Source organism: Bacillus cereus group sp. BfR-BA-01360 (assembly GCF_022663595.1).
GTDB lineage: Bacteria > Bacillota > Bacilli > Bacillales > Bacillaceae_G > Bacillus_A > Bacillus_A cytotoxicus.
This window is the reverse complement of record NZ_JAKUFV010000005.1, coordinates 57,672-248,418: the sequence shown is the minus strand read 5'-3', so window position 1 is coordinate 248,418 and position 190,747 is coordinate 57,672. Positions and strand designations below refer to the sequence as shown.

Sequence of the window (190,747 nt, the reverse complement as noted above, 5' to 3'; positions counted from 1 at the left end):
GAATTGCAAATTGATTTCGATCCTGTTCTTCGAATACACTTTGTAATTTTTGATTCAATTGATTAATTTGTTTTTCAATATCTTGACTCATTTTTTTCCCTCTACCCTTTTACTTTTATCAGATGGTCACATTAGCGAAAAGTATTATGAAGTTCATTATCCATTCTCTCAAACTCGTTAGCTACCGAGTGAATATTATCAATCGATTGTTGAAAGGCAGCAAGAAATTGTCTCGTTAAATCTAAAACTTGTTGATTCGCTTCTTGTGCTTTGAAATTAACAGATAATGTTGTACGTGTCGCCTTTGTTATAGAACGACTTGTTACACTTTGAATCCTGTCAGAAGCTGATCTCATTTTCGTAGCAATTTGAGTTGTTGTTTGTAAATTACTTTGAAATTGTCCCATTCTTTCAAACCCTTCCTATAATTTCCCCAAACATATCCAGGGAATTTCAATAAAATAAATGAACTTTACTTATCAATATCACCTTTTTTAAATACCTATCCAATCTAAAAACTAAGCACGCAATCAAATGAGCCATACAATATAAGTTGTATGGCTCATTCTAAGTTCTTGTTATATAGAGTAGAACGTTTTTTATTTCAAACCGAAATTACGTGATAATTCTTCATCATGAGAAGCAACAGCTTCTGCAGTTTTATTAAGCTGCATATTAATGTCTTGTAATAACTGTGCAAAATTCTGTACTTTTGGTTTTAATTGATTAAACTGTTGGTCAAAGCCTTCAAAAGCACGGCCTTCCCATTCTCCTCTTAATTCATTCTGTAAGTTTTGTAATTGACTTAAAATATCCTCAATTTGATTTGCGCCTTGTCCATATCGGGTTGCTTTTGATTTAAGCTCCTCTGGTGACATACGAATTTGTCCAGCCATTGTTATTCCCCTTTAATACATAACTAATAGAACATATTATTTGGTTAATTTTTACTAATTATATTATAATGTATTATTATAAAATTTAAAATACTTTATCTTTCTACAATAGAAATAAAATAATAATTACAAAGACTATTCTTATTTATTGCTATACATAGCCTATATCGTAATAATTCAAACTATATAAAAAATAACATACTAATGGAAAGGGAATGCTTTATACTTCATTCCCTTATTCTATGTATACCATAAAAATTACTTCGTTTTTTCTTTTAATACATATTCTAACAATTTTTAAAAATAAATTACTTTAGATTTCTTTCCACTCTTTTTATCCATATTTCTTAATAATTTACTTAAAAAAATATATAACTATCATAAAGATACCTAACTGACAAAAAATATATAAATTTGGATGAAGCTTAGGATTAATAAATATAGGTACATAATCTTTCAACAAGAAACCAGAAATTACACCCATTAAATTAGTTCCTGCTGTTGAACCTTTAGAACTATCATATATTTCTTCTAAATCGATTTTCTGTACGAGGAAAATCAAAGGTTGAAAACGAAATGGGCCTCGCATTAATGGCTGTGAATGTAAGAAAATTCACAGCCATTAGCTAAGAGCTATCTGGAGACAACATAAAAAAATAGAGAAATCCGAATTTGAATGAATTCAAATTCGGATTTCTCACTAATTGAAGCTAGTTATGTCCCAACCTCTTTGGATGTATATCTATAAGTATTATTGCGATTTTTTATCAAAAAATAAGTTTAAATCTGTTTTATCTGTATCCTCTGCTAAAGCTTCATGTATAGTATGATTTAATAGTTCCATTTTTTGTTTTTCAAAAAATGGAACACTTATCAAATAAGGCATTCCTGACTTTTCAATGTTTAATATTGTTTGAATTCCACTGCCTGCAATCCCTATACCTAAAATTAGCAGTATTAATCCAAAGAGAAAGCTATCACTGAAAGAGCTTAATCCAATGAAAAATATTAATAAACCTAAGATAATTGGTTTAATGAAATATTTGGTAGATAGCATAGCGCCAGAAATATTTTTTAGAGGAATACTTTGTTGGTCTTTCCCAGCAGGAATAAAACCTAACAATGTATTTGATAAGTTTGTTTTTACAAATCTACTATCGACTTCTACTTTTCCTTTTACCCAAAAGAATAATAAGCTAGTCGAAAATTCCACTGCTTTCATTTTTTGAATACTATTTATACGTATATATTGATTTTGATATATTTTAACATAAATAATATACAGTAGGTATAAATTTTTTTAATATGGTTAAATTCATTTATACTTATTTTTTTGCTTGGTAATATTACAGAGAATCGTATTAAACTTGTGAAAAGATAGCAGTATCAGTATATACACTGATTTGAGAAAATAGAATTAATGGTAATTAAGCATGTTCCCATTTCATAAAAAGTATGCTGTAATAGTGGGAGGACAATGGGTTGTTCTAAGTAGTCAAAGAAGTGGGGAATTGAGGTTGAAAAAGTTTAAGAAGTTTTACTTAGAGATTACGAGTGTGTGTAATCTTGCATGTAGTTTTTGTCCGCCAACAGAACGGCAGAAGCAGTTTCTGTCTGTGGAGGACTTTTCAAAGAGGTTAGACCAAATTAAGCCGCACACAGACTACATTTATTTGCATGTTAAAGGTGAGCCGTTGCTTCATCCTAAAATAGACAAATTGTTAGATTTAAGTCATGAAAAAGGGTTTAAAGTAAATATTACAACGAATGGCACTTTAATTCATAAGAGAAAACATAAATTATTAAATAAACCAGCGTTAAGACAGATTAATTTTTCGCTCCATAGTTTTGATGGACATCCTGGTTCGGAGGATAAGGAAGGGTATGTAAGGAATATTCTTTCTTTTATTCGAGAAGCAACAAGTGAATCGGATTTAATTGTTTCATTAAGATTGTGGAACTTGACGCAAGATAATAAGACAAATCTTGAGAGAAAGCGAAATAGAGAACTGTTAGAGATGATTGAAAAAGAGTTTAGTCTGCCGTACAAAATTGAGGAGAAGATTACACCCGGAAGCGGTATAAAGCTTGCTGATCGGATCTTTATTAACCAAGATTATGAATTTCAGTGGCCCGCTCTTCATGAGGAAGAAGATGATGGAAAAGGATTTTGCTATGGTCTTCGAACACAGGCGGGTATTTTAGCAAACGGAACAGTTATCCCTTGTTGTTTAGATGGTGAGGGCATCATTAATCTTGGAAATATTAATGAGGATTCGTTCTCCAATATTATTGAAGGGGAAAGAGCAAAAAATCTTGTAGATGGCTTTTCAAGAAGAGTTGCAGTAGAAGAGTTATGTCGAAAATGCGGGTATCGTAAAAGATTTGGGAAGTAGAAAACAAGCTCCTTAAGAATGATCATTCTTAAGGGGCTTGTTTTTTATTACTCGTGATACAACTGTCCTAATTCATCAATTAATGAACCTACATAAGAAACAGCCTTGCGGAGTGGATCTGGTTTTGACATATCCACTCCTGCATGCTTCATTAATTCTAGTGGTTCCATCGTTCCGCTGGCGCGCAGTACTTCGAGCCAGCGATTTACTGCGGGTTGTCCTTCTTCTTGAATTAATTGAAATATGGCAGTGGAGGCAGTTAATCTAGCAGAATACGTGTATAAAAAAAAGAGCAATTACGCCCAGGTAATTGCTCATCTGTCTGATCGATAAGACTTAATATACTTTATCTCCATTGAAAATGGAATTTTTCACAACGACATAATCTACAGTACGAATGGATTCTAATTTTGTTCCACCAGCATATGAAATAGAAGATTGTAGATCTTGTTCCATTTCAATTAAAGTATCTTTTAAAGAACCTTTATGTTCAACAAACATTTTTTTCCCTTCAACGTTCTTTCTCTCACCTTTTTGGAATTCAGAAGCCGAACCGAAATATTCTTTATACAGTTTTCCATCTTTTTCAATAGTTTCTCCTGGAGACTCTTCATGACCAGCAAATAGAGAACCAATCATAACCATAGTTGCTCCAAATCGAATGGATTTTGCGATATCCCCGTGTGTACGAATGCCTCCATCAGCAATAACTGGCTTACTTGCAGCTTTTGCACACCAGCGAAGTGCAGCTAACTGCCATCCACCAGTTCCGAATCCAGTTTTAATTTTTGTAATACAAACTTTACCAGGCCCAATCCCTACTTTTGTAGCGTCAGCACCAGCATTTTCGAGTTCTCTCACTGCTTCTGGTGTTCCAACGTTTCCAGCGATAACGAAGCTTTCTGGTAAATATTTTTTTATATGTTGAATCATTTGAATAACGGCATTTGAATGACCGTGTGCAATATCTATTGTAATGTACTCAGGTGAAAGCTGTTCAGCAGCTAACTGCTTTATAAATTCATACTCTTCTTCTTTAACCCCAACGCTAATAGAAGCAATTAATCCTCGTGATTGCATATCTCTAACGAATGCCATGCGTGTTTCAGGTTGAAAACGATGCATGATATAGAAATAATTATTTTCTGCTAAGTACGTTGCGATTTTCTCATCAATAATTGTCTGCATATTTGCAGGCACGACAGGTAATTTAAATTTATGTTTTCCTAAAGTGATACTTGTGTCACATTCAGAACGGCTATTTACAATGCATTTTGCAGGAATTAATTGAATATCTTCATAGTCGAATACATTTTCCATATTTTACACCCCTAAATACGAATAATTTTGTTGTCAATTGTAAAAAATGTTCGCCCTAATTGGTAATGTACATCATTTTATTAAAGAAGTCAAAGTTTTTTAGTCTATTTTTTAGGGTTTTACAGAAGAAAATCCGGAGAAAACGGTTTAATATCGAATTAAATTATTAATTCAATTAAGAATGTTCGTGTTTAATAGTAGATGTTATTTGTTAAAAATTTTTAATTAAAAATATTGTAAGAAACTATTTGTTACACTCGTATATATAAGTAAAGGAGGGAGAAGGTATGAATGATAAGGAATTAGTGGGCGAATTGAAAAATCAAAATATAGAAGCATTAGATCAAGTTATTCTTCAGTATAGTAGGCTTATATATGGCGTTATAGGAAGTATATTAGGAGAAAATCACGAAAGAGTTGAAATTGAGGAATGCTATAACGATGTTCTTTTCATTCTGTGGTATAAAATAGATCATTTTCAAATTGAAAAGGGACAATTTAAGAACTGGATTATTTCGATTGCGAAGTTTAAGGCGTTAGATTATAAAAGAAAGTTTAAGCGAAAATTGATAGAACAAACAATGGAACGTTGCATTTTACAAGATAAAGAAGATGTAGAACAAGTTTTGTTGAAAGAGGAAGAAAAAGAATTTGTTTTAGAGGCCATTCAACGACTTGATCAGGTGGACTATCACATTTTTTATCGAAGATATATTGCAGATGAGAGTATAAAGCAGATTTCTGAAGAACTACATATGAGTACGAGTGCCATTTATACAAGATTGTCTAGAGGAAGGGAAAAATTAAAAAAGGGAATGGAGGGATATTATGAGGTATGAAAATGGCCTAGATCAAGTTGTTTTGGAGCAGTGGGATGAACGACAAATAGCTCATTTTGAAGAAATAGGAGAGCGTTTGATTGGGAATTTGGAAGAGAAGAAAAAAGATATTAAAAAGCAAATTGCAAGGGAAAATTTACGAGAGATAGAAAGAAAAGCACATTATGAGCTAGAGGAGGATGAATATATCGAATTACAGTTTCAAGCGAGTGCGACAGGGGGCTACTACTTAGGATCTCTTTTATGCTCCGCGGACTATTTTGCTATGCCATTAGTACTTGTCGATGTAGGAAATCGATTTGTCGTTTTTGGGACAAAACATAAAGTTATGATTTACGAAGTGAAAGAAATGTATCAACTGCAAAGAGAATATATTATTGATTACAATAATATCTCTAAATATTATTACAAAACAAAAAAGGACCGTACGATATTATGCTTTAAGGCAAAAAAGGATAAATATAATCAACTAAGAGAGTGTTCAAATTGGCTCTTATATGGTTATCTACAAGGAAGAATTAACATGATGATAGACCGATCAGATCGAGATGTGATTGCGAAATTTTTTGATCGTTATTGTCAAATTGATTATTAGCATAGTGGTAGTTTAATAAGAAAGAAGAGATTGTCTCCAAAAGCTTGTGTTTAACGACCTTTTGGGACAATCTCTTATATATGATTTATGAACAATGGGAGGAGAAAGAATTATAGTAAATGTAGGAATTGTTATCATAAATATATTTAACTAAGTGAAATATAGTTTCCATTTATAACTAGATGTTTAACATTTTGTTTTAGGTTTTCGTAATCATTTTTTGGATCAAATAAGTCTTTTTCAAATACAACAAATGATGCTCGTTTACCCGGTTCAATGCTACCGAATAGATTTTCATTTCGATTTTGTTTAGCAGCTTCAATTGTAATAGCTCGAATACCTGTAATTAAATCAATATTTTGTGGACGATCATCTTTCACTTTTGTTTCAGTATCATCTTTTCTAGTTACCGCTTTATATACTCCATAAAGTGGTCTAGTTGGCATATTACAAGCATCACTGTGAATAGATAAATCAAAATGATCATCATCTGTTACATCTTTTAGACGTAAGAAGTTTTGAGTTAGAAAATGTTTTGGATATAATCCTGCTTTGTCCCACATTGGCCAAATATCCATATAAGCAGGAAGAGCTGAAATACTAATAGATAAGTTATTAGCTCGTACGAATTCAAAAAATTCGTCATTCGAAAAAGCAAAGTGTTGGATGGACATTTTATAATCATCTCTAGGAGCTTTAGTTAATAATTCTTTTAATTTTTTTGCTAACGTTAGTTGTGATAGATCACCTTGGGAGTGAATATAAAAGTCATATCCATTTTTCCAGAATGGTAGAAAATCTTCGACAAAAGTTTCAATATTATGACCTTTAAAATCGTAATTCCATTTCCCAACTTCTCCATTTGTTAAAGGTTCGGATAACATGATTTGATGATCAATTACAGCACCATCGAAGAAGAATTTTAAGGCTTTCATTATTTTAAAGTCATCTGTATCGTATTTTGACATCATGTTATCTATATATTCGAAAGTTTTTTGGTTATCGTTATCAAATTGATTATTAACATGTTGATAGTTTGTTAAAAAGGACATATGAATAGGGTAATCTTCATTACTGAAGCCTTGATAAAATTCAATTTCATTTTCTAAACCTGATGTGCCGCCACCCATATATTCTGCAGTAGCAATAATACCGTTCACTTTTGCGTTTTCTAAATATAAATTTTTCCCTTTTTCTAGATTGTCATTATTATAGAGAATTGGTGCTAAATAGCTGATATAAGGCATATAGGCTGTTTCGGTAAAGACGCCATTATAATTACCATCTTCAGTTAATCCACAACCAAATGTCTCTTTAGGAATTTTGTTAAATCCGAATTTTTCCATTGAACAAGTATTCATTACTGCACCATGACCTGTTCCATAGAGTAATACAACAGGTTTTTGATTTTCTAATTGATCAAGCTCTTTAGCAGTGATTGTACCGTGGCGCTGCTTATTATATCCGAAGAATAAAAAGGAATCTTTTTCTTTTTTAGCAACTTCTTTTTCTAATCGATTCATCATATCTTCAGGAGTGAGGCAAGCAGGCGCTACACCATATTTCCCAAAATCCCAATGTTTAAAATCAATTAAAGTACAATTTCCTAAAAAGTAGGAAGTAAGCATAGGATGTGAATGAGGTTCGACAAATCCTGGATATAAGTAATCATTTTCATAAGTCATTATTTTTTCAGCTTCAGGATATTTGTTAACAAGCTCTTCAAAATTACCAGTTTCAATGATTTTTCCGTTTTCTTCTACTACTCCTGTAGCAGTTGAAAAGTCATCGTCCATTAAATAAACTTTTTGTCCTTTGAAGATTTTCATTTTGTATCATCCTTTTCTGAATTATTTTTAATACCAGTAGTTCCTAATAGAAAGAGTACTGATATCAATCCCATAGTGTATAGAGCATATTTAGTAGATTGAATACGGCCCTGCGAGTTAACTTCTAATAATGTTTGTTTTTCTCGCTTAGTTAGAGGTACTGTATTAAATTGGTGAAGTAAATCGGCATCACTTTTGAAGGTGATTCTTTCATTTTGAATCTGTGATTTTACTTGTTCTGAAAGGTTAGATCCTTTTTGAATGGCAGAATCCCAACCAGCAGATAATGAAAACAACATGACCATTCCTAATATTGCTACACCGATTGCTTGACCAATATTACGTGAAGTTGTTTGAATCCCACCAGATTGCTCAGCATCTCGAGTATTAATTGCTGTAGCAACAATTGTTGAGCTTTGTGAACTGATAAGTCCCATTCCAATCCCTGCTATAATTAATCCGAAATACATAAGTTTACTAACGCCATTTGGTAATAAAGAGATACTCATAGGAATCACCCCTATACCAAGTAAAAGATACCCAAGGCGTAATAAATATTTAGGATGAACATGAGGGAAATATTTTGGTGTAAGTAAAGAGACTAAAAACATAGGTAATCCCATAAATCCCATAGCAAATCCTGTTTGTAAGGCGTTAAAGCCGTTAACAATCTGTAGATAAGGATTGACGATCATAATCATTCCACCTAGATAGAAGAAAACGATCGCAGAAGCATATAGGCCCTCCCGTACTTGGGCATTTGAAGTAAAGGAAGATGGAATTAATGCGCAACCATGTTTTTTCTCAACATATTTTTCTACTTTTAATAAAAAGCTCAGTATAATAAGTCCTAGTATAGCTAGTGGTAATGAAGGTGAGTATCCAAACACTGTGAATGGAGCGTTAATGGGTTGAACTAATCCCCAAACATTTATTTTTGAGATCCCAATTAAAAATAAAAAGAGACCACAAGCGGCAATCATGATACCTAGATAATCTAAACGTAATTTTGATGATGATTTTGGGATTTTAGGAATTATGCTAGAAGCAATTAAAACGATAGCGAAATAAGTTGCTAAAAAACCAAATGCTATTCGAAATCCAAAATTATCAATTAAGATTCCTGCTATAATTGGTCCGGCTGCAGAAGCAATCCCTGTTGCTGCACCGATTGCCCCAAACGCAAATGCACGTTCTGTTCTAGTTTTGTATATTCCCGGGATCATTCCTAATACAGAGGGAATCATCAAACTAGCACCTAACCCAACAACGAGCCTTCCCCCCCATGTGAATAACATTATATTTTGGGAAATTGCCAACATCACTTCTCCAACAAATATAAGAGCTGCTCCAATTCGAAAGTTTTTATTCCAACCGATGATAATTCCTAACATGCCACCAACAACCATAAATGCTCCTGCACAAAGCGAGTAAACCATATTGGCTAGTTGAATATCATTCATTGAAGCATTCAATGCTGAAATTAACGAATTTGTTGCAACACTTAGGACAGAATTATCGGCAGATGTTCCAATTTGTGCACACATTAAAACTAATAGCGGTGCCATCAAAAATGTTTCTTGTTTTTCCTGAGCCAGTTTCATAAAGCTAACGTCCCTTCCATGTTAATTACCTTCATTTTGCTTGCAAGCAAATTAGCTGTATTCTTTCTTACTAATATGGGTTTATTTTAGGATATAATCATCATATGAGAAATAATTCATTTTACCGTAGTTCCGGTAAAATAAGGAGAAGTCTGTATGAATACTAGGCAAAAAAAATTAGCAGAAATGTTATTGGATCATAAAGGGGATTATCAGGTCATTGATTACTACAAACAAAAATTAGCCTGTTCAGAAAAAACAATTCGGAATGATTTAAAAGTGATTCAAGAATTTATTTCGAATCATCATATCAAGGCGTCTCTTAGTAAGATACCCGGCAGAGGAGTTTGTTTATCCTTAATGGATGAAGAGGTAGAACATCTAGAATACTTATTGGATATTTATCGACTTCAAATTGACTCACGTTATGCTTTATTTTACGACACTTTTCATAAATTGTTATTTAGTCCTACTGCGATTTCTATTCCTGAGTTGGCAGAAAGGGTGTTCTCAAATCCAAATACGATTAAGTATGAACTCAAGCATTGGGAAACCCTATTGGACAACTTTTCATTAAGTCTAAACAAAAGAAAGGGTTTAAGAATTACCGGTGATGAAAAAAAAATTCGCTTGTTCGCACTGTACTATTTTTTTGGTTTTTCAAATAATGCCTTTTCTTATGAATTTATGAGAGCTCCAAAAGAGCAAATAGATTATGTCCATCAGCACTTTATTTCTCAACTTTTAAACGAAATGAAAGTCACCTTCACTTCAAATGCTGTTTTGCATCTTGCTATGTATTTAAAAATAATGATTGGACGTTTGGAAATTCAATGTCCCATTACAACTCATTATCAAACAAAAGTTCAGGATCATGAAATGGAGTCTATCAATTTGGTTCAAAAGTTATTTTTACAACATTACAAGATGCCTTTACCGAAGGAGGAATGTATGTTTCTTTTAAATCTCATGCAGATTGGTACGAAGCAACTTACAATGGAGCAAATTCAGAATTTCCAACCTACCGCTATTGTGAAAGGCGCTATTGAGTCTTTTATTAAAGAGCTAAAAAAGATAATCGCTTGTTCTCTTGATTCGTTAACGATTAAAGCACTCCAAGTAGAATTTGATCGCGCTATCACTCGGTCGACGAATGGAATTCGCGTAATCAATACACTTTATAATGAAATCATACAAAAAGATCCCTTTTTATTTGGGATTATCAGTTTTATATTTAGATCAACGCCAACTTTAAAAGCACTGAATTTTAATCGAATGGATATAAGCCGTTTTGTCATGATCATCAAAAATAATATTGATCAATTTTTCCTTGAATATCCAAAGCTGAATGCGGCGCTTATATCTAATACGGGACTTGATCAATTGTTTTATGCAAAACAAACAATTGAAAAGTATCTTCCATTTGTAAAAATCAATCATTTTCTGTCTCCAAAACAGTTAGAAACGTTTGCGATACCAATTGATTTTGTCATCTCTTTTGAATATTTAAGTCACTCCATTTATCCAACTGTTTATACGGATTATTTGCTTACCTATGAGAAATTGATGATTTTAAAACGAAAAATACAAGATATTACCTCCAATGACAATGATTTAAAAGAAACCGTTTATCCATCAGTCTTATTATCGAAAAATACTATTTATTATTTAGTGGATTTAAAAGCTTTTCTAACAAAATTTTTTAATGAACAGAATTATAAAATCGATGCATCACTTGTTCAAGATATGATTGATCAAGCTGCTTTTACAATTGAAGATACGCTGTATGTTATTTTGTTTTCACTAGATATTGGTAAGAGAGAGAAAATCATTTTCCAGTTAAGAAGACAATTAATTGTTGGAATGAATCAAGTCGTAAATGTTATTGTTTTCGTTGCCGACTTAAATGAAGTGTATAAATTTTATGGTAGACCTGATATTCTTTTCACGAGAATCAATTAATTTTAACGGTTTATCATAATTAAGAATTCTCCTTAAGTGAATATAGAATATAAAAGAGTATTTGCCTTTTTAAGAAGAACATGTAAATTGAAATCAGTTTACTTCATTTGATTATTTCTCAATGCAAGTACTAAAAATAATACAAAACTATTCTATGAAATAGTCATGATACAATGGATATATGGTATAAAATGTAAGATGGTGGCTTGGGGGGATAAACATTTGGGGGAGGATATGTGGTATAATTTTAAAAGTTTATAATGAATGAAATATGGAGGACTATACTTATGGCAATACTTGTAACGGGTGGAGCAGGATATATTGGTAGTCACACATGTGTAGAGTTGTTAAATAGCGGTTATGAAATTATCGTAGTAGATAATCTTTCTAATAGCTCAGAAGAAGCAATCAATCGTGTGAAGGAGATAACAGGTAGATCGTTTCCATTTTATAAAGAAGACGTTTTAAATCGTGAAGCACTTCATGCAATTTTTGAAGAAAATACGATTGAAGCGGTGATTCATTTTGCTGGCTTAAAAGCAGTGGGAGAATCGGTTGAAATTCCGCTTACGTATTATCATAATAATATTACAAGCACATTAGTGTTATGTGAAGTGATGGAAAAGCATAATGTGAAAAAGATGATCTTCAGCTCATCTGCAACAGTATACGGTATTCCAGAGACATCACCAATTACAGAAGACTTCCCGTTAAGTGCAACCAATCCATACGGTCAAACGAAATTAATGATTGAACAAATTTTACGCGATGTCGTTGTGGCAGATCCAGAATGGAGCGTAGTATTACTTCGATACTTCAACCCATTTGGTGCTCATGAAAGCGGGCGCATTGGAGAAGACCCAAATGGTATTCCGAACAACTTAATGCCGTATGTAACACAGGTAGCAGTTGGGAAATTAAAAGAATTAAGTGTATTCGGAAATGATTATCCAACAAAAGATGGCACAGGTGTACGTGATTACATTCATGTTGTGGACCTAGCAAATGGCCATGTGAAGGCTCTTGAAAAGGTGCTCAAGACAACAGGAATAGATGCCTATAACCTTGGAACAGGAACGGGTTATAGTGTATTAGAAATGGTGAAAGCTTTTGAGAAAGTTTCCGGAAGAAAGGTACCTTATAAAATTACAGAGCGCCGTCCTGGAGATGTGGCAATATGTTATGCAGATGCATCGAAAGCAAAAAGAGAACTAGGATGGGAAGCAAAACGTGGACTCGAGGAAATGTGTGCGGATTCTTGGAGATGGCAAGTTAATAATAAAAATGGGTATCGAGAAGAGGAATAAAAAACATACTAAGATTAGTAGCACAGACCATGACTATGGTCTGTGCTACTATTTTTTTATAGTAGAAGTGAGGAATAAATCGGAGGCAGCCTTTTTCGTTACATAAAATCAGACTTCCATCCATTTTCCTTGTTTCTTTAGTAAGTTTAAAAATAAGAGAATCTCACAGGAATTTCATACTTTTTGTGAGGAAATTTAGTAACATAAAAGAGGTTATTGATTTCGTTATTTTAAAATAGGGAATGGGAAGGAATGACGGATATGGTAAAGATATTAGTTTTAGGGGGAACACGTTTTTTTGGCAAACGGTTAGTTGAGAAACTGTTGCAAGAGAAACATGAGGTGACGATTGCAACGAGAGGGGTAACAGCAGATGAGTTTGGCAATCGCATAAAGAGGCTTATTGTAAATCGTGAAGATGAGGAAATGCTGCAAGAATTATTGGATGGAGAGTTTTATGATGTTGTGTACGATAATTTATGTTATAACCCTAATACAGCAAAAATAATATGCAATGTCCTGCAAAAGAAAGTAGGAAAATATATTATGACGTCTTCAATGGCTGTTTATGAGCCAGCATTATCTCTGAAGGAGGATGATTTTGATTCGTATCAATATCCAATTGTTTATGGAGATAGAAAGGATTTCTCTTATGAAGAAGGGAAGCGATTAGCAGAAGCTGTTCTATTTACATATGCGACATTTCCAGTTATAGCGGTTCGATTTCCGGTTGTAATCGGAGAAAATGATTATACAAAGAGGTTGCAGTTTTATGTAGATCATATTGTAAAACAAACCCCTTTTGGAGTGGAGGATATAGAGGGAAGAATGTCCTTTATACATGAGAAAGAAGCAGGAGATTTTCTAGCATGGCTTAGTACAATAGAGACGGAAGGGCCGATTAATGCATGTAGTAATGACACGATTTCTATGCGTGAAGTGATTGAATATATTGAGGAACATACAGGTATAAGAGCCTATATTGAAACAAAGAGAGATCCTATAGCCCCATATAACGAAATACTAAATTGTACGCTTGATAATACGAAAGCAAAAGAGTTAGGATTTCGATTTAATTGGGTAAAAACGAATATAAATGATGTACTGCAATATTATATTGAACAGCTAAGGTAATTTATACATAAATCCCCCGGTGGCAATCCAGGGGATTTTGGAGGATTTCGATGATACTAGTTTACATTACCAAATTTACCTTATACGCATGACTAACGTTTCTGTGATTGAATTGCTTGTAAATACTTTTCATTCACACGGTCCCAATTGACCGTATTCCACCAATTTGTAACGAATTCTGGACGACGATTTTGATACTTCAAATAATAAGCGTGCTCCCATACATCGATTACAAGTAGCGGAATTTTTCCTTCCTGTAGTGGTGTATCTTGATTTGGTGTACTCATAACAGAGAGTTGTTCCCCATCCAGTACAAGCCATCCATATCCACTTCCGAATCGACTAATGGCCGCTTTGGAAAGCTGATCTTTGAAGTTATCAAAGGTATTAAAGTAATAATCAATGACTTTTGCAACGTCTCCATTAGGTTCGCCTCCGCCTTTCGGACTCATGACCTCCCAAAAAAGGCTGTGGCAGTAATGCCCACCACCATTATTTCTGACTGCTGTCATAATATCGGGTGGTAGTTCATTTAAATGGCTCAGTAATTCTTCTAAAGGCTTGTTCTGCAATTCTTTATAATTTTCTAAAGCAGCATTTAAATTTTTAACATATGTTGCGTGATGCTTTCCATGATGAAGCGCCAAAGTGTCACCATCAATGTAGGGCTCTAATTCATCATAGTCATATGAAAGCTTAGGCAAATGAAATGAAGACATAAACCTCCCCCCCTTTTCTTCTGAAGTTGCCCATGGTAAAAAAAATTTACCTAACTCAAAAATACACTTGTTTTTTGAATAAGTCAACAATAAAACAAACAATTCTATTTATTTTCTGAAAAGGATTGTTTGTTAATAATGTAAAATAATTTGGTTTGTTCCTACGTTTCTTTTTGCTTATACTGTAAAATAGTAGCGTTTTGTTGAAACAAAAGGAGATTTTTTATGAATAAAATGAGGGTATTAATAGATGAGGCAAGAAAATTTATTACAACTTGCTATCAAGAACTCGGTAAAGAAAAACAAATAGAAGAACGTATGAATCAAGTTGTGTTGGAAATCGAGCAGACAGGTACATATGAACATACTTTTGAGGAACTAGTTCATGGGGCACGGATGGCCTGGCGAAATAGTAATCGATGTATTGGAAGACTGTTTTGGAATAAAATGCATATATTGGATGCTCGGGAGATCAATGATGAGGAAGGTGTATATCGTGCACTAATTCATCATATTCAATATGCGACAAATGGTGGGAAAATTAGGCCAACCATTACGATTTTTAAGCAGTATAGAGATGAACAGAATCATATTCGCATCTATAATCACCAATTAATTCGCTATGCAGGATATAAAACGGAAACAGGTGTGATTGGAGATCCGCATTCCTCTTCCTTTACATCTTTTTGCCAGAAACTAGGATGGAGTGGGGAAGGAACGAATTTTGATGTGTTACCACTTGTATTCTCAATTGATGGGCAAGAACCTGTATATAAGGAGATTCCGAAAGAAGAAGTAAAAGAAGTAAATATTGAACATCCAGAATACCCATTCTCCTCTCTTAGAGTGAAGTGGTATGGTGTACCGATGATTTCAGATATGCGTTTAGAAATTGGCGGAATTTCTTATACAGCAGCTCCTTTTAATGGATGGTATATGGGGACTGAGATTGGTGCTCGTAATTTAGCTGATGTGGATCGTTATCATTTACTGCCAGCTATTGCAGAAATAATGAATTTAGATACAACTAGAAATAGTACGTTATGGAAAGATAAGGCGTTGGTCGAGTTAAATATAGCTGTCTTATATTCATTTAAAAAACAGGGAGTAAGTATCGTTGATCACCATACAGCAGCGCAGCAATTTGCTCAATTTGAAAAACAAGAGGCGGCATGTGGTCGCGTTGTGACTGGAAATTGGGTATGGCTAATTCCGCCATTATCGCCAGCTACCACTCATATATATCATAAACCTTATCCAAACGACATTTTGACCCCTAATTTTTTTCATAATGTTAAGAAATAAAAATGAATCACGAATATCATTTTATCCAAAATGTAAAGAGCTCGTTCAAAACATAACTTTTGGACGAGCTCTTTTTGCATTTTTTAGTAGAAGCAAAGTTTTGTGTCGAATTGCTCATATAGGCTGCTTTATGGGACAAACCTTTTTATTAATCCAATTCTTTTCCTTTCGTTTCAGGAACGCATATAAACATGGTGAGAAGGCCTAGTGGATAAATGATAAAGACAAGGGATAGAGCACCAAATAAATTACCGCCTGTCGCCAATAATCCAATAATAACTGGTCCCAATCCAGCTAAGCCGCGTCCAGTACCGAAAATAAAGTTTTCAGCTGTGGAACGTGCTTCGGATGGATAGTTTTCAGCTAATATTGCTCCGAATCCTCCCATCATGCCGTTTGCAAAGAAACCAAGTAAGGCGCTTCCCCACAGTAATAATGTTGCGTCTGTAAAGAGGAAAAAGTAAATCAAACAATATATAGTACCGCCTATATAATAAAGGGAAAATGTTTTACGGCGTCCAATTTTATCAGCCAAAATGCCAAATGTTGCGATTCCAATTAACATTCCAATTGTAGAAATGAACATCCAGCCGCTTGCTTTTGCCAATGTATAGTTATATTTATTTGCTAAAATTGTAGGCATCCATGTAAAAATACCATAGTATCCAAAGTTTTGGATGAAAGACATAATAATAAGTCCAATTGTTGTCATCGTTACTTTTTTACTAGAAAATAGCTTACGTAAAGGAAACTTCTTCATATGTTGGAGCTCTTCTGCTTCCATAGCTGTTAAAGTTCCTTGGCGCTCTTTTTGTAACAATTCTTTTTTATATAGTTGTTTTTGTTCCCAAATTTTCGGTTCACTTAAGCTTTTACGAACATATATGGCAAGTAAAGCTGGGATGAGACCAAATAAGAAAACAGCTCTCCAGCCGAAGTGTGGAACGATAAAGGCTGGAAGGAGTGAAGCAACGAGTACTCCAAACTGCCATCCAAGTGCAACAACGGAAGTTGCTTTTGCCCGCATTTCCTTAGACCATGTTTCTGTTACAATCGCCATTCCGATACCAAATTCTCCACCAACACCCATTCCTACTAGAAAACGAAGTATTAATAATTGCCAATATTCTGTTGTGAAATAAATGAGTGCAGTTGCAAGTGAAAATAATAAAATAGTAAAAGCCATTGTTCGAATGCGACCCAATAAGTCAGCGATAAATCCAAATAAATAGGAACCAATTAGCATCCCAATAGTTGTTGCTAATGTAAGGTTTCCGCCTTCTACTGGTGTTAAGTGAAATTCTTTCAAAATGTAAACGAGTACGAAGGATAGAAGTAACATATCTAATCCCTCTGCTGCATACCCTAATGCAGAGCCAAACAATGTTTTATAACGTTTTGCTTTTGATTCATTTGTTATGTCCATTATTACTCCCCCTTACTTTTATACAGTCACTATGGAAGAATAATAAAAGGCCTTCTCACGTCAGTTGTGTGAGAAGGCCTAAAGAGCAGGCGTATCCATTGAAAAGAATGGGCCTGCTTTTTTTATATTCCGACTTCCTTCTCAACCTCACGGGGTTGTGTTAAAGGACTGCAATTAAATTACCTTATTATTAGCACTCTTCGATTCTATTGTCAAATATGAAAGATAGTTTTTAAGGATATTATTGTGAAAGATTATAAATGATAGATGATTTTCCTTGACGTTCACTTCATTATTTTTCGATAATAAAATGAACAAAATAAATAAAGGAGGACTAAAGATGTTAGATTTAGTACTCATGATGATTGAGCGCGTTGGATTAATTGTTATATTAGGTTTTTTACTTTCGCATATTCGAATTTTTCGACACCTCCTTCATAAACAAGATGGATATAAGGATAAGCTTATGCTAATTTGTATTTTTTCATTATTTACAATTGTAAGCAATTACACAGGAATTGAAATTGCAGGAAATACAATTATGAATGAAAATTGGTTACAAGGCGTTTCCTCGTCAAGTACGATTGCAAATACGCGTATTATGGGTGTCGGAATTAGCGGTTTACTAGGGGGACCCATTGTCGGAATTGGTGTTGGGTTTATTTCTGGTATTCATCGCTATATGCTAGGGGGGACGACAGCTTTTAGCTGTGCTATTTCATCTATTTTAGCAGGGATCATTACAGGATATATTGGCCGAATTTTTCAAAAGTATAATCGTACAGTTACACCTAAGTATTCAGCGTTTTTAAGTGTGGTTATTGTTTCGGTGGAAATGGTTATGATTTTATTTATTGTGAAAGATGGATGGAATATAGTGAAAACGATTGCGATGCCGATGATTTTTGTAAATGGTTTTGGTAGTTTTATTTTACTTTCCATGGTGCAAGCAATTTTGCGACAGGAAGAGAATGCAAAGGCATTACAAACGCATAAAGTGCTTCGAATTGCTGATAAAACATTACCTTACTTTCGTCAAGGGTTGACAGAAGAATCATGTAAACATGTGGCACAAATTATCCATCGTTTTACGGGAACGGATGCGGTATCCTTAACAGATACAAAAAAAATATTAGCACATGTGGGATTAGCATCGGATCATCATATCCCTTCGCATAGTTTAATTACGGGATTATCAAAAAAAGTATTACATACAGGGAAAATAATGAAGGCGAAATCAAGAGAAGTCATTAACTGTCAGCATGAAGACTGTCCATTACAAGCGGCAATTGTTATTCCTTTAACATCGCACGGCAATACAATTGGGACATTAAAGTTATATTTTAAAAATCCAAATCAGTTAAGTCGTGTGGAAGAGGAACTAGCAGAAGGATTAGCAAAAATTTTCTCGACCCAGCTTGAATTAGGGGAAGCAGAGCTTCAAAGTAAATTGCTTCAAGATGCTGAAATCAAAGCGTTACAAGCACAAATTAACCCACATTTCTTATTTAATGCGATTAATACAGTTTCAGCACTTTGTCGTACAGATGTAGAAAAAGCAAGGAAGCTCTTACTACAGCTTAGCGTCTATTTTCGTTGTAACTTACAAGGAGCGCGGCAGCTGTTGATTCCACTAGAGCAAGAGCTGAATCATGTGAATGCGTATTTATCGTTAGAGCAAGCGAGATTTCCAAATAAATATGAGGTTAAAACCTATATAGACGAAGGATTAAAGACAATGTTAATTCCACCATTTGTGCTTCAATTGTTAGTTGAAAATGCTCTTAGACATGCATTTCCGAAGAAGCAACCGATTTGCCAAGTAGAAGTGTATGCGCACGTTGAAGATGATTTGATTCATTTTAAAGTGAAGGATAACGGTCAGGGGATTGAACAAGAGCGTTTAGAACAATTAGGAAAAGCTGTTGTAACATCCAAAAAAGGAACAGGTACAGCTTTATATAACATTAACGAACGGTTAATAGGGTTATTTGGGAAAGAAACGACACTTCATATTCAAAGTGAATTACAGAAAGGAACCGAAGTTTTCTTTGCAATTCCGATTCAATATGTAGAGGGGGAAGGAAGTAGTGGTAAAGGTATTAGTAGTAGATGATGAAATGTTAGCAAGAGATGAGCTGAAATATTTATTACAACGAACGAAAGAAGTAGATGAAATTGAAGAGGCAGATTGTATAGAAGATGCTTTAGAAATATTGATGGATGATAAACCAGATATTGTTTTTTTAGATATTCAGCTTTCAGATGATAACGGATTTGAAATTGCAAACATACTAAAAAAGATGAAAAGTCCGCCAGCTATTGTATTTGCGACAGCATATGATCAATATGCATTACAAGCATTTGAAGTCGATGCATTAGATTATATTTTAAAGCCATTTGATGAAGAACGCATCGCACAAACATTAAAAAAATATAAAAAGAGAAAGCAAAGTGAAATAGAAAAGAAGGTAGATATGAAAGTACCGGATGTAACTGCTGAGATGCATAAACTTGCACTTCCAATCGAAGAATCCATTGTTCTTGTAAGTATGGAAGATATTGTCTATGTAGGACTGGTAGATGGAAAAGTAACTGTAAAGACAATTCGAGAAACATATGTAACTCATGATACGCTTGTTATTTTAGAGAAAAAATTACCACAAACGATGTTTATGAGAGTTCATCGTAGTTTTATTGCAAATGTAAATCATATTTCAGAAGTACAACCTTGGTTTAACTCTACTTATAATTTAATTATGAAAGATGGATCGAAAGTACCAGTAAGTCGTACATATGCAAAGGAATTAAAAAAACTGCTTCGTATTTAAGAAGCAGTTTTTGTATTTCATCCTGTAATTTTTGTAACTGATTCTCCATATTCGACGTTCCGATTTGTAAACGCTTACCTAAGCGTTTACATCATATACAATAAAGGTACCAAATCGAAAGAGGTGGCCAAAATGAGTACAAAAAAAGTATATAGTTTTTTATCACAAGCATTTATTTTTTCAGCTATTATGTTAGTTTCTCATATGATTGCATCACATTTACCAATTCCAATGCCTTCTTCAGTAATTGGATTAGTCATTTTATTTAGCTTATTATGCTTAAAGATTATTAAATTGGAACAGGTTGAGTCACTTGGAACGGCATTAACAGGCATTATCGGCTTCTTATTCGTTCCATCTGGAATTTCCGTTATCAATTCTCTTGGGGTAATGGGGCAATATTTTGTACAAATCATCACTGTAATTGTTGTTGCAACAGTTATTTTATTAGCAGTAACAGGTTTATTTGCTCAATTTATTCTAGGAAAAGGTGGAAAAGAACCGATAGATACAAAACAATTAGACACTTTAGGTAAAGGACATAAGCACGGAAAAGTTGCGTAATAGATTGTATACGTGGTTAGGAGGTAATGGACATGGCAAGTACAATGACTCCATATTTCGGAATTGTTGTTTCATTAATTGCATACGGGATCGGAACATTCTTATTTAAGCACTCAAAACAATTTTTCTTATTTACACCGCTATTTGTAGCAATGGTATTAGGGATTGGCTTTTTAAAGGTTGGAAATTTCACATTTGAAGAATATAATACTGGTGGTAAAATCATTAGCTTCTTTCTAGAGCCAGCTACAATTGCTTTTGCAATTCCATTATATAAACAAGCTGATAAATTGAAAAAATATTGGTGGCAAATCTTATCTGCTATCATTGTCGGTTCTATTTGTTCAGTAGTGGTTGTGTTCATTGTTGCAAAAGCTATTCATTTAGATACAGCTATTATGAATTCTATGTTGCCACAAGCAGCAACAACAGCAATTGCATTGCCTTTATCAGAAAGTATCGGTGGTATTCCAGCCATTACATCTTTTGCTGTTATCTTTAACGCGGTAATTGTATATGCGCTTGGAGCATTATTCTTAAAAACATTTAGGGTCAAAAATCCAATTGCGAAAGGATTAGCATTAGGAACAGCAGGACACGCACTCGGCGTTGCAGTCGGAATTGAAATGGGTGAAGTGGAAGCAGCGATGGCAAGTATTGCAGTAACAGTAGTTGGGGTTGTAACAGTTGTTGTTATTCCATTGTTTATGCCGCTGATTGCGTAATCAGATATCAGTTTAATCCTGATAGAAGCAAGCTATTTGTAGAACAGATTTCTACTGATAGCTTGCTTTTTATGTTACAGTAGTGGTATGACCTATTTTATTTTTCCTTAAATCTTTATTAATACTTTATATAATGCGTTCTGAAAAGGACTATTATATTGTAAAATAGAAAGGAAAGGCCAGATCTTAATCTAGCAGAAAGAAGATAAGAAATGGATTTTAATCAACACAAAAAATTTGTGGGGAAGAGAAAGAGAACCTACTTATGATAAGTCTTACTTTATAGGACAGGAGAGATTACTCGTCGATTATGCAAATGAAAAACCTGTTTCAAAGCAAAGGATTTCAAAGGTTACTGATACTTTTATTATTAGCTCTTATATTATATGGGCTAAAAAGCATGTTTAATTTAATTTTAATTACGTTTATCCTGACATATTTAATGGATCGATTCCAGAAATTTATTTCTAGAAAACTCGATCATTTTATGCTGATTAACCGAAAAATTATTATAGCGTTTTTATATGTCATGTTTGTTGGTGGAATTACAATTACATTATTTAAATATCTACCTGTGTTAACAGTACAAATTTCACAATTAATTTATCAATTTAATGTATTCCTTAAAAATCCACCAGATAATGATATGATAAAGGCTTCTATTCATGCGATTAATCATATGGAGCTTTCGAAGTATATAGGGCAAGGTGTAGATATTATTTATAAGTCCATTGCAAATGTTGGGAAATTCGGTTTGCAATTTTTACTTTCTTTAATTTTGAGCTTATTCTTCTTGTTGGAAAAAGCACGTATTGTTGCATTTACAGAAAAGTTTAAAGAGAGCAAACTTGCTATTTTCTATAATGAAATTGAATACTTTGGGAAGAAATTTGCGCGTTCTTTTGGGAAGGTAATTGAAGCACAATTTTTAATTGCTATTGTGAATTGTGTGCTATCCGTGATTGCACTATGGATTTTAGGATTTCCACAGTTACTTGGTCTATCATTAATGATCTTTCTATTAGGTTTAATTCCGGTGGCGGGTGTAATTATCTCATTATTTCCACTTTGCATGATCGCATATAATATTGGTAGCATTACTTATGTTATCTATATATTAATTATTGTGGCTGTTATTCATGCGCTTGAAAGTTACGTATTAAATCCAAAATTTATGTCACAAAAGACGAACCTACCTATTTTCTATACATTTATGGTATTGATTTTTTCTGAGCATTTTCTAGGTGTTTGGGGGCTAATCATTGGTATCCCAGTCTTTATGTTCCTATTGGATGTTTTAGATGTCACGAGCGATGAAATCGAAAAAGGGGCTAATGAAAAAATAGAGTCTTAAAAAGCATCAGATAAGGATGCTTTTTCTTTTATCCTGCTATTTTAGGGCAGTAAGACTCCCACCCCAAGAGGTAGATGCCTGTAACAGCCCGATTGGTGAGGGTTCATAATCAGTGGGGATGAAAAAACAATGATTAGAGTTTCATTTTATAACTTCATTTCATATATGCCATACTGTAAGAAGAATACAAATAATTGAGGTGAAAGAAATGTCTATCAATGAAAAGGTAGAGCTTGCGACGTTTGCGGGAGGTTGCTTTTGGTGTATGGTTTCACCATTTGAAGAGATGGAAGGGGTTATAAGAATCATTTCTGGTTATACAGGTGGTCATAAAGAAAATCCAACTTATAAAGAAGTTTGTTCTGAAACGACAGGACATTATGAAGCAGTTCAAATTACATTTGACCCAGATAAAATGCCGTATGAAAAATTATTAAATATGTATTGGAGACAAATTGATCCAACAGATGCGGGTGGACAGTTTCATGATCGTGGGCAATCATATGAAACAGCTATCTTTTATCATAATGAAGAGCAACGGAAACTAGCTGAAGCATCGAAAAAGGAGCTTGCTGAGAGCGGGCGTTTTTCTAAACCAATTGTTACGAAAATTATTCCAGCATCTACATTCTATCCAGCTGAGGAGTATCACCAAGATTATCATAAGAAAAATGCATTCCGTTATGCATTGTATCGCCAAGGATCAGGACGTGATGCATTTATTAAAAAGCATTGGCCAAAAGATAATGCACATTTAAAAGAACAATTAACGGAGATGCAATTTTATGTAACGCAGGAAAACGGAACAGAACCTCCATTTCAAAATGAGTATTGGGATCATAAAGAAGAAGGACTATATGTAGACATCGTGTCTGGTGAACCGCTATTTACTTCCTTAGATAAATTTGATAGTGGCTGTGGTTGGCCAAGCTTTACAAAGCCTGTTATGGTAGCCAGTGTAAAAGAAAAAATTGACCTTAGTCATAATATGACGCGTACAGAAGTAAGAAGCAGGGAAGGCGATTCACATCTTGGCCATGTTTTTCCAGATGGACCAGGACCAAACGGTCTTCGCTATTGCATTAATTCAGCAGCACTTCGATTTATTCCAAAGGAAGACTTAGAAAAAGAAGGATATGGAGATTTTCTAATCTTGTTTCATCAAAAAAAATAACCTCGCGATTGCGAGGTTATTTTACTGTTTTCTTTCTAAATTTGCTGAGCACTTCATATACAATCGGAACAATGAGAAGTGTTAGTAATGTTGAACTTGTTAATCCGCCAATTACTGTTACCCCAAGTCCTTTTGAAATTAAACCGCTACCTTCAAATCCAAGTGCAAGAGGAATTAAAGCACCAATTGTTGCGATGGCAGTCATTAGAATTGGTCGTAAGCGCGTTGAGCCGGCTTCTAATAATGCTTCACGTGTTGGTAAGCCTTCTTGTTCCTTATGAATGACACGGTCGATAAGCACGATTGCATTCGTGACAACAATACCGATTAACATAAGCGCACCAATCATTGCCGATACACTTAATGTTTCACCTGAAATGAGTAGAGCAACAAGTGCCCCGATAATTGTAAATGGAAGTGAGAATAAAATCGCAAATGGTGCAAGTGCGCCGCCAAATGTCACAACAAGAACGAAGTATACAATGGCAATTGCCGCTAACATCGCTAATCCAAGTTGTGTAAAGGATTCTTGAATATCTTTTGTAACACCGCCCATAGAAACTTCTACGCCAGAAGGAAGGTCCATTTTATCTATTTCCTTTTGAAGTGCCGCAGATGCTTTAGAAACGTCATCAGATGTTATTTTTGCGTTTACGGATGCGTAAATACGCCCATCACGATGTGTAACTGTATTGGAAGTTTCGCCTTCTTTCACAGTCATAACATCCTTAACAGCTACTTCGTTGCCAAGTGGGGTTTTCACTTTACGATTTGTTAAATCATCAATTGCTTCATAATCATGTTTATCTGCTTCTACATAAACATTGATATCTTTACCATCTTTTTTTATTGTCGTAAGAACAGGACGGTCATGTTGATTAGAAAGTTCCATGCCAACTTGAGCAGCAGTTAGCCCCATTTTACTTAATTTTTGCTGATCTGCGACTAACGTGTACTCTGCATATGTTTTGGAAAGGCTAGAATCGATATCTTTCAAATCCTTTTCTTTCTTCATGATATTTTGAATATCTTTCACGACAGGTTTGATGTCTTCTAAACGATCTCCGTATACGTATAGCTTAATTTCATTGCTGCCTCCGCTAGCTCCGAAGTCTTGGCTTTTCCATTCACCTTTTCCTGTCATCTTTTGTAAATCTTTCATCACCTGTTCTTTTTCTTTCTCAAAGTTTTTTATGTCATTATCGTATTGAACAAAGAACATAGCTTGATTTGTTTTACCTGGGCTCATTGGGTTTTCTCCGCCTAATGAGAACTGAATGGTTTTTACATCTTTTTTATTTTGAAAGTGTGTTTCGGCTTTTGTTGCGATTGCTTTAACGTCTTCTAATGTTTGCCCTGGATCAGGGTTATAGGTTGCAATCATCATTTTTTCTTCTTCATCTGGTAAGAAGCTTACACCGATAACTGGTACAAGTGCAAGACTACCAACCAATAGAAGAACAGCGATACTAGATGTAATGATTTTATGATTAAGTGCCCAATTCAGTACGCGCTTGTAGCCGTTTGCTAATTTACTTGGTTTCTCTTTATGGTGTACCTCTTTTTCTCTCATACTTTCTTTCTTAAATAAAGAATGAGCTAACATCGGTACAATGGTGATGGCCACAAGTAACGAAGCGAGTAATGCAAATACGATCGTTAAGGCAAATGGTAAGAACATTTCACCAATCATACCTTTTACAAGCCCAAGAGGTAAAAATACCGCAATTGTTACAATTGTTGAAGACATAATAGGAATAAACATTTCTTTTGTTGCTACGCGAATTAAGTCTTTTCCGCGTAATGGTTCTTCTGGTAAAGACATGCGGCGGTAAATATTTTCAATTACAACGATTGAATCATCGACAACGCGTCCAATCGCAACTGTCATTGCCCCAAGTGTCATAATATTGAGTGTAATATCCATTTGCTTCAATACTAAAATAGCAATGAGTAAAGAAAGCGGAATGGAAACAACAGAAATTAATGTTGTTCGAATGTTTCGTAAGAACAACATGATAATAATGATAGCAAAGATGGCACCAAATATTGCTTTGCTAAGCATCGTATCAACTGATTTTTCAATCGGTGTACCTTGATCGAATGTCGAAATAATCTCTAAATCTTTATATTTTTTTTCAATATCTTTCACTTTATCTTTTACAGCATTTACAACATCAACTGTATTTGCATCAGTTGCTTTTACAACTTGAATACCGATCGCTTCTTTACCATTTGTACGAGAAATGGATTCAGCTTTCCCAACTTCTTTCACATCAGCGATTTCTTCAAGGTTGACAGTTGGAATACCAGCAGTCATGCCCGGATTCATTTGTGGTGCTTCTGTTTGAGGAGAAGAAGTCGCTCCGGGCCCACTTTGGTTGCTTGCTGCTGAAATAGTAGGGATCTTCATTTCTTTTAAGGCTTGAACTGTTGTAATATTTCCATCTACAACAACTGATTTTTCGCTATCTTTAAATGTGTATAGACCAAGTGGCAGAGATACATCAGAACCTTTAATGATATTTTTAACCGTATCCTCACTTAAGCCTAATTCTTTCATTTTATCTTTTTTAAAGACGAGTTGTACTTCATCTACTTGTTGTCCTGAAATTTGAACAGAGGCAACACCATCAAGGCCTTTTAACGCTGGAACAATACTTTTTTCAACTGTTTCAGTTAAAGTAGCTAAAGGTTCGTCTTTACTCGCTACACTTAATGCAATAACAGGAAAGGCATTAAAGTTTACACGAGAAACCTTTGGGTCCTTTACGCCTTCCGGTAGTTTTACATTAGCGATTGCTTCTTTTACTTCAGTTTCAGCTTTCTCCATATTTTTATCAAAATCATATTCTACTTGAATAGAAGATGCATTTTGATAAGAGGAGGAGCTTACAACGTTCACCCCGTTTAAATTTTGCAGTTGCTCTTCCATCGGCTTTGATATTTTATCTGCAACTTCTTGCGGAGTAGCTCCAGGATAAACCGTTGTTACTGTTACAACAGGGGTGGTGATATCAGGAATTGTTTCTAATTTCATATTTAAACCAGAGTAAATTCCCGCAGTGGTAACAATAATGGTTAATAGCCAAACTGCGAACTTATTTTTTAACGAAAAGTTAATGATCTTGTTCATGTTTGCGCTCCCTTATTATGTATTGACCAATCGGTCAGTCTAACACATAATATAACTGACTGAATGGTCAGTCGTCAATAAAAAGAAATGTTATAATACTGTTAAGATAAAGTGGAAATAACAACTATAATGTAAAATTATGATGTAAAGTTCTATTAGGAGAGAAAATATGAAAGAAAAAGAACGCTTAATTATTGAAATGGCAATGAAGTTATTTGCAGCGAAAGGTGTTAACGCAACATCCGTACAAGAAATCGTAACAGCGTGCGGGATATCAAAAGGAGCTTTTTATTTATATTTCAAATCAAAAGACGAATTGCTTCTAGCTACTCTTAAATATTATTATGAAAAAATTCAAAGTAAAATGATGAAAATTGACAAAGAATCATTACTACCACGCGAAAAATTTGTCAAACAATTATATTGTCAGTTTCATGATATACAAACGCATAAGGAATTTATTATTATGCATGCAAGGGAGAATGCAATTCCATTTAATAAAGAAGTAGAAGCATTTATGATGAACATGAAAATGGAGTCACATGCATTTTATCGAAATAGTATATTGTCTATTTATGGTGAAAAGGTCACTCCGTATTTGTTAGATCTTGTAGTGCTAGTAGAAGGGATTTCCCGAGCGTATTTAGAATTAATCATTTTAAATGAAACAGAAATTAATTTAAATCATGTTTCCACATTTATTTTAAAAAGAATGGATGACATTGTAGAAGGTCTTGTAAATTCTGGTGAGGAACCTGTTTTGCATGAAGAACAATTAGGACAACTTCTTTGCAGTTCAGACTTAATAAAAGAGCAGGTGAAGGAACAATTTCTACAGGAAATTATTATGTTTAAACGTAATTTAGCTGATGAATTAGAAAATGATGAGTTATTAGTTACATTGGATGTTTTAGAAGCAGAAATGAGAGTAGCAAATCCAAGAATACCAGTGATTCAAGGAATGTTAGCAAATTTAAAGCGTTACGATAATTTAATGGATTTTCGACTTCGATTAGCGAAATATTATGAGATAGATATAATTTAAAATCAATAGAGGTGAATCATAACAGATCCACCTCTATTGATTATTTGTCAGATTGTGCCCATTCTTCTACATTCCAAACTTTTGTTACCCAATCTTGGTAAAAGTCAGGTTCGTGACATACAAGAAGAATCGTTCCTTTGTATGCTTTCATTGCTTTTTTTAGTTCCTCTTTTGCTGTTACATCCAGGTGGTTTGTTGGCTCGTCAAATAGTAACCAGTTACTTTCTTTACCCATGAGCTTACATAAACGAACTTTTGCTTGCTCACCACCGCTTAATTGACTCAATGGGCGCGTAATATGTTCATTTTTTAAACCGCATTTTGCTAACATTGCTCGAATTTGATGTTGATCTAAATTCGGGAATGTATTCCAAACATCATCGATAGGTGTTATATGATCAGCTTTTACTTCTTGTTCGAAATATGCTGGTTCTAAGAAGTCACCAAGGCTTGTTTTTCCGCTTAATGGCTTAATTTTACCTAAAATTGTTTTTAATAATGTTGATTTCCCAACACCATTACATCCAACAATTGCAATTTTTTCACCGCGTTCAATTGTCATTGTTAGTTTCGGCAATAGTGGATGTGTGTAACCAATTTCTACATCTTCTCCTTCAAAGACAAAGCGGCTACTTGCGCGAGATTCTTTGAAAGAGAATTCAGGTTTAATCGCGGTTTCTGGACGATCGATTCGCTCCATGCGATCAAGCTGTTTTTGACGGCTTTTTGCTCGGCCTGTTGTAGAGTAACGAGCCTTATTTTTCGAGATGAACTCTTCTTGCTTTTTAATAAATTCTTGCTGTTTTTGATACGCTTGTAAATGTTGATTTTTATTGATTTCAGCTAGTTCTAAAAACTTCTCATATGTCGCTGTATAACGCGTCATTTTGGAGAATTCTAGATGGAAAATGACATCCACACATTTGTTCATAAACTCTGTATCATGAGAGATTAACAAGAATGCATGCGGGTATTCTTTTAAATAGTTTGTTAACCATTGAATGTGTTCAACATCTAAATAGTTAGTAGGTTCATCTAGTAATAATACTTGTGGTTGTTCAAGCAGTAACTTTGCAAGCAATACTTTTGTACGCTGCCCACCACTTAATGCAGAAACATCACGATCTAGACCAATTGCATCAAGACCGAGGCCACGCGCAGCTTCTTCAACTTTAATATCTAGTAAATAGAAACCACCAGCTTCAAGGGCATCCTGAATATTAGCCATTTGGTCTAAAAGCGCTTCTAATTCTTCCGGTGTCGCTGTAGCCATTTTTTCTGTAATGATATTTAATTCTTTTTCTTTCTCAAATAAAGGTAAGAAGGCATCTGTTAGAACGTCACGAATTGTTCGGCCAGGTGTTAAGATTGTATGCTGATCTAAATAGCCATAATGTGTACCAGGCGTCCACTCGATGCGCCCTTGGTCATGAATAAGTTGTCCAGTAATAATATTCATAAATGTTGACTTTCCAACACCATTTGCACCAACTAATCCAACATGTTCATTCGCTAATAAACGCATGGATACATCTTTAAAGAGAGTACGATCACCAAATGTGTGTCCTAAATTTTCAACTGTTAATAAGCTCATAGTATCCTCCGTCCATTTCAAAATAGTATCTTGAATCATGATACTAAATTCTCGAATATAATGCTATCCTTTCAGAATGTATAATTTTTCAAGAAAAGGTTGCGTATTTTATAAAAAGGAATATATATGAAGAAAAATGTTATGTAGGGATTATGATAGTAAAAAGTTACTTCTAGATGATATAGAAGTAACTTTTTCTTTTTCCTATTAGACTTTTTGTTTTACTTCACTTACTTTTTTCTCTGCCACAATAAAATGTGGTCTGCGTTTTGTTTCATAGTAGATACGGCCAATATATTCACCAATGACGCCTAAGAAGATGAGCTGGATACCACCGATGAATAATATAGCGGAAATTAAAGTGAAGTAACCAGGTACATCAATTCCATCGATCATAATCTGTATAAATGTCGTGATTACGTATAAGATTGCTAAAAGTGTTGTTAGTAATCCAAGGTATATAGATAAGCGTAATGGTTTATTATTAAAAGAAATAACGCCATCTATTCCGTAATTCAACAACTTAGAAAAAGTCCATTTACTTTCTCCATCAGAACGTAATACATTTTCATATTCAATGATTAATTCTTTAAATCCAATCCAGGAGAATAAACCTTTAGAAAATCGATTGTATTCGCTTAAAGAGAGTAATGAATCTACTGCTCTTCTACTTAAAAGTCTAAAATCGCCGATACCATCGACTAATTCAATATCAACAAACGTATTCATAACTTTGTAGTATAGACGGGAGATGAAAGAACGCATAGGGGAATCACCTGTTCTTGTTCTTTTTGCAATCACTTGGTCATATCCGTCATTGTAACCTTCTAACATATCCTTTATTAAAGCAGGCGGGTGCTGTAAGTCAGCATCCATAATAACAACTGCATCGCCTGTAGCATATTTTAAGCCAGCCAACATGGCAGCTTCTTTTCCAAAGTTTCTGCTAAATGATATATAGTGTACAGTTGAATCTGAATTTGCTAAATCTCGTAAAATATCCAATGTATCATCTTTACTACCATCATTAACAAAAACAAATTCATAATCGGTATCTAATTTATGAACTTCAAGAGAAGTTTCTGAATAAAAAGCTCGAAGTACTTTTTCTTCATTGTAACAGGGTACTATTATTGAAAGAGTCATCTTTGACCCTCCTTGTTTGTAATAGTGCTATGATTCAGGCTATTCCTTATTTGAGAAGAAGGAATAGCCTGAACTGGATGTATGTTTACTTATTGTTGTGTAAAAAGGTAAGCTCTTTATTTCTTTTTTTGCGTCCGAAAAATAATAAAGTGGAGCAAATGATGAATGAAATAATGGATATAATCAAACCTAATTTGAAGTAAGGTGTGACATACTTCATTTCAATTACATGAGATCCTTTTTGAATTGGAACGCCTATGAATGCAGAGTTTGCTTTCGTAAATTCTGTCTCTTTCCCATCTACTTTTATAGTCCAACCTTTACTATATGGAACAGACAGATAGAGTAATCCGTCTTTACTTGAGTTAACTTGACCTTTTAAATAGTTATTTTTATAAGAGATATTTTGAAGTCTATTTTCAGTTAATTTTTTAGTTTTTTCTTGGATGTTTTCGTAATTCACAATGTTGACTTGCAGGTCTTGTAACTCATATTCACCTGGTCCAGGGATTTTATCAGTAATAGAAATCGTCAATTCGTTTGGATGATTGTTCTTTCCAAGGTTATAAACAAATCTTTCTAATGGGTATGCATATGCACCTGCATCGTCTCCTTTACTCATGTCTTTTCCATTCACAATTGCATGGAAGGAGCCTTTATTTTTAATTTTTAATTCCACAAGAAGGTCTCCTACAACATTAGGTGGATTAATAGGTACTATTATGCGACCATCTTCATGAACCGTAAGCATATTGTTATTGTTTTCAATATTTTCGAATTGGATCTGCTCGATTTTAATCGGTACTGGTTTGACATCAAGCCTTTTTGTATCAAAATGTTTTAATGAAAAATCGTTTATGTTATCAACGACTACAGCATCCAACAACAATTGATCTCGCTCAGCAAAGTTTAGTTTAGAAAACTCTTTATCATCTATCCCTGATTCATACACATATCCTAATGGCAACGCATATTCATTTTTATAAATGTTATATGGCCCTACTTGTTTTAATTGTTTATAGCCATAAGGAATATTAGCTGCATCGGTATCTGCGCTTAATATGTAATATTTCACACCTAACATATTTTCAAGAAGGAGTCGGTTATCTAATTGGAAAAACATAGAAGGTGTATCGAATCCTTGAAAAACATTGTATTTATTTTTCATAAAGTCATGAACATAATAATTGATTAGGCTATGATAAGCACTTGTACCATGATATTCCTGAAGCATTGGTGTATTACGAAGGCTGCCCGGATTAATAACACGGTAAAAATCTTTATCATGATCTTGAATATAGCGAATAGCAGCAATTTCATCTTGATTATCGTATCCAGATGCATGTAAAGATTCTTTTGTAACATTTCGTTGTCCAAAGGGTTTGCTTAGTACATTTTCTGAATACATGTAATTGATAAAAATTACATTGATAAGAACATTTAGGATCACTAAGAACTGTAAGAAAATTTTAGACAGATAGCGCCATAAACATATTGTGAGGATAGAAATTACGATGACACTTATCAGCATATGATCGACTTCGTCTAATGGCTGATCATTGATGTTTACTTTTCTCATGAATGCATAAATGAACAAGCCAGTAGCTAACAATGCACTTATGAGATACATCAATTTATTCTCTTTTTTATGAAGGAGCATCCAGTCTAAAATGTACGCAACCGTTTGGGCAATTATAAATGAAAATAAATAGTACCAGCGATATTGCATAGCGGAAAAACCATTAAAAACAGAATAAGTATATGGAATCATGTAAAGAATAAGCATAAAGAATGTAAATAATACTTTATTCAATACGAATTTATCACGTATAAATAAACCGATTATAATTAAGAATAAAATCAAGACAGGAAATGCTAATTGATAGTATTCCGCGTTATTGATGAAGAAAATACTTTCCAGCAAATTTTTATAAAATGTATCTTCAAAGAATAAAGGAATATCAAATTTCTTTGTGAGTCGATCAGCATTAAATACAGCATTTACAGATGGAAGAAAGAATACGGCTACTAAACCGAGTGATAATCCATATAAAAAAGTAATCCTAATATAGTAAGTTAGGAAAGATTGAATCGTTTTATTTTGCTGTGTCGTAAAGTATTGAAAAAATGCATAAATATAAATGAAAATACTGGTTATAAAAGCAAAATAAAAGTTAGATGCTAGCATTAAAGCGGTAGCAAATAGAAATAGTCCTTTTTTTCTTTCTATAATATATCGATCGAATCCCCATAATACGAGTGGTAGAAAAACGATAGCATCCGCCATAAAATCCCAAAGTAAAGAGTGACGAATAAAAGTAATACATCCACCGTATATAATGGCAGAAATAAAAGATGAAAAGGTTGTTTTATGGTGATAACGCAAAGAACCGTACATAAAGAGCATCGCTAAAAAACTTTTGAAAATGCTCATATATAATTTCATATCATAGATTTGCTCTATATTTAACTTAGGAAGCAATAATGTGATCCAAAAGAATGGCGCCGTACTATAGTAATAACTGAATTCTCCAAATAAGTCGCCGCCTAATCCATAATTCCAGGACCAAAAGAAATTACCATCTTTAAAAGCATGTTGCAGGAGAAAAGTAAAGAATCCGAATTGAGATAATGCATCTCCTGAACCAGAAAATATTTGATCTGATGTTAAAAAGAAGTAATGAAAAATAAAAGCACATAGTAATAACAATGGAATGATAATAAAAGTGCTTTTATGGAAAAAGGTCTTATTGTCTTTTTCAAAATACATGAAAATTCGAGTTCCTCCCTTTAAATCAAAGTCGTTTTATATCATATTTAATTAGCGTAAATCATGTAAAAACACACCGTTTATGGACAGGGTGTGTTTTTAGTTTTTGCATGAAAAGATATACTTTTCATACATTGGATTATGATGGATATCTATCTTTCAGTATAAAGTATTATCAGAAAGTAAGTCAATTTAACCTAGAAGCATCATTACGGTGATTTACCCCTGTTATTCATGGACAGTAAGGCGTCGCCAATGTCTACGAAATAAAATAAAAACTTCAGCGTCCTTTTCATATCATAAGATGAAAAAAGGACGTTGAAGTTTAAGCTTCTTTACGAAGTACCTTTTTATTTACAAATTCTAAAATTAATTTACGGATTTGTGGATCAATAACAAGTCCAATCATACCAAATAATAAGCCTGTAAGTATGAGTGCAACTAATGGCGGTAGAGTAACGAATATCATACGATATGCGCAATAGCTAATAGCAAAGGCTAAGGAGTTAAAGAGAATTCCTTTGAATAGAAGTTCAATACCTTTATGAATAAATAGAGTAAATCCGATTAACAAGGTAACTTCTGTAAGAATAGCTGAAGTGGCAGCTCCCATCATTCCGAATTTACTACCTAATACAATATAGCTAATGATGGCAACGACTAAACCAATTGCCATTGTTAATGTACGCTTCCATTGCTGACCAATCGTTGTTAAGTTATCAGCAAGGGGATAGTTAATGGATTGTAAAATAACCATAAATGCTAAAATGGCGAGGGCATTACCAGCTGGTGCATACTCTTCGCCCAATAAGCTAACAATCCAAAAATTTGGATCAGCAATAAATGGAATCGAAATCCCCATTCCTAAAAATGACATCAACTTTAATTCAAAATGTGATAGCTTTCGATGTTCTTCTACATTTTTCTCATTTCCAAAAGCAAATAGTTTCGGATAAAATGCTGCGGCGATGACACCAGGGATTTGATAAAGAACAGCTGGGATTTTGGATGCAGCACCGAAAAATCCAACCTGTTTTAATGTTGATACTTTTTCCAAAATAATCGGACCAAGCTGTGGCAATAGCATAATAATAATGCCATTAATTGTGAAAACGAGCAGTTGATCTAAAATTCCGGGGTCCCAGCCCTTATGAATCGTTGTATAACGAGTTACCATTATAAAGGCAATCAGTCCTGTTACAAGGCTTGACGCTCCATACATTGCTGCAACCATCATAAGTGACCACTTAAAGCTCATGCCGAGTAAAAGTGCCGCTGCTGCTGTTACCCCTTGTAATACAGAGATAATAGCAGTAAATTGCATGCGTTCTGTTACTTGGAAGTAAGCCATTCCGACACCTTGTAAAGTGGCACCAAACATTGTTGGCAATACAACTAAATATACCATTGCACGTAAATAAGCATTATCATAGAAAAATTGTGCAAAAATGGCAAAGAGAATCGAAATAATAACGGCTAAAATGAAGCGAACGCGTAGATAACTGCTGATAAGCTCGCTAATATTAGCGTTTTGTTTTGTCCCCTCACGCATAAAAGTATGTGTTAAACCAGCATCTGTAAAGTAACAAATGACAGCAGAAACAGCTAGTGCCGCTGTAAACATACCATAATCATGAGGTGAAACATATCTTGCAAAGAGAATGGTTGCAATTGCAAGTACAAACCGAACGATAATATTTCCTACAAAAAGATAGGATGCATTTTTTAGGATTTTATTTGTTTTCATTGCAAATACCTTTCTATTCTTTGGACGCTGTATGTCCAGTTTATAAAATGGAAAGAATGTGTAGCATGATTCTGTTTTAAGAAAACAGAAACTTCATTCGAACAAACCAAAGCATTGCATATAATTTTTTGCTTCGTTTTCCGTTTTTAGAATAAATTTTACGGCAATATTTCTTTATATCCTGTTTGATTAATTGAACTTGTGACTTTTCTAGTTTTGCATTCTCTTTAATATAGATACAAGCATTATTGATAACAGTATATGGGAATAGATATGTTTCAATCATTTGAATCAGTTCCTCAGAGTCTCTTGTTATCAAATCTGAAGATTTATGATGAATCCAGTCATTCATTCGATGAAATACTTCTAATTCTTTTTTTGTTTTTAATTCATAATCTTTATATTTAGAAGATAGATTTCCTTCTGATAAGATTCGATAATAAGTTAAATATTCCGCTACATAGCACACGTTTGTGACACTCATGAGTTTAAATAAAAATTCTAAGTCTTCTCCCCAACTGCAGCCAGGTGTAAAACGGATATCATGATTCATAACGATAGAGCGTTTAAAAATCCACGTACTTGTTTGGGCAACAACTTGATGTGTTAAAAAGGCTTTTGTCATATCGCCTTTTATAAAGTTGGTTACATGTTCTACCTTCTCACCTGTTTCTTCATAGAAGTTCATATAGCCGCAATAACAAGCATCCATATTGTTTAAATGCATACTTTGTACTTGCTTTTCTATTTTACTTGGATGCCATAAATCATCGCTATCAAGAAAAGCAACATATTCACCATTAGCGTGCTCAATTCCTGTATTACGAGCAACAGATACACCTTGATTTTTCTGATGGATATAGCGAACCTTCTCTGGATGTTTTCGCTGAAGTTCTTTTACAATTGTGGGTGATTGATCTTTACTACCATCATCTACAACTATAATTTCAATGTTTTGATAAGTTTGATTTAGTATAGATTGCATCGTTTCTTCAATATACTTTTCCGCATTATATAGCGGGATTACAACAGAAACGAGTTGTTTTTGTTCCGTCATAGCGTTTTATCTCCTCTAGTTTTTTATGTTTTGTATCATATATACAAGCCTTTTATAAAGGAAGAAGATTACAAGAACATCTGTATAAGTTTACCGCATATAAACTTTGTAAATCAACTTTACTAATTATTATACCTTGTTTAAAAGAGCGGATGTTATATAATAGTAATAATTTAGATGGGAATGTCATTTGCTCTGTTGTAACAAAGAGATGTATGTATGTAACCAAAGGGAGGGACTTCCATGTTAGAACAGCCGACTCAAAAGGTCAAATGGGCTCTTTTGAGTATGATTTTGCTTATAGGATTTTTGTTTCGCTTTTTGACTTTAACAACGTATGGTGTTGACTTAACAATTGCTAGTGATGATATAGGTTACCAAAATAGTGCAAAGGTTTTATTGGATACTGGTATGCTAACATATCATGACCCAGCTAAACCAACTATTCATATTATGCCAGGGCAATCGATGTTATTAGCCTCTATATTTTATCTTTTTGGTAGTGGTGCTAGTGGACTATTTATAGCTAAATTAGTAATGATGCTTTTTGGTGTAGCTAGCATTTATATGACTTATAAAATTGCCACGTACATCTTAAATCCAGCATCGGGATTGATAGCTGCGCTTCTATTAGCTTGTTATCCTCCAGAGGTAGTAGTGGAAAATTTAACATTAACAGAGGGACCATTTCTATTTTTTTCACTTGGTTTATTATATTGGAGTTTAAAGTTAGCCAATACTCACGCAATGAAAGACCTTTTCATTGTATTACTCTTTTATTTTTTAGCTTTGTATTTTCGGGTGCAAATCGCATTATATCCAATTTTACTCTTTGTGTACCTTTTAATAAAGCGCTATCCATTTCGTATTATGATGAAGCAAGCGATCGTTAGTTTTGTATTATTGTGTATTATCCTTGGGCCCTGGTGGGCTCGCAATTATATTCAATTTCATCAGTTTATTCCTTTAACTGCTGGAGCAGGAAATCCTTTATTACTTGGAACTTATCAAGGAGAAGGGTATCCAAAAGAAAAGGGTATGGATGAAATTGAGGCGGAATTGCATGAAAAATATCCTCATATTGAGGCGCATGAATTTATGCAAATGGAGAAAGAGATTGCAGTGAATCGCATGAAGGAATGGTGGCGTACAGATAAAGAATCTATGCTAAGAAGTTATCTTGTTTTAAAACCAGAAATTCTATGGGAAAAGCCTTATTATTATCCAGGTCATAATATAAAGATATTTGATATTTCAGGGGAAGGTATGAAAGGATTTTTTGAGTTTATTAAACAATTATTTTTCATTTGTACAATTCTTTCATTCGTATTATGTTGGAGAAAATGGAGAGAGTATATATTTTTATGGATTCTTCTTCTTTTTCAAACATATTTCACGTCTTTATATGTTGCCTATGAACGTTATGCACTACCATTAATGCCGCTTTTATTTATTATAATAGGAATAGGAATTACAGTGGCTATAATGAAAGTAAGAAAACTCTTTTTAAAGAAAGAGTCTACTGTGACAGGGTAATAAAACCCCCTTCTATTTTATGGAAATAGAAGGGGGTATTTAAATTTGGAAATAGATTGTTTATTGTTCGTTTAAGCGAGATAATTGTTGTTCTTGGCTTTTTAATTGTTGTTCTTTATGCTCTAATTGTTGTTTTAATAATGCGTAATCTTGCGTTAATGTGACAAGTTGATGATGAAATTTAGAAATCTTTCGCGTTAAGTCAAAAATTAACACAAAGCAGAATAAAAGCCCGAATAAAAATAAGACAGATGGAGGATACTCCACTTTTAACAACTGGCCAATCCAATTTATAATCTTATCTGTAGAGCTTAAGATAGCCATAGAGATACAAACAAAAATCCATAAAATAGAGTACTTTGTTTCCAAAGTTCCTTGACGGATAGAATTAATAATTAGAAAAAATAATAATAGAATAAAGATGAATGAAAAGGTAATTATAGGCATTCATTATCAACCTTTCACGATTTTTTGCATTAAGATAGCTAGACTTACTTTAATCATGTAATATGCGGATTTAAGAGGTGTAATAGAAGATTGTCCACCTTGTCTTTCTTGCATATTGACAGATATTTCGTTAATGCGAAGTTTTTTCTTTTTTAAGTGAATCAGAACTTCGGGTTCTGGATAATCCTTTGGATAATTATGTGCAAAAATTTTAATCACTTCACGATTAATAGCACGGTATCCAGAAGTTGGATCCATAAATGTTTGTTTTGTTAATAGTTTTAATAAGGCAGTGAAATAGAAAATGCCAATTCTTCGTGAAATGCTACCTTTATATGCTGTTTTTTCTGTAAAGCGAGAACCTAACACCATGTCGCATTCATCTTCAGCAATTGGTTTGATAATTTTGTATAAATCATCAGGATTATGTTGCCCATCGGCGTCGAACTGAATTGCAATGTCATATCCATTTTCATAAGCATATTTGTAACCAGTTTGTACAGCGGATCCAATCCCTAAGTTGTATGGTAAATTTACAAGATGTACAGGAAAATTTTTTACGATATCAGATGTTTTATCTTTTGAACCATCATTTATGACACAAATACTTAGTTGTGAAAAATGTTGTTTTAGTTTTAAAAGTCTAGTTAGCGTATCAGCGATTGCTTCCTCCTCGTTATAAGCAGGAATAATAATCAATGTTTTTGGTATTGAAATTGGCACCTCAACAGACATTATCGCACCATCCCTTGTATATTTAATATATTATAGTTCTTTTTAAATGCACTTTATCTAATATACCACTAATAGTATACCAAAATAAAGGACAAGCTGAAGTGGGATTTACAAAGAAAAGGGAGTATATTCCATTTTTTCAGTTGGTAAGACTTCACTTCAACATTCCGTAAAAGTAAGGAAGTTAGATAGAAGAGAGATGAAGCCCTAGAATAAAGAAAGTTCTACTTCATCAATCTTGATTTCATTTATTATTATTTTATTGTAATAAAAAAATACATGCAAAGAAAAGGAATCATCTTTGCATGTACGAGAAATTATATATTCCACGGTTTATTTAAAGTTAATACTTCAGCCATTTCTTTACTTTTTAAACGACCTTTTTTACGATTTTCTGCACGTTCTGCACCAGTTGTATAGAGCCAATGTTCTTCATCAGTTTCTGGAAGTACTTGTGGCACAGAAGATGGTCTGCCATCTTTTAGTGCAACGAATGTGATGAAACAAGTGGCAGCAATACGACGTTCACCAGATAATAAATTTTCTGCGACGACCTTTACGAATACTTCCATGGAAGATTTTCCTGTGTAACATACAAACGCTTCATAACAAACAGAATCAGCTTGATGAATCGGTGTTAAGAAATCGACAGAATCAATAGATGCTGTTACACAATGTTTACGGCTATGTCTAGCTGCTGCAATCGAAGCAACGCTGTCAATTTCTGCTAATAATTTTCCGCCAAATAAAGTTTGATGATTGTTTAAGTCATTTGGAAAAACTCTTGTTGTTTTAATTGCTTTTGATTCCCTCATAAATTTTTTTTCCATATAACCATCTCCTATTTTCTGTTTTCAATCAGAGTGCTATGTTTTTTAGTATAAAAGGAATGTAATATTTGTCGGATTTTACTTCCGTTATAAATAAGTAAAATATGATAGGAAAGGAAGAATCACACTTTCGTATTTGTATGCATGTAACTGAAAGAAAATTTATTTTTATATAGATTGTAGTGTAAAAGAGGTTTCGCTTACATTGCAAGTAAAAAAAGATGAACTCCCTATTTGTCATATAAATTCCCTATCAGCTATGTACTCATTCATGATAGAATCGTTTTGTCATAACTGGAAATAGAGGTGCTATGGACATATGAATCAAATCCAAACAGGTTTTTCATCTTTTTTTAGCAAAATGATTATTGGGTTACTGCTCGTGTTTTATGGTTATTCTTGGTGGTCATCTTTTGACGCGGCAAAGCAATTTTTTGGGGGAAGTACAACGAGTATGGTGATTGTGTTTATTATATTTGTTATACTTCTTTTATTGATTGCATCTATTTTGCAATATCGTTTTACAAATCAACAATTTCTTATTTTTCTCGTTAGCATAACGATTCTTGTTAGGCTTGGATTCGTTCTATTTGGAGACGCCCCGCTTATAGGCGATATGAAGTCGATGTATGAGTCTGCAAAACAAGTTGCGCTTGGAAATCGTATTGGTGCTGTTGCACAATTGCCTTTTATTCTTTACCAATCACTATTAATTCGTATATTTGGAGATACAATCTTCGTTTTACAATTATGCAATATTTTATTTTGTACCGGAACTGCATTTTTCATTTACCGAATAGCATCTATCGTATTTCAAGAAGAGTGCGGACGTATCGCGGCGGTCGTTTATGCTTTATATATCCCAAACATTCTTACTAGTGCTCTCTTAACAGCAGAACCGTTAGCAACATGTTTATTTTATTTTGCTTGTTATATCCTTTTACATAAAGGTTTGAGTCATTCTTATATGTGGATTTTTTCTGCAATTTTATTAGCATTCAGTAATATGATTCATCCTGTAGGTATCTTTTTAATGATCGTTGTGTTCGTATATGTCATGTTAATCGAAGTGTTTCAAGCATCACAAAAACAAAGTGTGCTACTAAAAATGATAGGTCTAATTGTTATGTTTTATGTGATGCACTTTGGGATAAGCTATTGGATGCAAACGATAGGAATGCCTCAATACACAATCTCTAATAAGGCATATGTACAATCAGTCTTAATCGGAGAGCGTAATAATCAGCAGCAGGAAATGAAAAGTTCAAATATAAAGGAACATATCGATCAACAGCTGAATGAGATAGAGGTTGAGCGGTATGCTTTTCTAAAGCCAAGCATAGATCAATTATCAAGCGAAGGAATGAATTTTGTACTGTTTAAGTATGAGAAACTTACATATATCGTTATTACCTTATTTACAGCAATTGCTCTCCTGCATTTGATGATTAGAAAGCAGAAAAATGAGGGATACATGCTATTTATATTGCTTATTGTTGGATATATTGGGATGAAACTTTTTCATTCTAATACCGTATATGAAAATTTAATACTACCTGGGTTATTTATTGTACAAAGCCTTGGAGCTTATATGAGTTATTTCTATTGTCAAAAAATCTTTTTTAAAAAATAAAGTGAAACGCAAAGAAATAACTGAATATGTATTCGCAGATGCAAAAGAAAAGCATGGCATGCGTTGGACAACGTTAAGGGGACTTAAGAAATTGTCAATGCAGGCGATGCTTACTTTCGCTTCCATGAATTTGAAGAAGACAGCCTAAATTATAGGGCTAGTAGAGCACAACTCTCGTTACTATGAAGAAAAATTCTTATAAAATCACAAAAGGGGGCTGGTGCAAAAAAACTTTGAAATATCTGTAATTAATCTCTGGAATTTGGATATTATGATACTAGTACTCTAAAAAGGACAACTTCACTTACAGGTGAAGTCTGTCCAAAGGCAGGCTTACCTCATCAAAACTTGTCAAAATATGAAAAAAATAGCCCTCCATCTAACCAAAAAGGGGAGAGTGGAAGGCTATTTTTCTAAATTCTATTATTTTATGTTGTTTTTTTTCGTTATTTTCGGATGGTAAGACTCCACATTTAAGATTCGGAGTAGGTGGAATGAAATTTTTTTATCAGTAGGGAAGAGAACTCCAATGAATATTACCTAGTTAATTCCATTTGCAAATTCTCGGCAGTTAAAGCCATTTGCGAAGAATCGTCTTGAATCCTCTTCATAACCTGAGATATAACTTTTAGTTCATTTTCAATTTCTTTGTTTTGTTCTTTTGAATTTGACATATCATGAACAATTTCTTGGAAATAATGATCCGTTTCATGCATGCTAGCTGTTCCCTCAGATACAAGGGAGCTAATTTGTTCCACAGATGAGGAAACATGTATGATTTGCTTATTTGTTTTCTCAACTAGCTTTGTAACATTTGTGATAGATTCCTTCGTTTGTTCAGATAATTTACGAATTTCATCTGCCACAACCGCAAATCCTTTGCCAAACTCTCCCGCACGTGCAGATTCAATGGCTGCATTTAATGCAAGCAAGTTTGTTTGTTCAGCAATTGATTTTACAATATCGATGATTTCATTAATTTTTTTAGAAATGTCAAGAAGTTCCCTTGTGTCTGTAATAATTGTTTCCATATTAGATTGAATACTTTCCATTCGCTTATTTTGGGTGTCCAGCTGGTTTTTGCCCTTATTTGCCTTTTCTTCAGAGGTTATTGCTAACTCTGTACCTGTTTTGGCGAGTTCAACAATCTTTTCCGATTGAGTCGTTAATTGATGAATAGAGGCACTATTTTTTTCGGAAATGGCTGCAAGTTCCATGGCAATATGTTTAATCGTCATTGCAGTGATTTCTTTTTCTTTCTCATGTTCTTTTTGAATCTTTTCATATTCCGATTCATAAGCTGCAATAACAAGTTCTTGTTCGAGTGTGAACAATTTATTTATTACATTTAGAGAATAAGAGAAATCATCTATCGTTGAAATGTTTTCTTTTAAAATTTTCATAACAGAACGGAATAGTTCTTGATAAGCAGCTGTATACCATTTTCTATGTAATCCAATTTTGACATGTTTTTTAGCAATTCGAATACGACGTTCTATAAACTCTTCATCGATATTACCACCAAATAACTCCTTAATATGTTGCATTAAAGTTTGCTTTAATTTTGTTACGGAACTATAGCGTTCAATGATTTCAGTTAAGCGTGGCTGCTTTGTAATATTGCTATAAAATTTATCTGTTATCCATTCTAGTTGCTCGTAAATAAAAGGTTGTAATACTTTCACAACTTGTAGGTCTTCTTTCGTAATATGAAGCATATCCATCTGCGTCTTTAATTCAGAATTTGTCACATGGAAGGTTATTTTTTGATGTCGACTTAATTCGATAATACTTGTACTGCTATGTGAATCCTTTTTTTTGAAAGCCCCAAACATTGCTCTTTCCCCCTGTTATATAAAACGTTTTCATTTTGTATTCTTGTTTCATTATAACCATTTCTCTAATATTACTCTATATTAATATTGAATATAATAAAATAAGAGAACTTCTTTTGAAATTCTCTTAATGACCTTTAGTTATTTTCGCATGTGTTTTAAAGAAAACGGGGAAATGTACATTATATATAACTGTGACTACGCGTATGATGAATGTTACGAGTAAACAAACATAGAAAGCTAATACGTGTGCACCTAGCCCATATGTAATCAAGAAGCTAATTGCACCGAGGATGGAAGCAATGGCGTAAATTTCTTTGCGAAATACATAAGGGATGTCTTGTGCACAAATATCACGCATAATCCCTCCGCCAATACCTGTAATCACACCCATTGACACAACTAAAAAGGGAGCATCAACATGATGTAACATTGCCGCATTAGCACCGATTGCAGTGAAAACGCCTAAGCCAACCGCATCAGAAAGCATAATCACAACTTGTAATTTGTTAATACGCTCGAAAAACATACAAGTAAAGAGTGCAGATAATACACTCACAAAAAAGTAAATTGGTTTTATAAATGCAACGGGAGGTAGGTTACCAATCAAAATATCACGGATAATTCCGCCACCAAGTGCAGTAGCTACAGCTAAACAAAGGACACCAAAAAAATCTAGATCTTTCTTTAAACCAACTAATGTACCAGAAATAGCAGCGGCGATAATACCAAGAAACGTAAAGATATCGATTAATAACATGGCTTAAATCCCTTCCTCCTAAAGATATTCCAGAGAAAAAATATACACTAAAGTTATCGAAATAACAATTACTTTTCGTTACATGTCAAAAAACGTATGAAATACATAAAGAAAGCGTTTGAAAATGTCATAAAAAGAAGATATATATTGGAAGAGGAATGGATGCATAGATGAAGGAAATATGACATAAAATGAATCGTTTTATAGGTGTTTTAAATAGGTGTATTTCAATAAATTTAAATAAATAGATTTTTCATAAATCTTATTTTATATTATAGTTAAAACTGGAAATTAGTAGTATATCGATAGTGTTTATTATTATTACAAGAAGAAGGAAGGAGGTTTTTTATCCCAATGGAGAGAAGTAGGGATTGGAGCTAGGATAAAAATATTTCTCAATTTAAATATGAGTTATGTTATAATTGCTAGGTGTATTTAAATGGAATAAATAATGTCTACATGATAATGTAATGATTTTTATGGAGGTCTAAGAATGTTGACAAATCAAACTAGGATTAGGTTTGAGCAATTTTTGCTTTTTTTTATTATTTTACAACCTGTTTTAGATTTATTAACTTCGCTTAGTATTATCGTATTAAAAATAAATACAACATTCGGAGTAATGGCAAGATTTCTTGTTATGACTGTTTGTGGTATTTATATTTTATTGCAGGCAAAAGAAAAAGAGAATAGAAAGTTTTTGATTTATCTAGTAGTACTAGGTTTAGTATTGTGCCTAGGTTTTATAAATAATAAGCTAAATAAGAATCCGATTATAATGGGCGAAGAAGTTAAATTCTTTGCAAAAGCATTGTATGTGTATATTATGCTGTCTTCATACATTTTAGCTTTAAAATCATTGAAGAAACTTACAAATATTGGTGAAAAAGTTAGGGATAACATTATGTATTCTACATTAATTATCAATATTGTTATGGTTGTTTCTATTGCAACATCTACAGACTTTGGCAGTTATCAATGGATGAAAGTTGGTTCTCGTGGATGGTTTTATGCTGGAAATGAGTTAGGATCTATTTTAGCGATCATCTTCCCGATTGTAGTATTATATTCTGTTCAGAAGACAAAAGGGATTACGAGTATTTTATATTGGATTCCGTCGCTATTGATGATTTATTCTTTAATTCAAGTTGGTACAAAAGTAGGTATGGGTTCAATTGGTGCAACATTGGCAGCAGCTATTATCATTCTTCTCCTTCAAGTATTATTTGATAGAAGAAATCCAAACAAAAAGGCACTATTGCTTAATAGTATTATTGCTATTGTTTTATTAGCAGGTGTGATTGGAACGTTTAAGAAGACACCTTTAGCACAAAACATGGGTATTCATAATAACTATTTAGCAGAGCAAAATGCGGCACAACAACAACAAAAGGAAAAAGAAATTAAAGAAAAATTAAAAGAACAGCAACGGAACAAGGAAAAAGGGAAAGAAATAGAGAAAGTTGAAGAAGAAGTTAAAAAGGAACTTCAGAAAGAACAGCAAAAGGAAAATCAAGAGAACCTCATATTCAGTGGACGTCAAGTATATGCGGAAAGACATCAGCAATTCTTTAAAGAAGCTCCAATGTCACAAAAGTTATTAGGAATGGGTTATGCAGGTAATTTTAAATACAACGAACAAAAACAACCAGATCCAAAGTTAATTGAAATGGACTTCCATGATTGGTTTTATGATTTTGGAATCATCGGCTTTTTGTTAATGATGATCCCATTCATTTACTATGGATTTAGAATCTTATTCCGTATGATGACAAGATTTAAAGACATCGTTAATATAAAATATGGAATGCTTGCAACAAGTTTAGCTTTAGCTTTAGGTATTGCATATATTGCGGGACATATTTTGACAGCACCAGGGGTTGGAATTTACTTTATAGTGGTGTTAGCTTACCTCATTGTAGATTTAGAAATTGAATGATAAAAATAAAAGCTAACTTTTGTTAGCTTTTATTTTTTAGTACAGTAAAATAAAAGGTAGATAGAAATGTGGCGAGGATTTAAAGGAGGAAAAAAGAATGAGGATATTGCATATGAATGCAGGAGCAGAAGACGGGGGAGGAAAGACACATATTATTTCACTTCTCGATCAGTTCCCAACCGATGAAGTAGAACTGGCAGTATTTGAAGACGGGATTGTTGCGAGGGAAGCAAGGGAGATAGGAATCAAAGTTCATGTGTTCTCACAGAAATCTCGCTACGATTTATCTATTTTAAAAAATATAAGTAGATTCATTAATGAGGAACAATTTGATGTTGTCCATACACATGGTCCTAGAGCAAACTTTTACGTTTCTCTTATGAAAAAAAGAATTGCTGCAAAATGGGTGACAACCATTCATAGTGATCCGTTTCAAGACTTTACAAAGCAAGGTTTAAAAGGATGGATTTTTACGAAATTAAACTTAAAGGCTTTAAAGGATATAGATTTATTCTTTGTTGTAACAAATCGTTTGAAAAAGAGTTTGGAACAATTGGGAATTTCTAGTGAAAAGATGCGTGTTATTTATAATGGAATTGAATATGATAAAGAAAAAGCGCAAGGTTATGATAAAAAAGAAAAGTTTCATATTGAAGAAGATGTATTTACGGCCATTCAAGTTGCGCGCCTCCATCCAGTTAAAGGGCATGAAGTATTATTTGATGCATTAAATCAGACTTCATTGACTAAAATTAAGGTGTTATTAGTAGGCGATGGTCCATTAGAGGAAGACTTAAAGGCTTTAGCGAAAGAAAAAGGAATTGAAGATAAGGTTCAATTTTTAGGGCATCGTCAAGATGTGAAACAGTTATTTGCATCGGCTCATATTAACTTATTAACATCTCATAGTGAAGGGTTTCCGTTAGTTCTATTAGAAGCAGCAAATCAACGTGTACCATCTATTGTAACAAGAGCTGGTGAAATTGAACCGTTAATCGTAGATGACACATATGGATGGGTTGTTCCAGTAGGTGATGGGAAAGCTTTGGCGAATGCTTTAGAACAAGCGTATGAAAAATGGAAAACAGGTGAACTTGCTGTAATGGGAAAACGGATTTACGAGCATGCTGCAGCAAATTTCTCACTGAACAAGTTATATGAGGATACGAAAGAAACATATAAACAATTAATAGCGAAATAACCTTGAATAATAGAGAGGATTGTAATTATGGCAGTACAAACAGTTGATATTTTAGGTGTTCCTTTCTCTACAATGACGATGGAAGAAACTGTACAATACCTTATGAAACAGTTGGAAGTTGAACAAGCTCATACATTTCAAGTTGTAACAGCAAATCCTGAAATTGTCATGTGCGCAAAAAAAGATTCAAGTTTCCAAAAAACACTTTTACAAGCAGATGTAATTACACCAGATGGCATTGGTGTTGTAAAAGCAAGCGCTATGTTAGGGACACCGCTTCAAGAACGAGTAGCAGGCTTTGATTTAATGAATCATTTATTTGGAGAACTTTCAAAAGAAAAGAAATCTGTATCCGTGTTCTTGTTAGGTGCAAAGCCGCATGTTGTGAAAGGCGCTGCCGATTACTTAAAGAAAACATATTCGGCTATAAACATTGTTGGTTTGCAGGATGGCTACTTTAAGCCTGAAGAAGAAGAGAATATTATTTCGCGTATTCAAGAAGCAAAACCAGATCTACTACTTGTTGCACTTGGATTCCCAAGACAAGAAAATTTCATTCAAAATAATAAAAATCGATTACAAGCAAAGATGGCAGTCGGTGTAGGTGGAAGTTTTGATGTTTGGGCTGGTGAGGTAAAGCGCGCACCAAAATGGATCCAAGCCATTCACTTAGAGTGGTTCTATCGTTTATGTAGTAATCCAACTCGTTGGCGCCGTCAGCTTGTATTGGCAGAGTTTTTAAAGGAAGTAATGCGTTCGAAGAAGTAGCGAGGTCTCGCTGCTTTTTTTTATACATATGAACACGGTAGAGTCGACTACCATCCATTTATGACGTAAGTAATGAAAGGATAAATCTAAGGGAATGATAAAGTAAAGCGTTAATTAGTAAGGCCTCTCTATATTCATGAGTCGAACTTTTACAAGCAACTATACTCCCGCTTAACTTCTTTGTTTTCAGTCGAATTTTTGAGGGGAGTCTTACTATCGCTAAAATGGCAGAATAAATTTGTTTTACTTATGCAGTACACATGTGTAAAATTATGTGTAAAGACACCTGTGTTAGGAGGACTTCTAGTGGGGAAGGTAAAAGAAATTTCAAAGCGAAAGCTTCTCGGAATAGCGGGGCTTGGATGGCTATTTGATGCAATGGATGTCGGAATGCTTTCATTTGTCATTGTATCTTTACAAAAAGAGTGGGGATTAACAAGCCAGGAGATAGGTTGGATTGGTAGCATAAATTCTATCGGTATGGCAGTAGGAGCCCTTTTATTTGGAATAATGGCGGATAAAAGGGGACGAAAATCAGTCTTTGTTATCACTTTATTGCTTTTTTCGATCGGTAGTGGTTTGACGGCTTTAACAACAACAGTAGGCGCATTTCTTATTTTGCGTTTTTTCATTGGTATGGGGCTTGGCGGGGAACTCCCAGTTGCTTCTACACTTGTATCTGAAAGCGTAGAGGCACATGAACGCGGAAGAATTGTCGTTTTACTTGAAAGTTTTTGGGCAGGCGGATGGTTAATCGCTGCGATTATTTCATATTTTGTCATCCCGAAATATGGTTGGGAAGTAGCGATGGTTTTAAGTGCAGTTCCAGCCATTTATGCTCTGTATTTAAGATGGAAGTTGCCAGATTCACCTAAGTTTGAAAAAGTAGAAAAGAGACAATCTGTTATGACCAATATAAAAGCTGTTTGGTCTAAAGAGTATCGGAAAGCCACTGTTATGCTATGGATTTTATGGTTCTGTGTTGTTTTTTCTTACTATGGTATGTTTCTTTGGTTACCAAGCGTAATGGTATTAAAGGGATTTAGCTTAATAAAAAGTTTTGAATACGTATTAATCATGACGCTAGCACAACTACCTGGATATTTTACAGCTGCGTGGTTTATTGAACGTGTGGGTCGGAAGTTTGTATTGATCACGTATTTAATTGGTACAGCTTGTAGTGCTTATATATTTGGTATTGCAGATTCTGTAACGATATTAGTGGTAGCAGGTATGTTTCTATCCTTCTTTAATTTAGGGGCTTGGGGTGCTTTGTATGCATATACGCCTGAGCAATATCCGACAGCGATTCGTGGAACAGGAGCAGGTATGGCTGCTGCATTTGGTCGTATCGGAGGAATTTTAGGTCCACTTGTAGTAGGATATTTGGTTGCCTTGCAAACATCCCTTTCATTCATTTTTACAATCTTTTGTGCCTCTATTTTAATGGGAGTACTTTCAGTAATCGTACTTGGACAAGAAACAAAGCAGCAAGAATTAATATAAGAAAAAAGGAAGTTGTGGTGACTTCCTTTTTTCTATTTTTATGTGGAATCATGATCAGTAGAAAATAAAGTTTAAAAAAGGGTTTATTTCCAATGAAAGCGAATGTATAAAACAAGACACATGGATCAAACAATTAGGTGGTTGGGCAAATGAAAATTTTATTTATTACGGACGAGGTAGAAAGACGAAATAGATTAATTGAATTATTTACAGAAAATATACGAAATGTAGAATGTCTAGAAGCAATCACTGGAACGGAGTCTTTACATATCGCAAAGAAGCATGCTCCAGATTTCGTCTTTTTAGATACGCAGCTAAAAGACGGAACAGGATTTGAGTTTTCCAACTTGTTGCGAGAGCAAAATTGCAATATGAAATTTATATTTATAGGGGAGAATGTTGAGGAGGCTGTTATGGCTTTTCGTTTTCGAGCATTTTATTATTTGCTGCGACCATTTCATCAGGATGATGTATTATTTTTAGCGCACAGAATGGAGCAAGAAATTGGAACGAAAACGAGAAGTTACTTACGGAAGCTTCCAATTGAAAGTCAGGAAGGGATTACGTACATTTTTCCCGAGGATATCGTATATGTAAGCAAGAATAAAGAAAATAAAACAGTGTCTATTTATACAACAAATAATCATTATATTTCAACGTATACACTTCAAGAGTTAGAAAATAAATTGGCTACATATGATTTTTTACGCGTTCATAAGAGTTATTTAATTAATGTTATATATGTAAGGAAACTAAAACCTTATTATAATGGAACGTATAATCTTTATTTGGAAAAGTATGATGAGCAGTCGATTCCTGTTAGTCGAAACTATGTAAAACAACTTCGGAATAGAATTGAATTGTAACAAGTTGTGAGAGAATATGAACATGATAACATAAGAATCCTTCATGATAAGGAGGATTCAAATTAAATATTCAGAAAATTTAGTACAATCTCCACTAAGAAGTTATATTGGGGGGATTGTATGTGAAGGCATTCAAATCAATTTTGCTTTGGGGGATAATTTCAGTATTAGGAGCTACCGGATTTGGAGTGATTGCTTTATCACAGGGGGAAACGATTAATGCCATTTGGTTATTAGTTGCTGCGGTTTCAGTATATGCCGTTGCATATCGATTTTATAGTAGATTTATCGCGAGAAAAGTATTTGAACTAGATCATAATCGACAAACACCAGCTGAGACATTGAATGATGGAAAAGACTATGTACCAACGAATAAATGGGTGCTATTTGGTCACCACTTTGCAGCAATAGCAGGAGCTGGTCCTCTAGTAGGCCCTATTTTAGCAGCGCAGATGGGGTATTTACCAGGAACGATTTGGATTATTGTTGGGGTTGTTATTGCAGGAGCAGTACAAGATTTTGTCATTTTATTTGCTTCAATGAGACGAAATGGAAAGTCGTTAGGAGAAATGATTAAGGATGAGATTGGTCCTATTACAGGGTTAATCGCAATGATCGGGATTTTAGGTATTATGATTATTTTATTAGCTGTATTGGCTTTAGTAGTTGTGAAAGCACTTATCGGAAGTCCGTGGGGGATGTTTACGATTGCAGCAACCATCCCAATTGCTATTTTAATGGGAGTATATATGCGCTATATTCGTCCAGGAAGAGTGGGAGAAGGATCGGTTATTGGAATTATTTTGCTCATTTTAGCCCTTATTGGTGGACAGTATGTAGCTGAAAATTCTACTCTTGCAAGCATGTTCACGTTTAGTGGTGAAACAATTGCTATCATGCTTATTGTATATGGCTTTATCGCATCTGCACTTCCCGTTTGGATGCTGCTTGCACCGCGTGATTATTTAAGTACATTTTTAAAGATTGGTACAATCGTTGGATTGGCAATTGGCATTGTCATTGTTGCGCCAGAATTACAGATGCCCGCTGTTTCGAAGTTTATTGATGGAACAGGTCCGGTATTTTCAGGGAACTTATTTCCATTTTTGTTTATTACAATTGCTTGTGGTGCTGTATCAGGATTTCATGCTTTAGTTTCTTCAGGTACTACGCCAAAAATGATTGAAAGAGAAGGGCATGCACAACCGATTGGTTATGGGGCAATGTTAATGGAATCATTCGTTGCAGCAATGGCAATGATTGCAGCATGTGTGTTAACACCGGGAACTTATTTTGCGATTAATAGTCCAGCAGCTCTTATCGGTACAGATGTAACGCAGGCTGCACAAGTGATTTCATCATGGGGATTTGCAATTACACCAAATGAGCTAAAAGAACTGGCAACAAATGTAGGAGAACAAACGATATTATCTCGAACAGGTGGTGCACCAACATTAGCAATCGGAATGGCTTATATCTTTTCGCAAATATTGGGTGGTACAGCGATGATGGCATTTTGGTATCACTTCGCCATTTTATTTGAAGCACTATTTATTTTAACGACAATTGATGCAGGAACACGTGTAGGCCGTTTTATGATTCAAGATATATTAGGACATGTATATAAGCCTTTTGCAAGAACAGATTCTACAGTAGCAAATGTGATCGCTACAACATTATGCGTATTAGGATGGGGTTACTTCTTATACCAGGGAGTAGTTGATCCTCTTGGTGGCATTAATACATTATGGCCACTCTTCGGTATTGCTAACCAAATGCTAGCTGGAATTGCTTTATTACTTGGAACAACTATTTTATTCAAAATGGGCAAAAAGGTATACGTTTGGGTAACATTGATCCCCACAATCGGATTGCTAATTGTAACAATGACAGCTGGCTATCAAAAGCTGTTCCATGAAAACCCTAAAATTGGATTTTTATCGCATGCAAAAGTATTTCAAGATGCATTGGATGAAGGGAAAATATTAGCACCAGCAAAAAATATCGCACAAATGAAACAAATCATTTTCAATGATTATATTGATGCAGCACTTTGTGGAATTTTCATGTTAGTTGTCATAGCAGTTCTAATTTCTGCAATTCGTATATGGGTTCGTGTGTTGCAAAACAAGGCGATACCATTAAAAGAAGCGCCATATATTCCAAGAGATGAAAGTGAGTCGAGAAATTATGCTTAAAAAATTCGGAAACATATGGGGAGCAAGAAAACAATTCATTAGCTTGCTTGTTGGAGTTCCAAGTTATGAAACATATGTCATTCATATGAAAGAAAATCATCCTGGAGAGCCTATATTATGCCGAAAACAATTTTTTGCAGAGGCACAAGAAGCAAGATTTAATGCAAAAGGAGGAAAAGTATCAAGGTGTTGTTAAAAAAGAAGAGTGAGGTTTCACTCTTCTTTTCTGTTTACGTTTCACGTGGAACAAAAATAAAAAATAAAGCTACCGTTTGATAGCTTTACTTTTGCGTTGTTATACAAGTTCTTTTCCGGCAAATTTACGATATGCACCGTGATGTGTTGGGCCTACATATTCGTTGATTTTAAACGAATGACGAATCGCTGCAGTAATGAATTCCTTCGCAACTTTTACAGCTTCTTTTACAGATTTACCTTTTGCAAGTTCAGCTGTAATGGCTGCTGAGTATGTGCAACCTGCACCATGTGTATTTGTTGTATCAATTTTCTCTGATTCTAAAAGTTCAAATGTTTCACCATCATATAATACATCAATTGCTGTTTCTGTACCTAATTTGCTACCGCCTTTAATTAGTACATATTTTGCACCTAAAGCATGAATTTTTTTTGCTGCTTCTTTCATGTCTGCAAGAGTAGTAATTTTCACACCACTTAATTGATATGCTTCAAATAAATTTGGTGTTACAATTAATGCTTTTGGTACAAGAACATCACGTAAGCAGTCATTTGTTTCCGGATGCAAGGCTTCGTCTGCCCCTTTACAAACCATAACTGGATCTACGACAACGTTTTTTAGATTATGTTTTTCGATTGTCTCAGCAACCATTTCGATAATCTCTACGGATCCAAGCATGCCTGTTTTTAATGCATCTACACCGACACCTTCAATTGTTGTTTCCAATTGTGGTTTTAATGTAGAAACAGGGATAGGAAATACGTTATGTGCCCAGCTATTATGTGGATCCATTGTTACGATTGTTGTAAGAGATGTCATTCCGTATACACCAAGTTCTTGGAATGTTTTTAAATCTGCTTGTATTCCGGCACCACCGCTTGTGTCAGAACCAGCAATTGTAAGTGCTTTATTTAATGTCATTGTAAAAGCCCCCTCAGGTGATATAATGATAACTGCATTTTTAATCATTATATCAATGTTGTGAATAAGTACAAAGTAAAAAAGTGGATTGTTCCATTGAAAGGATATCTATTTTTATCATAAACTGTAAGTTTATGTTCACTTAAATGTAAAGTTGCTTTGTTATATATGGAGGATGAAATAGGAGGAGAGTCAGAATGTTGATGGTATCTACAGGTTCCGTACCAACAAAAAACATTACAGGCATTCTTGGATTAGTAACGGGAAGTGTTGTTCAATCACGTCGCGTTGGAAAAGATCTATTTGCGAGTTTAAAGTCAATTGTTGGTGGAGAACTAGTCAGTTATACAGAAAGGCTAGAGGATTCTAAGAAAATAGTAAAAGAACGTATGGAGAAAGAGGCAAAAGAGTTAGGGGGCAATGCCCTTGTTGGTCTGCACTTTGAGATGGCCGCTGGGCAAGGTTCTTCAGAATTAATCGGTTATGGCACAGCTGTGATTATAGAGTAGTTACTAAGGGATACTTGTTTGTTATTGTGATATAGGATAGTTATATAGTTTTATTTTTTTGAAAATAAAAATAAACAGTTAATATATTGTTTTATAAAGATTCAGTAAATAAATTGACATTAGAAAATAATTGCTATAAAATCATTGGTAATTGCATAGTCTTATCAAGAAAAGGTGGAGGGACAGGCCCTATGAAGCCTTGGCAACAGCCGAATATCGGAATTGTGCCAAATCCTGCAGGTAATAAATCCTGAGAGATAAGAAGGAATTTTAGAGCGTGTTTTTAAACTGCTTCTTTCTCATTCAGGAAAGAAGCAGTTTTTTTATTTGTTTTATATAAGAAGGGAGTATGAGAAATGAGCGAATCATGGGGAAAAGGAACGATCTGTGTGCAAGGGGGATATACACCAAAGAATGGGGAGCCGCGCGTTCTACCACTTTATCAAAGTACAACATATAAATATGACACCTCAGATGATTTGGCGGCGCTTTTTAATTTAGAAGCAGAAGGGTATATCTATACGCGTATTGGGAATCCGACAATTGCAGCATTTGAGCAGAAGTTAGCAGAACTAGAGGGTGGTGTCGGTGCTGTTGCAACAGCTTCCGGTCAGGCTGCTATTATGCTTGCTATTTTAAATATTTGTAGCAGTGGTGACCATTTACTTTGTTCTTCAACTGTTTATGGAGGAACTTTTAACTTATTTGGAGTTAGTTTGCGTAAGCTTGGAATTGATGTTACATTTTTTAATCCGAACTTATCCGCTGATGAAATTGTGGCGCTTGCCAATGATAAAACAAAGCTTATTTATGCAGAATCACTTGGAAATCCAGCTATGAACGTTTTGAATTTCAAGGAATTTTCTCGTGCCGCAAAAGAACTAGACGTACCGTTTATTGTTGATAACACATTAGCAACGCCATATTTATGTCAGGCGTTTGAGCATGGAGCAAATATTGTGGTCCATTCTACAACAAAGTATATTGATGGGCATGCAAGCTCATTAGGTGGCGTTGTAATTGATGGAGGGAATTTTGATTGGACGAATGGAAAGTATCCCGAACTTGTAGAACCTGACTCAAGTTATCATGGTGTAAGTTATGTGAAGGATTTTGGGGAAGCAGCATATATTGTAAAAGCGCGTGTTCAATTGTTAAGAGACTATGGAAATTGTATGAGCCCCTTCAATGCATATATTAGCAATATTGGTTTAGAAACGTTGCATTTGAGAATGGAACGCCATAGTGAAAATGCTCTTACAATTGCAAAGTGGCTTGCTAAGCATGAGCGTATTGAGTGGATTAATTATCCAGGATTAGAGGGTAACGAAAATTATCCATTGGCACAAAAATACTTATCGAAAGGTACAAGTGGAGTTTTAACGTTTGGAATTAAAGGCGGACTAGAAGCGGCGAAAGAATTTATCGCAAATGTGAATTTGGCAACGCTTGTAACACATGTTGCAGATGCAAGAACTTGTGTTATTCACCCTGCTAGTACAACACATAGACAGTTAACGGAAGAAGATCAACGTTTAGCCGGTGTTACGTCAGATTTAATTCGTTTATCAGTTGGTATAGAAGATGTTTCTGATATTATTGCTGATTTGGAAGCAGCTTTAATTGGAGGCAAAACAAATGCCAATCATAATTGACAAGGATTTACCAGCTCGTAAAGTGTTGCAAGAAGAAAATATTTTTACCATGACAAAGGAGCGAGCAGAAAAACAAGATATTAGAGCTTTAAAAATTGCAATTTTGAACTTAATGCCCAAAAAGCAAGAAACCGAGGCACAATTACTTAGATTACTCGGTAATACGCCCCTCCAATTGGATATGCATTTACTTCATATGGAGTCGCATATTTCTCGCAATGTAGCGCAAGATCATTTAACAAGTTTTTATAAAACATTTCGCGATATTGAAAAAGAGAGATTTGATGGGCTTATTATTACAGGAGCTCCGATTGAAACTCTTCCATTTGAAGATGTGGATTATTGGGAAGAACTCAAGAAAATCATGGATTATTCGAAAACGAATGTAACGTCTACATTGCATATTTGTTGGGGAGCACAAGCTGGATTGTACTATCATTATGGGATTCCTAAATATCCGCTTGCAGAAAAAATGTTCGGTGTGTTCGAACATGAAGTACTTGAGCAACATGTGAAATTATTACAAGGATTTGATGAGCTCTTTTTTGCACCGCATTCTCGTCATACAGAAGTACATGCAGCAGACATAGAAAAGGTAGAAGACTTGAAATTACTTGCGATTTCAGAAGAAGCGGGTGTTTATCTTGTTATCGGACAAAATGGAAAACATATTTTTGTTCTTGGGCATAGTGAATATAGCTGCGATACATTAAAACGAGAATATGAACGGGATATACAAAGAGGATTGAATATAGCAGTTCCAAAAAACTATTTTAAGTATAATAATCCAGATGAAAAACCACTTGTTAGATGGCGAAGTCATGGCAATTTACTATTTTCGAATTGGCTTAATTATTATGTGTATCAGGAAACCCCTTATATTTTGTAAAGGATGCTATAACATGTGGTGGCGTTTTCTTTACGTAGACAAATTTTTATTTTTTGAATGTTCTAAATACATTGTTTTTCAGAATTTTAAACTATATAATGACATCTAAATACATTTTTTAGAGGGGTGAAGAGTGTTATGAATGAAATTCAGGTAGGGTTATTAGGACTTGGAACAGTCGGAAGCGGTGTGGTTCGTATTATTGAGAACCATCAGGATCGATTAATGCACCAAGTAGGTTGCCCAGTGAAAGTAGCAAAAGTACTAGTACAAAATATAGATAAAGAACGTGAGGTCCAAGTCCCCCCTAATTTATTAACGAAGCGTGCAAATGAAATTATAGATGATCCGAATATTGATGTTGTTATTGAAGTAATGGGTGGAATAGAAGAAGCAAAAGCTTACATTTTACAAGCTTTAAAGAATGGAAAACATGTTGTTACTGCCAATAAAGATTTAATGGCATTACATGGGGCAGAGCTTTTAACAGTAGCAAAAGAAAACAGTGCGGATTTATTTTATGAGGCAAGTGTTGCAGGTGGCATCCCTATTTTACGAAGCATTGTAGAGGGGCTTTCCTCAGATTTGATTACAAAAGTAATGGGGATTGTGAATGGCACAACAAATTTTATTTTGACAAAAATGTCTGACGAAGGGAGAGCGTATGACGACGTGTTAAGGGAAGCGCAACAGCTTGGATTTGCTGAGGCAGATCCAACATCAGACGTAGAGGGGTTAGATGCGGCAAGAAAGATGACGATTTTAGCAACTCTTGGTTTCTCCACCAATGTAGAACTTGGAGATGTGAAAGTGAAGGGGATTACTTCTATTACGGAAGAAGATATTGCATATAGCAAAAGTTTAGGCTATACCATCAAGCTAATCGGACTTGCAAAGCGTGATGGTGACAGGCTAGAAGTAACAGTTGAGCCAACGTTGCTTTCTAATACACATCCTCTAGCAGCTGTTCAAAATGAATATAATGCTGTATATGTATACGGAGAGGCAGTAGGAGAGACGATGTTTTATGGACCGGGTGCTGGAAGTTTACCAACAGCAACAGCGGTTGTTTCTGACCTCGTTGCCGTTATGCAAAATATTCGCCTTGGTGTAACGGGGAATAGTGCAGTTTCTCCACAGTATGAGAAAGTATTAAAAGAGCCTCATGAAATTGTTGTGAAAAAGTTTTTACGATTGCATGTAAAAGATGAAATTGGTGTATTTGCAAAAATTACATCGCTATTCTCTGAACGAGGTGTAAGCTTTGAAAAAATTATTCAAATGCCACTTCAGGAGAAAGGAAAAGCTGAAATTGTTATCGTTACTCATCGTGCATCTCTTGCAGACTATGAATATATTTTACATACATTGGGATCATATGAGGAAGTAGATTGTGTGAAAGCAAACTATCGAATTGAAGGGGATGCGAAGTAATATGGAAAGGCTTCACTGAATATTATGAAAGGCTAGGGGCTGGTTTGAAAGACTTGAGTATTGTAAGTGATACAAAACAGATGAATCCAGTTTCCAAATAATAAGAAGATTGTGCCTGACTATATTCAGGGAGTTGTTTTACAATAAAGCGGAAAAGGCCTATTGAGTTTTTCATAACTCAATAGGCTTTATTTATGCTGAAAAGCTTGAGCACAATGAAGAGAGAAACAACATAAAGGGGAAAAATCGCTTTTCAAATTGCGGTTTGGTATAATTAGGAACAATCTAAGGGAACGAAAAGGAGATGTCATATGAGGGCAAAATTAGTAAAGGGAATATTACTTCTTACGGTGGCGTCTTTTTGCTTATTTGCATACGGTTTTCTTTCAGGTATTCATGATGTATTAAATCCAAAAGCTTCGAATGTAGTCATGAAACGAGAAGAGGCGCAAGGAAAAGAAAAAAAGAAAGCTGGGACGTTACAAGTAGTTAGCTTAGGAGACTCGCTAACGAGAGGTGTTGGCGATAAAGAAGGAATTGGTTATGTTGGACGCATGAAAGAAGATTTGGAAAAAGGGGATAAGACAAAAGTTGCAATAACGAATTTAGCTGTTAGTGGAGCGAAGATGGCGGATTTGTTACAGCAAATCGAGAGTAGCGGTGCTAGATATTCCATTAAGCGTGCGGATCTTATTGTGCTAACAATTGGGGGGAATGATTTATTCCCAGGTTGGGAATCGCTTGAGAAAATAGACTTGGAAACATATCGCCCAGATACGGAAATGTTTCAAAATCAAGCAAGGAAAATTATAACAGAAATTCGTAAATTAAATGCGGATAGTCCTATTTTTTGGCTAGGGTTATATAATCCTTTCGAAGATGTAGAAGACTTAAAAGGTTCATCAAATATTGTTGTAGATTGGAATGCAGCGTTAGAAAAAATAGCAGTCAGTCATAAAAATGTATACATTGTACCGACATTCGATTTGTTTCAAAATCGCGGAAAAGAACTATTGTATTCAGATCATTTTCATCCGAATGAAATAGGTTACTCATATATGGCAGATCGCTTAGTGCAAAATGTTGTAAGTAAGCTGAAACTACAAGGGGGAGGGGCAAAATGACGACAATCCTTTCAGTAAGGAATGTAAAAAAGGTTATCGGAAAGAAGACGCTTGTAGAAAATATTTCATTTGATGTTAAACAAGGGGAAGTGTTTGGTTTTCTTGGACCAAATGGTGCAGGGAAAACGACAACCATTCGAATGTTAGTTGGACTGATTCAGGCAACGGAAGGTGAAATTTCTATCGGTGGTTATCATATTAAGGACAATTTTCGAGAAGCCATGCGACAAATTGGTAGTATTGTTGAAAATCCAGAGCTTTATACGTACTTAACAGGTTTTGAAAATTTAAAGCAATTTGCAAGGATGTTAGGCGGTATACCAGATGAGCGTATTTTTGAAATTGCAAAGATGGTTCATTTAGATGAAAGAATCCATGATAAAGTAAAAACATATTCTCTTGGAATGAAGCAACGCCTTGGAATTGCACAAGCTCTTCTTGGAAGACCGAAACTGCTTATATTAGACGAGCCAACAAATGGATTAGATCCAGCTGGTATAAGAGAGTTAAGAGAATTTATACATAAGCTGGTGAGAGAGGAAAAGATGAGTGTATTTATTTCAAGTCATTTATTAAGTGAAGTGCAAATGATATGTGATCGCGTAGCTATTATTCAGAAAGGCAAGATTATTACAGTTGCTCCTATTGAAGAGTTAATAAAAGCTGCAAGCGACCGCGTAGAGTGGATTGTTACACCCATTTTGAAGGCGAAAGATCTATTGGAAAAATCAGAAGAAGTGACTGAAATTAGCATAGATCATCATCGTTTACTATGCCGTATGGATGTGAAATCAATTAGCAGTTGGAATAAGCGGTTTGTAGAGAGTGAGATAGAGGTACATAGTGTGAAAGAACTTGTGTTTACATTAGAAGATCTATTTATTGAACTCACAAGAGGTGAGGCGCATGCGTGAATTTGCGAATCTTGTTTTGAATGAATCTGAGAAAATTTATCGCAAGAAACGTATTTTTGTGGTGATGTTAATATTAGTCATTCTCATTCCGCTTTTTGTATACGCGCAGTATAGAGAGATACAAACAACGCAAAAACGACTTGGGACAAATGATTGGAAAGTTGCACTTCAACAGCAAATTGTCGATTCGCAAAATCGTTTGAACAATTCTAGATTGCCAGAAGAGTGGCGGGATTGGCTTAAAGTTAGAGTAGAGCAACAACAATATTATTTAGATCATAACATTAATCCAGCAGCACCGGGAGCACCAACTTTTGTAAGGGCGTTCATTGAACAAGGGATTACATTGTTTATCCCACTTCTTGTCATGATTGTGGCAATTGATATTGTATCGGGCGAAAGAAGTGATGGGACAATGAAACTGCTTTTAACTCGTCCAATTAGGCGCTGGAAAATTCTCTTGAGTAAATATGTTACGATGCTTTTGTTTATTTCGCTTATCGTATTACTTGTTGGCCTGTTCTCTTATATACTATCTGGCATTGTTTTTGGATATGCAGGATGGGACTTACCTGTGTTAACAGGGTTTGTCATTGATAAGGAAACATTAAATACGAATTTTGTACACTTAATCCCGCAATGGCAATATAATTTAATGGCGTATGGGTTAGCGTGGTTTGTAGCAATTGTTGTTGGGACAATCTCCTTCATGGTTTCCGTTTTGATTCGTAATACGCCCGCTGGTATGGGGATCATGTTAGCAGCTTTAATTGCTGGTGGTATTTTAAGTTCTTTTGCCACATCATGGGAAGGCGCAAAATATATATTCAGCGTCAATTTATCATTAACAGATTATTTATCCGGAAATTTACCAGCGCTACAAGGTTTATCGATGGGATTTTCGTTAATGAATTTAACAATTTGGGCAGTGGTCTCTCTCGTTGTTTCCTTTGTAGTGTTTACGAAGCAAGATATGGTTAATTAAATGAATCAGGAGTGAGGGTAATGAAAAAAATTTTAAAGAATGATTGGGAACCAATACTTGGACCAGAGTTTGAGAAGCCATATTATCAAAACTTAAGACAATTTTTGAAAGAAGAGTATAGTATGCGGGTCATATATCCAAATGCAAATGATATTTTTAACGCACTACATTATACGAGTTATGAGGATACAAAGGTTGTGATTTTAGGGCAGGATCCGTATCATGGACCAAACCAAGCACACGGATTAAGTTTTTCTGTACAACCAGGAGTAAGGGTACCACCATCTTTACAAAATATGTATAAGGAACTAAAAGCAGACATTGGATGTGAAATTCCGAATCATGGTTATTTAGTAAAATGGGCAGAGCAAGGCGTATTATTGCTTAATACTGTTTTAACAGTTCGCCAAGGAGAGGCGAATTCTCATAAAGGAAAAGGATGGGAACAGTTCACAGACCGTGTCATTGAGTTATTAAATGAGCGGGAAAAACCAGTCATCTTCATATTATGGGGGCGTCACGCACAAGCAAAGAAAAAACGAATTACGAATCCGAATCACTATATCATTGAGTCTGTACATCCAAGTCCGCTTTCAGCAAGCCGCGGCTTTTTTGGCAGCAAGCCCTTTTCGAAAGTAAATCGCTTTTTATCTAGCATTGGTGAAAAAGAAATTGATTGGCAAATTCCAAATTTATAATGTAACAATAAAAGGTAGCTTGTGTGAGCTACCTTTTATTGTTCATTTTTTAATTTTGCATCTAGTACGAATGTGCCAAACGGAATAACGGATGCAAGAAGTGCACCAAGAACCCATAAAATAGATTTACGGTTTGCAATCGTTACTTGAATGACTGCAAAGATAAATAAAATAAATAATACACCGTGAGCCATACCTGTAATTTTCACAGCTGCTGCAAATCCTGCAAAATATTTTAATGGCATCGCTACAAATAATAGTAATAGAAAAGAAATCCCTTCGACAAATCCGATTGCTCTTAATCGTCCAACTGGTGTAGATAACATGAGATAGCCTCCTTAAATATAAGCTTGTATATAATAAATTTGTATTCGTTTCCAAAATAAAATAGTCTTTTTTGTTTCATTATATACAAAAACAAAGTTTGCACTATGATAATATTGTAAAGTTCGAAATATCTTCACAAAATCTCTTATATTTAAAGAAACTCTCCCTTTGAAATATTTGACTTCAAAGGGAGGGGATGAATGATGAAATTAAGCAATTACTTCATTTTTTAGTACAAATTTCTCAACTACTTTTGCAACACCATCGTTCATATTTGTATCTGTTACATAGTTTGCGATGGCTTTAATATCATCTGGAGCATTGCCCATTGCAACGCCAAGGCCAGCAAATTCAATCATTGTCTGATCATTATAGCTGTCACCTATTGCAATGACTTCTTCGCGCTTAATACCAAGCTTTTGGATAAGTTGGTTTAAGCTTGTTCCTTTTGTAACACCAGCTTCTGTGAATTCCAAGAAGTATGGTTTGGAACGCATAACACTTAGCTTTCCTTCTAATTGTTTTTGGAGTTTTTTCTCTACTTCAATCAGGCGCTCTGCTTCTTTATTCATTAATACTTTTACAACAGGTTCTTGTACAGCCGCGACAAAGTTATCTACTTGGATAATTGGCATACCTGTAAGTTGTCCTTCGATTTCTGTATAGGGATTATTTTCTTCCGTTATAATATCATCACCTATATATGTGTGAATCCAGACACCTTCTTCTTTACTAATCTCATATAAATTGTGAACGATTTCAGGTGATAACGTACTGCTAAATATTTTTTCATCTGTTTTACAATTAATAATTTTTGCACCGTTAAATGATAAGATAAAGCTTCCATATTCTTCTAAACGAAGTTCTTTCGCAATATGACGCATACCAAATGTTGGGCGTCCTGAAGCAAGTACGACTTTAACACCTTGTTCTTGAGCTGTCATTAAAGCTCGCTTTGTACGCTCTGAAATCGTGTGATCATCACGTAATAAAGTATCATCTAAATCTAAAACAATCATTTTATAAGACATATAGAAAGTTCCTTTCTGTATTGGAATAATAAATAACATTACTAGAGATAAAAATATGAAGAAGCAAATCGTAAGACGTCAAACTTCTTCTTGCATAACGAAAAGGTAATTACATTGTTAGTATAAAATATCAAGGGCGATATGCCCATGATATTTTATGACTATCGTAGCAACTTGAAAAGTAGAGTGTAATAATAGAAGTTCTGCTATTTACGAAAATTGTTTGTCTTTTGAACGAGAAAATAGAACTTCAAGTAAAATGGCCATAACGGAGCCAAGGACGAGACCGTTACTAAAAAATGATGCGAAAACGGGTGGAAGGACGGAGAATGCCTCTGGTGGTACAAACATAACTCCAATTCCAGTAAAGAGCGATAACCCAGCAACGCGAAATAGACGTTCTTTATTTTGTACTGAATCATATTCACGAAAGGCAAGGCCAATCATACTTGCAAATACGGGATAAATGGCTGCGTATCCAACGGCGATAGGAATAGCTGCAAAGAATGAAGTAATCTTTGGAAATATGCTAATTAGAATAATAAAACTTGATCCTAATATAAAAGGAATTCGCTTATAAATATTTGTTGTTGCGATAAAACCAGCTGATCCTGAAATAGCTACAGGTCCTACCGATGAAAATAGACCGCCTAATAATTGATTGATACCTGTTATAATACCAGCTTGCTTGAAGCGATTTTGTACTGCATTTTCTTCGTATTGGGAAACTACTTTTTGAACAACGCGAATACTTGCTAACATGTTTGTAAGAAGAAGTAGTGTGACAAACAGAACTGTGATTGCCATATTCCATTCAATACGAGGTGATCCAAAAACAAATATCGATGGAAGCTGAATGATCTCTGTTACAGGCGGAATCGGATTAGATAAACCGAAGCAAGCAAATAAAACCCATCCGAAGACAATACTAAACAGAACAGAATATTGCCCAATAATAGGTAGCTTCATAATGAAAAAAGATAGTACAATAACAACAAGTGAGAGAATAAATACGTTTATTTGCACTTTCGTATGACTTCCATCCAGCCCAAACATTCCTTTTAAGAAAGCACCGCTCAGCTGTGCAACAAGAAGAAATAAATACGTTCCGATTACTGTTGGTGTAAAATAATGAACGAGCTTATCAATAAGTCCAAAAACACTAAGAATAATACAAATCATACCGCTTAATAGGAAAGCGTATTGTAAGACGCGGAGCGTTTCAATGTTTGATCCGAATAGTACGATACCTAAACTTGCATAAAGAGAGAAGACGCCCCACCAAAGGCCGGCCGGACCTTCTTGAATAGGTAGCTTATGGCCAAACAGAGCTTGCAATAAGCCTGCAAATCCAAGAACAAATAATGTCCTTTGTATAAAAGCAATTGCTTCGGTACCACCCAGTCCATAACTGGTGGCAACGCTAATCGGTACAATTAGGCTACCGGCTAAAATAAATAGTGCCCACTGCAGGGCAGAAAGAAATGTTTTCATGATATCGACCTCTTTCATAGATTCCATTTCTAGTATATATGTATTTTATTTTATCTGGCAAAGATTTGTAGATTGAGAAAGGAGTTGAGGAACCATATGAATGCACGCAGGCAATTGTTAATAGCGATTATATGTATGTGTTTTGTTGTCATACTTGGAACAATTGGATTTATGGTAATAGAAGAAATTAGTTTGTTTCAAGCTTTTTGGATGACAATGATTACAGTATTAACAGTAGGGTATGGAGATGCAATTCCGGTAACACAAGCTGGGAAAATTTTTGCACTTTTAATTATACCTATTGGAGTAGGGATTGTTACATATGCCATTGGGGTAGTAGCGGCAATGATTATAGAGGGAAATTTATTTCATGCAGTTCGGAGGAAGAAAATGGATAAACAAATAGCGGGATTAAAAGATCATATCATTGTATGTGGCTGTGGTAGAGTAGGACTTCAAGTTGTACATGAATTACAGGAAAAGAAAGTTCCTTTTGTTGTGGTCGATAAAGATAGAGAAGTACTAGAGAAAGAAAAAATTTTATATGTACATGGTGATGCTACGGAAGATCAAATATTAATGAAAGCTGGAATTAAGAGAGCTGCTGGGCTTGTAGGGATTGTTGCCAATGATGCTGAAAATGTATTTATTGCGTTAACAGCAAGAGGACTCAATCGTAACATCAAAATTGTGGCTAGAGCTGAAAAGCCAGAAACGGAAGAAAAGTTACGTCGCGCTGGTGCGGATAAAGTGATCAATCCATCCAGTATGGCTGGAATTCATATTGCAAAAGGTATTGCAAATCCATTGGCGGTTCATTATATTGATACAGTGCTATATGGGACAGAACAATCCTTTGCAATAGAAGAGTTTCAAATCGGAAAAGATGCGATTGTGATTGGAAAAACATTGCTGGAAAGTAACGTGAGAAACCAATTTGATGTCACCATTTTAGCGATTTTAAGAAATGGAGATATGATCCATAATCCGACCGGACAGGAAAAACTACAAGAACGTGATATGATAATAGTATTTGGTCCGGTAGAGAGGCTGGAGCAATTTAAGAAAGAAATAGAAAGTAAGAGGTGACGATGTATGCAAGTGTCTAGTGACAAAATTTTAAATAAAATGGCAAATGAGATTGCAAAAGCAAAAGGTAGTGAAGGGCAGAAGGTGAAGGAGCATTTGTCAGTTGTTCGCGCACTATGTGATTTACTATTAGATGAACAGACTGAAACAAGTGTGTATGTAGAACCGAAATTACAGTCACAAGTGATTTCATCTCATCCGATGACAGCGCCAGTAACCCAACAAGTAACGACAGTATCGGCTGGGGAACCTGTATATATGAAAGAAGAAGATGCAAACGGAAGTTCCTTATTTGATTTTTAAAGGGTAAAACGTTTGGCTTATATGTAAAAATTTCTTATCATAAAGATAAAAAGGGGAATTCTTATGAAAATTTTCTTCTTATTAGGTTGTATTGCAGCAGGACTATCAGTGGCATTAGGAGCTTTTGGCGCACATGGTTTAGAAAACAAAGTCTCCGCTAAAATGTTAGAAGTGTGGAAGACAGGGGTTACATACCAAATGTTCCATGCAGGAGGATTGTTGATTGTTGCATTATTAATGGATAAACTTCAGTCATCTCTTGTAAGTGCAGCAGGTTGGTTTATGGTAGCCGGAATTATTATGTTTTCTGGAAGTTTGTATGCATTAAGTATAACAGGCATTAAGTTTTTTGGACCAATTACTCCTCTTGGCGGTGTCGCGTTTATTGTAGGATGGATTTTATTAGGAACTGCAGTTGTAAAAGGATTATAAAACAAAGCTGGCATTTGCCAGCTTTGTTTATTATCTTGGAGCATAAGTCGCTTGTTGACTAGGTAGATACGTAATTTCTTCGGGGAATTCAACGTAATCTAAATAAATCATAAGCAATAAATAGCGTTTTCCAGACTGTGGTTCGCTAATTACGATATGGTCGCGCCCAGCAGCCTCAATAATACCAGTATAAGATTGAGTCCCTAAAGAACTACTGCGTTCATATGTCATAACGACAGTCGCTTGTTTCCCTTTATTTAAGCGAAGAATATTTTCGATATAGGATTGCTCTAATGGAAGCATTCCTTGAGATATTGCATATTGTGCTTGTGCAGCTTGTTGCTGCAAAGCTTGCTGTTGTTGCGGAATTATTTGTTGTTGCTGTGGTTGTTGCATATAACCTCCTGAAGGTTGATAAAAACCTGTTCCGTAGTATGGATTTTGTTGCTGTGCCATTCAAAAATCCCTCCTCAGTTTATTCTTTAATACACTCTTGGACAATCTGCACTGGAAGGTTGAAAGAAACAATGCTTTTTAAAACGGCCGGAATTTTGCTGGTTATACCAAGTTGGTGGACAATCACCTTCAGGCCTAAAGAACCATAATGCAAAATTTGCAGGCCAAAAACGCTGACCTTGAATATTCCGTCTGGCAAGTGCAATATCTTGCTCGCGTGCTCGTTGATAGAAATAGCCTTTTTGAGTTGCTTCAAATCCACCAGGTCTTTGATAAACCATTTGACGTAAATTTCGTATGTTTTTAAAGTCTAAACAATTTCCACGAACACGGTTTACCCCAACATTCCCAACCATTAGCATACCTTGTTTCCCTTCACCTTCAGCTTCGGCACGCATTAGCCTAGCTAATAACTTCACATCTTCTTCTGTATGCGAAATAACAGTCATTATGTCTCACCTCTCTGTTTGGAATGCATTAGAGAAAGAGGTTTATTTCTGGATGAAGTTTAGAACAATTACTAGTTCATACGTATGAGGAAAAGGAAGCAGATATGACAACCAAACAAAGTTTTAAGAAGGAGAATTTTAACTGTAAAGGGAGGAAAATAATAAAAAAGGCTAGCACTTTGCCAGCCCTTTATGATTCAAATATGTTTGCCCATATGTTTGAAAAGAAACCACCAATGGATCGCAACGTTAATATAAACCAATTCGCTTTTTCCACTTCTTCAGTTGTTTTAGCCGCAACTTTCAGCTGTTTACTACCATCTAAGAACCCATATCGATCGGTTGTTTCTAAGACAATTGAACCTACTTTCGCATCCTTCTTAATAGGAGCAATTAGCTTTCCCTCTTCAGCAAGTGAAGGAATAGCCTCGGTTGAAGTTTTGTAAGGTGGTTTACTTCCTTTTTTTGTGACAATTTCTATTTCCTTTTCAGGTGCTATAGATACGGCATCTTCTTTTCCTTTTACGACAGAAATCGTATTGTTTTTATCTAGTGTTAACTTTTTCTTTTCAAAGTTACGAAATCCGTAATCAATTAATTCGCGAGATTCTGTAAAACGTTCATCCATTGATTTTGTTTTTATAATGACAGAAATAAGGCGTAAGTCGCCACGTTTTGCTGTAATAGTAAAACCATATCCCGCTGTGTCAGAGCTTCCCGTCTTTAATCCATCTGTTCCTTCATAAGCGAAGGCAGCACCAGGGAGCATCCAATTCCAGTTTTCCATTCGAATTGGTTTTGGGTGATTATCAGGGAAGTTTCGAAACCTTTGTTTTGTATCTTCTAGCATTTCTGGATACTTTGTAATCAGTGTTTTTGCTAGAATACCCATATCGCGAGCTGATAAGGAATTTTCTCCATTTGGATCGGTTCCTTCAGGATGTTTTCCTTTTAAATCAGCGTTATTTAACCCTGTCGCGTTTACAAATTTATATTTCTTTAACCCTAGTTTTTTGGCATATTCATCAGCAAGCTTTAAGAAGTTTTTTTCACTTCCTGCAAGAAGTTCAGCAAGTGCAATGCTAGATCCATTTGCGGAAAAGATAACAATAGAGTGATATAATTCTCGCACTGTATATTGTCTTCCCTTTTCAAATGGAACATTAGAAAATTCATTATTACGCGATACTTCGTAAGCGTAGTCCGAAATATTTACTTTTGTATTCCAAGTAATCTTTCCTGCTTTAATTGCTTCTAAAACAGCATACACAACCATCAATTTCGACATACTCGCAACAGCTAGTAATTCATCGGGATTTTGTTCATGTAGTATCTTTCCCGTGTCTGCATCAAATAAAATAGCAGCAGCAGCTTCTATATGTATGTTTTCTTCTGCATGGGAGTTAGTTGCTCCTAAGGAAGAAAATAACAATAGAAAAGCTAGTAAAATAGATAAGATTTTCCTCATATACATAATCACCTTCGCATCGTTATTAGCATATAGCTTGTATCATTCTAGCATGATTTTGTGAGGATTTTGACAAAACTTTCTCTATTTTAATTTAAAATTGCCGAAAAATGAGGATTTTAATGGAATATGAAAAGATATAAAAAAATGGGTAGGTCTATTTGTTATGAAGAAATGTAAAATGGGAGGAAGGGGTATCCCCTGCCTCCCGTTTTACATTCAATATTTTTCATTATTTTTTCTAAAACGACTTATCTCATTATAAGAAGAAATCTGTCTCCAAAAGATCAGTATGTAAGGCTTTTTGGTACAGGCTTTCGTTTTCTTATACATGTAAAAAGCTTGTTACTTTTTCGCTTGGTAAAATGTTTCCAACAAAGAATGTGCCAAATTCGCCGTAGCGTGCACTTACTTCATCAAAACGCATTTCGTATACGAGTTTCTTAAACTGAAGGACATCATCAGCAAATAGTGTTACACCCCATTCGTAATCATCAAAGCCAACGGAACCTGTAATCACTTGACGTACTTTACCAGCATATTGACGACCAATTTTACCATGGCTATACATAAGTTTTTTGCGTTCTTCCATCGGAAGCATGTACCAGTTATCATTACCTTGACGACGTTTGTCCATTGGATAGAAGCAAATGTGATTTGCTGTTGGTAATTCAGGATATAAACGTGCTAGAATTTGAGGATTTTGATATGGATCCTCATCAGCTGGAAGATAATTACTTAACTCAACAACAGATACATAAGAATATGCTGGAATCATATATTCAGCTAATGTTGTTTTATTTAATTCTGTTTCAATTTCATTTAACTCTTCCATTGTTGGACGCAGTAGCATGAACATAATATCAGCCTTTTGACCAACGATTGTATACATTGCATGGCTACCTTGTTTTTCTGCAGCTACTTTATTCCACTTTTCAATTATATTTAAAAATTCAACGATTGCTTGCTCACGTTCTTCGCTAGATAATGTTTTCCAAGATACCCAATCGATAGAACGTAAATCGTGCAAACAATACCAACCATCTAATGTTTTTGCTGCTTCACTCATTTCTTTCACCTCAGTTAATGATATTTTATACGTTAACTATAGCATATATAGTTTTAAATTCACCTATGTAACGCTTGGGTGCATAAAATTGTCACATTGTAAGATGATAGAAATAAGAGTGAACTGATATTTAATGAGGCTGAATTTTATGAAAATATAATCATTTTGTTTTTCCCTATTTTTTAGGAGCTATAAGTTTAAAATATATGTGAAAAGAAGTATTCTTAAAGGTAGAGTTTTTTAATATTTGTAGGAGGGTTTATTCGTGAGCGATTTATTTACAACAGTAAAAGAAAAGGTTCAAGGAAAAGGCATTTCTATCGTATTTCCTGAAGGAACGGATGAAAGAATTTTAGGCGCTGCAGAGCGTTTAGCAAAAGAAGAAATTGTAAAACCAATTCTAGTTGGTAATAAAGAAGAGATTAGCGCAAAAGCTGCTAGCCTGAATTTAACATTAGCAGGCATTGATATTTATGATCCAGCTACATATGAAGAAATGGATGCAATGGTAGCGTCTTTCGTTGAGCGCCGTAAAGGGAAAGCAACAGAAGAAGATGCTCGTAAAATCTTAAAAGACGAAAACTACTTTGGCACAATGCTTGTATATATGGGAAAAGCACACGGTCTAGTTAGTGGGGCAGCTCATTCTACAGCAGATACAGTTCGTCCGGCACTTCAAATCATTAAAACAAAACCAGGCGTTACAAAAACTTCAGGCGTATTCATTATGGTACGTGAAGATGAGAAATATGTATTCGCTGATTGTGCAATTAACATTGCACCAAACAGCCAAGACTTAGCTGAAATTGGTATTGAAAGCGCAAAAACGGCAGAATTATTCGGTATCGACCCACGCGTTGCAATGTTAAGCTTCTCTACAAAAGGTTCTGCGAAATCTCCAGAAACTGAAAAAGTTGTAGAGGCAACTCGTATTGCAAAAGAAATGGCTCCTGAATTAACATTAGATGGAGAATTCCAATTTGATGCAGCATTCGTACCATCTGTAGCTGAGAAGAAAGCTCCAGGTTCTGTTTTAAAAGGTGACGCTAACGTATTCGTATTCCCAAGCTTAGAAGCTGGTAATATTGGTTACAAAATTGCTCAACGCCTAGGTAACTTTGAAGCTGTAGGACCAATCTTACAAGGTTTAAATATGCCGGTAAACGATCTATCTCGTGGTTGCAACGAAGAAGAAGTGTACAAGCTAGCGTTAATTACAGCAGCTCAAGCACTATAATGATAAACCCCGCCTATTAAAGCGGGGCTTTTTTCGTTATTTCTCAAGGCCGAGCGCTTTATTATTACGATCAATAATGCGCTGTAAGTTCATCTCATATAATGGAACTTCATCTACTGTTAGTTGTGAAGGAGTTAACTTTTGTGCAAACTGTTGCAATGTTTTTAACAGGCGCAGCATTAAGTCTTGAACAGTAATTGTTTCACCTAGTAATTCAGATAATGAAGCCATTGTACTTGGTACAATGTTAGGATACGTAAACCTTGTTTGTTCTCCTTGAATTGCTATATTGTAAAAATCACGAACAAGAGCTGCGCGCCCAGAGCCGCTCCCTGTAACGCATAAATAAATTTGTACAGCTACTCCTCCGCGAATACGGCGCTGTGAAATACCAGCAAATTTTTGATCATGAATGCTTAAATCATAGCTTCCAGGACAATAAGAGCCGACGATTTCCTTTGCTTCAATATTTACATCGTAATCTTTTAGCATTTCTTTAATTAAGTGCCACATTGTATCATATCCAAGGTCAATATCGATACCTTTATCAGATTCTTGGAATAAAAGTGATACATTTAAAACTCCTTTATCAAGTACGACTGCAAGTCCGCCGGAATTGCGGACAATGACATTGAAATTCTGCTTTTTTAAGAAAGAAATTCCTTCTTGTAAATGAGGAAGCCTTGAATCCTGGATTCCGAGAACAATTGTATTGTGATGAACCCAAGAGCGCATTGTTGAAGCTGAAGCACCATTTCCAATTGTTGTACATAGCGTATCATCCATTGCAAATGATTGCAGAGCATGGAACGTAGGCCCTAAACTAGACTGATCAATAATGCGCCACTCTGGTTGAGATAAAATCGAATGGGAATTTCTCATATCATTAACCCCTTATCTATAAAATGACAATCTTTATTATAGCAAAAAAAGGTTGCGGGGGAGATTGTAAAAGAATCTTACTGGGGCTAGGATGGTTGGAGATATAGTGATGAAAGAGAATGTGATCTATTAGAGAGAAATATGGAAATTTAATTGCAGAATAAAAAGGATGCCTTATTCGCATCCTTTTTATTCTGCAATTTTTTCTAAGTTACCGTTTCGGTCCATTCGGAAAGAGGTTTGCGTGCGTTCTTCTTCGTCCATCAGTGCCAATTTACGAGCACGATTCATAATATTCATCAGTGTTTCGTAATCTTCTTGCACTGTATTCGATTGTTTTTCTAATTTTTCCAGTTTCTTTTCTAATTCTTCGTTGCGAAGGATTTGCTTTTTTAATTCTTGATTTAATCTCGTATTCTCGTTTTCGAGTGCGGTTACTTTCACATTGGAAGATCCTACTGTTTGTAAAAATTGAATGACATCTTGCATTGTGATAGAAGATTCAGAAGCAGTTGATGGTACTTGTACTGCTTGTTCCTCATGCGACGTTATTACTGATGGAGTTGGCGGTGTATAGAGTAGACGTTTTTTTGCATGTTCACCGCCAGCAGCTCGCATTTTATCTTTGCGATGTTTTTTTGCTAACTGAAGAGCTTGTTCATAGCTATAGCGAACGACAGCATTCCAACGAAACCCACAAGCTGCTGATGTCCGGTTTAAACGATCTCCAACTTCCTCAAATGCATTTAACTGTGTACTTCCTTCTCGAACATGACGGAGGACTGTTTCGGCGAGTAATAAATCATCCTCATCTGTCCAAGCATCTTGTCTTACTTTCATAGATTCAACTCCCTTTCTTTTTATGAACTTCCTATTTTTATATTGGGCAAAAAGAACAGCTTTTATACAAAGCTTTTAAAATTATGGTAGATTTTGATGATTTATTTCGTCTCTTTGCTGTGGATACGGTATAAGGTTTGAATGAAGGTGATTTACGTAGGGAAAGGTAAAAAATAAAACAAAGGTTTTCTGCTGTGCAAAGCGATAGAGGAAACTTGCATCCAGCTTCAAAGAGCGGTAAAATACCATTTAGTGTTTAGGTTAAATGTACTTGTGAAAAGTTTAAAATAGAGGAAGTGTTATATAAAATGGGAAACGAATTTCGCGTTTGTGATGATTGCCAAGCAACGAACATTAAAACGTTGATACCGAAGCTCAAAAAAATAGATTCATGTGCAAGTATTGAAATTGGATGCCAATCTTATTGTGGACCGGGTCGGAAAAAATCATTCGCTTTTGTAAACAATCGTCCAGTTGCAGCACCTAATGAAGACGAGTTAATTAAGAAAATTGAAGCAAAGTTAAATAAATAAGAGGAAGAGTGAGCGTTTCACTCTTCCTCTTATTTATATTCAAATGGCAGTTCGATTCGAATGCTTGTAATTGTATATTGCAAAATAATAGTTGACAGCCTTTTATAGCGCTAGGTAGAATAAGGAATATGATGATGAGAATCATTATCAAAAAAAGTAAGAAAGTCAATATTCTTTTTATTATTTCTTGAGAATCAATCTCATTTTGTTACATATATTATTGGTTAGGATGGTTGAGGGATGGGAGCAAGTGCGAGGAGTATAGAGCAGCAAGTAAATATAAAAGAGATTAAGAGCAGACCGCTTATTGCTTCTATTATTTTAATAGCAGGCACGATTTTGTTGGCTATAAGCATGGCAGTTTCCATTTCATTTGGAGCTGCAGATATTAGCTTAAAGACGGTATGGCAAGCTGTTTTTCAATTCGATAATTTATTGACACATCATAATGTCATTTGGGAGCTTCGCATGCCAAGAGCAATTGGAGGCGTAGTTGCAGGTGCGTTTCTAGCAGTATCAGGAGCAATTATGCAAGGGATGACGCGAAATCCGCTTGCATCGCCATCTTTAATGGGAATTACAGATGGAGCAGTATTTGGAATTGCGATTATGTATGCGTTTTTTCCAAATTCACCATACTTAATGTTTGTGATTGCTTCGTTTGTTGGAGCGGCATTTGGTGCAAGTATTGTATACGGTGTGGGAGCTTCCTCACCAGGAGGACTAACACCTGTTAAGTTAGCGCTAGCTGGAGCGGCAATTAGCGCCCTGCTTGGTGCCATCTCATCTGGTATCGCCCTTTATTTTAATCTCGCTCAAGAAGTAAGTATGTGGAATGCAGGTGGCGTTTCAGGGGTGAAATGGGCAAGTATTAATATGTTGTTACCAATTGGACTTGTTTGTCTTGTTCTAGCAATTATAATGTCTAGATACATTACAATCTTAAGCTTCGGTGAAGAAATTGCGATCGGACTTGGACAAAATACAACTTTAATTAAATTTATTGGAACTGTAATTGTCCTTGTTTTAACAGGATCAGCCGTATCGATGGCCGGATCAGTCGGGTTTGTAGGTCTTGTGATTCCACATATGACACGCTTTCTCGTTGGGTCTGATTATAGATGGGTCATTCCATGTTCCGCTGTATTAGGTGGCTTATTAATTGAATGTGCAGATATGTTATCTCGCATTATCAATCCTCCATTTGAAACACCAATTGGTGCGATTACAGCCTTAATCGGTGTTCCATTCTTCCTTTACTTAGCTCGTAATGAAGGGAGAGGAAAAATGTGAGGACAAGTATTTTAACAAAAAAGAACATTTCTGTTTTAACGATTATAGCGGGGTTAATTGTGTCCGTATTTTTCATTAGTTTAAATACAGGGACATTTAAAATACCGCCGATAGATGTATTGAAATCGTTAGTAGGATTAGGGGTTGAAGAGCAATCCGTTATTTTATTTGAATTTCGTATGCCTCGAATGGTTATTGCTATTTTAGTGGGTTCAGCATTAGCGATATCAGGGGCAATCATGCAAGGTTTATCAAGAAATCCACTTGCTGACCCTGGAATTATCGGTATTAATGCTGGAGCAGGATTGACAGTTGTAGTTTTCGTCTATTTCTTCTTTGGAAAAGTAGGAACCGGTACGTTCTTATCCGTATTCATCCTTCCATTTTTTGCTTTGGTTGGTGCGATATTGGCAGCAGTTATTATTTATACACTTGCATGGAAAAATGGCGTTTCATCAACGCGTCTTATTCTTGTTGGGATTGCAGTGGCAGCAGGATTTGGAGCGGTTAGTTTAATTTTCTCCATGAAGATGACTTCGAATGACTTTCGCTTTGCAACGATTTGGTTAGCAGGTAGTTTATGGGGGACGGATTGGAAGTTTGTATTAAGTGTGCTTCCATGGATGCTCATTTTTTTACCGATTGCAATCCGAAAGGCTCATGTACTGAATGTCATGAATTTAGGTGATGCAGCGGCAGTCGGTCTCGGTGTCAATGTTGAGAAAGAAAGACGTAAATTATTATTTATTGCTGTTTGTTTAGCTGGTGCATCTGTAGCTGTTGCAGGTGGAATTGGGTTTATCGGATTGATGGCACCACACTTAGCAAGGCGCCTTGTCGGAGGGAAGCACCAAATTATGTTACCGACAGCAGCATTAATTGGAACTTTTCTGTTATTGTTTGCAGATTTGATTTCTAGAAGTGTACTCACAACTTCAGAAATACCAGTAGGTCTTGTTATTTCTGTTATTGGTGCACCATATTTCATTTATTTACTTATGAGGACAAAATAAAGGGAGGCGCGTTTTGAATGGTGACTTTAGCAGTTGATTCGGTATCCGTTGGCTACAATGAAGGATTAATTATTGATGGATTATCAGTGGAAATTCCCGAAGGAAAGATCACGACAATTATTGGACCAAACGGATGCGGGAAATCCACATTGTTAAAGACAGCTTCTCGTATTTTAAAAGCAAAACGAGGGACTGTTTATCTGGATGGAAAAGCAATTGAGAAACAGCCAACAAAAGAAATTGCAAAAAAAATGGCGATTTTACCACAGACTGCAGAAGTGCCAACAGGCCTTACTGTGTTTGAACTTGTTTCATATGGTCGTTTTCCGCATCAAAAAGGATTTGGAACGTTGAAAGAAGAAGATTATCGCTATATTCATTGGGCCCTTGAAGTGACAGGGATGACAGAGTTTGCGTATCGACCAGCAGAGGCATTATCAGGTGGTCAACGTCAACGAGTATGGATTGCAATGGCGCTTGCGCAAGGAACAGACTTACTTGTATTAGATGAGCCGACAACATATTTAGATATGGCTCACCAGTTAGAAGTATTAAACTTATTGAAGAAGTTAAATCAAGAGGAAGGCCGTACAATTGTTATGGTTATTCACGATTTGAATCACGCTTCTCGTTTTTCTGATCATATGATCGCGTTAAGATCTGGCAAGCTCATTAAGCAAGGCACTCCAGATGAAGTTATGACAAGTGAGACATTGCGCGAAGTGTTTGAAATCGAAGCGCAAATTGTTCCGTGTCCTGTAAATTGTAAACCGATTTGTTTAACGTACGATTTAATGATGATTAATCAACAATTGCGTAAAAAAGCATAAATAGGGAAGCTTCCTCTCTTCATCGGATAGAGGGGAAGCATTCTAATGAATGTTGAACTTCTCACTTTCGTTTGGGAAGTTGAACACCCGTTAGAATGGGATGTACGAAACTTATAATAGGGATATATTGATAAATTGCTTTTATTGTTTCGTATAGTGATATACAGCTTATAAAGAAAATGATATCCAGGAGGAGAAAAGAATATGAAGAGATTCAAACTAACATTATTAGCAATGGTACTTGTTGTTACTTCTGTATTATTTGCAGCTTGTTCTTCTGATAAGAAGGAAGAAAAGAAAGCTGACGCAAATGCGAAAGAGCGCACTGTACAGCATGCAAAAGGGGAAATAAAAATTCCTGCAAAACCAAAGAAAATTGCTGACCTTAGTGGTTCGACGGAAGAATTATTAATCTTTGGAATGAAACCAATTATTACTGCAAATACGTCTCAAGAAAAAATTGATGCTCATATTGCAGATAAATTAAAAGGTGTAAAACCAGTTGGCTCTGCTTGGGGCGACAAAATCAACATTGAGGCAGTAGCTGCTGCAAAACCAGATTTAATTCTTGTGAATAATCGTCAAGAAAAAATCTATGATCAACTATCTAAAATTGCACCAACTGTTATGTTAAAAACTCCATTAGATCAATGGCGTCCGAAGTTTAAAGAATTAGGTAAAATCTTTGATAAAGAAAAAGAAACAAAAGAATGGTTTAAAAAGTATGATGATAAAGCAAGCAAATTACATGATAAAATCGTTGCGAAAACTGGCGATGCGAAGTTCATGAAAATGGCTGCATATCCAAATGCATTCCGTGTATATGGTGATTACGGTTACGGTAGCGTAATCTTTACAGATTTAAAATTACCGGCAGTTGCAGGGACACCAATGGATAAACCGTTAGTACAAGTACAAAAAGAAGCATTAATCGACTACAATCCAGATTACTTATTCGTATTTACAACAGGTGACGGTTCTCAGCGCTTAAAAGAATTCCAAGAAGAAACAATTTGGAAAAATATGAACGCTGTTAAGAACAACCACGTATTTACAATTAAAAATGATGCAGTAAACAAAGGATACTTCCCACTTGGTAAAGAAATGATTTTAGACGAAGTTGCGAACTTTGTTTTAGGGAAATAATAAAAAAGAAATCACTTTCGGAATCGTGAAAGTGATTTCTTTTTTATATAACAGTATTTTTATACAGTCTTTCATTTCTTTCTCTTTCCTATTTCGTTTATAATATAAAGTAAGAATGTAGTAAAGAAAGGAGGATGTCGATGGTATATTTAAACGACAAACTCAGCGAAACGAAAGTATTTAAAGACCCAGTACATAAATATGTGCATGTACGTGATCGCGTCATCTGGGATTTAATTGGGACAAAAGAATTTCAACGTTTACGCCGTATTAAGCAACTTGGAACGACATTTTTCACATTTCATGGCGCGGAACATAGTCGCTTTACTCATTCATTAGGTGTATATGAGATTATTCGTCGTATGATTGATGATGTATTTGATGGCAGACCAAATTGGAATGCAGAAGATAGATTATTATGCTTATGTGCTGCGCTCTTGCATGATGTTGGCCACGGACCATTTTCGCATTCATTTGAAAAGGTGTTTTCACTTAATCATGAGCAATTTACACAAAAAATTATTGTTGGTGATACCGAGGTTCATGAAGTTTTACGCCGGGTAGATTGTGAATTTCCGCAGAAGGTAGCAGACGTGATTGCGAAAACATCTCATAATAAATTGGCAATTAGTATGATTTCAAGTCAAATTGATGCGGATCGTATGGATTACTTGTTGCGAGATGCCTATTTCACGGGGGTAAAGTATGGGAATTTTGATATGGAGCGTATATTGCGTGTAATGCGTCCATATGGTGACCAAGTTGTTATTAAGAGCAGTGGTATGCATGCTGTTGAGCATTATATTATGAGCCGTTATCAAATGTATTGGCAAGTATATTTTCATCCTGTAACGCGCAGTGCTGAAGTTATTTTAACGAAGATTTTACACCGTGCGAAAACATTGCATGAACAATATTATACATTTAAGTATCATCCAGTACATTTCTATTCTTTATTTGAAGAAGAAGTAACAGTAGAAGATTACTTAAAACTAGATGAAAATGTGATGTATTACTACTTCCAGGTATGGCAAGAGGAAGAGGATTCAATCCTTAGCGATTTATGTCGCCGTTTTATGAACAGGAATCTTTTTAAATATGTAGAATTTACCGAGAAGCATGGTTTAGATAATTGGATGGAGTTAAGCAGTTTATTTAAAAAGATTGGTCTAGATCCAGAATATTACTTAGTTGTTGATTCAACGTCAGATTTACCATATGACTTTTACCGAGCAGGAGAGGAAGAGGAACGTCTTCCGATTTTACTTCGTATGCCAAATGGAGAACTTCGAGAACTTTCTCGTGAATCAGATATTGTCGAGGCTATTACTGGTAAGAAGAGAACGGATCAAAAGTTATTTTACCCACATGATTTAATCTATGAAGATGGACGAAAAGGAAAATATAAAGAGAAAATTATCCAGCTATTAGAAGGGAAAAAGTAAGAAGCAGTCTTATCGCTGCTTCTTACTTAAAAAGATTGAAATTATTTGTCGCTTAAGCGTTTTCCACCAACTGCGTAATGATTTTTAGACATTTCTTCAATGAAAACAACGATGTTTTCTTCTGGAGCACCAGTTGTTTCGCTTACTGCTGCAGTTACTTTTTCAGCAAGAGCTTTTTTTTGTTCTTCTGTGCGTCCTTCTAGCATTTTCACTGTTACGTATGGCATGTATATTCGCTCCTTTATGTAAGTTACAATCTTATTATAACGGATTTTAAGGGAGAACAATCGCAAAAAAACAAATATTTTCTTTTTTGACATAATGAAGAGGAGATGAAGTATGGATCAGTTATTTAGGTATCCATTGCACCAAATTCCACTTGTAGCAATGGCTATTATTATCGCTTTATCTGTGCATGAATTTGCACATGCATATGTTGCATATAAGTTCGGGGATGACACAGCAAAAAGACAGGGGCGTTTAACGTTGTCTCCAATGTCTCATCTAGACCCAATTGGTATGATTGCTGTACTTATTTTAGGCTTTGGTTGGGCACGTCCTGTACCTGTTAACCCATATAATTTTAAAAGGCCACGTCTTGCTGGCATTTTAGTATCTATTGCAGGGCCGATTAGTAACTTTCTTTTGGCAGCAATCGGCTTAATCATTTGGTATGCTCTAATAAGGATTGGTGTTTTAACTGCAATTCCATTTGCAGTTGCAGATACATTAGGACAATTTTTTGAAATTTTTATTGTTCTTAATGTTGTTTTGCTTGTTTTTAATTTATTACCGATTCCGCCACTTGATGGATATCGTGTTATGGAAGATTTAGCGCCAGCAAATATTCGCGCCAAAATGACGCAGTATGAAAAATATGGAGCAATTGCGTTATTAATTCTTGTGATTACACCGCTTGATCGCTATACAATTCAACCTATTTTCAGCGTGGTCATTCCGCAAGTATTAAGGTTTTTAGAAAGTATCATTGTGCCTATCTTTGGGCTTATATAATCTGTGAGTGAGGAGGAATTGTCTATGACAGAGAAAAAGAAAAAAATCGGTTTTAATATTATAAAGAACGATTCAACAGATGGACATGGTGGTTTTGGTGTGGGCGCGCTTAGCCTAGAAAACATTTCACCTGTTATTGTAGATGTAACAGAACAAACAGCCTTTGTTGATATCGGAGCAATGCATGCGCGCAGTGTGGTAGAAAAGGGAATTAAATTTTTAATAAATAAAGAAGAAGTTCCGAACGGAAAACCGTATTGGCTCGTTTGGGTAACGATTGAAAGAACGGAAAAAGGTGCGTATTATGCCGGTGTCACAGCCTGTGAAATGACAGTTGACCGCGAAATTCGCCGCGGCTATAAATCACTTCCTGAACATGTAAATAAAATGGATAAATCATTAAAGCGTCACATCATCGTTGATCATATGGATGAATCGTCTAAACAAGTATTGGGAAGATTCCTAAAAGAGCATAATGAAGCAATTTGGAATGAATCGAGCGCAGAATTACGTCATGCATTATTAGGCGAATAAAATCGTTGGTGTATAATATCTTCAAACCAATTGAGGATAAGAAAGGGAAAGGCTACTAGAAGTATTTCTAGTAGCCTTTCATTTCGTTTACCATGGGATGTATTTTTTCCACCAGCTATCCTTTTTCTTCTCTTTACTAATTTTCTCAAAGTCTTCTTTATCATCAACATGGTCCATACAATATTCAGTTGGCTCCGTCCCTTTTGTAAAATACATTTTTACAAAGGTAGGGCATCCTTTTGTCGCGATTTTTCCATTTTCAGGATTAATATTTAAAGCGATAACATCACTTGGTTGCTTCAACTTTTTCTTCGGCTGACCATCTAATCCTTTTTCCATTGTATCTGCCCAGATTCTTTTGGCATAGCCTTGTTCAGCTGGGTTGGAAATCGGTTTTGGCTGGTCATATCCGACCCAAACTCCTGTGACAAGTTGCGGTGTGAAGCCAATCATCCAACTATCTGTTTCGGTTGAACCTGATTTTCCGGCATATGTTCGTGACAATTTTGGAAGAAGGGATTGTCCTGTTACAGCGGCATAACTGCCTAATTTTTTGTTAAACATTCCAGTCATCATCTCTTCCATAACAAATGCTTTATTTTTATCAAGAACTTGCTTACTTTCTAAGTGTGCATCGTATAAAATATTTCCCTCGTAATCAACAACGCGGCGAATAAAGGCTGGTTTCACCTGTTTTCCGCCATTAGCAAACATACTATAGGCATTTACCATTTCAATTGGTTTTACAGGAGATGTACCGAGAGCGAGAGAAGGAACATCTTGCAATGAACTTGTAATACCAAATTGTTTCGCTGTTTTTATGAGAGTTTCAGTCCCTAAAAATAAGTTTGTTTTGACAGCATACACATTATCCGATACGGCAAGAGCTTGTGCCATCGTTACAAAATCATCTGCATAATAGCCCTTATAATTTTTCGGTTGATACTTCGAAACACCGTCTCCTAAAGTAAATACGGTATATTCACTTTTTAACCGAGTAGCAGGTGTAAAGCCTTTCTCTAGTGCCGCGTAATATAAAAATGGTTTAAAGGTTGACCCCGGCTGACGAGCAGCTTGGATGGCCCGGTTAAATTGGCTCTCCTTATAATCTTTTCCTCCTACAAGAGCAGCTACTTCCCCTGTTTTCGGATTCATGGAAACAAGGGCGGTTTGGATATCTGTTGTCTTTGGAATATGATCCTTCACAGCTTGTTCTGCAATGCTTTGTAGCTTTGGATCTAATGTTGTATAAATACGAAGACCACCGCGTTGCAATGTTTGTTCATCTAATCCAACATCGTGAAGAAGAGCAGCTTGTACGGCATCTTGGAAGTACGGTGCTATTTCTGTCACTTCTTTTGTATCTAATGAAGAAAGTGCTAGCCTTTCTTTTTTTGCAGCTTCAGCTTGTTGTTTTGTAATATATCCTTGCTCGACCATTTCATTTAAAATAAGCGATTGTCTTTGTTTAGCACGTTCTTTTTTTAAGTAAGGTGAATAAAGGCTCGGCCCTTTTGGAATTCCAGCAAGCATACTTGCTTCTGCCAATGTTAAATCTTTTGCTGCTTTATTGAAATATAGCTGGGCAGCTGCTTCAATTCCGTAAGCGCCATGTCCATAGTAAATGGTATTTAAATAGCCTTCTAAAATACGATCCTTACTATAATTGACTTCAAGGCGGATTGTATAAATAGCCTCTAATAGCTTTCTTTTCCATGTCTTATCATGGTCTAAGTAAAGGTTACGAGCGTATTGTTGTGTAATAGTACTAGCCCCTTGTACTTTAGCCATCGCCTTTATATCAGCAATGATTGCTCCAATGATTCGCTTCGTATCGAAACCGTGATGGTTATAGAATCTTTGGTCCTCGATCGAAAGCGTCGCCTCTTTCACATAAGGAGAAATCTGTTCAAGTGGAATATTATAGCGCTTTTGCATCTTATTGCTTTGTCCCATAACTGTATCGTCATTCGCATAAAAAATACTCGTTTGTGGGACCAAAGTGGGAGGTGGTCCCATTATTTTTGCAACGATAATAATGATAAAAAAGGAACAAACGAAAAATAGAACAGATGAAAAAGCCACGGTGAAGAAAAGACGTTTATATGTTTGTAGTTTGGAATTGATAGTTTGATCCATCTTCTTCATCCCCTCGTTATATACTTTTACTAGTATTGAGGGTTTTATTGTATTTTAAACACAAAAAAGAGCCCTTTCCGTTAAGAAAGGAGCCCAAGAGCACGCGTAGGCCAGTCTGTAATGATGACATCTACTCCGTAATCTATCATGGTTTGCAAGTCTTGCTCTTCATTAATTGTATAAGGGCGGAAGATAAATCCTTGTTTCTGCGCCATTTGTACGAACTCTTTTGTTAACAGTTTAAAATTAGGGTGTAGCCCCGTCGCTTCTCTTTTTCTCGCTTCCCCAACTGGATCTAACATGGGTTCATCATATAAAAGAGCTCTCGGAATTTCAGGTGCTATTTCAGCTAATAATGAAATAGAATCATGATGAAATGATGAGAATATAATTTTGTTTGATAGATGGTACTCGCGTACAAGATCGACAACTTTTCGTTCAATATTCGGATAGTGAATCACATCTGTTTTGAGTTCAATATTTAGCTGCAGTTTTGTTGTAGAGAGCCAAATGAGTACTTCGCGCAAAGTAGGAATCTTCGCTTCATGAAAAGAAGGGTGCTTATGACTCCCAGCATCTAAACTTTGTAGTTCCGCTACTGTTTGTTCAGAAACGAGTCCCGCACCATTTGTTGTGCGATCAACAGTTTCGTCATGAATAACAACAAGTTCGCCATCTTTTGACAGGTGGATATCAAGTTCGATCCCGTCAGCACCAATGCGCTCTGCTTCTTGGAAAGCAATCATCGTATTCTCTGGATGGCTACCTTTCGCCCCGCGGTGTGCGAAAATAAGTGGTTTCTTCATTTCAAAATCTCCTTATTTATGTATTTTCTCCATTATGAAACTGATATAGAAAAAATACAATCAAAATTACAAATATTTACAAGTATATAATAGTTGCGTAAAAGTTAACGTTAACGTAAAATGTAATAATATGATAAGAGGAGGGATACATATGTATAAAATCGATGAAGTAACGAAGCAAGTCGGTTTAACAAAACGCACACTTCGTTATTATGAGGAAATCGGTTTAATTCATCCGCCGGAACGCAGTGAAGGAAACATTCGTCTTTATACAGATCGAGATATTGAGAGAATTAAGAAGATTGTAGAAGCAAAGGAAGTATTAGGAATTACTCTGCAAGAAATGCAGCATTTCTTATCATTGAAAGAGCGAATGGAAAAAAGAAGAAATAGTGATAATCCGCTTGACCGAGCGATGATTCAAGAAATTAAAGATATGCTTGAAAGTCAAGTACAAACATTAGATATAAAAATGAAACAAATGGAGCGAGTGAAAGCTGAATTAGAAGACAGCTTAGAGCGCGCGCGTAATTTCTTAGAGAAAACAAAAGGAGAGTAAGTGAACATGGGGAGTAGACAGAAAATGGGAAGATTCATTACAGTATTGGCTACATTCTTGGCTTTCTCAGGTATTGGAGTTGTCGACCCCATTTTGCCAATTATAGCTGAGAAAATTGGTGCCACACATTGGCAAGTAGAAATGCTGTTTACAGCGTATATTTTAACGATGGCAATTATGATGTTACCAGCAGGAATCTTTGCTTCCAGATTTGGAGATAAGCGAATGATGACAATTGGTCTTGCGATTGTAACTGTTTTTGCATTTACATGTGCTATATCACAAACAATTGCGCAATTATCTCTTTTCCGTGCAGGATGGGGACTAGGGAACGCGATGTTTTTTGCAACTGCAATGACATTATTGATTGCTCTAAGTAAAGAAGTTCATGAGGCAGTCGGTTTATATGAGGCAGCAATTGGTTTCGGTATGGCTGGCGGACCGTTATTAGGTGGTATATTAGGCGGATATTCATGGCGTTACCCATTTTTTGCAACGAGCTTTTTCATTTTCTTAGCATTTATTTTAGTATTCTTTTTTGTAAAAGAGCCGGAGCGAAAAACGAAGCGTAAGGCAGCTGGTGTAGGAGAATTACTTAACTTAGTAAAATATAAACCATTTATGCAAGGTGCGATTTCAGGTATGTTATATTACTATGGTTTCTTCGTTGTGCTAGCGTATTCACCACTTATTATGCATGTATCAGCAATCCAACTTGGATTTGTATTTTGCGGATGGGGGTTAGCATTAGCATATGGTTCTGCGATATTAGCTCATAAATTAGAAGGGAAATATGAACCGAAGGCATTGCTACGTTTCAGCTTATTTGTATTTGCCATCCTATTAGTTGCATTATTCTTTGTTCAAATCATGTGGTTACAAATTGTTTTCATTGTTTTATCTGGGTTAGCATCTGGCTTAAATAACGCTCTATACACAAGCTATGTGATGGATATTTCACCTTATGAAAGATCGATTACATCGGGTGTGTATAACTTTGTGCGCTGGTTAGGCGGAGCAATTGCTCCTATTTTATCGGGAATTATTGGTCATGCAATTTCACCACAGAGTCCGTTTTTAGTAGGTGGAATCGTTGTTTTAGTTGGATGTATTATGATTTTTATTCCAGTTCGTCAATCAGCAGAAATAGAGACAAAGGCCCTTTCTTAAGAAAGGGTTTTCTTTATATCGATATATAAGAGTCAGTTGACTTAAATATATTTTTAGTCTTTTTACACTTTTAACTATACTTTTCCGATGTTTTGTTTTATTTTTGTTAGGGGACATTAATGATGTCCCTATTATAAATTTGCAATGAAAGGCGTGATTGTACGATGGAACTATGGTTCACTGAGAAACAAACAAAACATTTTGGAATTACGGCGCGTATTAACCGCACATTACATACGGAGCAAACAGAATTTCAAAAGCTTGATATGGTAGAAACAGAAGAGTTCGGAAACATGCTGATTTTAGATGGTATGGTAATGACAACAGAAAAAGATGAGTTTGTCTATCATGAAATGGTAGCGCATGTTCCTTTATTTACACATCCAAACCCTGAGAACGTATTAGTTGTTGGTGGTGGCGATGGTGGTGTCATTCGCGAAGTACTAAAACACCCAAGCGTGAAGAAAGCAACACTTGTTGAAATCGATGGGAAAGTAATTGAGTATTCTAAGAAATATTTGCCATCTATTGCAGGAGCATTAGATCATGAACGTGTGGAAGTAAAAGTAGGAGATGGTTTCCTACATATCGCAGAAAGTGAAAATGAATACGATGTAATTATGGTTGACTCTACAGAGCCAGTCGGACCAGCAGTTAACTTATTTACAAAAGGATTCTACGCTGGAATCTCTAAAGCGTTAAAAGAAGATGGGATTTTCGTTGCACAAACGGACAACCCTTGGTTTACACCAGAATTAATTACAAATGTAGTGAAAGATGTGAAAGAAATTTTCCCAATTACTCGTTTGTATACAGCAAACATTCCAACGTACCCAAGTGGACTTTGGACATTTACAATTGGATCTAAAAAGTATGATCCACTAGAAGTAAGTGAAGACCGTTTCCATGATATCGAAACGAAGTATTATACAAAAGAACTTCATAAAGCATCATTTGCTTTACCGAAGTTTGTTGGAGATTTAATTAAGTAAGGACGGGGAACGGTTAGAAGGGATAATCTCTTTTAGTCGCCGCTAAAGCATAAATAACTCATTTAAGGTGTTTGTCTATAAGGCTTGAACATGCTAGTTATGTATGCTTTAGAAAATAAAAAAGTCTTCTTACTATTGCTAAGAGGATGAAGAGTGATCGAGAAAGAGGAGTACAGCACTCCAAATTTGAGAAATAATGAAAGGTTGGGATACCTTAGGTTCCACATAAGGAGGAAAAGAATATGCGTTTTGATGAAGCTTATTCAGGTAAAGTATTTATTAAAAGTCATCCGAGTTTTGAAGAGGCAGAAGCTGTTATTTACGGGATGCCAATGGATTGGACTGTAAGTTATCGTCCAGGTTCTCGCTTCGGCCCTGCACGTATTCGTGAAGTATCAATTGGACTAGAAGAATACAGTCCATATTTAGATCGTGAACTAGAAGAAGTAAAATATTTTGATGCTGGTGATATTCCACTACCATTTGGAAATCCACAGCGCAGCATAGACATGATTGAAGAATATGTAACAAAACTATTAGATGCCGGTAAGTTTCCACTAGGTCTTGGTGGTGAGCACCTAGTGTCTTGGCCAGTTTTTAAGGCAATGGCAAAAAAATATCCGGACTTAGCAATCATTCATATGGATGCTCATACTGACTTACGTGAGTCCTATGAAGGGGAGCCTTTATCCCATGCGACGCCAATTCGCAAAGTATGTGATTTAATTGGGCCGGAAAACGTATATTCTTTCGGAATTCGTTCTGGTATGAAAGAAGAATTTGAATGGGTAAAAGAAGTGGGCATGAACTTATATAAATTTGAAGTGTTAGAGCCATTAAAGAAAGTATTGCCAAAACTTGCAGGACGCCCAGTCTATGTCACAATCGACATCGACGTATTGGATCCAGCACATGCACCTGGCACAGGAACGTTAGAAGCTGGCGGTATCACATCTAAAGAATTATTAGATTCCATCGTAGCAATTGCAAATTCAGATATAAAAGTAGTTGGAGCTGACCTAGTCGAAGTAGCCCCAGTCTACGACCATAGTGACCAAACCCCAATCGCAGCAAGCAAATTCGTGCGGGAAATGCTACTTGGTTGGGTAAAATAAAAGCGGAGGTGGCTTGCTCAGAAGGGAAGGTCATTGGAACTCCAGACGAAGAGGCGCACTTTGCCTCGCAGGAAGGAGTGAAATGTCCGCCCCTTCTAGCCACCATAACTAGAGAAAATAAAAGCGGAGCCGATCACAAATTCAGATATCGGCGATTCGACACATAATATCGACCGCTCTTCAAATTTTGACAATGATTATAAGTTATATGAAAAAAGAGCGAGTTCCACGCAGGGAACTCGCTCTTTTTTATGCGACTTTTTCTTTTGAAGAAATTCCGCGGATTTCATCAGCGGTACGGATTGGGTATTTACGGAAGACAAGCGTTCCGATATAACCGATAATTGTGGTAACAATCCCACATAATATAGCGGCGATTGTAACTTTTATTGCATCGTTAAATCCAAAAAGAACAAGAAGTCCTGGAATTGGTGATGCGGTACCAGGTGCATTATTTACGAGTTGAAATAAAGATGTGATAATACCAGCTAATGCACCGCCGACAAAGTTTGTCGTATAGATTGGAATCGGATTGGCAGCGACAATATCAGCTTGTGTCAATGGTTCAATAGCGACAGCAATCGTATCTTTTTTGGAACTAATCTTTAAACGTTTAAAGAAAATAAAGTTCAGTGGAGCTGAAGCTGCTACGGCAAGACTCCCAATCGCCATTGGTAAGCCTGTTAACTGAAGCATAGCAGTTAAAGCCATGGAGCTTAATGGAGATGTAGAGATAACTGTGATGAGCCCACCAAGCATAACGCCCATAATAATTGGGTTTTCTGTAGTTGCAATCGAAATAATAGAACCAATTTTCCCAAGTGTTGCATTTACAACAGGGTCTATAAACATAGCCATACCGCGTGATAGCGGTGCCGCAATAAATAAAATTGCTAAAAATTCAACGCCAGCTGGTAACCTTTTTTCAAGGAATTTTACAATAAAGGCGCAAACATATCCGGCGAAAAATCCGGGTAAAATACCGAATCCGCTAGTAGCAATACCGATTAATACAGCATATACAGGAGATACACCAATTGCTAATGCGACTAAAATGGCCGATGCAACACCGCTCATACCACCAGATGCCTTTCCGACAGCAAATAAAAATTCGCTATGAAACATTTCGCCACCAATATAACGGTGAAATGCTTCAATGAGAAAGCTGGCAATTGCGGCATTTGCTAAAGCTCCCATCGCTTTCATTCCGTAAGGAGCGCGGTAGCTAAAAAGTGTAAATAGAAAAAGTACAACAAGTAATAGTGCTAAACCTTGTAAGATAGCCATTTAAAAACTGTCTCCTTTGATTTTTGTTATAAAAATTTGTATTATTCAATAATAATACAAAAGAGGATGAAACGGAAAAATTTTTTATTAGGAAAATACTGCAAAGTGAGTCAATCTTACGATCATGTAAGATAAATGTAATGCATTTCAATAGAGTATAGTATACCCTTTTCTTTATAATACAGATATAAGAAATTTAGACAGGAGGCGCATCTATGAAGCTGGCAATGAAAGTGATAGCAGTTTTTGCTATTATTTTAGGTGGAACAGCATATTATTTACAAACAAAAACAGAAGGCGTTGATGCCTTTGTAGACAACTTCTTTTCAAATAAAGAAATACAAGATTATTATGCGGTGATCAATAAAGGTGAGAAAAAAGGTGATGAGTATTTATATACTCTTAAAGGATATACAGAAGATGGAAAACAACAAATGATTAAAAAGATGGTGAACCGTCAATTACAGGAAGGGACTTTTATAAAAATTTACGCAAAAGGTATACAAGGAAAAGGCTGGGCAGAAGTACCAAAAGAATCGATTCCACCAAAAGCGTTGCAAAAGATAGAAAAATCATAAAAGGAGCGAAGGGGTTCGCTCCTTTACTAATGCGTTAAAATCGTAATCGACGAACTTGTTTTATGCGAAATCATTTTTACCCGGCCACCAATCGGAAAAGTAAAAATAGGAGTTGTATGTCCAAAGTTAGCGTTAGCAATGACAGGAATATGTGTGAGTTCAGGTTTTGAGTCAATCATTTCTTGAATGTCCTCCATAGTGGACGCTGCTCCTTTTTGCATTCTTCCTAATACAATGCCTTTTATATGTTCAAATCCAGGCTGCTGGATGAGAGAGTGTAAATAGCGATTGAAAGTTTGAATGGTAGATTTACCTGTTAAATCATCTTCTTCAAGGAACAAAATTTTATCACATAAGCTTGGCATATATGGCGTGCCTTGCAATAAATTAAAAGTGCTCATATTTCCGCCAACAATCTCGCCAGTACTTTCACCCTCATGTATGGAAATATATCCTTCGTTACTCATAAATTCTCGCTGCTCTTGGTCGATATACCATAGGTCATCGCTCCAAGTTTTAGAAGGGACTATTTCTATTGCATCATTAGTAGTCAGACACTTTAAAAAGTAATCTATCGTATAGTCGAGCCCATGTTTCATTCCAAATGATGAAAAATGTGGGCCTGAATATGTAACTAAACCTGTTTTTTTATAAATTGCATTACTTAAAGCGGTAATATCAGAGTAACCACAAAGAATTTTCGGGTTTTGACGAATGCAATCATAATCGAGATATTTCAATAAATCATTAGAGTTATATCCCCCAAGTGTTGTTAAAATAGCTTTTACATTCGGATCAGAGAATGCTTCATGCAGGTCTTGAACTCTTGAAGAAATAGAAGAGGAAGCGAATCGATCTATCTCTTCAGCATGTTTCGAGAATGTAACTTGAAAGCCCATATTTGTTAATCTTTCAATTGCGAGATTACGGTTGTAATGCGAAACGATACTTAAGCTACATGAAGGTGAAATGACTCGGATTTCATCACCTTGCTTTAATTTTTGTGGAAACATGTTTGTCGCTCCTTAAATGATAGAATATTTAGATTTAATGATTATTTTAACATATAAAGGAAACAAAGGATGAATTATTTTACGAAAAGGAGTTTTCCTGATTTTTCAGCAGACAGATATGGGTTTTTTTTGATATGATAGGAAAAGTGAATTATTTTAATATCTATAATAATGTTGAAAGGTGTGCAAGACGTGGAAAAACAACTTGCAGGCTTGCCGGTGGATGTTCATTTCGTCACAGAAATCCGTGAAGGGGCACGTAAGGAAACCGTTGCTTTTCAGGCAAATGGTCAATACTATGTAAAAGGTGAAAGTACATATGTAACATTCCAGGAGCCAAATGAACAAGGCGAAGTGAGGACGATAATTAAAATTCAAGATGGACAAGTGCTCATTATGAGGTCAGGTGTCGTTTCAATGCGTCAGACGCATGTAAAGGGTGAATGGACAACTGGTACATATAAGAGTGAACTTGGCACGTTTGCATTGCAAACAAAAACAGATAATGTTCTTTTTAAATGGTCGGATGAAAAGAAAAAAGGACAGCTCTTTTTAGCGTACGCATTGCTTCTAAGTGAACAAGAAGCTGGCAGATATACAATTACGATTAATTTAAAGGAGGCAAAATAATGAACTCTTTAGAACAAGTAAAAGAATTGATTAAAGAAGAAATTAAAGCTGCTGTATTAAAAGCAGAATTAGCAACAGAAGAACAAATTCCAAATGTTATATTGGAAACTCCAAAGGATAAAACACACGGTGACTTCTCTACAAATATGGCAATGCAGTTAGCGCGCGTTGCGAAAAAAGCTCCTCGTATGATTGCAGAAGAGTTAATTACAAACTTTAATAAGGAAAAAGCCTCTATTGAAAAAATTGAAATCGCTGGGCCTGGTTTTATTAACTTCCACATGGATAACAGTTATTTAACAGATTTAATTCCAACGATTGTAAAAGCTGGTGAAGCTTACGGTGAAACAAACACTGGTAAAGGTGAAAAAATTCAAGTTGAGTTCGTATCTGCAAATCCAACAGGAGATCTTCACTTAGGACATGCGCGCGGAGCAGCAGTCGGTGACACTTTATGTAACGTATTGGCAAAAGCAGGATACGACGTATCTCGTGAGTACTACATTAACGATGCAGGCAACCAAATTCACAATCTAGCTCTTTCAGTTGAAGCACGTTATATGCAAGCATTAGGTTTAGAGAAAGAAATGCCAGAAGATGGATATCACGGTGCGGATATTATGGAAATCGGAAAGCGTTTGGCTGAAGAATTTGGCGATCGCTATGTAAAGGCTGATGAAAAAGAAAGCTATGAATTCTACCGTCAATACGGTTTAAAATATGAATTAGCGAAACTTCAAAAAGACTTAGATAGCTTCCGTGTGAAGTTTGATGTATGGTTCTCTGAGACATCATTATATAAAAACGGTAAAATTGACGCAGCACTTGCTGTATTAAAAGAGCGTAATGAAATCTTTGAAGAAGATGGGGCAACTTGGTTCCGCTCAACAGCTTACGGTGATGACAAAGACCGTGTATTAATTAAAAAAGATGGTTCTTACACATACTTAACACCAGATATTGCGTATCACCGCGATAAATTAGAGCGTGGATTTGATAAACTGATCAATATTTGGGGTGCAGATCATCATGGTTACATTCCTCGTATGAAAGCTGCAATTCAAGCGCTTGGCTATGAGAAAGAAACACTTGAAGTAGAAATTATCCAAATGGTACAACTATACCAAAATGGTGAAAAAGTGAAGATGAGTAAGCGTACAGGTAAAGCAGTTACCCTTCGTGAACTTATGGAAGAAGTAGGCGTGGACGCAATGCGTTACTTCTTTGCAATGCGCAGCGGTGATTCTCATTTAGACTTTGATATGGATTTAGCTGTATCAAAATCAAATGAAAACCCAGTATACTATGCACAATATGCTCACGCGCGCGTATGCAGCATCCTTCGTCAAGGAGAAGAGCTTGGATTACATGCAGGTGGAGATGTAAACTATAAACTGGTTGCTTCTGAAAAAGAAATTGACTTACTGAAAAAACTTGGTGAATTCCCAGCAGCAGTTGCAGAAGCAGCACAAAAACGTCTACCGCACCGTATTACAAGCTATGCATTTGAATTAGCAGCAGCTCTTCATAGCTTCTACAATGCAGAAAAAGTATTAAATCAAGATAACTTAGAATTAAGTAAAGCTCGTTATGAATTAATGAAAGCAGTGCGCATTACACTTCAAAATGCATTAGCATTAGTAGGAGTATCAGCACCAGAAAAAATGTAATAAAGAAAAGCAAAAAAAGGCAATCACACCATATTGTGATCGCCTTTTTTTTTCATTGAATTGTATAAGTAACAGAAAAACTAATAGGGCTATAGTAAGTAGATGGTGCATGATATTGTACATACATATTTCCATCTGTTTGCGCAGTGAAAATGCGGCTGTAACCATCAAAGTAGTGTCCGATTAGATTATGATTTGCATCATAAACGCTATAACTAGGAGTCTTACTATTAGGATGGATTGTGAGCTCCTGTCCTTTTTTTAGAAAAATAGCCTCTTTTTCAGAGCTAGTACCTGGTTGAAGAGAATAGAACTTTGTAAAGCTTTGTTCTTGTGTAGCTGCTGCTACCTTTGTTTCAGAGATGAAAGCAGTAGCTCCTGTAATTCCAGCAAGTGTTAATGCACCAGCAATAATCATGTTTTTCATAATAGAAATGCCTCCCTTTAGGTGTAATCATTTGTGTTACATCTAATATTTTACATGAAGAAGACAGGGAGTGAATATGCTTTTATGCATATTTATTTTTTCTCAATAAAAAACCACCGAATAATCGGTGGTTTGACGATTAAGCTGCTTTTTGCTCTGTTTGCACATTCGTATTTTGAATTGAGTTATAAGCACCAGTACCAATGACTTCTAATGCCATTTTCATACGTTCTGGTGAGATGTTTTCTAGTACATTATCTTGAGGCGTATGGTATACTTTCTCAATATGATAGATTAATGGATCCCAGCTATCGACGCCCATCCAAATAAATAATGCAGAAGGAATACCAACCTCAGCAAATGGAACATGGTCGCTTGAACCGAACTTTCCTTGAAGAACAAGGTCATTATTTAGCTCCTTACTAGCTTGTAATGCAGCATTCGTTACAAGATTTGTTGAACCATCAAGAGTCATAGCATATAAGTTCTTAGCCTTCTCATAGTTTGTAGCAACCATGTCAGCATTGAACACACCTAAAATACGATCGCGTTCTTTCTGCGATAAGTTTTGTACATAATGATCGGATCCTAGTAATCCTCTTTCTTCTGAGCCGAAAGCAATGAACCGAATTTCCTTATCTGTTTCTACATTTTGAAAAGCACGAGCTAACTCTAATACTAATCCTGTTCCAGAAGCATTATCATTTGCCCCAGGTGCTCCTACGACACTATCATAGTGAGAGCTTATAATGACAGCTTTTTCATTTCCAGTACTCTTTTGTGGTTTCTTTTTTGCGATAACATTTACAGATTGTAGATTTGTCTCATGTCTTGCTTTTAAAGAGAGCGTTATCGTTTTGTTTGTCGCAAGTTCTTCTTTAAATGCATTCCCTTGTGCATAAGCAAGACCAAATACAGGAATGGATTGTTTTTTTGTTAACTGTGGATTAAAAGTTTGCCCATAATTTCCGCGACCGCCAATTAGGCTATATAATAGGACACCTTTAGCTCCCTTTGCTACAGCATTTTCGACTTGTTTGTTATAGTCTGTTACCGTGTTACCTCGTTCAAATAAAACAATCTTTCCGTTTACCTCATTTGGAATATCATTTAAATTTGTTCCACCTTGTACAAAAATGAGAGAAGCAGTAACAGGGTTACTAGAAATAAGCGCATTTGAGGCAGCCCCAGCTTGCCAACTTTTTGATTGTGATAATGATGAGTCTATAAAGCCTACATATTGATCGGGTACAGAGAAAGGCTGATATTCTACCTCATATCCTAGTGATTGTAGTTTCATTCCAACATAACGGGAAGCCCATTGTTCTGATTTTGTTCCACCAGGGCGCGGACCGATGGTTTCGGATAAGAATCGGACGTGTTCGATGGCGCGATTTGCATCAACTTGTTGGGTAATAGGTGGAGTTTTTATAGTTTCTGGTGGGGCATCAGCCTTTGCTTGTCCGATTGGAGCGAGGCTAATAGCGAGTGTAGCAGCAAGCAAAGAGCTTACTATTTTTTTCTTTAGTAATCTTTTCATATTTTTCTCTCCCATTCTTCTAATCTTTATGACTGACAAAAGAAGATGGCTAGTACTCCGTATTTTATTATAAAATTTCTGTATTTTCAATTATTTACATTTGAGAAATAGGGTAGAACGATAAAATATGTATATTTACATATTTTTGATAAGGATATGTATGTTATCATTCTAACTGAAGGCTCGCTTTCTCTTTGAAAGCCCCTAAATTGCATGGATCTAGTGTACCCAAACTTTAGATTATGTAGAGAAAAGAGATCCCATTTAGGATTTCTTTTTCTTATTGCTTGAACCTTATGAAGGTGATAATCATGTTTTCGCATTCCATGATTATCATCAGTGATATATGTAAGGCATCCATATGAAAAAAGAGGCTGTTCAAGATTTGAACAGCCTCGCCCCGTTTAAAAAGGTGATTCTGAAAAAGAATCACCTTTTTATTTTAGTCTTGTAATTGTGTTAAAATAATTGGTTCACCACGTGTAACAATAATGGTATGTTCGCATTGTGCAACAAGACTTTTATCTGGTGTAATGAATGTCCAACCATCATCACCGCGTTCGATAATATGATCAGCTTTCATAGAAATGAATGGTTCCACAGCAATAACAAGTCCGTCTTTTAAAAGTGCATTATCCATTGGATCATAGTAATTTAAAATGTGATTTGGTGCCTCATGAAGACTAAGTCCGATACCGTGTCCAGTTAAGTTTTGAATAACGTTATATCCGTTTTTATGTGCAAAGTTGGAAACTGCACGACCAATTTGATTTTGTTTTGAACCAGCTTTCACCTTTTTCATAGCTGCCCAAAATGCATCTACTGCTGCTTGGCAAAGCTTTTCTTTTTCTTCATCTGTTCCAAGGACAAATGAAATGCCTGTATCCGCATAATAACCATCGAGTGCAGCAGATACATCTACGTTTACTAAATCGCCTTCTTTTAATACACGATCTCCTGGGATACCATGGGCAACTTCTTCATTTACACTAATGCACGTTACACCTGGGAAATCGTATTCTTTTTCAGGTGCAGAAATAGCACCGTGTTCATCTAATACTTTTTTACCAATTAAATCAAGTTCTTTCGTTGTCATACCCGGCTTCGCTTGCTTTTTCATTTCCTCGCGTGCAAGCGCAACAATACGGCCGATTTTTCGTAAACCTTCTAAATCTTGTTCATTACGAATAATCATGAAAACCACTGTCCTTCCTCGAATGTATCTTACCCGATTGTATCATGTTTATTTTTGTCCTGCTACTTGTGTGCAATATACAGGGGTGATTCTGCTCATAGAGAATATGTGACAATTGTCATGTGCAAGTCATGACGCATCATACTGTTTTCTTAGTTTTCCAATTTATACAATATAAACATAAGAAGTAACGGGGGTAGAGAGATGGAAAAGATTATTGAAGTAAATAATGTTTCAAAAATATTTAAATATAAAAAAGCAGTAGATAACGTTTCGTTTCATGTGGAGAAAGGACAAATTGTCGCATTGCTTGGTCCGAATGGTGCGGGGAAAACAACAACCATTTCTATGATGCTTGGATTAAAAGAGCCATCAAAAGGAAATGTGTCCCTATTTGGAAAGAGTCCGAAACATCAAAGTGTTCGAAATCGCCTCGGTGCAATGCTACAAGGGGTTAGTGTGATTGATAGTGTAACAGTGGAAGAAGCAATTGAATTATTTCGTAGTTATTATACAAGCCCGATTGCAAAAGAAACATTACTGCGACTATCGAACTTAGAGTCAGAGAGAAAACAACGATGTGAGAAATTATCAGGTGGACAAAAGAGAAGGTTAAATTTTGCCCTTGCACTTGCAGGGAACCCAGAATTGCTATTTTTAGATGAGCCTACTGTAGGTATGGATATTACATCGAGGAAACATTTTTGGGAAACAATTCGAAAACTAGCAAGTGAAGGAAAAACAATTATTTTAACAACACATTATTTAGAAGAGGCGGATGCTTTAGCTAATCGAATTTTGTTGTTTGCAAATGGAAAAATCATTGCTGATGGAACACCAGAAGAAATGAAAGCAACCATTTCACAAAAAACGATTTCTTTTTCTATGAAGGAGAAAATCCCAACAGCTTTATTGAAGGAATTACCACATGTTACGGGTGTGCAGTTTCATAATCAGCGCATCATTTTAACAACAGATGATATAGACGATACATTGCGGGCCATTTTTCAAAAGAGTTTACCTGTTAAAGATATCGCAGTGGAACGTGGAAGTCTTGATGAGGCTTTTGAACAGTTTGTTGCAAATCAGAAGGAGGGAATTGTATGAGAGCGATATGGATGCAGTGTAAAATAGAGATTTTCCGTACGTTTCGTAATAAACTATTTATCTTTTTCTCTTTATTAATGCCAGTTATGTTTTATTACATTTTTACAAATGTTATTCAGGTGCCACAAAACGGAGATGCTTGGAAAGCGCATTATTTAATTTCGATGGCAGCCTTTAGTATTGTAGGAACTGCACTTTTTAGTTTCGGTGTAAGGCTATCACAGGAAAAAGGACAAGGCTGGACTCATCTTTTAAAAGTTACTCCCCTCCCGGAAGGAGTATATTTAACAGCTAAAGTTATTGCTCAAACAGTAGTAAATGCTTTTTCTATCCTAGTTATTTTTATCGTAGGCAAGGTGATGAATCATGTAGATTTAACATTGGGACAATGGGTCGGTGCTGGATTGTGGCTTTTATTAGGGGTTACTCCATTTTTAGCGCTTGGAACAATTATTGGATCTATTAAGAAAGCGGATGCCGCTTCAGGACTTGCTAATATTTTAAATATGAGTTTAGCGGTGCTAGGCGGTTTATGGATGCCGATTGAAGTATTTCCAAAAGTATTACGATCGATTGGTGAATGGACACCAACATATCATTTTGGAAGTGGAGCATGGGATATTGTAGCTGGTAAGTCTATATCGTTGGAAAGTTTCGTAATTTTAGGAGGTTATTTCCTTGTTTTTGTTGTAATATCAATATATATAAGAAAAAGACAGGAAGCGGTATAGAGTGATAGAGAAGAAGCAGTTTGAAATATTTCCAAAAAATATGGGTTTTTTCCCGTACGTCTGGCTTGTCTATTTAGCATTTCCGATTTATTCACTATCTCAACAGACTGGTTGGAAGTTAGTAATAGGATCCGGTATGCTAGTTGTTTTTGTTCTAGCATACCGGCAACTTTATTTTGTAAAAAGAACATTTATAGTATGGGCATGCTTTCAAATGTTTATTGCGTTTTATTTAGGGATTTTTTATAGCCCCTATCTTATTTTTTTATGCTTTTTTACAGCAAATGCAATCGCATTTGCACCAACAAAAAGATCCTTTCGCGTATTGTTTTCTTTATTAGTGTTAACTGTTGTTGCTTTTATATTAACGTTTAGTCAAATTTTTTCAGTCAACTCTTTTTTAAGTGGAGTACCGATGTTTATTTTAATGCTTATGATGCCATTTGCGATGCGTAATTTTAATCAGAAAAGGATGCTAAAGAATCAATTGAATGAAGCAAATGAACAGATTAAAGAGTTAGTAAAACGCGAAGAGCGCCAACGAATTGCAAGGGATCTCCACGATACGTTAGGACATACATTATCTCTTATTACTTTAAAAAGTCAGCTCGCTGAGAAGTTAATTGTAAAGAATCCAGAGCGTGCTAGCATAGAAGTAAAGGAAATTACACAAACATCGCGAACAGCCTTAAAGCAACTTCGTGAACTCATTGCTGATATGCGAATGATTACCGTAGAAGAAGAGTTAGAACAAATCAAGATGATTTTACACGCTGCTAATATTTCATTAGCAGTGAATCAGCAGGTGAGTTTTCATTCCTTATCACCGCTTGAACAAAATATTGTAGGAATGTGCCTGCGTGAAGCCATAACGAATGTTGTGAAACATAGTAAGGCGACATCATGCGAAGTGTCTTTATGTGAAACACAAGGAAAACTGATTTTGCAGGTGAAAGATAACGGAGTAGGTTTCCAAAAACGAAGTCATGATGGAAATGGGATTTTGGGAATGAAAGAGCGGCTTGCGCTTATTGATGGTTCATTGGAACTAAAGGAACTGCAGCAAGGAACGATGTTAATGGTGACCGTTCCTATTGTAATTAGAATAGGAAAAGATGGGGTGAGAGCATGATTCGAATTATCCTTGCTGAGGATCAACGAATGCTGCGCGGCGCATTGGGGGCGTTGCTTGATTTAGAAGACGATATGGAAGTGGTTGGACAAGCGGAAAATGGAGAAGAGGCTTTCACATTAATTGAAAAGCTACAACCGGATGTTAGTATCATGGATATTGAAATGCCGATTCAAAGTGGATTGGATGTTGCTGAAACATTGCAGAAGAAGAAATCATCATGCAAAGTAATGATTTTAACAACATTTGCACGTCCTGGTTACTTTGAAAGAGCGATGAAAGCTGGTGTGCATGGATACTTATTGAAAGATAGCCCGAGCGAAGAATTAGCGGAAGCCATTCGCAATGTGATGAAAGGAAAACGCGAAATTTCTCCAGAGCTCATGTTTGGATTATGGCAAGAACAAAATCCATTATCAGATCGCGAGAGGGAAGTCCTGTTATTAGCAAAAGAAGGAAAGACAACAAATGACATTGCAAAGGCACTGTATCTTTCTCCTGGTACAGTAAGAAACTATATTTCAGAAGTATTAACGAAGCTTAATGCGAAAAACAGAATTGAAGCCATTACAATTGCAGAAGAAAAAGGATGGATATGAAAAAGGAAGTTTACTAATTACATGTTGGTAAACTTCTTTTTTTATAGACGGCCGTTTTAGTAAAATATTTGAATTTATTATGATGTAATGTAGATTTTATTTCATTTTTCGACAAAAAATTTGTTATAGTAAAATGAGATTGTTGATTTTAGGTGATTTTACCGCGAACAGTTGTAATTACTCCATTGCCTGAATCTCTTATCGTGCTTATATGTTTGTATAAGGCGTACTTCATTTCTTTATCTGTAGGTTGAAAATCTCCATATTTTAGTAGTGACCTATTCTGTTGAACTTTAGCCTCATTTATTTTACCTTTCAAATACTTTTGGCAATATTTTCGTTTATATTATTTTGAGACTTGTTAACTTTTTAATGGTCAAACTAGGCTGAGTAATTTTTATTGGGATTTTGGGTGGGGATTACTTCCATTGATAATGGAAGAAGTAGACTGAAGACAATGAAAACTCCATGAATTTTCACATGGTTTGAGGAGAATGTTATGAAAAAAATGCCGAATTTTACACATATTATGCATGATTTCATATCAAATAATGTCGAATTAACATTATTGTAGTTGTATGACAACTTAAGAAGAATAGATTGCTGTAATGGGATGGTGAGCAAGCGTGCAAGCAGAAAAGCTAGGAAGTGAAATAAAGAAAATTAGAGTGATGAGGGGTTTAACGCAAAAACAGTTATCTGAAAATATATGTCATCAATCAGAGGTGAGCAGAATTGAATCTGGTGCAGTGTACCCAAGCATGGACATACTGCAAGGAATTGCAGCAAAATTACAAGTTCCAATTACCCATTTTTATGAAGTTCTCGTCTATTCTGATATCGAAAGGAAGAAAAGGTTCAAAGATCAAATTCAGTTGTTGAGTAAGAAAAAACAATATGATGAAATTTATAAAATCGTTTCTAACGAACTTAAAAAGGAAAAGAGTCATCCTGAGTTTAAACAATTTCTTCTTTGGTACTATTATTTATCAGCATATGTTTTAAAGAAAATTAGTTTTGAATATTGTGTATTAGAATTGAAAAACATTATTCATCAGCAATATAGTAGTGTGGATGTATTTCAGAACTTATATATTGAAAATTCAATAGCTAGTATTTATGCAGAAAATGAACAATTGGAAAAAGCGATAACTTTATTTCAAAACATCTTGAAACAACTAGAATCCTTACATAATAACGAGGCATTTATAATTAAGGTGAAATATAACTATGCAAAATCATTATATTTAAGTGATAAATATAATGAGGCTCTTTATCAAGTGAACCAAGCTATTGAGGTTTCATGTAATATCGGTAGTATGATGCTACTGGGGCAATTGTATTATCAAAAAGGGGAATGTTTAGAAAAGTTAGGCTATCCATCAAAGGAAATTGAGGAAGTTTATAATAAAGCGCTATTATTTTTTGAATTATTGGATCTACATTCATATAAAAAGATATTGTTATGTAAGAATAAATATATAAATAATTAAGTATGGTTAGAATATGCAAAATTGCATGTTTTATGAGGGCGATTTCATGTTATATTTAGGAAAAATAAAACATAGGGTGATAAACATGAAGAAATTTCTTGCTTGTAGTTTAGTAGCAGTAGCAATGCTAGCTGGTGTTGCTTTTGGTGTGGGTCAAGATCAGGCCTTAACAAATCAACAAGAAGAAGTACAGTTAGCTTCAGATTTACCTTTTGAACATTAAAATAAAAACAACTGTCTATATTTTAGGCAGTTGTTTTTTTGTAGCAACATTTAGAGATTTTCCTCATTAGCAAGGTTTGAATGTAATGATAGGTGCAGTAATCATTATTTGCGTGCGTTGATATTTTAAGCAATGCTATATAGATGTGATTCTGTTTCTCATTTTTTAATTACAGACGCTTTATAACGTTATCGTGCACGGGATATATGAAAAAACGCATGAAACATTTTTTGTAAGCCCTCCTATAAAAAAAACGCTAATATCGTCCCCAGCAATTCCTTCCCTCTATCAATAAGGGAAAGAGAACTAACATCTTGAAAGGAAAGTAATACGGAAGATTGAATATCTTTGTTAAATTTCTTTTGGATTGCATGTATAAAGTCCTCGTCATACAATAAGCAATTCATCTCATGGTTTATATATAAACTCCTCATATCCACATTGGCAGTTCCAATATCGCATATACGATTATCTATGATAATAATTTTTGCATGGAAGAAACCTTCTTGAAATGCATAAATGTTACACCCAGCTCGCATGAGTTTTCGGCAGTATGGTAATTTTGCTTCTCTTACAAGAGGGTGGTCGGCTTTGTTAGGAACGAGAATGGTAATTTGCACACCTCTTTTTCTCGCTTGTAATAAGGCGTTCATAATTTTTTTACCGGGGATAAAATAAGGTGTTCCAATATAGATTTTTTTATTTGCACTTTCAATTAAATGTAAAAATGTAGACTGTAAATAAGCACCATCTGTCGGGATAAACCGATGAAGAATACTACCTGGTGCTTGTTTTGGAAAATAGATTGTATCCTGTAGTAAATCTTGCTTTGTCTCGTCACGCCAATCATGTAAAAATTGATTTTGTAAATCTTGCACACCCTCTCCTGTAAGTCGCAAATGATAATCGCGCCACAATCCTAATTTAGGATTGTGGCCTAAGTATTCTTCCCCGATATTAAAGCCACCAATATATCCTATTTTCCCATCGATGACTGTGATTTTTCGATGATTTCTTTGATTTGCTGAAAAGAAGAAAAAAGGGAATTTTACTTTGTGGCAAAATGAAAAAGAGACGCCACTGTTTTGTAATGATTGAATAGCTTTTTTTGATAATTGATGACTTCCAATTTGGTCAAGAAGGAGACGCACTTCAACTCCTTGTTTCGCTTTATCACATAGTAATTGTAAAAAGACTTGACTGATTTCATCATTTTTCACAATAAAAAATAAAATATGGATATGGTGCGTTGCTTTTTGAATATCATGAAATAAACTATGATATAAGTCCGTTCCGTATGTATAAAGCTGAAAATTACTACGGCGCAAAGGGAAAGTACGAGGCTTTAGCCGTCTGAGATGAAGGCTTCTGCCATACGAGAGATCGATTGCAATCCAAAGGACAACACTTATTAGTAAAAGAGCTGAAAAAACCATTACCACTCTTCCTTCCTCGCGCTCATTTTTAATGCTTATAGTTTAAACAAAAGAATGGAAAGTGATTCAATCCTAGTTTCTCGTGTTCATTTTTTATAGCTACATGTGATATAAGAGTATGAAAATAAACAGACCAATGAAAAAAGATGTTGTTGTATAACAAAAAACTGTTGACTGAATGCTCACTCATTATATAATGAGGATAGGAGATATAATTCAGAAAATTATATATTTTCGAAGATTCAAAAAGAAGTAAGGCTTATAAGGAGAGGGGTAGCATAAAATGAATAGCTTACTAATCGTAAATTGGCTAGCTTCTATTGCGGTTATTGCTTATGCGGTATATTTGTTTGTATACCTCATACGAACGAGGATGGCCTATATACAATTAGGAAAAAAAGTAGAGTTTGACCGCCGATTTAAAGAGCGATGGGATATCCTCAAAGTAAATGTCTTTGGGCAAAAAAAATTGCTCAAAGATAAAAAGAGCGGTATTATGCACGTTATGTTTTTTTACGGATTTATTCTTGTCCAATTTGGAGCAATCGACTTCATTTGGAAAGGTCTTGCACCAGGATCACATCTTCCACTAGGACCGCTATACCCTGCATTTACATTCTTCCAAGAAATTGTCACACTTATGATTTTAATCGCAGTTGTTTGGGCTTTTTATAGAAGGTATGTTGAAAAGCTCGTTCGTTTAAAACGAAATTTTAAGTCAGGCCTCGTCCTTATTTTTATTGGAGGCTTAATGCTTTCCGTATTACTTGGTAACGGAGTAGGCATTATTTGGCACGGAGAAGAGCTTTCTTGGAGCGAACCAATTGCTTCTGGAATCGCTTATGTTCTTTCGGGAATAAATGAAACCGCATCCATTTATATATTCTATTTTTCTTGGTGGGTGCATTTACTTATTTTGTTAACATTTTTAGTTTATGTTCCGCAGTCCAAACATGCACATTTAATTGCAGGACCAGTAAATGTGTTTTTTACTCGTCTTACAAATCCGGGAAAACTTGAAAAGATTGATTTTGAAGATGAAACACAAGAAACATTTGGTGTTGGAAAGATTGAAGATTTTCGGCAGACGCAGCTTATCGATTTATATGCGTGTGTAGAGTGCGGACGCTGCACCAACATGTGTCCAGCAACTGGAACTGGGAAAATGTTGTCGCCGATGGATTTAATTGTAAAGCTTCGCGATCATTTAACAGATAAAGGAGCTGCGGTAACCTCAAAAGTACCATGGGTTCCAGCTGTTGCTTTTCATAATACAAAAGGGAATCAATTGGCGCTTATGGCTGCTAGTAAAGGACAGCAAGAATCAGCAGCTACAGCACCTTTATATGATCCAAGTTTAATTGGAGATGTCATTACAGAAGAAGAAATTTGGGCTTGTACGACGTGCCGTAACTGTGAAGATCAATGTCCGGTCATGAACGAGCATGTTGATAAAATTATTGATTTGCGCCGCTACCTTGTTTTAACAGAAGGAAAGATGGATGCTGAAGCGCAGCGTGCCATGACGAATATTGAGCGGCAAGGAAACCCATGGGGACTAAATCGTAAGGAGCGCGAAACGTGGCGTCAGGGTGACGATGAGGTAACCGTGCCAACTGTGAAAGAGAAAACGAAGGCTGGCGAGGAATTTGAATATTTATTCTGGGTTGGTTCTATGGGATCATATGATAACCGCAGTCAGAAAATTGCGATATCATTCGCGAAATTAATGAATAAAGCGGGCATTTCATTCGCGATCCTTGGAAACAAAGAAAAGAACTCGGGAGACACGCCGCGCCGTCTCGGAAATGAATTTGTATTCCAAGAGATGGCAACGAAAAATATTGCCGAATTCGAGAAATCGGGTGTGAAGAAAATTGTTACGATTGACCCGCACGCTTATAACACATTTAAAAATGAGTATCCAGACTTTGGGTTACAAGCAGAAGTCTATCATCATACAGAACTATTAGCCCAATGGGTGAAAGAAGGGCGCTTAAAACCCATCCATCCAGTTGAAGAGACGATTACGTACCATGATTCTTGTTATTTAGGAAGATATAACGAAGTATATGAAGCGCCGCGCAGCATTTTAAAGGCGATTCCAGGTGTTACTGTTGTAGAAATGGCGCGTAATAGAGAAACAGGAATGTGCTGTGGTGCAGGTGGCGGATTAATGTGGATGGAAGAGACCACAGGCTCACGCATTAACGTGGCTCGTACGGAACAAGCACTTGCTGTGAAACCATCTATTATCGGTACAGGATGTCCGTATTGTTTAACGATGATTAGCGATGGAACGAAAGCGAAGGAAGTTGAAGAACAAGTACAAACATTAGATATAACAGAGATTTTAGAACGGTCTGTTATTGGACCAAAAGTAGAAGCGATGTAACGTAGAAGAATTCATACAACTTTAGATAGAGGTGCAAATTGCACCTCTTCTCAACGCAAAGATATCGAGCGAGCGCTCGGCAGTCAAAAAGAAATGGGGGAATTGAAGTTGGTAAGAACAGTTATTTTAAGTGCCGCAAGAACACCAGTTGGAAAATTTGGCGGAGTATTAAAAGATGTGAAAGCGTCGAAGCTTGGAGGAATTGCCATTCAAGCTGCACTTGAGAGAGCAAATGTGAACAAAGACGATGTAGAAGAAGTGATATTCGGGACGGTTCTGCAAGGAGGACAGGGGCAAATTCCTTCTCGCCAAGCAGCGAGGGAAGCCGGACTTCCTTGGGAGACGCGTACGGAAACAATAAATAAAGTTTGTGCATCGGGTCTTAGAGCTGTGACATTAGCGGATCAAATTATTCGCGCAGGGGATCAAACGTTAATTGTAGCGGGCGGAATGGAGTCCATGAGCAACAGTCCGTACATTTTAGAAGGTGCGCGTTGGGGATATCGAATGGGACATAGTAAAGTTGTGGATTTAAATATAGTAGATGGCTTAACATGTTCATTCTCTGGCATCCATATGGGCGTATACGGTGGTGAGGTAGCGAAGGAAGAAGGAATTTCTCGCGAAGCACAAGATGAGTGGGCGTATCGCAGTCATCAACGTGCAATTATGGCACAGAAAGAAGGGAGATTTGACGAGGAAATCGTACCTGTAGCTGTACCGCAGCGCAAAGGTGATCCGATCGTTGTGGCGAGGGACGAGGCGCCACGTGCAGATACAACAATCGAAAAATTAGCTACATTAAAGCCTGTTTTTGATAAGACAGCGGCAGTAACAGCTGGAAATGCACCGGGCCTTAATGATGGCGGGGCGGCGCTTGTATTAATGAGCGAGGACAGAGCGCGGCAAGAAGGCAGAAAGCCAGTAGCGACAATTTTAGCGCATACCGCAATTGCTGTAGAAGCAAAGAATTTTCCGAGAACGCCAGGTTATGCAATAAATGAACTGCTGAAGAAAACTGGAAAAACAGTGGATGATATTGATTTATTTGAGATTAATGAAGCCTTTGCAGCAGTTGCAATTGCGAGTGCAAATATTGCCGGAATTGACCCTGAAAAGATTAATGTAAATGGTGGAGCAGTTGCGATGGGGCATCCGATTGGAGCGAGCGGAGCACGGATTATTGTTACCTTGATTCATGCGTTAAAGCAACGCGGCGGCGGAATTGGAATCGCTTCGATTTGTAGCGGCGGTGGCCAAGGTGACGCAATTATGATTGAAGTTCATTCATAAAAAGGGGGAGAAGAAATGAGTATACAAAAAATTGTGGTAATCGGTGCCGGACAAATGGGATCAGGCATTGCACAGGTGTGTGCAACGGCTGGCTATGAAGTGTTTATGCAAGATGTAAAGCAAGAGCAATTAGAGAGGGGATTCGGTGTAATAACGAGAAATTTAGCGCGCCAAGTAGAAAAGGGACGTATGGATGAAGAGACGAAGGACGCAACATTACGCCGTCTTACAACTATACTTGAATTAGATTGTGTGAAAGAAGCAGATCTTGTGATTGAAGCTGCTGTAGAAAAAATGGATATCAAAAAGAAAATTTTTGCAAATTTAGATGAAATTGCTCCGGAACATACCATTTTAGCGACAAATACTTCTTCATTGCCAATTACCGAAATAGCAGCAACAACAAATCGGCCAGAGAAAGTGATTGGTATGCACTTTATGAATCCTGTACCAGTAATGAAATTAGTGGAGATTATTCGCGGACTTGCAACAGATGATGCCGTGTATAAAGCAATTGAAGATATTACAAAGAAAATTGGGAAAGTGCCCGTTGAAGTAAATGACTTCCCTGGTTTTGTTTCGAATCGTATTTTATTACCGATGATTAATGAAGCAATTTATGCGCTATATGAAGGTGTCGCAACGAAAGAGGCGATTGATGAGGTCATGAAGCTTGGCATGAATCATCCAATGGGACCATTAACATTGGCAGATTTTATCGGCTTAGACACATGCTTATACATTATGGAAGTATTGCATGAGGGCTTAGGAGATAGCAAATATCGTCCATGTCCGCTCTTGCGGAAATATGTAAATGCTGGCTGGCTCGGTCGAAAAACAGGTCGTGGTTTTTACGTATATGAGTAAAGGGGAAGAAAAGGTAGGTCTCCATCTTTTTTCAAAGTAGTAGTCTTACCAGAGAATTGAAAAGACCGATAGCAAATGGAGGCGAGGCATATGAATTTTCGTTTCACAGAAGAACAACAAATGATGAGGAAGATGGTTCGGGATTTTGCTCAAAAGGAAGTTGCACCCTTTGTTCCAGAAATGGAACAAGGGGTGTTTCCTAAAGAGATTTTAAAGAAAATGGGGGAACTAGGATTGATGGGAATTCCAGCACCGGCAAAGTATGGCGGTGCTGGAATGGACTTTATTTCTTATATTTTAGCGATTGAAGAACTATCAAAGGTAAGTGCAGCCATTGGGGTAATTTTAGCGGTACATACGTCCGTTGGAACAAATCCTATTTTATATTTTGGGACAGAAGAGCAAAAGAAAAAGTATGTTTCAAAGCTTGCAACAGGTGAATATTTAGGGGCATTTGCTTTAACGGAGCCAGGTGCTGGATCTGATGCGGGCAGTTTGAAATCAAGAGCTATCAAAGATGGGAATCAGTATGTAATAAATGGCTCCAAAATATTTATTACAAATGGGGGCGAGGCAGATACATATATCGTATTTGCTTCTACCAATCCAGAGGCAGGAAAGAGCGGAATATCTGCATTTATTGTAGAGAAGGGGACGCCAGGCTTAATTATTGGAAAAGATGAACATAAGATGGGGCTTCATGGCTCTCGTACGGTGCAGCTTACTTTTGAAGATATGAAGGTTCCAGCTGAGAATTTACTTGGCGAAGAAGGACAAGGCTTCAAAGTTGCGATGGCGAATTTAGACGTTGGTCGCATTGGAATTGGAGCACAGGCGCTTGGCATCGCCGAAGCGGCACTCGCTTGTGCAGTAGACTATGCAAAAGAACGCAAGCAATTTGGGAAGCCGATCGCCGCGCAGCAAGGAGTTGGCTTTAAGCTGGCAGATATGGCAACGAGTGTAGAAGCCGCACGACTGCTTGTATATAGGGCGGCTTCGCTTAGAGCACAGGGACTTACGTGCGGGAAGGAGGCTTCAGTTGCGAAGCTATTTGCTTCTAAAACTGCAGTGGAGGTTGCAATTGAAGCAGTTCAAGTATTGGGCGGTTACGGTTATACAAAAGAGTATCCTGTAGAAAGATTTTTCCGCGATGCGAAAATTTGTGAAATTTATGAGGGAACGAGTGAAATACAAAGACTTGTAATTAGTAGAGCACTGTAATAGAAGAGCATGGGGAGGAAAGGGTTATGCATTTCAATCTATCTGCAGAACATGAAATGATCCGAAAAATGGTGCGCGACTTTGCGAGGAATGAAGTTGCTCCCACAGCGGCAAAGCGAGACGAAGAAGAAAGTTTTGATCGCGCTTTATTTGATCAAATGGCAGCCCTTGGATTAACAGGAATTCCGTGGCCTGAGGAATATGGCGGAATTGGAAGTGATTACTTAGCATATGTAATCGCAGTAGAGGAATTATCGCGTGCTTGCGCTTCGACAGGTGTAACGTTATCTGCACATACTTCTTTGGCAGGATGGCCTATTTTTACATTTGGCACAGAAGCGCAAAAACAACAGTTTTTACGCCCGATGGCAGAAGGAAAGAAAATCGGTGCATATGGTTTAACGGAGCCAGGTTCAGGATCAGATGCAGGCGGGATGAAAACGACAGCAAGGCGCGAGGGAAATCACTATATTTTAAATGGTTCTAAGATTTTTATTACAAACGGTGGTATTGCGGACATTTACGTTGTTTTTGCGCTGACTGACCTAGAAGCGAAGCAGCGCGGCACAAGCGCTTTTATTGTAGAAAGTGATGCGTCGGGATTCTTGATTGGTAAGAAGGAAAGTAAGCTTGGCATTCGTTCTTCGCCAACGACAGAAATTATATTTGAAGATTGCCGCATTCCTGTTGAAAACTTACTTGGCGAAGAAGGGCAAGGATTTAAAATTGCCATGCAGACGCTAGACGGCGGTCGCAATGGCATTGCCGCGCAGGCAGTAGGGATTGCCCAAGCTGCTTTAGATGTTTCTGTGGCATATGCGAGGGAGCGACATCAGTTTGGAAAACCAATCGCTGCGCAGCAAGGTATTAGTTTTAAATTGGCGGATATGGCAACGAATGTAGAAGCAGCGAGGTTACTCACTTATCAAGCGGCTTGGCTTGAATCTGAAGGGCTTCCTTACGGAAAAGAATCCGCGATGTCAAAGTTATTTGCTGGAGATATAGCGATGAAAGTAGCAACGGAAGCAGTTCAAATATTTGGTGGTTACGGATATACAAAGGATTATCCAGTAGAGCGCTTTATGCGCGATGCAAAGATTACACAAATTTATGAAGGAACGCAAGAGATTCAAAGGCTTGTCATTTCTCGTATGTTAACAAAATAAGAGGAAAAAGCGTAGGGAGTCTCCTGTGCTTTTTCTGCAAATGAAAGAGGGGTGAAGGGGATGGTTAAGCATAACGTGCAGGCATCAGTAAAAGATGAGAAATTAGTTGCACTAAGACGTGAACAAATGATTAAAGGAGCTGTACAGCTCTTTAAGCAAAAAGGGTTTCCGCGTACGACGACGAGAGAGATTGCGAAAGCGGCGGGATTTAGCATTGGTACATTGTATGAATATATTCGTACAAAAGATGATGTTTTATATTTAGTTTGTGATAGTATTTACGAACATGTAAAAGAACGGTTGGAAGAAGTCGTTTGCACAGAGAAGGGTAGCGTCGAAAGTTTAAGAAAAGCGATAACAAATTATTTTAAAGTGATGGATGAATTACAAGAAGAAGTATTGATTATGTATCAAGAAGTTCGCTTTTTACCAAAGGAATCTTTGCCATATGTATTAGAAAAAGAGTTTCAAATGGTGGGGATGTTTGAAAAGATTTTAGAGCATTGTACAGAAAATGGAACATTCACATTAACAAAAAAGGAAATTCAATTGCTTGCTCATAATATTTTTATTCAAGGGCAAATGTGGGGATTTAGACGTTGGGCGCTGCAAAAAATGTATACACTAGAAGAGTATACAGAAATGCAAATTAGATATGTATTGCACGGAGCGCATATGCTTCCGAAATAGACAAATCGGTCATATGAAAAAATCTTGGATGAAAATGGATTCTAGTTGTGATTATTTTGTTCAGCACTTGTGAAAGTTTCACGTTTTTTTTGTAGCATATTTGCTGGAGTTTTGTTTATAATGAATAGTATGGATTTTTTTAAATAGGCCGTTATATATAGGATTATATTTTTAGAAAGGAAGTGCCGCATAAGTGGATTTTAAGCAATATTCTCCAGAAGAGCTACAAGAATTTTCCATGATTGAAGTTGTACATAGTGTGTTAGAGGACAAAAAACAAGCAACGTCATTCCAGGATTTAGTTCAAGAAGTTGCTCAAGTACTTGGATTATCTCAAGAGCAAGTGAATGCGCGAATTGCACAATTTTATACAGATTTAAATATCGATGGACGTTTCATCAATTTAGGAGAAAATCGTTGGGGCCTTCGCACTTGGTATCCATATGAACAAATTGATGAAGAAATCTTACCTCAACCTAAAGCTAAGAAGAAACGTAAAGTTGAAGAAGATGACGACTTTGATGATTACATTGAAGACGAGGATGACTTCAACGATTTAGATGAAGAAGATGAGGAAGACATCGATGATTTAGATGAGGTTCTTGATGAAGACGATGATCTTGATGATTTAGATGAAGACGATGATTTTGGTGATGACGAACTTGAGTATGATGAAACTGAAGAGGAAGATGAAGAGCTGTAGTCCTTGACTTTTCATTATCGTCCATGTAGAATCATTTTTGGGCTCTTTAAAAAAGGACGATCATACTTTTTAAGTGTAAATATAAAAGAAAATTGCTCCCTACTTATTGCGTTTTGTAATGAGGGGAGCAATTTTCTTTTTTGTTTTTTGTTTAGAAAATAAAAAGAGTCTAACAATAAGATAGATACATTGTTATCTACATACGTTGCGCTTTGCAACGGTGATTATATAACAAGAAAGCAGAAGGGAGTACTTTCATGACTAAGTATATTTTTGTAACAGGCGGTGTAGTATCGTCTTTAGGTAAAGGGATTACAGCAGCATCTCTTGGAAGACTTTTAAAAAATCGTGGTTTAAATGTAACCATCCAAAAATTTGACCCATACATTAACGTAGACCCAGGGACAATGAGTCCATATCAACATGGTGAGGTATTCGTAACAGATGATGGTGCGGAAACAGACTTAGACCTTGGTCACTACGAGCGTTTTATCGATATTAATTTAAATAAATACAGCAACGTAACAACTGGTAAAATTTATTCTTCGGTTCTTCAAAAAGAGCGTCGTGGTGAATATTTAGGAGGAACAGTACAAGTTATTCCTCATATTACAAACGAAATTAAAGAGCGTGTATTCCGTGCTGGTCGCGAAACAAATGCGGATGTTGTTATTACAGAAATTGGTGGAACTGTTGGTGATATCGAGTCTCTACCATTCCTAGAAGCAATTCGCCAAATTAAGAGCGACATTGGTCGCGATAACGTAATGTACATTCACTGTACATTAATTCCGTACTTAAAAGCAGCGGGTGAAATGAAAACAAAGCCAACGCAACATAGCGTTAAAGAACTTCGTAGCTTAGGTATTCAGCCAAATATTATCGTTGTTCGTACAGAAATGCCTGTTTCTCAAGATATGAAAGATAAACTTGCATTATTCTGTGATATTGATCCAAAAGCAGTTATTGAAGCTGCAGATGCAGACACATTATATGCAGTTCCATTATCTCTTCAAGAGCAAAATATGGACCAAATCGTTTGCGATCATTTAAAACTAGACAACGCTCCAGCAGATATGACAGAGTGGAAAGCATTAGTTGATAAAGTACGTAACCTGTCTAAGAAAACAAGAATTGCTCTTGTTGGTAAATATGTAGAGCTTCAAGATGCATACATTTCTGTTGTAGAAGCACTTCGCCATGCAGGATACACATTTGATACAGATGTAGAAGTAAAATGGGTAAATGCTGAGCATGTAACAGCAGAAAATGTAAAAGAATTAGTTGGCGACACAGATGGAATCCTTGTACCTGGTGGCTTTGGTGACCGCGGTGTAGAAGGAAAAATCGTTGCAATCCAATATGCACGTGAAAATAAAGTTCCATTCTTAGGAATTTGCTTAGGTATGCAACTTGCATCAATCGAATTTGCACGTAACGTATTAGGATTAGAAGGAGCGAATTCTTCTGAAATCAATCCTGACACGCCTTACGCAATTATCGACTTATTACCAGAACAAAAAGATGTAGAAGACTTAGGTGGTACACTTCGTCTTGGTTTATATCCATGTAAGCTGACTCCAGAAACAAATGCTTACAGAGCTTATAACGAGCCAGTTGTATATGAACGTCACCGTCATCGTTATGAATTCAATAATCAATTCCGTCAAGAGATGGAAAACGCTGGATTTATCTTCTCTGGTACAAGTCCAGATGGCCGTCTAGTAGAAATCGTTGAATTACAAGATCATCCATGGTTTGTGGCTGCACAGTTCCACCCAGAACTTGTATCTCGTCCAAATCGTCCACAACCATTGTTCCGTGATTTCGTACAAGCTTCTATTACAAATAAAGAAAGCAAGTAAGAAAAAAGGGCTCGTTCCAAATGTATACTTTTGGACGAGCTCTTTTTCGATTCTTCGTATTGGTTTGTCAGTTAGCCGACATGTATCATGTATATTCTTCAATCATCTCATCAATTGTAAATTTTAAACCATGATATGCAAATAAGGATAAGATTAAACTTGGGAACCCATAACGGTTACCTTCATCATTTGGAATTAAGCCTTTTAATAACCTTGTATCAATATGTATATCTGTAAAGTGTTCTAGGGATTCAGCGCCTTCTTGAATCGCTGAAATGCCAACGATAGAGTGGCCCTCTTCTTGCAATTTCTTGGCGATGGAAACAACTTCTTCATCTGTTGAGAAACGACTGATGAGGAGTACACGATCTGCGGAAGTGACTTCTGCTTGCTTTCCATGTTCTATGAGGTGCTTCGCTCTTGGAAGTGGCTCTGCACCATATAAAGCTTCGGCTACAACACCTTCCATTTCGTTTTTACCATGCAAATAAATGATACCATCGCCGACTAATGCTTGTGCAAGTAAGCGCGCACTATCTTCTATATTCATCTCTTCTTTTTGAGAAATTCTTGTAAAGTAACCGCTAAGTTGGGTGGAAAAAATCTTTAACATTGTAAGGCTCCTTTCAAATATGTTGAGGCGGCTTTCATTATATCTTATTTTTAAAAGAAAGGAGAAGTGATAAGGGTAGCATATCAAAATGGGAAGCGGTAAAATAAGAAAGAACAGGAAGGAATTTGATAAAAAATAAAGAAAGTAAATCGAATAAGATATTAAGAAGCTTCAAATCTTGTACTTACATAGAAAGGTTGGGGATTATGGAAGGGAAAATTTTAATCGTTGATGATCAATATGGCATTCGCGTGTTATTGCACGAAGTGTTTCAAAAAGAAGGTTATCAAACGTTCCAAGCTGCAAATGGATTTCAAGCTTTAGATATTGTAAAAAAAGATAATCCGGATTTAGTAATATTAGATATGAAAATCCCAGGGATGGATGGTATAGAGATTTTAAAGCATGTTAAAGAAATCAATGCAGATATTAAAGTGATTTTAATGACGGCTTATGGAGAGCTAGATATGATTCAAGAAGCGAAAGATCTAGGTGCTTTAATGCATTTTGCAAAACCATTTGATATCGATGAAATTCGTCAAGCTGTGAGAAATGAAATCGCTGTAGAATCATAAAAAATGAATTTTTTATAAAAAAAATGGAAAAAAGCGTTTACATGGGTTGGTGAGCAGGTGAATACAGTTGAGTTTTTGAGTACAAGTTGTTATCCTATTGAGTGTAGAAAAAAGTCCGGTATGTTGATATACATAATCTTCCTTATTCTGGTCATACTACCAGCGATAAGAACTTATCGGATACAAAAAACGTTTTTTAGGAGGATTCACCATGCCTTTAGTTTCCATGAAAGAAATGCTAAACAAAGCACTAGAAGGAAAATACGCAGTTGGTCAATTCAATATTAACAACTTAGAATGGACTCAAGCTATTTTAGCAGCTGCAGAAGAAGAAAAATCTCCTGTAATCCTAGGTGTATCTGAAGGTGCAGCTCGTCATATGACTGGTTTCAAAACAGTTGTAGCTATGGTTAAAGCTTTAATCGAAGAAATGAACATCACTGTTCCTGTAGCGATCCATCTTGATCATGGTTCAAGCTTTGAAAAATGTAAAGAAGCAATTGATGCAGGTTTCACATCTGTAATGATTGACGCTTCTCACCACCCATTTGAAGAAAACGTTGAAACTACTAAAAAAGTAGTAGAATACGCACATGCTCGTAACGTATCTGTAGAAGCTGAACTTGGAACAGTTGGTGGGCAAGAAGACGACGTAATCGCTGATGGCATTATCTATGCTGATCCTGAAGAATGTAAACACCTTGTTGAAGCAACAGGTATCGATTGCCTAGCTCCAGCTTTAGGTTCTGTACACGGTCCTTACAAAGGTGAGCCTAACTTAGGATTTAAAGAAATGGAACAAGTTCGTGACCTAACTGGTGTACCTTTAGTACTTCACGGTGGTACTGGTATCCCAACTGCTGATATCAAAAAAGCTATTTCTTTAGGTACTTCAAAAATCAATGTAAACACTGAAAACCAAATCGCGTTTACAAAAGCTGTTCGTGAAGTATTAAACAAAGACCAAGAAGTTTACGATCCTCGTAAATTTATCGGACCTGGCCGCGAAGCTATCAAAGCCACTGTTATTGGTAAAATTCGTGAATTCGGTTCTAACGGTAAAGCGTAAGAATAAAATTCCGTTTTGGAAACCGTCTACTCTTTTAGACGGTTTCCTTTCGTTGTATAATGAAAGCGTGAACAAGTCTTAAGATTAATTAAATTTCTAAATTTCTTTGTACGCCCTATATAGAAATTGAACAAAACGCAGTCCTATTAAGAAATGTAATAACGTATGTAAGATGATGAACGAATCAATCTTGACAGGCAGTGAGTCTTCATCTATTCACGAAAGATATAACAATTTTTAGGTGAGGTCTTACTGCTTGTTAAGTTCAGACTAAAATAAAATGTTTTACATAGTTTGTTGACCAAGTGGGGGATTCTTAAGGAAAGTAAATACATTCACAGGAAGGGAGCTCAACATGGAAAAGTTGCTGATTGAAGGTGGAAGACCTTTAAATGGATCAATTCGCGTGAGCGGTGCAAAGAACAGTGCTGTCGCTCTAATTCCAGCGACAATTTTGGCTGATACTCCAGTAACCATTGGTGGTGTGCCTAATATCTCAGATGTAAAAATGTTAGGGGACTTATTAGAGGAAATTGGAGGAACTGTAACGTATGGGCAAGAGGAAGAGATGATTGTTGATCCTTCCCAAATGGTTGCCATGCCTTTGCCAAATGGAAAAGTAAAAAAATTGCGTGCTTCATACTATTTGATGGGCGCTATGCTTGGCCGTTTCAAAAAAGCTGTAATTGGGCTTCCTGGTGGATGTCACTTAGGGCCAAGACCAATTGATCAGCACATTAAAGGGTTTGAAGCGTTAGGTGCACACGTAACAAATGAACAAGGTGCTATCTATTTAAGAGCGGATGAGCTGTGTGGGGCGCGAATTTATTTAGATGTAGTAAGCGTCGGAGCAACCATTAATATTATGCTAGCAGCTGTAAGGGCAAAAGGTAGAACGATAATTGAAAATGCAGCAAAAGAACCGGAAATTATTGATGTAGCTACTTTATTGACAAGTATGGGCGCTCGAATTAAAGGCGCTGGTACAGATGTCATTCGTATCGATGGCGTAGAGTCTCTGCATGGATGTCACCATACGATTATTCCTGATCGCATTGAAGCTGGGACATATATGATTTTAGGTGCTGCTTCTGGTGGCGAAGTAACGGTTGATAATGTGATTCCGCAGCATTTAGAATCTGTTACGGCAAAGCTGAGGGAAGCTGGTGTACAAGTTGAAACGCATGATGATCAAATTAAAGTAAATGGAAATCGCAAATTAAAAACAGTGGATATAAAGACATTAGTATATCCAGGGTTTCCAACAGATTTGCAACAACCTTTTACAACGCTTTTAACGAAAGCATATGGTACAGGTGTTGTAACAGATACAATTTACGGAGCACGCTTTAAACATATTGATGAGCTGCGCCGAATGAATGCGAAAATTAAGGTAGAAGGTCGTTCTGCGATTGTAACAGGACCTGTATCACTGCAAGGTGCAAAAGTGAAAGCAAGTGACTTACGGGCAGGAGCAGCACTTATTATTGCTGGTTTAATGGCAGATGGAATTACAGAAGTAACAGGACTTGAACATATAGACCGGGGTTATGAAAATATAGTAGACAAGCTTAAGGGGCTTGGTGCGAACATTTGGCGAGAACAAATGACGCAGCAAGAAATTGAAGAAATGAAGAATGCATAACATGTATTGTCATTATATGACGAAAAAGGTAATATGTAGTACTTTTGTTAATGAAGAACGAAGGGTTACGAGTAACAGAAACGGTACTTGATAGAAAAAGAGAATTTACAAAATACGGCATGACTATTAAGACTCAAAGGAGAGGGATTATTGTGGAAAGAAGTTTATCTATGGAGTTAGTGCGTGTAACAGAGGCTGCAGCATTATCATCAGCACGTTGGATGGGACGTGGGAAGAAAGATGAGGCAGATGGAGCAGCAACATCTGCAATGCGTGATGTATTCGATACAATTCCAATGAAAGGTACAGTTGTAATTGGTGAAGGGGAAATGGATGAAGCACCAATGCTGTACATTGGAGAAAAATTAGGAACCGGATATGGTCCTCGTGTTGATGTTGCAGTTGACCCATTAGAAGGGACAAACATTGTAGCAGCTGGAGGATGGAATGCTCTTGCTGTTATTGCGATAGCCGATCACGGTAACCTGTTACATGCCCCTGACATGTACATGGATAAAATTGCAGTTGGACCTGAAGCGGTTGGTGCAGTTGATATTAATGCTCCTATTATTGATAATTTACATGCCGTAGCAAAGGCAAAAAATAAAGATATTGAAGATGTGGTAGCAACAGTGCTTAACAGACCACGTCATCAAGAGATTATTGAAGAAATTCGTAAAGCAGGTGCTCGTATTAAATTGATTAATGATGGTGATGTTGCTGGAGCGATTAATACTGCATTTGATCGTACAGGTGTAGATATTTTATTTGGTTCTGGCGGTGCGCCTGAGGGAGTACTTGCGGCAGTTGCATTAAAATGTCTAGGTGGCGAGATTCAAGGGAAATTACTTCCGCAAAATGAAACTGAATTAGCTCGCTGTAAAAAAATGGGCATTGGAGATATAAACCGTGTTCTTCGCATGGAAGATTTGGTTAAAGGTGATGATGCAATCTTTGCAGCAACAGGTGTAACAGATGGAGAATTATTGCGCGGGGTTCAATTCAAAGGTAGCGTCGGCACAACACAATCCCTCGTTATGCGTGCGAAATCTGGAACCGTTCGCTTCGTTGACGGGCGCCACAGTCTAAACAAAAAACCAAACCTAGTTATCAAATAAAAAAGCGTAAGCAGCTCGTTCAGAATGGAAGGGGGATGGAGCTTCAGACGGAGAGGCGCACTTTGCCTCGTAGGAAGAAGCGAAGCCACCGCCCATTCTAGCTGCTGAAGCTAGATTAAATAAAAAGCGTAAGTAGCTTGTTTAGAATGGAAGAAGTAACGCGATACTCTTCTAAAATGAGTTAGATAGAGGAACTGGAAGTTACATTTCACAAGCGGAGACAAAATTTTTTGTCTTCGCTTGTTGTATTTGTGTGACAACGTATTGATTAAAACTAGGCAAAAGGGTTACAATAGTGAATATTATCTTACTTGAACTTATTTGCCTTTCATTTTTATGTATTTACCTTCCGTATTTTCCCTTTACCCATATAAAAAGAGAATAATATTAAAGTGTGGTGTCTGAATGAATTTGTCAATTGCAGCATTAGAAAACATGAAATTAAAAGAATTATACGAGCATGCGAAAGAATATAAAATTTCGTATTACAGTAAATTAACAAAGAAAGAGTTAATTTTTGCTATATTAAAAGCTCGTGCAGAAAAAGAAGGCTTCTTTTTCATGGAAGGTGTACTAGAGATTATTCAATCCGAGGGATTTGGATTTTTACGCCCAATTAACTACTCTCCAAGCTCAGAAGATATTTATATTTCAGCTTCGCAAATTCGCCGTTTTGATTTGCGCAACGGGGATAAAGTTTCTGGTAAAGTACGACCACCGAAAGAAAATGAACGCTACTTTGGATTACTACAGGTTGAAGCAGTAAATGGTGATGATCCAGAATCTGCAAAAGAACGTGTACATTTTCCTGCATTAACACCTTTATATCCAAATCGACAGATGAAATTGGAGACGGAACCAAAGAAATTATCTACGCGCATTATGGATTTAATTGCACCAGTTGGGTTTGGACAACGTGGTTTAATTGTTGCGCCTCCAAAAGCTGGTAAAACAATCTTATTAAAGGAAATTGCTCACAGTATCACAACGAATCATCCAGAGGCAGAATTAATTGTGCTTTTAATTGATGAGCGTCCGGAGGAAGTAACGGATATTGAACGATCTGTCAAAGGTGATGTTGTAAGTTCTACATTCGATGAGGTACCTGAGAATCATATTAAAGTTGCCGAACTTGTACTAGAACGTGCAATGCGTCTTGTAGAGCATAAAAAAGACGTTGTTATTTTAATGGATAGTATTACTCGTTTAGCGCGTGCTTATAATCTTGTTATTCCGCCAAGTGGACGTACATTATCAGGTGGTATTGATCCAGCTGCATTCCATAGACCGAAACGATTTTTCGGGGCGGCCCGTAATATCGAAGAGGGCGGTAGTTTAACAATTTTAGCAACAGCGCTTGTGGATACAGGTTCTCGTATGGATGATGTAATTTATGAGGAGTTTAAAGGAACAGGAAATATGGAACTTCATTTAGATCGTTCGTTAGCTGAGCGTCGTATTTTCCCAGCGATTGATATTCGCCGCTCTGGTACACGTAAAGAAGATTTATTAATTCCAAAGGAACATTTAGACAAGCTATGGGGTATTCGTAAAACAATGCGTGATACACCAGACTTTGTTGAAAGTTTCTTACGTAAACTTCGCCAAACGAAAACAAATGAGGAATTTTTACAAAATATTGTTGCAGACTCCAAAAGATATGTAACAACGAAGTAAAGGGATAAAAAGGTTGGGACTCGCTTATATTATAGTAAGCGAGTTTTTTTATGTATTGTGGGTATGTAACAGTTTTTCAGTCGAGAGTTCCAACGCCCTTCTGTTCTAAGCGAGCCGCCTTCGCTTTTAGGAGATATCCAGCTCCGGCGGCAAGAACAGTCGGTCGTTTCACCCCTTCCGACGAGGCAAAGAGCGCCTCTTTGTCAGGGGGTTCCAACGCCCTTCTGTTCTAAGCGAGCCGCCTTCGCTTTTAGGTGGTATCCAGCTTCGGCGGCAAGAATGGTCGGAGGCTTCGCTTCTTCCTGGCGAGGCAGAAATCGCCTCTTTGTCAGAAGCTCCATCCCCCTCCCATTCTGAACGAGCCGCCTTCGCTTTTATTTTTTATAATGCTAAAAACAGGTAGTTGCAAAATGGTGTGAGCCTTGTTATAATTTCATCATATGTGCTTCATCAATATAGTTGTGAATGCAGCTAGAGATGAAAAACTCTGTTTCGAAAATGATTCAGGGCGGAAGGAGATGAAAAGAATGAAAGCAGGAATCCATCCAGATTACAAGAAAGTTGTATTTATGGATACAAACACAGGCTTCAAATTCTTAAGCGGATCTACTAAAGGTTCTAGCGAAACAATCGAATGGGAAGATGGAAACACTTATCCATTAATTAAAGTTGAGATCAGTTCTGATTCTCACCCATTCTACACTGGACGTCAGAAGTTTGCTACTGCAGACGGACGTGTTGACCGCTTCAATAAGAAATACGGTCTTAAGTAATAAAAAACATAAAACAGGCAAGTGTATCTATTCGCTTGTCTGTTTTTTTTGCGAAAATATAACCTTTACCCTACTTTACATAGGAAAAGTAGCTGAAAGGAGAGCTCCATGTACTTAATAAATCAAAATGGTTGGATTGAAGTGATTTGCGGGAGTATGTTTTCTGGAAAATCAGAAGAGCTCATCCGCCGTGTACGTCGTACGCAATTTGCGAAGCAGAATGCGATTGTTTTTAAACCTTGTATTGATAATCGTTATAGTGAAGAAGATGTTGTTTCACATAATGGCATGAAGGTGAAAGCAGTTCCTGTATCAGCTTCGAAAGATATATTTAAATATGTGACAGAAGATATGAATGTGATTGCAATCGACGAGGTGCAATTTTTTGATGAGGACATTGTGGAAGTGGTGCAAATTTTGGCAAATCGAGGCTATCGCGTGATTGTGGCCGGTTTAGACCAAGATTTCCGTGGTCTACCATTTGGACAAGTTCCTCAGCTAATGGCGATTGCTGAATATGTAACAAAATTACAAGCGGTTTGTTCCGTATGTGGTTCTCCAGCTAGTCGTACACAACGCTTAATTAATGATGAACCAGCTGCGTTTGATGACCCAATTATTTTAGTGGGTGCTTCAGAATCGTATGAACCGCGTTGCCGTCATTGTCATGCGGTGCCTACAAAGCAAAGATAAATGAAACTCGCTACATAAGGCGGGTTTTTTTCGGAAATTGGTAGCAAGAACAGTCGGTCGTTTAGGGGATATCTAGCTCTCCGGCGGCAAGAATGGTCGGAGGCTTCGCTTCTTCCCGGCGAGGCAGAAATCGCCTCATTGTCAGAAGCTCCATCCCTCTCCCATTCTGAGCGAGCTGCCTTCGCTTTTAAATATAATTTGCGTTTTTTTTATTTTGTGCCATATACTATTGATATTAGATACTAGGATGTTGAGGTGAATGATGTGTTAGATCGTTTGCAAGCTGTAGAGGATCGTTATGAGAAGTTAAATGAGTTATTAAGTGACCCAGCGGTTATTAATGATTCTAATAAGCTTCGTGAGTATTCAAAGGAACAATCTGATATTCAAGAAACGGTAGAGGTGTATCGTGAGTATAAAGATGTTCGTGAGCAATTGCAAGATGCGAAAGCGATGTTAGAAGATAAATTAGATGCTGAGATGCGTGAAATGGTAAAGGAAGAAGTTTCAGATTTAGAGGTACAGGAGAAGGAATTATCAGATCGTTTGAAAATTTTACTTGTACCAAAAGATCCGAATGATGATAAGAACGTTATTGTTGAAATTCGCGGTGCAGCTGGTGGTGATGAGGCAGCTTTATTTGCTGGCGATTTATATCGTATGTATAGTCGTTATGCTGAGATGCAAGGATGGAAAACAGACATTATCGAAGCAAGTTACACAGAATTAGGTGGATATAAAGAGATTATCTTTATGATTAACGGTAAAGGCGCATATGCGAAGTTGAAATTCGAAAACGGTGCGCATCGTGTACAACGTGTTCCAGAAACGGAATCTGGTGGACGCATTCACACATCTACAGCAACAGTAGCTGTATTACCAGAAGCGGAAGAAGTAGAAATCGATATTCATGAAAAGGATATTCGTGTGGATACATTTGCTTCTAGTGGTCCTGGTGGACAAAGTGTTAATACAACAATGTCAGCGGTACGCTTAACTCACTTACCAACTGGTGTAGTTGTATCTTGTCAGGATGAAAAGTCACAAATTAAGAACAAAGAAAAGGCAATGAAAGTATTACGTGCGCGTATTTATGATAAATTTAGGCAAGAAGCGCAAGCTGAGTATGATCAAAACCGTAAACAAGCTGTTGGTACGGGGGATCGTTCTGAGCGTATTCGTACGTATAACTTCCCGCAAAACCGTGTTACAGACCATCGAATCGGCTTAACGATTCAAAAGCTAGATCAAATTTTACAAGGTAAGTTAGATGATTTCATCAACGCGCTAGTAATGGAAGATCAGGCGAAGAAGATGGAGGCCGCTGAGTAATGCGTGTCTATGAAGCCCTGAAATGGGCTTCTTCTTTTTTACAAGAGAACGGGCGAGATGAAAATGCGGGAGAAATCGTCCTTTGTCATGTATTAAACACAAATCGAACGGGTTTAATGATGAATATGCGTGAAGAGATATCTAACGAACAAGAAAAGCGTTTTAAAGAGTTGATTCATAAACATATTGATGGAATGCCTGTTCAATATTTAATGGGATATGAGATGTTTTATGGTCGATCCTTTTTTGTAAATGAGGAAGTGCTAATACCGCGCCCAGAAACAGAAGAACTTATAGTTGGTGTACTGGAGAGAATTCAGCGTAATTTTGGTAATCAAGAGCTTCATGTAGCTGACATTGGAACAGGAAGTGGAGCTATTTCCATTACACTTGCATTAGAGAATCAAAATCTTCATGTATATACGGTAGATATTGCTCAAGAGTCCATTGAAATTGCCAAACAAAATGCAACATCATTGGGAGCAAATGTGACATTTTATCACGGAGATTTATTATCACCATTTTATGAAACAGGGAAAAAATTAGACGTTGTTGTTTCTAATCCTCCGTATATACCGGAGGAAGATTGGAAAGGATTATCTTCTGTTGTGAAAGAACATGAGCCGAAGCGAGCGCTTGTTGGTGGAGCAGATGGTCTTGATTTTTATCGCCGTTTTATGGAAGAGTTGCCTCGTGTATTACAGAAAAAAGCGCTTGTTGCTTTTGAAGTTGGTGTAGGGCAAGGAGAAGATGTAAAAGGGCTATTAGAAGATACTTTCCCACATGCTCATGTAGAAGTGGTTTTCGATATTAATGGAAAAGATCGCATGGTCTTTGCGGAAATGGAGTAAGGCATAAGCCTTGCTCTATTTTTGTATAAAAAATTTACATAGATTTTGAATTTAATAGTTTAGACAGATGAAAGTCTGTCTAAACTGTTTCTAGAAGGGACGGTGGAGGAAATGAAAAAACAAGTGATTGCTTATTTTCTTTTACTATTAATTGGTGCACAGTTACTTGTGCAGTTTGGATATATGAAAGCTGATGCGAAAGGACCGGCGGTGATTCCGAAAGAAGCAGTTCGTCTTCGGATTTTAGCAAATAGTGATTCAGATAAAGATCAAGCATTAAAGCGAAAAGTACGCGATGAAGTAAAAGCGCAAATTGATGGTTGGGTAGCAGATTTAAAAACCTTTGAGGAAGCGCGTCAAGTCATTCAAAGTCATATCCCAGAAATCGAAAAAACAGTTGCTTATACGCTACAAGAAGAAGGGAGTAAGGAATCATTTCAAGTTACATTTGGAAAGAATATAAAATTTCCTACAAAGGTTTATGGTAACTTTATTTATCCAGCAGGAGAATATGAAGCGGTATTAATTACGATTGGAAAGGGAGAGGGAGCAAACTGGTGGTGTGTATTATTCCCGCCAATGTGCTTTATGGATTTTTCGAGCGGTACAGCTGTCGAGAAAGAAGAGAAAGTTGTAAAGGCTGAATCGCTGAATCAAGCAGAGGAAGTAACACCGCAGCTTGAAAAAGAAGAAGAGCCTACCAAAGAGGTAAACAAAGATAAAGTGCAGCGAAAAGGGAATAATCAGCAAGAGCGAGTAAAAGAAGGAGTAAAACAGGAAGTGACGAAAAAAGCACAAGATAATCTGAAAGAAACAAAGGATCAAGAAAAAAGCGATACGTTAGAAACGGTGGAAACTGTGGAAAAAACAAAAGAGTCTGCGGATAAAAAACAAGATCAAAAGGTGGAAGTAGTAGAGTCTGAAGAAGAACCTGAAGTGAAATTATTTATTGTTGAGGCTGTTTCATCTTTATTTTCTAAATAAGTACTATTCCTAAATCCCTCTTCATATATAAAAATGAGGAGGGATTTATTATGAAAAAGATTTTTTTTGCAACGAAGAATGATATTGAAAGATTGCATTCTTTTTTCGGACAAGCTAATAAAAAAGATGATAAAATAAATGGGCTGTACGAACAATTTATGATTTTAGAAGATAAAGGAATGATACAAGCTGTTATTGGATATGAACGGGAAGGACAAAATGCACTCGTTCGTTCATGTTTATTCACACCAGTTGTGGATAAGAAAACTTTCTTATATTTTTTTGAAATGTTTTTGCGGTATATGAAAGAAAAAAAGATAGAACAACTATATTTACTCACAAATCATCTACAATCTATAACAATCTTTCAGTTTTTTCATTTTAGACCTGTGGAAAAAGAAGAGGTTCCTATAGAGATTCAACAGCTAGAACATTTTTGTGAAAACATAAAACAGCAGAATGTAATAATACTAAATTGTCAGCTATTAACAAAGTTATCCACGGATTAATTTGATTTATCCACATTTTGTGGATAAACACGGTTTGTTTTTTGGATAACTGTCATAGTAAACTAAAAATACATATGTATTTCATGGGAGAAAAGGACGTGGAAAAAAATGCATACAAATATGTGGATTGTGGATAATTCTGTGGAAATAAAAAAAGATTATCCACAATTACAAGAAGCAGCAAAATTATTACGAGAAAATGAGGCAGTTGCGTTTCCGACAGAAACAGTATACGGACTTGGAGCAAACGCAATGAATGATGAAGCCATTGTAAAAATATTTGAAGCAAAGGGCAGACCAAGTGATAATCCTCTTATTGTTCATATTGGCTCGAAGTCACAATTAACTGATATTGTTAGGGAGGTTCCACCTGTTGCCGAAGTGTTAATGAAGCACTTTTGGCCAGGACCACTGACAATTATTTTACCGAAAAAGGACGGTATTTCAGAGAAGGTTACAGCAGGGCTAGATACAGTTGGTGTTAGGATGCCTGACCATGAAGTAGCACTGGCGCTTATTGAAGCAGCAAACGTTCCAGTTGCAGCACCAAGTGCTAATCGTTCTGGACGCCCAAGTCCGACTTTAGCTTCTCACGTATATGAAGATTTGAATGGAAAAATTGCGGGGATTGTTGATGGTGGAGCAACTGGTGTTGGAGTTGAATCGACAGTCATTGACTGCACAAGTAAGGTGCCAACCATTTTACGTCCAGGCGGGATTACGAAAGAGCAGTTAGAAGAAGTAATTGGTCCGGTTTCTTTTGATCCAGCGCTGAAAGATGAAAAGGAAAAACCGAAAGCGCCAGGGATGAAATATACGCATTATGCCCCGAAGGCACCACTTAGTATTGTGGAAGGGTCGCGTGACTTTATTCAACAACTTGTGGAGAAAAAGAAACGAGAGGGATATACGGTTGGTGTATTAACAACAGAAGAATATCAGCACGTATATCAGGCGGATGTTGTATTATCTTGTGGATTAAGAAGGGATTTAGCAAGTGTTGCAACAAAATTATATGATGTGCTCAGAACGTTTGATACAAGCAAGGTAGATTGCATTTTTAGTGAATCGTTTCCAAATGAAGGAATTGGAAATGCAATTATGAATCGTTTAATAAAAGCGGCAGGGCACCATATTATTGTTGAAGAATAGGCGAGTGTATCACTCGCCTTTTTCATATGTGTACAAACATAAAAGTATAGTCAGTACTTACATGTTAAGGTATGAATTGATAGATGAGAAACTTTCATAGATTCTATTTTTCCTCGGATGAGCATATGGTGAAGTAGCAAGTCCGAGGAGGGACGAGAACGATGATTGAACAATTCATACCTTTAATCATTATGGCTTTTGCCTTAGGAATGGATGCATTTTCTGTAAGCCTCGGCATGGGGATGGTCACGCTTAAAGTGCGACAAATTTTTTATATTGGGGTAACAATCGGTATATTTCATATTCTGATGCCCTTTTTAGGGATGGTTCTTGGACGACTGTTATCAGAAAAATTTGGTCAAATTGCTACACTCGCTGGGGCTATTTTGTTAATTGGGTTAGGTTTTTATATTGTGTACTCTTCACTTTTAGAAAATGAAGATACAAGGGCGGCTCCTGCCGGGATTAGTTTGCTTATATTCGCATTTAGTGTAAGTATTGATAGCTTTTCAGTCGGGTTAAGCCTCGGGATTTATGGGGCACAGATGATTTGGACGATATTGCTTTTTGGCTTCATCAGCATGATTTTAGCGTGGGCTGGCTTATTATTAGGAAGACATGCAAAGCATATGCTTGGTACATATGGAGAAGTTTTTGGGGGGATCATTCTAGTTGGATTTGGATTGTATCTTCTTTTTCCGCTATAATCTTGTTATTATGTAAGAAAATGAGAAAGAGCAAGAGTCTTGAAAATAGGATATGAAATATTTTTCTAAGAGGATTGCGGAAAAGAATGATGATGTTTAAAAGTTTCTATTATTCGATATGATAAATACCTTTCTGTAAGAAATCCCATTTCTATTCATACTCTTCATGATAAGATACTTTCCATATATAGAAAGGATGATACAAATGACAAGAGTAAAACAAATTTTTGGAATCGTGATTAGTTTTTTTGTCTTTTGGTTTAGCATGCTCGGAGTACAAATGTTTGCTGAATTTCTAGATATCGATTCTTTCAAATTTATTGTAGGTAAAACAGAAACAGCTCGTGCGTTTTATTCACCGTATCCATTTTTAATTGTATTTTTGCTTACATTGCTATCTTTATATTTCTTTGTTATAAAGCTTGGGAAACCAAAGAAGGCAAACAATATTCTTCCTGAGGAAAATAAAGAGCAAATTTGAGTTGTTTTTAAAACCCCCGCGAGATATGCGGGGGTTTTTCTTTTAAATAGGGCGCACTAATTCAAATTGTTCGCCTAGTTTCGCATAGTTATGACCAGCAAGTCGGCTGACTGGTTTTAGTCCTTCAGCATGGATACGCCCGTTTTCATATAAGTGTTCAGCAACATGAAAACGAACAACACGCCCAATGAGTAGATCGCATGCTGGGGATTCCTCTGTTCCGCCAAGAGGAATCGCGCGTTCTAATACACACTCCATTCGAATATTTGCTTCTTTTACACCTGGTACAGAAATAACATCACTATCAATAGGAGTCAATTTTGCACGTTCAATTTCACTTTGATGAGGAGGAAGATTTGCAGCGGTTTCATTAATAGCTTCCACATAAGATTCATCGGAAATATGTACAACAAATTCTCCTTTTTCAATTGTATTTCGTGATGTATCTTTGCGATGACCTTCTTTTCTTTGTACAGAAACAGAGATGAGCGGAGGATTGGCAGCAACAATATTAAAATAGCTGTAAGGAGCCCCGTTTAAAACGCCATCTTGTGTCAAAGAAGTGACGAATGCGACAGGGCGCGGGATAATACTTCCCGTTAACAATTTATAATTCTCTCGTTCTGTTTGTTCGTTTGGGTTAATGGAAATCATATTCGTAATCTCCCTTCTTTTTAGAAATGCTTCCTTGTTTGTTTACAAGATACGACTAGAAAACTCCTTCTTTTTTTCAATTTTTGTGCAGAGAGATGAGCAAACATATATCGGTGAGATGCGGAGGTGGCGAAATTTGTCTACTGGTCGATATCTTGTGTCGAACCGCCGATAAATCCGGAGTTGCGCCGATAAAAGAAGAGGGATCGCCGATAAATCCGGAGTTGCGCGGATATATTATTGTACAAAGAAAAGCCTATTTCCAGTTTGGAAATAGGCTCCTTTAAATATCTTGAATCTGAGATGGTTGATTAAAATAAAGTATAAGCACCAGGGCCGATTAAAGCAATACCTACTGCAACAGCAATTAAGATTAAGTTATATTCGAATCCATTTTCTGTTACCCAGAAACCGTTTTTGCCATGAACTGTAATAATTGCAACTAACATTGTACCGACAATAAGTAGTGCACCAACTCAAGTGAAGACACCTGCTGCGAATAAGAAACCACCTAATAGTTCAGTTGCACCAGCCATAAAGGCCATAAATACACCAGGACGTAAGCCGATAGATTCCATCCAGCCGCCTGTTCCTTTTAGGCCGTAGCCACCAAACCAGCCGAATAATTTTTGAGCAGCATGCCCCATAAATGAAATTCCGATAATAAGACGAATAATAAGTAGACCCATGTTCATCATTTATAAAACCTCCTAAAAGTTATTAACTTATGTTATGTAAGTAATGATAAATCAGTTACTTACTTTAGTCAAGTGATGTTCTAAAAAAATATGAAGAAAATTTTACAAATCATAAATAAAAAACAAATATGTTGTGAAGACCTCTAGACAAGTTCGCGAAAAAAAGAGACAATATAGAAATAAGAAGTTCGTTGTTATTCCGATCATTTGAATTGACTGGATTTTTTCAAAGCGATACAATGAATTTCTATTCGTGATCATGCACTTTATTTCGAAAACGTTTTTACGGTATAGTATTTAAAGTAAGAAGTCTTACGAGTATTTCAATATTTACTAGGGATTGCCCTATATATATGCAAGCAACTTTTAAGGAGGACTATCCTATGTTTAAAAAATTATTCGGTTTTGGTTCAAAAACAAATGAAGAAACAATCGTAGCTCCGTTAACTGGAGAAGTGAAAAATATTGAAGAAGTACCAGATCCAGTATTCGCTGGTCGCATGATGGGAGATGGTATTGCAATCGTTCCAACTGAAGGTGTTGTTGTATCTCCTATAGATGGTGAAATCGTTCAATTATTCCATACGAAACATGCTGTTGGTATTAAGGCGAAGAATGGTACAGAAATTTTAATTCATGTTGGCTTAGAAACTGTAAAAATGGAAGGTGAAGGTTTCGAAGCTCACGTATCTGAAGGGCAAGCTGTAAAGAAAGGCGATAAATTAATTTCTTTCGATTTAGAAATCATTCGTGAAAAAGCAAAAAGTACAATTACACCAGTTGTTATTACAAATACAGACGCGGCTGAATCTATTAAAACAACTGTAGGCGTATCAGCTACAAAAGGTGAAACAGAAGTAATGAAAGTGACAATGAAATAATCATTTTTCATAAGGAATCCATTTTGTTTTGTATGAAATGGATTCCTTATTTTTATCTTTTTAGGCGAGAAGACACCCACCTCAAGAAATGTGGAGGGCATAGCCCAATGAGGAGGTGGAAGGCATGTTAGTCAATAAAGCGTATAAGTTTCGCCTCGATCCAAATAAAGAACAAGAGATACTGATTGCTAAAACAATCGGATGTTCTCGTTTTGAATTCAATCACTTTGTAGCGCAATGAAATGACGCATACAAAGAGACAGGCAAAGGATTGATTTATAACACTTGTTCTTCTCAATTAACACAACTAAAGAAAGAACTTGGTTAAAAGAAGTGGATAGTATTTCGCTTCAATTCTCATTAAAAAACCTTGCTGATTCATATTCACGATTCTTTAAAAAACAGAACAAAGCACTACGTTTCAAATCGAAAAAGTATAAAATTCAATCTTATACAACAAAACATACGAATGGAAATATTGCCATTGTAGGTAACAAAATCAAGTTACCTAAACTTGGATTCGTGAAATTTACAAAAAGTCGTGTTGTGGTTACCAAAACGAAGACGTTAAGAATCTCAACCTGCGTGAATGGGATAGCCTAATCAAAACTTTCGATTACGAAGGTGTTCTTAGGAATCTCCCACTTCAAGTAAGTTCATAAGAATTACTAAGTGGTGAGTAGTTCAAATTTCTAGGATGTTCTGAATAATTGTGGTATTATATTTAAGGCACTTGAAACTAGGGTTTCACATATATGTGGATAAGGCGCATTTCTCTTAGAAAAATAAATGGGAAATGCGCCTTCTGTTATATTCACAATTCTTTTGTTCTGGTGTCATGTACGTTATGATAAGCATAGGACATTTGGCAGAAGGAGTGGTTTTGGATGAAGCGAGTATTGTTTGTTTGTACTGGAAATACATGTCGCAGTCCAATGGCAGAGGCATTGCTTCGTCATTATGGCGGAGGGAATTTTGAAGTGCAATCTGCTGGTGTTTTTGCAAGCCCTGGAAGTGATGCATCTATGCATGCTAAGGAGGCATTAGCTAAGAAAGGAATTTCAATCAATCATGCTTCTAAGCAAGTGACAGAAATATTAATTGATTGGGCTGATATCATTTTGACTATGACAGAAAACCATAAACAGCTTTTGTTAGGCTATTATCCGAAAGCAAAAGAAAAACTGCATACATTATATGAATTTACAGAAGGTATAAATAAAGATATTTCAGATCCATTTGGTGGATCGCTCTCTATTTATGAGACAACTCTAGTAGAGATGGAAAAACTTGTACAAAGTTTGTTGGAAAAACATTCAGAGTCCTAATGTTTCGTGTATAATACGATATTGGAGAGCAACTTGTTTATAGTAGACAAGTTTGAAATAAGTTAGCCATTTATGAATGAAAGGATTCATAAACGTTGCAGTAAAAATCTGGAGGGGTAAAAATGAAAGTAGTAGTAGCATCTGACCACGGCGGTATCAATATCCGCAAAGAAATTGTAAATCTATTAGAAGAGCTAAACATTGAGTATATTGATTTAGGATGTGAGTGTGAGGCAGGATCTGTTGATTACCCTGATTTTGCATTTCCAGCAGCAGAAATGGTTGCAAAAGGTGAAGTAGATCGTGGTATTTTAATTTGTGGTACAGGCATTGGTATGTCAATTGCGGCAAATAAAGTTCACGGCATTCGTTGCGCATTAGTTCATGATACATTTAGTGCAAGAGCAACTAGAGAACACAATGATAGCAACATGTTAGCGATGGGTGAGCGTGTTATTGGCGCTGGCTTAGCACGTGATATCGCAAAAATTTGGTTAACAACTGATTATGAAGGTGGCCGTCACGAAAATCGTGTAGGAAAAATTAAAACATACGAAGAAAAATAATATACATTCTAACTTCTATCAAAAGATAATATAATTTGTTGAACCAACCTGTGAAAGGAAGAGGCGTAATGATGGAAATAGTAAAAGTAAAAGAGCAGCTACAAACATTGCTTTCTGATTTTCAAGAACAAGCTTCTTTACAAAGTGGTCAAATTTTTGTAGTAGGCTGTAGTACAAGTGAAGTGCTCGGAGAAAGAATTGGAACTTCAGGGACGATGAAAGTAGCCGAAGCGATTTTTTCTGAACTAATACAATTTCAAAAACAGACAGGTGTCGCATTAGTGTTTCAATGTTGTGAGCATTTAAATCGTGCTTTAGTGGTAGAAAAAGAAGTCGCTTTGAAACATGGTTTTGAAATTGTGACCGTTACGCCTGTTAGATCAGCAGGGGGGGCATTGGCAACATATGCGTATCATAATTTTAAAGATCCTGTAGTAGTAGAATTTATAAAAGCAGACGCAGGTATCGATATCGGTGATACATTTATTGGTATGCATTTAAAACATGTGGCGGTTCCTGTTCGTACAAGTATAAAAGAGGTTGGGAATGCACATGTAACAATGGCTAAAACGCGCGCGAAACTAATTGGGGGAGCGCGTGCTGTATATAAAGCGGCAGAAGAAACAATGATTTGTCGTTAATATATAAGGAAAGAAAAGACCGGACTTGGTCTTTTTTCTTTTATGATATAGAAAGTCATGTTAGAATGTAGTTGAAAATATGAAGATTTAAAAGAATTACAACTTGAATTTTCGTTTTTTCTGAATAAATAGGAAAAAACTATTGGGAATTAATGTAATTCGTTCAGAAAAGGGGGATTTTGGTGGATCATTTAAAACGTCAAGATGAAAAGGTATTTGCTGCAATTGAAGCGGAATTAGGAAGACAGCGTTCAAAAATTGAGTTAATTGCTTCGGAAAACTTCGTAAGCGAAGCTGTAATGGAAGCACAAGGTTCTGTTTTAACAAATAAGTATGCGGAAGGGTATCCTGGTAAACGTTACTATGGCGGTTGTGAGCATGTAGACGTAGTAGAGGATATTGCACGCGATCGTGTGAAAGAGATCTTTGGTGCTGAACATGTAAATGTTCAACCGCATTCTGGTGCACAAGCGAACATGGCTGTATACTTCACAATTTTAGAGCATGGAGATACAGTTCTTGGTCTGAATTTATCTCATGGTGGTCATTTGACACACGGAAGTCCTGTTAACTTTAGTGGAGTGCAATATAATTTCGTAGAATATGGTGTGGATGCTGAAACTCATCGTATTAACTACGACGATGTGTTAGCAAAAGCAAAAGAACATAAACCAAAACTAATCGTTGCAGGTGCAAGTGCATATCCTCGTGTGATCGATTTCAAAAGATTTCGTGAAATTGCAGATGAAGTAGGGGCATATTTAATGGTGGATATGGCTCATATTGCAGGTTTAGTTGCAGCGGGCTTACATCCGAATCCAGTGCCACATGCACATTTTGTTACGACAACAACACATAAAACATTACGCGGTCCACGCGGTGGTATGATTTTATGTGAAGAGAAATTTGCAAAGCAAATTGATAAATCAATCTTCCCTGGTATTCAAGGCGGTCCACTTATGCATGTCATCGCTGCAAAAGCTGTTGCATTTGGGGAAGCACTTCAAGATGACTTTAAAACATATGCGCAAAATATTATTCATAATGCACAGCGTTTAGCAGAAGGACTTCAAAAAGAAGGACTTACACTCGTTTCTGGTGGAACGGATAACCACCTGATTTTAATTGATGTTCGCAACTTAAATATTACAGGAAAAGTGGCAGAACATGTATTAGATGAAGTAGGTATTACAGTAAACAAAAATACAATTCCATTTGAAACAGCAAGTCCATTTGTAACAAGTGGTGTACGTATCGGTACAGCCGCTGTAACATCTCGTGGCTTTGGCTTAGAAGAAATGGATGAAATCGCATCAATTATTGCACATACATTAAAAAATCACGAAGACGAAACTGCATTAGAAGAAGCTCGTAAACGTGTAGCTGTATTAACAAGTAAGTTTCCAATGTACACTGATTTATGATAGATGAAAGAAAACCACTGTAACATCATGTTACAGTGGTTTTCTTTCGGTTGCATAATGCTTGAATATAGAGAAAGAACTTCATGAGAACAGATGAAGCATAACAGCCCCTTAAAGTATGTATACGAAACGTGAATAAATTTTAGAAATATAATGAAGGATAGGATTTCCATAATTGGTAAAGATATTAGATGGATTCATTATGAAATTAATATTTTTCCAAGTTTGCCCTTGAATATTAGTAGGGTTTTCTTTACAATCGTAAATAGTGCAAATGGCGTGGGAACACGCATGAATATCATCTGAAGGAGAGATTCACATGGGAAAACTGTATGTATTTGATCACCCGTTAATTCAACATAAGATTACATATATTCGCGATAAAAATACAGGTACAAAAGAGTTTCGTGAATTAGTGGATGAAGTAGCAAGCTTAATGGCTTTTGAAATTACACGTGATCTTCCACTTGAAGAGATTGAAATTGAAACACCTGTGAGCAAAGCAAAAACAAAAGTGATCGCTGGGAAGAAGCTAGGTTTAATTCCAATTTTACGTGCAGGTTTAGGAATGGTGGACGGAATTCTGAAATTAATTCCAGCAGCAAAAGTGGGACATATCGGTTTATACCGTGACCCAAAAACATTGCAACCGGTAGAATACTATGTGAAACTTCCAACGGATGTAGAAGAACGTGACTTTATCGTACTAGATCCGATGTTAGCAACAGGTGGTTCTGCAGCTGAAGCAATTAACTCTTTGAAAAAGCGCGGTGCGAAACATATTAAATTAATGTGTATCGTAGCTGCACCAGAAGGAGTAAAAGTTGTACAAGAAGAGCATCCTGATGTTGATATTTATGTAGCAGCATTAGATGAAAAATTAAATGACCACGGCTATGTTGTTCCAGGTTTAGGTGATGCTGGAGACCGACTATTTGGAACGAAGTAAGACAACAAACAGACGAGAGGGATGCCCTGCTCGTCTTTTTTATAGATCGGGAGTAGGGGAGGGGGATAAATATACAAAGAATATGCAACATAAATTGCATATTGATAACATATAATATAGAAGTCTAACATCTAAAAGAGGCTATATTATAGAAAGAAAACGTTATATCTAAAAAATAGAATGGTGACAAACTTGTGAACATTTTCTTCTATATCATAGAAAGAAAGTTACTAGATTTTATGTAAATTCCACCAGTATTTAGAAGGGGAACGTTTTCATTTTTGGGAGGAAATAACTAATACTCAAATTTTTTGATTTTTTACGATTTCTCGTTGACAGTACTAATACCCTATTGTATGCTAACAACGGGGATAGATGGTAGGGCTTTCAGTGACAATTTTGTATCTATTCTGTGACGAAAAAGTAAACTTTTGGTTTTGTTTAAGATTTATGCAAAAAAATGAGTTATTATTAACACGTCTTGAATGAGGTTTACATATTGGAGGGATGAATCCTTGCAAAAAAACGATCGCAGCCCTATAAAAGCATATGCTTTAATGTCAGGGATTTTGGCTCAGCTAGTCGGTTCCATTCTTGTTGGGATTTTTGGTGGGCAATGGATTGACAGTAAGGTTGGAACGTTTCCTTTGTTTCTAGTTATCGGCTTACTACTAGGGTTAGGAACAGGGATTTATGCAATGATTCGACTCATTCGACATTACTATTCGGGAGAGCAATGATGATAGATGTGCATGGACTTGTCCAAAGACAAAAGAAATATATGTACTACTTGCTTGCACTTCTAGTGCTAGGATGGGGATTTACCTCTTACAAGGATGTGTTTCTTGGGCTGATTATCGGAACGATTTTCAGTTTTCTTAGTTTGCGCATCATTGCACGTAGAACAGACAAGCTTATAGAACGCGTTACCAATGGAGGAAGCGTGAAATTTAAAGCTACAGCTGTCAGTACATATTCAAGGTTTGCGACGATTGGATTATTAATTTTATTTGCGGCAAAGTATCAGCATTTCATTGCGATGTGGAGCTTAGGTGTAGGATTGCTGACAGGGTATCTTGTCATGATCATAGATTTTCTTTATTTAGAGTATAAGAACAGGGAAGAGAGGTGAATTACTAGTGGAACACGGTAAATTGGTTGATTTTCTAGGTTTAACGTTCGATTTGTCCGCAGTTATCATGGTTACTGTAGCAGCAGTTATAGTTTTCTTAATCGCTGTGATTGGAACTCGAAGCTTAGCTCTTCGTCCGACAGGAATGCAAAACTTCCTTGAGTGGGTGTTAGACTTTGTGAAAGGCATTATTAGCAGTACGATGGACTGGAAAACAGGTGGGCGCTTCTTAACACTTGGCGTTACACTTATGATGTTTATTTTCGTATCAAACATGCTCGGTTTACCATTCATGTTTTCAACAACTGAGGCTGGTGAACATATTGCATGGTGGAGATCGCCAACGTCTGACCCAGCAGTTACTTTAACATTAGCCGTGATGGTAGTTACCCTCACCCATTACTATGGAATTAAGATGAAGGGTACAAAGGAATATATAAAAGGTTATTTCCAACCTATGAAGTTCTTATTTCCTTTAAAGGTTATTGAGGAGTTTGCTAACACATTAACGTTGGGGCTTCGTCTATTCGGTAACATTTATGCTGGTGAGATTTTATTAACATTGCTTGCTCAATTAGGTGCAAGTGGTGCTTTTGGAGCATTAGGTGCGGTTGTGCCAATGTTAGCATGGATGGGATTCAGTGTATTCGTTGGATCAATCCAAGCATTTATTTTCACAATGTTAACGATGGTTTACATGGCTCATAAAGTAAGTCATGACCATTAATATATCTTAAGTAAGTATAAAATTTATTTTTTTCTAATAAAAAGGAGGACATTTTAAATGAGTTTAGGTGTAATCGCAGCTGCAATTGCAATTGGTTTATCAGCATTAGGTGCAGGTATTGGTAACGGTCTTATCGTATCACGTACAATCGAAGGTGTTGCTCGTCAGCCAGAATTAAAAGGCGCACTTCAAACAATTATGTTCATCGGGGTTGCATTAGTTGAGGCACTTCCAATCATTGGTGTAGTTATTGCATTCATCGTAATGAACAGATAAGGGATACTCCCCTTACATAGATGGCGAAGAGTGTTTTTCGAACTTTCTTCGCCATTGCTTTATGAACGAAATGTATGTCTTTTTTTTCATATAGTTAATTTAGATATTTTGAAGGGAGTGAATCCTTGTGCCAACTTTATTATTAGGAGCTGCCATTCCGTTTGGAACGATCGCTTATACGTTGGTCGTTTTCCTAATTTTATTAGTGATGCTACGCAAATTTGCTTGGGGTCCTTTAATGGGAATTATGAAGGAACGTGAAGAGCATGTTGCTAGCGAAATCGACGCTGCAGAGAAAAATCACGCAGAGGCGAAAAAGTTAGTAGAGGAACAACGTGAAATGCTAAAACAGTCACGTGTTGAAGCACAAGAGTTAATCGAAAGAGCGAAAAAGCAAGCAGAAGAACAAAAAGATGGTATTATTGCTGCTGCAAAAGAAGAAGCAGAATCAATTAAAACATCTGCTGTACAAGAAATTCAACGCGAAAAAGAGCAAGCAATTGCTACATTGCAAGAACAAGTCGCTTCTTTATCCGTTCAAATTGCTTCTAAAGTAATTGAGAAAGAACTAAAAGAAGAAGACCAAGTAAAATTAATTCGCGATTATATTAAAGAAGTAGGAGAAGCGCGATGAGCAATGAGATTGTAGCAAAACGTTATGCTGTCGCTCTTTTTCAAATTGCAAAAGAAAAACATGTATTAGAAATGTTTGAAGAAGAATTAGGCCTTGTACAAAGCGTTTTTATGAAAAACGAAGAACTACATAGCTTTTTAACAAAGCCGAATATTTCAAAGGAACAGAAAAAAATGTTTCTTTCTAACGTATTCTCTTCTGTTTCTGAGTCTATTTTAAATACGTTATATATTTTAGTTGATAATAAACGAATTGAAATTTTACCTGCCATTGCAAATGAATACGTAACTCTTGCAAACGAAGAGCGTAACGTAGCGGATGCAACTGTTTATTCTACTCGTCTTCTATCTGAAGAAGAGAAACTTAACATTGCAGAAGCATTTGCAAAAAGAACTGGAAAAGATGCAATTCGCGTGAAAAATATTGTAGATGAGGATTTACTAGGCGGTATTAAAGTGCGCATTGGAAATCGCATTTACGATGGAAGTTTACAAGGAAAATTAGCACGTATTCAGCGTGAACTAATGAAGAATAGATAGGGGTGAAGCACATGAGCATCAGAGCTGAAGAAATTAGCGCACTGATAAAGCAACAAATTGAAAACTATCAGTCTGAAATCGAAGTTAGCGATGTTGGTACAGTTATCCAAGTTGGTGACGGTATCGCGCGTGCTCATGGTCTTGATAACGTTATGGCTGGTGAACTTGTAGAGTTCGCTAACGGCGTTATGGGACTAGCACAAAACTTAGAGGAAAACAACGTAGGTATTATTATTCTAGGACCTTACACAGAAATTCGTGAAGGTGACGAAGTTCGTCGTACAGGCCGTATTATGCAAGTGCCAGTAGGTGAAGAACTAATCGGTCGTGTTGTGAACCCATTAGGTCAACCAGTAGACGGTTTAGGTCCAATCCATACAACAAAAACTCGTCCAATTGAAAGCCCAGCACCAGGTGTAATGGATCGTAAATCTGTTCATGAGCCACTTCAAACTGGTATTAAGGCAATTGATGCACTTGTGCCAATCGGTCGTGGTCAACGTGAGCTAATCATCGGTGACCGCCAAACTGGTAAAACAGCAGTAGCACTGGATACAATCTTAAACCAAAAAGACGAAGACATGATTTGTATCTATGTTGCAATTGGACAAAAAGAATCTACAGTACGTAACGTAGTAGAAACACTGCGTAAGCATGGTGCATTAGAGTATACAATTGTTGTAACAGCATCAGCTTCTCAACCAGCTCCATTGTTATACTTAGCTCCTTATGCAGGTGTATCAATGGGTGAAGAATTCATGTACAACGGAAAACACGTATTAGTCGTGTATGATGACTTATCAAAACAAGCAGCTGCTTACCGTGAGCTATCATTACTATTACGTCGTCCTCCAGGTCGTGAAGCATATCCAGGGGATGTATTCTACTTACATTCTCGCTTACTAGAGCGTGCAGCAAAATTAAGCGATGCAAAAGGCGGTGGCTCATTAACAGCTCTACCTTTCATCGAAACACAAGCAGGGGACGTATCAGCATACATCCCAACAAACGTAATCTCCATTACAGATGGACAAATCTTCTTGCAATCTGACTTATTCTTCTCTGGCGTACGTCCAGCAATCGATGCAGGTACTTCAGTATCTCGTGTTGGTGGATCTGCTCAGATTAAAGCGATGAGTAAAGTATCAGGTACACTTCGTCTTGACCTTGCATCTTACCGTGAGTTAGAAGCGTTCGCTCAGTTCGGTTCTGACCTTGATAAAGCAACACAAGCGAAACTAAATCGCGGTGCTCGCACAGTTGAAGTATTAAAACAAGGATTACACAAACCATTGCGAGTAGAGAAACAAGTTATGATTCTTTACGCTTTAACACGTGGATTCCTAGATGATATTCCAGTAGCAGATATCACTCGCTTTGAAGAAGAATTCTATGCTTGGTTAGATTCAAATGCAGCTGATTTATTAGAAGAAATCCGCACAACGAAGAAACTTGCGGATGACGACAAATTTGCAGCAGCAATCAATGGATTTAAAAAAGTATTCGTAGCTTCTGAATAATAAAAAAAGCGGAGGTGGCTCGTCCAGAAGGGGAGGACATTGGACCTCCTGACGAAGAGGCGTTTTGGCCTCGCAGGAAATGGGAAATGATTGCCCCTTCTATCCACCGAAGCGAAATTATACAAAAGGTAGTTCGTCTTCGAATTACTAACGGTTTACAGAGGAAAAGAGTAGGTACACCTATTCTTTTCCTTCAATCATGAGCAAGCATGTCTTGCAATATGGATTAGAAAGATGAACAAAAAGGATTCTTACTAATCATGCCAACTTCCCGAAAAAAAGGTGGTGAAAACCTGTGGCATCTTTACGCGATATAAAAGCGAAAATTAACTCGACGAAGAAAACGAGTCAAATCACGAAAGCGATGGAGATGGTATCTGCATCGAAATTAAACCGTGCAGAACAAAATGCTAAATCTTTCGTTCCATATATGGAAAAAATTCAAGAAGTGGTAGCGAGTATCGCACAAGGTAGCAAAGGAATCAATCATCCGATGCTAACAGCGCGTCCTGTAAAGCGTACAGGGTACATCGTTATTACATCTGATCGCGGACTAGCAGGTGGTTATAACAGTAACGTATTACGTGAAGTAAGTAAGGTAATTCGTGAGCGTCATAATATGGATCCAAACCAATATTCAATTATTGTACTTGGACGACTAGGACGTGATTATTTAAAACGTCGTGGCTTTAACATCATTGATGAAGTAGTTGGATTATCTGACCACCCATCATTTACAGATATTAAAGATCTTGCTTCTCGAGCAATTGCGATGTTTGCAGATGGTGCTTATGATGAATTGTATATTTATTACAATCACTATGTAAGTAAAATTTCACAAGAAGTAACAGAAAATAAAGTTTTACCGCTTACAGATGTGAAATCTGATAAAAAATTAACTCCATATGAGTTTGAACCTTCAGAAGAAGAAATCTTAAAAGTACTATTGCCACAATACGCGGAAAGCCTAGTGTACGGTGCACTGCTAGACGGAAAAGCAAGTGAACACGCAGCGCGTATGACAGCAATGAAGAGTGCTACAGACAATGCAATGGAAGTTATCGATACACTTACACTTTCATTCAACCGTGCTCGTCAAGCTGCGATTACACAAGAAATCACAGAAATCGTTGGTGGAGCAGCAGCGTTAGAATAGTAATAAAAGGCGGAAGCGGTTCGTTCAGAATGGGAGGGGGATGGAGCTTCAGACGTAGAGGCGTAGTTTGCCTCGCAGGAAGAAGCGAAGCCACCGAGAATTCTAACCGCTGTAGCTAGATTCAGTAAAAAGCGGAGGTAGCTCGTCCAGAAGGGGGGAAATATTTGCCCCTTCTAGCCACCGAAGCTAGATTCAGTAAAAAGCGGAAGCGGCTCGTTCTGAATGTGATGAGGATGGAACTTTAGGCGAAGAGGCGTGCTTTGTCTCGTCGGTAGAAGCGAAGTCACCGAGCATTCAAGCTGCTGAAAGCTCATTCAAAAAAATTGAAAGCCGACTGATAGAAAGCTGGCTAATATAAAGAAAGCTAGGAGGGAACCCGATGAATAAAGGGCGCGTTACGCAAATCATGGGTCCGGTTGTAGACGTTAAGTTTGACGGCGGAAAGCTACCTGAAATCTACAATGCCCTTAGAATTAAAAAAGATGAAGTTAACTTAACTTTAGAAGTTGCACTTCACTTAGGTGATGACACAGTTCGTACGGTTGCGATGTCTTCCACTGATGGACTTGTTCGTGGCACAGAAGTAGAAGACACTGGTCGACCAATCTCAGTTCCAGTTGGTGATGCAACACTTGGTCGTGTATTTAACGTATTAGGTGAAGCAATTGACTTAGATGGTGAAATTCCAGCGGATGTACGCCGTGACCCAATTCACCGTCAAGCACCTGCATTCGAAGAATTATCTACGAAAGTAGAAATTCTTGAAACTGGTATTAAAGTAGTAGACTTACTTGCTCCATACATTAAAGGTGGTAAAATCGGTCTATTCGGTGGTGCCGGTGTAGGTAAAACAGTATTAATTCAGGAATTAATCAACAATATCGCACAAGAACACGGTGGTATTTCTGTATTCGCTGGTGTAGGTGAGCGTACTCGTGAAGGGAACGATTTATACCATGAAATGAGTGATTCTGGTGTAATCAAGAAAACAGCGATGGTATTCGGACAAATGAACGAGCCACCTGGTGCACGTCAACGTGTTGCATTAACAGGATTAACAATGGCTGAACATTTCCGCGATGAGCAAGGACAAGACGTACTATTGTTCATCGATAACATCTTCCGTTTCACGCAAGCGGGTTCTGAAGTATCTGCCCTTCTTGGTCGTATGCCATCTGCGGTAGGTTACCAACCAACACTTGCAACGGAAATGGGTCAATTACAAGAACGTATTACATCAACAAATAAAGGGTCTATTACGTCTATCCAAGCGGTATATGTACCAGCCGATGACTATACTGACCCAGCACCTGCTACAACGTTCGCTCACTTAGATGCAACAACAAACCTAGAGCGTCGTTTAACGCAAATGGGTATTTATCCAGCGGTAGATCCATTAGCTTCTACATCTCGTGCGCTTTCTCCAGAAATCGTAGGAGAAGAGCATTATGAGGTTGCTCGTCAAGTACAGCAAACTCTTCAACGTTATAAAGAGCTTCAAGATATTATCGCTATCTTAGGTATGGATGAGTTATCTGAAGAAGATAAGTTAGTTGTACATCGCGCTCGTCGCATTCAATTCTTCTTATCACAAAACTTCCACGTAGCGGAACAGTTTACAGGTCAACCGGGATCTTATGTACCTGTAAAAGAAACAGTTCGTGGTTTCAAAGAAATTCTAGAAGGTAAACATGATGATCTTCCAGAAGATGCATTCCGCTTAGTAGGTGGAATTGAAGAAGTTGTTGAAAACGCGAAGAAAATGATGGCGTAAGGCCTTAGGAGGGACGAATTATGAAGACATTTCCAGTCAGTATTGTAACTCCTGATGGACCGGTTTATGAAAAAGAAGTAGAAATGGTAAGCGTTAAGGCAGAAAGTGGGGAGATGGGGATTTTACCAGGTCACATTCCCACTGTTGCGCCGCTTAAAATTAGTGCGGTTCGTTTGAAAAATGGCGGTCATACTGATTATGTAGCAGTAAGCGGGGGCTTTATCGAAGTTCGTCCAGATAAAGTAACAGTATTAGCAACATCTGCTGAAGAAGCGAACCATATTGATACTCATCGTGCAAATGAAGCGAAGCGTCGTGCTGAGCAACGTCTGCAAGATAAACAAGCCCATGTTGACTTTAAGCGTGCAGAATTAGCGCTAAAACGTGCAATTAATCGTTTGGACGTTTCTAACATGAAGTAAAAAAATCCGTAAAGGTTCTTACCTTTACGGATTTTTTTATCCCGCCATTTTAGGACAGTAAGACTCCCACCTTAAGATGCAGAGAGAAGCAAGGAAGATAGGTGGGAGCAGGGGAGCAGGGCTGCCCGTAACAGCCCCATTGGTGAGGGCTCATAATCAGTGGGGATGAAGAACCTCCCCACTGATTAAAGTTTCGCTTTATTTCCCTAAATAAGGTAAATTTAGAATTTATAGAAAATATCACAAAAAATGATATAATGAGAAGGTGTTTTTATATAAATAGTATATATGGCGTATGAAAGGAGAGGGGAAAATGATTAGTGAAATGAAACGAGAAGCCTTGCAATCACTAAAGGGGAAATGGGGGCTTGGTGTAGGCTCAACAATTTTACAATTTGTTTTAAATTATATTGTTTCGCTAGTTGTATCATTAATAGTTATTATTCCAGTATTGCTGTTCATAATGGCGATCGGCGACTCAGTGTATGCATTTGAAGAGGGAGCGGCAGCAATTGGTGCTGTTATTTTATTAATTTTTATGTATATATTGATGCTCATTGTGAATTATGGATCATATGGAATTATGGCATATGGCTATACGAATTTGTATGTCAATATAAGTAAGAGAAATAATGTTACGATAGATTATTTATTTGAAGGGTTTCGTGGGTTAAGTAGAATTTGGAAGTCGATAAAAGCGATGTTAGGTTTACTTGTATATTCGCTATCTTGGCTTCCTATCGTATTTATAGGAATATTAATGTTTGTAATTGGGGATGAAAATAATCCACCTGAAAGTGAAGCGTTAGTTATCGTTGTGCTTGGCCTCCTATTCATTTCAATTATAGTATCTATCATTGCTTATTTTTCGTATGCGATGACGTTTTATATTCTAGTAGAGAATCCGGAATACAGTGTTTTACAAGCGTTAAAAGAAAGTAAGTCCATCATGAAAGGACATAAACTGGATTTATTTCTTTTATGGCTTAGCTTTATTGGTTGGGGAATTTTAGCTATGTTTACACTTGGGATTGGCTTACTTTGGTTATATCCTTATTTCACTACAACAACAGCTCATTTTTATCAATATATATCAGAAAAAGAATTATACTAAAAGGATATGAAGTGGAGAGTGCAAGGATAATGTGCTCTCGCTTTTTATAGACTATCTGATGATAAAATAGAAGCTGGAGGATTTACATGATTAGTGATTTAAAAGGAAGGGCTCTTGATGCCTTAGAAGGGAAATGGGGACTAGAAAGAGGCAAGTAGATCTCTTTCAGTAGATGTTGTTGCAATGTTTATTATTGGGCCGTTAACTTTAGGAGCATACACCCTTGTGTTGCGTGCGGTTCGTGAGCAAGATGTAGAAGTAAGGAAACTGTTTAGCTGGTTTACAGATGAAAAGAATTTGATAAAGTCGTTTTTTACATATTTATTAATATATGTATACTTGATTTTATGGACATTATTATTGATTATTCCAGGGATTATTAAGTCCTTCTCCTATGCGATGACGTACTTCATTTTGAACAATCATCCTGAATATACAATGAATCAAGCGATTACAGAAAGTCGTCGCATAATGGATGGGCATAAAATGGCTTATTTTCTAGTATGCTTAAGTTTTATTGGATGGTTTTTATGAAGTATTGTTACACTTGGAATTGGATTCCTATGGTTAATTCCATATTTCTATACCACAAGCGCAGCATTTTATGAGGAAATCACACAAGGTTAATTGAAAAGACAGCAATCAAAAAGCACCCTTTCTAAATCATTCTGTTTAGAAAGGGTGTTTTTGTAGAAAGTTTAAGAACTGTTTACTTGTAAGTGGTTTACTAAAGTAATACCCTTGCATGTATCGACAATTGTTAGCTTGCAAAAAGTCAAATTGTTTTTCCGTCTCAATCCCCTCGGCAACGACGGAAAGGTTTAATGTATTTGCAAGTGAAAGTATTGTAGAAATAATAGCTCTTTCTTCTTCTCGCTGATCGGCCAGTTGTGTAAATTCTCGTGGCACTTTTAATGCATCAATTGGGAAAAGGGATAAGTAAGCTAGAGAAGAGTAACCTGTGCCAAAGTCATCAATTGAAGTTTGAATGCCATGCTCTTTTAACTTTTTAAGCTTTAGTAATGTTTCTTTTTCATTTATCATGGCGATGCGTTCAGTTAATTCCAGTATGAGAAATCTCGGTTCTACTTGTACCTCCTTAAGTATTGTTAAGATGTTTTCGATTAAGTTATCTTGTTGAAATTCTTTTGCTGATAAGTTAACGCTTATTTTCAAATCAGCATAGCCAAGCTTATGCCAATACTTTAATTGCTTGCATGATTCTTTTAACATCCAATGACCAAGCGGAATGATTTGAGGCGTTTCTTCGACAATCGGAATGAACTCACAAGGTGAGATATTACCTAGAATTGGATGATTCCAGCGGATTAAAGCTTCTGCGCCAACTATTTTTTTCGTTCTAATATCAACTTGTGGTTGATACGAAATAAAGAATTGGTTATTTGCCAGGGCAAGTGGGAAATCTTTTTCAATTCGTGATTTACGCTCCATCTTTTCGTATAGCTCCTGTGTATAGATAGAGCTTCCATTTTTTCCTTTGTTTTTTGTTTCATACATTGCCATGTCAGCATGCTGCAAAATTGACATCGGATCTTCACCGGCTTCTGGGTAAATAGCAATACCAATACTCGATGAAATTTGTAAATGATGATTTTCAATTTGAAATGGTTCATTTAATGCGGCCAAAATATGATCTGCTACTGTTTGAACTTCAGCTGTGTGTTTAATATTTTCGATGAGGAGCGTAAATTCATCTCCGGCAAGCCGTGCAAGTTTTACATTTGGATTTGAAATTTGTTTCAGCCTTTTGGCTATAGCAATTAAAAGAAGGTCTCCGATTCGATGTCCAAGAGTGTCATTGATAATCTTGAAACGATCTAAATCAAGGAACAAAACAGCAAAAGGTTGTTTTGTTATTTTAGCTCGTACAATGGCCTCTTCCAGTTGCTTGTGAAAGGAGCGGCGGTTGGAAAGTTCAGTTAATGTGTCATGATATGCTAGGAAGTTAATTTGTTCTTGTTGTTGTTTGCTTTCTGTAATATCTTTAATCATTAAATAGACACCCGGAATATGCTCTTTTAAGATAATAGGAACAGCTGTAACGTGCAAAAAGTAAATATCTCTATTTTTATGGTATGCTCGTATCTCTAACGAAATCGAGTTCCCTCGTTTCACATGATGAAACGCATCTATTATTTTCTTTAAGTCTTTCTCGTATACAAGTGAGTAATAAGGCTGATTTAACAGTTCGTTTGTTTGATAACCAAGCAATGTAATTCCAGCATGATTTACATTTAAGAAATTGCCGTGCAAATCCAATGTGAAAATAGGATCAGGATGGTGTTCATATAGAGATTCGAACATTTTTTTGCTCCGATATAACGCATCTTTTTGCTGCACTAAATCTTGTGTGCGTAACTCGATTTGTTCTTCTAAATGTTGGTTAAACCGCATCTGCGTTAGCAGTAGTTCTTTATTTTGTCTACGAACTAAAATATGGCGTATCAATACAAAGAAAAATGTAACAATAAGGCCTATTACTAATATGGGTGAAAAAGCACGCTCTATTAATACAAATGTACTAAGAGCAATAACAGAGAGATAGGGTAGCGATAAATGAATTGCTTCACCGATTTGCGGTGTTAGTAATACTTGCTCAGTGTGCTCTGCTTCTTTGGTGTGAAGCACACAAGCGATAACAATAAGCATTAAAAAAAATTGATATAAAGGCGCGATTATAAATCCAGAATGCTCAGCTGTAAAGTATTTCAAATAAGCATAGATGGAATCAATACTTGCATAACCAATGACTGAAGTTGCTAAAAAGATGGAAACTTGTTTTGAAAGAAGTGACAGCGGTCGAAATAATAAGCTAATACCTATTAGAAGAAATAATAAGTTTGCCATGGGATACATGAGTTGTACGATTATATTAAGGTAAGTGGTAGCGATAATATGGATAGCCTGCTCAATAAGAAGGTAATAGCTTAATGTAAATTGTGCAGTCACGACAATACAAACATCGCATATGATAAATAACTGTTCCCATATATTTCGGTCATAAAGTAATTCATATAAGAAGGCAGCTACAAAGATAATGAGACATAATAAATAAAAAAAGTCGGACGGATCAACAAATATAGCAGAGGCATGTAAAATCAGGCGTTGGTAAGCAACGATGATATCACCAATAAAATATAAAATGGAACCGAATGTAAGTAGCATCCAAAATCGATAAGCATGACCGCGTTTAATGGATGAAAAATAGACTAAGTAACTACAAATGATCATATCAACTAAAATTGTTGTTACCCATATCATGATTTGAAATACAAGAGAGTCTTTCGAATAAATGAGTACCCCGATATAATGAATGCTAAGATAAATAAGTAAACTACTTATAAGAATCGTTACGTGTGTTTTTATCTTCATGGAATTCACCTGCGGTATAGAAAATATAAATTATTTTATTATATGCTCTTTTGTAGAATTTGTATGGGATGAATATTGTTTTCATATTTTATCCCGTTATTTTAGGGCAGTAAGACTCCTATCTCAAGATGTGGAGAGAAGCAGTCGAGCTTATAATCAGTGGGGATGGAGAAAGCCCATTGATTAAAGTTTCGCTTTATTGTACATATTTTATGCCAATAGTAAAAATAGTAAAGGAAAGATGCACATGTTTATAAAATGTGCATCTTATTTCATCCTAATTATTTATTGCAACGCACATGGGTTTGTAAAAATAAAAGAAAGTCCTCTGGAGCAAGGGGCTTGCTAAAATAATATCCTTGTACGTAGTGACAACCATTTTGCTGTAAAAACTGTAATTGTTGTTTTGTTTCTACCCCTTCTGCAATAACAGACATATGCAACGTATGAGATAATGAAATAATTGTTGTAATAATTTCTTTTCCTTCTTTAGATTCATCAGCCATTAAAATAAATTCACGTGGAATTTTAAGCATATCAATTGGATATAAAGGTAAATAGGCTAGCGAGGAATAGCCTGTTCCAAAGTCATCGATTGATATATGCACACCGATCTCTTTTAGCTTACGAAGTTTTTGCAATGTTTCTTTTTCATCCACCATGGCAATTCGTTCCGTTAATTCGAGATCTAGACAATGTGGTGCTAATCCAGTTTCTTTTAGAATGGAAAGAACGGATGGGACAAACAAATCTTGTTGAAACCCTTTAGCTGACACATTTACTCCAATTTTTAAATGAGAATATCCAAGTGTTTGCCATTCTTTCATTTGCGTACAAGCTTTTTGTAAGGCCCATTTTCCAATTTCAAGAATGTGCATACTTTCTTCAGCAATTGGAATAAATTCGTAAGGAGATACAATACCCAATTCTGGATGATTCCAGCGAATGAGTGCTTCGGCACCAATCACTTCATAAGAACTACTGTCTACTTGCGGTTGATATAATAAGAAGAATTCTTCATTTTCGATTGCTTTTGGCAAATCTTTTTCTAAACGTAAGCGTCTTCCCATTTGTTTTGATAAAGATTCATCATAGAAGGAAATAGCATGCTCCGTTTTCAGCTTTGCATCATGCATTGCTATATCTGCGTGTTGGAATAGTAAAGTAGTATCTGTTCCGGCTTCTGGATAAATTGCAATACCAATGCTAAGCGATAGGTGGTAAGTATGGTTATGAACTTGCATAGGTTTTTTTACAGTATGAATCAGCTCGTTGCACAAGTCTAATAATGATTCTTTGTCGGTAGCATTACGAATTAAAATGGTAAACTCATCTCCGCCAATTCTCGCTAGCGGAGTATCTTGAGGAATACAAGGTTGTAAGCGAGTTGCAACTTCTCTGAGTACAATGTCTCCGGCCTTATGTCCCAGTGTATCGTTAATAAGATTAAAGCGATTTATATCTATAAAAAGTAATGCGAATTTTCTATCATTTATTTCGGATTGTTTAATATAATCCTCTAATTTTCTTTGGAAGAAAGCACGATTCCCAAGAGTAGTTAAAGAGTCATGGAATGCTAAATAATGAATTTGTTCTTGTTGTCTTTTCATTTCCGTAATATCTTTAACGAGAATATAAATCCCAGTTACTTGCTCATTCAATATAATTGGGACGATTGTTAAGTTGAAAGAGTAAGCTTGCCTGTTATAGTTAGCGAGTATTTCAAAAGAAGTCGATACTTTCTCCTTTGCGTTTTGAATTGCCGCGGCAAATTTAGGTTTATCTCTGTCGATAACAATAGAGAACCACGATTTTCCTAATAATTCACTAACAGGAACTTTTAGCATTGTACTTCCTGCTTTATTAACATTTGAAACAACCCCATTTAAATCAATCGTAAAGATTGGATCAGGGTGATATTCGTGTAACGATTGAAATTTTTGTTGTTTCCTATTGGCAATTTCGGTTTGTAACATTAAGTCACTTGTTCTTTGCTTTACCGTATCTTCTAACTGCTTATTAAATGATTGTAAGGCTTTCGTTAACTCTCTATTTTGCATTCTTGCAAGCACATGCCGAATTAACGAAAAGATAAAAGTAATACAATTTCCTATAATTAGAGTTGGAGAAGCTGTGTTTTCTTTTAATGTAAAGCCAATTAAAATGGTAATCGCAAGATAAGGAAAGATAATAAGTAGTTGCTTTCCTAATACGGGATTCATAATAAAGTAAGATGTTCTGCTTGTAGTATCGCGAATAGCTGCAGCGATTGCAATACATAATAATAAAACTCGGTAAAGAGCTCGAAGGCTAACAATGATATAACTTGGTAAATTATCTGCAAAAAAAGTGTATGTATAATCAATAAGTGCGTACCCAATTAGTACAGTAATAAAAAGGTATAATTTTTTATTTGACTTAAAAATTGTTGGATAGAAAAAGAAGCTGATTCCAAGTAGTAGAAAGCATACATCTGTAATTGGAAAGAAAAATTTCATCACTGCATCTGCAACTGACAAGTCATAAATACGTATAGAAGGTTGATTAAATAAATACCACTCTAAGGTAAAAACAGCTGTCACAATGATACATATGTCGCAAATGAGAAAGGCTTTTCCCCATTTATCGCACTCTTTCATTAGTTTATAAAAGAATGCAGAGAGGAAAAAAATAGAAAAAAGCATAACGAATAGATCTGAAATATCAAACTCATCCATAGGAAGCTCAAAAGGATGGTAAGTTCCTAATATATCTCCGATAGAAAAACAAAGAACCCCGATTAAGATTAAGATCCAAAAAGGTCTAAACGTCTTTTTTTTGTATAAAATGGAATAACATAATGAAATAAGACCAATCACTTCAATAAATATGGAAGATAAGCGGATGTCAAGGTCAGTAATATAGTAACTGTCCGGAAAAACATAAATAGGTATGTAGTAGAAACATACATAGGAGATTAGTGCTCCGATAAGGATTGAAATATGCCAATCGTTCTGTTTGCCCAAAATAATCACCTTCATAAACTTTAAATAAATGCAGCTTTACATTTGTTCTAACAAAAAAACTTGATTTCTACTTTTAAGAAGAGTTTGAACGATTTATGGAATACATATACATACTATTTCATGTATCGACATAGGAATTTAAATTTTGTTATAATGAGAGAAATAATCTAATTATTTAGAAAAATTTAAAAATAATAAAAGAAGAAGATGAAACATATTGTTTACTAAGTGAACTTGTTCTTCATTCATGGGGGAGGGTTTCAAAGTGGAAAATGTATACGAAAATAGTTACATGATTGTTGGTATTTTCTTGCTGCTAGGCATATTACTTCCGGTAGTCGCTCTGACATTAGGAAAGTTACTACGCCCACATAAACCAAGTGAGGCAAAGAATACAACATATGAAAGTGGGATTGAGCCGTATCATGATGCGAATGTTCGCTTTCATGCCCGCTACTACATTTTTGCATTACTATTCGTTATTTTTGATGTAGAAACGTTATTTTTATATCCGTGGGCAGTGGCATATGACAAGCTTGGGTTGTTTGCATTAATTGAAATGCTCATTTTTGTCGCTATGTTATTGATAGGATTAGCCTATGCTTGGAAAAAGAAGGTGTTACAATGGCTATAAATTTCGAAGAACTACATCCACAGGAGCGAGCGGAATTAGAAAGGAATATCTTTTTTACAACATTAGAGCAGATAAAAGGATGGGCACGTAGCAATTCTTTATGGCCGATGACATTTGGACTGGCATGCTGCGCGATTGAGATGATGGGAGTAGGTTCCTCACATTACGATTTAGATCGATTTGGCTCTTTTTTCAGGACATCTCCAAGGCAGTCAGATGTCATGATTGTTTCAGGAACGGTGACAAAGAAAATGGCTCCGATTGTGCGGCGTTTATATGATCAGATGCCGGAACCGAAATGGGTTATTGCGATGGGATCTTGTGCAACTGCTGGTGGTCCTTACGTAAATTCGTATGCTGTTGTAAAAGGCGTCGATCAAATTGTACCTGTAGATGTATATATTCCAGGGTGTCCCCCTAACCCAGCTGCCTTAATTTATGGAATTAATAAATTAAAAGAGAAAATTCGTTACGAAGCAAAGACAGGAAAGCAGGTGACGAATAAATGAGTGATCCGAATAAAGAGTTAGAGGATATGAAACGAGAAGCGGCTAGGCGTGCAAAGGAAGAGGCACGAAAGCGTCTTGCCGCTAAGCATGAAGCAGAAATATCGAAAATAGAGGCGCGAGAACAAGAAAAAGAGAAAGCGCTATCAAAGGGTGCTGAAGTAAGCAGAGATGAAGTAACGGAAGCGGAGAAAAAAGCAGCAGCAGCGAAAGCGAAGGCTGCAGCGTTAGCGAAGCGAAAGATGAAGGAAGAGAGCGCGGCACATGGTGATGAAAAAGCGAAAGCAATCGCTGCCGCGAAGGCAAAAGCAGCGGCTGCTGCGCGAGCAAAGAGTGCTGCTAGTAAAAAGGAAGAAGAGAAAGTGCCAGAAAAGCCGTCGCCGAATCAGCCATATGTAGAGGCATATGCGAAACTTATTAAGGAAAAAATAGGGGAGCATGCATTGGTAGATTTCTATATCAATAGATTGTCTAAAGATGTTCCGACGCTTGTTGTTTGCAAGGAGCATTATTATGAAGTAATGGAGTTGTTACGGAGTCATGAGCGCCTTGCTTTTCATTATATGTCAGAGCTGCATGCAACGGATTTTGTGACGCATATGGAAGTGTATGTACACCTATATTCATATAGAAAGAAACAATCAGTGGCGGTGAAGGTGAAATTAGAAAGGGAGGCGCCGCAAGTAGCCTCGATTACACCGCTTTGGGAAGGGGCAAATTGGCCCGAGCGCGAAGCTTATGATTTACTTGGAGTGATTTTTACTGGCCATCCTAATTTAACGCGCATTTTAATGCCAGATGACTGGGTAGGGCATCCGCTTCGAAAAGACTATGAACCTTTTGATGTGGAGGTGTAGCGCAGATGATCCGTACAGAAGAAATGTTGCTAAATGTGGGGCCGCAGCACCCGAGTACTCATGGAGTATTCCGGCTTATTATTAAAATTGATGGAGAAACGATTAAAGAAGCTACGCCTGTCATCGGGTACTTGCACCGCGGAACAGAAAAAATCGCTGAGAGTTTACAATATACACAAATTATTCCGTATACAGATCGAATGGACTATTTATCTGCCATGACCAATAATTATGTCATTTGTCACGCGGTGGAGACAATGATGGGACTTGAGATTCCTGAGCGTGCTGAGTATTTACGCGTCCTCGCAATGGAGCTAGGCCGCGTTGCAAGCCATCTTGTTTGGTGGGGGACGAACCTTTTAGATATTGGTGCAGTGAGTCCATTTTTATATGCATTTCGGGAACGAGAAATGGTTATTAATCTTCTAAATGAACTGTGCGGCGCAAGGCTTACGTTTAATTATATGCGCGTCGGCGGCGTGAAGTGGGATGCGCCGGACGGTTGGATTCAAAAGGTTAGAGAGTTTGTTCCTTATATGAGAGAACAATTGAAAGGATATCATGATCTTGTTAGTGGAAATGAAATATTTGTAAATCGTGTGAAAGGCATTGGTATATATAGCGCGGAAGAAGCGATTTCCTATTCATTGAGCGGAGCAAATTTAAGATGTACAGGTGTGAAATGGGATATTCGGAAGGATGAACCGTATTCGATTTATAATCAGTTTGATTTTGATGTCCCTGTTGGGGAAGTAGGCGATGCTTGGGATCGGTATATGTGCCGCATGGCGGAAATAGAAGAGTCACTCAAAATTATTGAGCAGGCGGCTGAGCAGTTTCCGAAAGAAGGAAGTGTCATGGCGAAAGTGCCGAGGATTATTAAGGTTCCTAAGGGCGAGGCCTTCGTCCGCATTGAATCGCCGCGCGGAGAAATTGGCTGTTATATTGCGAGCGAAGGAAAGAAAGAGCCGTATCGTTTAAAGTTTCGCAGGCCATCTTTTTACAATCTGCAAATCTTACCGAAGCTTTTGAAAGGAGAAAATATCGCCAATTTAATTACGATTTTAGGCGGTGTTGATATTGTGCTTGGGGAGGTTGATGGCTAATGGTTGAAAGGCTGCTAGAGTCATCTACAAGTTGGTCGAATTTTTTTATTTTCTTTGGGTTAGCTGTGCTTCTATTATTTGCAGTCCTCGGCTTTGTTACATACGGGATTTTAGCAGAACGAAAGGTAATGGGATTTATGCAAGGGCGGGTCGGCCCAAACCAAGTCGGGGGGCGTTTCGGATTATTACAAACGGTAGCGGATGTGCTAAAGCTTCTCTTAAAAGAAGATAGTATTCCGAAAGCGGCCGATAAACCGTTATTTATATTGGCACCGATCATCGCTTTTGCACCAGCCTTTATGGTATTGGCTGTTATTCCGTTTACATCTCAATTTCAGTTTGCTGATATCGGTGTTGGCCTTCTTTATTATATTGCTATTTCAGGAATTACAACGATTGGCGTTTTGACCGGCGGCTGGGCATCGAATAATAAATATTCTTTGCTCGGCGGGATGCGAGCAGCGGCGCAGATGATTTCCTACGAAATTCCTCTCGTTATGAGTGTAATCGGCATTGTCTTATTGACGGGTAGCCTAAATTTAAACGAAATCGTCGCATCGCAGGAAAAAGTTTGGTACATCTTTGCGCAGCCAATCGGCTTTATTATTTTCCTAATTGCGGCGGTTGCTGAATTAAATCGGACACCATTCGATTTACCTGAGGCAGAATCTGAACTTGTTTCTGGCTATCATACGGAATACTCTGGATTTCGCTGGGCCTTCTTTATGCTTGCTGAGTATGTGTATCTCTTTGGAATGGCTTCTTTAATGACAGTACTCTTCCTAGGTGGCTGGAACCCGGTACTCTTTCTTGACTTTATTCCAGGCGCTGTATGGTTTGCACTCAAATTTAGTGCGGTTGTCTTTTTATTCATTTGGTTCCGTGTTACATTCCCTCGTATGCGGGGGGATCAGTTAATGGAGTTTGGCTGGAAGGTACTATTACCGATTGCATTGGCTAATATCTTTTTAACGGCATTGATTAAGGAGTTGTTCTTCTAATCTGTGAGGAGGTGCCAGCAAGAGATGAAAGGGTTATTGAAAGGGTTGAAATATACGCTAAGTAATTTGAGCAAGAAAAAGGTGACATACGATTATCCAAATCAACCATTGCCACTGCCAGATCGGTTTCGCGGCATTCAAAAATTCTATCCGGAAAAGTGTATTGTTTGTAATCAATGTGCCAATATTTGCCCGACCAACTGTATTCAGTTAACCGGAAAAAAGCATCCAGATCCTACGAAAAAAGGGAAAATCATTGATACGTATGATATTAATTTTGAAATTTGTATTCTATGTGATTTATGTACGGAAGTGTGTCCGACAGAGGCTATTGTTATGACAAATAACTTTGAACTAGCGGAGTATACACGTGATGATTTATTTAAAAACTTGCAATGGTTAGATGAAAATGATGAAAACGTTAGAAAGGAGAATAAGGCATGACCGGTGAGTTGATTGCATTTTTTATATTATCTTTCACTGCGGTTATGGGCGGAGTGTTTATGCTGAATGTAACGAAAGTAATGCATATGATGCTTGCCCTTGTTTTTACATTTCTCAGCATTGCAGGTTTATATTTCCTTCTAGCGGCTGAGTTTATAGGGGTAGCACAAATTTTAATCTACTCTGGAGCCATTACAATTATTATGATCTTTGGCATTATGTTAACGCGGCATGATGCGGAGAATGAGTCAAGGATTAGTCTTCGCAAAATAATTGTTTTCCTCGCAGTTATGTTATTTGGAACAGTGATGTACTTTGCGGTTCATAACATCGACTTTGCAAACCAAAATACACAGGATATTTTACCTCTTCATGAACAAAACACACTTCAAATTGGTACCCTTTTGTATTCGAAATATGTAATTCCATTTGAATTAACATCGGTGATCTTACTTGTCGCACTTGTTGGGGCGATTGTTCTTGCTAAGAAGGATGAAGAAAAGGGGGATTCTCATGAATAGTGTCCCCGCTTCGGCCTATTTAACTTTAGCAATTATTTTATTTTGCATCGGTTTATTTGGGGCTTTAACAAAACGAAATACGGTTATTGTTTTAGTCTGTATGGAACTGATGTTAAATGCCGCAAATTTAAACTTAGTTGCCTTTAGTAAGCTTGGTTTTTTTTCGAACTTAACAGGGCAAATCTTTTCTTTATTTACGATGTCTGTTGCGGCGGCAGAAGCAGCGGTTGGACTCGCAATTTTGATTGCACTATATCGCAATCGTACAACTGTTAATATCGATGAGATGGATAAGTTGAAAGGTTAATTCTAACTGAAAAGGGGGAAGGAAACGATGATCGATTATGCATGGCTCATACCGCTTTTCCCGCTTGCTTCGTTTATGTTACTCATTTTATTTGGGAGGAAATTAAAAGGAATTAGCAGCCTCCTTGGCAGCCTTTTCGCATTTCTTTCGCTAGTGGGTGCGGTAATCGTCTTATTAGAACGCTTTTCCTCAGAGAATGTCAAGCACACTTGGTTATGGCTAAAGGCTGGGAGTGTGGACATTTCATTTGGATTTGAGGTGAATGCATTGAATGCGTTAATGCTCCTTATTGTGACTACTGTCAGTTTTCTTGTACATGTGTATGCAAAAGGATATATGCAAGGCGACGAACGTTTGTCAGTCTTTTATGCGTATCTTGGATTATTTACATTTGCGATGCTTGGGCTTGTAATTTCAACAAATCTATTGCAACTTTACGTGTTTTGGGAGCTTGTTGGTCTCGGTTCCTTTTTATTAATTGGATTTTACTTTTTTAAAGAAGAGGCAAAAGCAGCTGCCCAAAAAGCTTTTATTATGACGCGCATTGGCGATGCCTGCTTATTTATCGGGATGATTCTTCTTTTTTGGCAAGCGGGCAGTTTTGATTATGATGTTATTTTTAAAGCAGTACAAACGGAGGCTATCTCTCCTTCTATCATTACACTTACAGCGCTTTTCATATTTATTGGTGCCGTGGGGAAATCGGGACAATTTCCATTGCATACGTGGCTACCGGATGCAATGGAAGGGCCTACGCCAGTTTCAGCACTTATTCATGCGGCGACGATGGTCGCGGCCGGCGTCTATTTAGTTGCGGCGATGTTTCCGCTTTTCGTAGCCAGCCCTGTAGCTATGCAGACCGTAGCAATTGTGGGAGGATTTACGGCGATTTTTGCGGCGTCCATTGCTCTTGTACAAACAGATATAAAACGCATTCTAGCGTATTCTACAGTAAGTCAGCTCGGTTATATGATGCTTGCACTTGGTTCAGCGGGATATGTCGCTAGTATCTTTCATTTAACGACACACGCCTTTTTTAAGGCACTTCTGTTCTTAGCGGCTGGAAGTGTCATTCATGCGGTGCATACACAAAACATTCATGAGATGGGCGGCTTACAAAAGAAGATGAAAGTTACAGGACTACTCTTTTTAGTCGGTACATTTGCAATTAGTGGCGTTCCGTTTTTTTCAGGCTTTTTTAGTAAAGACGAAATTTTAATGGCAACGTGGATGCACGGCAATTATGTTTTATTTGTCCTCGCCATTTTAGCAACGTTCTTAACGTCCTTTTATATGTTTCGTTTATACTTTCTTGTCTTTACCGGAGAAGAGAGAGCGAAGAGGGAAGTACGTGAGTCTCCGCGGATTATGACATTGCCGATGACTGCTCTTGGAGTATTCGCTGTTGCAATAGGATACATTCATACACCTTGGTTCGGAACATTTCTTGGAGATTGGCTCATAAAGGATGTTTCATTTCAAGTAGCACAAGGACACGGGCCAGCTTGGATTATGGTCATAGCAACGCTCGTCTCTTTTGGAGGAATTCTCCTTGCCTATTTGATGTATAACAAGCGCTCTCTTTCTAGAGATTGGGCTGGGGGAGAAGGAACAATTCTATCTCATCTACTTATAAAAAAATATTATATAGATGAAATATATCATGTGACGGTGTTGCCGATTGTAAAAGGGATTGCTTATACACTTCACCTTTTTGAAGTATGTATTGTGGAGGGAATTGCAAAGCTCATCCAGAGCCTCGTTAAAGGGGGGAGTTACGGGGGATCAAAACTTCAAAACGGTAATGTACAAGTGTACGGAACGGTGACTGCTATTTCTTTGGCAGCATTGGTTGTCATTTTGTTATATACAGGGGGGGATTGGCAATGAGTGCTTTCTTATTATCTTTCTTCATTTTCTCCCCACTTCTTAGTATCTTCTTACTTCTATTTACACCAAAAACAAAGGTACGTGCGGTGCGCGGGATTGGCTTGTTTGGCACGATGCTTCCGCTTGGAACAGCGATTCTTTTAGCGTGCGCATATGCTTCTGGGAAGAATTTAGCCATTTTTTCAGAAAGGGTAAAATGGATTCAATTTGGCAACTTTCCTGAATTAGACAAAAGCTTATTTATCATTGACTATGAACTTGGAATGGATGGTTTTTCCCTAGTAATGATGATGTTAGCTTCACTTTTAGTCATGCTTGCGGCGCTGACGGCTTTTTCCATTCAGCATCAGGTGAAGGCTTTTTATATGCTGTTATTAATGCTTGAAATTGGAGTGCTTGGCGTTTTCGCGGCAGAAAACTTATTTTTATTCTTTATTTTCTTCGAGATTACATTACCGCCGATGTTTTTGCTAATTGGAAAATGGGGGAAGTTGTCGAGCGAACAGGCAGCGTATAGCTATTTAATATATAACGGAATTGGTTCAGCGATTTTACTTATTATTTTCTCCATTTTGTTTGCTAAAACGGGCACAACAAATTTTGAAGAGTTGAAGACGATTTTGGCAGGGACGGATTCATCATTTTTTAATGGGATGTCTCATTCGCTCCAGCTCAGCATATTTATCGCACTGATGCTTGCGTTTAGTATTAAGTTACCGTTGTTTCCGCTACATCGATGGATGGTGAATGTACATGTGGAAGCACATCCGGCAGTTGTGATGATACATGCGGGTGTGCTACTAAAAATTGGGGCGTACGGTATGATTCGTTTTGGAAAAGGACTATTCCCGGAGCAATTTCAAAGCTTTGCTACCATCTTGGCTATTTTAGGTGTAGTAAATTTTTTATACGGTGCTTTCCTTGCTTTCATTCAAACCGACTTCCGAAAGGTGCTGGCCTATTCTAGTATTTCGCATATGGGAATTGTGCTAATTGGACTTGCAGCACTGAATGCAGCAGGTGTACAAGGGGCGCTCTTTCAAGTCGTGTCGCACGGTTTAATTGCCGCGCTACTCTTTTTCCTACTTGGCGTAATTGAAGAACGATTTGGTACGTCGCACATTACGAAGCTTGGAGGCCTTGCAAAACAAGTTCCAATACTTAGTGCATGTTTATTGGCAGGAAGCATGGCTTCGCTTGGATTGCCGGGAATGTCTGGATTTGTAAGCGAATTTCTTGCTTTTCTCGGTCTATTCCAAGAGAAGCCAATTGTAGCCGCAGTTGGAGTGCTTGGCATTATATTAACAGCTGCATATGTTTTAAGAGCAACTTTACAAGTAACGTTTGGGAAGCGGGAATTAGAAGGAAAGCCAGATATGCGTGGTTGGGAGTACATTCCGGTTCTTTTGCTACTTGCATGTATCATAACAATCGGTGTGTTGCCGGATTTATTAGGAGAACCACTTCAAGATACACTAAAAACATTGGGGGTGAGATAGGATGGATATGGAGGTATTGTTTCGGTTACCGTGGCATCTTATGGTTCCGGAGTTTATTCTTCTTGGCGGAGCCATTCTTCTCTCGCTTCTTGATTTGTTTTTTAAGGTAAATCAAAAGTACGTATCATTTGGAGCCATTCTTACCGCGGGTTTCTCATTTTTTGCGCTCATTATGCTCTATGATGAACCAGCAGGAGCCATTTTGGACGGTTCCTTCGTATTAGATGGCTTTTCGAAAGGATTTAAAACATTACTCTTAGTGGGAGCGCTCCTCGTTTTATGTATCGCGATAAGCGACGATAAAAAAGAGCCGATTCCATATAAAGGAGAATATTACTACTTATTTCTCATGGCGATACTTGGTGCGATGTTTATGGCATCTAGCATCGATTTTATTACACTCTTTATCAGTTTAGAGCTGCTTTCTCTTTCATCGTATATTTTAGTAGGAATTCGAAAGAAAAGGCGTGCTTCAAATGAGGCTGCGATGAAATATGTGATTAATGGAGGAATTGCATCAGCTATTACGTTGTTTGGAATGAGTTATGTATATGGTATGACAGGATCAACAAATATAGTGGAAATGCAGCGTGTTCTTGCTGGAGGTGTGGCAGGTAGTATTCAACTCTTATTAGCACTTGCCTTCTTATTAATGTTCGTCGGATTATCATTTAAAATTGCAACGGCACCATTTCATATGTGGGCGCCGGATGTATACGAAGGGGCACCGACACCAGTAACAGCGTTTCTCGGAACAGTTTCTAAAATTGCTGGATTCATTATGATTGTACGGCTATTCTTGATGACATTTGCAAGCGTCACAATCCAAGGGAAGGAAGAAACACTGTTTCATTATATGAGTGTCTATATTGCTATTTTAGCAGGGGTTACGATGATTATTGGTAATGTGATTGCATTAAAGCAACATAATATAAAGAGATTATTTGCTTACTCCGGAATTGCTCATGCTGGTTATTTACTCGTTCCGCTAGCGGCGCTATCTCCTTTTACAATGGACAGTATGTGGTTTTATATGCTTGCCTATTTCTTGATGAATGCCGGAGCATTTGCGATTATTCACACATTAATTTTACAAAGTGAGAATGAAAATATAAACATTTTCTCTGGTTTATACAAACGTTCACCATTTCTAGCGATGATGATGACAATTTTCATTTTATCTTTAGCGGGTATTCCAGGAACAGCTGGTTTTATTGGGAAAGTAAATATTTTCTTAGGGGCATTTGTAATAGAGGCGCCTTATTACGTACTTGCATCTGTAATGATGGGAACAACGGTTATTTCCTATATATATTATTTCCGAATTTTACAGCAGATATTTTTTCGGAAAGGAAATGAAGGGGACAGAGTGCACATTCCGATAAGTGTAAAAGCTGTCGTTTGCTTCTGCGCATTCGCAACTGTCATGCTCGGAGTTTTACCAGCGATTGGCTACAATTTCTTTCATGACTATTTTCCGCTTATGAAGGATTTCTTCTTTACAGGGAACATGGTACAATAGTGAAATAAAAAAGTGTAGAGCGATTCCTCTACGCTTTTTATTTGCATGCAAACGCGCACGTAGAAACATGATTTCTCGTTTTTTGAAGGCTATGGCGCCTATATATACGAGAAAAAGTATAATGGCTTCTAGCGTTAGGAGTGCACTGCACATCTTAATCATGAAAGCCGGTCAAAAAGGGGTCGATTTTTTTGGCGCAACTTTTAGGGCAACAAGCACTGATTGCAATGGTGTCGCATTTATTGTTTATTACCATTACATGGTGGGCTTTGCAAGGAATTCATATCGAACGCCTAATGAAATCTGGAAAAGTACTGCAAATAAGAATCTTACTTATTCTTGTTACAATTGCAATTGGTACGTCTGTAAGTAACTTCTTTCTTGATTATTTAGGGTATTCGAAGAGTTTAACGTATTTGGTAAAGTAAGGGTATAGAACCTTCTATCTCCGTTAAGAATGGAGATAGGAGGGGATGAAACTTGAAGAGTTTAAAAACGATTCTTATCGTTGTCGGAATCATGGTTGTATTCTTAGTCGGATATAAAGGGGTTAAACCGATAAACGATGAAGAGAAAATGGAAAGTATGATCGCCGCTCTTGAAAAGAATGGAGCAAAAGTGGAGCGATGGTCATGGTTAGCGCGGGAGACGAAAACAATTTCTAACATACATACGTTTCAAAAATTGTTAAACGATGTAAAGGAAAAAGCAAATGTTCGGAAGTGGGAATTGGAACAATCTCACGATGGATATAAAGCAACGGCACATAAAAAATTTTCTTCTTATGAAGAACGAATAGTAGTCACTTGGAGTAAGAAAAATACTAAAGAAAACACTTTCATTATCTTTGAAGTAAGCGGGGAAAAATGGGATCCAAAAAACATTCGAAAAATGGATACAATTTTTAGTACAAAACCTATAATTTACACTTGTGTTAAGGGTGTACTGAATGATAAGATTGAAGGTGTTTTGCAAAATAAAACCAATCAGGTTTTGAAAGATCTTTCAGCAAGAGCGATCGAAAAAATAGAAGAAAGAGCATTTGTGTCAATCTCCGCATATAATAAAAAGTGGAATGACGCTCTTTCAACAAATAAAGAGAAAATAAATGTGCAAATAGCAATACGTTCTACAGACAACAAAGATACAATTGTGGTTGGCACACCGATCATAACTTCTGAGTATTGAATGAATAGATATTGAAAAAAGGACACGGAGGGGAATAAATTGGAAAAAATCATCGTCCGTGGCGGAAAGCGGTTGAACGGCACAGTGCGTGTTGAGGGCGCGAAAAATGCTGTATTACCTATAATCGCTGCAGCCCTATTAGCGAGTGATGGAAAGAATGTACTATCTGAAGTACCAGTATTGTCTGATGTATACACAATCAATGAGGTATTACGTCATTTAAATGCTGAAGTCGTATTTGAAAATAACCAAGTAACAATCGATGCTTCAAAAGAGTTAAAAATTGAAGCGCCGTTTGAATATGTACGTAAAATGCGTGCATCTGTCCAAGTAATGGGGCCATTATTAGCACGTAACGGTCGCGCTCGCATTGCTCTTCCTGGTGGATGTGCAATCGGTTCACGTCCAATTGACCAACATTTAAAAGGCTTCGAAGCAATGGGAGCAAAAGTAAAAGTTGGTAATGGATTCGTTGAGGCATACGTAGAGGGAGAACTAAAAGGTGCAAAAATTTACTTAGACTTCCCAAGCGTAGGTGCAACAGAAAATATTATGTCTGCTGCTGCATTAGCAAAAGGGACAACAATTATTGAAAACGCTGCGAAAGAACCGGAAATTGTCGACTTAGCGAACTTCTTAAATGCAATGGGTGCTAAAGTACGCGGAGCTGGAACGGGAACAATTCGCATTGAAGGCGTTGATAAATTATATGGTACGCACCACTCTATTATTCCTGACCGTATTGAAGCGGGAACATTTATGGTTGCAGCAGCAATTACAGGTGGTAACATCTTAATTGAAAATGCAGTACCAGAACATCTACGCTCTGTTACGGCGAAAATGGAAGAAATGGGTGTAAAAGTGATTGAGGAAAATGAAGGGTTACGTGTTATCGGTCCAGACAAATTAAAAGCCGTTGACATTAAAACAATGCCTCACCCAGGATTCCCAACAGATATGCAATCACAAATGATGGCATTATTATTACAAGCTGATGGAACAAGTATGATTACTGAGACGGTATTTGAGAACCGCTTCATGCATGTTGAGGAATTCCGTCGTATGAACGCGGATATTAAAATTGAAGGTCGCTCTGTTATTATGAACGGACCGAATAATTTACAAGGTGCAGAAGTAGCAGCAACTGACTTACGTGCAGCAGCTGCGTTAATTCTAGCTGGTTTAGTAGCAGAAGGTCACACTCGTGTAACCGAACTAAAGCATCTAGATCGTGGATATGTAAACTTCCATAAGAAACTAGCTGCATTAGGTGCAACGATTGAACGTATCAATGAACAAATGGAAGAAGTGAAAGAACAAGAAGTTTCTGATCTTCATGCATAATGATAATAGTCCCTATGTCTCATGACTGGGGGCTATTTTTTGTTCTATTACTGTTATAGTCAATTATCCCATGACTTATGCATGTCTTACTTAAAAAATTTAGAAAATTTAATAAGTAAAATAGAAAGTAAGACTTGTTCTAAAAATCTCCCATTCCCCATAGAAATAAAATGAATCTAATTTTATAGCGGGGGAAAAAGATGAAAATTTCAAAGCCACTTTTCATTACAATGGCGCTCTTAATAACGCTTGTTATTATTGTGCCAGCCATACTTGTCATTCCATACGCAAAAACGAAAGTAAGTCAGCCGTCTAAAAATCCTCCAGTCGTTCAAAATGTGCCAGCTCCTCAGAAGGTAAATACTGCTGTTCAAGTGTCAGTATATCGCGATGCCAAAAAAAGTGTCGAGCAGTTACCGCTAGAAGAATATGTTACGGGCGTTGTAGCATCTGAAATGAATGCAAGCTTCGAGTTAGAGGCATTAAAAGCACAGGCACTAGCAGCTAGAACATTTATCGTACAGCGTATGTTAAGCGGTGCGAAGAAACAGAATGCAGATGTAACAGACACGGTGAATGATCAAGTATACAAAAGTAAAGAAGAATTAAAGAAGATATGGGGTAAGGACTATGAGAAGAATTTGAAAAAGGTTGAAGAAGCTGTATCGAAAACGGCCGGACAAGTTTTAACGTATGAAGGTAGCCCGATTACAGCTTCTTTCTTTTCAACGAGTAATGGACGCACGGAAAATGCTGCAGATTATTGGGGAAATGATTACCCGTACTTAAAGAGTGTGGACAGTCCATGGGATCAAGCTTCGCCGAAATTTACGAGTGAACAAACATTTACTGTAGCTGACTTTCAAAAGCGACTTGGGGTAAAGATACTGGAAAACGGAAAAGTCGGTAATATTCAAGAGCGCACAGAAGGAAAACGTGTAAAAGGTGTCGAGTTTCAAGGGAAAGTATTAACAGGGAAAGAAGTGCGAACAAAGCTTGGCTTACGCTCCTCTGATTTTACATGGAAACAACAGGGGAATCATATTGTCGTTACAACGAAAGGATACGGACATGGTGTTGGCATGAGTCAATATGGTGCGAATGGAATGGCAAAAGAGGGAAAAGAGTATACAGAGATTGTTGCGCATTATTATAAAGGAATCGAAATTAAAACGTTAAATGACTATGAAGGCAAGTTAATGGCGAAAAATTAAGTGACAAGGGATTCATGATACGTAAGTGTTGCTCGTTTAACAATAGATCGATGATTTGAAACAAAAAGGAGTTCATCTACATGAGCTCCTTTTTGTAATGGGAAAATATCATAATTTTCCGTGTATTGTTTGATATAATAAGATAAAAAACTCATCTGGAGGAGAAAAGATGGCGTTACTCGAGCTAAAACAACTAGGGAAGACAAATCAGTTGCCGGTTATAGATATGAGCGTTGAAAAAGGACAATGCGTTGTACTGCAATGTAATAATCATACTGCTAAAGTATTGCACCGCATTATCATTGGGGAAGAAGATGCTTCTTCCGGAACGGTATTATTTGAAGAAGAGCCAATTCGCAAAAGTGCATATTCCCGCATTGGATTTTGTTTTTTAAAAGATGAAGCATATAACCGTTTGAAAGTGAAAGAATATCTTTCCTTTTTGTCTGGATTGTATGACTCAAATATTGACATAGAAGAAATTGTAAAATGCGTTGGATTGCTCGATAAGTTGGATACAAAGATAGAGAAGCTATCATTTTCTGAAAAGCGTCGCCTTCATATTGGGAGAGTGATGGTTCATAATCCGGATTTAATTATTTTAGAAGAACCAGAGCAAAATGTAGATATTGAAAGTACAATTATCATTCGCAAGGCAATTATGAAGATGAAAGAGAACGGAAAAGCCATTTTTATTACATCGTCCTTTTTATCTGATGCACTCTCCTTAACGGAGGATGTATACATATTAAATCAAGAAGGTGTAAAAAAGATTGAATTTGAACAGGAAGAAGTAGAAGAGAAAGAGGAAGAAAAAGGGGTTCAAATGATTCCGCAAATGAAATTGGAAAGAATTCCGGCAAAAGTGAACGACAAAATTATTTTGTTGGATCCGATGGAGATTCATTTTATTGAAACGCAAAGTGGTACAACTCATATTCATGTTCATGAAGAAGATTTTATATGTACATTAACATTAAGTGAGTTAGAAAATAGATTAAAAGGATTCGGTTTCTTTCGATGTCACCGATCGTACCTTGTGAACTTACAACGTGTAAGAGAAGTCATCACTTGGACGCGAAATAGTTTCAGTTTAATTTTAGATGATGATCGCAAAAGTTCCATTCCGCTTTCAAAAGGAAGAATGGATGAATTGAAAGATGTCATTGGACTATAAATGATGCTCTAGTAGAGCCGAAATAGGATGCATTCACCGGTAAAAATACTCCTTTTACCGGTATTTTACTGCGTAAACCTTTTGTTTTTCATATGATTAGGTCAGAAGCAGCGAACCTAGCAAGCTGAGGTGGCAAACGAGCCTGCCGAAGCGAAATAATCTAGAAAAGAAAACGAAGGGGATGACGAAATGACATTGGCAATTGAAATGAAAGATGTAATGAAAACCTTTGATAAAAAAACAGCACTTCGAAATGTCAATATTGAGGTAAAACAAGGAGAAATTTTCGGTTTCCTTGGACCGAGTGGATCAGGGAAAACAACGACAGTGAAAATTTTAACCTCTCAGTTACTCCATAGTGTTGGAACAGTGAGAGTATTAGGGGCGGATATTACAGGGCCAAGCAGCATTGACTATAAGCGAATGGGTATTTTAACAGATAATAGCGGCCTATATGAAAGGCTTAGCATTTATGATAATTTATTATTATTTTGTGACTTATACGATTGTAAAAAGGAACGAATTGATGAAGTACTCACGCAAGTGAACTTAATAGAAGATAAAAAAACACAAGTGAAGAAGTTATCGAAAGGGATGAAGCAGCGTGTCACATTAGCGAGAGCCATTCTGCATAAACCAGATATTCTCTTCTTAGATGAACCAACATCAGCACTTGATCCCGCAAACGTCCAAAACATTCATCATATCTTAAAAGACTTAAATAAAGAGGGGACAACTATTTTCTTAACAACGCACAACATGGATGAAGCAGAAACGCTTTGTGACCGTATTGCCTTCTTATGCGGCGGGGAGATTGTAGCGCTTGATACGCCCGAAAATCTTCGCTTACAATATGCGAAAGACAAAATTGAAGTTGTATTAAAAGATAAGAAAAAAGAAACGGTACAAAAAGATGAAATAGGTGCAAAACGTATTTCGGAATGGATGAAAAATGGGGAACTACTATCGATTCATTCCTATGAACCAACTTTAGGAGAGATTTTTATTGAAGTAACTGGGAGGGATTTAGCATGACATTTTCAAGTAAACGATTTTCAGCTATTTTACGTAAAGAGATGCAGGATTTAAAGAATAATGCACAAATTTTACTGATGGCCTTTATGCCGCTAGGATTAGCGCTTTTCTATAAACAACTGGGGGGCGGAAAGGAATTTATGGGCGGAATTGTTGTTGTTATGGTTATGAGCATGGTTACAACAATTGCGCAAGCTACTTTAATTGCTGAAGAAAAAGAAAAACATACATTGCGCGTGCTCATGCTCTCGCCTGCATCTCCCCTTGAAATCATTGCTGGTAAATCATTACCTATCGTCATTTTTAGCATCTTGTTAAATATTATTAGCTTAGTATTATTAAATGCTTTGCAAGGCAGTATTTTCTTGCTGTTAATGATTTTTATAATCGGAACGTTATTATTTATGGTGTTTGGATTTCTCATTGGTTTACTATCGAAAAATTTAGTACAAGTGTCTGTAATAGCAACACCTATTTCGATGTTTTTGTTTGTGGCGCCGTTTTTAAATGAAATGATTAAGAACGAAATCTTAAAAAAGATAACAGCGTATTTACCGACGACGCATATTTTGGAAGCCATTGTAAGTGTAGTAGAGGGGAAAGGTTTCTCAGCCATTCAATTCAACGTATGCAATATTGCGATTTGGCTCATGATAACTGTCATCGCTGTTCTCGTTATTTATAAAAAGAAACAATTAGACTAAAAACTGAGCCAAACTGCTCAGTTTTTTCTTTTTTCATCATTTCCCCGGAAATTCCGCAAATACTATACATATTTTTACAGATTTTGTCGAAAAATAATTTGTTATAGGTTGTATAGGATGAAGGAATCTTGTTCAAAATGATTGCTGAGGTGATGATAGAATGCGAGGAAGGAATAGTAAAAAGTCGCGAAAAGTAGTTCATTTATTTCAAAAACGCTGGGTATTTCCGGCAATATACATTGCTTGTGCGGCAGTCATTTTGTCAGTTGCTCTATGGTTTCAGGCAGCAAATCCAAAGAAAGCGCCAAATCATGAGGGAGCAACGCCGTATAATCAAGCAGAAGATCCAGGAATTCCAGTAACGAAGTCTTCTGAAGTTGTGAAAATGCCAGCTGCAGCAAATGCAGAAGTAGTAGTACAGAAGAAGTTTTATGAGGATGGAGCATCGGAGAAAGAGCAAGAACAAGCACTAGTCTTTTATAACAACACATATTCTCCAAACAAAGGAATTGATATCGCTGCCAAGAATGGGAAAGAGTTCGATGTGACCGCAGCTTTAAGCGGCACAGTAACAAAAGCAGAAAAAGACTCATTACTTGGTTATGTTGTAACAGTGGATAATGGAAATGGTGTTACAACATATTATCAAAGCTTAGGTAGTGTAAAAGTAGAAAAAGGTGCAAAGGTTGCACAAGGTGAAGTATTAGGAAAATCCGGCCTAAGTGCGATGAATAAAGAAGCAGGTTCTCATGTTCACTTTGAAGTACGTAAAAATAGTGTGGCTGTTAACCCAGAGAGCTACTTAAATAAATCTGTAGCGGACATTAAAGTAGAAGCAGGCGAAACGAAAGCAACAAGCGGTGCTGTAAATAAAACTGAGGATAAACAGCAAAGCAAAGATAAGTCTACAAGTGGCACGTCTGAAGAAAAGGGTAAAACGGAAAATAAGTCCACAAATAGCCAGCCTGAAGAGAAAGGGCAAAAAGAGGATAAATCTACAAATAGCAATCTGGAAGACAAGCAGCAAAAAGAAGAAAAATCAACAAATGATTCTACACAATCATCTAGCAATTCTTCTACACAACAATAATACAATAAAAAATCAATCCGACTTTCGAGGATTGATTTTTTTATTTTTATATACAAGTAACCAATTGCAAGGAAAGAATGGCAAGAACAAGGAAAAATAACGGTATTCTCGAATATATATGTCTAAAAGGAGGGGATTACTCTGTCATTTGTATTTGTTCTGACAAGTGTCATGATTTTATTGTTCGTTTTATTTACTTTATATTATTACATTACTAGCAAGAAGGAAGTTCCCCACCATCAATTATTAGAAGAAGAATATGATCATGAAGAATGACGCTCTTTTTTTAGGAGTGTCATTTTTTTGACCGAGAAAATTGTCATTGTTAACGTATTTCTCACACAAATTTGTAATTTTTCTTCACTTAGTCCGCAAAAATAGCGAACATGTAGCATATATCAGTAAGGCGGGCAATACAATGATATAAACCAAAGCAAAGAGAGTGTTTGAGGTGAGAAATCGTGAGGCATTTCAGTATAAATCCTAGAATATTTAACGCTTACAAACAGCACTCGAATTTACTTCTTAGTCGTATGCAGCGAGTCTCATTTCACGCTTCTCACATCCAATTTAGGGAGGCGAGTGGTGTGCACGATTACATCAAAGAGAGAACTATCAAGATTGGTAAGTATATCGTGGAGACAAGAAAGACAGTGCGTGTAATCGCAAAGGAATTTGGGGTATCAAAAAGTACAGTCCATAAAGATTTAACAGAGCGTCTGCCAGAAATTAATCCAGAGCTTGCAAATGAAGTAAAGGAAATTCTTGATTATCATAAGTCAATTCGTCATTTGCGTGGAGGGGAAGCAACAAAACAGAAATATAGAAAAGAAGATACAGAAAGAACCGTGCAACAATAAAAGACTAGAAAGCAAACATTCCTTATGCATTTCTTCGTAATTTTAAGAAGAATTCTTTTTGCGAATATTACGTTTCTGTTAAATTTATGATAAAATCAGAAATTAGGTGTAAAAGAATTCGGGTGCAACCTGACTTTGAATATTGAGGAGGAAAACATAGGAATGTTTGCGAGAGATATCGGAATTGACCTAGGAACGGCTAACGTATTAATTCATGTAAAAGGTAAAGGTATTGTATTAAATGAACCATCAGTTGTGGCAATTGATCGTAATACTGGCAAAGTATTAGCGGTGGGTGAAGAAGCAAGAAGTATGGTAGGACGTACACCTGGTAATATTGTAGCGATTCGTCCGCTGAAAGATGGTGTAATTGCAGATTTTGACATTACAGAAGCAATGTTAAAACATTTTATTAACAAACTGGATGTAAAGAGCTTCTTTTCAAAACCTCGTATTTTAATTTGTTGTCCAACAAATATCACATCTGTAGAACAAAAAGCAATTCGTGAAGCTGCTGAACGTTCAGGTGGAAAAACAGTCTTTTTAGAAGAAGAACCAAAAGTAGCTGCTGTCGGTGCTGGTATGGAAATCTTCCAGCCAAGCGGAAACATGGTTGTTGATATTGGTGGAGGTACAACAGATATTGCCGTACTTTCAATGGGTGATATTGTTACCTCTTCCTCTATCAAAATGGCTGGTGACAAGTTTGATATGGAGATTCTAAACTATATTAAACGTAAGTATAAACTATTAATCGGGGAACGTACATCAGAAGATATTAAGATCAAAGTCGGTACAGTATTCCCTGGTGCACGTAGCGAAGAGCTTGAAATTCGTGGACGCGATATGGTAACAGGCTTACCACGTACAATTACAGTATGTTCAGAAGAAATTACAGAAGCATTAAAAGAAAACGCAGCAATCATTGTACAAGCAGCAAAAGGTGTATTAGAGCGTACTCCACCAGAATTATCTGCAGACATCATTGACCGCGGTGTAATCTTAACAGGTGGCGGAGCATTATTACACGGCATTGACATGCTTCTTGCTGAAGAATTAAAGGTGCCAGTATTAATCGCTGAAAACCCAATGCATTGCGTAGCTGTTGGTACAGGTATTATGCTAGAAAATATTGATAAATTGCCGAAGCGTGCGTTGAAATAAGCAGTGATATTTTTAAAATAAATTCATGAAAAAAGTGCAAAGAGAATATTCTCTTTGCACTTTTTTCATGAATAAAGAAATTAGGTTAGAAGATATCACAATAAAAAAGAAAGCAATTTCATAAATAAAAGTGCCAAGAATTGTTATAGGTTTGTCATGGTTTGTCAACATAAATTATGATATAATCACCTTTGTGAATTTCATGTGAACTTAATGTAAATTATTTCTAAATAATCTGATTTTTAAAAGGATGGAAGTAGCATTTTAGGGTAAGTGATGAATCCCTGTTTTAAGCTACTTTATTTAATTATAAATCTAAAAAACAATTTATTAGGGGAGCGCTTAAACTATGAAAAAAGTAATTACGTATGGAACATTTGATTTATTACATTGGGGACATATCAATTTATTGAAAAGAGCGAAAGACTTAGGAGATTACTTGATTGTTGCTGTTTCTTCAGATGAGTTTAATAAATTAAAGAACAAAAAATCTTATCATAGTTATGAAAATCGTAAAATGATTTTAGAAGCGGTACGGTATGTGGATGAAGTAATTCCTGAACATAATTGGGAACAAAAAGTGAGAGATGTACAAAAGTATGATATAGATGTTTTTGTGATGGGCGATGACTGGGAAGGTGAATTTGATTTTTTACAAGAATACTGTGAAGTTATATATTTACCACGTACAGCGGGTATTTCAACAACGAAAATTAAGCAAGAACTATTACTAGTTGCTAGATAAGAATAAATGATAAGAGAATTAGTTATAGAAATCTATCTAATGATATTTAGCATTTTGCATTGTATCATGAAGGTGTTTCCAATTAAAAAGAAAGTTACTTTTATTATGTCTTATGGAGAAAATTTATTTTTCATTTACGATGAAATACAAAAACGAGGTTTAGATTATGAGGTAATTTTTCTGTATAAATCTACATGTAAATATGAAATAGATAGTTATTCTAATGTGAAATCTTATAAATTTGAAACAAAAAATATATTCCATACCATAAAATCTGTTTATCATTTATCTACATCTAGATATGTTATTATCGATAATTATTTTGGGTCACTAGCCAAAGTTCGTTTTAAAAGAGGAGTACAATGTATTCAAATTTGGCATGCCGCAGGTGCCTTTAAAAAGTTTGGGTTATTAGCTCCTTCGTTTAAAAAAAGAAGTTTGCGAGCTCAAAATAGATTTATGAATGTTTATAAAAATTTCCACAAGATTGTTGTAGGATCTGAAGCGCTTGCTGATATCTACAAAGAAGCTTTTGCTTTATCTGATAATAATATATTAAAAACAGGTATCCCGAGAACAGATTTGTTTTTTGATAAGCAGAGACAACAAAATGTTAAAGATAATCTCCTTAGGATAAATCCAAATCTTAAAAATAAAAAGGTGATTTTATATGCACCAACTTTTAGGGATAAAGAATTAACAGATTTTAAATTGCATTTAGATATAGATGCTATATACGAGTCTCTAAAAGATGAGTATATTGTTTTAATCAAGCTACACCCTGCAGTAAGAAATGAATTGAAATACAAGAATAAGTATACTGATTTTTTATATGATTATTCTTTGTATCCAAATATTAATGATTTATTCTTAGTAACAGATATTTTAATAACAGATTATTCATCTGTGCCATTTGAATTTTGTCTTTTAGATAAACCAATTATATTTTTTCTATATGATTTGAAAAAGTATGCAAAAAGAAGAGGATTGGTTGGAGATTGTCCAAACAATGTTCCAGGTCCTATTGTGTACACTACGAGTGAATTAATTCAAGTCATTAAAGGGAATTCGTTTGATATAAAAACTTTAAGAGAGTTTAAATTAGAATGGAATGAGTACTCTTATGGAAGTTTAAGTGAAAATTTAGTGAATTATTTATTTAGTTGTGAAAAATAAGAGAAAAATTGCTATTTAAAATGGATGTATTACTTTACAATGTTTATTTAATTGTAGAAGTTAACGATATATTGAATATTTTTAGGGGGAGATAAGTCAATGGGCTTACCTAGATTAAGCATAGTAGTGCCTATTTATAATGTAGAGGGATATTTAGAAGAGTGTCTCGATTCATTACTAGATCAAGAATATAATAATTATGAAGTAATTATGGTTGATGATGGTTCGCAGGACAATAGCGCCGATATTATGTTTCAGTATGCTGAGAAGTATAAAAACTTTTATGCATATAAAAAGCCTAATGGCGGCTTAGGGCATGCACGAAACTTTGGTTATGAATTTATTACAGGAGATTATGTGACATTTGTTGATTCAGACGATATAATTCCTAGCGGTTCATATAAGATTATGATGAATACGATTTTACAAACCGATTCAGATTTCATTATAGGAAATGTTATGAGATTTAATTCTACTAAGGAATTTCCATCTGTATTGCATAAGAAAGTCTTCAGTGAAAACAAGTTAAAGACCCATATTACGAAGTCACCAGAATTACTTTACGACACAACTGCGTGGAATAAAATTTATAAAGTTAGTTTCTGGGAGGAGCATAAATTTCGATTTCCAGAGGGAATGCTATATGAGGATATACCGGTAACGATTCCAGCTCATTTTAAAGCAAAAAGTGTAGATGTGTTAACGAATATTGTATATAAGTGGAGAGCACGTGATGCGGGGGATCAATCTATTACGCAGCAAAGAACAGATATTAATAATTTAACGGATCGTTTGAAAGCTTTAAGTATGGTAGATCAACACTTTAGTGAAAGTGATATTGATGGGAAAGTCAAAGCAGAAAAAGATTTAAAAACCCTTAGTATTGACTTACTAGTATATCTTAATCAACTTGATCAAGCTGATGATGAATATATAAACACATATTTCAAAAGTGTATCAAAGTATTTGAAAAAAGTAGATTTATCTGTATTTAAAAAGTTAAAAGTTATTGATCGATTGAAGTATCAGTTAGTAAAAAACAACGAGAAACAGGAATTGTTAGAGTTGTTAGAGTTCCAAAAAACTGAGCTGAAGAATTCGAAGCCAATTAAAAAGGGTGGCGTTTATGTTGCTGATTATCCTTATATTGAAAAGCTACCAATGGAACTAAGGGTATTGGAAGAAGAATTTGAAGCAGTTAGAAGAGTGGAGAGTGTAAGTTGGAATGATGATTGCTTAACAATCAAAGGGTATGCTTACATTAAAAATTTAAATGCAAAAAGCAAATCGGATGTTAAAATTGATGTTTTCATAAGTGATGAGCAAGGATCGATTAGAATTCCAGTGGAAGATATAACAATTCAAAAAAGAACAGATATTACAGCTAAAAGAGGTATTGCAGTAAGTTCGAAGGTTCCTCTGAAAAAAACTTTTAACTATAACTGGTCTGGATTTGAAATGAAAATTAATTTTGCTGATATTTTAAAATCCTATGAGCTGACAAGTGAGAAATATTATATTTTTTATACTATTAAAAATGATGGAATTGAGAGAACGTTTAGATTAGGACAGCCAGCTGCAGGACTGAAAACTAAACCGAAGTATAGAATTATTGATACGAATATTATTTACCCAAAGTATAATGCTGCATGGGATATTCGCTTAGAAGTGAGTCGAACAAAATCAACAGTTACCAAAATATATAGAGATAAGAAATATTTAATAATCGAAGGGAATACTTCATTTCCGATTAAAGACTCACAACTACTATTAATTAATTATGATTTAAGAAAATCCATTATAAAACCATTACAAAAAACAGATAATATGAATGCGTTTAAGGTGCTTATAGAAGCATCAAAATTAAGTAAGGTGAAGGAACGTGGTAATTGGTTTGGACATATTGTTGTAAATGACAAAAAAAATGCTTTAACTCTTATGCCGCCCAAATTTAATGAAATCAGTAGTGTTGGTGCGAATGAATTAGAGTTTGATCATAGTCCAGCAGGAAACTTACTAGTTAGAGTGGACAAATTCTCTCCTAAAGTAGAGTCATTAAAGATTTTTAAGAATAGAGCGGAATTAAGTGTTAAGATTGCCAATAATTTTTACCTGGGCGTTGACAGAAAGAAAATTGAACAATGTTTAGTGATTGAAAAAATAAATGGACATGAAAAAGTAATTGTGAACATGAGCAATTTTGAAATTAATAAAGGACATACGCTTTTATATTTTGAATTTCCGTTGTATAAAGACAAAGTATCTATGTTTGAAGACGGGCGTTGGCAGTTAAAGTTAAGGACAATTGGGCAGAAGAATCTGGAAAATAAAATAGAGTTTAGAAAAGAAAACGTAGATAGTGTACGTACTATTTTCAAAGACTATAAATATGTGATTTATCGTTCAAAGAAGGAAAATCTGTTAAGATTGCGAGTAGAACCTGAATGGAAATGGATTGAAAGAGGTCCAAGAAGACAAGAAATCATTAGAAAAGTATTATATCCTTTAATGAGATTGTTACCTTTGAAAAAGAAAACAGTGGTCTTTGAATCTTATTGGGGGAAAAACTTTGAATGTAATCCAAGGGCGTTATATGAATATATTAATGAATATAAAAGGGAATATAAAACAGTTTGGTTTTTGAGAGATCATCATGTAGATATGCCCGGAAATGCAGAGACCGTTAGAATTAATTCACTTAAATATTATTATTATCTAGCGACAGCTAAATACTTTGTAAATAATGTTAATTTCCCAGATTTCTATGAAAAGCGTAAAAAGGTGATTGAAATTCAAACAATGCATGGAACACCACTTAAAACGCTAGGACTAGATGCTCCAGGAGAAGTTGTTGGAGAAAGGCAGAAGGAAAAATTCTTAAGAAGATGTTATAGATGGGATTATTTATCGGTTCCAAGTGATTATGTTTCTGAAATTGCTAAAAGTGCATATGATTTTAGCAAAGAGTTCTTAAAAGTTGGTTATCCAAGAAACGATAAATTGTTTAGAGACAACAATAAAGAGAGTGTTAATAAGATCAAGAAAAAAATGGGGCTGCCTTTAGATAAGAAGGTAATGGTTTATGTTCCAACATGGCGAACAAAAGGTAAATTTAAAATGCCTATTAATTTAGATAAGTTGCAACAACAGCTAGGTGATGAGTACATTTTTATTGTTAAACTACATCATTTCTCGAAAAAAGGATTTTCACTAAGTAATTATAAAGGTTTTGCTTATGACTATACTCATTATGATGATATTCGAGACATGTATTTAATTGCAGATATTTTGATAACTGACTATTCGTCAGTCATGTTTGACTATTCACTATTAAATAAACCGATGTTGTTTTATACGTATGATTATGACAACTATAAAAATAAACTACGAGGTATGTATGTTGACTTTAAAGAGGAGGCACCAGGTCCGCTTATTGAAGATACAGATACACTCGTGAATGAAATAAAAGATATTGCTACATTCCCTGAAAGGTATCGAGAAAGAATCATGCGTTTTAAAGAAAAATACAATCAATATGATGATGGAAAGGCATCTGAAAAAATTGTTAATAAATTGTTTTAAAGAAACATCCTGATGCAAGGCTTGAGCTATATGGAAAGGGCCCATTTGAAAACGAATTAAACCAGTTAATTCGTGGATTTAAGATAGAGAAAAATATTAAATTAAAAGGGTATACCACTAATTTAAAGGAGATTTATGGTCAATCTTTATATACAGTTTTAACTTCGAGATATGAGGGATTTGGCCTTGTGATGTTAGAGTCTATGTACCAATCAACTCCTGTTATTAGTTATGATGTTCTATTTGGACCTAAGGATATTATTGATAATGGAGAAGACGGAATTTTAGTGGAGAATAAAAATATTGGGGAGTTATCTAATAAGATGACATACTTGTTAGATAATCCTGAACGAGCTATCGAAATGGGTAAAAAAGCTCATGAGAAAGTGCTAAATAACTTTTCTTTAGAAAACTATGTTCAAAAGTGGAGATCTTTATTTCATGAAATAGAAAGTAGAGCTAATTAAAATTTAATTTTTTTGATTTCAGTTTTATAGTATAGCTCATATATTCATGATATTTTAAGTGGAAAATTCAAAAAGCTAAGTGATATTAATATAATTCACTTAGCTTTTTATGTAAATAGTATTGTTGAGCTGATAAGGAGGATTGTTTGGAAAAAAGTTTCAGTAATTAGCGAGTAGGAAATGTACTTAGTAAGAGATATAATTTAGAAGAAGTACTAGATATAGAAATGATAGCAGAAGCTGAAGCAACATATTATTTAGCTAAAGAATTAAAGCATTGAAATACCGGTTACTAATGCGATGTATATATTATTCAATGAAAAGAGTGCAAAAGAAGAAGTAGATATATTAATGGGCAAAATGGAGAAGGGTAAAGCTTCGCATTAATGTATGTGAGCATAAAGTGATTGAATTAGAAGGTGTATAATAATATGAGCTTTGTAAAAAGAATAAAAAATCATTATATTGTAAAAAAAATATGTAAGGTAATATTTATTTTTTGTAGTTGTTTGCCTCCGAAAAAAAAATTGATTTTGTTTGAAAGTTATGCAGGGAAACAATATAGTTGTAATCCACGTGCGATTTATGAATATATAGTACGTAATAATATGGATTTTCAAATAGTTTGGAGTGTAAATAAAAATCATACGAAACAGTTTGACAAAGAAAATATCTCATATGTAAAACGATTTTCAATTCGTTGGTTTATTTTATTAGCTCGTGCACGGTACTGGGTAGTAAATAGCCGGATGCCCCTATGGTTACCTAAACCGAAACATACTATTTATGTACAAACTTGGCACGGAACTCCACTAAAAAAATTAGCAGGGGATATGAAAGAAGTGCATATGCCAGGGACTACAACAGAGAAATATAAACATAACTTTCATCGAGAAGCACAAAACTGGGATTATTTACTTTCTCCTAATGAATATTCAACGGAGATATTTAAGAGAGCTTTTCAATTTAAAAAGAATATTGTTGAGATAGGGTATCCTCGTAACGATTTTCTATATATAAATAATAATTCTAGAGCAATTAATACATTAAAGAAAAAGAATGGATTACCTGTAGATAAAAAGATTATTTTATATGCACCAACATGGAGAGATGATCAATTCTATAGTAAAGGGCGGTACAAACTAGATTTACAACTAGATTTAAGTCTCTTACAAAAAAGATTAGGCTCTGATTACATTGTTTTATTACGTATGCATTATTTAGTGGCAGAACAATTTAATTTGGAACCATATAAAGGATTTGTGTATGATTTCTCAAAACATGTAGATATAAACGAATTGTATGTATTATCCGACTTGTTAATTACAGATTACTCTTCAGTCTTTTTTGATTATGCAAATTTGAAACGCCCCATCATTTTTTACACATATGATATTGATTCTTATCGAGATAAGTTAAGGGGATTTTATTTTGATTTAGAGACAGAAGTTCCTGGTCCAGTTGTATTAAATACAGAAGAAGTGATAGAAGAAATCTTGAGGTTTGAAAAAAATGGACTAGATGAATTTGCAGCTAAATACGATAACTTCTACAACAAATATTGTTATTTAGAAGATGGTTTTGCTTCTAAGCGAGTAGTAGAGAGAATATTCTTCAGAGAGGCATAATAAAAAGATGAATTCAATGATTTTAGTGTTAAAAGAGCAGATAAATAGTCTTTATTTAATTAAACGTTTATCTATTTATCAAGTGAAAAGTACAAATAATAGCAATCATTTAGGGCTTGTTTGGGAAGTATTGAATCCTTTAATTCAAATGAGTATTTATTGGTTTGTATTTGGGATTGGAATAAGAGGAGGAAAAGGCGTAGATGGAGCACCATTTGTATACTGGCTTATGTCTGGGTTAGCAGTTTGGTTTTTTATTAGTCCGTCTATTCTACAAGCTTCTAAGTCCATTTATACTAGGTTAAATATGATTTCAAAGATGAATTTTCCAATGAGTGTGATTCCGAGTTATGTAATTATATCAAACTTTTATCAACACTTAATATTAGTTGGTATTGTAACGATTATTTTTCTTACAACAGGTCAAGGAATCGTGATTCACTATATCCAACTTTTATATTATATGTTTGCAACACTTATGTTTATATTTGCATTCTCTTTAATAACTTCTACATTAGCTACAATTGTGCGCGATGTTCAAATGGTTGTTCAATCTTTAATGCGCATGTTACTGTATCTAACACCTATTTTATGGACACCAGATAAGTTACCAACTATTCTACAAAAGATTATGCAATTAAATCCATTGTGTTATATCATTGAAGGTTATCGAGATTCATTTTTAGGTACAGGATGGATTTATGAAGATATTCAATATGCGCTTTATTTTTGGATCATTGTCTTTTTAATGTTATTGATTGGTGCAACGCTACATGTGAAATTTAGAAAACACTTTGTAGACTATCTATAATGAGGATTGTAAAGATGAATAATTCAGTGAAGTTTCATAATGTAACAAAAAAATATAAAATGCACAGCAAAAACTCTGATAAGTTAAAGGATATTATATATCCTAAAGGATATGGAGAAGATTTTTATGCATTGCGAAACTTAAATTTTGAGGCTAAAAAAGGTGATGTTATTGGTATTATTGGGATCAATGGCTCTGGGAAATCAACAATTTCTAATTTGCTTGCTGGTATTACTCCCCCTACATCTGGAAGAATTGATGTTAAAGGGAAAGTAGCACTGATTGCAATTGCAGCTGGACTTAACAATCAATTGTCGGGTAGAGAAAATATTGAGCTTAAATGTTTAATGCTCGGGTTAAGCAAAAAACAAATTGAAGAATTAACACCTCAAATTATCGAGTTTGCTGATATTGGTAAGTTTATTGATATGCCAGTTAAAAAGTATTCTAGTGGAATGAAGTCACGATTAGGTTTCGCCATTTCCGTTAGTATTAATCCTGATATACTTGTGATTGATGAGGCTTTATCAGTGGGAGACCAGACATTCGCAGATAAATGTTTAAAGCGTATGAATGAGTTTAAAGAACAAGGGAAAACAATATTTTTTGTTAGTCATTCTTTAGGGCAAGTAAAGAAATTTTGTACAAAGGCCTTATGGCTCGAATATGGTGAAATTAGAGATTACGGGCCTATTTATGAAGTTATGCCGAAATATGAGAGCTTTTTAAAGAAATATAAAGAAATGAGTAAAGAAGAACAACGAAAATTTAAAAAAGAGGCAATGGACAAGCAAGCTGGAAAAGGGCTAACAAAAATCCATGGTGCTTTAGATGAAGCAAGAAAAGAAGATGAAAAGTATATATCTATATTGAAAAGAAAAAAAACACCTCGAAAAAAAGACAAAAGAAAGTATAAGTATGGAAAAAGCCTTATTATTATATTGCTTACTGTGTTAGGTGGAATGACATTTTGGCAAAAAGATAATATATTGCATTACTTACAGGCAAAAGAGAAAACAGAAACCCATACTAATAAAGAGAAAACTGTTAAAAAAGAAGTAAATCCAATTGCTACTTTAGATGTTCGATATGTCAGTTCTGCCAAAGCTCGTGTAAGAAGTATGCCAAACTTAGAGGGAAAAGTAGTTGCTACGATAGTGTTTGGTACACAGTTTCTAGTACAAGATAAAAAAATAGATCAGGAATCTGGAGTCAATTGGCTAAAAATTGTTTTTGATAATGGCGAGGAAGGATGGATTAGTGAGGCTATAGTTGCTTCGATTCCATTTGAGAATGCTTTGCCATATGACGAGACTGTTAATAAGCTAAAGAAATTAGATGGATTACCTCAAGGCTTTGAGAGATTCATTGCTTTTTTAGGGAAGAATAGAGAAAATGTAACGAGTATAATAGGAGTTCCACAAGAACAGCAAAAATTATTAAATGGAATATTAACGCAGCATAAAGATATTGACGTTTTATATAATAATCAATCAATAGCGAAGGAAATAAATATTAAACATGTCAGTATACCAAAGTCTAAATTGATAGAACAATTGGGTGAGGGACAATTAAAATCTGAAGATAATTCATTATACATTTATCGTTCCAATAAATTTGATTTTAAATTTTCTATTAATGGTTTGATGGTAAATCAAATTTCTATTGTAGATGTTTCAAAGTAAGATAAGAGGTATACTTGTGCAATTATAACAAGATATTATGTAGTATTGAAGCTATATTTAGGAGGAATTGTGTTGAAGAAAGTAAAAAAAGCTATTATTCCAGCGGCAGGTCTAGGAACACGTTTTTTACCTGTAACAAAAGCAATGCCAAAGGAAATGTTACCAATTGTTGATAAACCAACAATTCAATATATCGTCGAAGAAGCGATTGAATCTGGAATTGAAGATATTATTATTGTAACGGGAAAAGGTAAGCGGGCAATTGAAGATCACTTTGATCATTCCGTTGAACTGGAGCAAAATTTATTAGAAAAAGGAAAGTACGAAATCCTTGAAAAGGTACAAGAGTCTTCCAGGATTAATATTCACTATATAAGACAAAAAGAACCAAAAGGCCTTGGACATGCTGTTTGGTGTGCGCGTAAATTCATTGGTAATGAACCATTTGCAGTATTGCTTGGTGATGATATTGTCCAAGCAGAGACTCCTTGCTTACGTCAACTAATGAATCAATACGAAACAACAAAATCGTCTGTTATTGGGGTTCAAACAGTGTTAGAAAACGAAACGCATCGTTATGGGATTATCGATCCAATAGAACAAAGTGGTCGTCGTTATCAAGTGCGTCAATTTGTCGAAAAGCCAGCACAAGGAACAGCGCCATCAAACTTAGCAATTATGGGTCGTTATGTTTTAACACCAGAAATTTTTGCCTTCTTAGAAGATCAGCAGACAGGTGCTGGTGGTGAAATTCAATTAACCGATGCAATTCAACGTCTAAATGAAATTCAACGTGTATTTGCATATGACTTTGAAGGAAAACGCTATGATGTTGGAGAAAAATTTGGATTTATTCAAACGACTATTGAGATGGCATTACAACATGATGAATTAAAGAGTGAGTTATTGGACTACATGAAACAATTATTAGAAAGGGAAGTAGTTCTTAATTAGCTATAATAAAACCCATTTTTTGATAGGTGAAAAATGGGTTTTATTATAATTTATTTAGCTAATCAATATTCAGGGAATAGATAAATTTGTGGTTTCTGAGAAAATTAAAGTGAATTTACTATAAAAAGTTAACCTATTATTAAAATATAACATTTAAGAAAACATAAGGAAAATAAAGAAATACATACTAAAAACAAGAAATTAATAGAAAAATGGATGTAAATTAGATTTTTCTTTCTTATTTTTGTCATATATAATGAGTTGTGAATACGACACTTAAGGCAACAAATGTTTTGGTACATATATTGCCTTTCCCTAACTTGGGCACACACTTCTTTCTACCTCCGTGTCAGCTGTAATTATTTTTATTATACGAAGCTTGTTATTGAGAAAAGAGTGTGTGCATTTTTTTATGAAATAAATAGCGTTTCTTTTTTATAATGACAAACCACTGGCAAAATGGGATAATAATATATATCCTAGTGGTAAGACCAATATGGAAGAAGGAGCGATATTTTCATGTTAAACATAGAACAAATTAAAGAAATCATTCCGCATCGTTACCCATTCTTGCTAGTTGATAAAGTATTAGAAGTAGAAGAGGGAAAGCGCGCAGTTGGAATTAAAAATGTATCTGCAAACGAAGAATTTTTTAATGGGCATTTTCCTGACTATGCAGTCATGCCGGGGGTATTAATTGTGGAAGCATTGGCTCAAGTCGGAGCAATTGCGATATTAAAGAAAGAAGAAAATCGTGGACGTCTTGCCTTCTTTGGAGGAATTGATCATTGCCGTTTTAAAAAGCAAGTACGCCCAGGAGATCAACTTCGATTAGAAGTAGAAATGACACGCGTACGCGGTCCAATTGGAAAAGGAAAAGCTGTTGCGACAGTAGATGGTGAAATTGCCTGTGAAGCAGAAATTACATTTGCTCTTGGAGAAAAGAAGGAATAAGGGATAATAATAAATTTAAATAGACGAATAACGAAAAATGTTATTCGTCTATTGTTTTAGATGGACATATTGGTGTAGTATTTGTGGTTGGAGAGGAATATCTTGAGGGTAAATGCTAAAAAGGGAAATATATCGTATAATTAGGTATGGTCTTAAATTTGGGAACTGAATCTTTATAATTAGGGAGTTATTGTTGGTTAAAGAAAGAAAGGTGAAAGAATGAAAAAGAAGATTTTATTATGGATATTAGGAGTTATAGGAATCATGATTATAGGTGGAGGAATTTACGCCTACAACATTTATTCCTCCGTTTCAAAAACATTAGATGAAGTTCATAAACCTTTAAAACGTGATGAAAATAATAAGCAGGAAGAAAAAATTAGTAAGTCTAAGCCTGTTTCAATTTTATTACTAGGAGCAGATGAACGTGGAGCTGATAAAGGACGTTCAGACTCTCTTATGGTTATTACGCTCAATCCACAAACGAACTCTATGAAAACATTAAGTATTCCTCGTGATACGTACACAGAGATTGTGGGAAAAGGAAAGAAAGATAAGATTAACCATGCCTATGCATTCGGTGGAGTAGACATGTCTGTTGCGACAGTAGAGAATTTCTTAAATATTCCTATTAACTACTATATAGAAGTGAACATGGAAGGATTTAAGGATATTGTTGATGCGGTTGATGGAGTAGATGTAAATAATGATTTAGAATTTACACAGGACAAGCATCATTTTGCGAAAGGAAATATCCACCTAACAGGTGATGAGGCTTTAGCATATACTCGTATGCGTAAGGCAGATCCACGTGGAGACTTTGGACGTCAAATGCGTCAGCGTCAAGTGATGCAAGCTGTTATTAAAAAAGGAGCAAGCTTCTCTTCACTTACAAACTACGGTGATGTATTAAATGCAATTCAAAAGAACGTGAAGACGAATTTAACACAGGATCAAATGTTTGAGATGCAGAAAAACTATAAAGATTGTTTAAAAAATAGTGAGGAAATTCAAATCCCAGGAGATGGTCATAAAGCAGCTGACGGCATTTGGTACTATTATGTTACAGATCACGCAAAACAAGAGTTAACAAATAAATTAAAAGCGCATCTTGAATTAACACAATGATGTATAAACTCAACTCCTAATAAAAGGAGTTGGGTTCATTTTTATATAGTTTTGTATCAAAATTATATAATATAGGATTGGTAGATAAATGGATAGGATTTAAATAAAAAGGTAGGAGAAGATGCATATGAATTCAATCTTAATCTGTGGTGGAGCGGGTTATATCGGTTCTCACGCTGTAAAGAAATTAATAGATGAAGGTTTATCTGTAGTTGTTGTGGATAACTTGCAAACAGGGCATGAAGATGCGATTACAGATGGTGCAAAATTTTATAAGGGAGATCTTCGTGATAAAGAATTTTTAAGAAATGTTTTTCAAAAGGAAACCATTGAGGCGGTTATGCATTTTGCAGCGGATTCTCTTGTTGGAGTTAGTATGGAGAAGCCACTTCAGTACTATAATAATAATGTGTATGGCGCACTTTGCTTACTTGAAGTAATGGATGAGTTTGGCGTAGATAAGTTTATTTTCTCGTCTACCGCAGCAACTTATGGCGAGGTAGATGTGAAGCTTATTACAGAGGAAACCCCGACAAATCCAACAAATACGTATGGTGAAACAAAGTTAGCAATTGAAAAGATGCTTCATTGGTATAGCCAAGCTTCTAACTTAAAGTATAAGATTTTCAGATATTTTAATGTAGCTGGGGCAACATCAAGCGGTATCATTGGTGAGGATCATCGTCCAGAAACGCATCTCATTCCGCTTGTACTGCAAGTTGCTTTAGGTCAACGTGAAAAGATTATGATGTTTGGTGATGATTATAATACGCCAGATGGTACTTGTATCCGTGACTATATTCATGTCGATGATTTAGTGGTAGCTCATTATCTTGGATTGAAAGACTTGCAAAATGGTGGAGAAAGTGATTTTTATAACTTAGGGAATGGTAATGGCTTTAGTGTAAAAGAAATCGTGGAAGCAGTTCGTGAAGTTACAAATCATGAAATTCCAGCAGAAGTAGCGCCAAGAAGAGCAGGAGATCCAGCTCGTTTAGTTGCTTCTTCTCAAAAAGCGAAAGAAAAATTAGGTTGGAATCCGCAGTATGTAGACGTGAAAACGATTATTGAACATGCGTGGAATTGGCATCAAAGTAAGCCACATGGATATGAAAAGTAAATTGATTCCGTATATAAAAATTTTTAGTTTAAATAATAAATAGTAATGATAAAAAAGAGGCGATCATCGACAAAATATGTTCGATGATCGCCTCTCTTTTTTTGTACGATATTTGCTATACTAAAATATGCGATGAAAGGAGGAGACAGATGAAAATTCTCGTGGTGGATGATGAATCGAGCATTCGGAATTTGATTCGGATGCAGCTGGAGATCGAAGGATATGAGGTACTGACGGCAGCTAGTGGGAAAGAGGCGCTAGAGAGATGGGAAGATGGGCCGGATGTGCTCATTTTAGATGTGATGCTTCCGGATATAGATGGATATGAGTTGCTTCGTTTGTTTCGGGAGAGGGATCGCGATATTCCGGTGCTGATGCTGACAGCGAAGAGTCAGATGAATGATAAGTTGCTTGGGCTTCAGCTTGGTGCAGATGATTATGTGACGAAGCCATTTAATTATGCCGAGCTGATTCTTCGAGTGAAGAATATGGCGCGGCGCGTGACGAAGAGGGAAGTGCCTCAGAATCATGAGGTGATTCGTGCTGGCGAGATTGTCGTTTGTCCAAAGGAACGGAAGGTGCATGTGAATGGAGAGGAAGTGCAGCTGACGTACCGGGAGTTTAATTTATGTAAGCTGTTTGTTTCGAATCCGCAGCGCGTATTTATGAGAGAAGAATTGCTTGAGAAGGTGTGGGGCTTTGAGTATATCGGGAATACAAGAGCGGTGGATATTATGGTGCAGCGCCTTAGAAAGAAACTTAAGGCAAGTGGTGAGCATATTAAGACAATTTACGGTGTTGGATATAAGCTGGATTGTTAGGTGATGAGATGTCGTTAAAACGAAATATGGTGTTTGGCATTGTCGGATTGTTGATTCCGATTCTTTGTCTTTTATATACAGTGATTTATATTGCGCTTGAGAAGAATATGTATCGTAATGCAGCGGCTTCCTTAGAGAAGCTAAGTGTAGAAGCGCAAATGTATACGATGAATTATATAGAGAAGGAAGCAGAAGTAGAGAAAATCGGACAAAGTTCTCTTCTAGTGGCATCTTATTTAGCAAAACGCATGGATGTCCGCGTGCAGATGATTGGGAGAAATGGAGACGTTGTGGCAGATACGGAGAAAGGGGCATTGCTTCATAAGAACGTCGATATTGAGAAGTCATTACAAGGAAAGAAAGCGTATGTGTTTGAAGATAATGAACCAGCGCCGCTCCTTTTATTTTCAAGTCCGGTTTATTATGGAAACGATGTCATTGGCTCCATTCGCTTTATTAGTGAGCTAAAGGATGAGAAGGAGATTTTAACAAATGTGAGCTGGACGTTTCTTATGACATCGCTTTGTTTAGTTGCAGGAGGAATTTTCTTTGCGATTCGATTAGCAAATTCACTTCATAAGCCAATTGATCAGTTACGGCAAATGGCGCAGCGGCTCGCAAATGGCGATTATCAAAGTAAGATTGAGCTGAATGAATATGTAGAAATTGCGCAGCTTTCTGCGTCCTTTAATGCGATGGCGGATGGGATTGAACTTCATATATCGCAGCTGAAGGAAGAGAAGGAAAAGCAAAAGGATTTCTTAGACCGAATTACACATGAGTTAAAAACACCCCTTACAGCGATTATTGGGTATGTCGATTTAATTCCAAAGTTAAAATCAAGGGAAGATATAAAGGAGAGTCTCCGTTATGTTTCGGTGGAAAGTCATCGATTATTATCGCTTGTGGAGGAACTCTTGCAATCATCAAAATACGGAACGAGTACGTTTGAAGTGTCGCCAACGATTGTGAATATAAAGGAGTTAGCAGACGAAGCCATTTCCATTGTTACTCCGCGCCTGCAGCAATTTGAAATTGAGGTAATTCATGAATTACCGGAAATATATGTTGTGGCGGATTTTGATAAGACAAAGCAGATTTTCTTAAATGTGCTTGATAATGCGATTAAGTATAGTGATGCTTCAAAGATAAGTTTGAGTGTTACGATGAATGAACGGGAAGCAAAAGTAAGGATGTATGATGACGGAATTGGCATGGATGAAGAAGTGCTAGCTGAATGGAATCGCTCTTCAAAAGGGACAAAGCTTACTTCTAGTTATGGAAATGGCTATGGCTTATCCATTTGCCAGGAGATTATGAATAAGCAAGGCGGAAGCATGCAGATTGAAAGCAGCGCGGAAGTGGGAACGATTGTGACGCTGACATTTTTATTGCCAAGGCATATGGAAGATATAAAAAACTTGAAAGCGGTTGAATGATACATTTATGAAACAATTATGCGGTATTTTCGAAACAACGTTTTTTTATCTTGGAGGTAGGCAGAAATGAAAAGGCTATCATTTCAAATTCTTTTCTTTGTCTTTTGTATCATTGCTTCTTTCATATTGTTTTATATGTTAGAGGAGCAGTTATATAACCGCATTACAATTGTGGATGATAAAGAAGCCGTTTTAGAAAAATCGAATGAATCTCTTCCGACTGAAGTAAGAGTAAAGCATGAGAAGTGGGGAGAAGTCGTTGTAACGGATGAAGTTCGTCTACATGCGATCGTTTCGTTCTTTGATCGAATGAAAGTAGAGCAAACAGAAGCGAAGGTCCAGGAACAAGTATTTACTGGAGAAGTAACATACTTGAATGGACATAAGCGTACTTTTGCAGTAGGTGACTTGTTCCAGTACGGGGCAGAGGTATACGGCAAGAAGGGCATGAATACGATGGTTTCTGCGTTTCAAACGTATTTACTAAGCCTCTATTATACGCCGGAGTTGATTTACAAATTCTTTGCCTCGGCGCAGGAAGTTGTGATAAAGCAAGGCGGAAGGGTACGTACGGTGGATCTTACGCCAATTTTAGATTCGATTCGGCAAGCAAAACAAATAACAGATTATGGAGAAATTCAGAAGCTATTGCAATCACAGAATGAACCGATTGCTTATGTGACTGCTTATCACAGAGGAAAGCACGTTGCGAATCATCGTGAGGATATATTGACAATCTCTGTCTACCCTTCGTACTTCGTTGTGCAGTATCTTGGTGATAATAATGGGAATGTCATGTATATGAAAGGCTCCCTAGCTGATTTGCTTGTAAAGGAGAATGTTTCATGAGAAAGATAGCCTTTTTTCTTTTTTTGCTTGTAATGGGAGGAGCGATGTCTAGTTGCTCTCGAGATACAACCTCTATTCAATATCATAAAAATGGTCTTCCAAATTTAAAGGATCGTCATCTTGTTGCGTATGTAGCGGCTCGTGAAGAAGTAGGTGAAGCGCTTCTATCATCATTTTGTAAGCCGCGCGGGTGTACGTATGAGTTTATTCGCCTTTCGACAGAAGAAATATTACGAAGAGTAGAAGAGGAATCGAAAAGTCCGAAGGCGGATATTATTATTGGTGGTACATTAGATGCGCATCAAACGATGAAGCGAAAAAAGCTATCCATTCCGGTTACAAGTCAGCATGCCAGTCGTCTTTCTACAGCTGTTAAAGATAAAGATGACTTTTGGTATGGCTATGAAGTAGAACAACTTGCGATTATGGTGAATAAGGAGCGGTGGAATGAAGAAATTGCGCCGCTAGGACTTTCTTATCCGAAGGAGTGGAAAGACTTATTACACCCTGCATATGCCGAGAAAGTGGTCATGCCGAATCCCAATATTTCAGGAACTGCCTACACGTTGTTCCAATCATTTATTGATACATTTGGTGAAGAAGAAGCAAAAGGGTATGTGAAAAGTCTTGCCCATCAAGTTGCGAAAGTGACAATTAATGGATATATGCCGGCTGAGTATGTAGCAAGTGGGGAATATTTGATCGGAATTAACTTTATAGGAGATCAGCGAATGCTTCAAAAACAGGGCTTTCCGATTGTAAGTCAAGTGCCGGGGCAGACAGGGTTATCTGTGAACGCCATTTCGAAACTAAGAGATGCACCAGGTGGTATTCTAGCGGATTTATTTATTGATTATTGCTTATCGGAAGAAGCGGGGCATATTTTAGAGAAAGTTTCGTTTGGCGTGCCGACTATGCTTGCGAAGAATCAGAAAGAAATAGAAGGTCAGCCTGTGAGAAGAACAAATAAAGATATATCAAATAGTGGGCTTATCGAGATTTGGAATAGACAGCGTCTCTCTCAAAAGTAGATAAAGGAGAAGAGATGGTATGTTTAAATGGTTAAAACCAGCACCAGCGATAGAACGATTACCAACGGATATGATTGATAAAGTATACAGACTGTTACGCATCCGCGTGTTAATTGGGATTTCAGTTGGATATGCAGCGTATTATTTAGTTCGTAGTAACTTTACGTTATCAAGTACGTATTTAATGAAGGAATACGGTTTTAGTACAACGCAAATTGGTTTATTAGGTTCCGTTGTTGCGATTGTATATGGACTAAGTAAGTTCTTTATGGGGAATTTATCAGATAAAGCGTATGCTCAGCGTTTTATTGCGGTTGGTTTATTCTTATCAGCAATTATAAATATTTGTTTTGGGTTTGCATCTTCATTTGGAATGATTTTAACATTATTAGTTTTCAATAATATTTTCCAAGGGATGGGGGCACCGCCTTGTAGTACCGTAATGACAAAGTGGTTCTCAAAGAAAGAGCGTGGTACCAAAACAGGGCTTTGGAATATTTCACATAACGTCGGCGGCATGCTTGTACCACCACTTGTTGGTATCGGTGTAGGGATTTTCGGTGAAAGTCATTGGCAAGCCGGTGTGTTTATTTTCCCGGCGATAATTGCAATGGTAATTTCAGTTCTTATGTGGATCAATGCAAAGGATACACCAGAATCTGCTGGTCTTCCGCCAATTGATGAATATCGTAATGACTATGAAAATCTTGAAAAAGCAGACAATGCAAACAAAATGTCACCAAAAGACATTTTAATGAAATATGTTGTGAAAAATAAATTTGTTTGGTACTTATGTATTGCGAATGCATTCGTATACTTAATTCGCTTTGGTGTTATTAACTGGGTACCAATTTACTTAACGACTGTAAAAGGATTTACGCAAGCGCAGTCCCATGCAGCGTATTCTATTTTTGAAGGAATGGCAATTCCAAGTTCCTTACTAGTTGGTCTTTTAAGTGATAAATTATTTAAAGGAAAACGTATGCCGCTATGCGTAATTAGTATGGCTGGTGTTGTTGTTGGAACGATTGTATATTGGCAGGCAACTAGCATACTGGTTGTAAGTATTGCTGTTTCTGTTATCGGTTGCTTAATTTACGTTCCTCAGTTCTTAATTGGTTTAAGTGCAATGGAATTAGTACCGAAATTTGCAGTAGGTACAACAGTTGGTATGTGCGGTCTATTTGCTTATGTAGGAGGAAGCTTAACAGCGAACTTAATCATCGGATTCATGGTTGATCACTCTGGCTGGGATGGTTGCTTTATCTTACTACTTGCAGGTGGTATTCTATCAACATTATTCCTATTAATTGTACAACTTGGACACGAAAGAAAAAGTCCAGCGAACAAAACAGCATAATGATGTATAGAAAAGAGCAATCCAAAAAGAAATGTTTTTGGATTGCTCTTTTTATAATGGTTGAAGATTTATATGAGAAAATACAACTTTTCCTGTACTTTACTATTCATGAATGTTCAATTTATCTTTCGTTCTTTGGATATATGGATTGACTTAGTAATAAGCAGACACGTTATGGCCTTTCCATGCATAGTAATCTAGGATACCAGCATAGATGGCTTCTGCTGCGCGTTGTCTCCATTCAGGTGAAGCCAATTTTTTTCCGTCTGCTTGATTATCTACAAAGCCAAGTTCTGTTAATACAGATGGCATTGTATTTTCGCGAAGGACATATAAATTGCCTATTTTTGTACCTCTGTCACGTGTTTTAAGAGCCGTTATCAGACGCTTTTGAATTTTTTCAGCCAGTACACGACTATCATTTACATATGGATTTGCTTCTTGCGTTGGAGCTTTGTAGTAGAAAGTTTCTGTACCATGTGCGCTGCCGTTGAAACCATTCGCATGAATACTTACAAAGATATCACCTTTATTTTTTTGAGCAAATTCCACTCGTTTTACTAGAGAGTCTTTTGAATCTTTTCCTGGTCTTGAATGTGCATCACGTGTTAGCAGTGCAGTAAACGGTGTTTTTTGAGCAAATAGTTTTTGCACGCGTACTGCTGTGTCGTATACAACTGGGCTTTCATTCATATAAATCCCTTTATGCCCGACATCTATCCCGCCATGACCTGGATCGATAATAATTGCTTTTCCTTCTAAGAAGTTATTTTGTTTATTTTGTTTATTTTGTTTGTCTTGTTTGTTTTGAGGGGTTAATTGGTTTTTATCTACCCATTGGAAACCAGCATTTGTCCGAATGCGAATCCAACTACCCTTTTCTTCAATAACTGTTACTGTTTGCGGAGCATATGTGCCTAATACTTTAGACGAATGCGATG

At 36.2% G+C, this 190,747-nt stretch carries 175 protein-coding genes, 10 pseudogenes and 1 riboswitch (1 of these 186 running past the window's edge); of the genes and pseudogenes, 138 read left to right on the top strand and 47 right to left on the bottom strand.

Annotation, left to right across the window (positions count from 1 at the left end):
- From MR056_RS22830 to MR056_RS07605, 4 genes and pseudogenes are all read right to left on the bottom strand, one after another.
- Positions 1–91 (bottom strand): annotated as a pseudogene (locus tag MR056_RS22830) (DUF3958 family protein); the annotation flags it as partial.
- 40 nt (positions 92–131) lie between these two features.
- Positions 132–407, bottom strand: a complete 276-nt coding sequence (locus MR056_RS07615; protein ID WP_087099881.1) for a TIGR04197 family type VII secretion effector — start codon at positions 405–407, stop codon at positions 132–134.
- Between the two features lie 192 nt (positions 408–599).
- Positions 600–896 carry a WXG100 family type VII secretion target gene (locus MR056_RS07610; RefSeq protein WP_210351353.1) on the bottom strand — a complete coding sequence of 99 codons (297 nt, stop codon included), beginning with the start codon at positions 894–896 and terminating at the stop codon, positions 600–602.
- Positions 897–1,647: 751 nt separating this feature from the next.
- On the bottom strand, positions 1,648–2,118 hold the full coding sequence (locus tag MR056_RS07605) for a hypothetical protein (RefSeq protein ID WP_087095642.1): 471 nt from the start codon (positions 2,116–2,118) through the stop codon (positions 1,648–1,650).
- 295 nt (positions 2,119–2,413) lie between these two features.
- Between MR056_RS07605 and MR056_RS07600 the strand changes: the two genes are divergently transcribed.
- Positions 2,414–3,292: a radical SAM/SPASM domain-containing protein gene (locus MR056_RS07600; RefSeq protein WP_012096417.1), complete on the top strand. Its 879-nt coding sequence runs from the start codon at positions 2,414–2,416 to the stop codon at positions 3,290–3,292.
- Between the two features lie 47 nt (positions 3,293–3,339).
- On the opposite strand, the pseudogene MR056_RS07595 reads toward MR056_RS07600, so the two are convergent.
- Both MR056_RS07595 and guaC read right to left on the bottom strand, forming a co-directional pair.
- Positions 3,340–3,579, bottom strand: a pseudogene (locus MR056_RS07595) (oligoendopeptidase F); the annotation flags it as partial.
- Positions 3,580–3,628: 49 nt separating this feature from the next.
- The gene (guaC, locus tag MR056_RS07590; RefSeq protein ID WP_012096416.1) at positions 3,629–4,612 is read right to left on the bottom strand and encodes a GMP reductase; all 984 of its coding nucleotides are present in this window, start codon (positions 4,610–4,612) and stop codon (positions 3,629–3,631) included.
- A 287-nt stretch (positions 4,613–4,899) separates the two neighbouring features.
- Here guaC and MR056_RS07585 point away from each other — a divergent pair, with 287 nt between their 5' ends.
- On the top strand, positions 4,900–5,451 hold the full coding sequence (locus MR056_RS07585; protein WP_087095641.1) for a sigma-70 family RNA polymerase sigma factor: 552 nt from the start codon (positions 4,900–4,902) through the stop codon (positions 5,449–5,451).
- Positions 5,441–6,046: a hypothetical protein gene (locus MR056_RS07580; RefSeq protein ID WP_012096414.1), complete on the top strand. Its 606-nt coding sequence runs from the start codon at positions 5,441–5,443 to the stop codon at positions 6,044–6,046. Before MR056_RS07585 ends, MR056_RS07580 begins: the two co-directional genes overlap by 11 nt.
- Before the next feature lie 146 nt (positions 6,047–6,192).
- Here MR056_RS07580 and MR056_RS07575 read toward each other — a convergent pair whose 3' ends face one another.
- Positions 6,193–7,875 (bottom strand): amidohydrolase family protein, encoded by a 1,683-nt coding sequence (locus MR056_RS07575; protein WP_210370646.1) that lies wholly within the window; start codon positions 7,873–7,875, stop codon positions 6,193–6,195.
- Positions 7,872–9,479 carry an MFS transporter gene (locus MR056_RS07570; protein WP_087099613.1) on the bottom strand — a complete coding sequence of 536 codons (1,608 nt, stop codon included), beginning with the start codon at positions 9,477–9,479 and terminating at the stop codon, positions 7,872–7,874. Before MR056_RS07570 ends, MR056_RS07575 begins: the two co-directional genes overlap by 4 nt.
- Before the next feature lie 156 nt (positions 9,480–9,635).
- Between MR056_RS07570 and MR056_RS07565 the strand changes: the two genes are divergently transcribed.
- From MR056_RS07565 to MR056_RS07555, 3 genes are all read left to right on the top strand, one after another.
- On the top strand, positions 9,636–11,441 hold the full coding sequence (locus tag MR056_RS07565; RefSeq protein ID WP_210370645.1) for a BglG family transcription antiterminator: 1,806 nt from the start codon (positions 9,636–9,638) through the stop codon (positions 11,439–11,441).
- Between the two features lie 287 nt (positions 11,442–11,728).
- Positions 11,729–12,748, top strand: a complete 1,020-nt coding sequence (galE, locus tag MR056_RS07560) for a UDP-glucose 4-epimerase GalE (RefSeq protein ID WP_012096410.1) — start codon at positions 11,729–11,731, stop codon at positions 12,746–12,748.
- Between the two features lie 261 nt (positions 12,749–13,009).
- Positions 13,010–13,882: an NAD-dependent epimerase/dehydratase family protein gene (locus MR056_RS07555; protein WP_048723594.1), complete on the top strand. Its 873-nt coding sequence runs from the start codon at positions 13,010–13,012 to the stop codon at positions 13,880–13,882.
- Between the two features lie 92 nt (positions 13,883–13,974).
- On the opposite strand, the gene sodA is transcribed toward MR056_RS07555, so the two are convergent.
- Positions 13,975–14,601: a superoxide dismutase [Mn] gene (gene sodA, locus MR056_RS07550; protein ID WP_012096409.1), complete on the bottom strand. Its 627-nt coding sequence runs from the start codon at positions 14,599–14,601 to the stop codon at positions 13,975–13,977.
- A 225-nt stretch (positions 14,602–14,826) separates the two neighbouring features.
- Here sodA and MR056_RS07545 point away from each other — a divergent pair, with 225 nt between their 5' ends.
- Positions 14,827–15,906 carry a nitric oxide synthase oxygenase gene (locus MR056_RS07545; RefSeq protein WP_012096408.1) on the top strand — a complete coding sequence of 360 codons (1,080 nt, stop codon included), beginning with the start codon at positions 14,827–14,829 and terminating at the stop codon, positions 15,904–15,906.
- Positions 15,907–16,054: 148 nt separating this feature from the next.
- Here MR056_RS07545 and MR056_RS07540 read toward each other — a convergent pair whose 3' ends face one another.
- Entirely contained in the window at positions 16,055–17,332 is a 1,278-nt protein-coding gene (locus MR056_RS07540) for an MFS transporter (protein WP_087099609.1), read from the bottom strand.
- Positions 17,333–17,672: 340 nt separating this feature from the next.
- Between MR056_RS07540 and MR056_RS07535 the strand changes: the two genes are divergently transcribed.
- From MR056_RS07535 to msrB, 7 genes and pseudogenes are all read left to right on the top strand, one after another.
- Positions 17,673–19,448 carry a sensor histidine kinase gene (locus tag MR056_RS07535; protein ID WP_242136538.1) on the top strand — a complete coding sequence of 592 codons (1,776 nt, stop codon included), beginning with the start codon at positions 17,673–17,675 and terminating at the stop codon, positions 19,446–19,448.
- A complete protein-coding gene (locus tag MR056_RS07530; protein ID WP_012096405.1) occupies positions 19,423–20,163 on the top strand; it encodes a LytR/AlgR family response regulator transcription factor in 741 nt (246 codons plus the stop codon). Before MR056_RS07535 ends, MR056_RS07530 begins: the two co-directional genes overlap by 26 nt.
- Before the next feature lie 132 nt (positions 20,164–20,295).
- Positions 20,296–20,727: an antiholin-like murein hydrolase modulator LrgA gene (gene lrgA, locus MR056_RS07525; protein WP_012096404.1), complete on the top strand. Its 432-nt coding sequence runs from the start codon at positions 20,296–20,298 to the stop codon at positions 20,725–20,727.
- 32 nt (positions 20,728–20,759) lie between these two features.
- Complete coding sequence (gene lrgB, locus MR056_RS07520) at positions 20,760–21,452, top strand: antiholin-like protein LrgB (RefSeq protein ID WP_012096403.1); 693 nt, start codon at positions 20,760–20,762, stop codon at positions 21,450–21,452.
- A 310-nt stretch (positions 21,453–21,762) separates the two neighbouring features.
- Positions 21,763–22,806 carry an AI-2E family transporter gene (locus MR056_RS07515; protein ID WP_087099605.1) on the top strand — a complete coding sequence of 348 codons (1,044 nt, stop codon included), beginning with the start codon at positions 21,763–21,765 and terminating at the stop codon, positions 22,804–22,806.
- Between the two features lie 208 nt (positions 22,807–23,014).
- Positions 23,015–23,479 (top strand): annotated as a pseudogene (msrA, locus tag MR056_RS22590) (peptide-methionine (S)-S-oxide reductase MsrA); the annotation flags it as partial.
- A 15-nt stretch (positions 23,480–23,494) separates the two neighbouring features.
- Positions 23,495–23,980 carry a peptide-methionine (R)-S-oxide reductase MsrB gene (gene msrB, locus MR056_RS22585; RefSeq protein WP_375293709.1) on the top strand — a complete coding sequence of 162 codons (486 nt, stop codon included), beginning with the start codon at positions 23,495–23,497 and terminating at the stop codon, positions 23,978–23,980.
- Between the two features lie 16 nt (positions 23,981–23,996).
- Here msrB and MR056_RS07505 read toward each other — a convergent pair whose 3' ends face one another.
- Positions 23,997–27,116 carry an efflux RND transporter permease subunit gene (locus MR056_RS07505; protein WP_087099601.1) on the bottom strand — a complete coding sequence of 1,040 codons (3,120 nt, stop codon included), beginning with the start codon at positions 27,114–27,116 and terminating at the stop codon, positions 23,997–23,999.
- A gap of 169 nt (positions 27,117–27,285) precedes the next feature.
- On the opposite strand from MR056_RS07505, the gene MR056_RS07500 reads away from it, so the two are divergent.
- A complete protein-coding gene (locus MR056_RS07500; RefSeq protein WP_087099599.1) occupies positions 27,286–28,161 on the top strand; it encodes a TetR/AcrR family transcriptional regulator in 876 nt (291 codons plus the stop codon).
- A gap of 40 nt (positions 28,162–28,201) precedes the next feature.
- Here MR056_RS07500 and MR056_RS07495 read toward each other — a convergent pair whose 3' ends face one another.
- From MR056_RS07495 to MR056_RS07475, 5 genes are all read right to left on the bottom strand, one after another.
- On the bottom strand, positions 28,202–29,812 hold the full coding sequence (locus MR056_RS07495; protein ID WP_081428421.1) for an ABC-F family ATP-binding cassette domain-containing protein: 1,611 nt from the start codon (positions 29,810–29,812) through the stop codon (positions 28,202–28,204).
- Between the two features lie 150 nt (positions 29,813–29,962).
- A complete protein-coding gene (locus MR056_RS07490; RefSeq protein WP_087099597.1) occupies positions 29,963–30,901 on the bottom strand; it encodes a glycosyltransferase family 2 protein in 939 nt (312 codons plus the stop codon).
- An 85-nt stretch (positions 30,902–30,986) separates the two neighbouring features.
- On the bottom strand, positions 30,987–33,671 hold the full coding sequence (locus MR056_RS07485; RefSeq protein ID WP_087099595.1) for a YfhO family protein: 2,685 nt from the start codon (positions 33,669–33,671) through the stop codon (positions 30,987–30,989).
- A gap of 325 nt (positions 33,672–33,996) precedes the next feature.
- Positions 33,997–35,418 carry a flippase gene (locus MR056_RS07480; protein ID WP_087099593.1) on the bottom strand — a complete coding sequence of 474 codons (1,422 nt, stop codon included), beginning with the start codon at positions 35,416–35,418 and terminating at the stop codon, positions 33,997–33,999.
- A gap of 76 nt (positions 35,419–35,494) precedes the next feature.
- On the bottom strand, positions 35,495–36,475 hold the full coding sequence (locus MR056_RS07475) for a glycosyltransferase family 2 protein (RefSeq protein WP_087099591.1): 981 nt from the start codon (positions 36,473–36,475) through the stop codon (positions 35,495–35,497).
- 243 nt (positions 36,476–36,718) lie between these two features.
- Here MR056_RS07475 and MR056_RS07470 point away from each other — a divergent pair, with 243 nt between their 5' ends.
- A complete protein-coding gene (locus MR056_RS07470) occupies positions 36,719–38,011 on the top strand; it encodes an ArnT family glycosyltransferase (RefSeq protein ID WP_087095637.1) in 1,293 nt (430 codons plus the stop codon).
- Positions 38,012–38,071: 60 nt separating this feature from the next.
- On the opposite strand, the gene MR056_RS07465 is transcribed toward MR056_RS07470, so the two are convergent.
- The 3 genes from MR056_RS07465 to MR056_RS07455 form a co-directional block, all read right to left on the bottom strand.
- Complete coding sequence (locus tag MR056_RS07465) at positions 38,072–38,458, bottom strand: DUF2304 domain-containing protein (RefSeq protein WP_012096392.1); 387 nt, start codon at positions 38,456–38,458, stop codon at positions 38,072–38,074.
- Between the two features lie 6 nt (positions 38,459–38,464).
- Positions 38,465–39,193 carry a glycosyltransferase family 2 protein gene (locus MR056_RS07460; protein ID WP_012096391.1) on the bottom strand — a complete coding sequence of 243 codons (729 nt, stop codon included), beginning with the start codon at positions 39,191–39,193 and terminating at the stop codon, positions 38,465–38,467.
- Between the two features lie 317 nt (positions 39,194–39,510).
- Positions 39,511–40,023 carry an acyl-CoA thioesterase gene (locus MR056_RS07455; RefSeq protein WP_012096390.1) on the bottom strand — a complete coding sequence of 171 codons (513 nt, stop codon included), beginning with the start codon at positions 40,021–40,023 and terminating at the stop codon, positions 39,511–39,513.
- A 319-nt stretch (positions 40,024–40,342) separates the two neighbouring features.
- Between MR056_RS07455 and MR056_RS07450 the strand changes: the two genes are divergently transcribed.
- Positions 40,343–41,656 (top strand): glycosyltransferase family 39 protein, encoded by a 1,314-nt coding sequence (locus tag MR056_RS07450; protein ID WP_087099589.1) that lies wholly within the window; start codon positions 40,343–40,345, stop codon positions 41,654–41,656.
- 4 nt (positions 41,657–41,660) lie between these two features.
- A pseudogene (locus MR056_RS07445) lies at positions 41,661–41,804 on the top strand (transposase); the annotation flags it as partial.
- A gap of 388 nt (positions 41,805–42,192) precedes the next feature.
- Here MR056_RS07445 and MR056_RS22580 read toward each other — a convergent pair.
- From MR056_RS22580 to MR056_RS07435, 3 genes and pseudogenes are all read right to left on the bottom strand, one after another.
- Positions 42,193–42,999 (bottom strand): methyl-accepting chemotaxis protein, encoded by an 807-nt coding sequence (locus MR056_RS22580; protein WP_373367237.1) that lies wholly within the window; start codon positions 42,997–42,999, stop codon positions 42,193–42,195.
- Positions 42,997–43,374, bottom strand: a pseudogene (locus MR056_RS22575) (protoglobin domain-containing protein); the annotation flags it as partial. The gene MR056_RS22580 and the pseudogene MR056_RS22575, both read right to left, overlap by 3 nt.
- A gap of 244 nt (positions 43,375–43,618) precedes the next feature.
- Positions 43,619–44,251 (bottom strand): trimeric intracellular cation channel family protein, encoded by a 633-nt coding sequence (locus tag MR056_RS07435; RefSeq protein WP_012096383.1) that lies wholly within the window; start codon positions 44,249–44,251, stop codon positions 43,619–43,621.
- Between the two features lie 493 nt (positions 44,252–44,744).
- On the opposite strand from MR056_RS07435, the gene MR056_RS07430 reads away from it, so the two are divergent.
- From MR056_RS07430 to MR056_RS07400, 7 genes are all read left to right on the top strand, one after another.
- The gene (locus MR056_RS07430) at positions 44,745–46,190 is read left to right on the top strand and encodes an O-antigen ligase family protein (protein WP_012096382.1); all 1,446 of its coding nucleotides are present in this window, start codon (positions 44,745–44,747) and stop codon (positions 46,188–46,190) included.
- A 97-nt stretch (positions 46,191–46,287) separates the two neighbouring features.
- Entirely contained in the window at positions 46,288–47,391 is a 1,104-nt protein-coding gene (locus MR056_RS07425; RefSeq protein ID WP_087095633.1) for a glycosyltransferase, read from the top strand.
- A 27-nt stretch (positions 47,392–47,418) separates the two neighbouring features.
- Positions 47,419–48,159 carry a WecB/TagA/CpsF family glycosyltransferase gene (locus tag MR056_RS07420; protein ID WP_012096378.1) on the top strand — a complete coding sequence of 247 codons (741 nt, stop codon included), beginning with the start codon at positions 47,419–47,421 and terminating at the stop codon, positions 48,157–48,159.
- Between the two features lie 306 nt (positions 48,160–48,465).
- Entirely contained in the window at positions 48,466–49,665 is a 1,200-nt protein-coding gene (locus MR056_RS07415; protein WP_087099585.1) for an MFS transporter, read from the top strand.
- 149 nt (positions 49,666–49,814) lie between these two features.
- Positions 49,815–50,531, top strand: a complete 717-nt coding sequence (locus tag MR056_RS07410; protein ID WP_012096373.1) for a LytR/AlgR family response regulator transcription factor — start codon at positions 49,815–49,817, stop codon at positions 50,529–50,531.
- Positions 50,532–50,653: 122 nt separating this feature from the next.
- Positions 50,654–52,729 (top strand): carbon starvation CstA family protein, encoded by a 2,076-nt coding sequence (locus MR056_RS07405; RefSeq protein WP_012096372.1) that lies wholly within the window; start codon positions 50,654–50,656, stop codon positions 52,727–52,729.
- A complete protein-coding gene (locus MR056_RS07400; RefSeq protein ID WP_012096371.1) occupies positions 52,722–52,925 on the top strand; it encodes a YbdD/YjiX family protein in 204 nt (67 codons plus the stop codon). The genes MR056_RS07405 and MR056_RS07400 overlap by 8 nt, the downstream gene beginning before the upstream one ends.
- Before the next feature lie 99 nt (positions 52,926–53,024).
- Here MR056_RS07400 and pdxK read toward each other — a convergent pair whose 3' ends face one another.
- Positions 53,025–53,846 (bottom strand): pyridoxine/pyridoxal/pyridoxamine kinase, encoded by an 822-nt coding sequence (pdxK, locus tag MR056_RS07395; RefSeq protein WP_012096370.1) that lies wholly within the window; start codon positions 53,844–53,846, stop codon positions 53,025–53,027.
- A 197-nt stretch (positions 53,847–54,043) separates the two neighbouring features.
- Here pdxK and MR056_RS07390 point away from each other — a divergent pair, with 197 nt between their 5' ends.
- The 8 genes from MR056_RS07390 to MR056_RS07355 all read left to right on the top strand — a co-directional run bounded on the left by MR056_RS07390 (position 54,044) and on the right by MR056_RS07355 (position 62,054).
- Complete coding sequence (locus tag MR056_RS07390) at positions 54,044–54,355, top strand: YbjQ family protein (protein WP_210370644.1); 312 nt, start codon at positions 54,044–54,046, stop codon at positions 54,353–54,355.
- Between the two features lie 158 nt (positions 54,356–54,513).
- A riboswitch (SAM riboswitch) is annotated at positions 54,514–54,619 on the top strand.
- Positions 54,620–54,711: 92 nt separating this feature from the next.
- Complete coding sequence (locus MR056_RS07385) at positions 54,712–56,010, top strand: bifunctional O-acetylhomoserine aminocarboxypropyltransferase/cysteine synthase (RefSeq protein WP_210370643.1); 1,299 nt, start codon at positions 54,712–54,714, stop codon at positions 56,008–56,010.
- Entirely contained in the window at positions 55,994–56,899 is a 906-nt protein-coding gene (gene metA, locus MR056_RS07380; protein ID WP_012096367.1) for a homoserine O-acetyltransferase MetA, read from the top strand. Before MR056_RS07385 ends, metA begins: the two co-directional genes overlap by 17 nt.
- A gap of 138 nt (positions 56,900–57,037) precedes the next feature.
- Entirely contained in the window at positions 57,038–58,333 is a 1,296-nt protein-coding gene (locus tag MR056_RS07375; protein WP_210370642.1) for a homoserine dehydrogenase, read from the top strand.
- A 311-nt stretch (positions 58,334–58,644) separates the two neighbouring features.
- On the top strand, positions 58,645–59,457 hold the full coding sequence (locus tag MR056_RS07370) for an SGNH/GDSL hydrolase family protein (RefSeq protein ID WP_210370641.1): 813 nt from the start codon (positions 58,645–58,647) through the stop codon (positions 59,455–59,457).
- Positions 59,454–60,371, top strand: a complete 918-nt coding sequence (locus MR056_RS07365; RefSeq protein ID WP_012096364.1) for an ABC transporter ATP-binding protein — start codon at positions 59,454–59,456, stop codon at positions 60,369–60,371. Before MR056_RS07370 ends, MR056_RS07365 begins: the two co-directional genes overlap by 4 nt.
- The gene (locus MR056_RS07360; RefSeq protein WP_210370640.1) at positions 60,364–61,356 is read left to right on the top strand and encodes an ABC transporter permease subunit; all 993 of its coding nucleotides are present in this window, start codon (positions 60,364–60,366) and stop codon (positions 61,354–61,356) included. The genes MR056_RS07365 and MR056_RS07360 overlap by 8 nt, the downstream gene beginning before the upstream one ends.
- A 20-nt stretch (positions 61,357–61,376) precedes the next feature.
- Positions 61,377–62,054: a uracil-DNA glycosylase gene (locus MR056_RS07355; protein ID WP_012096362.1), complete on the top strand. Its 678-nt coding sequence runs from the start codon at positions 61,377–61,379 to the stop codon at positions 62,052–62,054.
- A 35-nt stretch (positions 62,055–62,089) separates the two neighbouring features.
- On the opposite strand, the gene MR056_RS07350 is transcribed toward MR056_RS07355, so the two are convergent.
- From MR056_RS07350 to MR056_RS07340, 3 genes are all read right to left on the bottom strand, one after another.
- Positions 62,090–62,380: a DUF3817 domain-containing protein gene (locus tag MR056_RS07350; RefSeq protein WP_012096361.1), complete on the bottom strand. Its 291-nt coding sequence runs from the start codon at positions 62,378–62,380 to the stop codon at positions 62,090–62,092.
- Between the two features lie 210 nt (positions 62,381–62,590).
- Positions 62,591–63,412 carry a Cof-type HAD-IIB family hydrolase gene (locus MR056_RS07345; protein ID WP_012096360.1) on the bottom strand — a complete coding sequence of 274 codons (822 nt, stop codon included), beginning with the start codon at positions 63,410–63,412 and terminating at the stop codon, positions 62,591–62,593.
- Between the two features lie 210 nt (positions 63,413–63,622).
- Positions 63,623–64,906 carry a purine/pyrimidine permease gene (locus MR056_RS07340; protein ID WP_041810153.1) on the bottom strand — a complete coding sequence of 428 codons (1,284 nt, stop codon included), beginning with the start codon at positions 64,904–64,906 and terminating at the stop codon, positions 63,623–63,625.
- A gap of 96 nt (positions 64,907–65,002) precedes the next feature.
- On the opposite strand from MR056_RS07340, the gene MR056_RS07335 reads away from it, so the two are divergent.
- The 3 genes from MR056_RS07335 to MR056_RS07325 all read left to right on the top strand — a co-directional run bounded on the left by MR056_RS07335 (position 65,003) and on the right by MR056_RS07325 (position 66,730).
- Positions 65,003–65,995: a potassium channel family protein gene (locus MR056_RS07335; RefSeq protein WP_012096358.1), complete on the top strand. Its 993-nt coding sequence runs from the start codon at positions 65,003–65,005 to the stop codon at positions 65,993–65,995.
- 6 nt (positions 65,996–66,001) lie between these two features.
- Positions 66,002–66,298 (top strand): YwdI family protein, encoded by a 297-nt coding sequence (locus MR056_RS07330; RefSeq protein ID WP_210351882.1) that lies wholly within the window; start codon positions 66,002–66,004, stop codon positions 66,296–66,298.
- A gap of 63 nt (positions 66,299–66,361) precedes the next feature.
- The gene (locus MR056_RS07325; protein ID WP_012096356.1) at positions 66,362–66,730 is read left to right on the top strand and encodes a DUF423 domain-containing protein; all 369 of its coding nucleotides are present in this window, start codon (positions 66,362–66,364) and stop codon (positions 66,728–66,730) included.
- A 30-nt stretch (positions 66,731–66,760) separates the two neighbouring features.
- On the opposite strand, the gene gerQ is transcribed toward MR056_RS07325, so the two are convergent.
- From gerQ to hemQ, 4 genes are all read right to left on the bottom strand, one after another.
- Positions 66,761–67,186 carry a spore coat protein GerQ gene (gerQ, locus tag MR056_RS07320; protein WP_012096355.1) on the bottom strand — a complete coding sequence of 142 codons (426 nt, stop codon included), beginning with the start codon at positions 67,184–67,186 and terminating at the stop codon, positions 66,761–66,763.
- A 26-nt stretch (positions 67,187–67,212) separates the two neighbouring features.
- The gene (locus tag MR056_RS07315) at positions 67,213–67,635 is read right to left on the bottom strand and encodes a cell wall hydrolase (protein ID WP_012096354.1); all 423 of its coding nucleotides are present in this window, start codon (positions 67,633–67,635) and stop codon (positions 67,213–67,215) included.
- 190 nt (positions 67,636–67,825) lie between these two features.
- Positions 67,826–69,109, bottom strand: a complete 1,284-nt coding sequence (locus MR056_RS07310; protein WP_210351881.1) for a serine hydrolase — start codon at positions 69,107–69,109, stop codon at positions 67,826–67,828.
- Between the two features lie 319 nt (positions 69,110–69,428).
- The gene (hemQ, locus tag MR056_RS07305) at positions 69,429–70,172 is read right to left on the bottom strand and encodes a hydrogen peroxide-dependent heme synthase (protein WP_012096352.1); all 744 of its coding nucleotides are present in this window, start codon (positions 70,170–70,172) and stop codon (positions 69,429–69,431) included.
- A gap of 265 nt (positions 70,173–70,437) precedes the next feature.
- Between hemQ and pta the strand changes: the two genes are divergently transcribed.
- On the top strand, positions 70,438–71,409 hold the full coding sequence (gene pta / locus MR056_RS07300) for a phosphate acetyltransferase (RefSeq protein WP_210351880.1): 972 nt from the start codon (positions 70,438–70,440) through the stop codon (positions 71,407–71,409).
- A 36-nt stretch (positions 71,410–71,445) separates the two neighbouring features.
- Here pta and lipL read toward each other — a convergent pair whose 3' ends face one another.
- Both lipL and MR056_RS07290 read right to left on the bottom strand, forming a co-directional pair.
- Positions 71,446–72,291, bottom strand: a complete 846-nt coding sequence (gene lipL / locus MR056_RS07295) for an octanoyl-[GcvH]:protein N-octanoyltransferase (protein WP_210351879.1) — start codon at positions 72,289–72,291, stop codon at positions 71,446–71,448.
- Between the two features lie 189 nt (positions 72,292–72,480).
- Entirely contained in the window at positions 72,481–73,131 is a 651-nt protein-coding gene (locus tag MR056_RS07290; RefSeq protein WP_012096349.1) for an RsfA family transcriptional regulator, read from the bottom strand.
- A 308-nt stretch (positions 73,132–73,439) separates the two neighbouring features.
- Here MR056_RS07290 and MR056_RS07285 point away from each other — a divergent pair, with 308 nt between their 5' ends.
- The 6 genes from MR056_RS07285 (at position 73,440) to MR056_RS07260 (ending at position 79,391) form a co-directional block, all read left to right on the top strand.
- Entirely contained in the window at positions 73,440–73,664 is a 225-nt protein-coding gene (locus MR056_RS07285; protein ID WP_012096348.1) for a YuzB family protein, read from the top strand.
- Positions 73,665–73,904: 240 nt separating this feature from the next.
- The gene (locus MR056_RS07280; protein WP_012096347.1) at positions 73,905–74,957 is read left to right on the top strand and encodes a FecCD family ABC transporter permease; all 1,053 of its coding nucleotides are present in this window, start codon (positions 73,905–73,907) and stop codon (positions 74,955–74,957) included.
- Positions 74,954–75,970: a FecCD family ABC transporter permease gene (locus tag MR056_RS07275; RefSeq protein WP_012096346.1), complete on the top strand. Its 1,017-nt coding sequence runs from the start codon at positions 74,954–74,956 to the stop codon at positions 75,968–75,970. The genes MR056_RS07280 and MR056_RS07275 overlap by 4 nt, the downstream gene beginning before the upstream one ends.
- Positions 75,971–75,987: 17 nt before the next feature.
- Positions 75,988–76,800 (top strand): ABC transporter ATP-binding protein, encoded by an 813-nt coding sequence (locus MR056_RS07270; protein ID WP_210351878.1) that lies wholly within the window; start codon positions 75,988–75,990, stop codon positions 76,798–76,800.
- Positions 76,801–77,004: 204 nt separating this feature from the next.
- On the top strand, positions 77,005–77,946 hold the full coding sequence (locus MR056_RS07265) for an ABC transporter substrate-binding protein (protein WP_012096344.1): 942 nt from the start codon (positions 77,005–77,007) through the stop codon (positions 77,944–77,946).
- Positions 77,947–78,086: 140 nt separating this feature from the next.
- Complete coding sequence (locus MR056_RS07260; protein ID WP_012096343.1) at positions 78,087–79,391, top strand: HD domain-containing protein; 1,305 nt, start codon at positions 78,087–78,089, stop codon at positions 79,389–79,391.
- Between the two features lie 41 nt (positions 79,392–79,432).
- On the opposite strand, the gene MR056_RS07255 is transcribed toward MR056_RS07260, so the two are convergent.
- Positions 79,433–79,618, bottom strand: coding sequence for a 2-hydroxymuconate tautomerase (locus tag MR056_RS07255; protein WP_001147171.1), 186 nt, complete (start codon positions 79,616–79,618; stop codon positions 79,433–79,435).
- Positions 79,619–79,730: 112 nt separating this feature from the next.
- Between MR056_RS07255 and MR056_RS07250 the strand changes: the two genes are divergently transcribed.
- Both MR056_RS07250 and MR056_RS07245 read left to right on the top strand, forming a co-directional pair.
- Entirely contained in the window at positions 79,731–80,405 is a 675-nt protein-coding gene (locus MR056_RS07250; RefSeq protein ID WP_087095624.1) for a site-2 protease family protein, read from the top strand.
- A 24-nt stretch (positions 80,406–80,429) separates the two neighbouring features.
- A complete protein-coding gene (locus tag MR056_RS07245) occupies positions 80,430–80,939 on the top strand; it encodes a YwhD family protein (RefSeq protein ID WP_012096340.1) in 510 nt (169 codons plus the stop codon).
- A gap of 87 nt (positions 80,940–81,026) precedes the next feature.
- On the opposite strand, the gene MR056_RS07240 is transcribed toward MR056_RS07245, so the two are convergent.
- Positions 81,027–83,078, bottom strand: coding sequence for a transglycosylase domain-containing protein (locus tag MR056_RS07240; protein WP_210351877.1), 2,052 nt, complete (start codon positions 83,076–83,078; stop codon positions 81,027–81,029).
- Positions 83,079–83,158: 80 nt separating this feature from the next.
- On the bottom strand, positions 83,159–83,884 hold the full coding sequence (locus MR056_RS07235; protein ID WP_210351876.1) for a glycerophosphodiester phosphodiesterase: 726 nt from the start codon (positions 83,882–83,884) through the stop codon (positions 83,159–83,161).
- A 151-nt stretch (positions 83,885–84,035) separates the two neighbouring features.
- Between MR056_RS07235 and MR056_RS07230 the strand changes: the two genes are divergently transcribed.
- From MR056_RS07230 to speB, 4 genes are all read left to right on the top strand, one after another.
- Positions 84,036–84,443 carry a MerR family transcriptional regulator gene (locus MR056_RS07230; RefSeq protein WP_012096331.1) on the top strand — a complete coding sequence of 136 codons (408 nt, stop codon included), beginning with the start codon at positions 84,036–84,038 and terminating at the stop codon, positions 84,441–84,443.
- A 6-nt stretch (positions 84,444–84,449) separates the two neighbouring features.
- Positions 84,450–85,613 carry an MFS transporter gene (locus tag MR056_RS07225; protein ID WP_210351875.1) on the top strand — a complete coding sequence of 388 codons (1,164 nt, stop codon included), beginning with the start codon at positions 84,450–84,452 and terminating at the stop codon, positions 85,611–85,613.
- Positions 85,614–85,777: 164 nt separating this feature from the next.
- Positions 85,778–86,605, top strand: coding sequence for a spermidine synthase (gene speE / locus MR056_RS07220; protein ID WP_012096329.1), 828 nt, complete (start codon positions 85,778–85,780; stop codon positions 86,603–86,605).
- Positions 86,606–86,847: 242 nt separating this feature from the next.
- Positions 86,848–87,720: an agmatinase gene (speB, locus tag MR056_RS07215; protein ID WP_012096328.1), complete on the top strand. Its 873-nt coding sequence runs from the start codon at positions 86,848–86,850 to the stop codon at positions 87,718–87,720.
- A gap of 249 nt (positions 87,721–87,969) precedes the next feature.
- On the opposite strand, the gene MR056_RS07210 is transcribed toward speB, so the two are convergent.
- Positions 87,970–89,007, bottom strand: a complete 1,038-nt coding sequence (locus MR056_RS07210) for a PTS sugar transporter subunit IIC (RefSeq protein WP_012096327.1) — start codon at positions 89,005–89,007, stop codon at positions 87,970–87,972.
- A gap of 215 nt (positions 89,008–89,222) precedes the next feature.
- On the opposite strand from MR056_RS07210, the gene MR056_RS07205 reads away from it, so the two are divergent.
- On the top strand, positions 89,223–89,585 hold the full coding sequence (locus MR056_RS07205) for a YxeA family protein (RefSeq protein WP_012096326.1): 363 nt from the start codon (positions 89,223–89,225) through the stop codon (positions 89,583–89,585).
- Between the two features lie 26 nt (positions 89,586–89,611).
- Here MR056_RS07205 and MR056_RS07200 read toward each other — a convergent pair whose 3' ends face one another.
- Entirely contained in the window at positions 89,612–90,598 is a 987-nt protein-coding gene (locus tag MR056_RS07200; protein ID WP_210351874.1) for a S66 family peptidase, read from the bottom strand.
- 192 nt (positions 90,599–90,790) lie between these two features.
- Between MR056_RS07200 and MR056_RS07195 the strand changes: the two genes are divergently transcribed.
- A complete protein-coding gene (locus tag MR056_RS07195) occupies positions 90,791–91,228 on the top strand; it encodes a YwiB family protein (protein WP_041810142.1) in 438 nt (145 codons plus the stop codon).
- On the top strand, positions 91,228–92,898 hold the full coding sequence (gene argS, locus MR056_RS07190; protein ID WP_210370638.1) for an arginine--tRNA ligase: 1,671 nt from the start codon (positions 91,228–91,230) through the stop codon (positions 92,896–92,898). The genes MR056_RS07195 and argS overlap by 1 nt, the downstream gene beginning before the upstream one ends.
- Before the next feature lie 52 nt (positions 92,899–92,950).
- On the opposite strand, the gene MR056_RS07185 is transcribed toward argS, so the two are convergent.
- From MR056_RS07185 to map, 3 genes and pseudogenes are all read right to left on the bottom strand, one after another.
- Positions 92,951–93,325, bottom strand: a complete 375-nt coding sequence (locus MR056_RS07185; RefSeq protein WP_012096322.1) for a hypothetical protein — start codon at positions 93,323–93,325, stop codon at positions 92,951–92,953.
- 139 nt (positions 93,326–93,464) lie between these two features.
- Positions 93,465–94,865 carry a M28 family metallopeptidase gene (locus MR056_RS07180; RefSeq protein ID WP_210370637.1) on the bottom strand — a complete coding sequence of 467 codons (1,401 nt, stop codon included), beginning with the start codon at positions 94,863–94,865 and terminating at the stop codon, positions 93,465–93,467.
- A gap of 442 nt (positions 94,866–95,307) precedes the next feature.
- Positions 95,308–96,106, bottom strand: a pseudogene (map, locus tag MR056_RS07175) (type I methionyl aminopeptidase).
- 158 nt (positions 96,107–96,264) lie between these two features.
- Here map and MR056_RS07170 point away from each other — a divergent pair.
- From MR056_RS07170 to MR056_RS07145, 6 genes are all read left to right on the top strand, one after another.
- A complete protein-coding gene (locus MR056_RS07170; RefSeq protein WP_012096319.1) occupies positions 96,265–97,167 on the top strand; it encodes an ABC transporter ATP-binding protein in 903 nt (300 codons plus the stop codon).
- Positions 97,164–97,898 carry an ABC transporter permease gene (locus tag MR056_RS07165; RefSeq protein ID WP_087099508.1) on the top strand — a complete coding sequence of 245 codons (735 nt, stop codon included), beginning with the start codon at positions 97,164–97,166 and terminating at the stop codon, positions 97,896–97,898. Before MR056_RS07170 ends, MR056_RS07165 begins: the two co-directional genes overlap by 4 nt.
- A 1-nt stretch (position 97,899) precedes the next feature.
- Complete coding sequence (locus MR056_RS07160; RefSeq protein ID WP_012096317.1) at positions 97,900–99,030, top strand: sensor histidine kinase; 1,131 nt, start codon at positions 97,900–97,902, stop codon at positions 99,028–99,030.
- Positions 99,027–99,629 carry a response regulator transcription factor gene (locus MR056_RS07155; RefSeq protein WP_012096316.1) on the top strand — a complete coding sequence of 201 codons (603 nt, stop codon included), beginning with the start codon at positions 99,027–99,029 and terminating at the stop codon, positions 99,627–99,629. Before MR056_RS07160 ends, MR056_RS07155 begins: the two co-directional genes overlap by 4 nt.
- A 626-nt stretch (positions 99,630–100,255) precedes the next feature.
- The gene (locus tag MR056_RS07150; RefSeq protein ID WP_242136537.1) at positions 100,256–101,122 is read left to right on the top strand and encodes a helix-turn-helix domain-containing protein; all 867 of its coding nucleotides are present in this window, start codon (positions 100,256–100,258) and stop codon (positions 101,120–101,122) included.
- Between the two features lie 85 nt (positions 101,123–101,207).
- On the top strand, positions 101,208–101,345 hold the full coding sequence (locus tag MR056_RS07145; RefSeq protein ID WP_012096314.1) for a quorum-sensing peptide PapR: 138 nt from the start codon (positions 101,208–101,210) through the stop codon (positions 101,343–101,345).
- A 242-nt stretch (positions 101,346–101,587) separates the two neighbouring features.
- Here MR056_RS07145 and cls read toward each other — a convergent pair whose 3' ends face one another.
- Positions 101,588–102,781, bottom strand: coding sequence for a cardiolipin synthase (cls, locus tag MR056_RS07140; protein WP_087099504.1), 1,194 nt, complete (start codon positions 102,779–102,781; stop codon positions 101,588–101,590).
- A 283-nt stretch (positions 102,782–103,064) separates the two neighbouring features.
- Between cls and MR056_RS07135 the strand changes: the two genes are divergently transcribed.
- The 8 genes and pseudogenes from MR056_RS07135 to pyrG all read left to right on the top strand — a co-directional run bounded on the left by MR056_RS07135 (position 103,065) and on the right by pyrG (position 112,981).
- Positions 103,065–105,176 (top strand): (Fe-S)-binding protein, encoded by a 2,112-nt coding sequence (locus MR056_RS07135; protein ID WP_087099502.1) that lies wholly within the window; start codon positions 103,065–103,067, stop codon positions 105,174–105,176.
- A gap of 9 nt (positions 105,177–105,185) precedes the next feature.
- Positions 105,186–106,469: pseudogene (locus MR056_RS07130) on the top strand (acetyl-CoA C-acetyltransferase).
- Positions 106,470–106,484: 15 nt separating this feature from the next.
- Positions 106,485–107,336 carry a 3-hydroxybutyryl-CoA dehydrogenase gene (locus MR056_RS07125; RefSeq protein ID WP_012096310.1) on the top strand — a complete coding sequence of 284 codons (852 nt, stop codon included), beginning with the start codon at positions 106,485–106,487 and terminating at the stop codon, positions 107,334–107,336.
- 90 nt (positions 107,337–107,426) lie between these two features.
- The gene (locus tag MR056_RS07120) at positions 107,427–108,557 is read left to right on the top strand and encodes an acyl-CoA dehydrogenase (protein WP_087099498.1); all 1,131 of its coding nucleotides are present in this window, start codon (positions 107,427–107,429) and stop codon (positions 108,555–108,557) included.
- 26 nt (positions 108,558–108,583) lie between these two features.
- The gene (locus tag MR056_RS07115) at positions 108,584–109,723 is read left to right on the top strand and encodes an acyl-CoA dehydrogenase (RefSeq protein WP_087099496.1); all 1,140 of its coding nucleotides are present in this window, start codon (positions 108,584–108,586) and stop codon (positions 109,721–109,723) included.
- Between the two features lie 60 nt (positions 109,724–109,783).
- Positions 109,784–110,413, top strand: a complete 630-nt coding sequence (locus MR056_RS07110) for a TetR/AcrR family transcriptional regulator (protein WP_012096307.1) — start codon at positions 109,784–109,786, stop codon at positions 110,411–110,413.
- Positions 110,414–110,606: 193 nt separating this feature from the next.
- Positions 110,607–111,116 carry a DNA-directed RNA polymerase subunit delta gene (rpoE, locus tag MR056_RS07105; protein ID WP_012096306.1) on the top strand — a complete coding sequence of 170 codons (510 nt, stop codon included), beginning with the start codon at positions 110,607–110,609 and terminating at the stop codon, positions 111,114–111,116.
- Positions 111,117–111,373: 257 nt separating this feature from the next.
- Positions 111,374–112,981, top strand: coding sequence for a CTP synthase (gene pyrG / locus MR056_RS07100; RefSeq protein ID WP_012096305.1), 1,608 nt, complete (start codon positions 111,374–111,376; stop codon positions 112,979–112,981).
- Positions 112,982–113,066: 85 nt separating this feature from the next.
- Here pyrG and MR056_RS07095 read toward each other — a convergent pair whose 3' ends face one another.
- Positions 113,067–113,594, bottom strand: a complete 528-nt coding sequence (locus MR056_RS07095; RefSeq protein ID WP_087099494.1) for a DUF2529 domain-containing protein — start codon at positions 113,592–113,594, stop codon at positions 113,067–113,069.
- 206 nt (positions 113,595–113,800) lie between these two features.
- On the opposite strand from MR056_RS07095, the gene spo0F reads away from it, so the two are divergent.
- The 14 genes from spo0F (at position 113,801) to MR056_RS07025 (ending at position 127,160) form a co-directional block, all read left to right on the top strand.
- Positions 113,801–114,169, top strand: coding sequence for a sporulation initiation phosphotransferase Spo0F (gene spo0F, locus MR056_RS07090; protein ID WP_012096303.1), 369 nt, complete (start codon positions 113,801–113,803; stop codon positions 114,167–114,169).
- 211 nt (positions 114,170–114,380) lie between these two features.
- Entirely contained in the window at positions 114,381–115,238 is an 858-nt protein-coding gene (locus MR056_RS07085; RefSeq protein WP_012096302.1) for a class II fructose-bisphosphate aldolase, read from the top strand.
- A 355-nt stretch (positions 115,239–115,593) separates the two neighbouring features.
- On the top strand, positions 115,594–116,883 hold the full coding sequence (gene murA, locus MR056_RS07080) for a UDP-N-acetylglucosamine 1-carboxyvinyltransferase (protein ID WP_012096301.1): 1,290 nt from the start codon (positions 115,594–115,596) through the stop codon (positions 116,881–116,883).
- Between the two features lie 152 nt (positions 116,884–117,035).
- Complete coding sequence (gene glpX / locus MR056_RS07075; protein ID WP_012096300.1) at positions 117,036–118,001, top strand: class II fructose-bisphosphatase; 966 nt, start codon at positions 117,036–117,038, stop codon at positions 117,999–118,001.
- 405 nt (positions 118,002–118,406) lie between these two features.
- A complete protein-coding gene (rho, locus tag MR056_RS07070; RefSeq protein WP_012096299.1) occupies positions 118,407–119,678 on the top strand; it encodes a transcription termination factor Rho in 1,272 nt (423 codons plus the stop codon).
- 527 nt (positions 119,679–120,205) lie between these two features.
- Positions 120,206–120,451, top strand: a complete 246-nt coding sequence (locus MR056_RS07065; protein ID WP_012096298.1) for a type B 50S ribosomal protein L31 — start codon at positions 120,206–120,208, stop codon at positions 120,449–120,451.
- A gap of 108 nt (positions 120,452–120,559) precedes the next feature.
- Positions 120,560–121,144 carry a thymidine kinase gene (locus MR056_RS07060; RefSeq protein ID WP_012096297.1) on the top strand — a complete coding sequence of 195 codons (585 nt, stop codon included), beginning with the start codon at positions 120,560–120,562 and terminating at the stop codon, positions 121,142–121,144.
- Between the two features lie 264 nt (positions 121,145–121,408).
- The gene (gene prfA / locus MR056_RS07055; RefSeq protein ID WP_012096296.1) at positions 121,409–122,476 is read left to right on the top strand and encodes a peptide chain release factor 1; all 1,068 of its coding nucleotides are present in this window, start codon (positions 121,409–121,411) and stop codon (positions 122,474–122,476) included.
- A complete protein-coding gene (gene prmC / locus MR056_RS07050) occupies positions 122,476–123,327 on the top strand; it encodes a peptide chain release factor N(5)-glutamine methyltransferase (protein WP_210351871.1) in 852 nt (283 codons plus the stop codon). The genes prfA and prmC overlap by 1 nt, the downstream gene beginning before the upstream one ends.
- Positions 123,328–123,438: 111 nt before the next feature.
- Positions 123,439–124,311 carry a stage II sporulation protein R gene (gene spoIIR / locus MR056_RS07045; RefSeq protein ID WP_210351870.1) on the top strand — a complete coding sequence of 291 codons (873 nt, stop codon included), beginning with the start codon at positions 123,439–123,441 and terminating at the stop codon, positions 124,309–124,311.
- Between the two features lie 50 nt (positions 124,312–124,361).
- Positions 124,362–124,820 (top strand): GNAT family N-acetyltransferase, encoded by a 459-nt coding sequence (locus MR056_RS07040; protein WP_012096292.1) that lies wholly within the window; start codon positions 124,362–124,364, stop codon positions 124,818–124,820.
- 108 nt (positions 124,821–124,928) lie between these two features.
- Positions 124,929–125,972, top strand: coding sequence for an L-threonylcarbamoyladenylate synthase (locus MR056_RS07035; protein WP_210351869.1), 1,044 nt, complete (start codon positions 124,929–124,931; stop codon positions 125,970–125,972).
- 161 nt (positions 125,973–126,133) lie between these two features.
- The gene (locus tag MR056_RS07030) at positions 126,134–126,679 is read left to right on the top strand and encodes a manganese efflux pump MntP (protein ID WP_012096290.1); all 546 of its coding nucleotides are present in this window, start codon (positions 126,134–126,136) and stop codon (positions 126,677–126,679) included.
- A 205-nt stretch (positions 126,680–126,884) separates the two neighbouring features.
- Positions 126,885–127,160: a DUF3935 domain-containing protein gene (locus MR056_RS07025; RefSeq protein WP_087095613.1), complete on the top strand. Its 276-nt coding sequence runs from the start codon at positions 126,885–126,887 to the stop codon at positions 127,158–127,160.
- A 42-nt stretch (positions 127,161–127,202) separates the two neighbouring features.
- On the opposite strand, the gene MR056_RS07020 is transcribed toward MR056_RS07025, so the two are convergent.
- Together MR056_RS07020 and MR056_RS07015 are read right to left on the bottom strand one after the other, a co-directional pair.
- Positions 127,203–127,814: a flavin reductase family protein gene (locus MR056_RS07020; protein ID WP_210351868.1), complete on the bottom strand. Its 612-nt coding sequence runs from the start codon at positions 127,812–127,814 to the stop codon at positions 127,203–127,205.
- 311 nt (positions 127,815–128,125) lie between these two features.
- Positions 128,126–128,512, bottom strand: a pseudogene (locus MR056_RS07015) (DoxX family protein).
- A gap of 383 nt (positions 128,513–128,895) precedes the next feature.
- On the opposite strand from MR056_RS07015, the gene MR056_RS07010 reads away from it, so the two are divergent.
- From MR056_RS07010 to MR056_RS06915, 20 genes and pseudogenes are all read left to right on the top strand, one after another.
- On the top strand, positions 128,896–129,393 hold the full coding sequence (locus MR056_RS07010) for a PTS sugar transporter subunit IIA (protein WP_087099474.1): 498 nt from the start codon (positions 128,896–128,898) through the stop codon (positions 129,391–129,393).
- 124 nt (positions 129,394–129,517) lie between these two features.
- Positions 129,518–129,942 (top strand): annotated as a pseudogene (locus MR056_RS07005) (helix-turn-helix domain-containing protein); the annotation flags it as partial.
- A gap of 338 nt (positions 129,943–130,280) precedes the next feature.
- Positions 130,281–130,721 carry a low molecular weight protein arginine phosphatase gene (locus MR056_RS07000; RefSeq protein ID WP_012096285.1) on the top strand — a complete coding sequence of 147 codons (441 nt, stop codon included), beginning with the start codon at positions 130,281–130,283 and terminating at the stop codon, positions 130,719–130,721.
- 122 nt (positions 130,722–130,843) lie between these two features.
- Positions 130,844–131,287, top strand: coding sequence for a ribose 5-phosphate isomerase B (gene rpiB / locus MR056_RS06995; protein WP_012096284.1), 444 nt, complete (start codon positions 130,844–130,846; stop codon positions 131,285–131,287).
- A 68-nt stretch (positions 131,288–131,355) separates the two neighbouring features.
- Positions 131,356–131,928, top strand: coding sequence for a TIGR01440 family protein (locus MR056_RS06990; RefSeq protein WP_012096283.1), 573 nt, complete (start codon positions 131,356–131,358; stop codon positions 131,926–131,928).
- Positions 131,929–132,110: 182 nt separating this feature from the next.
- Positions 132,111–133,352: a serine hydroxymethyltransferase gene (gene glyA / locus MR056_RS06985; protein ID WP_210370635.1), complete on the top strand. Its 1,242-nt coding sequence runs from the start codon at positions 132,111–132,113 to the stop codon at positions 133,350–133,352.
- A gap of 319 nt (positions 133,353–133,671) precedes the next feature.
- Positions 133,672–134,301 carry a uracil phosphoribosyltransferase gene (gene upp, locus MR056_RS06980; protein WP_012096281.1) on the top strand — a complete coding sequence of 210 codons (630 nt, stop codon included), beginning with the start codon at positions 133,672–133,674 and terminating at the stop codon, positions 134,299–134,301.
- Between the two features lie 375 nt (positions 134,302–134,676).
- A complete protein-coding gene (locus tag MR056_RS06975) occupies positions 134,677–134,790 on the top strand; it encodes a DUF4024 domain-containing protein (RefSeq protein ID WP_081428418.1) in 114 nt (37 codons plus the stop codon).
- A gap of 26 nt (positions 134,791–134,816) precedes the next feature.
- Positions 134,817–135,041, top strand: coding sequence for an AtpZ/AtpI family protein (locus MR056_RS06970; protein ID WP_012096280.1), 225 nt, complete (start codon positions 134,817–134,819; stop codon positions 135,039–135,041).
- Positions 135,041–135,433, top strand: a complete 393-nt coding sequence (locus MR056_RS06965) for an ATP synthase subunit I (RefSeq protein WP_041810138.1) — start codon at positions 135,041–135,043, stop codon at positions 135,431–135,433. Before MR056_RS06970 ends, MR056_RS06965 begins: the two co-directional genes overlap by 1 nt.
- 7 nt (positions 135,434–135,440) lie before the next feature.
- Complete coding sequence (gene atpB, locus MR056_RS06960) at positions 135,441–136,160, top strand: F0F1 ATP synthase subunit A (RefSeq protein WP_210370634.1); 720 nt, start codon at positions 135,441–135,443, stop codon at positions 136,158–136,160.
- A 57-nt stretch (positions 136,161–136,217) separates the two neighbouring features.
- Positions 136,218–136,436 carry a F0F1 ATP synthase subunit C gene (gene atpE, locus MR056_RS06955; RefSeq protein ID WP_012096277.1) on the top strand — a complete coding sequence of 73 codons (219 nt, stop codon included), beginning with the start codon at positions 136,218–136,220 and terminating at the stop codon, positions 136,434–136,436.
- A gap of 127 nt (positions 136,437–136,563) precedes the next feature.
- Positions 136,564–137,070: a F0F1 ATP synthase subunit B gene (atpF, locus tag MR056_RS06950; protein WP_012096276.1), complete on the top strand. Its 507-nt coding sequence runs from the start codon at positions 136,564–136,566 to the stop codon at positions 137,068–137,070.
- Positions 137,067–137,609 carry a F0F1 ATP synthase subunit delta gene (locus MR056_RS06945; RefSeq protein ID WP_012096275.1) on the top strand — a complete coding sequence of 181 codons (543 nt, stop codon included), beginning with the start codon at positions 137,067–137,069 and terminating at the stop codon, positions 137,607–137,609. The genes atpF and MR056_RS06945 overlap by 4 nt, the downstream gene beginning before the upstream one ends.
- Positions 137,610–137,620: 11 nt before the next feature.
- Positions 137,621–139,129 carry a F0F1 ATP synthase subunit alpha gene (gene atpA / locus MR056_RS06940; RefSeq protein ID WP_012096274.1) on the top strand — a complete coding sequence of 503 codons (1,509 nt, stop codon included), beginning with the start codon at positions 137,621–137,623 and terminating at the stop codon, positions 139,127–139,129.
- Positions 139,130–139,424: 295 nt separating this feature from the next.
- Complete coding sequence (atpG, locus tag MR056_RS06935) at positions 139,425–140,285, top strand: F0F1 ATP synthase subunit gamma (RefSeq protein ID WP_012096273.1); 861 nt, start codon at positions 139,425–139,427, stop codon at positions 140,283–140,285.
- A gap of 379 nt (positions 140,286–140,664) precedes the next feature.
- A complete protein-coding gene (gene atpD, locus MR056_RS06930; RefSeq protein WP_012096272.1) occupies positions 140,665–142,059 on the top strand; it encodes a F0F1 ATP synthase subunit beta in 1,395 nt (464 codons plus the stop codon).
- A gap of 20 nt (positions 142,060–142,079) precedes the next feature.
- Entirely contained in the window at positions 142,080–142,481 is a 402-nt protein-coding gene (locus tag MR056_RS06925) for a F0F1 ATP synthase subunit epsilon (RefSeq protein ID WP_012096271.1), read from the top strand.
- A 313-nt stretch (positions 142,482–142,794) separates the two neighbouring features.
- A complete protein-coding gene (locus tag MR056_RS06920) occupies positions 142,795–143,595 on the top strand; it encodes a DUF975 family protein (protein ID WP_210370633.1) in 801 nt (266 codons plus the stop codon).
- 86 nt (positions 143,596–143,681) lie between these two features.
- Positions 143,682–144,222: pseudogene (locus MR056_RS06915) on the top strand (DUF975 family protein).
- 45 nt (positions 144,223–144,267) lie between these two features.
- On the opposite strand, the gene MR056_RS06910 reads toward MR056_RS06915, so the two are convergent.
- On the bottom strand, positions 144,268–146,988 hold the full coding sequence (locus MR056_RS06910; RefSeq protein WP_210370632.1) for a putative bifunctional diguanylate cyclase/phosphodiesterase: 2,721 nt from the start codon (positions 146,986–146,988) through the stop codon (positions 144,268–144,270).
- A gap of 281 nt (positions 146,989–147,269) precedes the next feature.
- On the bottom strand, positions 147,270–150,008 hold the full coding sequence (locus MR056_RS06905; RefSeq protein WP_210370631.1) for a sensor domain-containing protein: 2,739 nt from the start codon (positions 150,006–150,008) through the stop codon (positions 147,270–147,272).
- Positions 150,009–150,258: 250 nt separating this feature from the next.
- Here MR056_RS06905 and MR056_RS06900 point away from each other — a divergent pair, with 250 nt between their 5' ends.
- The 38 genes from MR056_RS06900 to pgtP all read left to right on the top strand — a co-directional run bounded on the left by MR056_RS06900 (position 150,259) and on the right by pgtP (position 189,806).
- Positions 150,259–150,627, top strand: coding sequence for an NADH-quinone oxidoreductase subunit A (locus tag MR056_RS06900; protein ID WP_012096267.1), 369 nt, complete (start codon positions 150,259–150,261; stop codon positions 150,625–150,627).
- Entirely contained in the window at positions 150,618–151,136 is a 519-nt protein-coding gene (nuoB, locus tag MR056_RS06895) for an NADH-quinone oxidoreductase subunit NuoB (protein ID WP_087095607.1), read from the top strand. Before MR056_RS06900 ends, nuoB begins: the two co-directional genes overlap by 10 nt.
- On the top strand, positions 151,133–151,990 hold the full coding sequence (locus tag MR056_RS06890; protein WP_094396578.1) for an NADH-quinone oxidoreductase subunit C: 858 nt from the start codon (positions 151,133–151,135) through the stop codon (positions 151,988–151,990). The genes nuoB and MR056_RS06890 overlap by 4 nt, the downstream gene beginning before the upstream one ends.
- Positions 151,991–151,995: 5 nt before the next feature.
- Entirely contained in the window at positions 151,996–153,096 is a 1,101-nt protein-coding gene (locus MR056_RS06885; RefSeq protein WP_210370630.1) for an NADH-quinone oxidoreductase subunit D, read from the top strand.
- A complete protein-coding gene (gene nuoH, locus MR056_RS06880) occupies positions 153,096–154,097 on the top strand; it encodes an NADH-quinone oxidoreductase subunit NuoH (protein WP_210370629.1) in 1,002 nt (333 codons plus the stop codon). Before MR056_RS06885 ends, nuoH begins: the two co-directional genes overlap by 1 nt.
- 24 nt (positions 154,098–154,121) lie before the next feature.
- Positions 154,122–154,541: an NADH-quinone oxidoreductase subunit NuoI gene (gene nuoI, locus MR056_RS06875; protein ID WP_012096262.1), complete on the top strand. Its 420-nt coding sequence runs from the start codon at positions 154,122–154,124 to the stop codon at positions 154,539–154,541.
- A complete protein-coding gene (locus tag MR056_RS06870) occupies positions 154,538–155,062 on the top strand; it encodes an NADH-quinone oxidoreductase subunit J (protein WP_210370628.1) in 525 nt (174 codons plus the stop codon). Before nuoI ends, MR056_RS06870 begins: the two co-directional genes overlap by 4 nt.
- Entirely contained in the window at positions 155,055–155,369 is a 315-nt protein-coding gene (gene nuoK / locus MR056_RS06865) for an NADH-quinone oxidoreductase subunit NuoK (RefSeq protein WP_210370627.1), read from the top strand. Before MR056_RS06870 ends, nuoK begins: the two co-directional genes overlap by 8 nt.
- Positions 155,370–155,396: 27 nt before the next feature.
- Entirely contained in the window at positions 155,397–157,259 is a 1,863-nt protein-coding gene (gene nuoL, locus MR056_RS06860) for an NADH-quinone oxidoreductase subunit L (RefSeq protein ID WP_012096259.1), read from the top strand.
- A complete protein-coding gene (locus tag MR056_RS06855; RefSeq protein ID WP_012096258.1) occupies positions 157,256–158,758 on the top strand; it encodes an NADH-quinone oxidoreductase subunit M in 1,503 nt (500 codons plus the stop codon). Before nuoL ends, MR056_RS06855 begins: the two co-directional genes overlap by 4 nt.
- A 7-nt stretch (positions 158,759–158,765) precedes the next feature.
- On the top strand, positions 158,766–160,280 hold the full coding sequence (gene nuoN / locus MR056_RS06850; protein WP_041810616.1) for an NADH-quinone oxidoreductase subunit NuoN: 1,515 nt from the start codon (positions 158,766–158,768) through the stop codon (positions 160,278–160,280).
- Positions 160,281–160,471: 191 nt separating this feature from the next.
- On the top strand, positions 160,472–160,708 hold the full coding sequence (locus tag MR056_RS06845; protein WP_012096256.1) for a DUF1146 family protein: 237 nt from the start codon (positions 160,472–160,474) through the stop codon (positions 160,706–160,708).
- Between the two features lie 91 nt (positions 160,709–160,799).
- Complete coding sequence (locus MR056_RS06840; protein WP_048723562.1) at positions 160,800–161,468, top strand: YwmB family TATA-box binding protein; 669 nt, start codon at positions 160,800–160,802, stop codon at positions 161,466–161,468.
- Positions 161,469–161,507: 39 nt separating this feature from the next.
- The gene (gene murA, locus MR056_RS06835; protein WP_012096254.1) at positions 161,508–162,812 is read left to right on the top strand and encodes a UDP-N-acetylglucosamine 1-carboxyvinyltransferase; all 1,305 of its coding nucleotides are present in this window, start codon (positions 161,508–161,510) and stop codon (positions 162,810–162,812) included.
- Between the two features lie 200 nt (positions 162,813–163,012).
- A complete protein-coding gene (gene spoIID / locus MR056_RS06830) occupies positions 163,013–164,026 on the top strand; it encodes a stage II sporulation protein D (protein WP_012096253.1) in 1,014 nt (337 codons plus the stop codon).
- Positions 164,027–164,195: 169 nt separating this feature from the next.
- Positions 164,196–165,203: a LytTR family transcriptional regulator DNA-binding domain-containing protein gene (locus MR056_RS06825; RefSeq protein WP_012096252.1), complete on the top strand. Its 1,008-nt coding sequence runs from the start codon at positions 164,196–164,198 to the stop codon at positions 165,201–165,203.
- Between the two features lie 189 nt (positions 165,204–165,392).
- Complete coding sequence (locus tag MR056_RS06820; protein WP_012096251.1) at positions 165,393–166,238, top strand: ABC transporter ATP-binding protein; 846 nt, start codon at positions 165,393–165,395, stop codon at positions 166,236–166,238.
- Positions 166,235–166,942, top strand: coding sequence for an ABC transporter permease (locus tag MR056_RS06815; protein WP_242136535.1), 708 nt, complete (start codon positions 166,235–166,237; stop codon positions 166,940–166,942). The genes MR056_RS06820 and MR056_RS06815 overlap by 4 nt, the downstream gene beginning before the upstream one ends.
- A 160-nt stretch (positions 166,943–167,102) precedes the next feature.
- Positions 167,103–168,032, top strand: a complete 930-nt coding sequence (locus MR056_RS06810; RefSeq protein ID WP_012096249.1) for a stage II sporulation protein SpoIIQ — start codon at positions 167,103–167,105, stop codon at positions 168,030–168,032.
- Between the two features lie 141 nt (positions 168,033–168,173).
- Complete coding sequence (locus MR056_RS06805) at positions 168,174–168,308, top strand: ABC transporter ATP-binding protein (RefSeq protein WP_081428417.1); 135 nt, start codon at positions 168,174–168,176, stop codon at positions 168,306–168,308.
- 311 nt (positions 168,309–168,619) lie between these two features.
- Entirely contained in the window at positions 168,620–168,892 is a 273-nt protein-coding gene (spoIIID, locus tag MR056_RS06800; RefSeq protein WP_041810135.1) for a sporulation transcriptional regulator SpoIIID, read from the top strand.
- A gap of 162 nt (positions 168,893–169,054) precedes the next feature.
- Positions 169,055–170,056, top strand: a complete 1,002-nt coding sequence (gene mreB / locus MR056_RS06795) for a rod shape-determining protein (RefSeq protein ID WP_012096246.1) — start codon at positions 169,055–169,057, stop codon at positions 170,054–170,056.
- A gap of 349 nt (positions 170,057–170,405) precedes the next feature.
- Positions 170,406–170,801, top strand: coding sequence for a glycerol-3-phosphate cytidylyltransferase (tagD, locus tag MR056_RS06790; protein ID WP_048723538.1), 396 nt, complete (start codon positions 170,406–170,408; stop codon positions 170,799–170,801).
- A 6-nt stretch (positions 170,802–170,807) separates the two neighbouring features.
- Entirely contained in the window at positions 170,808–171,977 is a 1,170-nt protein-coding gene (locus MR056_RS06785; RefSeq protein ID WP_242136534.1) for a CDP-glycerol glycerophosphotransferase family protein, read from the top strand.
- Between the two features lie 99 nt (positions 171,978–172,076).
- Positions 172,077–175,559, top strand: a complete 3,483-nt coding sequence (locus MR056_RS06780; protein ID WP_048723534.1) for a bifunctional glycosyltransferase/CDP-glycerol:glycerophosphate glycerophosphotransferase — start codon at positions 172,077–172,079, stop codon at positions 175,557–175,559.
- Positions 175,550–176,026 (top strand): glycosyltransferase, encoded by a 477-nt coding sequence (locus MR056_RS06775; protein WP_094398368.1) that lies wholly within the window; start codon positions 175,550–175,552, stop codon positions 176,024–176,026. Before MR056_RS06780 ends, MR056_RS06775 begins: the two co-directional genes overlap by 10 nt.
- 431 nt (positions 176,027–176,457) lie before the next feature.
- A complete protein-coding gene (locus tag MR056_RS06770) occupies positions 176,458–177,654 on the top strand; it encodes a CDP-glycerol glycerophosphotransferase family protein (protein ID WP_048723531.1) in 1,197 nt (398 codons plus the stop codon).
- Positions 177,655–177,661: 7 nt separating this feature from the next.
- A complete protein-coding gene (locus MR056_RS06765; protein WP_048723529.1) occupies positions 177,662–178,465 on the top strand; it encodes an ABC transporter permease in 804 nt (267 codons plus the stop codon).
- A 14-nt stretch (positions 178,466–178,479) separates the two neighbouring features.
- The gene (gene tagH, locus MR056_RS06760) at positions 178,480–180,150 is read left to right on the top strand and encodes a teichoic acids export ABC transporter ATP-binding subunit TagH (RefSeq protein WP_048723526.1); all 1,671 of its coding nucleotides are present in this window, start codon (positions 178,480–178,482) and stop codon (positions 180,148–180,150) included.
- A 72-nt stretch (positions 180,151–180,222) separates the two neighbouring features.
- The gene (gene galU, locus MR056_RS06755) at positions 180,223–181,104 is read left to right on the top strand and encodes a UTP--glucose-1-phosphate uridylyltransferase GalU (protein ID WP_048723524.1); all 882 of its coding nucleotides are present in this window, start codon (positions 180,223–180,225) and stop codon (positions 181,102–181,104) included.
- Positions 181,105–181,623: 519 nt separating this feature from the next.
- Complete coding sequence (gene fabZ, locus MR056_RS06750; protein WP_048723522.1) at positions 181,624–182,058, top strand: 3-hydroxyacyl-ACP dehydratase FabZ; 435 nt, start codon at positions 181,624–181,626, stop codon at positions 182,056–182,058.
- A gap of 219 nt (positions 182,059–182,277) precedes the next feature.
- On the top strand, positions 182,278–183,186 hold the full coding sequence (gene tagU / locus MR056_RS06745; RefSeq protein ID WP_048723520.1) for a polyisoprenyl-teichoic acid--peptidoglycan teichoic acid transferase TagU: 909 nt from the start codon (positions 182,278–182,280) through the stop codon (positions 183,184–183,186).
- Between the two features lie 127 nt (positions 183,187–183,313).
- Entirely contained in the window at positions 183,314–184,306 is a 993-nt protein-coding gene (gene galE / locus MR056_RS06740) for a UDP-glucose 4-epimerase GalE (RefSeq protein WP_048723518.1), read from the top strand.
- Positions 184,307–184,455: 149 nt separating this feature from the next.
- The gene (locus MR056_RS06735; protein ID WP_012096242.1) at positions 184,456–185,127 is read left to right on the top strand and encodes a response regulator transcription factor; all 672 of its coding nucleotides are present in this window, start codon (positions 184,456–184,458) and stop codon (positions 185,125–185,127) included.
- Positions 185,128–185,135: 8 nt separating this feature from the next.
- The gene (locus MR056_RS06730) at positions 185,136–186,566 is read left to right on the top strand and encodes a sensor histidine kinase (protein WP_012096241.1); all 1,431 of its coding nucleotides are present in this window, start codon (positions 185,136–185,138) and stop codon (positions 186,564–186,566) included.
- Between the two features lie 66 nt (positions 186,567–186,632).
- Positions 186,633–187,415: a DUF3919 family protein gene (locus MR056_RS06725; protein WP_012096240.1), complete on the top strand. Its 783-nt coding sequence runs from the start codon at positions 186,633–186,635 to the stop codon at positions 187,413–187,415.
- A complete protein-coding gene (locus tag MR056_RS06720; RefSeq protein WP_012096239.1) occupies positions 187,412–188,446 on the top strand; it encodes an ABC transporter substrate-binding protein in 1,035 nt (344 codons plus the stop codon). Before MR056_RS06725 ends, MR056_RS06720 begins: the two co-directional genes overlap by 4 nt.
- Positions 188,447–188,465: 19 nt before the next feature.
- Positions 188,466–189,806, top strand: a complete 1,341-nt coding sequence (gene pgtP, locus MR056_RS06715; RefSeq protein ID WP_210351862.1) for an MFS transporter — start codon at positions 188,466–188,468, stop codon at positions 189,804–189,806.
- 153 nt (positions 189,807–189,959) lie between these two features.
- On the opposite strand, the gene MR056_RS06710 is transcribed toward pgtP, so the two are convergent.
- A protein-coding gene (locus MR056_RS06710; protein ID WP_242136533.1) for an N-acetylmuramoyl-L-alanine amidase crosses the window boundary here: on the bottom strand, positions 189,960–190,747 show its end. Its footprint extends 838 nt past the window's final position; the window shows 788 of its 1,626 coding nt (coding positions 839–1,626); its start codon lies beyond the right edge, outside the window; the stop codon is at positions 189,960–189,962.

Bases quoted from the DNA above. Each gene is read 5' to 3' on its own strand.
- MR056_RS06920 (WP_210370633.1), top strand. From the start codon at position 142,795: ATGATTAGTGAAATGAAACGAGAAGCCTTGCAATCACTAAAGGGGAAA.
- atpA (WP_012096274.1), top strand. From the start codon at position 137,621: ATGAGCATCAGAGCTGAAGAAATTAGCGCACTGATAAAGCAACAAATT.
- MR056_RS07375 (WP_210370642.1), top strand. From the start codon at position 57,038: ATGAATGAAATTCAGGTAGGGTTATTAGGACTTGGAACAGTCGGAAGC.
- MR056_RS07060 (WP_012096297.1), top strand. From the start codon at position 120,560: ATGTACTTAATAAATCAAAATGGTTGGATTGAAGTGATTTGCGGGAGT.
- galE (WP_012096410.1), top strand. From the start codon at position 11,729: ATGGCAATACTTGTAACGGGTGGAGCAGGATATATTGGTAGTCACACA.
- pgtP (WP_210351862.1), top strand. From the start codon at position 188,466: ATGTTTAAATGGTTAAAACCAGCACCAGCGATAGAACGATTACCAACG.
- MR056_RS07505 (WP_087099601.1), bottom strand. From the start codon at position 27,116: ATGAACAAGATCATTAACTTTTCGTTAAAAAATAAGTTCGCAGTTTGG.
- MR056_RS07025 (WP_087095613.1), top strand. From the start codon at position 126,885: ATGACAAGAGTAAAACAAATTTTTGGAATCGTGATTAGTTTTTTTGTC.
- MR056_RS07435 (WP_012096383.1), bottom strand. From the start codon at position 44,251: ATGTTATTAATCGATATCTTTACGTTTCTTGGTATTATCGCCGCTGCT.
- MR056_RS07310 (WP_210351881.1), bottom strand. From the start codon at position 69,109: ATGTATATGAGGAAAATCTTATCTATTTTACTAGCTTTTCTATTGTTA.
- nuoI (WP_012096262.1), top strand. From the start codon at position 154,122: ATGAAAGGGTTATTGAAAGGGTTGAAATATACGCTAAGTAATTTGAGC.
- gerQ (WP_012096355.1), bottom strand. From the start codon at position 67,186: ATGGCACAGCAACAAAATCCATACTACGGAACAGGTTTTTATCAACCT.
- speE (WP_012096329.1), top strand. From the start codon at position 85,778: ATGGAACTATGGTTCACTGAGAAACAAACAAAACATTTTGGAATTACG.
- MR056_RS07475 (WP_087099591.1), bottom strand. From the start codon at position 36,475: ATGACGGAACAAAAACAACTCGTTTCTGTTGTAATCCCGCTATATAAT.
- MR056_RS07000 (WP_012096285.1), top strand. From the start codon at position 130,281: ATGAAGCGAGTATTGTTTGTTTGTACTGGAAATACATGTCGCAGTCCA.
- MR056_RS07455 (WP_012096390.1), bottom strand. From the start codon at position 40,023: ATGGAAAAAAAATTTATGAGGGAATCAAAAGCAATTAAAACAACAAGA.
- MR056_RS06785 (WP_242136534.1), top strand. From the start codon at position 170,808: ATGATAAGAGAATTAGTTATAGAAATCTATCTAATGATATTTAGCATT.
- upp (WP_012096281.1), top strand. From the start codon at position 133,672: ATGGGAAAACTGTATGTATTTGATCACCCGTTAATTCAACATAAGATT.
- MR056_RS07360 (WP_210370640.1), top strand. From the start codon at position 60,364: ATGCGTGAATTTGCGAATCTTGTTTTGAATGAATCTGAGAAAATTTAT.
- MR056_RS07490 (WP_087099597.1), bottom strand. From the start codon at position 30,901: ATGACTCTTTCAATAATAGTACCCTGTTACAATGAAGAAAAAGTACTT.
- mreB (WP_012096246.1), top strand. From the start codon at position 169,055: ATGTTTGCGAGAGATATCGGAATTGACCTAGGAACGGCTAACGTATTA.
- MR056_RS07330 (WP_210351882.1), top strand. From the start codon at position 66,002: ATGCAAGTGTCTAGTGACAAAATTTTAAATAAAATGGCAAATGAGATT.
- lrgA (WP_012096404.1), top strand. From the start codon at position 20,296: ATGAGTACAAAAAAAGTATATAGTTTTTTATCACAAGCATTTATTTTT.
- MR056_RS07290 (WP_012096349.1), bottom strand. From the start codon at position 73,131: ATGAAAGTAAGACAAGATGCTTGGACAGATGAGGATGATTTATTACTC.
- MR056_RS07225 (WP_210351875.1), top strand. From the start codon at position 84,450: ATGGGGAGTAGACAGAAAATGGGAAGATTCATTACAGTATTGGCTACA.
- MR056_RS07235 (WP_210351876.1), bottom strand. From the start codon at position 83,884: ATGAAGAAACCACTTATTTTCGCACACCGCGGGGCGAAAGGTAGCCAT.
- MR056_RS06910 (WP_210370632.1), bottom strand. From the start codon at position 146,988: ATGAAGATAAAAACACACGTAACGATTCTTATAAGTAGTTTACTTATT.
- atpD (WP_012096272.1), top strand. From the start codon at position 140,665: ATGAATAAAGGGCGCGTTACGCAAATCATGGGTCCGGTTGTAGACGTT.
- MR056_RS06815 (WP_242136535.1), top strand. From the start codon at position 166,235: ATGACATTTTCAAGTAAACGATTTTCAGCTATTTTACGTAAAGAGATG.
- MR056_RS07030 (WP_012096290.1), top strand. From the start codon at position 126,134: ATGATTGAACAATTCATACCTTTAATCATTATGGCTTTTGCCTTAGGA.
- MR056_RS07035 (WP_210351869.1), top strand. From the start codon at position 124,929: ATGCATACAAATATGTGGATTGTGGATAATTCTGTGGAAATAAAAAAA.
- MR056_RS07500 (WP_087099599.1), top strand. From the start codon at position 27,286: ATGAAAGAAAAAGAACGCTTAATTATTGAAATGGCAATGAAGTTATTT.
- MR056_RS06945 (WP_012096275.1), top strand. From the start codon at position 137,067: ATGAGCAATGAGATTGTAGCAAAACGTTATGCTGTCGCTCTTTTTCAA.
- MR056_RS07185 (WP_012096322.1), bottom strand. From the start codon at position 93,325: ATGAAAAACATGATTATTGCTGGTGCATTAACACTTGCTGGAATTACA.
- MR056_RS07480 (WP_087099593.1), bottom strand. From the start codon at position 35,418: ATGAAAACAAATAAAATCCTAAAAAATGCATCCTATCTTTTTGTAGGA.
- MR056_RS07545 (WP_012096408.1), top strand. From the start codon at position 14,827: ATGAATAAAATGAGGGTATTAATAGATGAGGCAAGAAAATTTATTACA.
- MR056_RS06780 (WP_048723534.1), top strand. From the start codon at position 172,077: ATGGGCTTACCTAGATTAAGCATAGTAGTGCCTATTTATAATGTAGAG.
- MR056_RS06825 (WP_012096252.1), top strand. From the start codon at position 164,196: ATGGCGTTACTCGAGCTAAAACAACTAGGGAAGACAAATCAGTTGCCG.
- tagU (WP_048723520.1), top strand. From the start codon at position 182,278: ATGAAAAAGAAGATTTTATTATGGATATTAGGAGTTATAGGAATCATG.
- MR056_RS06965 (WP_041810138.1), top strand. From the start codon at position 135,041: ATGATAGATGTGCATGGACTTGTCCAAAGACAAAAGAAATATATGTAC.
- sodA (WP_012096409.1), bottom strand. From the start codon at position 14,601: ATGTCTTCATTTCATTTGCCTAAGCTTTCATATGACTATGATGAATTA.
- MR056_RS07325 (WP_012096356.1), top strand. From the start codon at position 66,362: ATGAAAATTTTCTTCTTATTAGGTTGTATTGCAGCAGGACTATCAGTG.
- MR056_RS06810 (WP_012096249.1), top strand. From the start codon at position 167,103: ATGCGAGGAAGGAATAGTAAAAAGTCGCGAAAAGTAGTTCATTTATTT.
- MR056_RS07365 (WP_012096364.1), top strand. From the start codon at position 59,454: ATGACGACAATCCTTTCAGTAAGGAATGTAAAAAAGGTTATCGGAAAG.
- MR056_RS07065 (WP_012096298.1), top strand. From the start codon at position 120,206: ATGAAAGCAGGAATCCATCCAGATTACAAGAAAGTTGTATTTATGGAT.
- hemQ (WP_012096352.1), bottom strand. From the start codon at position 70,172: ATGAGTGAAGCAGCAAAAACATTAGATGGTTGGTATTGTTTGCACGAT.
- MR056_RS06890 (WP_094396578.1), top strand. From the start codon at position 151,133: ATGAGTGATCCGAATAAAGAGTTAGAGGATATGAAACGAGAAGCGGCT.
- MR056_RS07465 (WP_012096392.1), bottom strand. From the start codon at position 38,458: ATGCCTATAATTACCTTTTCATTCATCTTTATTCTATTATTATTTTTT.
- MR056_RS07390 (WP_210370644.1), top strand. From the start codon at position 54,044: ATGTTGATGGTATCTACAGGTTCCGTACCAACAAAAAACATTACAGGC.
- pyrG (WP_012096305.1), top strand. From the start codon at position 111,374: ATGACTAAGTATATTTTTGTAACAGGCGGTGTAGTATCGTCTTTAGGT.
- MR056_RS07385 (WP_210370643.1), top strand. From the start codon at position 54,712: ATGAGCGAATCATGGGGAAAAGGAACGATCTGTGTGCAAGGGGGATAT.
- MR056_RS07120 (WP_087099498.1), top strand. From the start codon at position 107,427: ATGAATTTTCGTTTCACAGAAGAACAACAAATGATGAGGAAGATGGTT.
- MR056_RS07270 (WP_210351878.1), top strand. From the start codon at position 75,988: ATGGTGACTTTAGCAGTTGATTCGGTATCCGTTGGCTACAATGAAGGA.
- MR056_RS07345 (WP_012096360.1), bottom strand. From the start codon at position 63,412: ATGTCTTATAAAATGATTGTTTTAGATTTAGATGATACTTTATTACGT.
- MR056_RS07355 (WP_012096362.1), top strand. From the start codon at position 61,377: ATGAAAAAAATTTTAAAGAATGATTGGGAACCAATACTTGGACCAGAG.
- MR056_RS07425 (WP_087095633.1), top strand. From the start codon at position 46,288: ATGAGGATATTGCATATGAATGCAGGAGCAGAAGACGGGGGAGGAAAG.
- tagD (WP_048723538.1), top strand. From the start codon at position 170,406: ATGAAAAAAGTAATTACGTATGGAACATTTGATTTATTACATTGGGGA.
- MR056_RS07200 (WP_210351874.1), bottom strand. From the start codon at position 90,598: ATGTTTCCACAAAAATTAAAGCAAGGTGATGAAATCCGAGTCATTTCA.
- MR056_RS07135 (WP_087099502.1), top strand. From the start codon at position 103,065: ATGAATAGCTTACTAATCGTAAATTGGCTAGCTTCTATTGCGGTTATT.
- MR056_RS07370 (WP_210370641.1), top strand. From the start codon at position 58,645: ATGAGGGCAAAATTAGTAAAGGGAATATTACTTCTTACGGTGGCGTCT.
- MR056_RS07205 (WP_012096326.1), top strand. From the start codon at position 89,223: ATGAAGCTGGCAATGAAAGTGATAGCAGTTTTTGCTATTATTTTAGGT.
- MR056_RS07020 (WP_210351868.1), bottom strand. From the start codon at position 127,814: ATGATTTCCATTAACCCAAACGAACAAACAGAACGAGAGAATTATAAA.
- fabZ (WP_048723522.1), top strand. From the start codon at position 181,624: ATGTTAAACATAGAACAAATTAAAGAAATCATTCCGCATCGTTACCCA.
- MR056_RS07605 (WP_087095642.1), bottom strand. From the start codon at position 2,118: ATGAAAGCAGTGGAATTTTCGACTAGCTTATTATTCTTTTGGGTAAAA.
- pdxK (WP_012096370.1), bottom strand. From the start codon at position 53,846: ATGACATTAAATAAAGCACTTACAATTGCTGGTTCTGACACAAGCGGT.
- MR056_RS06725 (WP_012096240.1), top strand. From the start codon at position 186,633: ATGAAAAGGCTATCATTTCAAATTCTTTTCTTTGTCTTTTGTATCATT.
- tagH (WP_048723526.1), top strand. From the start codon at position 178,480: ATGAATAATTCAGTGAAGTTTCATAATGTAACAAAAAAATATAAAATG.
- MR056_RS07180 (WP_210370637.1), bottom strand. From the start codon at position 94,865: ATGAAAAGATTACTAAAGAAAAAAATAGTAAGCTCTTTGCTTGCTGCT.
- argS (WP_210370638.1), top strand. From the start codon at position 91,228: ATGAACTCTTTAGAACAAGTAAAAGAATTGATTAAAGAAGAAATTAAA.
- MR056_RS06840 (WP_048723562.1), top strand. From the start codon at position 160,800: ATGGTTGTATTCTTAGTCGGATATAAAGGGGTTAAACCGATAAACGAT.
- MR056_RS07210 (WP_012096327.1), bottom strand. From the start codon at position 89,007: ATGGCTATCTTACAAGGTTTAGCACTATTACTTGTTGTACTTTTTCTA.
- nuoB (WP_087095607.1), top strand. From the start codon at position 150,618: ATGGCTATAAATTTCGAAGAACTACATCCACAGGAGCGAGCGGAATTA.
- prmC (WP_210351871.1), top strand. From the start codon at position 122,476: ATGCGTGTCTATGAAGCCCTGAAATGGGCTTCTTCTTTTTTACAAGAG.
- MR056_RS07230 (WP_012096331.1), top strand. From the start codon at position 84,036: ATGTATAAAATCGATGAAGTAACGAAGCAAGTCGGTTTAACAAAACGC.
- guaC (WP_012096416.1), bottom strand. From the start codon at position 4,612: ATGGAAAATGTATTCGACTATGAAGATATTCAATTAATTCCTGCAAAA.
- MR056_RS07095 (WP_087099494.1), bottom strand. From the start codon at position 113,594: ATGTTAAAGATTTTTTCCACCCAACTTAGCGGTTACTTTACAAGAATT.
- MR056_RS06870 (WP_210370628.1), top strand. From the start codon at position 154,538: ATGACCGGTGAGTTGATTGCATTTTTTATATTATCTTTCACTGCGGTT.
- MR056_RS07010 (WP_087099474.1), top strand. From the start codon at position 128,896: ATGTTTAAAAAATTATTCGGTTTTGGTTCAAAAACAAATGAAGAAACA.
- lipL (WP_210351879.1), bottom strand. From the start codon at position 72,291: ATGAGAAATTCCCATTCGATTTTATCTCAACCAGAGTGGCGCATTATT.
- spo0F (WP_012096303.1), top strand. From the start codon at position 113,801: ATGGAAGGGAAAATTTTAATCGTTGATGATCAATATGGCATTCGCGTG.
- MR056_RS07285 (WP_012096348.1), top strand. From the start codon at position 73,440: ATGGGAAACGAATTTCGCGTTTGTGATGATTGCCAAGCAACGAACATT.
- MR056_RS06905 (WP_210370631.1), bottom strand. From the start codon at position 150,008: ATGAAGGTGATTATTTTGGGCAAACAGAACGATTGGCATATTTCAATC.
- MR056_RS07110 (WP_012096307.1), top strand. From the start codon at position 109,784: ATGGTTAAGCATAACGTGCAGGCATCAGTAAAAGATGAGAAATTAGTT.
- MR056_RS07155 (WP_012096316.1), top strand. From the start codon at position 99,027: ATGATTCGAATTATCCTTGCTGAGGATCAACGAATGCTGCGCGGCGCA.
- spoIIR (WP_210351870.1), top strand. From the start codon at position 123,439: ATGAAAAAACAAGTGATTGCTTATTTTCTTTTACTATTAATTGGTGCA.
- MR056_RS07555 (WP_048723594.1), top strand. From the start codon at position 13,010: ATGGTAAAGATATTAGTTTTAGGGGGAACACGTTTTTTTGGCAAACGG.
- MR056_RS07315 (WP_012096354.1), bottom strand. From the start codon at position 67,635: ATGACTGTTATTTCGCATACAGAAGAAGATGTGAAGTTATTAGCTAGG.
- MR056_RS07540 (WP_087099609.1), bottom strand. From the start codon at position 17,332: ATGGACATAACAAATGAATCAAAAGCAAAACGTTATAAAACATTGTTT.
- metA (WP_012096367.1), top strand. From the start codon at position 55,994: ATGCCAATCATAATTGACAAGGATTTACCAGCTCGTAAAGTGTTGCAA.
- MR056_RS07450 (WP_087099589.1), top strand. From the start codon at position 40,343: ATGAATCAAATCCAAACAGGTTTTTCATCTTTTTTTAGCAAAATGATT.
- atpE (WP_012096277.1), top strand. From the start codon at position 136,218: ATGAGTTTAGGTGTAATCGCAGCTGCAATTGCAATTGGTTTATCAGCA.
- MR056_RS07515 (WP_087099605.1), top strand. From the start codon at position 21,763: ATGCAAATGAAAAACCTGTTTCAAAGCAAAGGATTTCAAAGGTTACTG.
- MR056_RS07335 (WP_012096358.1), top strand. From the start codon at position 65,003: ATGAATGCACGCAGGCAATTGTTAATAGCGATTATATGTATGTGTTTT.
- MR056_RS07240 (WP_210351877.1), bottom strand. From the start codon at position 83,078: ATGGATCAAACTATCAATTCCAAACTACAAACATATAAACGTCTTTTC.
- MR056_RS07400 (WP_012096371.1), top strand. From the start codon at position 52,722: ATGCTTAAAAAATTCGGAAACATATGGGGAGCAAGAAAACAATTCATT.
- MR056_RS07485 (WP_087099595.1), bottom strand. From the start codon at position 33,671: ATGTATTTTGAAAAAGACAATAAGACCTTTTTCCATAAAAGCACTTTT.
- MR056_RS07245 (WP_012096340.1), top strand. From the start codon at position 80,430: ATGACAGAGAAAAAGAAAAAAATCGGTTTTAATATTATAAAGAACGAT.
- MR056_RS06770 (WP_048723531.1), top strand. From the start codon at position 176,458: ATGAGCTTTGTAAAAAGAATAAAAAATCATTATATTGTAAAAAAAATA.
- spoIID (WP_012096253.1), top strand. From the start codon at position 163,013: ATGAAAATTTCAAAGCCACTTTTCATTACAATGGCGCTCTTAATAACG.
- nuoH (WP_210370629.1), top strand. From the start codon at position 153,096: ATGGTTGAAAGGCTGCTAGAGTCATCTACAAGTTGGTCGAATTTTTTT.
- MR056_RS07040 (WP_012096292.1), top strand. From the start codon at position 124,362: ATGAAAAAGATTTTTTTTGCAACGAAGAATGATATTGAAAGATTGCAT.
- MR056_RS07115 (WP_087099496.1), top strand. From the start codon at position 108,584: ATGCATTTCAATCTATCTGCAGAACATGAAATGATCCGAAAAATGGTG.
- MR056_RS07615 (WP_087099881.1), bottom strand. From the start codon at position 407: ATGGGACAATTTCAAAGTAATTTACAAACAACAACTCAAATTGCTACG.
- MR056_RS07410 (WP_012096373.1), top strand. From the start codon at position 49,815: ATGAAAATTTTATTTATTACGGACGAGGTAGAAAGACGAAATAGATTA.
- MR056_RS07165 (WP_087099508.1), top strand. From the start codon at position 97,164: ATGAGAGCGATATGGATGCAGTGTAAAATAGAGATTTTCCGTACGTTT.
- rho (WP_012096299.1), top strand. From the start codon at position 118,407: ATGAATTTGTCAATTGCAGCATTAGAAAACATGAAATTAAAAGAATTA.
- MR056_RS07610 (WP_210351353.1), bottom strand. From the start codon at position 896: ATGGCTGGACAAATTCGTATGTCACCAGAGGAGCTTAAATCAAAAGCA.
- MR056_RS07575 (WP_210370646.1), bottom strand. From the start codon at position 7,875: ATGAAAATCTTCAAAGGACAAAAAGTTTATTTAATGGACGATGACTTT.
- rpiB (WP_012096284.1), top strand. From the start codon at position 130,844: ATGAAAGTAGTAGTAGCATCTGACCACGGCGGTATCAATATCCGCAAA.
- MR056_RS07250 (WP_087095624.1), top strand. From the start codon at position 79,731: ATGGATCAGTTATTTAGGTATCCATTGCACCAAATTCCACTTGTAGCA.
- MR056_RS07085 (WP_012096302.1), top strand. From the start codon at position 114,381: ATGCCTTTAGTTTCCATGAAAGAAATGCTAAACAAAGCACTAGAAGGA.
- MR056_RS07460 (WP_012096391.1), bottom strand. From the start codon at position 39,193: ATGTCTGTTGAGGTGCCAATTTCAATACCAAAAACATTGATTATTATT.
- MR056_RS07170 (WP_012096319.1), top strand. From the start codon at position 96,265: ATGGAAAAGATTATTGAAGTAAATAATGTTTCAAAAATATTTAAATAT.
- MR056_RS06975 (WP_081428418.1), top strand. From the start codon at position 134,677: ATGGTAGGGCTTTCAGTGACAATTTTGTATCTATTCTGTGACGAAAAA.
- MR056_RS06720 (WP_012096239.1), top strand. From the start codon at position 187,412: ATGAGAAAGATAGCCTTTTTTCTTTTTTTGCTTGTAATGGGAGGAGCG.
- MR056_RS06820 (WP_012096251.1), top strand. From the start codon at position 165,393: ATGACATTGGCAATTGAAATGAAAGATGTAATGAAAACCTTTGATAAA.
- galE (WP_048723518.1), top strand. From the start codon at position 183,314: ATGAATTCAATCTTAATCTGTGGTGGAGCGGGTTATATCGGTTCTCAC.
- MR056_RS06765 (WP_048723529.1), top strand. From the start codon at position 177,662: ATGAATTCAATGATTTTAGTGTTAAAAGAGCAGATAAATAGTCTTTAT.
- MR056_RS07265 (WP_012096344.1), top strand. From the start codon at position 77,005: ATGAAGAGATTCAAACTAACATTATTAGCAATGGTACTTGTTGTTACT.
- speB (WP_012096328.1), top strand. From the start codon at position 86,848: ATGCGTTTTGATGAAGCTTATTCAGGTAAAGTATTTATTAAAAGTCAT.
- MR056_RS07430 (WP_012096382.1), top strand. From the start codon at position 44,745: ATGTTGACAAATCAAACTAGGATTAGGTTTGAGCAATTTTTGCTTTTT.
- MR056_RS07585 (WP_087095641.1), top strand. From the start codon at position 4,900: ATGAATGATAAGGAATTAGTGGGCGAATTGAAAAATCAAAATATAGAA.
- lrgB (WP_012096403.1), top strand. From the start codon at position 20,760: ATGGCAAGTACAATGACTCCATATTTCGGAATTGTTGTTTCATTAATT.
- MR056_RS07565 (WP_210370645.1), top strand. From the start codon at position 9,636: ATGAATACTAGGCAAAAAAAATTAGCAGAAATGTTATTGGATCATAAA.
- MR056_RS07280 (WP_012096347.1), top strand. From the start codon at position 73,905: ATGGGAGCAAGTGCGAGGAGTATAGAGCAGCAAGTAAATATAAAAGAG.
- nuoN (WP_041810616.1), top strand. From the start codon at position 158,766: ATGGAGGTATTGTTTCGGTTACCGTGGCATCTTATGGTTCCGGAGTTT.
- MR056_RS06735 (WP_012096242.1), top strand. From the start codon at position 184,456: ATGAAAATTCTCGTGGTGGATGATGAATCGAGCATTCGGAATTTGATT.
- MR056_RS07420 (WP_012096378.1), top strand. From the start codon at position 47,419: ATGGCAGTACAAACAGTTGATATTTTAGGTGTTCCTTTCTCTACAATG.
- MR056_RS07260 (WP_012096343.1), top strand. From the start codon at position 78,087: ATGGTATATTTAAACGACAAACTCAGCGAAACGAAAGTATTTAAAGAC.
- MR056_RS06855 (WP_012096258.1), top strand. From the start codon at position 157,256: ATGAGTGCTTTCTTATTATCTTTCTTCATTTTCTCCCCACTTCTTAGT.
- cls (WP_087099504.1), bottom strand. From the start codon at position 102,781: ATGGTTTTTTCAGCTCTTTTACTAATAAGTGTTGTCCTTTGGATTGCA.
- MR056_RS07350 (WP_012096361.1), bottom strand. From the start codon at position 62,380: ATGTTATCTACACCAGTTGGACGATTAAGAGCAATCGGATTTGTCGAA.
- nuoL (WP_012096259.1), top strand. From the start codon at position 155,397: ATGATCGATTATGCATGGCTCATACCGCTTTTCCCGCTTGCTTCGTTT.
- MR056_RS07145 (WP_012096314.1), top strand. From the start codon at position 101,208: ATGAAGAAATTTCTTGCTTGTAGTTTAGTAGCAGTAGCAATGCTAGCT.
- nuoK (WP_210370627.1), top strand. From the start codon at position 155,055: ATGAATAGTGTCCCCGCTTCGGCCTATTTAACTTTAGCAATTATTTTA.
- MR056_RS07535 (WP_242136538.1), top strand. From the start codon at position 17,673: ATGTTAGATTTAGTACTCATGATGATTGAGCGCGTTGGATTAATTGTT.
- MR056_RS07255 (WP_001147171.1), bottom strand. From the start codon at position 79,618: ATGCCATACGTAACAGTGAAAATGCTAGAAGGACGCACAGAAGAACAA.
- murA (WP_012096301.1), top strand. From the start codon at position 115,594: ATGGAAAAGTTGCTGATTGAAGGTGGAAGACCTTTAAATGGATCAATT.
- MR056_RS06885 (WP_210370630.1), top strand. From the start codon at position 151,996: ATGATCCGTACAGAAGAAATGTTGCTAAATGTGGGGCCGCAGCACCCG.
- MR056_RS06925 (WP_012096271.1), top strand. From the start codon at position 142,080: ATGAAGACATTTCCAGTCAGTATTGTAACTCCTGATGGACCGGTTTAT.
- MR056_RS07570 (WP_087099613.1), bottom strand. From the start codon at position 9,479: ATGAAACTGGCTCAGGAAAAACAAGAAACATTTTTGATGGCACCGCTA.
- MR056_RS07580 (WP_012096414.1), top strand. From the start codon at position 5,441: ATGAGGTATGAAAATGGCCTAGATCAAGTTGTTTTGGAGCAGTGGGAT.
- MR056_RS07470 (WP_087095637.1), top strand. From the start codon at position 36,719: ATGTTAGAACAGCCGACTCAAAAGGTCAAATGGGCTCTTTTGAGTATG.
- MR056_RS07340 (WP_041810153.1), bottom strand. From the start codon at position 64,906: ATGAAAACATTTCTTTCTGCCCTGCAGTGGGCACTATTTATTTTAGCC.
- MR056_RS06990 (WP_012096283.1), top strand. From the start codon at position 131,356: ATGATGGAAATAGTAAAAGTAAAAGAGCAGCTACAAACATTGCTTTCT.
- MR056_RS07125 (WP_012096310.1), top strand. From the start codon at position 106,485: ATGAGTATACAAAAAATTGTGGTAATCGGTGCCGGACAAATGGGATCA.
- MR056_RS06730 (WP_012096241.1), top strand. From the start codon at position 185,136: ATGTCGTTAAAACGAAATATGGTGTTTGGCATTGTCGGATTGTTGATT.